General features: G+C 66.9%; 203 protein-coding genes and 1 pseudogene (2 of these 204 only partly in view). 96 read left to right on the forward strand and 108 right to left on the reverse strand.

Annotated features, from left to right (window positions below; genetic code table 11):
• Nucleotides 1–956, reverse strand: the 5' portion of a protein-coding gene (locus AKI39_RS20490; RefSeq protein ID WP_066640279.1) for an ABC transporter substrate-binding protein. Its footprint begins 244 nt before the window's first position; 956 of the gene's 1200 nt are visible here — the first part of the coding sequence; the start codon lies at nt 954–956; its stop codon lies off the left edge, out of view.
• 170 nt (nt 957–1126) lie between these two features.
• On the opposite strand from AKI39_RS20490, the gene AKI39_RS20495 reads away from it, so the two are divergent.
• From AKI39_RS20495 to AKI39_RS20545, 11 genes are all read left to right on the forward strand, one after another.
• On the forward strand, nt 1127–1960 hold the full coding sequence (locus AKI39_RS20495; RefSeq protein ID WP_066640282.1) for a FadR/GntR family transcriptional regulator: 834 nt from the start codon (nt 1127–1129) through the stop codon (nt 1958–1960).
• Nucleotides 1961–2586: 626 nt separating this feature from the next.
• Nucleotides 2587–3300, forward strand: a complete 714-nt coding sequence (locus AKI39_RS20500) for a hypothetical protein (RefSeq protein ID WP_066640285.1) — start codon at nt 2587–2589, stop codon at nt 3298–3300.
• A gap of 145 nt (nt 3301–3445) precedes the next feature.
• On the forward strand, nt 3446–5053 hold the full coding sequence (locus tag AKI39_RS20505; protein WP_083228957.1) for an efflux transporter outer membrane subunit: 1608 nt from the start codon (nt 3446–3448) through the stop codon (nt 5051–5053).
• A gap of 34 nt (nt 5054–5087) precedes the next feature.
• Nucleotides 5088–6314, forward strand: a complete 1227-nt coding sequence (locus AKI39_RS20510) for an efflux RND transporter periplasmic adaptor subunit (protein ID WP_066640288.1) — start codon at nt 5088–5090, stop codon at nt 6312–6314.
• The gene (locus tag AKI39_RS20515) at nt 6311–9499 is read left to right on the forward strand and encodes an efflux RND transporter permease subunit (RefSeq protein WP_066640291.1); all 3189 of its coding nucleotides are present in this window, start codon (nt 6311–6313) and stop codon (nt 9497–9499) included. Before AKI39_RS20510 ends, AKI39_RS20515 begins: the two co-directional genes overlap by 4 nt.
• A 14-nt stretch (nt 9500–9513) precedes the next feature.
• The gene (locus tag AKI39_RS20520; RefSeq protein ID WP_066640294.1) at nt 9514–10200 is read left to right on the forward strand and encodes a heavy metal response regulator transcription factor; all 687 of its coding nucleotides are present in this window, start codon (nt 9514–9516) and stop codon (nt 10198–10200) included.
• Nucleotides 10197–11570, forward strand: coding sequence for a heavy metal sensor histidine kinase (locus AKI39_RS20525; protein WP_066640297.1), 1374 nt, complete (start codon nt 10197–10199; stop codon nt 11568–11570). The genes AKI39_RS20520 and AKI39_RS20525 overlap by 4 nt, the downstream gene beginning before the upstream one ends.
• Nucleotides 11571–11673: 103 nt before the next feature.
• Nucleotides 11674–12228, forward strand: coding sequence for a superoxide dismutase family protein (gene sodC, locus AKI39_RS20530; RefSeq protein ID WP_066640300.1), 555 nt, complete (start codon nt 11674–11676; stop codon nt 12226–12228).
• An 862-nt stretch (nt 12229–13090) separates the two neighbouring features.
• Nucleotides 13091–16387 carry an autotransporter outer membrane beta-barrel domain-containing protein gene (locus AKI39_RS20535; protein WP_066640302.1) on the forward strand — a complete coding sequence of 1099 codons (3297 nt, stop codon included), beginning with the start codon at nt 13091–13093 and terminating at the stop codon, nt 16385–16387.
• Nucleotides 16388–16733: 346 nt separating this feature from the next.
• The gene (locus AKI39_RS20540; RefSeq protein ID WP_158515195.1) at nt 16734–19712 is read left to right on the forward strand and encodes an autotransporter outer membrane beta-barrel domain-containing protein; all 2979 of its coding nucleotides are present in this window, start codon (nt 16734–16736) and stop codon (nt 19710–19712) included.
• Between the two features lie 184 nt (nt 19713–19896).
• Complete coding sequence (locus AKI39_RS20545) at nt 19897–20874, forward strand: Bug family tripartite tricarboxylate transporter substrate binding protein (RefSeq protein ID WP_066640308.1); 978 nt, start codon at nt 19897–19899, stop codon at nt 20872–20874.
• Between the two features lie 176 nt (nt 20875–21050).
• Here the strand turns inward: AKI39_RS20545 and AKI39_RS20550 are convergent, their stop codons facing one another.
• From AKI39_RS20550 to AKI39_RS20570, 5 genes are all read right to left on the reverse strand, one after another.
• Complete coding sequence (locus AKI39_RS20550) at nt 21051–22040, reverse strand: Bug family tripartite tricarboxylate transporter substrate binding protein (RefSeq protein WP_083228959.1); 990 nt, start codon at nt 22038–22040, stop codon at nt 21051–21053.
• Nucleotides 22041–22100: 60 nt separating this feature from the next.
• Nucleotides 22101–22985, reverse strand: coding sequence for an amidohydrolase family protein (locus AKI39_RS20555; RefSeq protein ID WP_158515196.1), 885 nt, complete (start codon nt 22983–22985; stop codon nt 22101–22103).
• A 214-nt stretch (nt 22986–23199) separates the two neighbouring features.
• Nucleotides 23200–24132 carry a LysR family transcriptional regulator gene (locus AKI39_RS20560; RefSeq protein ID WP_066640316.1) on the reverse strand — a complete coding sequence of 311 codons (933 nt, stop codon included), beginning with the start codon at nt 24130–24132 and terminating at the stop codon, nt 23200–23202.
• Nucleotides 24133–24324: 192 nt separating this feature from the next.
• Nucleotides 24325–25302, reverse strand: coding sequence for a Bug family tripartite tricarboxylate transporter substrate binding protein (locus AKI39_RS20565; RefSeq protein ID WP_066640319.1), 978 nt, complete (start codon nt 25300–25302; stop codon nt 24325–24327).
• Between the two features lie 85 nt (nt 25303–25387).
• Nucleotides 25388–26182, reverse strand: a complete 795-nt coding sequence (locus AKI39_RS20570; RefSeq protein WP_066640322.1) for a class II aldolase/adducin family protein — start codon at nt 26180–26182, stop codon at nt 25388–25390.
• Between the two features lie 177 nt (nt 26183–26359).
• Between AKI39_RS20570 and gcvA the strand changes: the two genes are divergently transcribed.
• Entirely contained in the window at nt 26360–27256 is an 897-nt protein-coding gene (gene gcvA / locus AKI39_RS20575) for a transcriptional regulator GcvA (RefSeq protein WP_066640325.1), read from the forward strand.
• A gap of 166 nt (nt 27257–27422) precedes the next feature.
• Nucleotides 27423–28319: a LysR family transcriptional regulator gene (locus AKI39_RS20580; protein WP_066640329.1), complete on the forward strand. Its 897-nt coding sequence runs from the start codon at nt 27423–27425 to the stop codon at nt 28317–28319.
• Between the two features lie 96 nt (nt 28320–28415).
• On the opposite strand, the gene AKI39_RS20585 is transcribed toward AKI39_RS20580, so the two are convergent.
• From AKI39_RS20585 to AKI39_RS20615, 7 genes are all read right to left on the reverse strand, one after another.
• The gene (locus tag AKI39_RS20585) at nt 28416–29957 is read right to left on the reverse strand and encodes a M81 family metallopeptidase (protein WP_066640332.1); all 1542 of its coding nucleotides are present in this window, start codon (nt 29955–29957) and stop codon (nt 28416–28418) included.
• 15 nt (nt 29958–29972) lie between these two features.
• Nucleotides 29973–31562, reverse strand: a complete 1590-nt coding sequence (locus tag AKI39_RS20590; protein ID WP_066640335.1) for an ABC transporter substrate-binding protein — start codon at nt 31560–31562, stop codon at nt 29973–29975.
• Nucleotides 31563–31708: 146 nt separating this feature from the next.
• Nucleotides 31709–33787: an ABC transporter ATP-binding protein gene (locus AKI39_RS20595; protein ID WP_083228960.1), complete on the reverse strand. Its 2079-nt coding sequence runs from the start codon at nt 33785–33787 to the stop codon at nt 31709–31711.
• Between the two features lie 2 nt (nt 33788–33789).
• Nucleotides 33790–34623 carry an ABC transporter permease gene (locus AKI39_RS20600; RefSeq protein ID WP_066640338.1) on the reverse strand — a complete coding sequence of 278 codons (834 nt, stop codon included), beginning with the start codon at nt 34621–34623 and terminating at the stop codon, nt 33790–33792.
• A complete protein-coding gene (locus AKI39_RS20605) occupies nt 34623–35564 on the reverse strand; it encodes an ABC transporter permease (protein WP_066640340.1) in 942 nt (313 codons plus the stop codon). The genes AKI39_RS20600 and AKI39_RS20605 overlap by 1 nt, the downstream gene beginning before the upstream one ends.
• 245 nt (nt 35565–35809) lie before the next feature.
• Nucleotides 35810–37366, reverse strand: a complete 1557-nt coding sequence (locus AKI39_RS20610) for an amidase (RefSeq protein WP_066640343.1) — start codon at nt 37364–37366, stop codon at nt 35810–35812.
• A 147-nt stretch (nt 37367–37513) separates the two neighbouring features.
• Nucleotides 37514–38458 carry a dihydrodipicolinate synthase family protein gene (locus tag AKI39_RS20615; protein ID WP_066640353.1) on the reverse strand — a complete coding sequence of 315 codons (945 nt, stop codon included), beginning with the start codon at nt 38456–38458 and terminating at the stop codon, nt 37514–37516.
• A gap of 256 nt (nt 38459–38714) precedes the next feature.
• Between AKI39_RS20615 and AKI39_RS20620 the strand changes: the two genes are divergently transcribed.
• Nucleotides 38715–39617, forward strand: a complete 903-nt coding sequence (locus AKI39_RS20620) for a LysR family transcriptional regulator (protein WP_066640355.1) — start codon at nt 38715–38717, stop codon at nt 39615–39617.
• Between the two features lie 106 nt (nt 39618–39723).
• Here AKI39_RS20620 and AKI39_RS20625 read toward each other — a convergent pair whose 3' ends face one another.
• Both AKI39_RS20625 and AKI39_RS20630 read right to left on the reverse strand, forming a co-directional pair.
• Nucleotides 39724–41520: an IlvD/Edd family dehydratase gene (locus tag AKI39_RS20625; RefSeq protein WP_066640357.1), complete on the reverse strand. Its 1797-nt coding sequence runs from the start codon at nt 41518–41520 to the stop codon at nt 39724–39726.
• Nucleotides 41521–41694: 174 nt separating this feature from the next.
• A complete protein-coding gene (locus tag AKI39_RS20630; protein ID WP_066640363.1) occupies nt 41695–42696 on the reverse strand; it encodes a Bug family tripartite tricarboxylate transporter substrate binding protein in 1002 nt (333 codons plus the stop codon).
• Nucleotides 42697–42929: 233 nt separating this feature from the next.
• Between AKI39_RS20630 and AKI39_RS20635 the strand changes: the two genes are divergently transcribed.
• Nucleotides 42930–44342, forward strand: a complete 1413-nt coding sequence (locus tag AKI39_RS20635) for an MFS transporter (protein ID WP_158515197.1) — start codon at nt 42930–42932, stop codon at nt 44340–44342.
• A gap of 668 nt (nt 44343–45010) precedes the next feature.
• Here the strand turns inward: AKI39_RS20635 and AKI39_RS20640 are convergent.
• The 7 genes from AKI39_RS20640 to AKI39_RS20670 form a co-directional block, all read right to left on the reverse strand.
• The gene (locus AKI39_RS20640; protein ID WP_083228961.1) at nt 45011–45784 is read right to left on the reverse strand and encodes an amino acid ABC transporter ATP-binding protein; all 774 of its coding nucleotides are present in this window, start codon (nt 45782–45784) and stop codon (nt 45011–45013) included.
• Between the two features lie 14 nt (nt 45785–45798).
• Nucleotides 45799–46449, reverse strand: a complete 651-nt coding sequence (locus AKI39_RS20645; RefSeq protein WP_066640367.1) for an amino acid ABC transporter permease — start codon at nt 46447–46449, stop codon at nt 45799–45801.
• A gap of 34 nt (nt 46450–46483) precedes the next feature.
• Entirely contained in the window at nt 46484–47158 is a 675-nt protein-coding gene (locus tag AKI39_RS20650; RefSeq protein WP_201258522.1) for an amino acid ABC transporter permease, read from the reverse strand.
• Between the two features lie 20 nt (nt 47159–47178).
• Nucleotides 47179–48567, reverse strand: a complete 1389-nt coding sequence (locus tag AKI39_RS20655; RefSeq protein WP_066640369.1) for an MmgE/PrpD family protein — start codon at nt 48565–48567, stop codon at nt 47179–47181.
• A 66-nt stretch (nt 48568–48633) separates the two neighbouring features.
• Entirely contained in the window at nt 48634–49419 is a 786-nt protein-coding gene (locus tag AKI39_RS20660) for a transporter substrate-binding domain-containing protein (RefSeq protein ID WP_066640372.1), read from the reverse strand.
• A 250-nt stretch (nt 49420–49669) separates the two neighbouring features.
• Nucleotides 49670–50083, reverse strand: coding sequence for a RidA family protein (locus tag AKI39_RS20665; protein WP_066640377.1), 414 nt, complete (start codon nt 50081–50083; stop codon nt 49670–49672).
• Between the two features lie 11 nt (nt 50084–50094).
• On the reverse strand, nt 50095–51057 hold the full coding sequence (locus AKI39_RS20670; protein ID WP_066640380.1) for an agmatinase: 963 nt from the start codon (nt 51055–51057) through the stop codon (nt 50095–50097).
• Between the two features lie 192 nt (nt 51058–51249).
• Here AKI39_RS20670 and AKI39_RS20675 point away from each other — a divergent pair, with 192 nt between their 5' ends.
• From AKI39_RS20675 to AKI39_RS20685, 3 genes are all read left to right on the forward strand, one after another.
• Entirely contained in the window at nt 51250–52137 is an 888-nt protein-coding gene (locus AKI39_RS20675; RefSeq protein WP_066640382.1) for a LysR family transcriptional regulator, read from the forward strand.
• Nucleotides 52138–52309: 172 nt separating this feature from the next.
• Entirely contained in the window at nt 52310–54145 is a 1836-nt protein-coding gene (locus tag AKI39_RS20680; RefSeq protein ID WP_066640385.1) for an ABC transporter ATP-binding protein, read from the forward strand.
• A gap of 124 nt (nt 54146–54269) precedes the next feature.
• Nucleotides 54270–55697 carry an ROK family protein gene (locus tag AKI39_RS20685; RefSeq protein WP_066640388.1) on the forward strand — a complete coding sequence of 476 codons (1428 nt, stop codon included), beginning with the start codon at nt 54270–54272 and terminating at the stop codon, nt 55695–55697.
• 39 nt (nt 55698–55736) lie between these two features.
• Here the strand turns inward: AKI39_RS20685 and AKI39_RS20690 are convergent, their stop codons facing one another.
• Together AKI39_RS20690 and AKI39_RS20695 are read right to left on the reverse strand one after the other, a co-directional pair.
• Entirely contained in the window at nt 55737–57350 is a 1614-nt protein-coding gene (locus tag AKI39_RS20690) for an ABC transporter substrate-binding protein (protein ID WP_066640396.1), read from the reverse strand.
• A gap of 233 nt (nt 57351–57583) precedes the next feature.
• Nucleotides 57584–58033, reverse strand: coding sequence for a DoxX family protein (locus AKI39_RS20695; protein ID WP_066640399.1), 450 nt, complete (start codon nt 58031–58033; stop codon nt 57584–57586).
• Nucleotides 58034–58140: 107 nt separating this feature from the next.
• Here AKI39_RS20695 and AKI39_RS20700 point away from each other — a divergent pair, with 107 nt between their 5' ends.
• Nucleotides 58141–59088, forward strand: a complete 948-nt coding sequence (locus AKI39_RS20700; protein ID WP_066640402.1) for a LysR family transcriptional regulator — start codon at nt 58141–58143, stop codon at nt 59086–59088.
• A gap of 68 nt (nt 59089–59156) precedes the next feature.
• Here AKI39_RS20700 and AKI39_RS20705 read toward each other — a convergent pair whose 3' ends face one another.
• Complete coding sequence (locus AKI39_RS20705) at nt 59157–59942, reverse strand: substrate-binding domain-containing protein (RefSeq protein WP_066640405.1); 786 nt, start codon at nt 59940–59942, stop codon at nt 59157–59159.
• Between the two features lie 105 nt (nt 59943–60047).
• The gene (locus tag AKI39_RS20710) at nt 60048–61370 is read right to left on the reverse strand and encodes an MFS transporter (protein WP_066640408.1); all 1323 of its coding nucleotides are present in this window, start codon (nt 61368–61370) and stop codon (nt 60048–60050) included.
• A 567-nt stretch (nt 61371–61937) separates the two neighbouring features.
• Here AKI39_RS20710 and AKI39_RS20715 point away from each other — a divergent pair.
• The 4 genes from AKI39_RS20715 to AKI39_RS20730 all read left to right on the forward strand — a co-directional run bounded on the left by AKI39_RS20715 (nt 61938) and on the right by AKI39_RS20730 (nt 69505).
• Nucleotides 61938–63176, forward strand: coding sequence for an MFS transporter (locus AKI39_RS20715; protein ID WP_235610691.1), 1239 nt, complete (start codon nt 61938–61940; stop codon nt 63174–63176).
• Between the two features lie 378 nt (nt 63177–63554).
• Nucleotides 63555–67241 (forward strand): autotransporter family protein, encoded by a 3687-nt coding sequence (locus tag AKI39_RS26195; RefSeq protein WP_158515198.1) that lies wholly within the window; start codon nt 63555–63557, stop codon nt 67239–67241.
• A gap of 125 nt (nt 67242–67366) precedes the next feature.
• Nucleotides 67367–68122, forward strand: coding sequence for a YoaK family protein (locus AKI39_RS20725; RefSeq protein WP_066643464.1), 756 nt, complete (start codon nt 67367–67369; stop codon nt 68120–68122).
• An 18-nt stretch (nt 68123–68140) separates the two neighbouring features.
• Nucleotides 68141–69505 (forward strand): DUF763 domain-containing protein, encoded by a 1365-nt coding sequence (locus AKI39_RS20730; RefSeq protein WP_066640416.1) that lies wholly within the window; start codon nt 68141–68143, stop codon nt 69503–69505.
• Nucleotides 69506–69629: 124 nt separating this feature from the next.
• Here the strand turns inward: AKI39_RS20730 and AKI39_RS20735 are convergent, their stop codons facing one another.
• Nucleotides 69630–70055 (reverse strand): hypothetical protein, encoded by a 426-nt coding sequence (locus AKI39_RS20735; protein WP_443102474.1) that lies wholly within the window; start codon nt 70053–70055, stop codon nt 69630–69632.
• A gap of 97 nt (nt 70056–70152) precedes the next feature.
• Between AKI39_RS20735 and AKI39_RS20740 the strand changes: the two genes are divergently transcribed.
• Nucleotides 70153–71217 carry a permease gene (locus AKI39_RS20740; RefSeq protein ID WP_443103663.1) on the forward strand — a complete coding sequence of 355 codons (1065 nt, stop codon included), beginning with the start codon at nt 70153–70155 and terminating at the stop codon, nt 71215–71217.
• 7 nt (nt 71218–71224) lie between these two features.
• Here the strand turns inward: AKI39_RS20740 and AKI39_RS25320 are convergent, their stop codons facing one another.
• The 4 genes from AKI39_RS25320 to AKI39_RS20760 form a co-directional block, all read right to left on the reverse strand.
• On the reverse strand, nt 71225–72676 hold the full coding sequence (locus tag AKI39_RS25320; RefSeq protein ID WP_083228962.1) for a dipeptidase: 1452 nt from the start codon (nt 72674–72676) through the stop codon (nt 71225–71227).
• A gap of 82 nt (nt 72677–72758) precedes the next feature.
• Complete coding sequence (locus tag AKI39_RS20750; RefSeq protein WP_066640421.1) at nt 72759–73736, reverse strand: Bug family tripartite tricarboxylate transporter substrate binding protein; 978 nt, start codon at nt 73734–73736, stop codon at nt 72759–72761.
• 129 nt (nt 73737–73865) lie between these two features.
• Nucleotides 73866–75077 (reverse strand): aminotransferase class V-fold PLP-dependent enzyme, encoded by a 1212-nt coding sequence (locus AKI39_RS20755; protein ID WP_066640424.1) that lies wholly within the window; start codon nt 75075–75077, stop codon nt 73866–73868.
• A 47-nt stretch (nt 75078–75124) separates the two neighbouring features.
• On the reverse strand, nt 75125–76378 hold the full coding sequence (locus AKI39_RS20760) for a hypothetical protein (RefSeq protein ID WP_066640427.1): 1254 nt from the start codon (nt 76376–76378) through the stop codon (nt 75125–75127).
• A 257-nt stretch (nt 76379–76635) separates the two neighbouring features.
• Between AKI39_RS20760 and AKI39_RS20765 the strand changes: the two genes are divergently transcribed.
• Together AKI39_RS20765 and AKI39_RS20770 are read left to right on the forward strand one after the other, a co-directional pair.
• Nucleotides 76636–76989: a DUF1428 domain-containing protein gene (locus tag AKI39_RS20765; RefSeq protein ID WP_066640429.1), complete on the forward strand. Its 354-nt coding sequence runs from the start codon at nt 76636–76638 to the stop codon at nt 76987–76989.
• A 180-nt stretch (nt 76990–77169) separates the two neighbouring features.
• A complete protein-coding gene (locus AKI39_RS20770; RefSeq protein WP_066640432.1) occupies nt 77170–78567 on the forward strand; it encodes a M20 family metallopeptidase in 1398 nt (465 codons plus the stop codon).
• A gap of 19 nt (nt 78568–78586) precedes the next feature.
• Here AKI39_RS20770 and AKI39_RS20775 read toward each other — a convergent pair whose 3' ends face one another.
• Complete coding sequence (locus AKI39_RS20775; RefSeq protein WP_066640435.1) at nt 78587–79234, reverse strand: helix-turn-helix transcriptional regulator; 648 nt, start codon at nt 79232–79234, stop codon at nt 78587–78589.
• A gap of 96 nt (nt 79235–79330) precedes the next feature.
• Here AKI39_RS20775 and AKI39_RS20780 point away from each other — a divergent pair, with 96 nt between their 5' ends.
• The 4 genes from AKI39_RS20780 to sorU all read left to right on the forward strand — a co-directional run bounded on the left by AKI39_RS20780 (nt 79331) and on the right by sorU (nt 83402).
• On the forward strand, nt 79331–80278 hold the full coding sequence (locus AKI39_RS20780; protein WP_235610853.1) for a threonine/serine dehydratase: 948 nt from the start codon (nt 79331–79333) through the stop codon (nt 80276–80278).
• A 126-nt stretch (nt 80279–80404) separates the two neighbouring features.
• Nucleotides 80405–81601, forward strand: coding sequence for a hypothetical protein (locus AKI39_RS20785; RefSeq protein ID WP_066640440.1), 1197 nt, complete (start codon nt 80405–80407; stop codon nt 81599–81601).
• A 200-nt stretch (nt 81602–81801) separates the two neighbouring features.
• Nucleotides 81802–83064: a SorT family sulfite dehydrogenase catalytic subunit gene (sorT, locus tag AKI39_RS20790; protein ID WP_066640442.1), complete on the forward strand. Its 1263-nt coding sequence runs from the start codon at nt 81802–81804 to the stop codon at nt 83062–83064.
• Entirely contained in the window at nt 83061–83402 is a 342-nt protein-coding gene (gene sorU / locus AKI39_RS20795; RefSeq protein ID WP_443102479.1) for a SorU family sulfite dehydrogenase c-type cytochrome subunit, read from the forward strand. The genes sorT and sorU overlap by 4 nt, the downstream gene beginning before the upstream one ends.
• Before the next feature lie 3 nt (nt 83403–83405).
• Here sorU and AKI39_RS20800 read toward each other — a convergent pair whose 3' ends face one another.
• Nucleotides 83406–84170: an IclR family transcriptional regulator gene (locus tag AKI39_RS20800; RefSeq protein WP_066640445.1), complete on the reverse strand. Its 765-nt coding sequence runs from the start codon at nt 84168–84170 to the stop codon at nt 83406–83408.
• A 261-nt stretch (nt 84171–84431) separates the two neighbouring features.
• Here AKI39_RS20800 and AKI39_RS20810 point away from each other — a divergent pair, with 261 nt between their 5' ends.
• The 8 genes and pseudogenes from AKI39_RS20810 to AKI39_RS26280 all read left to right on the forward strand — a co-directional run.
• Nucleotides 84432–85718, forward strand: a complete 1287-nt coding sequence (locus tag AKI39_RS20810; RefSeq protein ID WP_066640449.1) for an NAD(P)/FAD-dependent oxidoreductase — start codon at nt 84432–84434, stop codon at nt 85716–85718.
• Between the two features lie 43 nt (nt 85719–85761).
• Nucleotides 85762–86778 carry a Bug family tripartite tricarboxylate transporter substrate binding protein gene (locus AKI39_RS20815; RefSeq protein ID WP_066640451.1) on the forward strand — a complete coding sequence of 339 codons (1017 nt, stop codon included), beginning with the start codon at nt 85762–85764 and terminating at the stop codon, nt 86776–86778.
• Nucleotides 86779–86937: 159 nt separating this feature from the next.
• A complete protein-coding gene (locus AKI39_RS20820) occupies nt 86938–88701 on the forward strand; it encodes a gamma-glutamyltransferase family protein (protein WP_066640453.1) in 1764 nt (587 codons plus the stop codon).
• Between the two features lie 9 nt (nt 88702–88710).
• The gene (locus AKI39_RS20825; RefSeq protein ID WP_066640455.1) at nt 88711–89370 is read left to right on the forward strand and encodes an HD domain-containing protein; all 660 of its coding nucleotides are present in this window, start codon (nt 88711–88713) and stop codon (nt 89368–89370) included.
• Between the two features lie 177 nt (nt 89371–89547).
• Nucleotides 89548–89868 (forward strand): transcriptional regulator, encoded by a 321-nt coding sequence (locus AKI39_RS20830; RefSeq protein ID WP_066640470.1) that lies wholly within the window; start codon nt 89548–89550, stop codon nt 89866–89868.
• On the forward strand, nt 89852–90136 hold the full coding sequence (locus tag AKI39_RS24985; protein WP_076879725.1) for a BrnA antitoxin family protein: 285 nt from the start codon (nt 89852–89854) through the stop codon (nt 90134–90136). Before AKI39_RS20830 ends, AKI39_RS24985 begins: the two co-directional genes overlap by 17 nt.
• 137 nt (nt 90137–90273) lie before the next feature.
• Nucleotides 90274–90933: a glutathione S-transferase family protein gene (locus AKI39_RS20835; protein WP_066640480.1), complete on the forward strand. Its 660-nt coding sequence runs from the start codon at nt 90274–90276 to the stop codon at nt 90931–90933.
• A 574-nt stretch (nt 90934–91507) separates the two neighbouring features.
• Nucleotides 91508–91996, forward strand: a pseudogene (locus AKI39_RS26280) (mechanosensitive ion channel family protein); the annotation flags it as partial.
• 317 nt (nt 91997–92313) lie between these two features.
• Here AKI39_RS26280 and AKI39_RS20845 read toward each other — a convergent pair.
• From AKI39_RS20845 to AKI39_RS20855, 3 genes are all read right to left on the reverse strand, one after another.
• Nucleotides 92314–93183 carry a transporter substrate-binding domain-containing protein gene (locus AKI39_RS20845; protein ID WP_083228963.1) on the reverse strand — a complete coding sequence of 290 codons (870 nt, stop codon included), beginning with the start codon at nt 93181–93183 and terminating at the stop codon, nt 92314–92316.
• Between the two features lie 3 nt (nt 93184–93186).
• Complete coding sequence (locus AKI39_RS20850) at nt 93187–94149, reverse strand: Bug family tripartite tricarboxylate transporter substrate binding protein (protein WP_066640484.1); 963 nt, start codon at nt 94147–94149, stop codon at nt 93187–93189.
• Nucleotides 94150–94293: 144 nt separating this feature from the next.
• Nucleotides 94294–95172, reverse strand: coding sequence for an amidohydrolase family protein (locus AKI39_RS20855; protein WP_066640486.1), 879 nt, complete (start codon nt 95170–95172; stop codon nt 94294–94296).
• Between the two features lie 129 nt (nt 95173–95301).
• Here AKI39_RS20855 and AKI39_RS20860 point away from each other — a divergent pair, with 129 nt between their 5' ends.
• From AKI39_RS20860 to AKI39_RS20890, 7 genes are all read left to right on the forward strand, one after another.
• A complete protein-coding gene (locus AKI39_RS20860) occupies nt 95302–96570 on the forward strand; it encodes a LysR family transcriptional regulator (RefSeq protein ID WP_158515199.1) in 1269 nt (422 codons plus the stop codon).
• A gap of 41 nt (nt 96571–96611) precedes the next feature.
• Nucleotides 96612–97577: an acyl-CoA thioesterase domain-containing protein gene (locus AKI39_RS20865; protein WP_066640487.1), complete on the forward strand. Its 966-nt coding sequence runs from the start codon at nt 96612–96614 to the stop codon at nt 97575–97577.
• Nucleotides 97578–97691: 114 nt separating this feature from the next.
• Nucleotides 97692–98468, forward strand: a complete 777-nt coding sequence (gene xth, locus AKI39_RS20870) for an exodeoxyribonuclease III (RefSeq protein WP_066640488.1) — start codon at nt 97692–97694, stop codon at nt 98466–98468.
• Nucleotides 98469–98627: 159 nt separating this feature from the next.
• Entirely contained in the window at nt 98628–99374 is a 747-nt protein-coding gene (locus tag AKI39_RS20875) for a glucose 1-dehydrogenase (protein WP_066640491.1), read from the forward strand.
• A 94-nt stretch (nt 99375–99468) separates the two neighbouring features.
• The gene (locus tag AKI39_RS20880; RefSeq protein WP_066640494.1) at nt 99469–100386 is read left to right on the forward strand and encodes a LysR family transcriptional regulator; all 918 of its coding nucleotides are present in this window, start codon (nt 99469–99471) and stop codon (nt 100384–100386) included.
• Nucleotides 100387–100508: 122 nt separating this feature from the next.
• A complete protein-coding gene (locus AKI39_RS20885; protein WP_066640496.1) occupies nt 100509–101510 on the forward strand; it encodes a Bug family tripartite tricarboxylate transporter substrate binding protein in 1002 nt (333 codons plus the stop codon).
• A 79-nt stretch (nt 101511–101589) separates the two neighbouring features.
• On the forward strand, nt 101590–102393 hold the full coding sequence (locus tag AKI39_RS20890) for an amidohydrolase family protein (RefSeq protein ID WP_066640500.1): 804 nt from the start codon (nt 101590–101592) through the stop codon (nt 102391–102393).
• Between the two features lie 4 nt (nt 102394–102397).
• On the opposite strand, the gene AKI39_RS20895 is transcribed toward AKI39_RS20890, so the two are convergent.
• Nucleotides 102398–103903 carry an FAD-dependent monooxygenase gene (locus AKI39_RS20895; protein WP_066640503.1) on the reverse strand — a complete coding sequence of 502 codons (1506 nt, stop codon included), beginning with the start codon at nt 103901–103903 and terminating at the stop codon, nt 102398–102400.
• Nucleotides 103904–104024: 121 nt separating this feature from the next.
• Nucleotides 104025–104525 (reverse strand): cupin domain-containing protein, encoded by a 501-nt coding sequence (locus tag AKI39_RS20900; RefSeq protein ID WP_066640505.1) that lies wholly within the window; start codon nt 104523–104525, stop codon nt 104025–104027.
• Nucleotides 104526–104766: 241 nt separating this feature from the next.
• Here AKI39_RS20900 and AKI39_RS20905 point away from each other — a divergent pair, with 241 nt between their 5' ends.
• The 6 genes from AKI39_RS20905 to AKI39_RS20930 all read left to right on the forward strand — a co-directional run bounded on the left by AKI39_RS20905 (nt 104767) and on the right by AKI39_RS20930 (nt 110150).
• The gene (locus AKI39_RS20905; RefSeq protein ID WP_066640508.1) at nt 104767–105279 is read left to right on the forward strand and encodes a DUF1993 domain-containing protein; all 513 of its coding nucleotides are present in this window, start codon (nt 104767–104769) and stop codon (nt 105277–105279) included.
• A gap of 169 nt (nt 105280–105448) precedes the next feature.
• A complete protein-coding gene (locus AKI39_RS20910) occupies nt 105449–106126 on the forward strand; it encodes an HAD family hydrolase (protein ID WP_066640510.1) in 678 nt (225 codons plus the stop codon).
• A 19-nt stretch (nt 106127–106145) separates the two neighbouring features.
• Entirely contained in the window at nt 106146–107066 is a 921-nt protein-coding gene (locus tag AKI39_RS20915) for a 2-deoxy-5-keto-D-gluconate 6-phosphate aldolase domain-containing protein (RefSeq protein ID WP_066640511.1), read from the forward strand.
• Between the two features lie 2 nt (nt 107067–107068).
• Nucleotides 107069–107263, forward strand: a complete 195-nt coding sequence (locus AKI39_RS20920; RefSeq protein WP_066640514.1) for a hypothetical protein — start codon at nt 107069–107071, stop codon at nt 107261–107263.
• A gap of 140 nt (nt 107264–107403) precedes the next feature.
• On the forward strand, nt 107404–108003 hold the full coding sequence (locus tag AKI39_RS20925) for a YbhB/YbcL family Raf kinase inhibitor-like protein (RefSeq protein WP_066640515.1): 600 nt from the start codon (nt 107404–107406) through the stop codon (nt 108001–108003).
• An 896-nt stretch (nt 108004–108899) separates the two neighbouring features.
• Nucleotides 108900–110150, forward strand: coding sequence for an IS256 family transposase (locus AKI39_RS20930; RefSeq protein ID WP_066631610.1), 1251 nt, complete (start codon nt 108900–108902; stop codon nt 110148–110150).
• A gap of 754 nt (nt 110151–110904) precedes the next feature.
• On the opposite strand, the gene AKI39_RS20935 is transcribed toward AKI39_RS20930, so the two are convergent.
• The 4 genes from AKI39_RS20935 to AKI39_RS20950 form a co-directional block, all read right to left on the reverse strand.
• Nucleotides 110905–111891 (reverse strand): D-2-hydroxyacid dehydrogenase family protein, encoded by a 987-nt coding sequence (locus tag AKI39_RS20935; protein WP_066640517.1) that lies wholly within the window; start codon nt 111889–111891, stop codon nt 110905–110907.
• Complete coding sequence (locus AKI39_RS20940) at nt 111888–113264, reverse strand: MmgE/PrpD family protein (RefSeq protein ID WP_066640520.1); 1377 nt, start codon at nt 113262–113264, stop codon at nt 111888–111890. Before AKI39_RS20940 ends, AKI39_RS20935 begins: the two co-directional genes overlap by 4 nt.
• A gap of 59 nt (nt 113265–113323) precedes the next feature.
• Nucleotides 113324–114298: a Bug family tripartite tricarboxylate transporter substrate binding protein gene (locus AKI39_RS20945; protein ID WP_066640523.1), complete on the reverse strand. Its 975-nt coding sequence runs from the start codon at nt 114296–114298 to the stop codon at nt 113324–113326.
• A gap of 83 nt (nt 114299–114381) precedes the next feature.
• Nucleotides 114382–115080, reverse strand: a complete 699-nt coding sequence (locus AKI39_RS20950; protein WP_066640526.1) for a GntR family transcriptional regulator — start codon at nt 115078–115080, stop codon at nt 114382–114384.
• Nucleotides 115081–115262: 182 nt separating this feature from the next.
• Here AKI39_RS20950 and AKI39_RS20955 point away from each other — a divergent pair, with 182 nt between their 5' ends.
• Nucleotides 115263–116795, forward strand: coding sequence for a methyl-accepting chemotaxis protein (locus AKI39_RS20955; RefSeq protein ID WP_066640529.1), 1533 nt, complete (start codon nt 115263–115265; stop codon nt 116793–116795).
• A 90-nt stretch (nt 116796–116885) separates the two neighbouring features.
• Here AKI39_RS20955 and AKI39_RS20960 read toward each other — a convergent pair whose 3' ends face one another.
• The 9 genes from AKI39_RS20960 to AKI39_RS21000 form a co-directional block, all read right to left on the reverse strand.
• Nucleotides 116886–117302: a VOC family protein gene (locus tag AKI39_RS20960; protein WP_066640530.1), complete on the reverse strand. Its 417-nt coding sequence runs from the start codon at nt 117300–117302 to the stop codon at nt 116886–116888.
• Nucleotides 117303–117447: 145 nt separating this feature from the next.
• Nucleotides 117448–118137 carry a helix-turn-helix transcriptional regulator gene (locus AKI39_RS20965; RefSeq protein WP_066640532.1) on the reverse strand — a complete coding sequence of 230 codons (690 nt, stop codon included), beginning with the start codon at nt 118135–118137 and terminating at the stop codon, nt 117448–117450.
• A gap of 124 nt (nt 118138–118261) precedes the next feature.
• Entirely contained in the window at nt 118262–118894 is a 633-nt protein-coding gene (gene leuD, locus AKI39_RS20970; protein WP_066640533.1) for a 3-isopropylmalate dehydratase small subunit, read from the reverse strand.
• Nucleotide 118895: 1 nt separating this feature from the next.
• Complete coding sequence (locus AKI39_RS20975; RefSeq protein WP_066640534.1) at nt 118896–120341, reverse strand: 3-isopropylmalate dehydratase large subunit; 1446 nt, start codon at nt 120339–120341, stop codon at nt 118896–118898.
• A gap of 97 nt (nt 120342–120438) precedes the next feature.
• Nucleotides 120439–121440, reverse strand: a complete 1002-nt coding sequence (locus AKI39_RS20980; RefSeq protein WP_145925335.1) for a Bug family tripartite tricarboxylate transporter substrate binding protein — start codon at nt 121438–121440, stop codon at nt 120439–120441.
• A gap of 162 nt (nt 121441–121602) precedes the next feature.
• Nucleotides 121603–122055, reverse strand: a complete 453-nt coding sequence (locus AKI39_RS20985) for a GNAT family acetyltransferase (RefSeq protein WP_066640536.1) — start codon at nt 122053–122055, stop codon at nt 121603–121605.
• Between the two features lie 361 nt (nt 122056–122416).
• Nucleotides 122417–123298, reverse strand: coding sequence for a LysR substrate-binding domain-containing protein (locus tag AKI39_RS20990; RefSeq protein WP_066643492.1), 882 nt, complete (start codon nt 123296–123298; stop codon nt 122417–122419).
• Between the two features lie 151 nt (nt 123299–123449).
• Complete coding sequence (locus AKI39_RS20995) at nt 123450–124073, reverse strand: glutaminyl-peptide cyclotransferase (RefSeq protein WP_066640537.1); 624 nt, start codon at nt 124071–124073, stop codon at nt 123450–123452.
• 30 nt (nt 124074–124103) lie between these two features.
• Nucleotides 124104–125324 (reverse strand): DNA-binding protein, encoded by a 1221-nt coding sequence (locus tag AKI39_RS21000; protein WP_066640539.1) that lies wholly within the window; start codon nt 125322–125324, stop codon nt 124104–124106.
• 125 nt (nt 125325–125449) lie between these two features.
• Here AKI39_RS21000 and AKI39_RS21005 point away from each other — a divergent pair, with 125 nt between their 5' ends.
• Nucleotides 125450–126376, forward strand: a complete 927-nt coding sequence (locus AKI39_RS21005) for a DUF2182 domain-containing protein (protein ID WP_066640542.1) — start codon at nt 125450–125452, stop codon at nt 126374–126376.
• A gap of 16 nt (nt 126377–126392) precedes the next feature.
• On the opposite strand, the gene AKI39_RS21010 is transcribed toward AKI39_RS21005, so the two are convergent.
• Nucleotides 126393–127964, reverse strand: a complete 1572-nt coding sequence (locus AKI39_RS21010; protein WP_145925336.1) for a DHA2 family efflux MFS transporter permease subunit — start codon at nt 127962–127964, stop codon at nt 126393–126395.
• 136 nt (nt 127965–128100) lie between these two features.
• Here AKI39_RS21010 and AKI39_RS21015 point away from each other — a divergent pair, with 136 nt between their 5' ends.
• Nucleotides 128101–129102, forward strand: coding sequence for a ketopantoate reductase family protein (locus tag AKI39_RS21015; RefSeq protein ID WP_066643494.1), 1002 nt, complete (start codon nt 128101–128103; stop codon nt 129100–129102).
• Between the two features lie 101 nt (nt 129103–129203).
• Here AKI39_RS21015 and AKI39_RS21020 read toward each other — a convergent pair whose 3' ends face one another.
• The 4 genes from AKI39_RS21020 to AKI39_RS21035 all read right to left on the reverse strand — a co-directional run bounded on the left by AKI39_RS21020 (nt 129204) and on the right by AKI39_RS21035 (nt 133830).
• Nucleotides 129204–130583, reverse strand: a complete 1380-nt coding sequence (locus AKI39_RS21020; RefSeq protein ID WP_066640547.1) for an MmgE/PrpD family protein — start codon at nt 130581–130583, stop codon at nt 129204–129206.
• 40 nt (nt 130584–130623) lie between these two features.
• The gene (locus AKI39_RS21025) at nt 130624–131613 is read right to left on the reverse strand and encodes a Bug family tripartite tricarboxylate transporter substrate binding protein (protein WP_066640548.1); all 990 of its coding nucleotides are present in this window, start codon (nt 131611–131613) and stop codon (nt 130624–130626) included.
• Nucleotides 131614–131729: 116 nt separating this feature from the next.
• Complete coding sequence (locus tag AKI39_RS21030; protein WP_066640549.1) at nt 131730–132494, reverse strand: SDR family NAD(P)-dependent oxidoreductase; 765 nt, start codon at nt 132492–132494, stop codon at nt 131730–131732.
• Nucleotides 132487–133830 carry an MFS transporter gene (locus tag AKI39_RS21035; protein WP_066640551.1) on the reverse strand — a complete coding sequence of 448 codons (1344 nt, stop codon included), beginning with the start codon at nt 133828–133830 and terminating at the stop codon, nt 132487–132489. The genes AKI39_RS21030 and AKI39_RS21035 overlap by 8 nt, the downstream gene beginning before the upstream one ends.
• 284 nt (nt 133831–134114) lie before the next feature.
• Here AKI39_RS21035 and AKI39_RS21040 point away from each other — a divergent pair, with 284 nt between their 5' ends.
• Nucleotides 134115–134822: a GntR family transcriptional regulator gene (locus AKI39_RS21040; protein WP_066640553.1), complete on the forward strand. Its 708-nt coding sequence runs from the start codon at nt 134115–134117 to the stop codon at nt 134820–134822.
• A gap of 63 nt (nt 134823–134885) precedes the next feature.
• Here the strand turns inward: AKI39_RS21040 and AKI39_RS21045 are convergent, their stop codons facing one another.
• Nucleotides 134886–135659, reverse strand: a complete 774-nt coding sequence (locus AKI39_RS21045; RefSeq protein WP_066640556.1) for a class I SAM-dependent methyltransferase — start codon at nt 135657–135659, stop codon at nt 134886–134888.
• Nucleotides 135660–135796: 137 nt separating this feature from the next.
• On the opposite strand from AKI39_RS21045, the gene AKI39_RS21050 reads away from it, so the two are divergent.
• From AKI39_RS21050 to AKI39_RS21080, 7 genes are all read left to right on the forward strand, one after another.
• Nucleotides 135797–136684, forward strand: coding sequence for a LysR family transcriptional regulator (locus AKI39_RS21050; RefSeq protein ID WP_066640558.1), 888 nt, complete (start codon nt 135797–135799; stop codon nt 136682–136684).
• A gap of 90 nt (nt 136685–136774) precedes the next feature.
• Entirely contained in the window at nt 136775–137827 is a 1053-nt protein-coding gene (locus AKI39_RS21055; RefSeq protein ID WP_158515200.1) for a Bug family tripartite tricarboxylate transporter substrate binding protein, read from the forward strand.
• Nucleotides 137828–137907: 80 nt separating this feature from the next.
• Nucleotides 137908–139443, forward strand: a complete 1536-nt coding sequence (locus tag AKI39_RS21060) for an LVIVD repeat-containing protein (protein WP_066640562.1) — start codon at nt 137908–137910, stop codon at nt 139441–139443.
• Between the two features lie 184 nt (nt 139444–139627).
• On the forward strand, nt 139628–140293 hold the full coding sequence (locus tag AKI39_RS21065) for a GntR family transcriptional regulator (RefSeq protein WP_076879727.1): 666 nt from the start codon (nt 139628–139630) through the stop codon (nt 140291–140293).
• A 4-nt stretch (nt 140294–140297) separates the two neighbouring features.
• On the forward strand, nt 140298–141185 hold the full coding sequence (locus tag AKI39_RS21070; protein ID WP_066640568.1) for an isocitrate lyase/PEP mutase family protein: 888 nt from the start codon (nt 140298–140300) through the stop codon (nt 141183–141185).
• 25 nt (nt 141186–141210) lie between these two features.
• The gene (gene acnA / locus AKI39_RS21075) at nt 141211–143922 is read left to right on the forward strand and encodes an aconitate hydratase AcnA (protein ID WP_066640571.1); all 2712 of its coding nucleotides are present in this window, start codon (nt 141211–141213) and stop codon (nt 143920–143922) included.
• Between the two features lie 191 nt (nt 143923–144113).
• Nucleotides 144114–145142: a Bug family tripartite tricarboxylate transporter substrate binding protein gene (locus AKI39_RS21080; RefSeq protein ID WP_083228968.1), complete on the forward strand. Its 1029-nt coding sequence runs from the start codon at nt 144114–144116 to the stop codon at nt 145140–145142.
• Nucleotides 145143–145299: 157 nt separating this feature from the next.
• Here the strand turns inward: AKI39_RS21080 and AKI39_RS21085 are convergent, their stop codons facing one another.
• The 4 genes from AKI39_RS21085 to AKI39_RS21100 all read right to left on the reverse strand — a co-directional run bounded on the left by AKI39_RS21085 (nt 145300) and on the right by AKI39_RS21100 (nt 150550).
• On the reverse strand, nt 145300–145986 hold the full coding sequence (locus tag AKI39_RS21085; RefSeq protein WP_066640573.1) for a Fe2+-dependent dioxygenase: 687 nt from the start codon (nt 145984–145986) through the stop codon (nt 145300–145302).
• Between the two features lie 23 nt (nt 145987–146009).
• The gene (locus tag AKI39_RS21090) at nt 146010–148214 is read right to left on the reverse strand and encodes a TonB-dependent receptor (RefSeq protein WP_066640576.1); all 2205 of its coding nucleotides are present in this window, start codon (nt 148212–148214) and stop codon (nt 146010–146012) included.
• Between the two features lie 222 nt (nt 148215–148436).
• Nucleotides 148437–149450: a Bug family tripartite tricarboxylate transporter substrate binding protein gene (locus tag AKI39_RS21095; RefSeq protein ID WP_083228969.1), complete on the reverse strand. Its 1014-nt coding sequence runs from the start codon at nt 149448–149450 to the stop codon at nt 148437–148439.
• Nucleotides 149451–149662: 212 nt separating this feature from the next.
• Nucleotides 149663–150550, reverse strand: coding sequence for a LysR family transcriptional regulator (locus AKI39_RS21100; protein WP_066640579.1), 888 nt, complete (start codon nt 150548–150550; stop codon nt 149663–149665).
• Nucleotides 150551–150642: 92 nt separating this feature from the next.
• Between AKI39_RS21100 and AKI39_RS21105 the strand changes: the two genes are divergently transcribed.
• Both AKI39_RS21105 and AKI39_RS21110 read left to right on the forward strand, forming a co-directional pair.
• Nucleotides 150643–151356, forward strand: a complete 714-nt coding sequence (locus tag AKI39_RS21105; RefSeq protein ID WP_066643502.1) for an SDR family NAD(P)-dependent oxidoreductase — start codon at nt 150643–150645, stop codon at nt 151354–151356.
• A gap of 55 nt (nt 151357–151411) precedes the next feature.
• Nucleotides 151412–151651 (forward strand): tautomerase family protein, encoded by a 240-nt coding sequence (locus AKI39_RS21110; protein ID WP_066640584.1) that lies wholly within the window; start codon nt 151412–151414, stop codon nt 151649–151651.
• A 154-nt stretch (nt 151652–151805) separates the two neighbouring features.
• Here the strand turns inward: AKI39_RS21110 and AKI39_RS21115 are convergent, their stop codons facing one another.
• The 8 genes from AKI39_RS21115 to AKI39_RS21150 all read right to left on the reverse strand — a co-directional run bounded on the left by AKI39_RS21115 (nt 151806) and on the right by AKI39_RS21150 (nt 158637).
• The gene (locus tag AKI39_RS21115) at nt 151806–152954 is read right to left on the reverse strand and encodes a DUF1501 domain-containing protein (protein WP_066640586.1); all 1149 of its coding nucleotides are present in this window, start codon (nt 152952–152954) and stop codon (nt 151806–151808) included.
• Entirely contained in the window at nt 152951–154345 is a 1395-nt protein-coding gene (locus AKI39_RS21120) for a DUF1800 domain-containing protein (protein ID WP_066640587.1), read from the reverse strand. The genes AKI39_RS21115 and AKI39_RS21120 overlap by 4 nt, the downstream gene beginning before the upstream one ends.
• Entirely contained in the window at nt 154345–154833 is a 489-nt protein-coding gene (locus AKI39_RS21125; RefSeq protein WP_066640594.1) for a periplasmic heavy metal sensor, read from the reverse strand. The genes AKI39_RS21120 and AKI39_RS21125 overlap by 1 nt, the downstream gene beginning before the upstream one ends.
• Nucleotides 154830–155252, reverse strand: coding sequence for a hypothetical protein (locus AKI39_RS21130; RefSeq protein WP_066640605.1), 423 nt, complete (start codon nt 155250–155252; stop codon nt 154830–154832). Before AKI39_RS21130 ends, AKI39_RS21125 begins: the two co-directional genes overlap by 4 nt.
• A complete protein-coding gene (locus tag AKI39_RS21135; RefSeq protein ID WP_066640606.1) occupies nt 155249–155815 on the reverse strand; it encodes an RNA polymerase sigma factor in 567 nt (188 codons plus the stop codon). Before AKI39_RS21135 ends, AKI39_RS21130 begins: the two co-directional genes overlap by 4 nt.
• A gap of 183 nt (nt 155816–155998) precedes the next feature.
• The gene (locus tag AKI39_RS21140) at nt 155999–156301 is read right to left on the reverse strand and encodes a YXWGXW repeat-containing protein (protein ID WP_066640608.1); all 303 of its coding nucleotides are present in this window, start codon (nt 156299–156301) and stop codon (nt 155999–156001) included.
• A gap of 133 nt (nt 156302–156434) precedes the next feature.
• The gene (locus AKI39_RS21145; RefSeq protein ID WP_235610692.1) at nt 156435–157667 is read right to left on the reverse strand and encodes an MFS transporter; all 1233 of its coding nucleotides are present in this window, start codon (nt 157665–157667) and stop codon (nt 156435–156437) included.
• A gap of 25 nt (nt 157668–157692) precedes the next feature.
• Nucleotides 157693–158637, reverse strand: coding sequence for a LysR family transcriptional regulator (locus AKI39_RS21150; protein ID WP_066640614.1), 945 nt, complete (start codon nt 158635–158637; stop codon nt 157693–157695).
• A gap of 164 nt (nt 158638–158801) precedes the next feature.
• On the opposite strand from AKI39_RS21150, the gene AKI39_RS21155 reads away from it, so the two are divergent.
• Complete coding sequence (locus tag AKI39_RS21155) at nt 158802–160214, forward strand: MmgE/PrpD family protein (protein ID WP_066640618.1); 1413 nt, start codon at nt 158802–158804, stop codon at nt 160212–160214.
• A 142-nt stretch (nt 160215–160356) separates the two neighbouring features.
• On the opposite strand, the gene AKI39_RS21160 is transcribed toward AKI39_RS21155, so the two are convergent.
• Nucleotides 160357–160947, reverse strand: coding sequence for a cupin (locus AKI39_RS21160; RefSeq protein ID WP_066640621.1), 591 nt, complete (start codon nt 160945–160947; stop codon nt 160357–160359).
• Nucleotides 160948–161046: 99 nt separating this feature from the next.
• On the reverse strand, nt 161047–161247 hold the full coding sequence (locus tag AKI39_RS21165) for a hypothetical protein (protein WP_066640624.1): 201 nt from the start codon (nt 161245–161247) through the stop codon (nt 161047–161049).
• Between the two features lie 91 nt (nt 161248–161338).
• On the opposite strand from AKI39_RS21165, the gene AKI39_RS21170 reads away from it, so the two are divergent.
• Nucleotides 161339–161983, forward strand: a complete 645-nt coding sequence (locus AKI39_RS21170) for a LysE family translocator (protein WP_201258524.1) — start codon at nt 161339–161341, stop codon at nt 161981–161983.
• Between the two features lie 189 nt (nt 161984–162172).
• Here AKI39_RS21170 and AKI39_RS21175 read toward each other — a convergent pair whose 3' ends face one another.
• Nucleotides 162173–162526, reverse strand: coding sequence for a DOPA 4,5-dioxygenase family protein (locus AKI39_RS21175; RefSeq protein ID WP_066640627.1), 354 nt, complete (start codon nt 162524–162526; stop codon nt 162173–162175).
• Nucleotides 162523–163419, reverse strand: a complete 897-nt coding sequence (gene yghU, locus AKI39_RS21180) for a glutathione-dependent disulfide-bond oxidoreductase (protein ID WP_066640630.1) — start codon at nt 163417–163419, stop codon at nt 162523–162525. Before yghU ends, AKI39_RS21175 begins: the two co-directional genes overlap by 4 nt.
• 217 nt (nt 163420–163636) lie before the next feature.
• On the opposite strand from yghU, the gene AKI39_RS21185 reads away from it, so the two are divergent.
• On the forward strand, nt 163637–165271 hold the full coding sequence (locus AKI39_RS21185) for an ATP-binding domain-containing protein (RefSeq protein ID WP_066640633.1): 1635 nt from the start codon (nt 163637–163639) through the stop codon (nt 165269–165271).
• Here AKI39_RS21185 and AKI39_RS21190 read toward each other — a convergent pair.
• Nucleotides 165251–166126, reverse strand: coding sequence for a LysR family transcriptional regulator (locus tag AKI39_RS21190; protein ID WP_066640636.1), 876 nt, complete (start codon nt 166124–166126; stop codon nt 165251–165253). The two genes, AKI39_RS21185 and AKI39_RS21190, sit on opposite strands and share 21 nt — an antisense overlap.
• A gap of 115 nt (nt 166127–166241) precedes the next feature.
• On the opposite strand from AKI39_RS21190, the gene AKI39_RS21195 reads away from it, so the two are divergent.
• From AKI39_RS21195 to AKI39_RS21210, 4 genes are all read left to right on the forward strand, one after another.
• The gene (locus tag AKI39_RS21195) at nt 166242–166640 is read left to right on the forward strand and encodes a carboxymuconolactone decarboxylase family protein (RefSeq protein WP_066640638.1); all 399 of its coding nucleotides are present in this window, start codon (nt 166242–166244) and stop codon (nt 166638–166640) included.
• Nucleotides 166641–166838: 198 nt separating this feature from the next.
• Nucleotides 166839–167099: a hypothetical protein gene (locus tag AKI39_RS21200; protein WP_066640643.1), complete on the forward strand. Its 261-nt coding sequence runs from the start codon at nt 166839–166841 to the stop codon at nt 167097–167099.
• Nucleotides 167100–167262: 163 nt separating this feature from the next.
• Nucleotides 167263–168432: a zinc-dependent alcohol dehydrogenase gene (locus tag AKI39_RS21205; protein WP_066640648.1), complete on the forward strand. Its 1170-nt coding sequence runs from the start codon at nt 167263–167265 to the stop codon at nt 168430–168432.
• A gap of 201 nt (nt 168433–168633) precedes the next feature.
• Nucleotides 168634–169935, forward strand: coding sequence for a UDP-N-acetylglucosamine 1-carboxyvinyltransferase (locus AKI39_RS21210; protein WP_066640649.1), 1302 nt, complete (start codon nt 168634–168636; stop codon nt 169933–169935).
• Between the two features lie 107 nt (nt 169936–170042).
• Here the strand turns inward: AKI39_RS21210 and AKI39_RS25780 are convergent, their stop codons facing one another.
• Nucleotides 170043–170360 carry a DUF4148 domain-containing protein gene (locus AKI39_RS25780; RefSeq protein ID WP_066640651.1) on the reverse strand — a complete coding sequence of 106 codons (318 nt, stop codon included), beginning with the start codon at nt 170358–170360 and terminating at the stop codon, nt 170043–170045.
• A gap of 247 nt (nt 170361–170607) precedes the next feature.
• Between AKI39_RS25780 and AKI39_RS21220 the strand changes: the two genes are divergently transcribed.
• The 3 genes from AKI39_RS21220 to AKI39_RS21230 all read left to right on the forward strand — a co-directional run bounded on the left by AKI39_RS21220 (nt 170608) and on the right by AKI39_RS21230 (nt 175662).
• On the forward strand, nt 170608–171831 hold the full coding sequence (locus AKI39_RS21220; RefSeq protein WP_066640654.1) for a putative DNA modification/repair radical SAM protein: 1224 nt from the start codon (nt 170608–170610) through the stop codon (nt 171829–171831).
• Nucleotides 171828–173504, forward strand: coding sequence for a UdgX family uracil-DNA binding protein (locus AKI39_RS21225; protein ID WP_083228971.1), 1677 nt, complete (start codon nt 171828–171830; stop codon nt 173502–173504). The genes AKI39_RS21220 and AKI39_RS21225 overlap by 4 nt, the downstream gene beginning before the upstream one ends.
• A gap of 88 nt (nt 173505–173592) precedes the next feature.
• Nucleotides 173593–175662, forward strand: a complete 2070-nt coding sequence (locus tag AKI39_RS21230) for a protein-L-isoaspartate(D-aspartate) O-methyltransferase (RefSeq protein WP_066643521.1) — start codon at nt 173593–173595, stop codon at nt 175660–175662.
• Here the strand turns inward: AKI39_RS21230 and AKI39_RS21235 are convergent.
• Nucleotides 175644–176852: a diaminopropionate ammonia-lyase gene (locus tag AKI39_RS21235; RefSeq protein WP_145925339.1), complete on the reverse strand. Its 1209-nt coding sequence runs from the start codon at nt 176850–176852 to the stop codon at nt 175644–175646. The two genes, AKI39_RS21230 and AKI39_RS21235, sit on opposite strands and share 19 nt — an antisense overlap.
• Before the next feature lie 147 nt (nt 176853–176999).
• Here AKI39_RS21235 and AKI39_RS21240 point away from each other — a divergent pair, with 147 nt between their 5' ends.
• Nucleotides 177000–177467, forward strand: a complete 468-nt coding sequence (locus tag AKI39_RS21240; protein WP_066640678.1) for an Lrp/AsnC family transcriptional regulator — start codon at nt 177000–177002, stop codon at nt 177465–177467.
• A gap of 84 nt (nt 177468–177551) precedes the next feature.
• Here the strand turns inward: AKI39_RS21240 and AKI39_RS21245 are convergent, their stop codons facing one another.
• Nucleotides 177552–178460 (reverse strand): LysR family transcriptional regulator, encoded by a 909-nt coding sequence (locus AKI39_RS21245; protein ID WP_066640684.1) that lies wholly within the window; start codon nt 178458–178460, stop codon nt 177552–177554.
• 103 nt (nt 178461–178563) lie between these two features.
• On the opposite strand from AKI39_RS21245, the gene AKI39_RS21250 reads away from it, so the two are divergent.
• The gene (locus tag AKI39_RS21250) at nt 178564–179802 is read left to right on the forward strand and encodes an MFS transporter (protein WP_066640685.1); all 1239 of its coding nucleotides are present in this window, start codon (nt 178564–178566) and stop codon (nt 179800–179802) included.
• 31 nt (nt 179803–179833) lie between these two features.
• Here the strand turns inward: AKI39_RS21250 and AKI39_RS21255 are convergent, their stop codons facing one another.
• Nucleotides 179834–180535, reverse strand: a complete 702-nt coding sequence (locus AKI39_RS21255) for a hypothetical protein (RefSeq protein WP_066640688.1) — start codon at nt 180533–180535, stop codon at nt 179834–179836.
• 178 nt (nt 180536–180713) lie between these two features.
• Here AKI39_RS21255 and AKI39_RS21260 point away from each other — a divergent pair, with 178 nt between their 5' ends.
• Nucleotides 180714–181049 carry a DUF2322 family protein gene (locus tag AKI39_RS21260; protein ID WP_066643524.1) on the forward strand — a complete coding sequence of 112 codons (336 nt, stop codon included), beginning with the start codon at nt 180714–180716 and terminating at the stop codon, nt 181047–181049.
• Nucleotides 181050–181065: 16 nt separating this feature from the next.
• On the opposite strand, the gene AKI39_RS21265 is transcribed toward AKI39_RS21260, so the two are convergent.
• The 5 genes from AKI39_RS21265 to AKI39_RS21285 form a co-directional block, all read right to left on the reverse strand.
• Nucleotides 181066–181851 carry a hypothetical protein gene (locus AKI39_RS21265; RefSeq protein WP_145925340.1) on the reverse strand — a complete coding sequence of 262 codons (786 nt, stop codon included), beginning with the start codon at nt 181849–181851 and terminating at the stop codon, nt 181066–181068.
• Nucleotides 181844–182149, reverse strand: a complete 306-nt coding sequence (locus AKI39_RS21270; protein ID WP_066640696.1) for a hypothetical protein — start codon at nt 182147–182149, stop codon at nt 181844–181846. Before AKI39_RS21270 ends, AKI39_RS21265 begins: the two co-directional genes overlap by 8 nt.
• A 107-nt stretch (nt 182150–182256) precedes the next feature.
• The gene (locus AKI39_RS21275; protein WP_083228972.1) at nt 182257–182859 is read right to left on the reverse strand and encodes an Hsp20/alpha crystallin family protein; all 603 of its coding nucleotides are present in this window, start codon (nt 182857–182859) and stop codon (nt 182257–182259) included.
• A gap of 185 nt (nt 182860–183044) precedes the next feature.
• Nucleotides 183045–184571: a tripartite tricarboxylate transporter permease gene (locus AKI39_RS21280; RefSeq protein WP_066643530.1), complete on the reverse strand. Its 1527-nt coding sequence runs from the start codon at nt 184569–184571 to the stop codon at nt 183045–183047.
• Entirely contained in the window at nt 184571–184993 is a 423-nt protein-coding gene (locus AKI39_RS21285; protein ID WP_066643527.1) for a tripartite tricarboxylate transporter TctB family protein, read from the reverse strand. The genes AKI39_RS21280 and AKI39_RS21285 overlap by 1 nt, the downstream gene beginning before the upstream one ends.
• Before the next feature lie 307 nt (nt 184994–185300).
• Between AKI39_RS21285 and AKI39_RS21290 the strand changes: the two genes are divergently transcribed.
• Entirely contained in the window at nt 185301–185504 is a 204-nt protein-coding gene (locus AKI39_RS21290) for a hypothetical protein (RefSeq protein WP_066640700.1), read from the forward strand.
• A gap of 68 nt (nt 185505–185572) precedes the next feature.
• Here the strand turns inward: AKI39_RS21290 and AKI39_RS21295 are convergent, their stop codons facing one another.
• Nucleotides 185573–187642 carry a DNA/RNA non-specific endonuclease gene (locus AKI39_RS21295; RefSeq protein WP_066640704.1) on the reverse strand — a complete coding sequence of 690 codons (2070 nt, stop codon included), beginning with the start codon at nt 187640–187642 and terminating at the stop codon, nt 185573–185575.
• 109 nt (nt 187643–187751) lie between these two features.
• On the reverse strand, nt 187752–188690 hold the full coding sequence (locus AKI39_RS21300) for a LysR substrate-binding domain-containing protein (protein ID WP_066640707.1): 939 nt from the start codon (nt 188688–188690) through the stop codon (nt 187752–187754).
• Between the two features lie 100 nt (nt 188691–188790).
• Here AKI39_RS21300 and pcaH point away from each other — a divergent pair, with 100 nt between their 5' ends.
• From pcaH to pcaDC, 4 genes are read left to right on the forward strand one after another with little or no spacing between them, the layout of a single operon-like run.
• The gene (gene pcaH, locus AKI39_RS21305) at nt 188791–189501 is read left to right on the forward strand and encodes a protocatechuate 3,4-dioxygenase subunit beta (RefSeq protein ID WP_066640708.1); all 711 of its coding nucleotides are present in this window, start codon (nt 188791–188793) and stop codon (nt 189499–189501) included.
• Entirely contained in the window at nt 189498–190034 is a 537-nt protein-coding gene (locus AKI39_RS21310; RefSeq protein WP_066640711.1) for a hypothetical protein, read from the forward strand. Before pcaH ends, AKI39_RS21310 begins: the two co-directional genes overlap by 4 nt.
• 36 nt (nt 190035–190070) lie before the next feature.
• Complete coding sequence (locus tag AKI39_RS21315) at nt 190071–191462, forward strand: class-II fumarase/aspartase family protein (RefSeq protein ID WP_066640714.1); 1392 nt, start codon at nt 190071–190073, stop codon at nt 191460–191462.
• A 21-nt stretch (nt 191463–191483) separates the two neighbouring features.
• The gene (pcaDC, locus tag AKI39_RS21320) at nt 191484–192656 is read left to right on the forward strand and encodes a bifunctional 3-oxoadipate enol-lactonase/4-carboxymuconolactone decarboxylase PcaDC (RefSeq protein ID WP_066640716.1); all 1173 of its coding nucleotides are present in this window, start codon (nt 191484–191486) and stop codon (nt 192654–192656) included.
• A 29-nt stretch (nt 192657–192685) separates the two neighbouring features.
• On the opposite strand, the gene AKI39_RS21325 is transcribed toward pcaDC, so the two are convergent.
• From AKI39_RS21325 to AKI39_RS21340, 4 genes are all read right to left on the reverse strand, one after another.
• Nucleotides 192686–193648: a PDR/VanB family oxidoreductase gene (locus tag AKI39_RS21325; RefSeq protein ID WP_066640718.1), complete on the reverse strand. Its 963-nt coding sequence runs from the start codon at nt 193646–193648 to the stop codon at nt 192686–192688.
• Nucleotides 193649–193663: 15 nt separating this feature from the next.
• Complete coding sequence (locus tag AKI39_RS21330) at nt 193664–194446, reverse strand: SDR family NAD(P)-dependent oxidoreductase (protein WP_066640720.1); 783 nt, start codon at nt 194444–194446, stop codon at nt 193664–193666.
• 66 nt (nt 194447–194512) lie between these two features.
• Entirely contained in the window at nt 194513–195487 is a 975-nt protein-coding gene (locus AKI39_RS21335; protein ID WP_066640723.1) for a Bug family tripartite tricarboxylate transporter substrate binding protein, read from the reverse strand.
• A gap of 38 nt (nt 195488–195525) precedes the next feature.
• Nucleotides 195526–196815, reverse strand: coding sequence for an aromatic ring-hydroxylating dioxygenase subunit alpha (locus AKI39_RS21340; RefSeq protein ID WP_066640729.1), 1290 nt, complete (start codon nt 196813–196815; stop codon nt 195526–195528).
• 148 nt (nt 196816–196963) lie between these two features.
• On the opposite strand from AKI39_RS21340, the gene AKI39_RS21345 reads away from it, so the two are divergent.
• On the forward strand, nt 196964–197722 hold the full coding sequence (locus AKI39_RS21345; RefSeq protein ID WP_066640735.1) for an IclR family transcriptional regulator: 759 nt from the start codon (nt 196964–196966) through the stop codon (nt 197720–197722).
• Nucleotides 197723–197764: 42 nt separating this feature from the next.
• Here the strand turns inward: AKI39_RS21345 and AKI39_RS21350 are convergent, their stop codons facing one another.
• From AKI39_RS21350 to AKI39_RS21375, 6 genes are all read right to left on the reverse strand, one after another.
• Nucleotides 197765–198310, reverse strand: coding sequence for a MarR family winged helix-turn-helix transcriptional regulator (locus AKI39_RS21350; RefSeq protein WP_066640737.1), 546 nt, complete (start codon nt 198308–198310; stop codon nt 197765–197767).
• A 135-nt stretch (nt 198311–198445) separates the two neighbouring features.
• The gene (locus AKI39_RS21355; RefSeq protein ID WP_066640741.1) at nt 198446–199633 is read right to left on the reverse strand and encodes a Gfo/Idh/MocA family oxidoreductase; all 1188 of its coding nucleotides are present in this window, start codon (nt 199631–199633) and stop codon (nt 198446–198448) included.
• A gap of 7 nt (nt 199634–199640) precedes the next feature.
• On the reverse strand, nt 199641–200606 hold the full coding sequence (locus AKI39_RS21360; protein WP_066640744.1) for a PDR/VanB family oxidoreductase: 966 nt from the start codon (nt 200604–200606) through the stop codon (nt 199641–199643).
• Nucleotides 200607–200659: 53 nt separating this feature from the next.
• Nucleotides 200660–201649: an ABC transporter substrate-binding protein gene (locus tag AKI39_RS21365; protein WP_066640747.1), complete on the reverse strand. Its 990-nt coding sequence runs from the start codon at nt 201647–201649 to the stop codon at nt 200660–200662.
• An 8-nt stretch (nt 201650–201657) separates the two neighbouring features.
• A complete protein-coding gene (locus tag AKI39_RS21370) occupies nt 201658–202977 on the reverse strand; it encodes a Rieske 2Fe-2S domain-containing protein (RefSeq protein ID WP_066640750.1) in 1320 nt (439 codons plus the stop codon).
• A gap of 57 nt (nt 202978–203034) precedes the next feature.
• Nucleotides 203035–204054: a Bug family tripartite tricarboxylate transporter substrate binding protein gene (locus AKI39_RS21375; protein WP_066640752.1), complete on the reverse strand. Its 1020-nt coding sequence runs from the start codon at nt 204052–204054 to the stop codon at nt 203035–203037.
• A gap of 243 nt (nt 204055–204297) precedes the next feature.
• Here AKI39_RS21375 and AKI39_RS25785 point away from each other — a divergent pair, with 243 nt between their 5' ends.
• Both AKI39_RS25785 and AKI39_RS21385 read left to right on the forward strand, forming a co-directional pair.
• Nucleotides 204298–204456, forward strand: coding sequence for a hypothetical protein (locus AKI39_RS25785; RefSeq protein ID WP_158515201.1), 159 nt, complete (start codon nt 204298–204300; stop codon nt 204454–204456).
• 111 nt (nt 204457–204567) lie between these two features.
• Nucleotides 204568–205539 (forward strand): tripartite tricarboxylate transporter substrate binding protein, encoded by a 972-nt coding sequence (locus AKI39_RS21385; protein ID WP_083228973.1) that lies wholly within the window; start codon nt 204568–204570, stop codon nt 205537–205539.
• A gap of 48 nt (nt 205540–205587) precedes the next feature.
• Here the strand turns inward: AKI39_RS21385 and AKI39_RS21390 are convergent, their stop codons facing one another.
• The 5 genes from AKI39_RS21390 to AKI39_RS21410 all read right to left on the reverse strand — a co-directional run bounded on the left by AKI39_RS21390 (nt 205588) and on the right by AKI39_RS21410 (nt 211227).
• On the reverse strand, nt 205588–207285 hold the full coding sequence (locus AKI39_RS21390; RefSeq protein ID WP_066640756.1) for a RecQ family ATP-dependent DNA helicase: 1698 nt from the start codon (nt 207283–207285) through the stop codon (nt 205588–205590).
• A gap of 121 nt (nt 207286–207406) precedes the next feature.
• On the reverse strand, nt 207407–209074 hold the full coding sequence (locus AKI39_RS21395) for a TRAP transporter large permease (protein ID WP_066640759.1): 1668 nt from the start codon (nt 209072–209074) through the stop codon (nt 207407–207409).
• 1 nt (nt 209075) lies between these two features.
• Nucleotides 209076–209711 (reverse strand): TRAP transporter small permease subunit, encoded by a 636-nt coding sequence (locus AKI39_RS21400; RefSeq protein WP_066640760.1) that lies wholly within the window; start codon nt 209709–209711, stop codon nt 209076–209078.
• A 10-nt stretch (nt 209712–209721) separates the two neighbouring features.
• Nucleotides 209722–210825: a TRAP transporter substrate-binding protein gene (locus tag AKI39_RS21405; RefSeq protein WP_066640762.1), complete on the reverse strand. Its 1104-nt coding sequence runs from the start codon at nt 210823–210825 to the stop codon at nt 209722–209724.
• Between the two features lie 84 nt (nt 210826–210909).
• Nucleotides 210910–211227 (reverse strand): hypothetical protein, encoded by a 318-nt coding sequence (locus AKI39_RS21410; RefSeq protein ID WP_066640763.1) that lies wholly within the window; start codon nt 211225–211227, stop codon nt 210910–210912.
• Nucleotides 211228–211420: 193 nt separating this feature from the next.
• Here AKI39_RS21410 and AKI39_RS21415 point away from each other — a divergent pair, with 193 nt between their 5' ends.
• A complete protein-coding gene (locus AKI39_RS21415) occupies nt 211421–212431 on the forward strand; it encodes a Bug family tripartite tricarboxylate transporter substrate binding protein (protein ID WP_066640764.1) in 1011 nt (336 codons plus the stop codon).
• Here AKI39_RS21415 and AKI39_RS21420 read toward each other — a convergent pair.
• A complete protein-coding gene (locus AKI39_RS21420; RefSeq protein WP_066640766.1) occupies nt 212428–213360 on the reverse strand; it encodes a LysR substrate-binding domain-containing protein in 933 nt (310 codons plus the stop codon). The two genes, AKI39_RS21415 and AKI39_RS21420, sit on opposite strands and share 4 nt — an antisense overlap.
• A gap of 97 nt (nt 213361–213457) precedes the next feature.
• On the opposite strand from AKI39_RS21420, the gene AKI39_RS21425 reads away from it, so the two are divergent.
• From AKI39_RS21425 to AKI39_RS21445, 5 genes are all read left to right on the forward strand, one after another.
• Complete coding sequence (locus AKI39_RS21425) at nt 213458–215320, forward strand: CocE/NonD family hydrolase (RefSeq protein WP_235610693.1); 1863 nt, start codon at nt 213458–213460, stop codon at nt 215318–215320.
• 31 nt (nt 215321–215351) lie between these two features.
• Nucleotides 215352–215711: a hypothetical protein gene (locus tag AKI39_RS21430; RefSeq protein WP_066640768.1), complete on the forward strand. Its 360-nt coding sequence runs from the start codon at nt 215352–215354 to the stop codon at nt 215709–215711.
• On the forward strand, nt 215711–216346 hold the full coding sequence (locus AKI39_RS21435) for a zeta toxin family protein (RefSeq protein WP_235610694.1): 636 nt from the start codon (nt 215711–215713) through the stop codon (nt 216344–216346). Before AKI39_RS21430 ends, AKI39_RS21435 begins: the two co-directional genes overlap by 1 nt.
• Before the next feature lie 95 nt (nt 216347–216441).
• Complete coding sequence (locus tag AKI39_RS21440) at nt 216442–217968, forward strand: ATPase domain-containing protein (RefSeq protein ID WP_066640769.1); 1527 nt, start codon at nt 216442–216444, stop codon at nt 217966–217968.
• Nucleotides 217955–219634: an ATP-binding protein gene (locus AKI39_RS21445; RefSeq protein WP_066640773.1), complete on the forward strand. Its 1680-nt coding sequence runs from the start codon at nt 217955–217957 to the stop codon at nt 219632–219634. Before AKI39_RS21440 ends, AKI39_RS21445 begins: the two co-directional genes overlap by 14 nt.
• A 61-nt stretch (nt 219635–219695) precedes the next feature.
• Here AKI39_RS21445 and AKI39_RS21450 read toward each other — a convergent pair whose 3' ends face one another.
• Entirely contained in the window at nt 219696–220748 is a 1053-nt protein-coding gene (locus tag AKI39_RS21450; RefSeq protein ID WP_083228974.1) for an alpha/beta hydrolase, read from the reverse strand.
• Between the two features lie 177 nt (nt 220749–220925).
• On the opposite strand from AKI39_RS21450, the gene AKI39_RS21455 reads away from it, so the two are divergent.
• The 5 genes from AKI39_RS21455 (at nt 220926) to AKI39_RS21475 (ending at nt 224726) form a co-directional block, all read left to right on the forward strand.
• Nucleotides 220926–221561, forward strand: coding sequence for a YsnF/AvaK domain-containing protein (locus AKI39_RS21455; protein ID WP_083228975.1), 636 nt, complete (start codon nt 220926–220928; stop codon nt 221559–221561).
• Entirely contained in the window at nt 221548–222705 is a 1158-nt protein-coding gene (locus AKI39_RS21460; RefSeq protein ID WP_235610695.1) for a YsnF/AvaK domain-containing protein, read from the forward strand. Before AKI39_RS21455 ends, AKI39_RS21460 begins: the two co-directional genes overlap by 14 nt.
• Before the next feature lie 522 nt (nt 222706–223227).
• Nucleotides 223228–223797: a 4-hydroxylaminobenzoate lyase gene (locus AKI39_RS21465; protein ID WP_083228976.1), complete on the forward strand. Its 570-nt coding sequence runs from the start codon at nt 223228–223230 to the stop codon at nt 223795–223797.
• A 123-nt stretch (nt 223798–223920) separates the two neighbouring features.
• On the forward strand, nt 223921–224154 hold the full coding sequence (locus tag AKI39_RS21470; RefSeq protein WP_066640784.1) for an RNA-binding S4 domain-containing protein: 234 nt from the start codon (nt 223921–223923) through the stop codon (nt 224152–224154).
• Entirely contained in the window at nt 224151–224726 is a 576-nt protein-coding gene (locus tag AKI39_RS21475) for a restriction endonuclease (protein ID WP_066640786.1), read from the forward strand. Before AKI39_RS21470 ends, AKI39_RS21475 begins: the two co-directional genes overlap by 4 nt.
• 45 nt (nt 224727–224771) lie before the next feature.
• Here AKI39_RS21475 and AKI39_RS21480 read toward each other — a convergent pair whose 3' ends face one another.
• From AKI39_RS21480 to AKI39_RS21505, 6 genes are all read right to left on the reverse strand, one after another.
• Complete coding sequence (locus AKI39_RS21480; protein WP_066640787.1) at nt 224772–225272, reverse strand: hypothetical protein; 501 nt, start codon at nt 225270–225272, stop codon at nt 224772–224774.
• A 106-nt stretch (nt 225273–225378) separates the two neighbouring features.
• A complete protein-coding gene (locus tag AKI39_RS21485) occupies nt 225379–226131 on the reverse strand; it encodes an SDR family NAD(P)-dependent oxidoreductase (protein WP_066640790.1) in 753 nt (250 codons plus the stop codon).
• Between the two features lie 35 nt (nt 226132–226166).
• Nucleotides 226167–227222, reverse strand: a complete 1056-nt coding sequence (locus tag AKI39_RS21490) for an Ldh family oxidoreductase (RefSeq protein WP_066640792.1) — start codon at nt 227220–227222, stop codon at nt 226167–226169.
• A complete protein-coding gene (locus tag AKI39_RS21495) occupies nt 227219–228727 on the reverse strand; it encodes a tripartite tricarboxylate transporter permease (protein ID WP_066640794.1) in 1509 nt (502 codons plus the stop codon). Before AKI39_RS21495 ends, AKI39_RS21490 begins: the two co-directional genes overlap by 4 nt.
• A gap of 4 nt (nt 228728–228731) precedes the next feature.
• Entirely contained in the window at nt 228732–229208 is a 477-nt protein-coding gene (locus AKI39_RS21500) for a tripartite tricarboxylate transporter TctB family protein (RefSeq protein WP_066640796.1), read from the reverse strand.
• An 83-nt stretch (nt 229209–229291) separates the two neighbouring features.
• Nucleotides 229292–229385, reverse strand: partial view of a tripartite tricarboxylate transporter substrate binding protein gene (locus tag AKI39_RS21505; protein ID WP_066640798.1) — the 3' portion only. The gene runs 887 nt beyond the window's last position; 94 of the gene's 981 nt are visible here — the last part of the coding sequence; its start codon lies beyond the right edge, outside the window; its stop codon occupies nt 229292–229294.

A 229385-nucleotide genomic window follows, 5' to 3' on the forward strand; every position in this document is an offset into this window, starting at 1 on the left:
ATCAGGATCCTGGCGCAGATATACGAACCCGCCAGGCTGTAATTGGGATTGGCCTTGAAGGTGTCCTGGCAGCGCTTGACCAGGTCCTTGTTGCCGGGGCTGTCGATGCCGTGCCAGTACTGGGCGCCGAAGTACACCCCTTCGCAGAGATCCGCGCCCAGCGCTTCGAACTGTTCCAGGCCGGAGGCCCAGGCCATCAGGATGGTGGTGTTTTGCTTCATGCCGAAGCTGACCGCCTGGCGCAGCGCATCCGAGGACTGCGAGCCGAAGTTCAGCAGCAGCAGGACATCGGGCTTGGCCGCCATGGCGTTGGTCAGGTAGCCGCTGAACTCCTTCTCCGTCAGCGAGTGGTAGCTATTGCCGACATGCTCGATGCCCTTTTCCTTGAAGACGTTCTTGGCGGCGTTGAGCAGGCCGTCGCCGAACACGTACTGCGGCGTGATGGTGTACCAGCGCTTGGCCTTGGGCAGCTTGTCGATAAGCGGACGCACCGTCTGCTCGATCGCCCCATAGGTGGGCACGGACCAGCGGAAGGTGGACTTGTTGCAGTCCGAGCCGGTGATTTCATCCGCGCCGGCCGTGGTGATGAACACGCCGCCGTCCTTTTGCACTTCCTTGCCCATGGCCAGGGCTTCGGACGAGAGTATGCCGCCGGCGAAATAGCGCGCGCCCCTCTGCTGCGCCAGTTCCTGCACCTTGCGCACCGCGGTGGCGGGCTTGCCCTCGGTGTCCAGCGTCGTATAGGCCAAGGGGCGGTCCAGGATCTTGCCGTACTGCTGAATGACCAGCTTCATCCCCAGGTCGGCATACTTGCCGTTGGCGGCGAACGGCCCGGACATGGGGACGGGACACCCGAACTGGATCGCCTGGGCCGCCTGCGCGTAGGCGTCACGCAACGAGAGCGACGCGGGCAGGGTCGACAGCGCGGCGAGTTTGAGCAGATCGCGACGGTTCAAGGCTTTCCCCTTATTTATCATGATAAATAGGCTGAACTGATAATATGGGCCGCGATATTCCGCGTCAACACGGCACGGCACGGAACAAGGCCGTATTTTCCCTAGGCGCGCCGGTCGATCCGGCGTTCTTTCAACGGTCCCATCGAGCCGAACCACAGGGGAGACACAGCATGCCCCGCGTATCCGCCCCCCCGGCACCCGCCGCGCCGGGCAGGCCCAAGCGCGCCGACCTGGTGGCCGAGGAAATCAAGCGGCTGATCACCGAACGCGATTTGCGGCCGGGCGACAAGCTGCCGCGCGAGAACGAATTGCAGCAGCTGTTCGCCGTCAGCAAAAGCACCATGCGCGAAGCCTTGAAGTCGCTGGAGGTGCAGGGGCTGGTCACCATCACGACCGGGCCGGCAGGCGGCGGCCGCATCGTGGAAGTCACGCTGGACCGCACCTTCCAGTTGATGCAGAACTATCTGTTCTTCAAGGAAGTCACGATCGACGACATCTACGCGGCGCGCAAGCTCCTGGAACCGGAACTGGCGGCGGGCGCCGTGCCTCACCTGACGGAAGCGGACTTCGAGGCATTGACCCACAGCATCGAATGCTGCGATCCGTCCTCGGGCAAGACCGCGGACGTCGTCGCCCAGCGCAAGGAAGACTTGAACTTCCACGACATCCTGGCGCTGGCCAATCCCAATCCTTTCCTGCGCTTCACCTGCCAGCTGATCAACGAGATGCTGCGCCAGCTGACGGTCTTTGAAAACGACACGCCGACGCGGACTCAGCGGCGTTTCGGCGAAGCCAACGTGCGCGTGCACCAGGACATCGTCGCGGCGGCGCGAGCGGGCGACGCGGGTACCGTGCGGCGGCTGATGGCCGAACATATGGTGGAAGCGTCCGGCTTCGTCAAGAAGCTGAACGGCAAGCTGCGGGGGCGGCTCGTCCTGGATTCGGAAATGACTCGCCGCGGCGCGAGCATAGGCAGCGGCATTCGGCGTCGATCCGATCGATAAATCAAAACAGGCAGCGGATTTTCAAAGGCATATTCCGAGCGGCGTTCATATAGTGCAAAACGTGGCGGCCACTCCGGCCGCTGCGCGCATGGCGCCCCTACGTGGCGCCCTCCGGCGCCAACGGCGCGGCGCGACAACAGCACGCACCTAAAGGGATAGGCCATGACGGAAAAGACCAGGACCATCCAGATGGATCACCTCATGGACATTCCGGTGCCGGAGGGCCTGTACGGAAGCATCACCGGAACGCTGTTCATAGACGGCATCGATTCCCTGGATAGCCCCCACTACAGGTCGGCTGCCCTGATAGGCAGCCCGGATACGGTCCTGGCATTGGGCATCATGTACTACGACGTGGCCCTGAAAAAGTTCCAGGTTCAGAAAGCGCAGCAAGGCCTTGGAGGCGCTTGGCCATTCGGCGCGAAGGTCACCGCGGCCTGCGGCGTGGAGGGAGGACTGGCGGCGTTTGCCGGCCAGGACCAGGGCATACCGTTCGTGGAGGTGTATCACAGCCCGCTGTCCTCCGGCGCCCCCCGTCCGACAGCCATGATTGGTCGCACAGCCACACCATTACCTTCGACCGTTACGACGGCACGGGCGAGGGGGTTACCGGTACGGTCCAGAACATGCTGGAACGGGATGGAAAGCTGTACGGCTTTATCAAGTCCAAACCGCCACAACGGCACGCATTCTTTTACGCCGACGCGTTGCAGGACTCGACTGCCACGGTGATTCCCTACCCCGGCAACGCCTCCCTTGCTTTTCTGCCCCTGGACATGAACGAGTCCAGCACCATGACGCAGCGTCGGATCACGTTCTACGGCGACGACAAGCTGTACACGATCGATGAAAGCTACTCTCATGCGCTATGCGCGGATCTGACCACTCACAAGGTCAGTTCTTTTCGGCTCGCGAAGCAGACCACGCGTAGCCTGCTCATGCACGCGGACCAGAACCCCCAGTTCAATAAGGCCTACACCGGCTATGACCCGGACTCCGACGGATACATCATGCCGTATACCGTGAATCCCGGCGGCGACTTCACCCGCGGGGAAAACACGATCGTAGGCGGCGCGGAAGTTTGTCCGTCCTTGGACCAGAAGCTGGGGCTGCTTTATACGATCGAGGTGTTCGCGCAAGCACCGGTCATCGATATACGAACGGACAATGTAGTCACGCTTACAGGCGACCCGCTTCCTACCTTCGAAGATTTCGCGGGCAGACCGGGAACATGGGTAGACAGCGACCATCATCTGCTTTTCATCTCGGGCCTGAACGGCTCGCCCACCTCTGACAAGCTGGCCAATCGCATCGTTGTATTCAAGGCATCCGAAAAATAGGTTTTGCCACGGCGGACGAAGGGGTGCGCGTGCTGCAGGTGCATCATTCTTGACGGCGCAGACGCAGTCAAAGCGCATGTAACTGACAGGAATGTCAGTTTTCCGACAGCGTGCCGTACGGCGCGGCTTCGTAAAGTGGGGCATCATGATCGCCCCTATCCCGACCTCGCGCGGCGCGCGGCGCCGCCTTCCTTTCGTTCCGGCCGCGCTGTCGGCGCTGGCGCTGCTGTCCGGCTGCGCCGTCGGCCCCGATTACGTACGCCCTACCCTGGATGTCCCGGCCGCCTACAAGGAAGCCGGTCCCTGGAAATCCGCCCAGCCAGGCCAGATAGACTCCGATCTCGATTGGTGGCGGATCTACGGCGACCCGACACTGGACGGCCTGATGGTGCAGGCCAACGCGGCCAACCAGACCGTCGCCCAGGCCGCCGCGCAATACCGCCAGGCGCGGGCGCTGGTGGACGAGGCGCGCGCCGCCTTCTGGCCGCAGGCCACGGCCGGCGTGTCGGCCGGCCGGGCGCGCAGCATGACCAACAGCGGCACCAAGCTGGGCAACACCTATGCCGCAAGCCTGGACGCCAGCTGGGAGCCGGACCTGTGGGGCGCGGTACGCCGCTCGGTGGAAGCCAGCGACGCCACCGCGCAGTCCAGCGCCGCTCAGCTGGCCGCGGTGCGGCTGAGCGTGCAGGCCGCGCTGGCGCAGGATTACCTGCAGCTGCGCGTCATCGACGAACTGAAGGCCCTGTACGCGCGCACCCTTGTCGCCTATGAACGCTCGCTCAAGCTCACGCAAAGCCAGTACAACGCCGGGGTGGCGCTGCGCTCGGACGTGGCGCTGGCGCAGGCGCAGCTGAAGACGGCACAAGCGTCGTCCATCGACCTGGATACCCAGCGCAACCAGCTGGAACACGCCATTGCCATCCTGACGGGCCGCGCCCCGGCCGACTTTACGCTGCCTCCCGCGCCCGAGAGCTGGCAGGCCCGCGTGCCGGATATCCCCACCGGCGTGCCCTCGCAATTGCTGGAACGGCGGCCCGATATCGCCAGCGCTGAACGCCTGGCCGCCGCCGCCAACGCGCAGATCGGCGTGGCGCGCGCCGCCTATTATCCGGACCTTATCCTGAGTGCTGGCGTGGGTTTCAGCAGCGGCACAGCCGGCCTGTCGCAGTGGTTCAACACGCCCAGCCGCGTCTGGTCGCTGGGCGCGGCGCTGGCCGAAACGCTATTCGACGGCGGATTGCGCAGCGCGCGCGTGGACGCGGCGCACGCGGGCTTCGATGCCGCGGTGGCGCAATACAAACAGACGGTGCTGGGCGGCTTCCAGGAAGTCGAGGACAACCTGTCCAACCTGCGCGTGCTGGCCGACGAGAGCATCGCGCAGGACCAGGCAGTGCAGGCATCGCGGCTGTCCGAGCGGCTGGCGCTTGCGCAATACCGCGGCGGCACCACCACCTATCTGACGGTGGTGACGGCGCAAGCCCTCACCCTGTCCAACGAGCGCACGGCGGCCGATTTGCTGGGCCGGCGCCTGCTCGCCAGCGTCGCGCTGATCAAGGCCACCGGTGGTGGCTGGAACGCGTCGCGGCTGTACCCGCCGCTGGCCCGGACCGATGCGAAGTCGGATGCGAAGTCCGATGCGAAGACCGACGTGGCAGCGGACGCGCGCACCGATACGGGCGGGGCCCCAACCACGAACATGAATGCCGGTACCGATACGGGCACACAGGCGGTCGCGGCCGCTGCCGCCCGCTGAGCCGCAACGAATCCAGGAAACGAGAGCGAAGATCATGGCTGATGCATTGTCCCGGCGCCGTGCCGGATTCGCGGCCGCGGCCGTGGCGCTGGTCGCCATCGGCGCGGCCTTGTGGGGCACGACGCGCAAGGCCGAGTCGGCCGATGCGCCGGCGCCCAAGACGCCGCCCGTCATCGTGACCGCCACGCGGGTGGAACCGCAGGATGTACCCATTTACCTGACGGGGGTGGGTACGGTCACGGCGAACCAGTCGGTGACCGTCAAGACCCGCGTGGACGGCGAGCTCGACAAAGTAGGCTACACCGAAGGCCAGGACGTGAAGGCCGGCCAGATGCTCGCGCAGCTGGACCCGCGCGCGCTGCAGGCCCAGCTGGCGCAGGCCAGGGCGACGCAGGCCAAGGACCAGGCGCAGCTGCTCAACGCACGCCTGGACCTGAAGCGCATTACCCAGTTGACGAAGGAAGACGCCGCCACGCAGCAGCAGCTGGATACCCAGCGCGCGCTGGTCTCGCAACTGGAAGCCACCGTGCAGATGGACGAGGCACAAGTGGCCTACGCCCAGGTCCAGCTAAGCTACACGACCATCACCGCGCCGATCAGCGGCCGGGTGGGCGCGCGGCTGGTGGATCCGGGCAATATCGTGCATGCGAGCGATACCGGCGGTCTGGTCGTCATCAACCAGATCGATCCCATCTCGGTGGTTTTCACCGTGCCGGAATCGGCGGTGGGCGATATCAACACGGCCATGGCCGCCACGCCGCAGGGATTGCCGGTGACGGCGCTGGGGCGCGAGTCGAACCAGCCGCTGGGCGAAGGCAAGCTGGTGCTGGTGAACAACCAGATCGACACCGCCACCGGCACCGTGCAATTGAAGGCGCTGTTCCCCAACCCCCGCCACGTGCTGTGGCCGGGCCAGTATGTGAACGCGCGGCTGCTGGTGGGCACGCGCAAGCAGGCCCTGACGGTGCCCGCCGCCGCGGTGCAGCGGGGCCAGGACGGCACCTACGCGTATGCGCTGGACGACCAGGGCATCGCGCGCGTGCAGCCCATCCGGGTGGCGGTGATCCAGGACAACGTCGCGGTGGTGGATGAAGGGCTGAAAGCCGGCGAACGCGTGGTCGTGGACGGCCAGTACAAGCTGCGTCCCGGCCTGCACACGGTGGAAGCCAAGCCGGCGGCGGCGACGGCCAATCCGCGTGGCGCCGGCACACCGGGCGCTTCGTCCCCCGGCGCGGCCGCACCGCAGGGAGCCGGTCGATGAGCATTTCCGCCGCCTTCATCAAGCGCCCCATCGGCACCAGCCTGCTGGCGCTTGCCATCCTGTTGGTCGGCGTGGCGGCGTGGCCGCTGCTGCCCGTGGCCCCGCTGCCGCAGGTGGACTTTCCCACCATCCAGGTAACGGTGAACCTGCCCGGGGGCAGTCCCGAGACCATGGCATCGAACGTCGCGCAGCCCCTGGAGCGGCAGTTCTCGCTGATCGCCGGACTCTCGCAGATGACGTCCATCAGCGGGCAGAGCCAGACGCAGATCACGCTGCAGTTCGATCTGGACCGCAGCATCGAGTCGGCCGCCGTGGACGTGCAGGCCGCCATCAACGCGGCGTCCGGCCAGCTGCCGTCCAACCTGCCCAATGCGCCGACCTTCCGCAAGGTGAACCCGGCCGACGCGCCCGTCATGATCCTGAGCGTGCAGTCCGACACGCTGCCTATCACCGAGGTCAACGACTACGCCGACAACATCCTGGCGCAGCAGATCTCCCAGATCAAGGGCGTGGGCCTGGTCAACATCGGCGGGCAGCAGAAACCGGCCGTCCGCGTCCAGGTCGACCCGGCCAAGCTCAAGTCGCTGGGGCTGAGCTTGGAGGACGTCCGCAACGTCATCGCCACCACCACGGTCAACCAGCCCAAGGGCACCATCGACGGGCCCACGCAAAGCTTCACCACCTACACCAACGACCAGCTGCTGAAGGCCACGCAGTGGAACGACATGGTGCTGGCCTACCGCAACGGCGCGCCGATACGCGTGCGCGACGTCGGCGTGGCGGTGGACGGTCCGGAGAACAACAAGCTGGCCGCGTGGGCCTTCGCCGGCCCGGCGGCGGAGCCCGGCAACACCATCACCAACGGCCGGGGCATCGTGCTGCAGATCAGCAAGCAGCCGGGCGCCAACGTGATCGACACCGTCGACGCCATCAAGCAAGCCATGCCGCGCTTGCGCGCGGCCATCCCGCCGACCGTGCAGGTCAACACCATCATCGACCGCACGCAGAACATCCGGGCTTCGGTCCAGGACGTGGAGTTCACCCTGGTCCTGACCATTATCCTGGTCGTTCTCATCATTTTCGTGTTCCTGCGCGACGTCGCGGCGACGCTGATCCCGTGCGTGACCGTGCCGCTGGCGCTGATGGGAACGGCGGGCATGATGTTCGTGGCCGGCTTCAGCCTGGACAACCTGTCGCTGATGGCGCTGACGATCGCGGTCGGCTTCGTCGTCGACGATGCCATCGTGATGCTGGAGAACATCTATCGCCACGTGGAGGATGGCATGGGGCCGATGGAGGCCGCCTACAAGGGCGCCGGCGAAATCGGCTTCACCATCGTGTCGATCTCGGTTTCGCTTGTCGCGGTGTTCATCCCGCTGCTGCTGATGGGCGGCATCGTCGGTCGGCTGTTCCGCGAGTTCGCCGTCACGGTCACCCTGACCATCCTGGTTTCCGTGATCGTCTCGCTGACCTTGACGCCCATGCTTTGCTCGCGCTACCTGAAGAACCAGCACGGCCGCACGCATGGGCGGCTGTTCATGCTGTTCGAGCACGGGTTCGACCATATGCTGGCGGGGTACAAGCGCGGACTGCAATGGGTGCTGCGCCACCAGTTCATCACGCTGATGAGCTTCATCGCCACGGTGGCCATCACGGGGTTGATGTTCCTCATCATCCCGAAAGGCTTCTTCCCCCAGCAGGACACGGGCTATATCTTCGGCTTCGCCCAGTCGTCGCAGGATTCCTCGTTCGGCGCCATGAACCGCCGCATGGTCCAGCTGGCGGATATCGTGCGCCAGGACAAGGACGTGGCGGCCTTCGGCATGAACGGCGACCAGGCGCAGTTCAACACCGGCCGGTTCTATATCGGCCTGCGCGCCAAGGAAGACGGCCGCACGGACAGCGCGGACGCGGTCATCCGCCGCCTGCGCCCCGAGGTAGCGAAGGTGGAGGGCGCCACGCTGTACATGCAGGCCGGCCAGGACATCAACGTGGGCGGCCGCCTGTCGCGCACGCAATACCAGTACACGCTGACCGATTCCAACCTGGACGAACTGAACGAATGGGCGCCCAGGCTGGCGGCGCGCTTCTCGCAATTGCCGCAGTTGACCGACGTCGCATCGGACCAGCAAAGCAACGCCCCCACCGCCACGCTGACCATCGACCGTGCGCGGGCGTCCAGTTTCGGCATCTCGCCGGCGCTGATCGACGCCACCATCTACGACGCCATCGGCCAGCGCCAGGTCGCGCAGTATTTCACGCAGCTGAACAGCTACCACGTCGTGCTGGAAGTCACGCCCGCCCTGCAGCGCGACCCCTCGCTCTTCAGCAAGCTGTACCTGACGTCGCCGCTGACGGGCGAACAAGTGCCGCTGTCGACCTTCGTCAAGCTCGACACCACCAAGACGAATTACCTGGCCATCAACCACCAGGGCCAGTTCCCGGCCGTCACGCTCTCGTTCAACCTGGCGCCCGGCACATCGCTGGGCGAAGCCGTGCAGGCCATCGATGCGGCCAAGACGGCGATGGGCGTGCCGGCCACGCTGGTCGGCTCCTTCCAGGGCGCCGCGCGGGCCTTCGGCGATTCGCTGAAATCGCAGCCCTACCTGATTGCCGCCGCGCTGATCGCCGTCTATATCGTGCTGGGCTTTCTCTATGAAAGCTACATCCACCCGCTGACCATCCTGTCCACGCTGCCGTCGGCCGGCCTGGGCGCGCTGTTGATCCTGCGGACCGGGGGCTACGACCTCAGCGTGATCGCGCTGATCGGCATCATCCTGCTGATCGGCATCGTGAAGAAGAACGGCATCATGATGATCGACTTCGCCCTGCATGCCGAACGCGAGCACGGCATGTCGCCGCAGGAGGCCATCTACCAGGCCTGCCTGCTGCGCTTCAGGCCCATCATGATGACCACCATGTGTGCGCTGCTGAGCGGCCTGCCGCTGATGCTGGGCAACGGCCAGGGTGCCGAGCTGCGCCGCCCGCTGGGCTACGCCATGGTGGGGGGCCTGATCGTGTCGCAAGCGCTGACCTTGTTCACCACGCCCGTCGTCTACCTGTACCTGGACCGCGCCCATTATTGGTACATGCGGCGCAAGGAAGCCCGCGCGGCGCACAAGGCGGCGGCCCGGCAGGCAGCCGGCCAGGATCCCGAGCCGCGTGAGCCGCTCGTGCAGAAATAAGGTAAAAGATCGGCATGAAAATCCTGATCGTCGAAGACGAGCTCAAAACGGCCGACTACCTGCACAAGGGGTTGACCGAGCAGGGTTGCACCGTCGATCTGGCGCACAACGGCATCGACGGCCAGCATCTGGCCGTCGAGCACGACTACGACGTCATCGTCCTGGATGCGATGCTGCCCGGCCTGGACGGCTTCCAGGTGCTGCGCGAGCTGCGGCGCTTCCGGCAGACGCCGGTCATCATGCTGACCGCGCGCGACGGCGTCGAGGACCGCATCCGCGGCCTGCAGGATGGCGCCGACGACTACCTGGTCAAGCCGTTTTCCTTCCTGGAACTGCTGGCCCGCCTGCAGGCCCTGACCCGCCGCGGCCGGACGCAGGAACCCATGCACCTGCGCATCGGCGACCTGCAGATCGACCTGGCCAGCCGCAAGGCGCAGCGCGCCGGCGTGCGCATCGACCTGACCGCCAAGGAATTCGCCCTGCTTGCGGTGCTGGCCCGGCGCAAGGGCGAAATCCTGTCCAAGACGGCGATCGCGGAACTCGTCTGGGACATGAACTTCGACAGCAACGTCAACGTCGTCGAAGTGGCCATCAAGCGCCTGCGCGCCAAGATCGACAGCCCTTTCGGCACCCGTCTGCTGCACACCATCCGCGGCATGGGCTATGTCCTGGAACAGCGCGACGACGCGCTGCCGGAATGAAGACCTCCATCACCACCCGGCTGGCGCTGATGTTTGCCTCGGTCGCCCTGCTGACTTTCTCCCTGATCGGCATCGCGCTGTACGGCGTCCTGCGCGCCGAGCTGGCGCGCCAGCAGACCGACGTGCTGACCACCACCGCGAACGAGATGCTGTATGCCCTGAACCGCATGGGCAACACCGAACGCTGGAGCCGCGCCGAAACCAAGATGGATACGCTGACGCCGGCCGACGGCAGCCTGCGATTCTGGATTCTCAGCCCCGATCCGGCCTACGCCTACGGCAAGGACGTTCCCGCCGTCCTGGCGGCCGCCGCGCCGCTGGACGGCTTCGACAGCGTGGCCATGCCGGGGCACGAATATCCCATGCGCATCCTGGTGCGCACCGTCCCGGCGCTGCAGGAACGCCCGGAGGTAAAGTTCATCGTCGGCATGGAGACGGCGCCCTACTTCCATACGCTGCACACCTTCCTGATCGCCCTGGCCAGCCTGCTGCTGTCGGCCGTCCTGCTGATCATGCTGCTGGGCCATTGGGTGGCCCGCATGGGCCTGCTGCCGTTGCAGCGCCTTTCCAGCGAGGCCAGCATGCTGAGTCCGCTGCACCTGGCCCAACGGCTGAACGTCGCCACGCTGCCCATCGAGCTGGCCGACCTGGCCGGCGCCTTCAACGGCGCCCTGAGCCGGCTGGAAACCGCCTACACCCGGCTGGAAGCCTTCAATGCCGACGTGGCGCACGAGCTGCGAACCCCCTTGACCAACCTGATCGGCCAGACGCAGGTGGCCCTGTCGCGCCGCCGCAGCGCCGCGGAGCTGGAGGAAGTCCTGCAGTCCAACCTGGAAGAACTCGACAGCCTGCGCGCCATCGTCAACGACATGCTGTTCCTGGCCCGGGCCGACCAGGGCGAAGCCGCCACCGGCCTGGTCCGCACGCCCGTCGCCACGGAAGTCGGCAAGACCATCGAGTTTTTTGAATTCGTCCTGGACGATATGCGGCTGGCCGTCGACATCGAGGGCGACACCCGGGCCGAGGCCTCGCTGGACACCGCGCGTTTCCGGCGCGCGCTCACCAACCTGCTGCAGAACGCCATCCAGCATACCGAGCGTGGGCAACGCATCACCGTGCGCATCGAGCCACGGCCGGGCACGGTACGCATCGCCGTCTCCAATCCGGGGCCGCCGATCGATCCCGTCCATCTGCCGCGGCTGTTCGACCGCTTCTACCGCGTGGATGCGTCGCGCCACGACAATGGCGACACCCATGGCCACGGCCTGGGCCTGGCCATCGTCAAGGCGGTGGCCACCATGCACGGCGGCGAAGTATTCGCCAGTAGCGGCGACGGCACCACCACCATCGGCTTCAGCGTCCTGGCCTGACCAAGATTCGGTAACGCATTCGCGGCTGACGAACGGGCCGCCTTGCCGCACACTCGCGACACCGGCCGCCACCCGGCGCCGGTCATTCCCGGAAGGAGGTGCGATGAAACATTCCCATTCCCGCAAGATTCTGCTGGCCGTCGCCGGTACGGCCGCCGCCACCGCCGCCGCGCTGTGCGCGGCCGCCACCGCGCAGGCCGACGTCACGGTCCCGATGGCACTGGCCACGCCCACCGGCAAGGGCGAAGACATCGGTACCGTCACGCTGTCGCAGAACAAGTACGGCCTGGTCCTGACGCCCAACCTGAAAGGACTGCCCCCAGGGCTGCACGGCTTCCACATCCACGAGAAGGGCGATTGCGGCCCGGCGCAGCAGGACGGCAAGCCCGTGCCGGCCGGCGCCGCGGGCGGACACTACGACCCCAACCAGGCGAAGAAGCACGGCGCCCCGTGGGGCGACGGCCACCGCGGCGACCTGCCGGCGCTGTATGTGGACAATGGCGGCAATGCCACCAATCCCGTGCTCGCGCCACGCCTGAAGCTTTCGGAAGTCCACAAGCACGCGCTGATGATCCACGTCGGGGGCGACAACCACAGCGACCATCCCATGCCGCTGGGCGGCGGCGGCGGCCGCGCGGCGTGCGGCGTTATCCCATGACCCGGCGCGCCAGACACGAGGTTCATCGCCCCCATGCGGCAACGCAGGGTTTCATCGGCACGCTGCGATGACCCTGCGGCTGTGAGTAAGTCTTATAAGTCATGGAGACGGGGAATTCCCGCGTGAAGCAGGAACCCCGTCTCTCTACTGCGCGACGAACGGGCGTCTTGATGACTAAACCCCGTTGCATCCAGATTGATCTGGTCGTAGATACCGCAGCTTGATGACTTCGCTGAACCTCCCCTCGCCTCTCCACCCCCGATCCCCCTCGCGCCGCATCGCGGCACGCGCATCGTCCATGGCGCCGCACCGCCTTGCTTTCTTTCGCGGCACCCGCGGTTCCCTGAACCCGCACCGGTACGCACGACCTCCCTGCTAAGGCCGCGTTCGCGTCCCGCCGCATGCCGCATGAACATGGCATGCGCGGGCCATCCGCGCGCCGTCGGCATCGCCCGCGCCGGCTCCATTCCCCCATAGGCTCCTGATCCCACGCAGCCGCCGCCCTGGCGCGGCCTGCGCGCGGGCCGGCGCGGCATGGCGGGACTTGCCCGCACGGGCGCGAGCCCGACAGCGTCCATCCCTCTCTCTTCTTCCGGCATCCCGCCGCCCTTACCGCGGCGATGCCGCGCCCCCCCCACGCCCCTTCCCGACATGTCGTCCGGGCCGGGCTTCCAGTTTCGTCTACCGAGAGTACGCAGCACACGATTCGTTCCACCCTTAGCGCTCAAGGAGCAGTATGTCCGACCCGCAACACCCTGCATCCCCGTCATCGCCGTACCCCGTTCCGATGTTCCAGCGCATCCGCCCATCCGGCGGACACCCGGTCCCTCGCCGCGCCCAGCCTCCATGGGTTCTTCGCGCCGTGTACCGCGTCACCTCCTTCGGCTTGATCGCCGGTCCCGCCAGCCTGGCTTATGCCGGCGGTCCCCTCAAGGACTACGGACCGTCCAACGAGACGGTACAGGCCACCGACGGCGACGCGGACGCCATGGCGCGTGTCCACGGGCCTATCGTCACGCAGCAGCACCATCAACATGCCATCCACGCGCTGTACCCCGGCTCAGTCCTGTTGTCGGGGCCTGTCTCGACGCAGGGCGACGACGCCTACGCCCTTTACTACAGCGGCGCCGCGCGGGTCATCATGACCGACGTGAACATCGCCACCCATGGCGCGCGTGCGCATGCGGTCGAAGGCTTGCGCGGTGACGGCGCCGGCCCGCCGGGCCAGGCGGCGGCGCAGCCGGGAGACCTGGAATTGCGCCGCGGCAGGATTACGCTGCACGGCCCGGGCAGCGTTGCGATGGGCCTGACCACGCCGAGCGTGCGTTTGGGCCGACCGTTGCGGGAAACCGCCGAGGCCACGCTATGGAGCATGGGCTATACGGGGCCGGCCAGCGCGCGCCAGCCGGACGTGCGTATCGACGGCAAGGGCGCGGACAACGTCGGCATCGTCATCAAGGGACGGCGCCAGCTGGAATTGAACGGGGTCGGTATCGACTTGCATGAAATCGGCTTGGTGGCCATGAATATCGGCGCGAGCGCGCGCGTCGATGGCAGGAACATCGGCATCACGGCATCCGGTGCGGACAGTTTCGGCTTGCGTGTACGCGGCGACGGTGCCGGCCGCGACGACAGCGTGCGATGCCCGGTGCCGACATCGGTCAAGCTGGCGAACGGTTTCATCGCCATGACAGGACAAAATTCGCCGGCCGTGGAAATCGTGCGCGCGCAGGTGTCGCTGGAAGACGTGTCGGTCACTACCTCCGAGGCCGCCCGCTTCGCGGTGGGCAACGAGTCCGGTGTTTTTCGCATGGAAGGCAGGCAGGGCCGCACCATCCTGCGCAGCACCGGCTCGGCGCTGGCGGCGTGGACGGGAAGCGACCGCGAAACCGCACGCTTCGATTTCCGCAACGTGTCCATCGTCAGCGAAGCCCATAGCCTGCTGGAAGTGGGCCGCGATCATGGGGATGAGGGGCCGGCTCCGCCCGCGCATGTGGACCTGTCCCTGGACGGCGGCGAGGCGCGGGGCCGCATCTGGGGAGGCGGCTCCCCGGCACCGCGCGTGAACGTCAACCTGCGCCAAGGGGCGTCGTGGTCGGGCCATACGGACGTGGGGCGGACGGTGGCGGTGGAAGCGGCCAGCACGTGGAATGTGGACGGGGACTCCGTCGTGGAAAACGTGGTCGTGGGCCAGGGCATGATCGCCTTCCAGGCGCGTGCACGGCAGGCGGAGCAATCATCGGACTTCCACCGCCTGCACATCACGGAAGATATGCGCGGCAGCGGGGAAATCGGGATCCGCGTCGATCCGGCAAGCCGGCAAACCGACAAAGTCGTCGTCGATGGGCGGGTCCACGACGACATCGTCATCGCGCCACGGGATACCGGCAAGGTGGCCGAAACGGTAACGTCCATGGATCTGCTTCACGCGGCCCAGGGCGGCCCGGCCAACTACACATTGCCGGACAACGCCGAACGGGTGATGCTCGGCGGCCACGCCTTCCGGCTGCATAAGGAAAAAATCCGGGACGATCCGGCGGTGACCGTGCTGGTGGTGCCTGAAGGCGCCCCCTTCATCCGCGGCTACGCCACCATGGACCTCGAACCGCCACATCGGTTGCGCCATGCCCCACCTCCTACGCAGGGCGGACCCGACCGGATAGACGAGCGCGATATTCCCGGCGACCCACCCGGTCCCGTGCAGCCGCCGCCAGTCCAGCCGCCTGTGGGCCAGCCGCCTGAGGTCAAGACGCCTGACGTCAAGCCGCCCGAGGTCAAGGCTCCCGAAGTCAAGCCGCCCGAGATTCAGCCACCCGGCGCCGAACCACTCCCCCCGGCATGCCCGGACGGCGCACACTGCGGCGAACCGGAAGGGGATACAGGCGATGTTCCGCCGTCCCACCAGCCGGGCCCGGAGACCCCGACAGGCGAGCCGCCCGCGGACAAGGACCCGGACGGCGAACCCGCACCCGACCGCGGAGGTCCCGACGAGCCCTGGATCGATGCGGAACCGGGACCCGGAGGGGAACCCGAAGCGGCGCCCGCTCCCGACGCCGAGCCCGAGCCCGAGCCCGGTGACGACGCCGACGACGAACCCACGGATGAAACCGACGCGGAACCGGAGCCCGATAAGGATGAAGGCGAAACACAGGATACGGAGCCTTCCCCTGCCCCGGAACCGCCCGCGCCTCCACCGCCGCCCGTCGTCCTGTCTCCCGCCGCCACGCTGGCCGTCAACAACGCCGCGCTCGCCGCCGGCCAGGGGATCTGGAACGCGCAGTTGGCCGCGGTCAACCGGCGCTTGCGCGCCGCGCGCCACGGCAACGCGATGGCCCTGCCCAGCGGCGCCCATGCCGTCGACGCCGCCACGGGCCTCTGGATCGACGCCGCGGAGGGCCGGCAGAAAATCGATAACCCGCTCACGGGCGAATACCGGCAAGCGCTCTATGGCTTCGTCGCGGGCGTCGACCATGCCATCGACGTGTCCGCCGGACGCTGGCACATCGGCTTGCTCGCCGCGCAGATCGCCAGCCGCCGCGACTTCGATGACGGCAAAGGCAACACGCGCAGCACGCATATCGGGGCCTACGCCACCTTCCTGGGGCCCAGGGGAAGCTATGCCACGGCCATCGTGTCGACCGGGCGCTACCGGCACGACATGCAAGGCAAATTCTCGGACGGCAAGCGCCTGACGGGCGCCTTCCACAACCGGGGCGCCGGCGCATCGCTCGAAGGGGGCCGCCGCGTGGAGCTGCCACGCGCATGGTTTGTCGAACCGTACGCGGGGCTGGACTATCTGCGCGTCGTCAGCGCCCGTTACACACTGAGCGACGGCACGCCTGTGCAGGACCACGGTGGCCATTCGCTGCAATGGCGCACGGGCGCGCGCGTCGGACGAGCCATCGAGATCCGCAACGGCGGGAACGTGACGCCGTATCTGCGCGCGGGCTACGCGTACGAACGCGGCAACCGCAACCACGTCACCGTGGGCGAAACGCCGCTGAAGGCGAACCTGGGCGGCAGCCGCCTCGAGCTCGGCGTGGGGATGGAAGCGCGGCTGGGCAAGGCGCACAGCCTGTACGTCGACGTCGGCTACGCCAAGGGCAGGCGCTTCGAGCAATCGGGCGCGGTAACCATCGGCTTCCAATACCGCTGGTAATGCGTCCGCCGGCCTTGGCGCGGGGCCGAACGCGATTCCACGCATCTTCGGCCCGTGGTTTCGGGATCGGCGGAACAGAAACACCAGCACGCGCACATACACGCTCCGTCCTTTCCCGCGTACAGCCGGCCGCGATCGCCAATCACAAGGCGATCGCGGCCGGCCGTCGTCGCGGGCCCGGCCTTTCGCCGGGACATGGAGACCATATCAGATGCTGGAGAATCACCCCGCCATGGCCCCTATACGCGCCCAAGGAATACGCAATCGAAGTGGCCGCAAGGCCAAGATGCATGCCGTGGGTACCGCCGGCCGCAAGCCACGTCCGGAACGCGCCTGGAAAAGTGGTATGGCCCGCAGCGCGGCGGCGCTGGGCCTACTGATGGCCCCATTGGGCGACACCCGCGCGGACGAATACGCCGTGCGATACACCGGGTCGGACCGTACCATCGAGACCACCAACGGAGACGCCGGCCGTAAAACGCTGGTGCTCGGACCCATCCAAACGCAGGGTTTCCTGGAACACGCCGTCAAGGCGGTGGAGCCGGGGACCAGCGACATCACGAATGCCGACCTCCACACCATGGGCCCTGATGCGTACGGCGTCTATTTCAGCAACGCGTCGCGGGTCCATATCACCGGCACCACCATTACCACGCGTGGCGACCGCGCGCACGGGCTGGGTGGCTTCGATGAAAGAGGTGACTATCCCGACTGGGCGTACATCGACAACGGCGAACTGCGCATGGCCAGCGGGACCATCATCGTGGAAGGCAACAGATCCCGTGGGCTGTATACCGTCGGCCGCGCCAGCCCTATCCACCTGGGCCGGCCGATGCGGCAAGGACAGAACGCGGCACCAGACTCGTTCATGCTACCCGGCGCCGATGTCTACATCTACGGCAGGGGATCGCACAATACCGCCATCTATGCCCTCGGCAGCAAGAACATCACCTTCAATGGTGTGCGCGCCATCCTGTACGGGCCATCCGGCACCGGCATACTGGCGCGCGACAGCACCAGGATCTCCGGCGAGAACCTGTGGCTGCAACTGCACGGGGCGGACAGTGTCGGCATGGAGGTGGCAGGAAGAACCCCGTGCACGGTCGACGCAAGCAACAGCCGGTGCCCTGCGGCCAATACCCGGGTGCGGATCGTGGGGGGGGCCCTGGACATGCAGGGCGCACGGTCCCCGGCCATCGAACTGCAGCGGGCGAGCATACACCTGCAGGACGTCCCTCTGACGACCAGCCCCCAAACCTCCTACAGCGTAGGTAACGAAGCCGGACGGTTCCAATTCGAAGGCAAGGACACGCGCGCCATCCTGGCCAGCTACGGCTCCGCCCTGCGGGCATGGGTGCATACCGCCGACGAAAGCGCGGTCTTCCAGTTAAGGCACGCCGACGTGCGCAGCGCTGCCGATGTCCTGCTCGATGTCGTGCCCCTGAACGGCGCGGAGCCGTTGCGATCCGGACGTACCTACTACGCCATGCTCAAGCTGGACGACACGCATGCGCAAGGCGAAGTGCGCGGCATGCCGCGGGCGCGCGCGCATATCCGGCTGGCGAACCACTCGATATGGGAGGGCCACACCGATATCGGCGGCCATGTGGACATCGCCGGCGACAGCACATGGGCCATGGATGCGAACTCAGTCATCGATAGCCTCGGGATGTCGCACCCCTCGACCCTGCGCTTCGTGGCGCCGAATCGCGGGCCCGACGCCCCGACGCGATTCCATACCTTGACGATCCGCGACAGCCTGGCCGGCCGCGGCCGCTTCGAAATGCGCACGCATCTGGCACGCGGCCGAGCGGACAAGCTTGATATCCAGGGCACCGCGAACGGCTCGTATGCCGTGTTCATCACGGACCATTCCGGTACCGCGAAAACCACGGGACCGCGCGCGGTGCCCATCGTGCAAGCGCACCGCGGCAACGCATCGTTCACGCTGGCCAACGCCGAGCAGGCGGTCGATGCCGGCGGGCATCGCTACACCCTGCACAAAAAGCGCACCGCCACGGGCTTCGTGTGGTCGCTGGAAAGGGAAGCCGGCGGCGACACGCCCGACACCCCGACCGGCGGCGACGGCTCGCCGGACCAGCCGGACACGAGCGGCACCTCGGGCCAGGCGGGCGATGGCGACGCCGGCGGCGGCAACGGCAGCGGCCAGAACGGCAATGGCCAGGTCGACGACGAAAGCGGCAATGGCGCGGGCAACGACGAATCCGCGCACGCCGCGACGGACGACACGGGCGGCGGGGACGCCGAAACGCCCGCTGACGACAGCGAAGCCGCCGCCATCGATGCCGCCGGGGGCGATACCGCCGCCATCGACGCGAACCAGGGCGATATCGCTGCCCCTGGCCAGCCGCGTCGGTCCATCCAGGCTGCCTTGGTCAACAACGGCGGCATTGCGTCGGCCAGCACCCTATGGACGGCCGCCATGCGGCCGACAGAAGACCGCACGCAGGCGCTGCGGTCCGGCAGCGGTTCGGCCGATACCCTGGCATCCGGCCCGGCCGCGACGGGGTCCGGCGTATGGATACGCGGCATCGACAGCCACCAGCACCTGCATCAATCCGAGGGTGGACGCTACACCCAATCGCTATGGGGCTATACCCTGGGCGCGGACCGCACGGTGGAGGTCACCGCGGGCCGCTGGCACGTGGGCGCCACCGCCACTCAGGTCGATGCGCATCGCCGCTTCGACGACGGAAAAGGCCGGACATCGGCGGTGCTGTTCGGCGCGTACGCGGTGTTGGAGGCCGACAACGGCGCCTATGCCAGCGTGGCGGCATCCGGCGGCCGCTTCCGCAACACCGTCCAGGCGCGCGGCCCGGAAATCGACGGCACCGCCACGGGCAGGTTCCGCCATTCCGGCGCCGGCATCGCGGTGGCCGGCGGACGCCGCCTGGACCTGGCGCGGGGCTGGTTCGTCGAGCCCGGCGCGGGCCTGGCCTATTTCAGCGTGGGGGCCGCGCGCTATACCCTGAGCGACGGCACGGCGGTACATGACCGCGGCGGCCATTCGCTGCAGTCCAGGATCGGCATCCGCACGGGCCGCAGCGTGGACCTCGGCAACGGCGGCGTGGCCACGCCCTACGTCAGGTTCAACTGGGTGCGCGAATTCGCCAACCGCGGCGCGATACACGCCGATGGCGCCGCGCTGGGCACGGATTTCTCCGGCAACCGCTTCGAAATCGGCGCCGGCGCCCAGGCGCAACTGGGGCGCCGCCACTTCCTGTACGCGGATGTGGAAGTCGGCAAGGGCCGGCACCTGTCGCAATCGCGCGCGATCGTGGCGGGATACCAATACCGCTGGTAAGCGATACGGTGCGCTGTGCGGTATATGCTATGCACGCACGGCCGCGCCGCGATGTCCCGAACACCGCGGCGCGGCCACCCCGGTCCGTACAGGCAGCCACGTACGGCCGTTGCCCAAGCGCCCCGACAGAGGGCCTGGTTCGCGCATATCCCTGCAGCCATGAACGCACGCAAGAGGAGACACCATGCACGCTGCCACCCGACTCGCCCTTTCCGCCGTCTGCGCGCTGGGCCTTGCCGCCACCGCGCATGCCGAGGCCGCATGGCCCGCCGGCAAACCCATTACCTACATCGTTCCCTTCGCGCCGGGCGGCGCGACCGATATCATCGGCCGCCTGGTCGCCAGCAAGCTCGGACCCGCCCTGGGCACGACCGTCGTCGTCGAAAACCGGCCGGGGGCGGGCGGCAATATCGGCTCGGATTTCGTCGCCAAGGCCAAGCCCGACGGCTATACGCTGGTGGGCGGCACCATCAGTTCGCACTCCATCAACGGCAGCCTGTACAAGAACATGCCGTATGACATGGTGAAGGATTTCGTGCCCGTGGCGTTGACCGGCAAGTTGGGCAATGCCCTGCTGGTCAAGGACGACAGCCCGCTGCGCAGCGTGGCCGACGTCCTGGCCGCGGCCAAGGCCAAGCCGGGCGCGCTGAGCTATGGTTCGTCGGGCAACGGGACGTCGCAGAATCTATCCGGCGAATTGTTCAAGGCGACCGCCAAGGTCGACATCATGCACGTCCCCTTCAAGGGCAGCGCGCCGGTGTTGCAAGCCTTGATGGGCGGGCAGCTTTCCATGGCCTTCGACAACATCCCGCCCGCGCTGCCGCTCATCCAGGCGGGCAAGCTGCGCGCGCTGGCGGTGACCTCCGCGCAGCGCGATCCCCACCTGCCGGACGTGCCGACGATGCAGGAACTGGGCCTGAAGGATTACGAGGTCGTCTCCTGGCAGGCGGTTTTCGCGCCCGCCGGCACGCCCCGGCCCATCGTCGACAGGCTGAGCGCCGAGATCATGAAGATCCTCAAGGAACCGGACGTGAAGAAGAAATTCGATGACATGGCCATCGACGGCAGCGGCATGGATGCGCAGCAGCTCGCCGCGTTCCAGAAGGCGGAAGTCGCGAAGTGGAAAAAGCTGATCGACACCGCGGGAATCCGGGCGGAATGAGCGCGCGGCGCGGCAGCCGCGCGGTCGTGCGTCTTACCGCCCCGCCGCGGCCGCCGCGCCGCGCCTGAAACGAGAAATGCCGCGATTTCCTGGCGGAATCGCGGCATTTTCTTGAAGGCCGGGCGGCGCTCAGGCCGGTGGACCGGCCCGCCATTCCCGGTAGACCGGAACCGGCATCAATCGGCCGTGATGTTGGCCGACTTGATCACCGTCGACCACTTGGCGGCCTCGGCGTCCAGGTACTTGCCGAAGTCCTCCGGCGTGCCGGGCTTGGTGGTCACGCCCATGCCGGCCAGCACTTTTTGCGCGTCGGGGTTGGTCAGCGCCTTGTTGATCTCCGCGTTCAGGCGGTTGACGATCTCCGGCGGCGTACCCTTGGGCGCCATGAAGCCCCACCACACGCTGGCCTCGAACTCGGGGAAACCGGCTTCCGCGGCCGACGGCACATCCTTCACCAGCGGCAGGCGTTCCTTGCTGGCGACAACCAGTCCGCGCAGGCGGCCGGACTGCAGCTGCGACAGCCCCTGCACCGGGTCCAGCAGCATGAAATCCACGCGGCCGGCGGTCAGGTCGACAATCGCGGGCGCGCCGCCCTTGTACGGCACGTGCAGCATGCTGGTCTTGGTCACGTACTTCAGCAGCTCCGAACCCAGGTGGGCGGAACTGCCGGGGCCGGCGGACGCATAGCTGATCCGGTTCGGATCAGCCTTGGCGGCATCGACGATGTCCTTCAGCGCATGGGCGGGCGAATTCGCCGGCACCATCATGATCAGCGGCGAAGAACCGACGTAGGCGATGGGCGTCAGCGACTTCAGTTCAGAGAACGGCCGCTTCGGATACAGGGCGACGTTGGTCGCCAGGCCGTTGGCGCCCAGCAGGATGGTGTAGCCGTCGGCCGGCGCCTTGGCGGCCGCCTCGTTGCCCACGCTGCCGTTGGCGCCCGAACGGTTTTCCACGATGACGGACTGGTTCATCTGCTGGCCGATGTGCTGCGCCACCAGTCGGCCCAGGATGTCCACCGCGCCGCCCGGGGGGAAGGGCACGACCATGCGGATCGGCTTGTCGGGATAGCCCGCCTGCGCCTGCGCGGCGCCCACGGGAATCATCGTCACGACCGCCAGCGCGGCCGCCAGCAGCCATGACGGCATACGGATTGCGGGTTTCATCTGTTCTCTCATCGATCTCATCACTCGAAAAAAAAAGCGGGGGCATGCGCCCCCGTGACGTCAGGCGTCGTCGTCAAAAGCGGATTCGGGCCAGCGCAGGATCGCCGCGGCGGCCTTGCCCATGACCCAGGCCCGGCTGTCATCGTCCAGGAAATCCAGCGCGACGCGGAAATGGTCGACGCATTCCTGGTAGGTGCACGGCAGTCGGGTGTAGTCCGATCCCCACATCGTGCGCCGCGGGCCGAAAGCCTCGAAGATGCGCTTCAGGTAGGGATCCAGATTGGCGTAGGGATAAGGCTCGTTGCTGTAGCACGGTGCGGCGGACGCCTTCACCGACACATTGGGAAAGCGCGCCAGCGCCAACAGCTCGTCCAGGTCGGCGAAGGCGGCGTCGTCGCGCAGGTTGCTGCGGCGGGCCATGTGGTCCAGCACCAGCTGCAGGCCGGGGTAACGCTGCGCCAGGTACGGGATCTTGTCCACGTGGCCCGGCACGAACACCATCAGCGGGATGGCCAGGCGCTCGCAGGCGGCCCAGAACCAGTCCATGCCGCCGGGCTCCAGCCAGGCGCTCCACTTGGGTTTGTGGAAGGTCAGGCGGATGCCCAGCATGTTGGGCTGTTCCAGCCAACGCTCCAGCCGGTCGCGCGCGCCGGGGGCTTCCGGATTGAAGCGCCCCATGATGGCCAGGCGCTTGGGATAGCGGGCGGCCGCTTCCAGCGCCGTGTCGTTGCTGTCGCCGACAGGAGAAGGCGGAACGATGATGGCCCGCTGCACACCGGCGGCATCCATCGTGGCCAGGAATTCCTCGGCGCCCAAGGGTTCCTCACGGTGCGGGCGTGCCCCTTCGACCGCCACGAAAACCTTGCGTTCGACTTCCTCGGCAGGCCATGGCCGGTCCGGCCGGTGAGCCTCCCACAAATGCACCTGGGTGTCGGTAATCAACACACCACTCTCCTGCTTCGCGCGATAAATGTATTAAAAAGTGACTATAGACGCGTCCCAGCGAGAGCGGAACGGCATTTCCGATCTAGCTGATATTCCTGGAATGAATAACGGCCCTCCTTGCTGGCGGATGCCCGTCGCACATCCGGTGCCGCCCGGTCCCGCTTCGGACAGGCCTGCTTCGGCCGGGAAGCGCCTCAGGCCTTGTTAACAGGCCCTAGCCCTTGCGTGAACCGGCGCGGCGCGCGGCCTGGGCCAGCGCCTTGGGAACGAAGCTGGCGATCAGCGCGGCCGTCTGGCGGGCCAGGGCGGTTTCGGGACGTTCCGACGACGTGGCCAGCGCCAGGGTGCTGGTGATGCGCGGCGAAATGATGCGGCGCGCGCTGAGTTTGGCCGCATCCGCGGCGATGAGCAAGGCGTTCTGCGTGACGATGGCATGGCCGTAGCCCTGCGTCACCAGGTCCACGATGGCGCCCACCGCATCGATTTCCAGCGCGACGGAAATCTTGCGGCCCTGGCTGGCCAGGCGCGTCTCCACCAGCATGCGCAGGGGATGCGGGCGGCTGGGAATGATCAGCGGGACATCGGCCAGGGCCTTGACGGCGATGGACGTCCCCTGCGCCGCGCGGCCCTTCGCGCGGCGTTCGATCAGGAACAGCGGGTCTTCGCTGAGCGGCAGGAATTCCAGTCCAGGCGTCGGGATGGGATCGTGCAGGATGGCCACATCGATACGGCCGGACAGCAGCCATTCATGCAGATGGACGGTCAACCCTTCGGTGATGCACAGCATGGCGCGCGGAAACGCACGGCGAAACTCGGCGACAAAGGGCGCGGTCAGCAGCCGGCCGATGGAATGCGGCACGCCTACCACGATGCGGCCCACGGGCGAGCCGCGCGCCTCCTCGACCTCCTGGCGCGCGCGGTCGAACTGCAGGAGAATGCCGCGGCCGTGCGCCAGCAGGCGCTTGCCCGCCTCGGTGGGACTGACGCCGCGGCCATTGCGGTAAAGCAGCGTCTGGCGCAGTTCGATTTCCAGGCGGCGCACCTGCCGGCTGAGCGCGGGCTGCGCGACATCCAGGATGGCCGCGGCCTTGGTGAAGCTGCCCAGCTCCGCGACGTGGACGAAGTATTCGAGTTGGCGTAGATCCATGGCGTCTCCCGCGGCTTCGCCGGATGGATGGGGCGAACACAGGCCCGCCACGCTTCCAGGGTCGGCAGGCCGAAGCGGGACGATACATCACGTCGCGCCACCCCGTCGGGATGGCCGCGCACGCCGCACGTCGCACAAGGCACAGCGCACGGCGGGGACTGCGGAAGCGGACGAGGGGACGGCGGGCGCCGGTCAGGACCGCGACGGCGCCGTTTCCTTGGCGATGGACCGGTATTTTTCCACCGCCCGCTTCAGGTATTCGTGAAAATCCTCCGGCTTGGGGCTGATCTTCACCTCCACGCCCTGCTTGGCCAACTGCTCGGTGATCGCCGGCTGGTTCAGCACCTTGGCGATCGCGTCATGCAGGCGCGCCACGATGGGCGCGGGCGTGCCGGCCGGCGCGAAGATGGCATTGAAGGTGTCATCCTCGAACCCGGGCAGGCCCGACTCGGCGATGGTGGGCACATCGGGCAGCAGCTTGGAACGCGTCGTGGTCGTGACCCCTATCGCCTTCAGCTTGCCGCTCAAGACATACGGCCCCGACGTACTGACCTGGTCGAACATCATCGATACCTGTCCGCCGATCAGGTCGGTCAGGGCCTGCGCGTTGCCCTTGTACGAGACGCCCAGCATCTTGATGCCCGCCTGCTTGCTGAACAGCTCGGCGGCGATATAGCCCGTGGAACCGACGCCCGACGAGCCGAAGGATAGTTCGCCGGGATGGGCGCGCGCGCGTTCGATCAGCGCCTTGACCGTACGCTCGGGCAGGGAAGGATGCACCACCAGCACCATGGGAATCTGGGCGGTCTGCGTCACCGGCACGAAATCCTTGATGGGATCGTAGCCCGCGTCGGGCACGAATTCGGGCACCGATACAAAGGTATTGGCCGAGGCCAGCAGCGTGTAGCCGTCCGGCGCGGAGCGCGCCACTTCGCGCGTGCCCACCAGCCCGCTGGCGCCGGGCTTGTTCTCCACCAGCACCGATTGGCCCAGGTCCTGCGACAGGCCCTTGGCGACCAGACGCGCGACCAGGTCCACCGTGCCGCCGGGCGACACCGGCACGATGATGCGTATGGGTTTATTCGGGAAGTTGTCCGCCGCCCGCGCGGAAGGCGCCACACAGGCCAGGCCTAGCGCCAAGGCCGCGGCGCCCTTGATCCAGGGTTTCATGATTGTCTCCAGTACGGGTATGAGAATGTTGTGGCCCGCGCGGCATCGCGCCGCGCGGGTATCGAACCTCCCGCAGGTTCGGACTTCAGCTGTCGTAGCGCGGATAGCCGCCGGGCTCGGCGTCCAGCAGGCGCAGCATGGCGTGCCATTCCAGCTCGCCGTACGGGCGGCGCGTACCGGGCTGGTACAGGTGGGCGCTGCGCTCCAGGATGTCCTTGCCCGGCACGGCGACGTTTTCCAGGCCGCCGGCCATCGCGTCCACCTGCGCGCGGCAGGCCATTTCAAGCTGGTACATCAGGTTCAGCGCCTGCGGCACGGAGGCGCCGCACACCAGCAGCCCGTGGTTGCGCAGGATCATGGCGTTGTGCGGCCCCAGGTCGCGCACCAGGCGCTCCTGCTCGGCCAGGTCCACCGCGGGCCCTTCGAAGTCGTGATAGCCGATATGGCCATGAAAGCGCGAGGACGTCTGCGTGATCGGCAGCAGGCCGCAGCGCATGGCCGATATCGCCATGCCGGCGCGGGTGTGCGTATGGATGACGCAATGCACGTCGGGCCGCGCCCGATGGATGCAGCCGTGGATCACATAGCCGGACTTGTTGATGCCGTAGTCCGTGTCCGGCTTGCGCACCACATTGCCGTCCAGGTCGATTTCCACCAGGTTCGACGCCGTGATCTCCTTGTAGAGCAATCCATACAGGTTGATCAGCAGGTGGTCCTTCTTGCCGGGGATCTGCGCGGTGATGTGGTTGTAGATCATGTCGGTCATGCCGTAGCGATCCATCAACCGGTAGCAGGCGGCCAGGTCCTTGCGAACCTGCCATTCCGCGGGGTCCACCTCGTTCTTCAGCGAGGGAAAGTCAGTGCTGTAGCGGGCGTTCATGCGCAGTCTCCTGTCCGAACGTAGTAAAACTAATACGTCGCGGGTTTGTCGTCGTGGTCGCCGCCCTCCGTAGCTGGAAAAGGAAGACGGTGAATCCGCCGATGTTAGGCATGCCTTGCCGTTCGCGCCATCGAGAAATTCTCAATGGGCGATGAATAAAACTAATACTATCGAGACATGAATCCGCAACTGCCCCCGCTGAACCCCTTGCGTGTCTTCGAGAGCGTAGCCCGCCATCTCAGCTTCACCGCCGCCGCGCAGGAGTTGCACATCACCCAGGGCGCGGTCAGCCACCAGATCAAGACGCTCGAAACCTGGCTGGGTTTTCCGCTGCTCGAACGCGGCGGGCGGCGCCTGCGCCTGACGCGCGGCGGCGAAAGCTATGCCGCGTCCTTGTCCCATGCGTTCGCCCAGATATCCAGCGCGACGCGCGAGCTCGTTTCCGCGGGCGCCAAGCAGGTGCTGACGGTGCGCGGGCACACCACGCTGTTCGTGCGCTGGCTGATTCCCCTGATCCCCGCCTTCCAGGCCGCGCATCCGGACATCAACATCAAGCTCACCGCCAGCGTCGAGGGCGTGGACTTCAAGCGCGAGAACGCCGACATGGGCATCATCTACGGCGACGGGCCGTGGGAAGGGCTGCGCAACGACCTGCTGTTCAGCGATGCCTTGACGCCGGTCATGGCGCCGGAACTGGCGGCCCGGCTGCCGCGCCCCTGTACGACCGAGGCCTTGCTGGAACTGCCGCTGCTGCATTCCAACCGCCGGCCGCAGCACTGGCCCGACTGGATACGGCTGGCAGGCGCCCATCGCGGCTTGGCGGTGGGCGACATGTACTACGAGGATCTCAGCATCATCTACCAATGCGCCACCGAAGGCCTGGGCGTGGCGCTGGGGCAGTTGCGCTACCTGGAAAAAGACCTGGGCCAGGGCCGCCTGGTCGCGCCCCACCCCCTGGTGCTGCGCCGTCCACGCGGCTATCACCTGGTCTGCCCGCAAAGCCGCGCGGACGAACCGAAAATCGCCTGCTTCCGGGAATGGCTGGTGGCGCGCGCGGCCGAAGGGTCCGCGTAAAAGCCCACGCTGGCGCACGCCATGCCGACAAATGGCCCTCATCGTCAAGGACGTATCGCATGGGTGACGTACGCGCGAACGATCCTGGGGATGCGCCCGATGGCGGGGGCGGGGCTTTTGCGCCATAGTGGCTGGCGCCGCCGTGACGCAAGCCCGCCCTCGCCCCATGCTCAATACCGCACTGAAATACTTCCTGGAAGTGGTCAACAATGGATCGCTGACGATCGCCGCCCACTCCCTGCACGTGGCGCCTTCGGCGGTCAGCCGCATGATCCGCAAGCTGGAGGACGAATACGGCACCGTGCTGTTCGACCGCCATGCCAGGGGCATGGTGTTGACCGAATCCGGCCAGCTGATGGCCGCCTATGCGCGGCGCGCGCATCTGGACGCGGAGCGGGCGCGGTCGGACGTGCGCGACCTGAGCCGGCTCGGCCAGCGCATGGTGAAGATCTCGGCCAACCAGGCCTTCGGCCGCGAACTGCTGCCGCGCCTGATCGGCGAGTTCCGCAAGACGGAACCCAGCGTGCATTTCCAGCTGAACATCCTGCAGTCGGAAGAGATCAACCGCCGCGTGCGCGAGGGCAAGGATGACATCGGCGTCAGCTACAGCCTGTCGGCGCCGGAAGGCGTGCAGATCCAGCACGTGGGCATCCTGCCGGTGTGCGCCGTGATGCCGCCGCATCATCCGTTGGCTACGCGGGCCTTCCTGTCCATGCAGGAGATCGCCGATTATCCGGTCGCCTTGATGGGGCACGGCAGCACCATCCGCTTCATCGTCGACCTGTGCTGCATGCACGAGGACATCGAGCTGAATGTCGTGATGACCAGCAACAACATGGGCGCGTTGCAAAATCTCAGCCGCAACTACGGGCCCATCATCTTCGGCAGCCGGCTGACGGTGCTGGCCGGGATCCAGCGCGGCGAGCTGGTCGCCGTGCCGCTGACCAATACCGACCTGCACCAGCGCCACTTCCATATCCAGACCATGCTGGGGCGGGAGCTGCCGTCCAGCGTCATGCGCATCGTGCAGGCCATCGTGCGGGACGTGACACTGGCCGCATAAGGCCGGGGGGGCGCTGGACCGAATCGCCCGATCACGGTGCGGAAGGCGGGTTTGGCGAGGCACCGGCGGTGGCGCGCGGGCCCCGCCGAACGGCGCTTATCCGGCTTCGGCCCCCCAGTCGGGTTCGCGCCAGGTCACGTCCGCATCTATGGGCCAGACCGGCCGCGGCAAGCGCCGGAAATTCACACGCTTGAGGTTCGGCGTCGTCAGCCCGGGGCTGTCCACGTCGTGGATACGGTCGGGGCTGAAGAATTCGTCGAAGCCGGCGCGGTAGTGTCCGCGGCTCTTCACGATCAGGTTCTTGACGGTCGCGATATCGATGCCGTGCATTTCCACGATGCGCGGCTCGGCCAGCTGGCGGCGCAGGCTGCCGACGATGACGCGCAGGCCGGAATCCTCCAGCTGCAGCAGCGCGCTGGGCCCCAGCGAAAACTTGCGGCCGCGCATGACGCCGCGGCGCCCTTCGCCTTCGCCGTCGGTCAACCGCAATACCTTGGCGCGCGCCTCGAAGCGCTTGGAAAATTCCGATTCCTGGCGGTTGAACACCGCATCGAAGACCTGTCCCTCGCCCAGCGCATGGGCCTGCGCCGCCAGATCCGGGTCCACGAACACGCCCAGCACGGTGCCCGGGACGCGCGCCTGGTGGAACGCCGCAAGCAGCCAGGACGTGTTGCCGCGCCCGCCCCCGCCGGGGTTGTCCGCCACGTCGGCGAACAGCAGCGGCACGGAGGAAGCCTGGGCCATGGCCACGGCGCGGTCCACGGCGATCATGTCCGGCTCGTAGCGGTGGCGGTCGTTCCAGGCGGCGCGCGCCAGGGCCAGCGCCGTGCGCCGCGCCGCGGCCAGGTCCCCGCGCGCCGTCACATTGATCGTCAGGCCGCATTTCGGGATATCGGCGAACACGAAGCCGCCTACCACCGACACGTTGGCGATCGGCCCCTGCCCCGCCGGGGTCATGCACGCCTCGGCCTGTTTGATCAGGTCGGCGTAAGGCCCTTCGCGCGTGCCCAGCGTGACCGACGGCGGAGTCAAGGGCAGGCGGATATGCGCCGTGGCGGTCTTCATGCCGGCCAGCATCTCGTGCAGCAGGTCGGCGGCTTCCGCGGCGCGTTCGCGCTGGTCGACATGGGGATTGGTACGGTACGCGATCAGCGCGTCCAGCGCGTCGACGGTCGCCGCCGATACATTGGCATGCAGGTCATGCGTGGCGATGATGGGCACGTCCGGCCCGACCATCTCGCGCAGCATCGTCGCCAGCGCGGCTTCCGTATCGTCCTCGGTTTCCGCGGAGGATGCGCCATGGTTGGCGACATACACCGCATCCACCGGCAACAGGGCCTGCAGGCGCTCCCGCGTTTCGCGCATGAAGGTGGACCACACCGATGCGCTGGCCGGGCCGCCCGGCGGCGCGCCGATCACGATCAGCGGCAGCGGCTGCCAGGGCCCCAGCTCGTCCATGCGCGCGTAGAAGCCGGGCAGCTCGCTGGGCAGGTGGCTGACCTGGCGCGCCAGCGTGCTGATGCGGTCTCCTTCTTCCCAGCACTGCGCACGAAAATCGGCTTCCACCGACACCGGGGCAAAGGCATTGGATTCCAGGTGCAAGCCCAGCACGGCAACGCGGGGACCGGATGCATTCATGTTCGTCTCCATGGCTCAGGCCTTGTGGGCGGTATAGAACAGCGGCAGCTGCGGCTGGAAATCCTTCCATTCGGCGCCGTAGGCGCTGACCTGGTAGCTGGCGCCCAGGGGGATGTAGGGCACGTCCTCGATCACCTGCAGCTGGATCTGCTCGCAGATCTTCTTCTGCGCGGCGAGGTCGGGCGCATTGAACCAATCCTGTCGCAGCTGTTCCAGCCTGGGGCTGTCGGGCCAGCCCCACCACGCCGCCTTGCCGTTGCCGCGCAGCGCCAGGTGCCCGGCCGGGTCCAGGTTGTTGGGGCCGGTCAGGCCGGTGAAGGCGACGTTCCAGCCGCCCTTGGACGGCGCATCCTGGTTGTTGCGGCGCTGTACCGCCGTGCCCCAGTCCATGGTCTGCACGTCGACGTTCAGGCCGACGCGCTTGAACAGGTCCGCGGTGACCAGCGCGGCGGCGTGATACGCGGGGAAATCGGCCGGGTCGATCAGGACGATGGCCTCGCCCTTGTAGCCGGCGGCCTTGATCAGCGCGCGCACCTTGTCCAGGTCGCGCTTGCCGGTCAACTTGTCCATGCCGGCCTCGGTCGCCATGGGCGTGCCCTCCACGAAGACGCCCATGCGGTCGCTCCAGTACTCCTTGAACTCCGTGCCGTTGATGGCCGTCATGTAGTCGGTCTGGTTGATCGACGCCAGCACCGCGCGGCGCATCAGCACGTTGTTGAACGGCGGCTGCAGGTGATTGAAGCGCAGGATCGCGACGGTGGGCAGGCTGCGCTTGAGCAGGGCGATGGAGGGGTCGGCCTTCAGCACGCCGAGGAAATCGTTGTCGACGGCCTCCACGCCATCCACTTCATGCGCCTGCAAGGCGGCGATGGCGGTGGCCCGGTCGGGCACGACGCTCCAGCGCACCTCGTCCATATGCGCGATCTTGGGCCCGGCGCTGAACTGCGGCGGGAAGCTGTCCTTGCGCGGCACATAGCCGGCGAACTTCTCATAGACGACGCGCGAGCCCGATACCCACTGCTCGCGCATGAAGCGGAAGGGGCCGCTGCCTATCATCTCGGTGACCGGCTTGTCATCCGGGCCCTTGGCCAGGCGTTCGGGCATGATGGCCGCCATGCTGCCGGTCTGCCGCCCCAGGGCGTGCAGCAGCAAGGGAAAGGGCTTCTTCAACTTGAACTGCAGCTGCTTGTCGTTCACCGCGGTCAGCTCGGCGGTCGCCGCCATCAACGATTTGCCCATCAGGTCGCGCAGCGCCCAGCGATGCAGGCTGGCGACCGCATCCTGTGCGCGCACGGGCGAACCGTCATGAAATACCAGCTGGTCCCGCAGCGTGATCACCCAGCGCAGGCCGTCGGCATCCATTTCATGGCCGGACGCCATCTGCGGATGCGGCTGGTAGTCGTTGTCCATCCCATAGAGCGTATCGAACACCATCTGCGCGTGATTCTGCGTGATCGTGGCGGTGGTAAAGGTGGGGTCCAGCAACGTCAGGTCGGTTTGCGGAATCCAGCGGAACTCGACGCGCGGCGCGGCCCGCAGATAGCCCGGCAGCGCCAGGGTCGCCGCGCTGGCGGAAGTGGTGATCAGGAATTGCCTACGGTCCATGTTCTGCTCCGGTTCGAGAGGAATGACCCAATACAAGGCCGACTAGGCCGGCCGCCGGATGGCGCGCCAGGAAAGTCCACGGCCCGCTTGCCCGCGACGCGGGTGTAACCACTACGGCGCGCCAACCCGCGGCGCGGCATGCACGCTCAATACAAGCCGCCGACCTGATGGCGGGCCACGAAATGACCCGGCCCGACCTGCTCCAGCGGCGGTATCCGCGGTTCATGGCCCAGGGGCCGGACCGGGCTGGGAAGCTCCGCGTTATCGACCCGGATGTCGCGCCGGCGCGTCGGATCGGGCACCGGCACGGCTTGCATCAGCTTGCGCGTGTAGGGATGGAGCGGGTTCTCGAACACGGCCTGGCGCGGACCGATTTCGACGACCTGGCCCAGGTACATCACCGCGACGCGATGGCTGACACGTTCGACCACCGCCATGTCATGCGAGATGAACAGATAGGCTACGCCCAGTTCGCGTTGCAGGTCGATCAGCAGATTGACGATCTGCGCCTGGATCGAGACATCCAGCGCGGACACCGATTCGTCGGCGATCAGCACGCGCGGGTTCACCGACAGCGCCCGCGCGATGCAAATACGCTGGCGCTGTCCGCCGGAGAACTGATGCGGCCACCGCGTCGCCATGGCGGGATCCAGGCCGACGCGCGCCATCAGCGCGGCCACGCGGCGATCGGCCTCGGCACCCCTGGCCACGCCATGGATCAGCATGGGTTCCTTGATGGACTCGCCGATGCGCATGCGCGGATTCAGCGACGCGAAGGGATCCTGGAAAACGAACTGCATGCCGCGCCGCAGCGCGCGCAAGGACTCCCGATCGTCGGCCCGTACCTCCCGGCCGTCGAATTCCACCGTGCCGGAGGTCATCCGCGCCAGCTGCAGGATGGAACGGCCGGTGGTGGTCTTGCCGCAGCCGGACTCGCCCACCAGGGACAGCGTTTCGCCGGCGTGCAGGTCGAAGCTGACCTTCTCGACCGCATGCACGCGTTGCTTGACACGGGCCAGGATGCCGCCGCGCACGTCGAAGCGCGTGACAAGGTCGCGCACGCGCAGGATGGGGTGCCCGGACGGCACCTTGCCGGGCGGGCTTGTATTCGCGGCGTCCGCCCGAACCGGCGGCGGGGAAGACCATGCCGCCGGTTGCGCTGTCGTCGGCATGGACGACCGTGCCGCCGCCCGCGATGCCGTGGGCGACGGCGGTGCGCATGACGATGCCCCGGACGACGGCGCCGGCGAGGATGCCTGCGCCGGCTCGGGCTCCACCAGATCGAAGCGCGCCGGTTCCGCCGTGCCGCGCATGGCGCCCAGCTTGGGCGCCGCCGCCATCAGCGCGCGGGTATAGGTCTCGCGCGGATGCGCGAACAGCCCCACCACGCTGTTGGTTTCAATGGCGCACCCGCGCCGCATCACCATCACACGGTCGGCGACTTCCGCGACGACTCCCATATCGTGGGTGATGAAGATCACCGCCATATCCATGTCGCGCTGCAGCTCGCGTATCAGTTGCAGGATCTGGGCCTGGATGGTGACGTCCAGCGCGGTGGTCGGCTCGTCGGCGATCAGCAGCGCCGGCTTGCAGGACAGCGCCATGGCGATCATCACGCGCTGGCGCATGCCGCCCGACAACTCATGCGGGTACCGGCGCATGACCGCGGCGGCGTCCGGAATGCGCACGCGGTCCAGGATGCGGCGCGCTTCGGCTTCGGCGGTGCGGGCGTCGCCGGGCTGGTGCAGGCGTATCGCCTCGACGATCTGCGCGCCGATGGACATGACCGGATTGAGCGAGGTCATCGGCTCCTGGAACACCATGCCTAGATCGGCGCCGCGCATCGCGCGCATCGCTTCGTGGCCGGCCTTGGCCAGATCGACCGTCCTGCCGTCGGGCCGATGGAAAGTCATCGTGCCCTGCACGATGCGGCCGCCGCCGAATTCGACCAGTCGCATGATGGCCAGCGAGGTCACCGACTTGCCTGAACCGGACTCGCCCACGATGGCCAGCGTTTCGCCGCGGTCCACGTGCAGGCTGACCTCGCGCACCGCCACGGTGGCCTGCGGCCCCGCGCCGAAGGCGACCGTCAGATCGGCAACATCCAGGACGCGGCGGCCGGTGGGCGCGTGTCGGACGCCGGGGGCGCGGCCGCCTGCGTCCGGCCGCACCGCATCCTGGGGAACGGCGGCATCCGGGGCGCCGGAATCGGGTGTGCTGGCCATGGTCAGATCCTTTTCGCCATGCGCGGATCGATGGCGTCGCGCAGGCCGTCGCCCAGCATATTGACGGCCAATATCGTGATCGACAGGAAGACCGCCGGAAAGGCGATCAGGTAAGGCTTGATCTGCCACAGCGCGCGGCCTTCGGCCATGATGTTGCCCCACGATGGCGTGGCCGGCGGCACGCCGGCGCCGATGAAGGACAGTCCCGCCTCCGCCAGGATGGCGACGCCGCAGATATAGGTGGCCTGCACGGTCAGCGGCCCGATGGTGTTGGGCAGGATGTGGCGCAGCACCACGCGCAGCCGGCTGGCGCCCGCGGCCACGGCGGATTCCACATAGGGCTGTTCGCGCAGCGACAGCACCACGCCGCGCACCAGGCGAACCACGCGCGGGATTTCCGCCAGCGTGATGGCGAAGATCACGTTGTGCAGGGACGCGCGGCTCAACGAGATCAGCGCGATGGCCAGCAGGATGGTCGGGATGGACATGAAACCGTCCATGATGCGCATGGCGACGGCATCGATCCAGCGCACGAAGCCCGCCGCGAGGCCGATCGCCACGCCGGCGACCGTCGAGAGGATGGCCACCGTGAAGCCCACGATCAGCGATACGCGCGCGCCGTAGATGACGCGCGAATAGACGTCGCGCCCAAGCAGATCGGTACCGAACCAGAAGCGCTCGCTGGGCGGCCGCGTCCGGTTGATCGGGGACAGCGCCGTCGGGTCCACGGTATGCAGCCACGGCGCGCACACCGCCACCAGCGCCAACAGCAGCAGAAGCACCCCACCCATGGCGATGGTGGGATGCTCGCGCATCATCTTGAAGAACGCGCGCATCAGTATTTGATCCTTGGATCGAAGACGCGATAGAGCAAGTCCACCGCCAGGTTGATCAGCACATACATGAAGCTGAACAGCAGGATCACCCCCTGGATCACCGGATAGTCCCGGCGCAGGATGGCGTCCACCGTCAGGCGCCCGAGCCCCGGTATGGAGAACACGGTTTCGGTGATCACGGTGCCGCTGATCAACAGCGCCACGCCGCTGCCGATCACGGTCAGGATGGGTACGGCGGCATTCTTCAGTGCATGGCGGAACAACAGGCTGCGATCGTGCACGCCTTTCGCGCGCGCGGTGCGCACATAATCCTGCGACAGCGTCTCCAGCAGCGTCGCGCGGGTGATGCGCGTGATCAGCGCGATATACACACTGCCCAGCGCCAGCGCGGGCAGCACCAGCGTGTACAGCGACGGCCACAGGCCGCGCGCCAGCGGCACGTAGCCCTGCACCGGAAACCAGCGCAGCTGCAGTCCCAGCACCCAGGCCAGCAGGTAGCCCACCACGAAGGAAGGGATGGAAAACCCCAGCACCGCGCTCAGCATGATGCCGCGGTCCTGCCAGGCGTTGTGCCGCCATGCCGCCAGCGCGCCCAGCGGCACGGCAACCGCCACGGACAGGATCAGCGTCATGATCATCAGGCTGAAGGTCGGCGCCAGCCGCTGGCCGACCATGTAGCTGACGGGCTGGCTGGTGAACAGCGACGTACCCAGGTCGCCGTGCAGCACCGCCCATATCCAGTGCCCGAAGCGAAGCAGGAAGGGCTGGTCCAGGCCCAAGGTGGCCCGGATGCGCGCAATGTCCTGTGCCGTGGCGTCCTCGCCCGCCAGCAGCGCGGCGGGATCGCCCGGCGCCAGGTCCAGCAGCGCGAAGACGAATAGCGCGACGAACAGCATGACCGGCAGCGTGGCGAGCAGTCGGCGCAGGATGTACGAGAACATCGGACCTCGTTGGGAAGCGCCGGGGAGTGCCGCGGCGCCCTGGCGGCGTCGCGACGTCCCGGCGGAACGCAGGGTTTGCGCGGTGCAAAAATTCTAGGGTTGGCGCGGCGCACGCAGCAATTTCAATATTCGCGCGCGCCCGTTGCCGAAATTAGAACAGCCCGCAAAGCCAATGAACACGCGGCTCTCCGGTCTGTACGTAGTGGCCCTGATGGGGATATCCCCAGGATGGGCAGGTTCCCGCTTCAAACCGCCACGTCGACCGAATCGGCCGCGCGCGGCCCGGCGCCGGAGCCCTGCACCAGGGCCGCTTCCGGCGGCGCGGTCACGATGCCGGTGCGGAAATCCACCGGCGGCTGCGCGCGCAGGCGATCCAGGTCCGGAAGCGGCCGGGCCAGCGCCGGATCGCGGGCCCAGGCCCACTCCAGCGATTTGCAGATTTCCAGCAGCGCCAGGTCCTGGCGGAAGCCGGCGATGACCTGCATGCCGAATGGCATGCCCGCATGATCGCGCCCGCAAGGCATGGACAGCGCGGGGTTGGTCATCAAGGTCACGACATAGGTCAGCGCCAGCCAGCGGTAATAGTTCTCCTGGGGCTTGCCGTTGATGCGGTCCAGCGCAAGCTGCGTCCACGGGAAGGGCGAGACCGGCGTGGTCGGTGCCAGGATCACGTCATAGTCCTGGTACAGCGCCTGGAAGGCCTTGAACATGCGGGTCTGGTCCAGGTGCGCCGCGGTATGGTCGGCCAGTGTCATCGCCGCGCCCATTTCGTAGTTCGCGCGAGGGTTCGGCCCCAGGTTGGCGGGGTCGGCCTCGTAGGCCTCGCGATAGCGGGCCACATAGTTGGCCGCGCGGATCACGTCAAAGCAGCGGTCCGCCGCCGCCAGGTCGGGATGCACTTCCTCGCAGCTTCTGAACAGATGGCGCATGGCGTCCATCCTGGCCAGGAACACGCGCCGGATATCGTCGTCCACGTCGCACACGCCGAAGTCCACGGTGTAGCCCACCCGCAGGCTCGCCAGGTCGCGCGGGCGCAGGCTGGCGAAAGCCGCCGCGTCGACGTCGTAGGACAGCGGATCGCAGTCCGCACGGCCGGCGATCGCCGACAGGTGCAGGCCCACGTCGTCCATCACGCGACCCATCGGCCCCACCACGGAGATCGGCGTCCAGCCGAGCGCACGCCGTTCCACCGGCACCAGCCCCGGCGACGGCCGGAAACCGATGACCCCGCACTTGGCGGCCGGGATGCGCAGGGACCCGCCCGTGTCCGAGCCGGTACAAAGCGGCAGCATATCGGTGGCCAGCGCCACGGCCGAACCGCCCGAGGAGCCGCCGCAGTTCAGCCGCGGATCGAAGGGATTACCCGTCGCGCCCCACACGGGATTGCGCGTATTCGCGCCGGCGCCCAGTTCCGGCACGTTGGTCTTGCCGACGACGATGGCGCCCGCGCGGCGCATGCGCGCCACCATCAGGTTGTCCGCCGACGGCACGTGGCCGCGGTACATGGGCGAACCGAAGGTGGTCAGCAGGCCTTCGGTTTCCTCCAGGTCCTTCACGCCCAGCGGCAAGCCGTGCAGCGCCCCCAGCGGCAAGCCGCGCAGCACCGCCGCCTCGGCCGCGCGCGCTTCCTGCCGCGCACGCTCGTAGCACGTCGCGGTAATCGCGTTCAGGTACGGGTTGAGCGCCTCGATGCGCGCCAGGCAGGCCTGCAGCAGCTCCACCGGCGAGATCGTCTTGTCGCCGATGGCGCGGCGCAAGTCCACGGTGGACCAGGAAACCAGGGAATCGGAAGAAGCCGGCATGGGAGTTTTCCGCCAGGATGAGGACGATGCCGATTCTGGAAGCGGCGTGCGCCCCTGTCCATTAGAGTTTTTCGCAGCAGACGTTCTGTAAATTCGAAGCGCCACATTGCGCGCAATCGCCGGGGCGCGATTGCGCATCGAGCCCTGCTACCTTGAATACGCCAGCGTGTCGGCCATGGGCATCCGGTAATCCGCCTCCGTCAGCTGCCGCCGCAGCTGGGCGGCCTGCGCTTCGCTCAGTTCGACCAGCGGCGGCCGCACGATGCGCCAGGCATCGTCCCCGGACTGCCACGCCACGGCCTCCTTCATCGCGGAGATCATGGGCAGCGCCTGGAAGATCCCGCGGATCTGGCGGATGCGCTCGTGCCAGGCGTCCGCCTGCGGCGTCTGCCATTCGCGATACACCCGCATGATCTCCGCCGCATTGACGTTGGCCGTGGCGGTGATGCATCCCACCGCGCCGGCACGCAGGCCGGGCAGCAGGAAGACTTCGCTGCCCGGGAAGACATCGAAGCCGTCGGCGGCGAACGCGCGCACCATGGCCTCGGTGTTCTCCCAGTCGCCGGAGCTGTCCTTGGCGCCCGCCACCTGCTTGGGATAGGCCTTGAGCAGGCGCTCGATCAGTCCCAGCGTGATGGGCACGCCGCTGACCGGCGGGATGTGATACAGGTACACCCGCAGCCGGTCGTCGCCCACGCCTTCGATCAGGTTCGCGTAGGCACGGAACAGCCCCTCGTCGCTGACGCCCTTGTAGTAGAACGGCGGCAGCACCAGCACGCCGGCGCAACCGGCCTGGACCGCGTGGCGGGTCAGCTCGATCGCGTCCGGCACCGCGCAGGCGCCGGTGCCTGGCATCATGCGGTCCGGCGGCAGGCCGGCCGCCAGCAGCGCATCCAGCAGCGCGCGCTTTTCCCCCACGGACATCGACGCGGCTTCCGAATTCGTGCCGAAGACGGCCAGCCCCACGCCTTGTTCGACCAGCGCCCGGCAGTGGCGCACCAGCCCTTGCGCGCTGGGCGTGCGGTCCGGATTGAAGGGCGTGAGAACGGGCGACAGGACGCCGCGCAGACGATGGTCATGATGGTGGGACATGGACGAACTCCTCCGGAACGAACCGGCCGTTCGACGTTCGGACGCCGGCGCGTGTATCGTTATGATGGTTGTCGGTTGCCCCGTCCATGGCATTGCCACGCACGGACGCCATACCGCACGGTAGCAGTGTGAGACCCCGGAGAACAATAGAAAAGCGGGTTCCGTTACTATCACACCGCAATATTTTTCAGCATACGCGGCGCGAACCTTCGATCGCCCATGCTGTCCCCTGCCCGGCGGCGCGCGGAACCTCCCAATGGATACCCGATACCTGCAGAGCTTCGTCACGGTGGCCGAAAGCGGCTCGTTCGCCCAGGCAGCGCGGCGGCTGGACCTGACGCCGACGGCGGTGGCCGCGCGCATCAAGGCGCTGGAAGACACCCTGGGCCTGTCGTTGATCAAGCGCGCCGGCCGCTCGGTGCGTCCCACCGAGGCCGGCATGCGTATCCTGGACCGTGCCCGCGCCCTGCTGCGCGATGCGCGCGACCTGGCGGCGCTGGCGGAAGACGAGGCCTCGTTCGGCGAGCTTCGGCTGGGGGTGTTCGTGTCCGCCATGACCAGCGTGCTGCCGCCGGTGCTCAAGCGGGTGTACGACCGTTATCCCAGCCTGTCCGTATTCGTCATGCCGGGCGCGTCGGTGGACCTGTGCCACCGCGTCGCCGCCGGCGAGCTGGATGCCGCCATCGTGGTGGAGCCGCAATTCGCCATCGGCAAGGCCGTGCGCTGGCAATCCATCATGGAAGAACCGCTGATCGTGGTTGCCCCCGCCTCCATGAAAGGCCGGGATGCGCACGAGCTGCTGCGCACCCAGCCCTTCATCCGTTATGACCGTTCCGTGCTGGGCGGACAGCTGGCGGACCGCTATCTGCGCGATCACCGCATCGTGCCGCACCAGCGCCTGGAAATGGACAGCCTGCTTGGCGTCGCGGCCCTGGTGGACCAGGGATTGGGCGTCGCCCTGCTGCCGGACTGGTCCTCGCTGTGGTCGTCCCGCTATGCCTTGACACGCGTCCCCTTGCCGGGCCGCACCCCCGTTCGCCGCGTCGGGCTGGTGTGGCAAACGCATGGCGCACGTACGGCGCTGGCCGAAACCTTGCTGGAGGATGCCCGCGCGGTGTTTCCGCGGGCCGCGGCGCGCCGTGGCGCGCGCGGGGACTGAACCCGGCGCAATCGGGCTAGCGCCGGCTTGCCTGGGCATGCGTTGTGGCCGGGGCCGGCTCGCTCAACGCATGCTCATGGCATGCTCATGGCATGCTGCCGGCTACTCACGGTTTTTTCGCGGCTTGCCCACCGCTTGCTGGTGGCTTGCCGATCGGCGTGCTCCCGTTGTCCTGGGTGCCGCGCAGGAAATCGAAATCGCAGCCTTTGTCCGCCTGTGTCACCGTGCTCAGGAACAGCTTGCGGTAGCCGCGGTCGTCGCCTTCCCGCGCGGGACGCGGCCGCCACGCGGCCTTGCGGCGCGCGAGTTCGGCGTCGTCGACCAGCAGGGAGATTTCGCGCCGCTGGACGCTCAAGCGTATGCGGTCGCCGGTGCGCACCAGGGCCAGCGGGCCGCCGATCGCGGATTCCGGCGTGACGTGCAGCACGATGGATCCGGACGCGGTGCCGCTCATGCGGCCATCGGAGATCCGCACCATGTCCTTCACGCCGGCGCGCGCCAGCTTGCGCGGAATCGGCATATAGCCGGCTTCCGGCATGCCGGGCGCGCCCACCGGGCCGATGTGCTTGAGCACCATGATGTCGTCGGCATGGATGTCCAGCTCCTCGTCGTCGACGCGCGCGGCCAGGTCCTCCAGGTCTTCGAACACCACCGCGCGGCCTTCATGTTCCATCAGCGCGGCGGTCGCCGCCGATTGCTTGATGATCGCGCCGCCGGGCGCCAGGTTGCCGCGCAGCACGGCGATGCCGCCTTGCGCATAAACGGGCTTGTCGAAGGGGCGTACGACGTCCTGCGGGAAGGCGGGTGGCGCATCGTCCAGCTCCTCGCCCAGCGTGCGGCCAGTGACCGTCAGGGCATCCAGGTGCAGCAGCGGCCGCAGTTCGCGCAGCAGCGTGCGCACGCCGCCCGCCTTGTGGAAGTCCTCCATGTAGTGCTGGCCCGACGGCTTCAGGTCCACCAGCACGGGGGTTTCCTTGCCGATGCGGTCGAAGGCTTCCATGTCCAGGGCGATGCCCAGCCGGCCCGCCACCGCGGTCAAGTGCACGATGCCGTTGGTGGACCCGCCGATCGCCAGCAGCACGCGCAGCGCGTTTTCGAAGGACTTCGCGGTCAGGATGCGGTCCGGCGTCAGCTGTCTGCCTATCATCGCCACCGCTTCGGCGCCGGTGCGTTCGGCCACGCGGATGCGGTCGGCCGTCACGGCCGGTGGCGACGCGCTACCGGGCACCGCGATGCCCAGCGCCTCCGCGATGCAGGCCATCGTACTGGCCGTGCCCATCACCGAACACGTACCGACGCTGGCGACGAGCTGGTTGTTGACGTCGGCGATTTCGGCGTCGTCGATTTCCTCCGCGCGGTATTTGCCCCAGAAACGGCGGCAGTCCGTGCAGGCGCCGACGCGTTCGCCGCGGTGCGAGCCGGTCAGCATCGAGCCGGTCACCAGCTGGATGGCCGGCACCTTGCCGCTCGCGGCGGCCATCAGTTGCGCGGGAACGGTCTTGTCGCAGCCGCCGATCAGCACCACCGCATCCATGGGTTGGGCACGGATCATCTCCTCCGTGTCCATGGACATCAGGTTGCGCAGGAACATGCTGGTGGGAGACGCGAAGCTTTCATGGACCGAGATGGTCGGGAATTCCACCGGCAGGCCGCCGGCCAGCATCACCCCGCGCTTCACGGCCTCCAGCAGCTGCGGCATATTTCCGTGGCAGGGATTGAAACCGCTGCCGGTATTGGCGATGCCCACGATGGGGCGCGACAGCGCGTCGTCGCTCAGGCCGGCGCCCTTGATGAAGGCCTTGCGCAGGAACAGCGAAAACCCGGCATCGCCGTAGCTGGTCAGGCCCTTGCGCATGCCGCTGGCCGCGGCCGCATCGGATGTAGAGGAAGACTTCGATGACATGACTATCCTTCTTTGAAACCGTCGCCCCGTGGCCGGGTACGCCGTGATGCCCCTACGCGATTCATGGCGCCGCGGCGGGGGCGAGCGCCACCGCGAAGCCGGTACTGCCATAGCGGCGCCACGACGGAATCGATCCGCCGTGACACCCGCCGCGATCATCACTGCGTCGCGGACTCAATCCACCGTGATTTTCGCGTCCTGTATCACCTGTGCCCATTGGTCCACCTCCGCCTGCAGGCGCTTGCGCGCCTCGTCCGCCGAGGCCGGCGCGACCGCGTAGGCGCCCTGCTGCAGCAGCTTTTCCTTGGTGTCCGGCATCACCAGGATTTTCGCCAATGCCGCGTTCAAGGTGTCGACCACGGGCTTGGGCGTCCTGGCCGGCACCAGCACCCCGAACATCGACGCGACATTGAAGTTGGGCAGGCCGGCCTCCGCCGCCGTTGGCGTATCGGGCAGCATGGAAATGCGCTCGGGCATCGTAACCGCAAGCGCGCGCAGCTGTCCGCTCTTGATGAAAGGCAGCGCGGCCGGCACGGTTTCCACCATCGTCAGCACCTGGCCGCCGACCAGGTCGGTCATGGCGGGTCCGCTGCCGCGATACGGCACATGCAGCATATCCACGCCGGCCTGCCGCTTGAAGAGCTCGGCCGCCATGCGCTGCGGTGCGCCGGCGCCGGACGATGCATAGGTGAGCTTGCCCGGATTGGCCTTGGCGTAGGCGATCAGTTCCTTCAGGTTGTGGACCGGCAGCGTGGGATTGACCACGAACACCAGCGGCACGGCGGCGATCGTGGCGACCGGCGTCAGGTCGCGCATCAGGTCGTACGAGATCGATTTCTTCTCCAGCGTCGACATGATGGAATGCGAGGTAATCGCCCCCATCAACAGCGTATAGCCATCGGGTTCGGCACGCGCCACCGCGTCGGCGCCCAGGTTGCCGCCCGCGCCGCCGCGGTTCTCCACGACCACCTGCTGCTTCAGCACTTCCGACAGCTTCATCGCGATCACCCGGCCCACCACGTCCGTGGCACCGCCGGGGGGATAGGGCACGACCAGCTTCAAGGCATGATCAGGAAAAGCGGCCTGTGCATGGGGCGCGTAGGAAGCCAGGACGGCCAGCGCACAGGCGGCGGCAGCCAGCAAGCGCCTGCGCGGCGCGGATTGGCGGATGGGCATGCGTTTGTCTCCATTATGTTTTTGATGGCCCGGCCACGCGGGCGGCGCCGGTCCCGGCAACCATTATTCATGGCCAGACACGCCGGAAGCCTGGGTTTTGTATGGTTCAAAGCGAAATTTTGTTCAGGTCCGCCGGGCGCCGGCGCTCGCCGCGCGGTACCGCGCGGTACCATGTCGCGCGGCCAGCAGACCGCCGCTTCGCCTTCCGCATCCGGACCCCTTGCCACGCCGCCATGAAAGACACGCCGCCGTCTTCGTCTTCGCAGCATCCCGACAACGCCGATATGCCTGTGCCCACCCCGGCGCGCCCAGGCGATGCCGGCGCCCGGCACGCAAGCGCCGGCGATGGCCGGAGCGCCCCTGCGCAGGCCGCCGAGCGTCGGCCTGGCGCCGAGGGACCCGACGCCGAGCATGCCGCCGCCTCTCCGCGGGTTCCGCTGTGGGTCCTGGCGTTGTCCACCACGCTGGGCATGCAGACCGTGGCGTCCTTCCTGGACCAGAGCCTGCCCGTGATCGCGCCCCTGCTCACGGCCGGCGCTGGCCTGTCGCCCGAACGCGTCGGCAATCTCTCTTCGCTCAATTCGCTGGGCACCGTCCTCTTCCTGCTGTTCGGCGCCCCGCTGCTGGCCCGCCTGGGCCCCGTGCGCATGCTGCAGGCCGGCGCGCTGCTGGCGGTATTCGGCCTGGGACTGGCCGCCACGGGCTACTGGCCCCTGCTGATCGTCGGCGCCATCCTCATGGGCATAGGCTACGGCCCATCCCCACCCGCCGGCAGCCGCATCCTGGCCGCCACCGCGCCGCCCCGGCATCGCACCCTGATCTTCTCCATCAAGCAAGCCGGCGCGCCCGCGGGCGCGGCCTGCGCCGGCCTGATCCTGGCGCCCGCCGCGGCGGCCTGGGGATGGGAAGGCGCCATGCTGATTTCCATGGCCATCGGCATCGCCGCCGCCTGCGTGATCGCGCCCGCGCGCGAACGCCTGGATACCGAGCGCGATCCGCAACGCGCCATACACGTGAAGGCGCTGATACACCCCCGCGCCTTCGCCACGCCCTATCGCGTACTGCGCGCGGCGCCATCCCTGCTGACGGTATCCGCCCTGGCCTTCTCCTTCGCCATCGTCCAAGGTTCGCTGTTTTCCTTTTCGGTGACCTACCTGGTCACCGCGCGCGGCATGCCCCTGGCCACGGCCGGCATCGCCTACGCCTGCATGCAGTTCGCCGGCGTCTTCGCGCGCATCTTCCTGGGCTGGCTGGCCGACCGCACCGGCCGCCCCGCCTACAACCTGACCATCCAGGCCTTCATCGCCGCCGCGCTGGTGGCGGCCTACGCCCTGCTGCCGGCATCGCCCTCCCTGACCCTGGCCGGCCTGGCCGCCGGCGCCGCCGGCTTCTTCGCCGCCAGCTGGAACGGCATCTACCTGGCCGAAATCGCCCGCCTGTCCCCACCGGAAAAAATCGTGGAGGCCACGTCCGCCTCCGTCCTGATTTCCTTCCTGGGCTATTTCGTCGGGCCTTCGCTGTTCTCGCTGCTGGTCACGCTGACCGGCGACTACCAGACTCCTTTCTTCGTCGTGGCAATCCAGCTAGCCCTGATGGCCGCCCTCCAACTCACCGTACTACGCCGCCGCGCACGAACCCACACATAAGCCCATTTCGCATACACCACCGACACAGCGACACACCGCACGCCGTCCCACCCCGCACACCCACACAGAGCCACACGGTCACACCAGTCACACCAGTCATACTGGGCACACCCGGCACACTGGGCACACCGGTCACACTGGGCACACCCGTCACACCGGCCACATCGAGCACCCTAGACACCCCAACAAAGCGTAGGCGTATTGCGGCCGCGCTGGGCGGCCGCAATACGACGGGCAACCCAAGATCTTCCGCCGTTCACCCACGCCCCCCCACGAAGTGCCAAGCACTCAACCCGTGCCAGCGGACAGTGATTAAGGCACAACGGAGTCCGTCGGGGGGGATGCCTGTCGGGGCCGGCCCGTTGAGTCCGAGCGAGCGGGCGCCGAAGGGAGCCGAGGCGCGGACACCATCAAGAAAAAACACCACCCCCAACGCCCGGCGGACGAGGACAGCGATGCGGTGTCCGGCCCCCGCGGGCCGGACCGGACGATCGGGCCGGCCCCGACAGGCATCCCCCCCGACGGACGGCCCGAGCAAAACGGACGACCCTAGCAAAAGGGACGACCCAAGCAAAACGGACGACCCAAGCAAAACGGACGACCCAAGCAAAACGTACCGCCCAAGCAAAACGGACAGGCCCAAGCAAGCGCCCCCCATCCGCAAATACCTAAACCTGCTCCACCGGCACCGACAAAAAATTCCGCAACTCCACCGTCCGAGGCCGATCGAAAATCTCCTCCGGCCCCCCCTCCTCATGCACGCGGCCTTGATGCATGAAAATCACCCGATCGCTGACCTTCCGCGCAAACCCCATCTCGTGCGTGACGATAATCAACGTACACCCCTCGCGCGCCAGTTTCTCGATCACCTGCAGCACCTCACCCACCAGCTCGGGATCCAACGCCGACGTCATCTCATCGCACAGCACCACTTCCGGGTTCATCGCCAACGCCCGCGCGATGGCCACACGCTGCTGCTGCCCGCCTGAAAGCTGATGCGGCGCGCTGTCGAAGCGCCCCGCCAACCCCACCCGGTCCAGCAGCGACTCCGCCAATTTGCGCGCATCCGCCTGCGGCAGCTTGCGCACCAACCGCGGCGCCAGCATGATGTTCTCGCCCGCGCTCATCGTCGGGAAAAGATTGAACTGCTGGAACACCATCCCGACGCTCTGCCGCAACTCCCGCATCGCATGCGCGTCGCCGTGCTTCAGCGCGCGCCCGCCCACCGCAAGGCTGCCGGCATCGAAGCGCTCGAGTCCGTTGATACACCGCAGCAGCGTACTCTTGCCCGAACCGCTACGCCCGATGATGGACACGACCTCGCTGCGCTGCACGCACAAGTCTATGCCCTTCAGGACTTCGTTGTCGCCGAAGCATTTGCGCAGCCCCTTGATTTCCACCAGGCAGCCCTCGCGGTCGCGGCCCATATCGTTGCCAGGCATGCCGGCCTCCCTTTTCAGTATTGGATGCGCGTTCGTCTTTCCAGACGCCGCCCCAGCAGCGAACACGGAAAGCAGATCGCGAAATAGATCAGCGACACCAGCCCATACACCACGAAAGGCTCGTACGTCACATTGGCGATCATCTGGCCGGCGCGAGTCAGCTCCACGAATCCCACTACCGACGCCAGCGACGTATTCTTGATGATCTGCACCAGCAAGCCCACCGTGGGCGGAACCGCCATGCGGAAAGTCTGGGGGAAAATCACGTGCACCAGCTGCTCGCGCAGGTTCAGCGCCAGGCTGGCCGATGCCTCCCACTGTCCCGGCGGAATCGACCGCACGCAGCCGTACCATGTCTCGGTCAGATACGCGCAGGCATAGAAGATCAGGCACACCGTCGCGGCCGACAGCGGCGTGGTCTCCACGCCCACCAGTGCCAGCCCGAAATACGTCAGGAACAGCTGCATCAGCAGCGGCGTGCCCTGGAACAGCTGCACATACCAGCCCACCGCGCGGCCCAGCGTCGCGGGTTTCCACAGCCGCAGCACCAGCATCGCCACGGCCAGCAGCGAACCGCCCACGAACGCGATCGCGGACAGCGCCAGCGTCCAGGGTAGCGCCAACAGCAGATTGCGGATGATGTCCCAGCCCGAGAACGCGTTCATCGCCGGTTCCTCATCAAGACGATCGCCGCGGCGCTCATTTGAGCGCGCCCACGGGCAGGCGCCCGAAGATCCAGCGCGGGCCCAGCCACGCCAGCAGCGCGCGCAACGCGATGGCCAGGCCCAGATAGACCGCGGTCACCACGATGTACGACTCGAAATTTCGGAAGGTCTTGCCCGCGATGAAATTCGCCACATAGGACAGCTCCGCCGTCGATATCTGGCTGCACAGCGCGGAGGCCAGCATCATGATCACCAATTGGCTGGTCAGCCCGGGCCAGATACGCGCCAACGCAGGCGGCACCACCACGCGCGTGAAGATCTGCCAGCGGCTCAAGGCCAGGGATTCGGCGGCCTCGATCTGGCCGCGCGGCGTGGCTTCCAGGCCGGCGCGCACGATCTCGCAGGCGTAGGCGCCCAGGTTCAAGGTCAGCGACAGCAGCGCCGCGCTGGTGCTTCCCAGCTTCAGGCCCACCGACGGCAGGCCGAAGAAAATGAAGAATATCTGCGCCAGGAACGGCGTATTGCGGAAGAACTCCACGTAACAGGCCACGATGGACCGCGTGACCGGCCCGCCGTGCAAGCGCGCCCCCGCGCAGGCGATCCCCAGCAGCGTGCCCAGCGTGCACGACACCAACGTCAGGAATACGGTAAAGGCCAGCCCATCCAGGAACATGGGCCAGGCGGCCAGCACATCGGAAAATTGCAGCATCGATATCGCCCTTTGTCGGCTCAGGCAGGCAGCGCGCCAGCGGCGCCGCGCAGCAGGGTGCGCAGCGGGGTTCTTCCATCCATGGCTTGCAGGTTCACCAGCAGCGCGGCCGCGCGGGACGCACCCAGCACCGGGTCCGCGCAGTCGCGGAATTTGCCGCCCAGTTCGGTATCGGAAAGCGCATCGCTCGCGCCGCCCCGCGCCACGGCGCGAAACCGCTCCAGCGTGCGCCCATCGCGCAGGCGCACGCGCACCGCGGCGCCTTCGGGCGCCCGCTCGCGCAGACGGGCGTCCCGCCACCGCTCCCCGCTGTACTGCCTGACCCGCGCCATCAATGTCAGCAACGCCGGATCCGCCAGCACCTCGGCGCACAGATGGCGCAATTGCACCGCGCCGTGGAGCAAGGTCACCGCGATCGCGAAGGGCATGCTGAACTGCGCTTCGCGCGGCGACCCGGGTACCTCGTACTTCAGGTTCGCCAGGACGATGGGGGGCACATCGCAAACGATCTCCTCGATGTCCTGCGCGGCCACGCCGTGTTCGGCCACCAGTTCCGCCACCGCGTCCGCGGCGGCGTGCGAGGACAGGCAGACGGGAATGCGCTTGACGTCCACGCCCGGCTGCTCCAGGTACCATTGCCGACCCAGCACGCCAATGCGGTCGTCGTCGAGGATGCCCTCGTTGAACAGGGCGGCCAGGCCGTTATCGCCTTCCAGCGCGCGGTCCGGACCGGATGCGCCGTGGGCGGCCAGCAGCGCGCCCGCCACGCCAGCCCTGGCCGCGTGGCCGGCGCCCAGCGGCTTCGCATCCGAGCCGAAGCAGGCCTTCATGCCGCCGGCGCTGGCCACCGCCAGGCCCAGGGCCGCGCGGGTACGCGCTTCGTCCAGCTTCAACAGCCAGGCCGCCGCCATGCTGGCCCCGATCGGCCCCAGCACGCCCGTCGTCCACCAGCCGCGTTCGTACAACCGTGAACGCGTGGCGGCGCCCACCGCGTATTCGCACTCGGCGCCCGCCACGTAGGCGCTGACGGCGTCCGCGCCGGTCGCGCCCTGGCGTTCGCCCACGGCAAGCAAGGCCGGCACGATGACGGCCGAGCCGTGCACGAAGCCCGCGTAGCAGTTGTCGTCGAAATCCTGGGCGTGCGCCGCCGTGCCGTTGGCGAAGGCCGCCCCACAGGCATCGTAGCGGCGGCTGGCGCCCAGCGCGGTACAAGGCCCATCCGGCGCCGCTTCATCGACCAGGGCGCGGGCGTGCCGCGCCGCCGCCGTGGCCGAGCCCGCCAGCGCCACGCCCACCGTATCGATCAGGCAGCCGCGCGCGCGGGCGCGCACGGACGGTGGCATCGCATCGGCCCGCAGCGACGCCACCCAGCGCGCGATGCGCGCACTTGCATCGTCTTCACGTTGCATCACGTGTTCCCCTTGTGCATCCTGCAGGGCCGGCACGCCTTCTGGGAGGCGGGTCGCCGGCCGGCATCAATCCGGCAGATCGCCCGCGGGCGCGCCCAGCCACTTGCGCGACAGCTTGTCGATGGTGCCGTCCTGCCTGGCCTGGCGAATAATGGCATTCACCTTGTCCAGCAGCTGCGTTTCGCCTTTGCCGACCCCGACATAACAGGGAGCGTTGGCCAGCACGACCTTCAGCTCCAGGTCGGCGGACGGGTTCTTCTGCTGGATCGCGGACGCGACCGCGGTACCGCTGGCGAACAGCTGCGTCTGTCCCGACAGGAAAGCCGCGATGGTGCTGTTGTTGTCCTCGAAGCGCTTGACCTCGGCGCCCGGCGCCAGCCGCTGCAATTCCTCGTCCTGCATCGAGCCGCGCGTCACCGAGATGACCTTGCCCTTCAGGTCTTCATAGCTGCTGGCCTTCAGTCCCTTCGCGCCGAACACCGCGTCGAAGAAAGGCGAATAGGCGATGCTGAAATCGATCACCTTGGCGCGTTCCGCCGTCTTGCCCAGCGAGGAAATCGTCAGGTCGGTTTTCTTGGTTTGCAGGTAGGCGACGCGGTTGGGCGCCGTGACGGGCACCAGTTCCAGCTTCACGCCCAGTTTTTCGGCGATCAGGCGCGCCATATCGATATCCATGCCCTGCGGCTGCATATCGTTGCCCACGAAGCCGAAGGGAGGATAGTCGGTGGGCACGGCCACGCGTATCGACTTGCGCGCCATGATGGTGGACAGGGCATCCTGGGCGGACGCGGGCAGCGCCGACAGCGACGCGGCGAAGCCGATGACGGCCATGGCGAAGAGTTTGAGTTTCATACCGCTTCCTTACGAAGAAATCTGCCGGAGCAGGAGAAAAATCACTTCAACAAAAAGGTCTGTATGGACTCGCACGGGAATACCAGCAAAACACACCCGCGTCGCTCCGCCTGCTCCCAGCGGCATCGAACCCTTGTGGCCGCGGCCGCGGGGCCGAAGCCCGCGGCCCCGGAGGCTGCGTTGTTATGTTCTTCGCGGACAGCGTGCCGGCAAGCCGGCATCGCACTTATCGAATTACCAGGCCGGAAAGTCAATCGGGGATAACCGCGGTGGCGTCCACCTCCACCATGTACTCGGGGCGCGCGAAGGCGCTTACCACGATGCCCGTGGAGACGGGAAACACCCCTTTCAGCCAACGCCCCACCACGCGATAGACATCCTCGCGATAGCGCGGGTCCGAGATATAGATCGTCAGCTTGCAGATGTGGTCCAGCGCGCTGCCGGCCTCCTTGAGCAGCATGTCGATATTCTTCATCGCCTGCTCCGTCTGGCCCGCTACGTCCCCGATGCATACCGATTCGGAGGTATCCAGGTCCTGGCCGATCTGTCCGCGCAGGAAAACGAAGGTGCCGCGCGCGACCACCGCCTGGCAGAGATCGTTGTCCAGCTTCTGTTCCGGATACGTGGCGCGGGTATTGAATTTACGGATGCGTGTGTGTGCCATGGTGTCGCTTCTCACTTGCGGTCGAAATAGCCGGCGCGGATGGAGGCGCCGATCAGGTTGACGATCAGCCGACCGGCGGTCACGCAGGTCAGCATGGCGGCGTTGTCCTTGGACGGCTGGATTTCCACGATGTCCATGCCGACGACGCGGCCCTTCTTCACCAGGCCGTGTATCAGCTTGCGCGCCTGCACGAAGGTCACGCCGCCGGGCGCGGGCCCGTCGACAGCGGGCATGACGGCCGCGTCCATGCCGTCGGCATCGATGCTCAGGTAATAGTTGCCGCCGTCGGGAATGCGGTCCAGCACCGCCTGCATGCCGACGTCGTGCAATTCGTAGGCCGTGATCAGGTCCGCGCCATAGCGGCGCGCCGCCTCGTAGTCGGCGGGCCGGCCGCTGCCCTGGGCGCGCAGGCCGATCTGCACGATGTGCTTCACATAGGGCAGCTCCGACGCGCGGCGGATAGGGCTGGACAACCCGTCGCGCACGCCGTTGACCTCCTCGCGCCAGTCCAGGTGGGCATCGACGTGGACCAGGGTGATGGGACCATGCTGGTCGTAGCCGCGCAGCACCGGCGTGGTGATGCCATGATCGCCGCCCAGCACGATAGGCAGCCCGCCGCCCTGCAGGATGTGGCGCACCGCCAGCTCGCAGCGCCGGTAGTGGTCACCGGGCTTGGTCAGGTCGGGCAGCACGTCGCCGCAATCGACGAAGCGGATGTCCGTGCGGCCTTGCAGCAGCGGCCCGTCGATGTCGAAGTCGTAGTGCTCGGGCGCCCGCACCAGGCGGTCGGTCAAGTCGCGTATCGTCTGCGGCGCGCGAGTCTGGTCGTTGGTAAAGGAATGCGGGCCGTAGGCCGATCCGAAGGGCATGCCCAGTATGGCGATATCGGCGCGCAGGTTTTCCAGATCGGTGACCAGCTCGGAATACAGCAGGCTCTTGTGACCGGTACGCGGCGGGACAGTAAGGGTTTCCATGTAGTCGACACCTTCATGGCAGGAAAGGGAAGTGACAGCCTTGGGTCGTGGCGCGCCCAGGCGGCACCGGGAATGACGAGGAACACTTTACGAGTGCCGGGTATTGGTAAAAAATGATTTTTTTGTCGGGATAGTCTCGGAATGCGATACCTTTCGCATTCGGGAAAGGTTCCCGCTTTTCGGGGCATTGCCATGGCCAGACCGGATTTCGACGAGCGCGACCTGCGTTCGCTACGGGTGTTCTGCAGCGCCGCACAGGCCGGGGGCTTCGCCGCCGCCGAAAAGCAGCTGCACATGACCAAGGCATCCATCAGCCGCCATGTGCGCGAGGTCGAGGAACGCCTGGGCGTGACCCTCTGCGAACGCGGGCCCGGCGGCTTCAAGCTGACGCCGGAAGGCGTGGTGGCGCTGAACCTCGCCTCCAGCGCGCTGCGCGCCCTTTCGCGCATCCGGCCGGAAATCGATGCGGCGCATGGCGTGCTGTCCGGCCCCCTGACCATAGGCATCGGCGAACACACGCTGACGCATCCGCAGTGCAAACTACCGGAAGCGCTGGCCCGCCTGCGCCAGGACGCGCCGAACGTCCAGCCCGAGATCATCGTCATGGCGTTCACGGAATTGAACCAGGCGCTGCGCGAACAGCGCGTGGACATCGCCATCCGGGGCCGCTACCGCGACGATCCCGAGTTCAACTACCTGCCGCTCTACACCGAAACCCATCGTGTCTACGTGTCGGGCCGCATCGCCGACCGCAAGGCGGGACGCGGCCTGCCCTTGGTCTATCGCGCCCATCCCTACGTCGAACAGGCATTGCGCTCGGGCCGCTACACGCGCGGGCCGGATGCCGGCGGCCTGGATTCCGTGGGCGCGCTGGTCGCCACCGGGTATTACCAGGGCATCCTGCCCACCCATTACGGCCAGCTGCTGGAAAAGCGCTTCGCGTTGAAACTGCAGCGCGGCAGTCCGGTCTTCCAGCACGCCGGCTGCGCCATAACGGAAGCCGCGCGGCCGCTCAGCCACCGCGCCGAGTTGTTCCTGGGGATCCTGCGCGAACTGCACGACTTCCGGGCGCCGGCGTAGCCAGTCATATCGAGGGGGAACGCGCGCCTCGGCCACCGTTTACGAAGCGAAACAGTGCGCGCGTCGGATAAACGACGGCGTGTCGCGGTACACGCGCCGAGTCGGCGATAATCTGACATCCCCGCGCCTGCGCCCTCGCGGCGTCCGCGCCACCTCTATCGCCTTTCCTCCCATGCCCCGTTCCCGCTTCGACCTGCGAGGGCACGTCTTCAGGGACGCCCTAGCATTCACCTTTCGCCACTGGCGCCAGCAGCCCCGCCATGTCGCGCTGACCGCCCTGTTGATGCTGTCCTCGGCCGTGGCCGACGTCGTCACGCCCATGTATGCCGGCCGCCTCATCGACGCGGTGACCTCCGGCACGGCGGCCGAGCCGGCCACCTGGCATGCCGCCCTGGCGGCATTCGGCATCCTGATCGCGCTGGGCCTGGCCAGCCTGGTCCTGCGACAGTTCGCCTTCGCCGTCATTTCCGCGATGACGCTGACGATGATGAGCCGCATCTGCGCCGAGGCCTTCCACCGCGTGCAGCGCTTTTCCAGCGATTGGCATGCCAACACGTTCGCGGGTTCCACGGTGCGCAAGATCACGCGCGGCATCTGGGCGCTGGACCTGCTGAACGACACCCTGCTGCTGGCGCTGTTGCCGACGCTGATCATGCTGGCGGGAGCCGCGGCGCTGCTGGGCGCGCATTGGCCCGTGATGGGCGTCGTCGTGGGCGCCAGCGCGCTCATTTACCTGGTGGCGATCGTGATGCTGTCACTGGGCTTCGTGGCGCCCGCCGCGCGCCTGGGCAACGCCTGGGACACCCGGCTGGGCGGCGCGCTGGCCGATGCCATCAGCTGCAACGCCGTCGTCAAGGCCTTCGGTGCCGAAACACGCGAAGAGGCCCGCCTGCAGCGCGTGATCGGCAAATGGCGCGCGCGCACCTATCGCGGCTGGATCCGCGGCACGGTGAACGGCAGCGCGCAGGGCGTCATGCTGGTTTTGATGCGGCTGGCCATCGTCGGCGTCGCCCTGCTGCTGTGGGCCAGCCAGCGCGCAAGCGCCGGCGACATCGCCTTCGTGCTGACGATGTTCTTCATCCTGCAAGGCTATATGCGCGAACTGGGCACGCATGTGCGCAACCTTCAGCGCTCGGTCAACGACATGGAGGAACTGGTCGGCCTGGAACGCCAGCCCCTGGGAATCGCGGACCGCCCCGGCGCGATACCTATCGCCATTAGCGCCGGCGAGATCCGCTTCGATCACGTGACCTTCCTGTACGGCGGCCACACCACGCCGCTGTACAAGGACTTCTCCGTGCGCATCGCCCCGGGCGAACGCGTCGGCCTGGTCGGCCATTCCGGTTCGGGCAAGACCACCTTCGTCAAGCTGATCCAGCGCATGCACGACGTCAACAAGGGCGCCATCCTGATCGACGGCCAGGATATCGCCACCGTCCAGCAGGCATCCCTGCGCCAGCAGATCGCGATCGTGCAGCAGGAGCCCATCCTGTTCCACCGCACCCTGGCGGAAAACATCGCTTACGGCCGCCCCGGCGCGACGCAGGCGCAGATCGAAGCCGCCGCGGGGCTGGCCAACGCGCACGATTTCATCGCGACGCTGCCGCGCGGCTATGAGACCCTGGTCGGCGAACGCGGCATCAAGCTGTCCGGCGGCGAGCGCCAGCGGGTGGCGATCGCGCGCGCCTTCCTGGCGGACGCGCCCATCCTGATCCTGGACGAAGCGACGTCCAGCCTGGACAGCGAAAGCGAAATGCTCATACAGCAGGCGATGGAGCGGCTGATGGTGGGCCGCACCACGCTGGTGGTGGCGCACCGCCTGTCCACCGTGCGGTCGCTGGACCGCCTGATCGTCATGGAAAAAGGCCGCATCATCGAGGAAGGCAGCCACGACGCGCTGGTCTCGCGCCCCGATGGCGTCTATCGCCGCCTGTACCAACGGCAGGCATTGTCCCTGACCAGTCCCATGCCCGAGGAAGCCGCCATGGGGGCGTCCGGTACCGCCTAGGGCGCTGGCATGCCGCGTGCTAGGAGGCCGCCGCCACCCACCGTACGACGGACGGCGGCGGTTGGCGTATCCCGATAGGATGCGGTGAGGCCGAGCCGGCCGCCCATCGCCTACTGGAGCGAGCATGCCCGACCCCGACAGCGATTTACCGCACGGCGCGCTGGAGTTTCCCACCTTCACCATCGAAAGCTACAGCGTGGCGCTGCGGGACGAGAACGGCTTCGTCGGCGACAACGCCAGCCGGCCCGCCTTCCAGGCCATCCTGCAAGCCTGGCGCGTCCTGTTCGCAAGGCTGCACGGCGAGGATCCCCTGGGCAGCAAGCCCACCGAGGAAATCCCGAAGAAGAAGCTGGACGAACTCATGTCGCGCGAAGACGCCGCGGCCGCGGCGATACACGGCGCGCTGGAGGACTACGCGGAGCAACTTGCCCGGGTGATACGCCGCTTCCTGAACCAGAAGTCGTGGAAGGGTGTGCAGCGGGTCATCATCGGCGGCGGATTGAAACAGAGCGAGATCGGCGCCCGGGCGATCGAAGCCGTGGCGAAACGCCTGTTCCATGAAGATGTGCACGTGCAGCTGCGGCTGCTGCATCACCATGCCGATGAGGGCGGGTTGATCGGCTGGCTGCACCTGATGCCGGCCGAGCTGGCCCAGCGCTACCGCGCGATGCTGGCCGTCGATATCGGCGGCACCAACATCCGCTGCGGCATCGTACGGCTGCCCAAGGACCGCGACCCTCGCAAGGCCAAGGTGGTCATCTCGGAAAAATGGAGCCATGCGCGCGACGAGAACACGACGCGCAAGGAGCACGTGGTCCAGGGCATCGCCGATATGCTGATCGAGCAAATCGAATACGCCAGGAAGAAAGACATCAAGCTGGCGCCGTGGATAGGCGTGGCTTGCCCGGGCCGGATCCGCCAGGATGGATCGATCAGCCGCGGCACCCAGAACCTGCCCGGCGACTGGGCGCATCGCGGCTTCCATCTTCCGGCGGCGCTGTGCAAGCGGTTGCCGCCGATCGACGGCCAGGAAACGAAGGTGGTGCTGCACAACGACGCCGTGGTGCAGGGCTTGTCCGAACTTCCCTACCTTGACGAGGTGCGGCGCTGGGCCGTGCTGACGGTAGGAACCGGGGTGGGCAACGCCTGCTACACCATGCGGCGCAAGCCCGGCGAGGACGCCGGCGACAGCGGCAAGACGGCGAGCACGGAGACGGCACGCAAGCCGGACACGGCCAACGAGACGAAGGCCGCTCGCAAGGCAAGCGCGGCCGGCAAGGCAAGCGCGGCCCGCAAGGCAAGCGCAGCCCGCAAGCCTAGTGCGGCCCGCAAGACTAATGCAGCCGGCAAGACCAGTGCGGCCAAAAGGACAAGCGCAGTGCGCAAGACAGGCACAGCCGCCAAGACTGGCGGGACCGGAAAGGCCAGCGCTGCCGCCAGGACAAGCGCGACCGGCAAGACCAGCGCAGCCGGCAAGGCAACCTCCACCGCCAAGACACGCGCAGCCGGCAAGGCAACCTCCACCGCCAAGACACGCGCAGCCCGCAAATAGCAGCCCGCGCCGGCCGCCGTCAACAGCGCCGGCCTGCCATCAATGCGCGGGCCTGGCCGACGCCGCCAGGGTCAACTGGTCGGCCCGGCCTTCATAGCTGATATCGCCGCGGAACGCCCACGTGCTGCTTTCGAAGTGCAGCGGAATACTGGGCAGCTGGTCCAGCGCGCGCCGCACGGCCTCTTGCAGCAGTTTTTCGCGCTGCGCCGGGTCGACCGTCGTGATCGCCTGCCTGAACACCTTGTCGAACTCGGGGTCTGAAAAGCCGCCGTAGTTGCTGGTACCCAGCCCGCGGTCCTTGTCCAGCGAGGTCACCCAGTAGGTCAGGAAGGACGAAGCCTCGCCCGTATCCGAGCCCCATCCCCCCATCGCGAAACTGAATTCCCGCTTGGCGCGCTGCGGGAAGAACACCGACCGCGTCATGGCGTTGACGTTCGTCTTGATGCCGATCCGCGAGAGATACTGCGCCACTGCCTGTGCCACCGCCGCATCGTTGATGTAGCGGTCGTTGGTGGCCGCCAGGGTGATCGAGAAGCCGTCGGGATAACCGGCTTCCGCCAGCAGCTTCTTCGCCCCCGCCGGGTCGTACTTCAACTCGGGAGCATGCGGCAATGCCCCGAACATGCCGTCGGGCAGGAACTGGTTGGCCGGCGTGGCCGCGCCGTCCATGATGCGCTGCGTAATGGCCTTGCGGTCGATCGCCATGGAGATCGCGCGGCGCACGCGCAGATCCTGCAAGGGGTTCTTCCCGTCCGGCGACTGCACCTGCGGGCTGGGATTGCGCCCGACGTCCATTTGCAGGAACAGTACGCGCACCGACGGCGTGATGACGTACTTGAACTTCTTGTCGCCATCCAGCCGCTTCAGGTCGCGCGCAGCGGGGTTTTCGATCAGGTCGAAGTCGCCGGCCAGCAATCCCGTCATGCGCGGACCGGCGCTGGGCACCGGCGTCAACCTGACTTCCTTCCACGCGGGTTTCTTGCCCCAATAGCCTTCGTTGCGTTCCAGCGTAATCCCGGTGCCGCGCACGAAAGACTTCAAGGCATAGGGACCGGTGCCGATGGCGTTCTTGCCGGAATTGAAGTCTTCCATCTTGGGCCACGGCCCCGTCACGCCGCATTTGTGCTCCGGATCGAAGCGGATCTGGTCGTGCTGCGCGATGCCGCTCCACAGGATCCACATGCGGGTCAGCTCGTTGGCCAGCAAGGGATAGGGTGCCTTGGTGGTGATGACCAGGGTCGATCCGTCCTTGACGTCCATTTTGTCGATCTTGAGCGCGATGTTGGCATAGGAGCCGGCGATCGCCTGCGGGTTGTTCAGCACGCGGCAGAACGTGAAGATGACATCTTCGGGCGTAAAAGGCGCCCCGTTGGAAAACTTCACGCCCTGGCGCAGCGTGAATTCCCAGGTCGTATCGTTGACCGGCTTCCACGCGGTGGCAAGACCGGGGATGAGCTTCATGCCGGCGTCGGCCGCCACCAGTGTGTCGAACACGTGCGCCGACAAGGCGTCGTTGGGCGTGGCCTGGTGGTAGTGCGGGTCCATCGACGTGGGCTCGGACGCCAGGCCGACGCGCAGCGCCTGGCCGTGGGCCGCGCCGGCGGCCAGCGCGAACAAGGTGGCGAAAGCGGCGATTGCAATGCGTGCGGTCATCGGGTCCCCTCGGTACGTGCCCTTGCTTGGGCTGTTGTATCGCGGGGAGCGAAACGCCAGGCGCACCGCCGAAGCCCGCCGGACACGGGCACCGACGCCCGTGGCCGGCCATTCTATCAACGCCGCAGGGCCACGCCGATGGCGAAGTACCAGGGATTACCCGTGCGACGCGGCCCGATTGGTGTTGCCCGGCGTGGCGCTATCGAAGTCCTCCGCCGGGGCACCATCCCTGGCTATCGGCGGGCGCGCTGGTCGATGCTGTACCCGCCTGCACCGTTCAGGACAAGCTGCAACATGCCGCCGGCGATGGCCAGGTTCTTCAGGAAGTGCATCTGCTGGCCGGGGTCGCCCAGGGCGCTGTGGAAGATCAGCGCGGTCACCACCGTGAATATGCCCATGATGGCCGCGACGAGGCGGGTGCGGTAACCGACGATCAGCAAGACGCCGCCGCCGATTTCGATCAACAGCGCAACCGCGTAGCTGAGCGTCGGCACCGGCAAGCCGGCCGACGCGATATAGCCGATCGTGCCGGCCGGCGCGGCCAGCTTGCCGAGGCCAGCGATCACGAACAGGGCCGCCAGCAAGACGCGGCTGATCAGGGATGCGGCCCCGCTGCTCTGGGCGGCGGGGATCGCGGAATTACCGTACGTGGACTGGGCGGTCTGGGTGGTTTGAGTGGTCATGTAGGTCTCCCCTCTGGGAAAGTTAACGATGGGCGCAGATTAAGGGTTGCCCTATCCCACGGGAAGACTATATATTTCGATCTTATCCATCCAAAAAACAGATACTCATGCTTGAAGCCATCTCGCTGGACCAATTGCGCACCTTCGTCGCGGCGGCCGAAGCGGGCAGCTTTTCCGCGGCGGGCCGGCAGTTGCGGCGCGCCCAATCGGTGGTCAGCCATACCCTGGCCAACCTGGAGGCGCAAACCGGCGTCAAGCTGTTCGACCGCGGCGGCCGCTATCCGGTACTGACCGACGCGGGCCGCGCCCTGCTGCAGGAGGCACGCTCGGTATTGCAGGGGATGAACGCCTTCAAGGCCAAGGCCAAATCCATGGCCAACGGGCTGGAACCGGAACTGACCGCGGTCATCGACGTCATGTACCCCATGCAGGCGCTGACCAAGACGGTCGGCGGGTTCCGGGCCGCCTTCCCGCACACGCCGCTGCGGCTGTACGTGGAGGCCCTGGGCGGCGTGGCCAAGCCCGTGCTGGACGGCACCTGCGCGCTGGGCGTGATCGGTTCCCTGCCCACCATCCCGGACATCCTGCAAGGGGAAAAGCTGCTGGACGTACCCATGGTGAAGGTGGTGGCGCCTTCGCACCCGCTGGCATCGGTGGACGGCGAAATCACGGCCAGTGAACTGGCCAAGCATGTGCAGCTCGTGCTGACCGACAGGACCGACCTGACCGCCGGCAACAACTACGGCGTTTTCTCGCCACTGACCTGGCGGCTGGCGGACATGGGCGCCAAGCATGCCTTTCTATGTGCCGGTTTTGGCTGGGGGCACATGCCGCTGGCGATGGTGCAGGCGCAGATCAACAGCGGCGAACTGGTGGCCTTGACGCGCGAGAGCCCCGAATGCCGCGTGCCGCCGATCTCCGTGCATGCCGTGTACCGGCATGACAATCCCCCCGGGCCGGCGGGACGCTGGTTCCTGGACCAGCTCAAGGACGGCAGCCGTGCCTGCCCGACCACGCTGGCCGCCACCCGGGGCACCGACGCGGGCGGCCAATAAGCCGCGCCGCGCCGGCGCATCGCCCGGGTTACCGGGCGGGGCGTACCTGGCCGACGTCGCTCGGCGGCCTACTTCTTCGCGACCGGATCCAGTCCCGTTTCCTCCACGACCGGCTGCGCCTGCGCCGATGACAGGAACTTCAGCAGCTCCGCGGCTTCCTTGGAATGCTTGGAGCTGACCGGCACGCCGCCCGCGTAGCGGGTGATGGACTGCACCGACTCGGGCACCTTGCCGACGAAGGTGACGCCCGGTACGGGCAGCAGTTCGGCCACCTGCTGAAAGCCCACTTCGTACTTGCCATTGGCGACCTGGGACGCCACGGGAATCTTGGGCACCATCGTGGCCTTGCCTTTGACCTGTTCTTCGATGCCCAGCTTCTTGAACATTTCCTTCTCGATGTAGACACCGCTGGCGCTGTCCGAATAGGCAATGGACTTGGCATCCAGGAGCGCCTTGCGCAATCCCTCGACCGTGGAAATATCCGGCTTGGGATGCCCTTGCTGCACCACCATGCCGATGGGCGAGTCCGCCAGTTCCACGCGCGAGGACTTGCCGACCTGCCCCTGCTTGATCAGGTCATCCAATGCATACCCCACCATGATGACCACGTCCGCCGGCTCATGCCGGGCCAGCCGGTTGGGGATGGACTCGGCCGATTTGCCCATGGACGGGCCGTGCTCCGTGACCAGCGTATTGCCGGTCGCCGCGGTGAACTGCTGCCCCAGCTTCTCGTAGGCAGCGGAAAACCCGCCCGATATCAGGACGTGCAGTTCCGCCGCCTGTACCGGCGCGTAGGCCAGGGACGACGCCAGCAGCGAGCCGGCCAGGGCCAGGGTGCGAAGGGAATATTTCATGAGCTCCTCGATAGCTTGGTGTGAAAAAAACGAGCCGGCACCCGCCGTGCCGGCCATGATGCGTAAGCCGATGTGGGTATCAAGCCTGCGTGGCCATGCGGGGTATCAAGCCTGCGTGGCCAAGCGCGCCGCGGCGGCGCCGCGCGCGTACAGCGCCAGCGTCGCGCAGAATGCACAAATCGCCGCGAACGTCATCCAATAGCCCGGCGCCGCACGGTCGCCGGTGACGTGGATCAGGGCCGTCGAGATTTCCGGCGTAAAGCCGCCGAATATCGCCGTCGCCAGGCTGTACGCCACGGAGAACCCCGCCACGCGCACCGACGCCGGCATGACTTCGGTCAGCGCCACGACCATCGCCCCGTTATACACCGCGTACAGGAACGACAGCCACAACAGCACGATCAGCATCTTGGTGAATGTCGGCCCATTGGCCAGGAAGGTCAAGGTGGGATAGGCCGTCAGGATGGCCAGCGCGGTCATCGCCAGCAGCACGGGCTTGCGGCCGATGCGGTCCGAAATGGCGCCGCCGATAGGTAGCCAGATGAAGTTCGACACGCCGACGCACAGCGTCACCAACAGGCTGTCCGATGTGCTCGGGTGCAGCACCGTCTTGCCAAAGGTCGGCGCATACACCGTGATCAGGTAGAAGGCCGTGGTGGTCATTGCGACCATCAGCGCGCCGCCTATCATCAGCTTCCAGTTCGCCACCAGCGCGATCCAGGACTCCCGCAGGCCGGGGCGATGGGTACGGGCCTTGAAGGCCTGCGTTTCCTCCAGGCGACGGCGCAACACGAAGATGAAGGGGATGATCAGGCAGCCGACGAAGAAGGGAATGCGCCAGCCCCAGGCCGCGATGGTGGCCGAATCCATCCAGCGGTTCAGGCCGAAGCCCAGTGCCGCGGCCACCACGATGGAGATCTGCTGGCTGCCAGACTGCCAGCTGGTATAGAGGCCCTTGCGGCCCGGCGTGGCCATCTCGGCCAGGTACACCGATACGCCTCCAAGCTCCGCGCCCGCCGAAAAGCCCTGCAGCAGCCGCCCCAGCAGCACCAGCAAGGGGGCCGCGGCGCCGATGGCCGCGTGCCCGGGCACGAAGGCGATCAGGATGGTGCCGCTGGCCATCAGCGACAGCGTCACGATCAAGCCCTTGCGCCGCCCAACACGGTCGATATACGCGCCCAGGACGATGGCGCCCAGCGGCCGCATGAGAAAGCCCGCGCCGAAGACGGCGAAGGTCTGCATCAGGGATGCGAATTCGCTGCTGGCGGGAAAGAAAACGGCCGCGATCTGCGTCGCATAGAAGCCGAAGAGGAAGAAGTCGAACTGCTCGAGGAAATTACCGGCCGTCACGCGCACGACCGCGCGCGCAAGGGTGAAAGCGGAAGGCGCCGAAGCGGAAGGCCGTTCCGCCGACAGGGATTGCTGCATGCTCTTTGTCCTTTCAGGAATGCGAGGCGCCCGATGCATCCGGACAAGCAGAGCGGCGGAAGGACATCGATGGATAGCAATCGCGTCGCGCCGGCCGGGACGGGCGGAACGCGCGCGTGCGCATGACCTTTACTCCCTGCGAGGACAGTGCAATGGGGCACGCCACCGGGCGAGTGCCCGGACCATCACAGCGGGTACGTTAGCCGGCCGACCTGACCGGCGCATTAAATCCGCGGGCGGGATTGTTTGCCCGACGAGCCGGGCGATGCCCCGGCCGCGCGGCGCGGGTGCCCCGGGACACGAAGCCGGCACGCCGCGTTCGCGTCCGGCGGCTTCCCGTGCCGGCTTCGCGACGCGTTCGCATCGCCGGGACGTGGACGGGCGACGCGTAAGGGGATACGCGGATATTCAGTTTTTTGACAGCATCCGCGCGGATAGTGCGCGCGTATATCGCCCGGCGTGCAGGGCAACCGTCATCAGGGCAGGTATGAACGCGGCCGCCCGGCCGCCCGAAGGTCGCGCACCCGCCCATGGGAGCAGGTCGCGCAGCGACAGGAGGGTACACCCGTGAACGCGCATTCATCCCGGACGTCGGACAAGGCAGCATTGGGCATGTTTTGCGTGCTGCTGGTGTCCTATATCGTCAACGCCATGGACCGTCAGCTGTTCTCCGTGCTGGCCACCGATGTACGCAACGCGCTGAACCTGGGGCTGCCGCAGATCGGCCTGGCGGCGACGGTGTTCACGCTGGGCATGGGCCTGGCCGGCGTGCCCACGGGCTACCTGCTGGAAAAAATGTCGCGCCGCTCGGTGGCCATGCTGGGCCTGGTCATCTTTTCCGCGGCAACCTACCTGACCGCCTATGCCACCGGCATGTCGGACCTGCTGGTCTACCGCTTCATCTCAGGGCTGGGCGAAGCGATGCAGTTGACCGCCCTGCTGGCCATCGGCACCACCTATTTCCATTCCCATCGCGCCGTGGCCGCCAGCTCGCTGAACTTCACCTACGGCATCGGGGCGGTACTGGGCCCGAACATCGGTGCGGCCATCCTGGGCGCCACCCATTGGCAGGCGCCCTTCATCGTCTTCGGTTTGCTGGGCGCGGTGGCCCTGGTGCTCATCGTCCTGCTGGTCCGCCCATGGTTCACCGAAGTGCGGGTGTCGGACGACACCGCGGCGGACGCGCCCCTGGAAACCGGCGTCGCGGAAACCGTGTGGGCCTGGACGCCCATGACGCTGGCGCTGGCGACTGTATTCGCGGGCCTGTCGATCTATGGCTATCTGGGCCTGTATCCCACGTATCTGCGCGAAGCCCTGGGCTTCGCGCCGGGACAAGCCGCGCTGGCCGTCAGCTTCTACGGCTTCGGCGCGCTGCTGTCGCTGCTGGGCGGTTGGCTCGGCGACCGCTACGACTATCGCCGCCTGCTCTTCGTCGCGCTGCTGCTCTCCGCGATCGCCGGCGGCCTGCTGTTCGGCGGGCTGGAGAAGTCGCTGCCGCTGCACATCCTGTTTTCCTTTGTCTTCGGCGGCGCGATCAGCGGCATGGCCTACGCCAATCTGTCGGCCGGCATCATCAAGTCGGTCAAGCGATCGAAGGCATCGCAGGCGTCCGGCCTGTTCGTCGCGGCGCTGTATATCCCCGCCGCTTTCGCCGGCTATCTGCTGGGCGAATTGAAGGTCGCCTTCGGCTGGACGGTCGCCGGGCTGGTGCAAGTCGCCGGTTGCGCGGTGATCGCCGCCATCCTGGCCATCGCCGCGCGAGCCAGCGGCAAACGCGCCGGGCAAAGCGCGACGGCGCGGAGCTGATAGGGATACCGGAGCGGCGTCGCCCCAGGCCGCCGCTGATCGGACGAAGTCAGCGCAACAGCACATGTCGGTACATATCGGTACCGCGAAATAGGTCACGAAATATCGGACTGAATTAATGGCTTGTCGCCCGAAGTATCCGATTGAGCGCCTGTGAGTCCCGACAATGCCTCATTTTTCGCGCAACACATGTCGGATTCAGGCCTGTTTTTTACTTCCTTAAGTCCTACGCCGTAGCGGACTTCTAGACTCCGCAAAGTCACGGCTCGGACGCCTCCGATGGCGCCCGCCATTTCCCCCGCCTTTGACGTCCGGATGCGCACGCACACGCCGCGCCTTCGCGCGTTCGCGTTCCCGATTTTCGGAAGAAGCTACGCCATGATCAGAGTCCATCTTGCAGTACCGCTGCTGGCGGTCCCACTCGTGGCCGTCGACGCCGCCGCCGAGGAGACCAGCACCCGGCGAACGCGTACCCTGGGCTACACGTGGTCCAGCGCGGGCGGGAACTTCGATATCCCGGCCGCGAGCGACTTCGTCACCGTCCCGCTCGGCCTCTCCGGACCGGGCGGCCTACGCAAGCGGGGCAACGGCGAGTTGCGCCTGCACGGCGCGAACACCTACACCGGCGGCACGCATATCGCGCAAGGCATCCTGCAGGTGGGCAATGGCGAAGGTGCCGGCAGCATCGTCGGCAACGTCTACAACGACGGCCTGCTGGAGTTCGAACGCGGGGACGACGTCAGCTTCGGCGGCCGCATCAGCGGGCGAGGCTCGGTCCATTTCCTGGGGACCGGCACGATGACGCTGACCGGCGACCACGCGTACACCGGCATCACGGCCCTGGGATACGGCAGGCTGCGCCTGGGCGATGGCGGCACCTCGGGTTCGCTCGCGGGCGCCGTGTACAACCACGGCGCGGAACTGGTCTTCGATCGGAGCGACACGCTGCGCGTGTCACAGGGGCTGTACGGCTACGGCACCGTCGTGCAGGCCGGAACAGGCACGACGATCGTGAGCGGCACCAACAATTATCACGGCAGGACGCAGGTCCGCCGCGGCACCCTGGTGCTGGAGGGCGCCCAAGCGCGGATAACGGGGCAATTGACGGTTTGGCGCGGGGCGACGCTGGCGGGCAGCGGCACGGTGGGAAGCAGCGTGTTCGTCGAAGACGGCGCGACCTTGCTGGCGGACCGGCCAGACGGCACGCTCGCGATGAAGGAGCTGGTCCTGCGACCCGGCGCCACGCTGCGCGTGTCGCTGGACGGCGCGTCCGCGCTGCGCCAGCCGCGCTTCGAGGTGGCGCGGGACCTGGTCCTGGACGGCACCGTGCATATCGCGGGCAGCGCGGATCGCGGACTTCATCGGCTGATCGCCTACGGGGGAATACTGACCGATCGGACCCTGGAGATCGGCGACGTGCCCCCCGGCACGCGCCGCGCCGCCTGGCACGTGCGCACCTCGCGGCCCGGGCGTGTGGATCTGCTGCATGATGGTGGCCGGCCCGTTCGCTTCTACGGGAATGGGAATTATTGGCGCGCCGCCGGGGGCGTCGTCGGCGGCGGCACTGCGGCCGGTGGATCCAGTGCCGTCGGCGGCTCGGGAGCTGTCGGTAGATCCGGTGCGGTCCGCGGAAACGGTGCGGTCGGGGGGAACGGTGCGGTCGGCGGGTTGGGTACGATCGGCGGCCACGGTACGGTCGACGGTCCTGGCGGCGTCGGCGAGTGGTCGGAGGATGGCACGGTCGCCGACGGCGCGTGGACAGACAACGCCATGGCCATCTTCGGTGGAAATCCACGCACCGTGATCGTCGACGACAGCGCCGGAACCGTGCGTTTTTCCGGCACGCAGTTCCTGGTGGACGGCTATACGGTCGCCGGCGCCGGGACGTTGACAACGGACACGCCCGACACCGTGCTGCGCGTGGGTGACGGCGCCACGATCGGCAACAACAACGACGCGACTGGCAATGGCAATCGCAAGGACGGTGTCGGTGATGGTGGCGGTGGCGGCGGTCGCATTGGTGGTGGCAGTGACGGGAGTGGCGGTGGCGGTGGCAGTGGCAGCGGCACTGGCAGTGGCGGCGGCGACACCGGCGGCAACATGCGCGCCACCATCAGCGCCACCATCGCCGGACCAGGCGGCCTGGTGAAAACCGGTCCGGGCACGCTGGTCCTGCACGGCATCAACCACCATACCGGCGGCACGACCTTGAAGGAGGGCGTGCTGGAAATCCGCGAGGACCGCAACCTGGGTGCACCGCATGCCGAGCTGGCCTTCGACGGCGGCACGCTGCGCGCCACCGCGGACATCACGGGATCGCGTCCGGTCGGGGTGCGCGGCCCAGGCGGCACCGTGGATACCGGCCCTCACACCGTGCACTGGACCGGGCCGTACACCGGCACGGGCACGCTGACCAAGACGGGACCGGGGACACTGCATCTGGCGGGCCCCAATGCGGCCACGGGCGCCTTGGCCGTTGCCGCGGGCACGCTGCGCGCCACGGCCACAGGCGCCTTGGCCCCGTCGATGCGCATCGTCGTAGGCCGGGGCGCAACCCTGGATACGGCCGACACGCAGCAGACCATCGCCGGCCTGGACAATGCCGGCCTGGTCACCCTGGCAACGCCGCTGCCGCCCGGCGCATCCGCCGGTGCCCTACCCGGCAACGTACTCGTCGTGCGCGGCGACTACATCGGCCGCGACGGCGTGGTGCGCCTGCGCACGCACCTGGGCGGCAGCGATAGCCCGACAGACCGGCTGGTGATCGACGGCGGACGCGCCAGCGGGCGCACACGCCTCGCCATCGTCAACACAGGCGGCCTGGGCGCGCACACACGGGGAGACGGGATCGAAGTGATACGCGCGGTCAACGGCGCGACCACGACCGCGCAGACCACGCGCGACGCCTTCGCCCTGCAAGGCGGGCATGTCGACGCGGGCGCCTACCAGTACCGCCTTTATCCGGGCGACGCCTACGGTGCCGGTGAAAGCTGGTACCTGCGGTCCACGGCGCCCGCCGTGCCCGCCGCCGCGGCGCAGGGCGCGATACCTGGCTCCGGGCAGGGCGCGGCGCGCGCCATGGCCGCCGCGCCGGGCCGCACCAGCTATCGCCCAGAAACCGCCCTGTACGCCGCGCTGCCGGCCATGCTGACGCAGGTGGACCTGGCGATGCTGGGCACCCTGCACCGGCGCGAAGGCGACGGCGCCGTCTCGGCGGCGCTGGACTCCGGCGCATCGCGCCGCCGCGCCTGGGGCCGCGTCATCGACCAGGACACGCGTATCCGCCAGCACGGGACGGTCGCGCCGCGCAGCGCGGGATGGACGTCGGGCGTGCAAGCGGGTGCCGACCTGTATGCCGGCACGCACCATCGCGCCGGACTCTACGGCGGCACGCTGGGCTGGCGGCATCGGGTACACGGCGACGCCGGCGGCATCCCCGATCGCGCCGTCGGCCGCCTGCAGGGCCGCTCCAACCAGCTCGGCGCCTACTGGACGTACAAGGCCGATGCGGGCTGGTATGCCGACATGGTGCTGCAGCATGGACACGAACGCGGCAAGGGCAACGCCGCCGGCGGCAGCAGCGCGGATTTCCGCGCACGCGGCACGCTGGTTTCGCTGGAAACCGGCGCACCGCTGCCGCTGGGCAGGCGCTGGACGGGTGAGCCGCAGGCACAGCTCATCGCCGTCCACCGGCATATCGGCGATGTCGATCTGCCCGCCGCCACCGTGCGCCAGCATCCGGGCAACACCGTCATCGCGCGCCTGGGCCTGCGGCTGAAGGGCGATTACGCCGGCCGGCACGGGCAGGCCTTGCCCTACGCGCGCGTGAACCTGTGGCACGGGCTGCCGGGCAGCGATACGCAATCCATACAGGGACCGGGCGGCACGGCCCGCATCGGCGAGGCGCGTGGCTACACGTCGGGCGAACTGGCCGCCGGCGGCACCTGGATCGTCAACCGCCACATCGGGCTGTATGGAGAAATCGGGCGCCTGTATCCCCTTGGCGGTGCGCAGCGCGTCTCCGCCGGACACACGATATCCGCGGGCATGCGCATCGCGTGGTGAACGGCCGGCCGCGTCCCGGCATGCCCGCCAATATCCGTGCCGGCGCGGCACCGGGGGGCAAGGCCGTCGCCGCCGGCGCGAGTAGAATGGCCGCTCAGGCGCATTTCCCCCTTCGTATCGCCGCCATGCCCGTGCACTATCTCCGTGCGTTGACCAGCCCCGGCCGCACCACCGAAAGCAACCGCCGCCTGGGACGCTCCCTGGCCTTCGTCGCCGGGGCGGCGAACGCCGGCGGCTTCCTGGCGGTGGGCCAGTACACCTCCCACATGACGGGCATCGTCTCCGCGCTCGCGGACCACGCGGTCCTGGGCGAGATCGCGCTGGTCGTCGCGGGGCTGTGTTCCCTGCTGGCCTTCATGGTGGGCGCGGCCGTTTCCGCCATCCTCATCAACTGGGGCCGGCGGCGCGGCGCGCACAGCGAATACGCCATGCCACTGATGCTGGAAGCCTCGCTGCTGCTGGTGTTCGGCCTGCTGGGCGCGCAGTTGGAACAGCAACGCATGTTCTTCGTCCCGGCCACCGTGGGCCTGTTGTGTTTCATCATGGGCTTGCAGAACGCCATCATCACCAAGATATCGAAGGCGGAAATCCGCACGACGCACATGACGGGCGTGGTCACCGATATCGGCATCGAAATCGGCAAGCTGCTGTACTGGAATGCCCGCAACGACGGGCCCCGGGATGCCAGGGTGCTGGCCAACCGGCCGCGGCTGCGGCTGCTGGGGTCGCTGCTGGGCATGTTCCTGCTGGGCGGGTTGGCCGGCGCGCTGGGCTTCAAGCACATGGGATTTGTCGCCACGGTGCCCCTGGCCGGACTGCTGGTCTTGCTGGCCATCGTGCCGGTATTCGACGACCTGGCCGCGCTGGGCCGGCGGTTCTAAGATCCGGAGGCGACGCGGATGCGAAGAGCGGGCAGCGCGGATCTTCCCTTGCATGGCGGCCGCGTGCCGGCCTGGCTGGGCGCGCGCATGACGCGCCTGGGTGCGGTCATCACGCAGGCCATCGTGCACCACTACGGCCGCGATGAATTCCTGCGCCGCCTGGCCCATCCTTTCTGGTTCCAGTCCTTCGGCGCCGTCATGGGCATGGATTGGCATTCCTCGGGCATTACGACCAGCGTGATTGGCGCGCTCAAGCGCGGGCTCGCGCCCTTGTCGGGCGAACTGGGCATACACGTCTGCGGAGGACGCGGCAACCATTCGCGCAGGACGCCGCAGGAACTGGCGCTCGTCGCCGAACGCGTCGGCGTGGACGGCGATGCGCTGGCGCGCGCCAGCCGGCTGGTGGCCAAGGTGGACAGCGCGGCGGTGCAAGATGGATTCGATCTTTACCTGCACGGTTTCTTCGTCACCGATGACGGCAAATGGACGGTGGTGCAGCAGGGCATGAACGGCGACAACCGCCTGGCCCGGCGCTATCACTGGCTGTCCGAGGATTTACGCAGCTTCGTCGACGCCCCGCACAGCGCCATCGACGGCCCCAACCAGGGCCGGATCATGAACCTGACCGACCGGCGCGCGGCCGCCTCGCGGGATGGGCAACTGGTGCTGCTGCGCGAGCAGGGGCCGGACTTCATCGTCGCGGAAGCGGGCGCGCTTGCCGCATCCCGGCCGGACATCGACGCGGACGACACGGCGATGCCGCGCTCCGCGGCGGCCAAGGGCAAACAGGCCTCGCGCGGCGCGGCGACTACGCCCGCCTTGGGGGCCGGCGTGCCGGCGCAGGGCCAGCTTGCGCTGCCGCACCTGGTCATGCCCGCCCATCACGACGTACGTCCCAAGGATGTGAATATGCGCCGCCTGCATGGTGCGCTGGCGGCCGCCGCCGAATGCGGTCCCCGGGATTTCGCCGAGCTGCTGCTGGTGCCCGGCGTGGGCGCGCGCACCGTGCGATCGCTGGCCCTGGTCGCCGAGGTCGTGCATGGCGCGCCCTGCCGCTTCGCCGACCCGGCGCGGTTCTCCATGGCGCACGGCGGCAAGGACCGGCATCCCTACCCCGTGCCCCTGGATGTCTACGATCGCACCATCGACGTCATGAAGACCGCCGTCAGCCAGGCCCGGCTGGGCAACGAAGAAAAACTGGACGCGCTCAAGCGCCTGGACCGCCAGGCCCGCCGCCTGGAGGACACCGCGCGCGGCCCGGCCCTGCCTGACTTCATCGAGCAGGAACGCCACGATTCGCCGGACTACGGCGGGCGCAGCGTGTTCGGGTGGGAAGCGCGCGCGCAGGTCATGCCGGCCGATGACGGCGACGCGGACCGTTAGCCACCCATCGCCACCCGCCACGGCGGGAGGCACGCCACGCCGGCTAAAACGCGATGCTGCACGGCAAGGCGTCAGGCATCCCGTGACAATGCGACACCCTGGCTCGTATGCGCGACGGGGCGCATCACGCGTCGCGCAGCAGGTCGTGCGAGTTCAGGATGTCGTAGGCGATATCGGGCCGCGCATCCAGGCACCGCCGCACCGCCGACGGAATGCTTTTGCGGGTCAGCCGGCACAGGCCGGGACATTCTTCCAGATGGATATCGAAGCCGCGCACCGTGCGGACCTCGTTGGAGCCGGGGACGATGCGCAGGCGTATGCCCAATTGCGCATGGATGCGGTCGCCCAGGTGCAGCAGATCGGCCAGGTCGCGCGCGGCTTCGATGCGCTCGATCAGCCGCTTTTCTTCCTGCTTGGTCAGGCGCAGGACGCGGACATCGCCTTGCGGATCGCACAGCAGGCGTTCGCGATCGCACACGCAGGCGCCCGGCGGACATTCTTCACGGATGGGAAACGGCAGGTTCATGGCGGGATACGAAATGGCGCCCACATCATAGTTCCTTTGCACCGGCCGTAAAATGGCGCCCGGCCGGCCGCCGCGCCGTCACGACAAGACCACCAACCCCGCATCACCGATGAAACCCTCGATCGATACAAGACGTTCCGCCAACCCGGCCCTGGGCATTGCCGTTTTCCTGCTGATCGCCATCGCGGGACTGTTCTACGTGAAGTGGTCGCCCTACTACACCCGCGCCTGGGTCGCCGCCGATAGCCATTCCATCGGCACCTCCATCTTGATGGGCACGGCCGACAGCCCGCCGTCGCCGTCCCTGCGCGCGGCCGTGGACTATGCGCTCGCCTATGGCAAGGCCATCTGGCAGGCCATGGTACTGGGCCTGCTGCTGGGATCGGCGGTGCAGGCGCTGCTGCCGCGCCGCTGGATCGCACGCGCGCTGGGCGGCACCGGCCTGGGTAGCGTCGTGGCGGGCGGCCTGATGTCCCTGCCCGGCATGATGTGCACCTGCTGTGCCGCGCCTGTGGTGGCCGGCCTGCGCAAATGCCAGGCGGCGCCCGGCAGCGCCGTCGCGTTCTGGCTGGGCAATTCGGTGTTGAACCCGGCCACGCTGGTTTTCATGGGTTTCGTGCTGGGCTGGCAGTGGTCGGCGTTGCGCCTGTCGCTGGGCGTCGTCATGGTGTTCGGGCTGGGCTGGCTGCTTAACCGCATGAACGCCATATCGGGGCGCACGATCGATCCGGCGCCGGTGCAGGCCCTGCAGGCGCAGGCCCAGGCCGAGGCCAGCGAAGCCGGTGTCTTCAGGCGCTGGGTCGCGATCTTCGCGCGCATGACGCTGCGCCTGGTGCCGGAATACATCGTCCTGGTGCTGCTGCTGGGCGCCGCGCGCGCCTGGCTGTTCCCGCATATCAGCGCGGACGTCGACAACCACCTGTGGTGGATCGCCGGCCTGGCGGTGGCGGGCGCGCTGTTCGTCATCCCCACCGCGGGCGAAGTGCCCATCATCCAGGCGATGCTGTCACTGGGCATGGCGGCCGGTCCCGCCGCCGCCCTGCTGATGACGCTGCCGCCCATCAGCCTGCCTTCGCTGGCGATGCTGGCCGCTTCCTTCCGGCGCGTGGAGCTGGCCACGGTATTCGCCGGCGTCGTCGCCACCGGCCTGGTGGCGGGCGGCCTGGCGATCGCGCTGGGCTTCTAGCGTCCGGTCACGACGTCATCGTCGCGGCCCATACGCGCGCATAGTTGCCGCCCAGTATCAAGCCCGCTTCCTCTTGCGTGAAGCCTGCGTCGAGCAGGGCCCGCGCCAGCTGCGGTAGCTTGCGGTAGCTGTCCAGCGCCGACGGGCCCAGCAGCCCCAGCATGTCGGTACCCACGCCCACGTGGCGCACGCCCACGACGTCCACCATGGCGCGGATGCCGCCGGCCATCGCGGCCAGCGAGGGGTAGGTGGCGGCAAGCGGCCAGACGCCGATCACGCCGTCCGTATCCGCGATCAGGCGTGCATGCTCGGCAGAGATGGCGCGGCCATAGCGCGACGGCCGCTGGCTCAAGGCCGTATGGGACAGCACCAAGGGGCGCGTGGTCACCGCCGCGGCCCGCTTCACCAATGCCTGCGTCCCATGGGCGACGTCGACGACGATGCCAAGGCGGTTGCATAGGCGGATGACTTCCGCGCCAAAGTCCGTCAAGCCCCCATGCACGGGCGGCGCGGTCTGGATATCGCCCAATTCGTTGACGCGGTAATGCGTCAGCTGCAGATGGCGCAATGCATGCCTGCGCCACGCGTCCTCCAGCCGGCCCGCATCGCCTTCCAGGAAATCCGCCCCTTCGGCGGCCACGATCACACCGCCGCCCGTCGCGCGGGCGGCCGCCAGCGCGGGGCCGTCCAGCACCGGGCGCAGGCCCTGTTCCGACATCAGGGCATGCAGGCGCTGGAAGGACGCCTCGCCGCGCGCGGCCATCTCGCCGGGGGCGGGCTCGCGGTAGGCAACGATGCGGCGCCGCCCCGACGCTGTCTCGACGATATGGTCGACGCTGGAATCCGTGACGATGGCCAGGCAGACCACGTCCATGCCGCCCGCGCGCATGGGTGATGCGACAGGCGAGAAAGCGCGCGGCACCGGCGCCCGGCCCAGGGTCATATGGCCCGCATGGCTGTGTATGTCGACGGTGACCTGCGCGCGCATCCAGGCCAGCGTATCGGCATCGCTCGCCGGCGCGGCGGCGCGGGCGGCATGCGGTGCCGCGCCTTGCGGATCCGATGGCGCGGCGCAGGCGGCCAGGCCGGACAAGGCACCCAGCGCCAGGAAACGCCGGCGGTTCAATCCCGCGGCTTCCCAAGGGTCCATGATCGGTGTCACGCGCGCGCCGCGTATCCGGTATCGCCAGCCGGCGGGATCGTCGCGCAGCGGTTCCCAGTACCCTTCGACCCGCACGGGGCCGGTGCACACGGGCACGGCCGTGCCCGCGTGCACCTCCACCGCCCTATCCGCGTCCAGGCTGGCGTGGGCGCCGCAACAGGGCATGTCCTCGGTCAGGGCCAGTGTGTCGGAAGGCCGTCCGGGCAGCGGAAAGACGGGATACCCCGCCAGCACCACGCGCCTGCCCGAGGCGATGGCCTGGGCACCGGAATAAATCACACGCCATTGCAAGCGCATTGAAGCTCCTGGGGACGATCACGGGATCGCCGCCATGATGCGCTTCCGGGCTGTCGATGCGCTTGCCGCGCGGCCGGATCGCTCACTCCACGGAGATATTGCGTTCGCGCGCTACCTGCTTCCAGGTCGCCGCATCGCGCTTTACCAGGTCCGCGAACTGCGCCACGGAAAGATCCGAGGGCACCGCGCTTTCCGCGGCGAACATCTCGCGCATGCGCGGCTCCGCGACCACGGCGCGAATCTCCGCATTGAGCTTGCGGACCATCGGCTCGGGCAAGCCCGCCGGGCCCAATACGCCCCACCACAACTGCACCGCGTAGCCCGGCACGGTATCGCCGGCCGGCGGCAGGTCGGGATAGAAAGGCGAGCGTTCGGCCGAGGTCACGGCCAGCACCCGCACGCGACCGCTCTTGAGCATGGCCGATATCGAGGCAAAGCTGGCGACGATCATATCGACGCGTTCGGCCGCCAGGTCGTTCATGGCGGGCGACATGCCCTTGTAAGGCACATGCATGAACGAAACCTTGGCCATGCCGGCCAGGATCTCGCTGGCCATCTGGTTGATCGAGCCGATACCGGCGCTGCCGTAGCTGATCTTGCCGGGTTCCTTGCGCGCGTCGTCTAGCAGGCTGCGCAGGCTGTCGTACTTCGATCCCTTGCCGACGGTGATGGCCATGGGGCTGGACGCCAGCATCGCGACCGGGCTGAAGTCCTTCAGCACGTCGTATTGCAGCTTGGGCTGTACGGCGGCATTCGTCGTGAAGGTGGAGGAGCTGAGCATCAGCACCGAACCATCCTTCGGCGCGCGCGCCACGTAGTCGGCGCCGATGGAGCCGCCCGCGCCAGGGCGGTTCTCGACGATGACCGAATTGTGCAGGCGCGCCGAGAGCTTTTCCGCCAGCACGCGGGCAAACACATCGTTGCTGCCGCCGGGCGGGAAAGGTACGACCATGGTCATGACCTTGGGGAAAGCAGGCTCTGCCTGCGCGTGGGTCGCGACAGGGGTCGCGGCCAGCAGGCCGCACGCCAGCACACCGGCCAGCAGCACTTCACGTTTCATGGGGCGAGTCTCCGTGGGGATGCGGGCCGTCGTGGCGGCGCCGTCGGTTCATTTGCCATCGATACTAGAGCAATACGAGCACCGACGGCAACCGTACGGCTGCCGGGCTCCTTCTCGCGTCGACAGGCCCTAGCGCGCCAGACGGCGGATCGCTTCGACCAGACGGTCGATTTCAGCGTCGGTGGTCAGATAGCTGACCGAGGCGCGCGCGATATCCGCCAGCCCGCGCGCGCGCATGTCCAGCGGCGTATACGCGGGCCCGTTGCTGCTGATCGAAATCCCCTGCTCCGCCAGCATGCGCAGCACGGCGCTGCCCGCGTTCCCCGCGACCGCGAACGACACCAGCCCGGAGCGTTCGCGCCCCTGGTCCAGTACATCCACGCCCGGCACATCGGCCAGCAGCGCGCGCAAGGCCCGCGCGTTGCGGTCTATCCGCGCGCGCACGTTGTCGATGCCGATATCCAGCGCTTCGCGCAGCGCGTTGGCCAATCCGCACCGCAGCGCATATGACCGTTCGGAAGGCTCGAAGCGGGCGGCGTCGGTCCGCATCGCGGGCAAACCGTCGTCGTCCAGCGGCGCGGAATGGGTATCCACCCACGCCGGCGTCAGGCGCGGCAGGAAATCCTGGCGGATATACAGCAACCCGGTTTCGCGCGGACCGCGCAAGGCCTTGCGGCCCACTCCCGTCAACACGTCGCAGCCGACCTCGCGGACGTCGATGGGCAATTGCCCCACCGCCTGCGCGGCATCGACGAAATAGGGAATGCCATGCCGGCGTGCCACGGCGCCGATGGCGGCGGCCGGATTGATCAGGCCGCCATTCGCCGGCAGCCACGTCACGGAAATCAGCCGCACGCGCTCGTCGATCATGGCGTCGAGCGCGGCCGGGTCCGCCATGCCGCTGTCATCGCAGGGAATGGCTTCGATGCGCGCGCCGGCGCGTACGGCCGCGATGTGCATCGCCGCGATGTTGCCGCCCCATTCCTGGCGCGCCACCAGGATGCGGTCGCCGGCTTTCCAATTTCCCAATGCGGCGAACGTGCTGCCCCAGCCGCTCGAATTGCCCGTGGTCAGCGCGATTTCCGCCGGCTGTGCGTTCAGCAGCACGGCGGCCAGGATGCGGGCTTGTTCGGCCTGGTCGCGCGCCGCCACGCCCGCTTCGATCGGGCCCATCTCCGCCTCGCGCCACAATTGCCGGCGCATCGCTTCCAGCGTGTCCATCGATGACAGCGACGCCCCCGCGTGGTTGAAGTGGACCGTGGTACGCACGCCGGGTGTGCGGGCACGCAACGATTCGATGGCCGCGTCGGTCAATGGCGCGGGATGGGAAGAGGCATTCATGAAGGCTCCATACCGGGAACGCCGCGTACGCGGCAAGGGTTCTCATCCTAGTTGATCGGAAACTGTCCCTGCAGGTAGTCATCCTGCCATTTGACGTACTCCTCCACCGCCTCGATGCCGCCGATCGCCTCGAACGCCTGCCGGACAGCCTCGGTAGGCCGCCAGATCGGGGAGGCGTCGCGAGGCGACGTGACGTCGATGCCTTCCATGAAAGGCAGGGGCGATACCCAGCGATAGAACGGCAAGCCCAGTTCGGTAAGGATACGCTGGGACAGCGCATCCACGGCGCCTCGCTCGCCGGCGCCCAGCGCCGCGATGCGTTCCGGCCGGACCAGGCCGTCGGCGCCCAGCCATGCCGTGATGTCGAGCCGGTTCGCGTCGGTCAGGGCTGCCACCATCGCACGCACGGAATGGCACATCGGGGTCATCGGCATCAGAAAGCCCGCCTTGAACAGGTAGAACTCGTTGCCCACCGGCCGAGGGTCGCGCAGCGGAAGGCTGATCGAGCGGCTTTTCCGGTCCACGCCCAGGCTCGGATAGAACGCCATGCCATCGCGATCCATGTGCGGCGAGCGCAGCGAGACGACCCACCGCCCGGGCGCGCCCGACAAAGGCAGGTTGCCCCGGTCGGCGGCCTGCTGGACCAGCGTGCGGAACGTGGGCGAGCCGTCCAGGATGGACAGGAAGCGTGCCAGGGCTTCCTTGTCCGACTTCTGCAGGGCGAGCACCGCCTGCCCCTGGTTGGATGTCCCCGCCAGATCGAGCGTGTATCCATCGAAATACTGCAAGGAAGAGAAATCGCCGCCGCGCGGCAGGGCGCGCGCCTGGGCATCGGAGAGCACCAGGTTGGTATCCCACACCGTTTGCGTTTCCGATATGTTGCCGATCGGCGCGCGCGCCACGCCATTCAAGTCGACATACGGCGTCCGTCCCATGCGCAGCGGGTGCGGAACCACGCCGACATACGGGAAGACCCCCGGCTGCGCCGCGCACAGGACGCGAAAGGCGTCCACGACGCTGATGTTGGTGTCCGGCGCCGCCATCGCGGTTGACGCGGACGTCGACGCACCCGCCGCCCCTTGCACCACGGTGCCCTGCCCCGCGTCCAGCGCGCGCCTCTCCTCGGACGGTTTGACCCCCAGCAGTTGCGCCACCTGCGGCACGTTGCACCAGATGGGCGGAAGATCCACCCGTGCCGTGCCGGGCTTGAAGTAGAAGCCCGGACGCGCGGCCGCGAGCGACGGCGGCAGTGCCGGGAAGAGACCTGATGTACCGAGCGGGGTGGCAGAATTGGGTTTCATGAGGCGCCTCCAAGGTTCGCGGTGCAAGGCGCGGTGGACATGCGCCCTGTCGACTATCGAGGCGCTTACGTACGCGTTCGCGGGCAACGGTTCCTGCGGCCCGCCGGCATGTGGCCGCATCGCTGCTCATCCGGAAATTTCCGCGCCGGTTTTGCTTGCCTGTCGATTTCCCGCCGCGCCGATCGTCGTGTACACAGGGACACCCCGGTTGCGGCGACCGCGCCGGGTGGCTCTTACCCAACCAGGAGGGATCGCTCATGACTTACGTAGACGGATTCGTGGCCGCCGTACCCATCGAGAACCGCGAGGCCTATATCAGGCACGCGCGGATCGCCGCCGAGGTCTTCAAGCAAAACGGCGCGCTCAGCGTGGTGGAATGCTGGGAAGACCAGGTGCCCGACGGCAAGGTCACCTCGTTCCCGATGGCGGTAAAGCGCAAGGAGGGCGAAGCCATCATCTTTGCCTGGATTACCTGGCCATCCCGCGAAGCGGAACAACAAGGCATGAAGGCGGCCATGGAAGACCCCCGCCTGCACCCGGGCCAGAACCCCATGCCTTTCGACGGACAACGCATGATCTACGGCGGTTTCACCACCGTCCTGGATGTCTGACGGCGGACCTGCCTGTCCGGCGCCTGGGGCGGATGTCCGGCGGCGGTTTGCCGCCGGCCCCTGCCGCGGGCGATTGCCTTGCGGGCGGCGGTACCGCGTCCGGCATGCAGGTTTACGTCTATCGCGCGCCGCGCGCGGCTCTGGTATACAGGCACTTTCCCAGGACACCAGGGGACGCCCATGACCCGTGCCGCAGCGATCGCCCATGCCGATGCGTATTTCACCTCCGGCGGATTCCGCGACCGGCTGGCCCGCCGTATCGCCATGCCGACCGAAAGCCAGAACCCGGACCGGGCCGCCGACCTGGCGGCCTATCTGCGCGCCGAGCTGCAGCCCGCTTTCGAATCCATGGGCTTTGCCTGCCGCACGCTGACGCATCCCAAGGCGCGCGCGCCCTTCCTCTATGCGGAAAGAATCGAGGATCCCGCGCTGCCCACGGTGCTTGGCTATGGCCATGGCGACGTCATCCGCGGCCTGGACGCCGAATGGCGCGAAGGCCTGTCGCCCTGGGCGCTGACCGAATCGCAGGGCCGCTGGTACGGCCGCGGCATCGCCGATAACAAGGGCCAGCACACCGTCAATATGGAGGCCCTGCGCAGCGTGCTGGAGACACGGGGCAAGCTGGGCTTCAATGCCAAGTACCTGGTCGAGATGGGTGAGGAAACCGGTTCGCCGGGACTGCGCGAGGTGTGCGAGGCCAACCGCGAGCTCTTCGCCGCCGATCTGCTGATCGCCTCCGACGGCCCGCGGCTGCGCGCGGAGCGCCCCACCGTCTTCCTGGGTGCGCGCGGCGGCCTGAATTTCGACATGACCATCGAGGCGCGCGAAGGCGGGCATCATTCCGGAAACTGGGGCGGCCTGCTCTCCAACCCCGGCATCCAGCTGGCGCATGCGATCGCCAGCATCGTGTCGCCCACCGGCCAGATCCGCATCCCCGCATGGGTGCCCAAGGAACTGCCCGCGTCCGTGCGGCGGGTGTTGGCCGATTGCGAAGTGGACGGCGGCGCCGACGGTCCGCGCATCGATCCGGATTGGGGCGAACCGGGGCTGACGCCGGCCGAACAGGTCTACGGGTGGTGTTCTTTCGAAGTGCTGGCCTTCAAGACCGGCAACCCCGAGACGCCGGTCAACGCCATCCCGCCGCGCGCCTGGGCGCGCTGCCAGCTGCGCTTCGTGGTCGGGGTCGATACCGACGATCTACTGCCCGCGCTGCGGCGGCACCTGGACCGGCATGGCTTCCCCATGGTCCAGCTGACGCTGACGCGCGAAACCATGTTCAAGGCGACGCGCCTGGATCCCGACGATCCCTGGGTGCAATGGGCCGTGGCATCGCTGGAAACCACCAGCGGCAAAAAGCCCGCCATCCTGCCCAACCTGGGCGGCTCGCTGCCCAACGACATCTTCACGGAAGTCCTGGGCCTGCGGACTATCTGGGTGCCGCACTCCTACCCATCGTGCTCGCAGCACGCGCCCAACGAACATCTGCCGCCCGAGCTGTTGCGCGAAGGATTGACGCTGATGGCGGGCTTGTACTGGGATCTCGGATCCGGGCAGGTACTGGCCGTGCGGCGCGGGTAATACGCCAGGCCGCGGGACGCTACACAGGCTGCGCCGCCTTCAGCCGCGCGAGTTCCGCGTACACGGTGGCGCGGCTGATGCCCAGCACGCCGGCCACATAGGCCGCTGCCCGCTTGCCCTCGAACGCGCCGGTCCGATGCAGGTCTTCGATCAAACCGCGGCGCTGCTCGCGGTCCAGCCGCGTCAGGGTGGTGCCGCGCTCGGCCGCCCACGCGGCGACGTAGCGGTTGATGCGCTCGTGCCAATCGTTGCGAAACAGATCGTCCGGCCGGGGGCCGCGGTCGCCGGTCTGCAGGAATCCATCCAGCATGCGGCGCACCATATCGAATTCCGTCACGTCGGCATTCACGCACAGCAGCCCGATCGGCCTGTCCCCATCGTCGCGCAACACCGCGGTGACCGACTTGATGCGGCGTCCGTCCCAATTGATCTTTTCGTACGGACCGATCACCGACGCATCGGGCGCGAAATCCACGTCCTGCAAATCCGACGGATCGCCCACCTCGCGCGGTGAAAACGGATGCGCCACGTGGACGACGCGGTCGGTCCGGATATCGTGCACCACCGCTTCCACGAAAGGACTGAACAGCGCGGCCAGCGCGTCCGCCACGGCGTAGTACGGCCGCAGCCGCCGCGTGGATGTAGATCCCTTTCCCGACGCCGCCATGCGCGCTCCTGACAATAATTCCAGATTGGATTTTATCGTCTAATATAACGCGACCTCACCACCGCCGCCCGCCGCGCAGGAGTCCCCGTGAACGATATGTTCGCCGCCATCATGGCCGCCCATGCCGCCATCCGCCCGCACGTTCCCGTCTCGCCGCTGGAGCGCAGCGGACCGCTCTCGCAGGCGCTGGGCTGCGATGTCTGGCTGAAGTGCGATCACCTCTTGCCTATCGGCGCCTTCAAGGTGCGCGGCGCGGCCAACAAGATCCGCGTGCTGGGCGAAGCGGCCCGCAAGACCGGCGTGGTGACTGCCTCCACCGGCAACCACGGCATGGCGGTGGCCTGGGCCGGCGCCCGCGCCGGCGTGCCGGTGACGGTCTACGTGCCCGGCTCGGCGGTGCAGTCCAAGCTGGACGCCATCCGGCGCCTGGGCGCGAGCCTGGTCATCCTGGATGCGCCGCCCATCGAGGGCGAATTGCAGGCGCGGCGCTACGGCGCCGAACATGGCGTGCCCTATATCTCGCCGTACAACGATCCCGACATCGTCGCCGGCCAGGGGACCATAGGCGTCGAAATCGCCGAACAGGCTGGGGCGCTGGACGCGGTCTTCGTCTGCGTGGGCGGCGGCGGGCTGGTCAGCGGGCTGGGCAGCGCCATCAAGCGCCTGTCGCCCCACACCCGGGTCGTCGGCGTCTGGCCGCAAAATTCGCCCTGCATGCTGCGAGCGCTGGAAGCCGGACGCATCATCGACGTCGAAGAGCAGCCCACCCTGTCCGACGCCACCGCGGGCGCCGTGGAGCCGGGCTCCATCACCTTCCCCATCTGCCAACAGGTCATCGACGACCGGGTCACCGTCTCCGAAACCGAAATCGCCGCCGCCATGCGCGCCGTCGCGGCGGCCGAGCACTGGATGGTGGAAGGCGCGGCCGGGGTCGCCCTGGCCGGGCTGATGCAGCGCCAGGACGAATGGCGCGGCAAAAAGGTGGCCGTGGTGCTATGCGGCAGGAATATCGGCCTGGACCGGTTCATCAAGGCCGTGGGGTAGCCGGGGCATCGCGCCGGCGCGGCGCTCACGCTATTGCCTTGGCCGGCATTTCGTTTACGATCGTGCCCCATCGGCCCGTCAAGCGGCCGGCGCAAGCTCGGAGGGGGCATGGCGGCGAAAAGAAGAATGCGTCGTATCCGAACCGCGGGAACGCGGCGCACGCTGGCGGCGTTTGCACTGGCCCTGCTGCCGGCCTTGCTGGTGCCCAAGGCCGCGGCATTCCAGGTACTGCCGCGCATCAGCGACGTCGATCGCAAACTGGCCGGCGTGGGCGGCCACCGCATCGTCGACAGCATCGGCCAATGGGTGATCGTCAACGCCGTACCCTTGATCAAGAGCCCGGTGCACGAAGCCATCACCCTGGACGCGCTGGACTGCCATGCCCCGGCTGGCGCGGAAGCATCGTGCGTCACGGTGGACGAGGTACGCCTGCACCAGATCCTGCTGTATGGCGTGCGCTGGCCGGACGACCCGCCATTCGCGCTCAGCCGGACGGCCCCGCCCAGGATCGCCGGCTGCGATCCCGACGTGACGCTGCGTTCCACGGCCCAACCGAAGTGTTGGCAAGGCATGTTCGCCGACGCCGAGCGCACCGCCGCCCAGCGCGCCCGGCAACAACCGGGACAGGCGGCCTTCGGTCCCGGCGATTATCTGCTCTACCGCTCGCACTTCGGCGACCTCGCGTTCTTCCACGCGATGGGGAGTTATGACGGCGAGCCGGCGCGCGATACCGTGGCCCATATGCGCATGTGGGCGCAATTCCTGTGGGGCGTCGCCACGCAGCGGATACCGGTGGACCGCTACCTGCGGACGGTGGACGCAAATGGGCTGGGGGCTTATTTCCCCGGCGACATGACGGCCACCAACCTGTTCGCCACGGGTATCGTGGAGGTTCGCGCCAGGCTCGACGAGGTCGCGCTGGGTGTGCTGTTGCACATGGTGCAGGACAGTTTCTCCCACGCGCACACCGAACGCGCGCTCGAAACCGGCGCGGCATGCGCGGCCATTCCGCGCTTCGCCCAGCCGGGAAAGATCGCCCGGTTCTACAGTTACGCCCTGCAGGACGAGAGGCTGCACAATCGCGAAGATACCTTCGGCGCGCTGGCGGCGCAGACGCTGCAGACGCGCCCCAACGTCGTGGACGTCACCAGTGCCTTCCTTGCCCTGTACCGCGAAAAGGCCTCGTGGCCGGAGGCCGAGAAATATTTCGACTGCGTCTTCGCCCTGCAGGATCCGGGCGCGCCGGCCGGTCCCGGACCGTATGTCGACACCGGGGCGCCACGGCCCGGGGACGCCTTGCCGGACTACGAAGGCGGGTCGTAGCGCCCCCGTTCTCATCCTTTGCATGCCTGCGAATGGATGAGCCCTCCATTCATTGGCCCTACGACCTCTATGCAGTTGGCCGTGGCCTGTCCACAATGACCGTGTCCATCGGGACCACGGCGACGCTTCGCTTCGAAAGCGGCCGGCGATAAACAGTGCGCCGCGCGCGGCCTTCGCGAAGGCGCAACGGGAGACAGGACATGAACGGTTCATCGTTGCACAGTGCGGGAAGGCGGCGTCTGCTCGCCGGCGGCGCGGGCGCCCTCGCCACCCTGGGGCTGGCCAATACGACGCGGACGGCGCACGCGCAAAGCCCTGCCGCACCAGCGGCGGGCACCCCGGGGGCGCCCGCGGCCGCCGCCGCTCCCGCGGCCAGGCCGCTGCCGGCCTACGTGGCCTGGAAGGACGCCGATGCGCTGATCGTCCATAGCAGCAACACCATAGAAACCCGCCGTACCGCTTTCGGCGACGGGGTGATCACGCCCGCGAACCAGCTTTACATCCGCAACAACGTCGCGCCCCCCGACGCCTCCATCGTGAAGGATCGCGATGCATGGAAAGTCAGCGTCGAAGGCGTGAAAGCCCCGCGCGAGATCACGGTCGGTGAACTGAAAACCATGGGCCTGGCCACGCTCGCGATGGTCCTGCAGTGCAGTGGGAACGGCCGCAAGTTCTTTCCCCACAAGCCCAGCGGCACACCCTGGAACGTAGGCGCCGCCGGCTGCGTCGTGTGGACCGGGCTGCCTGTGAGCCAACTGGTGCAAGCGCTGGGCGGCCTGGCGGATGGCGCGCATTACATGACCGGGCGCGGAGGAGAAACCCTCCCCGCCGGCATCGACGCCAACATCGTCGTCGTGGAACGCTCGGTGCCGCTGGAAGCGATGCAGGATGCGCTGCTGGCGTGGGAGATGAACGGCGAGCCCATCTCGCTGGCGCATGGCGGCCCGCTGCGCCTCATCGTGCCGGGCTATTCGGGCGTGAACAATGTGAAATACATCAAGCGCCTGGCCTTCACCCCGGAGCAGACCCAGGCCGCGATACAGAACGTGCGCTATCGGCTGGCGCCCGTCGGCGCGAAGGAAACCCCCCAGCAGCCCGCGGTCTGGCAGATGGACGTCAAGTCGTGGATCAACGGATTCGAAAGCGAAGGCACCCTGCGGCCCGGACCGTATGTCATCCGCGGCGTCGCCTTTGGCGGAATGGATGCCGTGAAATCCGTGGACATCTCCATCGACGGCGGCAAGACCTGGAAGCAGGCGTCCTTCGTCGGCCCGGACCTGGGCAAGTATGCCTGGCGCCAGTTCGCCCTGCCCGTGGACCTGAAGCCCGGCGACTACCTATTCGTCAGCCGGGCGACGGATGTGCGAGGAAACGTCCAGCCGGAACACCGCAACGACAATGAAGCGGGCTACCTGAACAGCAGCTGGCGCGATCATGCCCTGACGATCAAGGTGATGGCGTGAACGCTCACGCGATGGCCGCACGCGCCGGCGCGGCGCTGCTGGTAGCCATTCCGATGGCAGCCGCGCATGCGGCCGACACGGATGCCGCCTTGAAGGAACGCGGGCGCATGCTCTTCACGGGCGGCGCCACGCCCGCCTGCGCGGTCTGCCACACGCTGCAGGACGCCGGCGCAACCGGCGCGGTGGGCCCTTCCCTGGACGAGCTCAAGCCGGACGCCGCGCGCGTCGAAGCGGTATTGCGCAAGGGAATGGGCGTGATGCCCGCCTACGGCACGCTGCCCGAAGAGGACATCAAGGCGCTTTCGGCTTATGTCTCGCAGGCTGCCGGCGGGCATTGAGGCTTACGGCGCCTTGCCGATCGCCCGCGCCGCGCGCATCACCAACGGGCCCAATTCCGCCCGGGCGCGCGCCAAGGACCATTGCGGCTTGGGCACGGAGATATTCACCGCCGCCACCGCGACGCCTGCGTCGTCCAGCACGCTGGCCGCGACGTTGACATCGCCCGGGTAGAACTCTTCATCCGCATACGCGTAGTGATCGCGCCGCGCCTCGTCGATGATCTTGCGCAGCGCCGCCACGTCCGTCGTGGTGCGCGGCGTGTGCTTGACGCGCGCGATGGACCGCAGTTTTTTGTCCAGGTCGGATGGCGGCAGATGCGCCCACAGGGCGCGGCCCGACGCCGATGCGATGCAGGGGATGCGGGTGCCCGCCGGCATATAGACGGGAATGTGCCTGGCCGGCGCCACGCGCATGACGAAGACCATGTTGTCCCGGTCGTCCGGCACGGACAGATTGACGATTTCCCCGCACTCCTGGTTCAGCTGGTGCATGACCGCATGCGCTTGCTGGAACAAGGGCTGGCGGTATAGATAGCTGTATCCCAGCCCCACCGCCTTCACCGTCGTGCTGTAGCGCTTGCTGCGCGGATCCCTGAACAGGTATCCCGTCTGCTCCAGCGTGTAGGCGACGCGCTGGGCCGACCCCATGGTGATGCCGTTCTCCCGGGCGATCTCCTGCAGGCTCATGGACGCATGGGACCGGAAGGATTCCAGCACCGCCAGCCCCTTTTCCAGGGACTGGATCAACAGGGCGGATGCTTCGGGCATGGTGTCTCCGTACGGCAGGGTAGGGAAACCCTTACGTTGTTGCGCGCCGGAGCGCGCGTTATAAGTATCGCTATACGGATTCAATTATCGCACAGCGATAACTCGCGCGACAGCGCCAAGAGGCAAGTGTTGGATTCCACCCAGATGCAATCCCGTCGCGCTTCCATGCCGGCCACCGCGGCCTGGACAGAAGCGCTCCCCCAAACCGCGCTTTCCGACACCACGCCGTCCCCACCGCTATCGGCCGCCGCATCCCCGCCCATGACGGCGCCATCCGCGGACGCCGCCGCGCCACTGCCTTCCTCCGTCGACGTCGCCATCATCGGCGGCGGCGTGATCGGTGTCAGCACCGCGTATGCACTGGCCCAGGCCGGCGTGCGCGTCGTCCTCTTCGAGAAAGCGTCGCTCGCCTGCGAACAATCGTCACGCAACTGGGGCTGGGTAAGAACACTGACCCGCGATCTGCCTGAAGTCCCGCTGGCCCTGCGCGCCAACCAGTTATGGGGCGACATCCAGGCGCGGGTGGACGTCGGTTTCCGCCGCACGGGCATGCTGTATCTGCAGGAAAACGACGCGGACGCCGCCGGCCACCAGGCGTGGATCGACAACGCCAGGGTCTACGGGATAGACGCGCGCCAACTCGATCGCCGCGCCGCGCTGGCCCTCGTGCCGGACTCCAACCGCCCCTGGACGGGCGCGATGTACAGTCCCACCGACGGCGTGGCCGAACCGCAGTTCGCCGTGCAGGGCATCGCGTCCCTGGCGCGCGAGGCAGGCGCCCTCATCCTGGAACGCTGTGCCGTGCGCGGCGTCGAGCGCGCCGCCGGCCGGGTATCGGCCGTGATCACCGAACGCGGCCGTGTGGCAACGCAGGCCGTTCTGGTCGCCGCCGGCGCCTGGTCGCGCCTGTTCTGCGGCAACCTGGGCGCGGATTTCCCCCAGCTGAAGGTGCGCGGATCGGTGATGCGCACCCTGCCCTTCGACGCCGGCCTGACGACGGCCATCAATGGCAAGGACTTCACCTGCCGCAAGCGCGCCGATGGCGGCTATACCGTCTCGCAGTTCGGCGCCTCCATGGCGGACCTGGTGCCGGACAGCTTCCGCCTGCTGCCCCATTTCATCCGCCCCTGGCTGGCCAACAACACCCTCGTGCGGCTGCGCTTCGGCAAGCGCTTCTTCCAGGAGCTCGCCATGCCCCGGCATTTCGCGGCGGACCGCGTCTCGCCTTTCGAGCGGCACCGCGTGCTGGACCCGCTGCCGTCGCGCCGCGGCGTCGAGCAGGCCTGGCAGCGCCTGTCGGATGCCTTCCCCGTGTTCCGGAACGCGAAGATCGCGCAGTCCTGGGCCGGCTATATCGATGTCACGCCCGATGCCATGCCCGTGATGGATGCCGTGCCGGGGCTGCCCGGCTTGTATCTGGCCTCGGGCTTTTCCGGGCACGGATTCGGCATCGGCCCCGCGGCCGGCGAGGCCATGGCGCGGCTGATCCAGGGCCATGCGTCCTCGGTCGACCTGAAGCCTTTCCGGTTCGGCCGGTACACGGAGTGAAAGGCGCATGCTTGCCCACCATCGGCGTTCAAGGGGTACCTCGATGACTGTTTCCGTATTCCGTTGCCTGCGTTCGAAGGAGCGGTCCCTGCGCGCGCTGCTGGCGGCCGGCGTGGTGGCGCTATCCGGCATGGCGCCCGCCCAGTCCGCCCAGGCCGCGGAGTGGCCTGACCGCCCCGTGCGCCTGCTTGTCGGCTACCCGCCCGGCGGCGGCACCGACACGGTTGCGCGCGTGCTGGCCCAGCAATTGACCAAGGTGCTGCACCAGTCCGTCGTCATCGAAAACCGCGCGGGCGCCAGCAGCACCATCGCGGCGCAGCAGGTCGCGCGGGCCGAGCCCGACGGATATACCGTCCTGTTCGCGACGGGATCGCCGTTGACCGGCGCGCCGCTGACGATAAAGGGGCTGGCCTACGACCCCCTGAAGGACCTGGTCCCTGTCACGCTGATCGGTGGCGGCCCCTTCATCCTGGTGGCCAATCCGGCCTTCCCGCCCAATACGCTGCCCGAGCTGGTGGACTATGCGCGCGCCCATCCCGGCCAGGTGAACTACGCATCGCCCGGCATCAGCACGGCGGACTATTTCTTCGCCGAACTGCTGAACCAGGATGCCAACATCAAGACCGTCCACGTGCCGTACAAGGGCAGTTCCGCGCTGATCAACGACCTGATCGCCGGCCAGGTGCAGTACACGCTGGACACCCCGGGCACCACGCTGCCGCTGATTCATGCGGGCAAGCTGAAGGCGATCGCGATCTTCAGCCAGAAGCGGCTGGACCGCGCGCCCGACATTCCCACCACCGTCGAAGCCGGCTACCCCGACCTGGTGGGGGGATCCTGGTACGGCCTGCTGTTGCCCAAGGGCACGCCGTCGGCCATCGTCGAGGCGCTGTACAAGGCCACGAAACAGGCACTGTCCGGCGAGGACGTGCGCCGCGCCATGGAAGCGCGCGATGTCATCATCCAGGGCAGTACGCCGGCGGAATTCAAGGATTTCATCCAGGCCGAATACACGAAATGGAAAACGGTCACCGACAAGCTCGGCATCCGGCCGCAGTGACCGGCACCCTTGCACGCCATACCGGTCGCCCCGCGGGCGTTGCGGCCGGTGTTCCCCCTACCGCGAGCGACCGCCCCCCGTACGTACGGCCTTACGACCACCCGATTCAACATCGCGACGCGGCCTGAGGCCGCGCCGCGCCTGCCCAAGGAAACCAGCATGGCCACCACTCCCTACGCCCCAGACCTGACCGCGGGCAGCGCGCCGTTGTCCATGCGCCCGACGCTGGCCGGCTTGAACCATATGATCTCCGCGGGACATTACCTGGCCACCCAGGCCGGCGTGGACGTGCTGCAGGCAGGCGGCAATGCCGTCGACGCCGGTGTCGCGGCCGGCATCGCGCTTGGCGTGGTGCAGAGCGACATCGTCAATTTCGGCGGCGTCGCGCCCATCCTGGTCTATCACGCCAAGACCGGCCGGGTCTGGAGCATCTCCGGGCTGGGCTACTGGCCCAAGGCCACGCGGCTGGACGACTTCCTGCACAAGCACAACGGCACCATCCCGGCCGGCGTGCTGCGCACCGTGATCCCCGCGGCGCCGGATGCTTGGATCTCGGCGCTGGAGCGCTTCGGCACGATGAGCTTCGGCGAGGTCGCGGCGGGCGCGATCCGCCTGGCGCGTGAGGGCTTCGTCATGTATTCGCTGATGGCGGAAGTGCTGGCCGACAACGCCGCCAACTACGCCCGCTGGCCCTCCAGCGCGGCGGTCTACCTGCCCGGCGGCAAGCCGCCGCCGGCCGGCGCGGTCTTCCGCCAGACGGACCTGGCGCGCAGCCTGCAGTATCTGGCGGACGAAGAGCGCGCGCACCTGGGCCAGGGCCGTCTCGCCGGCCTGGCCGCGGCGCGGCGCGCCTTCTACGAGGGCGACATCGCGGCCGCGATCGTCAAGTACCACAAGGAAGAAGGTGGCCTCGTCACGCGCGAGGACCTGCGCGATTTCTCGGTGGAAGTGGATCCCGCCCTGGCCACGGACTTCCATGGCACGCGCGTACACAGCTGCGGCTTCTGGTGCCAGGGGCCCTCGCTGCTGCAGATGCTGAACATCCTGGAATCACGCGACCTGAAGTCCCTGGGCCACAATTCCGCGCCCTACGTCCATCTATTGACCGAAACCATCAAGCTGGCCTTCTCCGACCGCGAAGCGCATTACGCCGATCCGCGCCACGCGAACGTGCCGCAGCAGGCGCTGCTGTCCAAGGAGTACGCCCGCCAGCGCCTGGCCATGATCGATCCCGACCGCGCCGGCCCGGACATGCCGCCCGCGGGACGGCTGCCGGCGGCGCGCGACATCGAACTGCGCGAAGCAGGTCCCGGCGATACCGCCCGCACGGATCCCCGCCTGGACACTTCCTACGTCGCGGTGGTCGACAAGCATGGCAACGCCTTCTCCGCGACGCCCAGCGACGGCTCGTACAACTCTCCGGTGATACCCGGCACGGGCCTGATCGCTTCCGGGCGGGGCAGCCAGTCCTGGGCCGAGGCCGGCCACCCCTGCGCGGTGGGCCCGGGCCGCCGCCCGCGCCTGACGCCGAATCCCTCGATGGCGATACGCCCGTGCGGCCATGTCATGCCCTTCGGCACGCCCGGCGGCGACGTGCAGTGCCAGGCCATGCTGCAAACCTTCCTGAACATCGAGGTCTTCGGCATGGAGCTGCAGCAGGCCATCGAAGCCCCGCGCTTCGCCAGCTTCAGCTTCCCCTCCTCCTTCGAGCCGCACACCGCCGTGCCGGGCCGGCTGATGATCGAAGACCTGATCCCCAGGGAAGTGGGCGACGCGCTGGCCGCCATGGGGCACTCCGTAAAGTGGTGGCACGATCGCAACTGGCGCGCCGGCGCGATGTGCGCGGTACGGCACGACCTGCAAACCGGCATCCGCTGGGGGGGCGCGGATCCGCGGCGCCCGGCCTACGCGGCCGGGTGGTAACTTCGGTGGATGGAAGAAGACCTCGTCTCGTACTGGAAACCGCGCCTTGCCGCCATCGCCGCGCCCGCGTCGGCGGATGACGGCGCGCACGACCTGAACCACCTGGAGCGCGTCTGGGCCGTCGCGCGGCGCATCCTGGACGATCATCCCGACGCCGATGCGCTGGTCGTGCTGGCCGCCTGCTTCCTGCACGATCTGGTCAACCTGCCCAAGAACCATCCGGACCGCGCCCGGGCGTCGACATGGGCCGCGGAAAAGGCAACACGCGTGCTGGCTGGGACGGGGTTTCCGGCGGACAAACTGGCGGACGTGGCCCATGCCATCGCGGCGCACAGTTTCTCCGCCGGCATCCCGCCGCGCACGATGGAAGCGCGCATCGTGCAGGATGCCGATCGCCTCGATGCCCTGGGCGCTGTCGGGCTGGCCCGCATGTTCCACGTCGGCGGCCAGCTCGGCCGCGCGCTCGCCCACGGGACCGATCCCCTGGCGCGCGGACGCACGCCGGACGACGCGCACTATGCGCTGGATCACATCGAAATCAAGCTGCTGCGGCTGCCCGCCACGCTGCACACCACCGCCGCGCGCCGCATCGCGCAGGCGCGCGCCGCCCGGCTGCGCCGCTTCCGGGACGAGTTCGTCGCCGAATGGCTGGGCATCGAAGACGCGTAATGGTAGGCAGTCCAGCGGACGCTATCAGCGGCCGAGGTCTTCGGTTTCCCGCCTCCATGCGCGCAGGCCATTGACGGCAAGGAACTGAACCAACGCAACAGACACATCCCCTGGATGTTTGCGCACCCTTCTATGGCGCGCTATTGATCTTCCATTTTTTTGTTATTACAATTAATTATGTTGACCGTGGTGGAGACCGCCGAATTCGTGGCATGGGCCGCGAAAGTCTGGACGCAGTCCGAACGTGAAGAATTCATCGATTGGATCGCCGCAAATCCAGAGGCGGGCGATGTAATCCCCGGCTCGGGTGGATGTCGAAAGGTGCGATGGTGTCGCGGCGGGATGGGGAAACGCGGCGGGGCCAGAGTCATCTATTACCTCAGGCTCTCCAGCGACGAAGTTATATTGCTTATCGTCTACGCGAAGGCGAAGTTTGACAACATCTCCACATCGGTCCTAGCGAAATTGAAGGAGAGCTTCGATGTCCAAAAAGACTGATCCTGAAATAGCCGAGTTTGAAGCAGCGCTGCTACGCAGCGCGCAACAAGGCGCCAACGGCCAGTACGCCCGCGTTCATACTCCCGAACAGATAGCGGCTCGCCGGCGTGGCAGGCCAGTCGGGAGCACTGCCGAAGTACGCAAAACCGCGACGACCATACGCTTCGATGAAGAGGTAATCAAAGCCTTCAAGGCTACTGGTCGTGGGTGGCAGACTCGTATGAACGATGCCCTGAAAGAATGGCTCAGGACGCATCAACCCGGCTGATTTCGCAACGCCCAGAGATTCGAACCCCGCACCTCGCTTCGGCCCCTTCCGGCCGTGTCGATTTCCGCCCCACTGGTTCGTCGTTGTAGGACGGCGCCGCGATCCCGCTCGCCGTTTGAGACATGGAGAGCCTGCTCATGGCACTGCAACTCTACTACCACCCTTTTTCCTCCTATTGCCAGAAAGCGCTGATCGCGCTGTACGACAACGGCATTGCGTTCGAACGCAATGTGCTGGAAGGCCCCGACAGCCCGGCCGGCAAACGGCTGGCCGAACTGTGGCCGATGAAGCGGTTTCCCGTGCTGGTCGACGGGGATCGCACCGTGATCGAAGCGACCTGCATCATCGAATACCTGGGCCTGTACCACCCGGGCCCCGTGCGCATGATCCCCGAGGATCCCAAGGCGGCATTGGAAACGCGTTTCATGGACCGGTTCTTCGACAACTATGTCGCGGCGCCGCAGATGCAGATCGTCTTCAATGCCATGCGCCCGGAAGGCGCCCGCGACGCCCATGGCGTCAAGCTGTCGCGCGACATGCTGGACACTTCCTACGCGTGGCTGGATAAAAAGATGGCGGACCGCGAATGGGCCGCGGGCCCGCATTTCAGCCTGGCCGATTGCGCCGCGGCGCCCTTCCTGTTCTACGCCGACTGGACACATCCCATCCCCGAGCGGTACGCCAACGTAAAGGCCTATCGCCGCCGCCTGCTGCAATACCCCTCCTTCGCGCGCGCCGTGGACGACGCCCGCCCGTTCCGCGGACTGTTTCCGCTGGGGGCCCCGGACCGGGATTGATCCGCAAGCGCGTCCCCCTCAATCGGTGCCGGGCACGGGACTGTTACCCTAACAAGGACCTGTACCCCAACCTGCAAGGAGGATGCGCATGTCCGATAACGTCATCGGCACTTTTTTCACCGATACACGTTTTCTGGGAATTCCCCTGTTGAACTGGCTGCTGGCGGTCGCCGCCGCCTGCGTCGCCTTCGCGGTAGCGCGGGTCGCCATCGGCTTTGTCCGGCGCAGGCTGCACGCGCGCGCCAAGGCGTCGGACGCCCATCTCAGCGCGACCGCCGCCGAGGTCGTGGCCGGAACCAGCAACGCCCTGGTCGCGCTCGCGGCTTTGCTGATCGGCGCCGGGCTGCTGGACTTGCCGACGCGCTGGGCGCATCGCATCGACGGCCTGTGGTTCGTGGTTGCCATCCTGCAGATCGCGCTATGGATGCATCGCGGCATGGTGCTGGGCATGCACCATTACTTCCGGCGCCATGCCGCGTCCGGAAACGGCCAGATCACGGCGCTGGCCGCGCTTTCCGTATGGGGCGCGAAAGTGCTGTTGTGGGCGGTGGTGCTGCTGGCCATGCTGTCCAACATGGGCGTCAATATCACCGCCTTCGTCGCCAGCCTGGGCGTGGGCGGCATCGCCGTCGCGCTGGCCGTGCAGAACATCCTGGGCGATCTTTTCGCATCGATGTCCATCGCGATCGACAAGCCATTCGAAGTGAACGACTTCATCGTGGTCGGCACGCTGGCCGGCACGGTGGAACACGTGGGCCTGAAGACCACGCGCATACGCAGCCTGGGCGGCGAACAGATCGTCATGTCCAACGCCAGCATGCTGACCGCCACGATCCAGAACTACAAACGGCTGCGCGAACGCCGCGTGGTGTTCCAGTTCGGGCTGGACTACGAATGCACGGTGGACCAGTTGCGCCAGGTACCCCGCATTGTCGAAGGCATCATCCGGGCGCAGGACAAGACGCGCTTCGACCGTTCGCATTTCAAGGGCTTCGGCGAAAGTTCGCTGGATTTCGAGACGGTCTACATCGTGCTGGACCCGGAATACAACCCCTACATGGATATCCAGCAGGCCATCAACCTTGAAATGATGGAAGCTTTCGCGGAAATCGGCGTGCGATTCGCGCATCCCGTACGCATGCTGCGCGTGGAGTCCCTGCCTCAGCCGCGCCGGCGCGAGGAACGGCCGCAACGGCTGCGTGCGGACGAACCGTCGATGCGCATGGGGCTGTCGACGCCGGGCGGCGGCGCGGCGGGGCAATAGCCGCCCCCATCCACCGGCCCGTGCCTGGGTCCCGGAAACGGCGGCCCCGTTTACCAGCCCGGCCGCGGGCCGTCCCGCGGCCGGGGTGATGCGCGAAGACACCGCGAGGCCGGCCGTCAGTCGCGTGGATACCCCGCCGGCGCGACCGCCGCGCCCTGCACGCCGTGACGCGCCAGGGCACCGGCCACGAAGCCTTCACGCTTCACGTCCTCGATATACGCATCCAGATAGGCGGCGGCCGCTTCGCCGCGACCTTTCGCCGTGGCCATGGATTGGTAAATGGCCATGAAGCGCCCATCCAGCATGCGCAGTCCGGGCCGGCGATCGACGTCGGCGCGCATCTGCTGGCGCACGCCGGCCGCGACGCCCAATCCATCGCGCAGGAACACTTCCACCGCCTGATCCGAGGCCGGTGCCTCCACCACCCGTGCATGCCTGAGTTCGCGCGCCAGATGCAGGGCGTACGCGCTGCCGGCTCCCACCGCCACGCGGTGTCCGGGCTGGTCCACCTGTTCATTGGCCTGAATAGGCGAATCGGCCCGTACGACGTAGACGCCTTCCATCAGGACATAGGGTGGCGTGAAGTGCAGCGCATCGCCACGCAGCGGGTCGATGGCGAAAAAACCGATGCCCGCGCCCCCTTCCTGGACGGCACGCACGCATTCCTTGGCCGAGGGCAAAACCACCAGTTCGAGGGCCAAGCCCAGACGGTGCGCCAGTTCCCTCGCCAGGTCGACGGCCACCCCACCGGGCGCGCCGGTCACCGCATCCGCCTTGAATAACACCGGGTTCGCCCGGTTGATCGCGGCGCGCAGGCTGCCTCCCGGCGCGAGGCAGTGCCGCGCTTGCGCGGCATCCACCCCCTCCGCCGCGCTCGCCGCCCCCTTGTCCGGCGCCCTGGCCGAGGCCTGGACATGCCCGCCGGGTGCCGTGCGCCCTGCATGGGAGGGCGCCGATTCCCCGTCCCGCTTCCCTGCCGTGCCCATCGCTTACTTCTCCGAGATGCCGGCCTTCTGGATGATGGCGGGCCACTGCTTGAACTCGCGGTCCATCAGCGCGGTCAGGTCCGTCGCAGATCCGCCGATCGGGCGCGTACCGCTTTCCTCCAGCTTGGCGGTCACGGTCTTGTCGTGGACGGCCGCCATGAAAGCCTGCTCCAGCTTCTTGCGCACATCGGGCGGCACGCCCGCGGGCGCCACGATCCCGATCCAGTACGTCGATTCGAAGCCGGGATAGCCGGATTCCGCGATCGTCGGCACGTCGGGCAGCTGCGGCATGCGCTGCAGGCTGCTTACCGCGTACAGCTTCAGCTTGCCGGCCTTGACGAAATTCGCGGCCGTTATGTAGGCGTCCATCTTCACTTCGTACACGCCGCCGACCAGGTCCGTCAGCGCGGGCGCCGCGCCCTTGTAGGGGATGTGGGTCATATCCAGGCCCGCGGCGGCCTTCAGCAGCTCCATGGACAGGTGCGGGAAGGTGCCCGAGCCGGCGCTGCCATAGGACAGCTTGTGCGTCTTGGCGTACTGGATGAACTCCTTGAAGTTGTTGGGCGGCAGCGAAGGATGGGCCACCAGCAGGCCCGGCATGTCGCCGACCAGCGCGATGGGCGCGAAGTCCTTCTGCGTGTCGTAGGGCAGCTTCTTGTAGATCGAGGGATTGGCGGTGTGCGAGGTGGTTGCCATCAGCAACGAATAGCCGTCGGCCGGTGACTTGACCACGTTGTCCGAACCGATGACGCCGCCCGCTCCCGCGCGGTTTTCGACGATGACGGGCTGGCCCAGTATCTGCGACACCTTGGTGGCGACCAGCCGGCCGACCAGATCGGTGCTGCCGCCCGGCGAGAACGGTACGACCAGCCGGATGGGATGATCGGGAAACGTGCCGGCATGGGCGGACGCGCACAGCGCGGCGGCGGCCAGCATCGGCGCGAAGGTGCTCCCTATCTTTTTCATGATGTCTCCTTGATTGCGCGCAGGGCGCTTATCGTTATCTGCCGCCGGCCCTTTTCGAACCGGCGGGGTCGTTCGAAGCGCCTGCCGCCATGTGTTTCCACGCGGCGGCGGCGCAGGCATTGCCGATCGGCGGGGATCCTGCCGTCAGCGGTGGGCCGGGGCGCCGTACAGCGCGTCGGCGTTCGTGACCAGGATGCGCTTGCGATCCGCGGCATCGGGCGCCCATTCCGATAGCAGGTCGAACAGATCGCCGTCGTTGGGCATCTCGCGTCCGACCATGTTGACGTGCGGCCAGTCCGATCCCCACACCATGCGCTCCGGGGCATGGCGGATGAGCGCGCGCGCGATGGGCGTGACGGCGGCATAGGGCATATCGCCCTTGGCGCAGCGCATCGGGCCGGACAGCTTGATCCATACACGCCCGGTGTCCAGCATCTTCAGCACCGTCTTGAATGCCGGCTGGTCCACGCCCTTGTCGGCGGGCACGCTGGCGAAATGATCCAGCACGATCTTGCGGTTGGGCAGCGCCAGCAGCTTGTCCGCATAGGAGACGATGTCTTCGCCATGCGGATAGAAGTGCACGGGCCAGCCCAGGTTTTCCACCTGCGCCGCCATGTCGGGCAGGATCTGCGGCAGGTTCGACGCCCGCTTGGCGCTGACGAAGCGCACCCCGCGCACGCCGGCCCGGTCCAGGCGCAAGAGCTCTTCATCCGACAATTCGTCGGGCGGCAGGATCACGCCGGCGAAGCGGTCGGGAAAACGCTTCAGCGCATCCAGCATATAGCTGTAGTCGCGGCCGTAGCCGCCGCCGCTGACCACCACGGCCTTGCGCAGGCCCAGCGTATCGAGCATGCGGATGGCGGTTTCAGGCAGGGCCTCGCCGGAGACATAAGGGCTTTCGGGATCGAAAGGCCATTTGTCGGCGGGGCCGAACAGGTGGATCTGGCAGTCCCAGCCGCCGGGCGGCACGTCCATGGCAGGCTTCTTGATATCGGGATTCGGCGGCGGGGTCAGATAGGGCATGCGTGTCTCCATGTCTTGTGCGGGCCCGCTGGATGCAGCGGCCCCCGCCCGTAGTATCCTGGCTCGCCGGCACGGCGGGTAATGCCTTCTGCGCGCGGCGCGATGCTCTTTTCTTATCGGAGTAACCATTTGCAGCCGCCCACCCTGGAACCCAACCTGCGCCGGCTGCGCGCGTTCGTGGGCGTGGTCCGGGAAGGCAGCGTGCATCGCGCCGCCGATCTCCTGCACCTGACCCAGCCCACGGTGACCCGCGCCATCCAGAAGCTGGAACGCGATATCGGACAACCCTTGTTCGAGCGCACGTCCACCGGCATGACCGCCACGGCCATCGGCCTGGCCGCCGCGCGCCGCGCGCAGCGCGCGCTGGGCTATCTTCAGGCCGCGGCCGACGAGCTGGCCCGCATGCCCGAGGCGACGGCCGGCTGCGCGCCGCGCATCGCGCATGCGCTGACGAGCCGCCACCTGCAAGCCCTGATCGCCCTATCCGACCACGGCACGCAAAGCGCGGCGGCGGCCGCGCTGTCCCTGTCGCAGCCGGCCATTACCCAGGCCTTGAGCGACCTCGAACGGCTGGTCGGAACGCCCTTGCTGCTGCGCACCAGCCGCGGCATGGCCGCCACCGCGGCCGGCGAAGTCCTGTTGCGGCGCGGCAAACTCGCCTTGGCAGAGATCGATGCCTGCGCCAGCGACATCGCCGCGCACCTGGGCACCATCACGGGCACGGTGGCCGTGGGCGTGCTGCCCATCTGCGGCACCCTGCTGGTGCCGCGCGCGGTCAACCGCTTGCTGCGCGACCATCCGCACCTGCGCATCGTCCTGGTCGACGGGCCCTACGACACGCTGCTGCACAAGCTGCGCGACGGACGGCTGGACGTCATCGTCGGCCCGCTGCGCCCGCCCAGTCCGGCCGGCGACACACGCCAGGAAGCCTTGTTCGAAGGTGCGCTGTCGGTGATCGCCCGCCAGGGCCATCCGCTCGCGGCCCGGCGTGGCCTGACGCTGGCGGAACTGAGCCGCTGCGAATGGGTTCTGCCTGCGCGCGAAACGCCGGCGCGCGCCATCATCGAGCGCGTGATGGCGCGGGCCGGCCTGCCTATGCCGGACAATCCGGTAGAGGCGAACGCCCTGGCAACCCTGCGCGCCCTCCTGATGGAAAGCGATCGCCTCGCGATGATTTCGCGCCACCAGATCTATTTCGAGGAACGCGGCGGCATGCTGGCCGTCCTGCCCATCGACCTGCCCGATACGGCGCGCGCCATCGGCATGACCGTGCGGGCCGACGCGCACCCGCCGGCGGGGGTGCAATCGCTGCTGGAGCACCTGCGCGTGGCAGCCCGCGAACCATTGCTGGCCGGCAGCGGCGCCGTCCAGCCGCCAGCCGGGATATCATCGCGGTGATCCGGCCGCGCATCACGCGGCCCCGTTACCTTGCAGCCATAATGACCCAGACCATCACCGCGGGCGCCGCCCCATCGACGCTCCACCCCATCCTGCAGCGCGTGCTGCGCGCCATCCAGCGCCGCCGCGAACACGGCTTCCATTTCGCCGGCAACTTCCTGGCGGTGTCCTTCGATCGCGTCACCGTGCAGGACAGCCTGGTCAGCATGAAGGCCGACTGCCACGCCCGGGACGGCGCCATCGACGGGACGGCGCTCGGGGTGCTGGCCGACCTGGCCCTGGCCGCCCCGGTGCGCGCCGCCCTGCCCGCCGATACACGCCTGGCCACGGTCAACATGCAGCTGCAACTGACCGGCGCCCCCTGCCATGCGCCCGTCACCGCGAGCAGCAGCTTCCACGGCTACATCGACGGCGCGGCCGGCAGGCAGGCGATCAGCCGCGTCACGCTGCACGGGGCCGGCCGGGAGATTGGCCTGGGCACCGCCACCTTCATGGTGCTGGACTTGCCGCCCGGCACGCCCATTCCTTTCCTGACCCCAGTGGATCCGGCCCTGGACGCGGCGCCGCTGCTCGACCCCGACACGGACCTCGATGCAGGCGAGCGCACGCTGTTCGAACACGTCCGGATGGCCCTGAACGACAGCAAGGCCGACAACGACTTCACGGATCGGCTCTGGGGCTACCGCAGCCGTCCGCGCAACGGCGGCGCCTCCGGTGCGCTGGCGAACGGCCCGCACATCGCCAACCGCGTGGGACACGTACAGGGCGGCGTGCTGCTCGGTTTCGCGCAGGCCACGGCGCAGGCCGCGCTGCCCGCCGACTGGGGCTTGAGCAGCATCACGGCGACCTATGTCAGCCCGGGGGAGGGCCGCGAATTGAAGGCGGAAGCCGACATCGTCCACCAGGGCCGCACCACCGCGGTCACCCGAGTCACCATTACCACCGACGAAGGCCGGCGCGTGCTGGAAGTACTGGCCACGCATTCGCTGCGCGCCAGGACGTCCTGAGGCCGGCGCGGCCGGCGGGCGCATCGCGAGGCCCGTGCCCGGTGGGGCGGTCAGCCACGCGGCGCCACCGGCCGCTATGATGGATGCCCGAAGCATACACACGGCCCCGATCCCATGAAAATCGCCACCTTCAACGTGAACGGCATCAACAGCCGCCTGCCCAACCTGCTGCGCTGGCTGGAACAGACCCAGCCGGACGTGGCCTGCCTGCAAGAGCTGAAGGCGCCGCAGGAAAAATTCCCGGAAGGCCCCATCCGCGACGCCGGCTACGGCGTCATCTGGCACGGACAGAAAAGCTGGAACGGCGTGGCCATCCTGACCCGGGGCTGCGAACCGGTGGAATCGCGCCGCGTGCTGCCCGGCGACGACGCGGACGAGCAAAGCCGCTATATCGAAGCCACGGTCCAGGGCATCGTCGTGGGCTGCCTGTACCTGCCCAATGGCAACCCCGCGCCCGGACCGAAGTTCGACTACAAGTTGAAGTGGATGGAGCGCCTGATGGCGCATGCCGCCGGCCTGGTCGACAGCGGCCAGCCCACGGTGCTGGCCGGCGACTACAACGTCATTCCCACCGACGCGGACGTCTACAAGCCGGAACGCTGGGTCGACGATGCGCTGTTCCGCCCCGAGTCGCGCGCGGCCTTCCACAGCATGATCGAACAAGGCTGGACGGATTCGCTGCGCGCCTGCCACCCGGACGCGCGGATATTCACCTACTGGGATTATTTCCGCAATGCGTATGCGCGCGATGCCGGCATCCGCATCGATCACCTGCTGCTGAACCGCGCGCTGGCACCGCGCCTGCTCGACGCCGGCGTGGACCGCGATGTGCGCGGGTGGGAAAAGGCCAGCGACCACGCACCCACCTGGATCACGCTCAAGCCTGCCTGACGCGCCGGTACTGTTCCGGAATTTCGGCCTGTCAATTCCATCCGGCGGCGTTTATCCGCACCCGCCGCAACGCTTATCGTGGTGGCCTTGAAGGAACGCGGGGCGGCCTACCGGCCCGCCCCCGCGGTCCACCCCTCATCCTTGGACAGGAAACCCATCATGAGCAAACTCGCAGGCAAGGTCGCGCTGGTAACCGGCGCATCCAAGGGCATCGGCGCGGCCATCGCCAAGGCGCTGGCCGCCGAAGGCGCCTCCGTCGTCGTCAATTACGCGTCCAGCCAGGCCGGCGCGCAAGCCGTCGTCCAGGAAATCGCCGCCGCCAAGGGCAAGGCGGTGGCCGTCGGTGGCGACGTCTCCAAGGCCGCGGACGCCAAGGCCATCGTCGCCGCCGCCCTGTCGGCGTTCGGCCGCCTGGATATCCTGGTCAACAATTCCGGGGTCTATGAATTCGCGCCCTTGGCGGAAATCACCGAGGAGCATTATCACAAGCAGTTCAACGTCAACGTACTGGGCCTGCTGCTGATGACCCAGGCGGCGTCCCCGCACCTGGGCGAAGGCGCCAGCGTCATCAACATCAGTTCCGTGGTAACGCGCATCACCCCGCCCGAGAGCGCCGTCTACAGCGGCACCAAGGGTGCGGTGGACGCCATTACCGGCGTCCTGGCGCGTGAACTGGGCCCCCGCAAGATCCGCGTCAACGCCATCAATCCCGGCATGGTGCATACGGAAGGCGTGGAGAGCGCGGGCATCGCAGGCTCCGACTTCGAAGCCATGGCCATCGCCCAAACCCCGCTGGGCCGTATCGGCCAGCCCCGGGATATCGCCACCATCGCCACTTTCCTGGCCTCGGACGATGCGGGATGGATGACCGGCGAAATCCTCGTCGCCAGCGGCGGAATGCGCTGACCGCGGGGCGGCCTAGACCACCTGGGGGTACAGGCCGTCCCCACGCCGGACGGCCAAGGCGACCCCACCCCCGATCCGCGCTTTAATAGCAGGCATGCAAATCGACTTCCTCGGCATGCAGGCGTTTCTGGCGATCGTGGAACAGGGCGGCTTCCAGCAGGCAGCGTCACATCTGTGCCTGTCGCAAACCGCCGTCAGCCACCGTATCCGCAAGTTGGAGGCCAGCCTGGGCGTGACCCTGCTGGCCCGTACCACCCGCGACGTGACCTTGACCGATGCGGGCCGCGCGCTGCTCCCGCGCGTGCGCAGCGCCATGCGGGAGTTCGAGCTTTCCTACGATGCGTTAAGACAGCATAGCCGCACGGCCCCGCAGTGGCTGGCCTTCGGCTGCTTGCCGACGCTGGCCGCGCACCGCATCGCGCCCGCGCTGACCCGTTTTCGCGACCTGCATCCCGCGATCGCCGTGCGGGTGTTCGACAACTCCATCCAGGAGATCGCCGAACTCACGCACGCCGAAACCACGGTATTCGGCATTTCGGTGGCCACGTCCAATCCCTACAACCTGGCGGTCGACGCCTTCGCGGATGAGTCCTTCGTCCTCGTGTGTCCGGCCGATCATCCCCTGGCGAAGCACCGCACCGTGCGCTGGGACGAGCTGGAAGGCGAGACGCTCATCCGCATCAGCCTGCCGGCCGGCAACAGCACCGCCATCGACGACGCCCTGGGCGAACGGCGGCTGGCGCTGCGTTGGGCGTATGAAACCCAGCATACGGCGGTCGCGCTGGACTTCGTGCGGGAAGGCCTGGGCCTGACCGTGGTGCCGGCGCTGTCGGTGGCACAGGGGGCAGGCCTGGCGACGCGCCCCTTGCTGCAGCCCAGCATCACGCGCCGGCTGGCCGTGCTGACGCGGCGCGGCGCCGTGCTGTCCGGGCCGGCCCAGACGCTGCGGGAGCTGCTCGTCGACGCGCTGCGCGCGGGCCTGCCGTCCGCCGGGGATGAACGGGGCGAATAAATCCCGCCAAACAATTCATTTGTGCCGGCCCGCAGGCCTGCCTAGACTCCTCGGTCAACAGGATGCCGCCGTACGGACGCTCGCCGTCCGGGCGTGGCATATAACGACCAAGGGAGACTTCCATGATCCGATCGATCGCGCGATCGTTCATCCGCGCCGGCCGGCGCGCGGCATCGGGCACGGCGCTGCTGGGCGGTGTACTGACCGCGGCATTAGCCGCCGCGCCGACAGCCCAGGCCCGGTATCCCGAGCAGCCCATACGCTTCATCATCCCCTTCGGCCCGGGCGGGCTGGCAGATATTTCCATGCGCCTGGTCGCGCAGAAAATGGGGGAACGCTACGGCGAAAAGATCATCGTCGAGAACCGCCCCGGCGCCGGCGGCATCGTGGCGGGCACCGCGACGCTGAATGCCGCGCATGACGGCTATACGTTCATCGCTTTTTCGAACGGCACGGCCATCAGCAAGTCCCTGTTCAAGTTGCCCTACGACCCGGTGAAGGACTTTACGCCCGTGTCGACGGTGGCCTACTTCGACCTCATCCTGCTGACCAAGGCCAAGGGCCCGCTGCATTCCATGGCGGACGTACTGGCACAGGCCAAGACACGCCCGATCGTGCTGGGCACCATCAATCCGGGCAGCACGCAGAACCTCTCGGCGGAATTGTTCAAGTCCACCTCCAAGCTGAATGCGTCCATCATTCCCTTCAAGACAACATCGGATGTCGTCGCCGCATTGATACGCGGCGATGTCGACGTGGCCTTTGAATCGTATGCGGCGGTGAAGGGCATCGTGGACGCCGGCCAGATCGCGCCCATCGCCACCACCGGTACGCAGCGGTCCGCCTGGCTGCCCAACGTTCCCACCGTGCGCGAAAGCGGCCTGGACTACGACGTGACGGGCTGGAACGCCATTTTCGCGGCGAAGGGTGTGCCCGACGAAGCCGTCAAGGTGATGAACGCCCAGCTGAACGAGGTGCTGCAGATGCCCGAGGTCAAGCAGCGCTTTCGCGACCTGGGCACCGAAGCCAAGGGCAGCACGCCGGAAGAGATCGGCGCAACGCTGCGCGCCGACATCGACAAGTGGGGCAAGGTGATCCAGCAGGCGGGCATCCAGCGCCAATGACCCGGCGCAGTCGCGGCCGCAAGGCCGCATCAGGCGCTGCCGGCCGCCCGGCAGACAACAGGAGTTTTACGTGAGCCATATGACGTATCCGGAAGAAGGCCTTCTGATCGACACCCATGTGCATGTCTTCAAGCAGGACATGCCCTTGATTCCGAATCCGCGCCACGCTCCCAGCTATAGTTTCACCGTGGAGCAGCTGACCGACGTGATGGACCGTTATGGCGTGCGCTACGCCGTCATCGCCGCGGCCAGCCCCTGGGGGGACTACAACGATTACGTGATCGACTCCGTGCGGGACAACCCGCGCCTGCGCGGCACCATCATCGCCGAGCCGTCCATCGAACGCGTGGTGCTGGACCAGATGGATCGCGACGGCATCGTCGGCGTGCGCCTGCCGTTCATCAGCATGCCGCAGCTGCCCGACCTGGACAGCTGGGATTACCGCAAGTTCCTGCGCCGCCTGGTCGACCTGGACTGGCACGTGCACGTGCACATCGACGGCCCGCGCCTGCCGCTGGTGTTGCCCTACCTGGAGCGCTCCGGCGTCAAGATCGTCATCGATCATATCGGCCGCCCCGATCCCGTCAAGGGGATAGCGAGCGACGGTTTTCGTGCCATGGTCGAATCGGTCGAAAAAGGCCGTACCTGGGTGAAGCTCTCCGGTGCCTATCGCCTGGGGGATTATGCGCTGGGCTGCGCGCAGGAACTGTGCCGCCGCGTCGGCTACGACAAAATGCTATGGGCCAGCGACTGCCCCTTCGTCGGCGGGGAAAAAGACACCGACTACCGCCGCGCCATCGACTGGCTCAAGCAGGCCATCCCGGACGAGGACGCGCGGCGCCGGGTCTACGGCCCGAATGCGCTGGAGCTGTATTTTTCCTGAGCGCTCACGCGCCGGCTTCCAGCCGTTCCAGCATGGCGATGATGGTGGCGTCGTCGCCGGCGCGCACGCTCAGCGCCACATAGGCGTCGGGCCGGATCAGGTAGACATGGCCAGCCTGGTAGGCCGGGCTGGTGGCCGCGGTCGCCGCCGCGGCGATGGATCGGGTGCCTTGCGGCAGGTCCACGGCAGGGGCATCCACCGACAGGACCGCGAAGCGGCCCGTGCCCAGCAGCGCATACAGATCGCGGACATCGGCATCCGCCCCTTGCAGGCCGATGTCCGGCGCGCGCTCGCCGGGCAAGGGGCGGTCGGCCGCGCCGCGCGGCGACTGCGTGAGCGAGCCGGCTTCGCGGTAATGGAGGTCCAGCTCGGTGAGTTGGTCCACCATGCGCTGGCGCAGCGCCGGAATGCGCGATAGCGTGCCGGCCGCCAGATTGCGCAGTTCGCGCAGGATGGGATTGCGCAGCAGCGCGATCTTCGTCATGTTGCCCGCGTTGCGCAGGACCTGTTCACCGATGGCGCTGCGCTCCGCGGAGTAGCTGTCCAGCAGCGTGTCGGCGGCATGGCCGTGCCACACCATGGCCAGTTTCCAGGCCAGGTTCAGGGCGTCCTGCATGCCCGTGTTCATGCCCTGGCCGCCGGCCGGGCTGTGCACGTGCGCCGCATCGCCGGACAGGAAGACCCGGCCACGGCGGTAATCCTTGACCTTGCGTTCGTTGATGCGGAAGCCGCTCAGCCAGAAGGGATCGTAGGCGCGCAGGCCTTGGGGGCCGCGTTCGTCCAGGAATTGCTGCATGCGTTCCAGCGTGGGCGGCGGAGCCGGCATGGAGGACGTGCCGATATCCGCGATGACGCGGAAACGCTTTTCGCCCATGGGGAATATCGCCAGCACGCCATCGTGCTTCCAGCATATCGTCAGTTCGTCCTGCGACAGCTCGCCTTCGATGTGCATGTCGCCCAGCATCCAATCGGACGGCATGGTGCTGCCTTCGAACTGCACGCCCAGGACATGCCTGACGGTGCTGTGCGCGCCGTCGCAGCCGCACAGATAGGAAGCGTCGACCCTCTCTTCGCGGCCGTCGTGATGCCGCAGGACCGCGCCAACGCTGTCGCCGTTGTCCTGGAAGGAAAGCAGTTCGACCCGGCGTTCCACGCGCGTGCCCAGATCCGCCAGTTGCTCCTCCAGGACCCGTTCGGTCTCGCTTTGCGGAATCATCAGGGCGTAATCGTAGGCGCTGCGCGCGATGTCCAGGCGCACATGCACCAGCAGCTTGCCTTCGGCGAAGATGCGCGCGCCCCGGCCACGGATGCCGGCGGCAATGAAGGGCTGCGCACAGCCCTGTATTTCCAGCAACTCCAGCGTGCGCGGCCAGATCACCAGCGCCTTGGACTTGTCGCCGCGGGCAAAGGACTTGTCGACGATGCGCACGTCCACCCCACGGCGCTTCAGCGCCATCGCCATGGTCAATCCGACGGGTCCTGCGCCCGCGACCAATACGGGGTGGTTCATGTGGGTAGCCTCCGAAGTCATTCCGCCCGAGTCTAACCGCGGCATATTGCCGGCCCGCGTGCGAACCGAGGTTGGTACGCCGGGGCATTATGCCCGCGGCGCGAGCCCGGGGGAAAGCCGCTTATTCGCCTTCCCAGTAATCCAGGCTGTTGCCGGCCTTTCCCATGTAGGCAAAGGCCCCGTCCGGGTCCAGGACGCCGAATTTGCCCGTGTCGGGATAGTGGCAAAGCTCCGGCGCGATCGCAGTGCTGACCGCGAGTATGCGCAGCGGTACGGCCCCCGTGTTGATGATCTGGTGCGCGCCCTCGGGCCCGCTCGCCGGACAGCCGATGATGTCGCCGGCGCGCAGCGGATGGCGCGACTCGCCCAGGCGCAGCTCGCCGGTGCCCTCGATGACGAAGAACATTTCCTCGTTGGCGCGGTGGCAATGAAACGGAAACGCGCGCTTGCCCGGCGCGATTTCCGTGACGTTGTAGCCCAGCTTGCTCGCGCCCAACTGGCGGCTGATGGGCGCCATGCGGCCGCCGTAGCGTTCGGCGGGCAGTTCCGAGCCGTGTTGGCGCGAGAGATCGGCAAGGTCGATGTACTTTGCGTCGTCGATGTTCAGAACGGTGTCAGGCATGGCGGTCTCCTCATGGCGGCGGAGCCATCGATTCATGACGGCGGAGCCATCAATGTACGCGATCGGGATCGCGCCGGACCGGGGCGCGTACACGCACCGCGCGCTGCCTATTCACCCGTGCGCCAGCAGGGTTGTCGGCCGTCCCCTCATCGGCCGGGCGCTACTATCCGCGGATACATGGCGATGGACCGGGCATGCTGCCCGCCGCGCCTGTTTCCCCAATGAACCGGAGCAAACCATCATGCCCTTGTCGATGTACCAGGCTTCCATCCCTGTTTTCGTACGCGCCCTGAACGTGCTGATCGCGCTGCTGGACAAGGCAGAGGCGCATGCAGCCCAGAACGGGCTGGAACTGTCCACGCTTGTGAACGCGCGCCTGGCGCCCGATATGTATCCCTTGTCCGGCCAGATCCAGCGCGCCAGCGATGCGTCCAAATTCGCCATCAAGCGCCTGACGGGACTGGACGCGCCCAGCTTCGAGGATGTGGAAACCACCTTCCCCGAACTGCGCAAGCGCATCGCCGATACCGTCGCCTGGCTGCAAAGCGTGCCGGCCGCCGCCCTGGAGGGCAGCGAAGGCAAGACCGTCCAGCTCAGCTTCGGCGATTTCAAGCCGTCCTTCCAGGGTGACGCGTACCTGCTGTCCTTCGCGCTGCCCAACTTCTATTTCCACGTCACGACCGCTTACGACATCCTGCGCCACAGCGGCGTACCGGTCGGCAAGCTGGATTTCCTGGGGCCCTACCCCGGCTGACCCCAAGCGGCCATGCGCCGCTGCAATGCCATAGCGGCGTTACCGCCCGGCGATTGCCGTGCCGTACCGGGCGGGCTTACCATGAAGCATCGCTACCGAAGCACCGCCGCCGGCGCCCGCGTGCGCCGCGGCGCCGACAGTCCGACGCAATTCGACGGAGCCCGACGGCATGCGCGACGAACCGCTATTCCTGTTCGATGTCGATAACACCCTGTTCGACAACGATCGCATGAACCGCGACCTGGACGCGCGCCTGCGCCGCGCCCTGGGCGAAGAGGCGGTCCGGCGGTACCGGCAGGCCTATGAACGGCGCCGCGATGCCTGCGGCTATGCCGACTACCTTGGCAGCCTGCAGGACCTGCGCGAGCCCGGCGTCAACGACGCCCAGCTGGTGGAAGTGTCCACCTTCCTGATGGAATACCCGTTCGCCGACGGCGTCTTCCCCGGCGCGATGGACGCATTGGCCCGTGCCCGCAACGCCATCATCCTTTCGGACGGCGACGTGGTGTTCCAGCCGCACAAGATCCGCGGCGCCGGGCTGTGGGACGCCGTCGATGGACGCGTACTGATCCACGTCCACAAGGAAAAAATGCTGCAACAGGTGGCAAGCGCCCATCCCGCCCCGCATTACGTGATGGTCGACGACAAGCTGGGCCTGTTGGCCGCGATCAAGCGCGCGTGGGGCGACCGCGTCACCACCGTGTTCGTGCGGCAGGGCCACTACGCCATGGACGACGCGGCGAACGCCAGCCATCCCCCCGCGAACATCACGCTGGACCACATCAGCCAATTCGCGGATGCCGATATTCTCGAACGGGCATCGCAGCGACGTGCCCGCGACGATTGATCTTGCCCAGGAGGCCGCCATGCAACCCGGTTACGACCAAGCCCTGTATTTGCTTCCGTTCGATCATCGCAATTCCTACGTGAAGAGCATGTTCAACTTCAAGCCTCCGCTGACCGCCGCGCAGCAGGCCCAGGTGGAAGACAGCAAACAGCTGATCTACGAGGGTTTCCTGAAGGCGGCGGAGGGCGGACTGCCCAAGGAGCACGCCGGCATCCTGGTCGACGAGGAGTTCGGCACCCCCATCCTGCGCGACGCGCGCAAGCGGGGCTACGTGACGGCATTGTCCGTGGAGCGTAGCGGGTCCGACGAATTCCACTTCGAGTACGGTGACGATTACGCGGACCACATCGAGGAGTTCGATCCCACCTTCGCGAAGGTACTCGTACGCTACAACCCCCAGGACGACGATGCCATGAACCAGCGCCAGGCGGGCCGGCTGCGCCGTCTGTCCGAATACTGTCGCGGCGCGAACCGGCGCCTGATGTTCGAATTGCTGGTGCCGGCCACCGAAGCGCAGATGTCCACCGTCAACGGCGACAAGGAAGCCTATGACCTGCGGCTGCGTCCGAACCTGATGATCGAGGCCATGCGCGCGTTGCAGGAAGCCGGCGTGGAGCCGGACGTCTGGAAAATCGAAGGACTGGACCGCCGCGAAGACTGCGAGCGCGTTGTGGAGCAGGCACGCCGCGGCGGCCGCCATCGCGTCAGCTGCATCGTGCTGGGCCGCGGCGCGGACGACAGCAAGGTGCGCGGCTGGCTGGAAACGGCCGCGACGGTGCCCGGTTTCATCGGCTTCGCGGTGGGGCGCACCAGCTTTTTCAGCGCCGTGGCGGATTACGAGGCCAAGAAGGCCAGCCGCGACGAGGCCGCACAGCGCATTGGGACGCAGTATGCTCAATGGGTCGATATTTTCGAGCGTGCGCGCGACGCACGAGACTGATCATGGACACCCAACAGCTCAACATCAGGAAAGCCGCGGCAGCCGTCGCGGCCGTATGCATGGCCGGTCTGCTGCTGGGCGGCTGCGCCGGCGACCAATTCAACCACCCTGGTCCACCGCATCCAGGCGCGGCAAATCCCTGGAGCATGGGCGGGTTCAGCGACCCGGGGCCGAATTACCCGCCGACGGGACATTGACGCAAGGGAGCCGCCGCCATGTCGGGGCGGGCGGCCTGGTCTTGATGCAACGCGCGCCTTATTGAATTTTCAATGGGCGCGCTTGTCTATGAATTCGTCCTGATCCCAGATTTTCCTGGCCTGATACGAAGGAGCACGACATGACCCCCAATCCGCGCTTGCGTATGGCTGGCTTCGCGGCCGGCGCCTTGTGTTTGTCGTGGGCGTTGTCCGCCCAGGCGGCGCCGCCTTTCGAACTGGTCGCCAAGGGTTTGCTGGACAATGCGTCGCTCAGCCGGGCCAATGCGGGCAACGGCAAGGACGCGAGCGGGGCAATGTGCGGGGGCGAGAACATTTCGCCGGAGCTGTATTTCAGCCACCCGCCGGCGGGCACGAAGAGTTTCGCGGTTACGCTCTACGATCCGGACGGTGGCACGGGGTTGGGGTTCGTGCACTGGGTGGTCTACGGGATTCCAGCGTCGATGAAATCCCTGCAGCGGGGCGTGGGCGCGAAGGGGCCTGAAGGCTCGACGCCAGGGACCGGCGGGACTAACGGACAGGGGTATTACGGTCCATGCCCGCCTTTGGGGGATAAGCCGCATCACTACATTTTCCAGGCGTATGCGCTGGACCTGGAGCCTGGGGCCTTGAAAGCGGGGTTGAAGCGGGATGAATTGATCGAGGAAATGCGTGGGCATGTGCTTGCGTCGTCCAGCGTGATGCTTCGCTATGCGCGGCCGGGGAAGCGGGGTGGCAAGTGATTGGTGGGGTTTGCTCTCGGTGGGTGGTTTGGCAATGCCGCCCGTGGAGTTGCTCTCGGTGGTTGGTTTGCTAATGCCGTCCGCCGGGGGTGAGGCCTGCCGGGCCCGGCCCGGAGGAGCCGGTCCGCCGCCTTCGCGGCGGACTCCCGCGTCGTCATCCTCGTCCGGCGGCCGAACGTCGTTTGCGTTCTTGCGGCTTTTTTGCCCGGCCGTCCTCCCTTCGGATTCCCTCGCGCGGCTCCTACGGGCCGGGCCCGGCAGGCCTCACCCCCGACGGACTCCGTTGTGCCTTAATCACGGGCGCTGGGGCGGGTGGGTTTCTTGCGCTTCGTTGGCGATGTGATCAGCCGATCGAAGATCTTGTGTTGCCCGTCGTTCCGGGGCCGCCCAGCGCGGCCCCGAAACGACCTACGCCATTGCGTCATGCCGCGGTTGTTGGCGTGCATGGGTCTGGGGTGACAAGTGGAATCCGATGCCTGCGCAAGTCCGATCATCGCTGACGCTGCCCGCCTTAGCCGATGGAAGATCTCGCCATGCCCGTCGTTTCGAGGCCGCCTAGCGCGGCCTCGAATCGCCTACGCGATTGCGTCATGCTGCGGTTGTCGGTGTGCGTGGATTGGGGTGGGCAAGTAGAATCCGATGCCTGCGCAAATCGGGTCATTGCTGGCGCTGCCCGCCGCAGCCGATGAAAGATCTCACCATGCCCGTCGCTTCGAGGCCGCCCAGCGCGGCCCCGAAACGCCTACGCCGTTACGTCATGCCGCGGTTGTTGGCATGCGTGGATGGAGGTGGGCAAGTGGAATCCCATGCCTGCGCAAATCGGATCGTCGCTAGCGCCGGGAGTGTCATAAATTTTGTGTTTGAGGCCTAACATAGCTGCTCCAGAGGAGCACATTATGGCTACCAAGCAAAAGGCACCTCCGAGGGAATTGCCATCGATTCCTGCGAATCTGATGGATGAGTTCGTCAAAGGTCCGATGACGCCGGAGTCGGTGCAGGACCTTTCGATGGCGTTCAAGAAGGCCCTGATCGAACGGGCGCTGGGCGCGGAAATGGGCCAGCACCTGGGCTATGGCGCCGGCACGGACCCGCCCGAAGGCAGCACTAACCATCGCAACGGCACCAGTGGCAAGACGGTGATAACCGACGATGGGCCGCTACGCGTGGACATTCCCCGGGACCGGCAAGGCAGTTTTGCGCCGATCCTGATTCCCAAGCACAAGCGTCGATTTACGGGATTTGATGACAAGATCATCGCCATGTACGCCCGGGGGATGACGGTGCGCGAGATCCAAGGTTTTCTGCTTGAGCAGTACGGCACGGAAGTCTCGCCCGAGTTCATCAGTTCGGTGACCGACGCGGTTATGGAAGAGGTGATCGCCTGGCAGAACCGCCCTTTGGAGACCATGTATCCGGTGGTGTTCTTCGACGCGTTGCGGGTGAAGATCCGCGAAGATGGCGTGGTACGCAACAAGGCGGTGTACCTGGCGCTGGCGATCCTGCCGGACGGCACTCGTGACATCCTGGGCCTGTGGATCGAGCAGACCGAGGGATCGAAGTTCTGGATGAAGGTGTTCAACGAACTCAAGACTCGGGGCACGCTGGATATCCTGATCGCGGTCACCGACGGCTTAAAGGGAATGGAGCAGGCGCTGAACGCGGTATTTCCAAGCACCACACTGCAAACGTGCATCGTGCATCTGATGCGCAGTAGCGTCGAATATGCGAGCTGGAAGGAGCGCCGGATAGTGGCTGCGGCTCTCAGGCCGATCTACACCGCACCGACCGTGGAGGCTGCGCAAGCGGCGCTGGCAGTGTTCGAGCAAGGCAGTTGGGGCCAAAGATATCCGACCATCGCCCAGACCTGGCATCGCGCCTGGGACCGCGTGATCCCGTTCTTTACGTTTCCCCCGGCGATCCGAAAGATCATCTACACCACCAATGCCATCGAGAGCTTGAATGCGCAATTGCGCCGATCGGTAAAGACCCGTGGACACTTCCCCAGTGACGACGCCGCAACCAAGTTATTGTGGTTAGTCCTGCGCAATATCACGGGCACCTGGGGCTGCGCCACGCACGACTGGAGGTTGGCCATGAACCAGTTTGCCATCATCTATGCAGAACGCTTCACCGACCCATATCACTGAAGTAGCATGAACCTGGAGAGTCAGAAACACGACGACGTTCAAATGCCTCAAACACAAAAATCCTGACAGTCCCCTAGCGCCGCCCTCCCCAGCCGATGAAAGATCTCGCCATGCCCGTCGCTTTGATGCCGGGAGCACGGCCCCAAACCGCCTAAGCCGTTGTGCCATGTCACGGATGCCAAAATGCGGTTCGCGCGATCGATAAGTGGGATTTCATGCATGCATGAAAGCGACATGCGCGCATACAAACGCCACGCCTGCATGTGTGAACTCCATGCTTGCCAAAGCAGCACCAAACACTCATGGACGTCCATGCACATCGATCGGCACATGCCGCAACCGCGTAGGCGCTTGGGGCCGCGCTGGGCGGCCCCGGAACGACGGGCAACACAAGATCTTCGATCGGCTGATCACATCGCCAACGAAGCGCAAGAAACCCACCCGCCCCAGCGCCCGTGATTAAGGCGCAACGGAGTCCGTCGGGGGTGAGGCCTGCCGGGCCCGGCCCGTAGGAGCCGCGCGAGGGAATCCGTAGGGAGGACGGCCGGGCAAAAAAGCCGCAAGAACGCAAACAACGTTCGGCCGCCGTACGAGGATGACGACGCGGAAGTCCGCCGCGAAGGCGGCGGACCGGCTCCTCCGGGCCAGGCCCGGCAGGCCTCACCCCCGGCGGACGGCATTAGCAAACCAACCACCGAGAGCAACTCCACGGGCGGCATTAGCAGCAAACCACCCAGCGCACAAAAAACCCGAACTAGCCTCGCAAGGTATTGGGAACAACCTCCCCCGCCAGCCAGGCATCCAGATTACCCTGCACCCCTCGCGCGAACTCCTGAAACACCGGCTCCGCAACAAACCCATAGTGCGGTGTCAGCAGCACGTTCTTCAGTGCCAGTAAGGGATGCCCAGCGGGAAGCGGTTCGACGTCGAACACGTCGAAGGCCCCGAAGGCTGGCCGGCCTGCTTGCAAGGCCTCCACCAGTGCCTCGGTGTCCACCAGGTCCGCCCGCGACGTATTGACCAGGATGCTGCCCTTACGCATCAACGCAAGACGTTCGCGATTCAGCAGCTGCCGCGTGGCCGGCGACGGCACCAGGTGCGGGCTGACCACCTGGGACGTCCCCAGCAGTTCTTCCAGGCTGACGGAGACCGCCCCATGTTCGGCCGCGCGTTCCGCCGTCATGTTGGGAGTCCACGTCACCACCTCCATGCCCAGCGCCCGCCCCACCGCGGCGACGCGCTGGCCGATCTGTCCCAGGCCTATCAGCCCCAGCCGCTGGCCATGCAGCACCGGCGGCAGAAACGCGACCCGGGCGGGATCGCGCCATGTGGTTCGCGAGGCGCTCAGCATCAGGTCGGCGATACCGCGCGCGGCAGCCAGGATCAGCGACCAGGTCATCTCGCACGTGCTGGCCTTCGACGGCCCCCACTCGGTATGGCTCACCAGGATATCCTGGTCTAATGCCGCCTTCAGGTCCAGCTTGGTATTTCGCGTACCGGTGTACAGGATGTGCCGCAGCGCGGGCAGCTGCCGCAGCAGCTCGCCCGGCATGGGCGTGCGGTCGCGGATCAGCACCACGCACTGCGCGCCGCGCAACGCGTCCAGCAGGGCCTCGCCGCGCAGCATCGTGTTGTGCAGCACCACGTCCGCACGTTGGCCGATTGCCTTCCAGTCCACGCGTTCGCGCAACGCATTTTCCCAGTCGTCCAGGACGACGATCTTCGGACGGGGCGCGATCATGCCTTCGCCCGCGCCAGTTCGGCCACCTTGCGCACGTCAGGCGCGTTGCCCAGGTCCCAGCACGCCTTCATCAGGGCCCGCGTCTGGTCCGCGCCCAGCACCTGGTCGGACATGCCGCTGAACTTGGCTTCCAGATCCGCGTCGCTCATCGGGCGTTGCAGGGAACCGATGGCGTGTTCCACGTAGATGTGGACCTTGCGTCCGTCCTTCAGCGTCGCGACCGCGTCCACGCTGGCTTCGTCGATCGTGTCGTCCACCGTCGCGACCACCTTGCGGCGCACGTCCACCACGTCTGGCCGATTGACGATATCGTCGGCGTACTCGTCCTCCGACGCCCGGCCGAAAATCAGGCCGGCCGCGCAACCGTGGTACACGCTGAATTTGCCCTGCAGGCCATCGGCCGGTTCCTTCTTGCCGGTCAGTTCCAGCACCAGGGAGTGGACACGCAGGTCGATGCGCTCAAGGTTCTCGGGCGTCACGCCCTGGGCGCGCAGCTGCACGCAGGCGTCGATGCTGGGGTGGATCACGATCCCGCAGGCAAAGGGCTTGTAGGTATTGAAGGAAATCTCGAAGCGCTTACCCAGCTCGTCGGTGATCTCGTTCCAGTCGAACTTGGTGGACGCCACCTGCGCGAAGCCGCGCGGCGCCTCGATGGCGCGCTTGCTGGACGTGAAGCCTTCGCGCGCCATCAGGGCGGACATCAGGCCGGCCCGGGCGGCGCCGCCCGGATGGAAAGGCTTGGTCATCGTGCCGAACTGCTCGCGCAGGCCGACGGGCTGCGAGGCCGCGATGCCCAGCGCCATCTGCGTCTGGTCCACACTCAGGCCCAGCAGGCGCGCGCAGGCGGCCGCCGCGCCGAAGCCGCCCGTGGTGCCGGTGATGTGCCAGCCGCGGTCGTAGTGCTGCGGATAGACCATGTTGCCGATGCGGCAAGCCACGTCGATACCGATGACCACGGCGTCGATGATCTGGCGGCCGCTGGCTCCGGTCAGTTCCGCCAGCGCCAGCACCGCCGAGCACACCGGGCCCGCGGGATGGATGATGGTCTTCAGGTGCGTGTCGTCGAAATCGAAGGTATGCGAGGTGATGCCGTTGATCAGCGCCGCGCTGGCGATGTCCACGCGCTCGCGCCGGCCCAGGATGGTCGCCTGTTCCGAAGGCTTGAGCACCTGCACCGCATGCAGGGCCGCGAGGGCCGCTTCATGGTGCGCCGCGCCGACCGCGCAGCCCAGCCAGTTCATGAAGGTGCGATGGGCCTCGTGGTCCACCTCGTCGCTCCAGCCGCGCGAAGGATGGTTGACGACAAATTCCGCCAGGGTGCGGGTCACGGGCGGCGCATTGTGATCGGCGTCGATCTTGGTGTTCAGGGCCATGCGTATCTCTAGGTTGGAGGTGTGAAAAATTCGTCGGCGGCAGAGCCGCCGTGTAAGGGTCATGCATCCAGGCTGATGTGCTGCGCCTTGGCCACCTTGGACCACCGGTCGAAATCCTTGCTGACGTAGGCCGCGAATTGCGCGGGCGACATCGGCATGGGGATGATGGCTTCGGTGTCGAGCTGCTTGGTCAGCGCCGGGTCCTTCAGGACTTTATTCAGCGCGGTATTCAGGGTTTGGACGATACCCGAATCCATGCCCGCCGGTCCCGACACGCCGTACCACTGCAGGACGTCGTCGAAGCCTTCCAGGCCCAGTTCCTTGAACGTCGGGATGTCCGGGAAAGCGGCATTGCGCTGGTCGCCCGTCAGCGCGATGCCGCGCACGGTGCCCGAACGCAGATGCGGGACGGCGGCGGCCAGGCCGGGGAACACCGCCTGCGTCTGCTGGCCGAGCAGGTCGGTGAACGCCGGCGCGATGCCCTTGTAGGCGATGTGCACCATCTTCGTGCCCAGTTGCTGCTGCAGCAACTCCATCAGCAGGTGCGTCAGCGAGCCGGCGCCGGCCGACGCATAGTTCATATTGCTGTGCGCCTTGGCGTACGCCACGAATTCCTTCAGGTTGTGGATCGGCAGCTGGGCATTGACGGCCAGCACGTTGGGCGTGCCGCCGATCATCCCGACCGCCGTGAAGTCCTTGATGGGGTCGTAGGGCACCTTGCGCGTGGCCGGGGCCGTGCCCAGGGTAGCGACATAGCCCTGCATCAGCGTGTAGCCGTCGGGCTTGGCGCGCATGGTCTTCTGGCAGGCGATGACCCCGCCGCCGCCGCTCTGGTTTTCCACCACGAAATTGCCATCCAATTCCTTGCCCCAGGCGCTGGTCGTCGCGCGCCCCACGTAGTCGCTGCCGCCGCCAGGTGCCACCGGAACGATATAGGTAATGGGGTGGTCGGGGTACTTGGACGCGGCGAAGGACATGTAGGGCAGGCTCAGGGCGGTGGTGCCGGCGCCAAGCAGGAATGAACGACGATTCAAGGTATGTCTCCTTTGTTGTAGGTAGAAGTGCCCAAAGGGCTGGACGAAACTCGGTATCGCGCCGCAGGTAACCGCTCGGCCGCTCACATGGCGGACAGCCTGTCGTGCGCGTTGATGACGTGGTGGGCGAGCAGCTGCGCGCAGTGGTCGGCGTGCGCGATCGTGGTCGAATCACGCAGGGCCTTCACGATTTGCTTGTGCTCGGCGTTGGATTGTTCGCGATGCGTCTCGGACGACAGGTTCTTCAGGCGAGCCAGGTGCAGTTTCTGGATGACTTCGCGATAGGTCTTGGCGATCTCGCGATTGCCGGCGCATTCGATGAACAGCCAATGGAAGCGCAGGTTCTCGCGGTAGTACGCCTGCGGATTGGCATCGCGTATCGCCGCATCCATCGCGTCGGTGCACGGTTCCAGCGCGTTCACCAGTGCCTCCCGGCGATCGGCGGGCAGCTGCGACGCCATGCGGCCGGCATGGCTGTCGAGCAAGGCGCGGAATTGATAGAGATCCCGCACTTCTTCATCGGACAACTCGCGCACATAGACGCCGGAGTGCTTGCGCGAGACGACCAGGCCCGAGCTTTCCAGCTCGCGCAGCGCTTCGCGTACCGGCACGCGGGACACCTTCAGCCGCTCCACCAGCTCGGACTCGCGCAGCGCCTGCCCCGGCTCGAATTCGCCGGCCAGGATCTGGTTGAGCAGTTGATCCCGCACCAGCTTGCCCAGTGAGGTGTTCTTGATTTCCGCGAAGGCTTCCTGCGCGACCGGGGAAGAAAGCCAATCCATATTCCTGCCTGACCATTGCCGTTTGTCTAATCGTATACGATTATACAAACGTTGTTTCAGGGACGCATCAAACCGACCCCGACACAGGGAAAATTCGATATTTTCTGCGACAAGTATTCACAAAGTGACTTAAAACCGCTTCAATCGCGGATTGTGCGTTTCGCCCTTTCCAGGACATGCCCATGCGAGACATCGCCTTCCTGCTCGAAGCTTCTTATCGCCGCGTCGACCGCGCCATGCTGCCCCTGCTGTGGGCGCTGCTCCTCATCGCGCTGTGCCTCGCCCCCCAGTACGGCCGCTGGACCTCGGCGCTGGCCGTGGGCCTGCCGGCGGCGATCCTGCCTTCCCTGCTGATCGTGTGGTGGCCGTCGCGGCTGATCACGCGCCTGACGGTGGCGACCGCGCTGATGGTGTTCGCCGGACTGCATATCCATTTGATGTCCGGCCTGATCGAGATGCACTTCGGCATCTTCGTGCTGCTGTCCCTGTTGCTGGCCTATCGCGACTGGCGGCCCATCGCCTGTGCGGCCGCGGTGATCGCCATTCACCATGTTTCCTTCAACTTCCTCCAGCAATGGGGTTACGCGGTTTCCTGTTTCACCAAGCCGGGCCTGGGCGTCGTCGCGCTGCACGCCGCCTACGTCGTGGTGCAGGCAGGCGCGCTGGGCTGGCTGGCCTGGCGCATGGAAAAGGACGCGGTAACCGCGGAGGAGCTGGCCCGCCTGAGCGCGCACCTGGGCCGCGAGGCCGGCGCCCTCGACCTGCGCTTCGGCCGGCTGGACATGAACAGTGAACTGGCCGGCGCCTTCAAGAGCACCATGGATGCGGTGCATCGCACGATGAGCCATGTGCGCGTCGGCGTCCTGGCCATGTCGGGCGCCTCGCGCGAACTGATGCAGGGCAACGGGCAGCTGGAGGAACGCACGCGCATCCAGGCCGAGTCGCTGGAGCGAACGGTGGCGTCCATGCGGATGCTGGCCGACAACGTCCACAACAATGCGTCGAGCGCGGATACCGCCGCCCGGCTGGCCGTGGCGGCGCGCGCCGTGGCCGGCTCCGGCAGCCAGGCGGTCACGGAAGTGGCCGGCGTCATGGGGGAAATCCGCCAGGAAGCGCAAAAGATTTCCGAGATCACCGGGCTGATCGACAGCATTGCCTTCCAGACCAACATCCTGGCGCTGAACGCGGCCGTGGAAGCGGCGCGGGCTGGAGAAAGCGGCCGCGGCTTCGCCGTGGTGGCGTCCGAAGTGCGGGCGCTGGCCCAGCGCAGCGCGACCGCCGCCAAGGATATCCGCGGCCTGATCACGGCGTCCCTGGACAAGACCGACAACGGCGCCCGCAAGGCCGACGACGCGGCGGCGGTGATGGGCGAGATCGTCGACAGCGTCGAACGCGTGGCCACCATCGTCGGCGAAATCGGCCAAGCCAGCCAGACACAGCGCAGCGGCATCGACGAAGTGAACGCCGCGGTGGCGGAAATCGACGAGCTGACGCGGCAGAACGCGGCGCTGGTCACCGCGGCGGCGTCCGCATCCAAGACCCTGGAAGGCCAGGCCGCCGAATTGATGGACGCGATCGGCGCGTTCCGGCTTTACGATAGCGCGGAAGCCGCGCGGATCCACGACGCGGCACACGGGCACAGGCCGGGCGATGACGATGAGTACGGGGACGAGCGTGGCATCGAAGCCGCGAACGCCCCATTGCTGACGGCCTGAGCTGAACGACGGCCCCCCGCATCGGGGCAGCCTGGTGCGGCGTATCCCAGGACCGCATCGACGCTGCCCGGATGGCCGGGCGGCGCCGCGTCACGCCGCGATGGGCTCGTATTCCTCGCTGCCCTGGCGCGCGGCATCCGATACGCCCAGGCGGAAGACACGCAACCGGTGTCCGTCCGGATCCAGGACCACGAAGGTGCGGCCGAAGTCCATGTCCGTGGGCGGCTGCACGACGGCCAGCCCGCGGGCTTTCCAATCGGCGTAGAGGGCATGCAAGGTGTCGTCATCGGCGACCGGGATGCCTAGTTCGCTGCCGCCGCCGCGCGTGATGACCATGGGTTCCGCATCGCGCCGGGACCAGAGCCCCAGCCGGATGCCGGACGACAGCGCGAACAGCGCGAAAGTCGGGCAAATCTCCACCGGCTTGCAGTCGAACAGCGATGAATAGAACGCCGCGCTGGCGACGGGGTTCTCGACGAAAAGCAAAACGTAGTTGGGATGTTGCATGGTGCTTTCCTCTTTTTCATCGGCCGGATGACCGCACACGGCGCCCGGGCTTCCGGGCACGGTGCGATAGGCTATCCAGCCATACTGTCAGAATTTGTCAGCAGCGTGGCCGGTGTCCCGACCAGGGCTACGATTCAACAGGCCGTCATTCCGGCCTCGCGGCTGACATCAGCTCGCGCCAGGTCTTCAGCAGCGACTGCCGCCGTTGCGGATAGCGGTCGCCGGGCGCGGCCAGGGCCACGATGCGGTCGGTGCGAAAGTGGCGGAAGCCCTGGCGCAGTTCGCACCATGCCGCCACGATGCGCACCCGGTCGAAAAAACCCAGGGCAAAGGGCCAGATGACGCGGGCCGTTTCGGCCGCGTGCTCGTCGCGGTATTCGATGCGCAGCTTGCGCTCCCTGCGTATGGAGTCGCGGATCAGCGCAACGTCGGCGGTATCCGGCACCTGTTCGCCCGGCACCACGAACAGCGCGCCGTCGTCGAACTCGTGCCGCAATTCCGACGGCAGCACCGCCGCGATCTTCGCCAGCGCATTGCGCGCCGCCTGGCCCAATTGGCTGTCCGCGTGTTCCGCCACCCAGCGCGATCCCAGCACCAGCGCCTGGATTTCTTCTTCGGAGAACATCAGCGGCGGCAGCAGGAAGCCCGGCCGCAGCACATAACCGAGGCCGGCCTCTCCTTCGATATGCGCGCCCTGCGCCTGCAGCACGGCAATGTCCCGATACAGGGTACGCAGGCTGATACCCAATTGGCCGGCCAGCTGCGCGCCGCTCACCGGATAGCGGTGGCTGCGCAGGAGTTGCAGCAGGTCGAGCAGCCGTTGGGCGCGTGACATGGAGGCGTGGGCGGGATGGCGCCGTGATCATTGGACAGCATTATGCCGCCCGCCGGCCCGCCCGGACTGCCAATTTCCACGCAATTCCTGCCCAAAAGTCCGAAGGCGCGGTCTCGCGCCGGGCCTAGGTCGCCCGCGGCAAGGCGTACGCCCAGGGTCGCGCGTCCCTGTCCTGGTTGCGGAAGGCGTCGATGTCCTGGCGCATGGTCAGCGTCAGGTCAATCTCGTCCAGGCCGCCCAGCAGCATCGCGCGCAGGCGCGCGGGCGACGTGAACGTGAACACCTCCCCGCGCGAGGTCGTGACGGTGTTCCCCTCCAGGTCGACATCGATCGACGCGTCCGCCCCCCGCGCCATCGCGTCCTGCGCCATGGCCTGCACCGTGGCTTCCGGCAGGATCACCGGCACCATGCCGTTGCGGAAACAATTGCCGTAGAAGATATCGCCGAACGACGGCGCGATGATCACGCGAAAGCCCCATTGCCGCAGCGCCTTGGGCGCGCCTTCGCGCGAGGAGCCGCAGCCGAAGTTGCGGCCCGCCACCAGGATGGTGGCCTGGCCCCAGGGCTCGCGGTTCAGGATGAAATCCGGGTTCGACGTGCCGTCCGGCCGGGTCTTCCATTCGGCGAACAGGCCTTCCTTCAGGACGCCGGGCACGTGCGAGCGCGGCAGGAAGCGCGACGGGATCATCTGGTCGGTGTCGATATTGATCTGCATCAGCGGCGCGGCATAGCCGCGGATGCGCGAGAACTTCTCCATCCTAGCCTCCGCTCGACAGTTGACGCGCGTGCGTCATGCGGCCGGTCACCGCGGAGGCGGCCACCGTGGCCGGGCTGGCCAGGTGAGTGCGCGAGCCCAGCCCCTGGCGATTCTCGAAATTGCGGTTGGTCGTGCTCATGATGCGTTCGCCCTTGAAACGGTCCTTGCCCTGGGCGCACAGTCCACAGCCCGAATCGTGCCATTCGAAGCCGGCGTCCCGGAAAACACGGTCCAGGCCTTCGGCCTCGGCATCGCGCTTGACCTGGCTGCTGCCCGGCACGCAGATCGCCGTGACGCCCGGCGCCACCTTGCGTCCCTTCAGGACGGCCGCGGCCTCGCGCAGATCGGACAGGCGGGCGTTGGTGCAGGAACCGATATAGGCGGCGTCGATGTGCACGTCCTGCGCCCGCGTGCCAGGTTCCAGGCCCTGATAGCGCAACGCGCGCTCGACCCAGGCCCGTTCGCCGGGATCGGCGTAATCGGCGGGGGACGGGATGCGGCCGCTGATGGGGATCACGTGCTGCGGGCTGGTGCCCCAGCTGACCTGCGGCTCCAGCGTGGCGCAGTCGATGTCGACTTCCCGATCGAAGCGGGCGCCGTCGTCGCGGGCCAGCGCGCGCCAGTGCGCCTCTGCCTCGTCCCATTGCGCGCCCTGGGGCGCGAACTCGCGCCCATACAGATACTGGAAGGTGGCATCGTCCGGCGCCACGAAACCGTACTTGGCGGAAAACTCGATCGCCATATTGCACAGCGTCATGCGCGCCTCGATGGGCAGCGCCGCGATCGCCGGACCGGCGAACTGCACCGCGTGTCCGTTGCCGCCGTTGGCGCCCACGCGCGAAATCAGGTTCAGCACCATGTCCTTGGCGTACACGTGCGGCGGCAGTGTGCCGTGGAAATTCACGCGCATCGTCTTGGGCCGCGTCTGCATCAGCACCTGCGTGGCCAGCACGTGCTTGCACTCGGATGCGCCGATGCCCCAGGCCAGCACGCCCAGGCCGCCCAGCGTACAAGTATGGCTGTCCGGACAGACGACGGTCACGCCGGGCAGCGCGATGCCCAGCTCCGGCGCGACCACGTGCGCAATACCCTGCCGCGGGTCGTCGACGTCGATGAAGTGCAGCCCGAGCTTGCGCGACAACAGGCGCGATTCGTCGATCAGCTGGGTACCGATGTCGTTCCAGCCCTTGCGCCTGCCGGCGCCGGGCTTGGTCTGCACCGCATGGTCGATCAGGCTGAATACCTGGCTGGGACTGGCGACGGCGCGCCCTTCCTGCTGCAGTTCGCGCATGGCCACCGTGCCCATGGCTTCGTGCAGCATCAGGCGGTCGATCTGCAGCAGGTGTTCGCGCTCGTCGAATGCCTTGATGAAGTGCGCGTCCCAGATCTTGTCGAAATACGTGCGTGGCGGCGATGACGCCGGCTTGGAATGGACGGTTTCGGCCATGTTCCTTTCCTTGAGAGTATGCAAGCGGCGCACGGCCGCGAGGCGCGGTGCCGCTACCCCGGCCTTGCCGCCGGGGTGCGACCGCGCCAGCCCTGGCTCAGCCTTCCGCGGAGATATGGGCGGTTTCGATCACCTTCCGGTACTTGGCGATTTCGCTCTGGATGTACGCGGCGAACTGCTGCGGCGTACCGGGCATCGCTTCCGTACTGTTCTTGTCGAAGGCGGCGATCACGTCGGGCAAGGCCAGCGCCTTGTTGACCTCCCGGTTCATGCGCGCCACCACATCGTCCGGCGTTTTGGCGGGCGCGAGCAGGCCGGCCCAGGTTGCCGACACGATGTCGTAGCCCTGTTCGCGCATCGTCGGTACGTCGGGCGCGAAGCGCGAGCGCTTTTCCGTCGCCATGCCCAGCACGACCAGCTTGCCCGCGCTGACCAGGTCGCGAAGATCCAGCCAGGTGCCGAACATCATGGTGGTGTGGCCGCCCAGCAAGTCCGTCAGCGCCGGGCCCTGGCCCTTGTAGGGAATATGCGTGATGTCCAGGCCGCCCATCTGCTGCTTCAGCATCTCGCCGGCCAGATGCGGCGTCGTGCCCACGCCGAAGGACCCGTAGCTGAGCTTGCCAGGATTGGCCAGGGCGGCCTTCTTCAGGTCCGCCAGGGTTTTCAGGCCGCTGCCGGGATACACGGCCAGCGCCTGGTCGGACGCGCCCATCATCGCCACGGGCCGCAGATCGTGCAGGCTGTCGTAGGGCAGGTGCTTGACCAGCACGCTGTTCACACAGAAGCTGCCGGCCACGCAGACGTACGAATATCCGTCCGGCGCCGATTTGGCCACGAAATCCACGCCGATCACCGTGCCGGCGCCCGGCTTGTTCTCGACGATGGCGGTCTGGCCGATACTCTGCCCCACCTTGGTGCCGATCAGGCGCGTCACGAAGTCCGTCGTTCCGCCCGGCGGAAAGGGAACGATCATGCGCAAGGGCTTGTCCGGCCAGTCGGCGGCGCGGGCCGTGCCCGCCACGCCGCTCATTGCGGCCAGGGCAGCGCCGCCCAGCAGCATGCTGCGGCGGGTAAGGGAGGAATGGGCGATGGGCTGCATGGCTGGGTCTCCGCGTTATGTGTCGCGCCCACGCAATGTCGGCGCGGCGCGCGTTCGAGGCGGGGCGCGTGCATGCTTGCCGGCGCGCACCCGCGAAAAACGTGGAGTATCGGGACTGCCCACTTCGTGGGCAAATTGGTTGGACCAATGGTGCGGTGCCCATCATCCCCAGGCTTGTTCCCCTGTGTCGGGGATCAGCCGTTTGCCGTAGCTGATCACGTCGTCCTGGGTGAAGCCCAGCAGGCGATAGAAGTCCTGCACCGCGACATTGTCGCCGCGTATCAGCAGGTTGATCTTGGGGCAGCCGGCCTCGATGAACCGTTGTTCGACCGCGTCCACCAGTGCCTTGCCGTAGCCGCGCTTGCGGCAGGCCGGATCGACGGACAGGTAATTGATCCATCCGCGATGGCCATCGTAGCCGGCCATGACGGATGCGACGATGCGGCCCTGGGCCGCGCCGACCAGGAACCATTCCGGCTGCACGGTGAGCTTGCGCGCGATGTCCTTGCGCGGGTCGTTCCAGGGCCGCGTCAGGCCGCATGCCTGCCAAAGCTGGATGACGGCGGCTTCATCGGACGCCTGGTAAGGCCGGATAGCGAGATCGGGGTGATGCATGCTTGCGCTCCTTGATGGTAGGGAACGAAGGCCGGAAGACATCACGCGCGGGGAATGAAAACACAAAGGCCACGAGGGATGTCGTGGCCTTCAGGGTGGATCGCCGGATTACAGCGATCGAACGGCATGAAACCACTCAACGTCGGCGTCGAGTGATTCGTCGGAAAGCGAGGGCGGCGCAGGGGCCGGCGGCGTGTTTGTTCACTTGTGGTGCACGGGTTCGTTTGCCTGCGCAGCGCGGCGGCATCCGGCGCCCGCATGTCTAGGCATGGGGGCGAGCTTACAACAGCCGGTTCACGCGTGGCAAACACGGCGGGCTGTCCAGCCTGCATCCGGACGGGCGTGCAAAGCGTGACGTTGATCAGGACGGGGCGGACAAGGGCGTGCCGGCCAAGGACGACCGCAGCCACTCGATGAAGGCATCGGCGTGGGGAGGCAAGATACGGCCGGCGGCTGGCAAGGCGCATAAACCGCCGTCGAAGGCCACGGCGCCGAAAGGCGCGACCAGGCGGCCTTCGCGCATCTCGCGCGCGATCAGGCGCTGTTCCACCAGCGCCACGCCCAGTCCCGAGAGCGCGGCCTCGATGCACAGGTGGGTATGCGGAAAGGCCAGCGTGTCGCCGCGCGCGACGGACCGGCCGGTCTTGGCTTCCCATTGATCCCAGGCGCTGGAGGTGTATTCGTGCGCGATGCGCGTGCGCTTGCGCGGCAGCAGTTTCGCGTATTGCGGCGTGCAGACCGCCGCGAACGTGACCGGCGCCAGTGCAATGGCGCGCCGCCGGTCGGCGTCGGTATAGCCGGAAAGGTCCCAGGCCAGCAGCAGGTCGGCGCCTTCGCTGCGCATCTCGCGCGCGGACGTCATGGACAGCCGGATGCGGATGTCCGGGTGCGCTCGATAGAACATCGCCAATTGCGGCACCAGCCAGCGCATGGCGAACGTGGCGCTGCAGGCGACATGCAGGCCGGGGCCGCGCGCCTGCTGGGCCAGCCTGCCGTAGGCCTGTTCCAGCTGATCGAAGACGGAACGGACGGCGACGTAGAACTCGCTGCCGGCTTGCGTCAGGCGCAAACCGGTGCCGTCCTTTTCGAACAGCGCGACGCCGGCGTGTTCATGCAGCAGCCGCAGGTGGCGGCTGATGGCGCCATGCGTCCGGAACAGTTCCTCGGCGGCGCGCGTTACCGATCCGGTACGCGCAACGGCTTCGAAAGCCCGGACGGCGGCAAGCGGAGGCAGTTGGCGCATGACGGTACCGTGGTGTGCATGAAATCCCGACACATCGATGTTGGTGCGATCATTCATCAAATGGCACACCAAATCAAGGCCTGCACGGTGCCGGCCTTCCGGCCGATGCCAGATTCAACGTCATAGGGCGATCCGCGTCCGGCGCCGCATATCAACGCGATCGACGCACCACACGGATAGTCCCGCTATTGCCGCCGCCGCAATAGAACAATTCGCGGCCGTCGGATTCCAATCCCGACACGCCGACGCCGGCCGGCATGTCCAGTTGCGTGATGACTTCGCCCGTTTCGACATCCACCTGCCGAAGGTCGCTGGCGTCGTCTTCCCAGGTGCCATGCCATAGTTCGCCATCCAGCCAGGTCACGCCGGTGACGAAGCGCTTGGATTCGATCGTGCGCAGCACCTTCCCGGTACCGGGATCGAGCTGGTGGATCTTGCGTTCGCGATACTGGCCCACCCACAGGAAGCCTTCGGCCCAGGCCAGGCCCGAGCATCCCGGCGGGGCGGGGATGGCGCCCGATACGCGTCCGGTCTGGGGATCCACTTTCTGGATCCGCTCGCCCGCGATCTGGTAGATGTGCTTGCCGTCGAACGCCGTGCCCGCATTGGCTTCGATGTCGATGGTGCGCAGCGGGCTTCCCTTGTTCGGGTCCACGCAATTCAGTTTGTCCCCGGACGCAAACCAGACATGCTGGCCGTCGTAGGTCACGCCGTGCACGGCGTTGGCCCCCGGGAAGGGCCCGAGTTCGCGGATGATGTCGGCTGGCTTCTTCATGGAATCGATCCTCCTTTTCAGGGTGCCATGCTAGTCAAGGCCCAGGGGAACGGGGAGTAACAAGGTTGTCGTGTACCCCGGCGGGGCCGGCGCCATCCAGCGGCGCGCCCGGCCGTGTCCGGCGCATTGCACCTTGCCGCGCGAGGCCAGGCGCTCCAGCGCGCGCTGCACGGTGCGTTGGCTGGCGCCCAGCGCAAGAGCCAGCGCCGAACTGGACCATGCCTCGCCGTCGGACAAGAAGGCCAGCACCGCCGCATGCGGTTCCTCGACCGGATGCGCCAGCACCGCGACCTTGCGCCCGCCGCGCGGTGTCAACAGGAATCCCCGCGGCGTCGCGGTGATGCTGGCCAGTCCTTGCAGCGCCCGGCGCAGGCGGCCGATCTCCACGCGCAAGCGCACCCGGTGCGATTCGTCGCCATGACGCGTGCGGAACGCCTTTTCGATGAGCATGTCCCGCGGCACATCGTCGGGCCATGCCTGGGCCAGCAGCCGCGCCAGCGCGAACAGGACGGGGCGCGTGGCCAGCAGCACCGTGGTGTTGCCCTCGACGACGACATGGCGGCAGGCGTCGACGATGAAGGCAGGCGAATCCAGCGTCGCCTCTACTTCCTCCAGGCGCAGCAGGCGTTCGCCGCCATCGGCGATCAGCCGCGCCGCCGGTGCATCCAGGGCACGCGCCGCGCTGTCGACCTCCACCGCCAGGGCGGGAATACCGGCATTGCGCGCGGCGCGTTCGGCCCGCACCAGCGCATCGCGCGCCGCTTTCACGCGGATGCGGCGCATCGCGATGCCGGCGGCGGCGAGTTCATGCGCTGCCCGTGAGGCAGGGCTCAAGACCGTGGGGTCGATGGCGGCGATGGCACGCTCGGCCTCGTCCAGCCTGCCCAGCAGGAGCAGGCGGCGCACCTCCAGGTGGCGCGCATGTGCCGCATTCATCCTGTCGCCGTGTGCTTCCAGCGTCGTCCGTGCCGCGTCCAGCGTCCGGGCCGGCCATGCCAGGTCACGCGATACCAGCGCGATTTCGGCCTCCGCCAGGACGCAGCGGGCGCGCGCCATCGCGTCACCGGCGCCGTAGACGCGCGCGGCGCGGCGCAACAGCGCCCTGGCTCGAGGGAAGTCGCCCAGCTGGGCCATGGCGATGCCGCGCAAGGCCAGCGCCGGTGCGTCCTCGCGCAAGGCCACGCGGTTCAGCGCGCCCAGCGGATCGCCCGCCGCCAGTGCCCGCGCCGCTGCCGTGATGCGTTCATCCATCCCAATTCCGCCACGTTTGTCACTCCCTCTCGCGGGCAGTGCGTCCGTAATCTAACACCAGGCTTGCGCCATGAACACGGCCGCATGCACCTCGGCCTGGCTTGCGCCCGAACGCGTCTTTCGACATGAACATCATTCCCATGGACCACCGATCGCGATATCGCTTCTTCGGCGTCTGCGCGCTGCTTTTCCTGACCTGCGCGGCGCTGACGACGCTGTGGCACGGGCCGTTGTCCGCCATGGCCCGCTTGCCGATGTGCGATGGCGCAATGCGCGCGATGACAAGCGCGATATGGCTGCGCATGCCACGGCAGACATGGCCCGGCGCCGCCACGTCCTTCCTGTGCATGTGGATGGTGATGATGGCGGCAATGATGCTGCCCGCCGTGGCGCCTGCGCTGTGGCGTTACCGCCAGGCGGTCCGCGTGGGGGAACAGGCGCACGGCAATCGGGACAGCGAAGGGAACAGCGAAGGGGACGACGAAACAGACCCCCGAGACGTGGTGCGCGACACGTCGCCGGCCAGCTCGGTGCAGCACGGCAACGCGGCGCCGACCCGCCCAGGGCCGGACCCGCTCGCCGCGGTGGCGGCCACCGGATATTTCGCCGTATGGGCAGCCCTGGGCGCGATGACCTATCCCGTGGCCGCCGCGGTGGCAGCCCTTCAGCTGCGCCACCCGGTATTCGCGCAGGCATCTCCATTCATGACCGCGGCCGTCGTCGCGGCGGCCGGCGGCTTGCAATTCACGCGATGGAAAGCGCGCCATCTTGCCTGCTGCGCGGATGCGCCGACAGGCCATCCTCGGTTGGCCCAGGCGCGCGGCGCATGGCGCCATGGCCTGCAGCTGGGCTGGCACTGCATCCAGGCCTGCGCCGGATGGACCGCCGTGCTCGTCGTCACCGGGCTCATGCATCCGATGTCCATGATCGCGGTCGGCATTGCCATCGCGGCCGAACGCCTTGCCCCGGACGGCAAGGCCTTCTCGCGGGCGACCGGGGCCGTCCTGGTGGTGGCGGGACTTTTCATGATGGCGCGCGCCGCCTTGGCTTGACGCGGCCCGGTCCGCCCTACTTGCGCAACAGCCCCGGGGTCACGCGCGCCGGAAGATAGCGCAGCGCGATCGCCATGGCCGCGATCGCCGCGATGGCGGCGACCGCCATGCCCGTCCGGTAGCTGCCGACGTAGGCGTCGAGAACCAGGCCGCGCAGCAGCTGGGCCGTCTGGGCGGGCACCTGGTCCGGCGCCCGCAGTGCCGCCAGCCTGGACGCGTCGGCCAGCAAGGCCGCGCGCACACCCGCATCGATGCCGGCGTCCGCCAGGCGGTGCCCAAGGTAGTAAGGAAAGGACACCAGGGAAATCAAACCCGCCGCGGCGACCGCCGCGACGCCGGCGATGCGGCTGATCGCGTTGTTGATCCCGGATGCCACGCCCGATTCGCCGTCGGAAACGGAACTCAGCACCGCGGTGGTCAGCGGCGCCACGCTGATCGTCATGCCGATGGCGAGCAGCAGGAGCGCCGGCAGATAGCCGGTCCAGTAATCCACCGTCCCCAGGGTTTCCACCACGGCGAAAGCCGCACAGCCGGCGGTGACCAGGCCCGCGCCGCTACTCAAGGTCGCGCGCAGTCCCCAGCGCTCCCCCAGCTTGCTGGCCAGCGGCGACAGCAGGCCCATCACGAGCCCGAACGGAATCAAGGCCGTCCCTGCCTGCAGGCCGCTATAGCCGTGTACCTGGATCAGCGTGTACGGCAACAGGAAGAACACCACGCTCAAGGCGAAGTACAAGCCCACCGTGATCCCGTTGGTCGCGCTGAACACACGGGACCGGAAAATGGACAGCGGCACCAGCGGCACGCGCGACCTCGATTCGTGGAAAACGAAACCGGCCAACGTCAGCACGCCGGCCACCAGCAAGCCCGTCAGCAGGCCCCTGCCCGTGTGCGCCTCCGGCAACTCGCTGACGGAATAAATCACCAGCGCCAGCCCCGCCGTGACCAGGAATCCACCCAGCCAATCCGTGGCGCCGCGGACCGCGCCATGGCTTTCCGGGACGAAGCGCAAGGTCAGGCCCACCGCGATCACGGCCAGCGGCAGGTTGATCCAGAAAACCGCGCGCCAGGACAGCACATCGATGAATATGCCGCCCAGGATGGGGCCCGACACCGTCGTCAGCGCGGCGGCCGCGGCCCATATGCCCACGGCGCGACCGCGTACGTCCTTGGGATAGGCGGCCGCGATGATGGCCAGGCTTTGCGGCACCAGCAGCGCCCCGCCCAGCCCCTGCAGCACGCGCGCCGCGATCAAGGCACCGGCCGCGGGCGCCAGCGCGCATCCGATCGACGCCAGGGTGAACAGCACGATGCCGCTGATGAAAATCCGGCGGCGTCCATAACGGTCGCCCAGCACGCCGCCCATCAGGATCAGCGCGCCGAGTACCAGCGCGTAGCCGTTGACCACCCACTGCAGCACGCCGAAGCCCGTGTGAAACTGCGCCTGGATCGCCGGCAAGGCGACATTCACCACGATGCCGTCGATGAAGGCCATCGAGGACGCCAGGATGGTCGCCGCCAGCAGGTAAGGCCTGGCGGACGGCGCGCAGGGGGTGGCGGGATCCGGAGTCATCGCTCGAAAAAGTAGCACGTCCTGCTATCCTCGGGAACTTGCGACTGTCGGGGACGTTGCGCGGACGGAATCGATGCGATCGGTCCTTGCGCCGGGCCGGCCGCATCGTCCCCACATCGACGATCCCGCCTGGCGCGCCAAGGAGCAGCACAGAATGGATGTATGCGTTTTCGGCGCGGGCGCCATAGGCGGTTTCATGGCGGCGCGGCTGGCCGCCGACGGGCAGGCGAAGGTATCGGTGATCGCGCGGGGCGCCCATCTGGCGGCCATCCGCCACCATGGTTTGCGGCTGGTTTCCACCGGCGGAGATATCTCGGCCCGGCCCGCGCATGCCGTGGACCAGCCGCGGGACTTGCCGCCGCAGGACATCGTTTTCGTCACATTGAAAGCCTACGCGCTGCCGGCCGCCGCCCAGGCCATCGCCGGGCTGCTCAAGCCCGAAGGCCATGCGGTCTTCGTGACCAACGGCCTGACCTGGTGGTGGAAGCATGGCCTGCCCAATCCCGGCCCCCTGCCCTTGCTGGATCCGGACGGCGCCCTGTGGAACACGCTGACCCCGCAACGCGTGCTGGGCTGCGTGGTCTATGCGCCCAATGAAGTCATCGAGCCCGGCGTGGTGCGCCATACCGGCCCCAACCGCTGGCTGCTGGGCGAGCCCGACGGCTCGGACAGCGCGCGACTGCGCGACACCGTCCAGTTGATGCGGCACGCCGGGCTGGGCGCCGAAGCGTCGCCGGACCTGCGGGGCGAAGTCTGGGTGAAGCTGATGCGCAACGCCGCGCTGAATCCCTTGTGCGCGCTGACGCGGCTGCCGTCCAGCGAACTGGCGGCCGACCCCGAACTACTGGCCATCGGCGACGGCATCATCGGCGAACTCGTCGCGATCGCGGCCGCCCACGGCAGCCAGGTCGAAAGCCAGGCCGAGGAAGCGCGCGCCGCGCTGCGCCGCGGCGGCCCCGCGGGCAACAAGCCGGTGGGCGGCATGCGGCCGTCCATGCTGCAGGACGCCCTGGCCGGCCGCCCCACCGAAGTAGAAGCCATCCTGGGACAGCTGCAGGCCTTCGCCCGGGAAGCCGGCGTACCCTGCCCCTGCATCGATGGCGTGCTGCCGCTGATGCGCGGGCTGGACCGGTCGCTGCGTACGCATAAGGCCTGAGGCCGCCGCGACGCGGAGCGACCCGCAGCGACCCGCAGCGACCCGGAGCGGCCTCGGGCGGCCCGAGGTTGGCGGTGGCGCTGACCGGCCGCCGGCGCGCGCTAGCGCGAAGACAGCGAAAAGCCCACCGTAGCCTGGTCGAAGACACTATCGATATGCGCCAGCAACGCCCGCGCATCCGCTTCGCTCAAGCCGCCGTAGGCGCAGTTCGCCTCGAACTTGCGGGCCAGGTCCTCGTCGCTGAGCGGATGTTCGGCGCCGCCCTTGAAATATCCCTGCCGGAACTCATGCACCGACCCATCGGCCATCTTGACGCGCACATGGCCGGTGAACTGTCTTGGATAGGGGTTGGCGGGGTCGACCACATACGTCACCTTGGAGGCCACGCCCAGGATCGCGGGATCCTTCACGATCACGTCGTCGTACTCGCGCAATCCCGCGTCGCCACGCACGATCGCCACCGCGATCGCATACGGCACGCTGAACTTCGCGGCATAGCCGTTGGGCGGCCTCCGCTTCTGGTCCAGCGGTTCCCACAGGCGATGCAGCACGCCTTCCGCCGCTTCGCATTCGATGCTGGCGATGGACGCGGGGTCCAGGCCCAGCTTGCCGAATTCGCGCGCGCAGTCGATATAGGGATGGCACATCGTCCCGCAGGCGTAGGGCTTGAAGGCGATCGTCGGCCATATCCACGTCTCGCCGAAGCCGGCCATCATGGCGTCGAAGTTGCCGTCCAGCGTATTGGCAAAGCCATGGAACAGCCCATGCGTGCCTTCGAAGACGGTGCGCGGTCCCTTGAAACCTTCCAGCGCCAGGCGCACCGCCCGATACCCGGACTGCGCCGCCCAGCCGGGATGCATGCGCTTGGTCCACGACCCATCGGCCAGGTATTCGATGATCCCCGACGCCATGCTGCCCGCGATACCGAAGGCGTCGACCAGCTGCTGCTCGGTCAAGCGCAGCGCCGCGCCGACACCGGCCACCGCGCCCATGACGCCGAACACCGCCGTCGGATGAAAGCCCGCCTTATGCACCCGGGTCGGCGCCACGGCGCACAGGCGGCACATGACTTCCGAGCCGACGGCCAGCCCGCGCAGGAAGTCCTGCCCGGAAAACCCATGGCGTTCCGCCGCGGCGATGAGCGCCGGCACGATGACCACCCCCGCGTGCACCGGGCCGCCTTCGAAAGTGTCGTCGAAATCTTCCCCATGCGCCGCGATGCCGTTGACGAAGGCGGCGCCTTCCACCCCCAGTTTGCGCGTATGGCCCAGTACCGTGCACGGACCGTCCGCGTCGACGGAGGCCATCGCCGCGGCGACGTACGGCTGCGCGCGCGCGGCGATGCATATGCTGGCGATGTCCAGCACCATCCGCCGCCCGACGTCGCGCGCGCCGGCCGCCTTGTGCGGCTGCGCGGCCAGGATGCCGCGCGCCAGCCGCTGCGATATCGATACTTCGGGGTTCTTGCTTGCTTCAGACATGCGTGTTCCTGTCGAAATCCATTGACGACGCGCGGTGGCGTCAATCGATGCTGATGTTGCTATCGTGGGCCACCTGGGTCCAGGTCCGTACTTCCTTGGCGATGTAGTCGCCGAACTGCGGCGGGCTCATGGGCATGGCTTCGATGCCCAGCTGCTCCAGCTTCTGCTGGAAATCCGGCGACTTCAGGATGTCGTTGATCGTCGCGTTCAGTTTGTCGGTGACGGCCTGCGGCATCCTGGCCGGCCCGACCACGCCGTACCAGGTCAGGGCCTGCATCGACGGATAGCCCAGTTCCTGGAAGGTGGGCACGTCAGGCAGCACGGCCTGGCGCTTCTCGCCGGTGACGGCCAGCGGCGTCACCCTGCCGGACCGCACGGTGGGCAGGCCCGCGGCCACGCCGGGAAAGACGGTCTGTACGCGACCGCCGATCACGTCGGTCAGGGCCTCGCTCATGCTCTTGTACGGCACGGAAAGGTCGCTGAAACCGGCCGCGTGCTTGAACTCCTCCATCGCCAGGTGGTTGAGCGTCCCGTTGCCCGAGGTGCCATAGCTCAGCTTGTCCGGATTCTGCTTGGCATAGGCGACGAAGTCCTTCAGGGTTTTCACGCCCAGCCGCGGATCGACCAGCAGCATGTTGGCCGTGCCACCGATCATGGCGATGGGCGTGAAGCTTTTCACCGCGTCATACGGGGTCTTGCGCACGGCGGGATTGGTGCCGTGCGTGGCGACGTAGGCGATCATCAAGGTGTAGCCGTCCGGCGCGGCCCGGGCCGTGTCGGACGCACCGATGACGCCGCCGGCGCCGCCCTGGTTCTCGATATAGAAGGACTGGCCCAGCCGCCTGGAGAGCTGTTCCATCAGCAGGCGGCCCACCACATCGACGCCGCCGCCCGCCCCCTGCGGCGCGATGACGCGTACCTTGTGGCTGGGATAATCGGCCTGCGCGCTCGCCGGCCGGGCGCCCATGCACAGCGCCAGGGCCAAGCCCGCGTACGCCGCGATGCGCGCGGTTGTGCTTACCATCTTCATATCGTCTCCTGGAAAATTCGTCCGCGCCCGCGCGGCACCCTTGCCCTTGGGCGCGATCCCGCCCGTGCCGGGTGCACCTTGCGCGTCACGCCGGCATAGCGGGCCATCGTGCCCCCTCAGCCCAGGTATGCGCCGCCATTGGCGTGCATCGTCTGTCCCGTGAGGTAGCGCGCCTTGGGGCCGCACAGGAAGGCCACCAGATCGGCCACTTCCTGCGGCGTGCCGCGGCGCCCCAGCAGGGTCGTATGCCTGGCGTGATGCGCCGGCGTCCCCTGCGCGGAATGCCCCCGCGCCGTGTCGATCAGCCCCGGCACCACGCAGTTCACCGTGACGCCGTCGTCGCTCAGGTCATGCGCCAGCCCGCGCGTCAGCCCCACCAGGCCCATCTTCGCGGCGATGACATGGGCCCGGCCCGCCGAGCCGCCATGGGCCGACATGCCGCCGATATTGACGATCGCGCCGGCCGGCGAGCGCCGCAGCCACGGCGCGGCGGCGTGCGCGCACAGGTAGGCGCCGTCCAGGATCACGCCGGTGACTTCCCGCCACTGCCGCCAGTCCAGCTCGTCGAAACGCGCCTCGCGACGGACGGCGGCGTTGTTGACCAGGATGTCGATGCGGCCGAAAGCCGCCGCGGCGGCATCGATCAGGCTTTGCGCGCCGTCGGGGCTCGAAATATCCGCCAGGTGCACCCGCGCCCGCGCGCCGGCCTGCGTGACGAGCGCGGCGGTTTGCTCCGCTTCGTCGGCCGAGCGCTGGGCGTTGACCACCACGTCCGCCCCTTGCCGGCCCAGTTCGACCGCGATGGCGCGGCCGATATTGCGGGCGGCGCCGGTCACGATGGCTACCCGTCCCGCCAACGGCAGGTTCGTTGCTTCACTCATGCGCGGTACTCCTGAATTCCATGGCGGGTGCGCCGGCCGGCGGAGCCTTGGGCGGGGGCGTGCCGACCTGCAGCACCTTGTCGGGCCGCATCCAGAACGACATCACGATGCCCACCACCAGGATGGCGATGGACACCACGAAAGGCGACGTATAGCTGCCCGTGGCATCGACGATGTAGCCGAAGGTGATGGGCGAAACCACGGCGGCCAGTCCCGCCGCGGTACTGACGAAACCCGTGGCCACGCCGGCATAGGCGGGCGCCACGTCCATCGGCGTCGCGAATACCGGGCCGGCGCTCAGCTCCAGGAAGAACAGCGCCGCGGCCAGGCACAGCGCCACCACGGTCTCGTCCTGCACGAACAGCACGCCCGACATGAAGAGGATGGAGCCGGCGAAGCCCAGGATGACCACATCGCGGCGCGCCGCGTTCACCTTGCCCGTCCGGGTATAGAGCCAGTCCGTCAGCATGCCGCCCGCGGTATTGCCGACCACGGCGGCCAGGAACACCGCGCCGGTATAGAACGCGGAGTGCGCCAGGTTGATGTGGAAGTGCGATACGAAGAAGCTCGGCAGCCAGCTCAGGTACATCCACAAGGCCCAGGCGTGGGCGAAGAACACGATGGTGACGGGCAGGATGCGCCGCAGCAGCGCCAGCCAGGGCACCGGCTGGCGCTGCCCGTCCTGGCCGCGCGCGGCATCGGTATAGGGCGGCAGCGCGGCAAGCTCGTCCTGCGTGATGGCGCGGTGATCGCGCGGATCGTCGCGAAAGTAGCCGTACCACAGGACGACCCAGAGCAGGCTGATCAGGCCCATCACCATGAAGGAACCGCGCCAGCCCACGAAAGGAATCATGAAAACCACCAGCGGTGGCGTCAGCGCGGCGGCCGCCCGCGAGGCCGAATGCGTGAATCCCTGCGCGAAGCCGCGCCGTTCGCGCGGCACCCAATTGCTCATGGCGCGGGTCGCGACCGGAATGGTGCCGCCTTCGCCGGTGCCCACCAGCAATCGGGCCACGACCAGCCCGCCCAGCCCCGTGGCGAAACCGGTCACCAGCGTTCCCAGCGCCCACACCAGGCCCGACAGGGCCAGCATGCGGCGCGGGCCCAGGCGGTCGCCCAGGTAGCCGCAGATGATCTGGAAGATGGCGTAGCAATAGCCGAAGGCGGCCAGCGCGACGCCCAGCCGCGTATTGCTCAACCCGAATTCCTGCTTGATCAGCGGCGCGGCCACCGACAGGTTCACGCGGTCCACATATTCGATGAAATACATGACGCACAGCAGGACGAATACCTTGCCGGGCGTGCCACGGAACACCTTCGCCTTGATAGCGGCCATTTGTCTCGACTCCACGGGATGCGCAAGCACGCGCCGAGGGCGCTTTGCTCGTTCCAGGGCGCTGTATCGCGCCTTGCCTTCCTTGGTCGGATGCCCCCGCGGGCCCAAGACGGGCGGTGATGCTTGCCACCGCCTCGAAAGAGTTGCATTCTACAGATTGTCGACGATTCTACAATCTTCGAGATGCAGTACTTTTGATATTCTTACCCCGCGCTGAAGTGAACCGGCGCCGCCCCACGGATGTGGGATGAAATGTCTCCCTCGCACTCTCAGGCTCGTCCGTCATGTCCAGCACCGCCGCCTCGCCTTTCGATCTCTTGCGCTCCATGACCCTGTCCGGCCTGGTGCAGGAAGAAATCCTGCGCGGCATCAAGTCGGGGGAACTGACCGTCGGGTCGCGCTTGAACGAAAGCGAACTGTCGCAGCGCCTGGGCGTCAGCCGCAGTCCGCTGCGCGAAGCCTTCCGCGCGCTGGAAGAAGCCGGCTTGGTGCGGCTGGAGAAGAATCGCGGCGTGTTCATCCGCGACCTCTCGGACGAAGAAGCGGCAGAGCTGTACGACGTGCGCGCCGGCATGGACGAAATGGTGGGACGCCGGCTGACGCCGCGCATCACGGAAGAACAGCTGGCGGAACTGGGCGCCATGCTGACCGAACTGGAAACGACCTCGGCGCGCGACGGGGTCAACCGCTATTTCGAATTGAACCTGGCATTCCACGACCGCCTGGTGGAGATGACCGGCAATGCCACCTTGCTGGGGCTTTATCGGCAGGTGGTGAACCGCATACACCTGCTGCGCCGGCGCGGCTTTTCCCTGGCGGGCAGTTCATCGGCGTCGCACGCGGAACATCGCGCCATCCTGGATGCCCTGGCCACCCGCGATGCCGACGTGGCCGCGCGCGCCATGCGGCAGCACGTTGAAAGCGGATTCCAACGCGCGGTGGCCGCGCATCAGCTGGAAGAAAGCGCCACGCCGACGCGTATGCCGGCTTAGGCGGTGCGCCGGCACGTATCCGGCGTGGCGGCGGGATACGGGCCGCGCGTGCAGTCGTGCATGTTAGGCGAGCGCCGACCAGATCGTCCATCGATCCTGCTCGACGATACTTTCTCCTGGCGGAATGCGCTGGCCGATGAATGCCACCAGTTCTCCGATCTCCCCATCGTTCAATTCGTGCAGGATGGACCGCCCCGTGCGGGCGCGAAGATCCCGCGCAAGCGCACCGAACTCGCCGTAGGTCTTGCGCGTTTCCCATAGCGTGCGCGATTCGATTTGCGTGAAACCCGCCGCCTGCAACGCCTGCCGGACACGCGCGTCACTGGGACGCCGGCCCGATTCGAAGCCGGCCAGACGCGGAAAGCACTCGAAGAAATAGCCGCGGATATGCCGCTCGGACCCGGGCAGGCCTACGTCTTCCACCGTACGGTCTTGCACCACCAGCATGCCGCCCGGCGCCAATAGCCGCGCTGCCTCGCGGAAGCAGTCCGTGTAATCGGCAAGGTGGTGGATCAGCGCCCGCTGGAAGACCACGTCGGCGCTGCGCGTCGGCAAGCCCGTATGGTCGGCCGCGCCCACCCGGAACGAGAGCCCGGCGTGGCCGTTCGCCTGGCTGATCGCCGTGGCCACCATGACCTCGGAGAAGTCCACGCCCGTCACTGTCGCAGCGCCCAGGTCCGCCCATGCCAGCGAGTAAATGCCGCCGCCGCAGCCCACATCGACCACCCGCTTGCCCGCCGGCCGCGCGAGGGCCGCCATGGCCTGTGCCCAATCCGCATGCGCTTCGCGATGCGCGTATGTGTGCTTGACTGTTTCCGAGTGGAAATCGATGCTCATCGCCTGTCTCCGTATCCCGCGTCCCCCGCGGCATCGCGGAAGCTACAAACCACGGCGGATTCTGGACCCGCTCTGTCCATATGTAAAATATATTGTTCGTTAGACATCAATACTTTCTACATCTGGACAGCCGCCCGATGGAGCTACGCCACCTGCGCTATTTCGTCGCGGTCGCCGAAGAACAACACATGACGCGCGCCGCGCTGCGGCTGGGAATCCAGCAGCCGCCGCTAAGCCAACAGATACGCGACCTGGAAGGCGAACTGGGCGTACGGCTCTTCGATCGCGCACCGCGCAGCATCAAGCTGAATGCCGCGGGGCAGGTCTTCCTGAAGGACGCGCGCCGCCTGCTGGCCGATGCGCAAGATGCCATCGCACGCGTGCGGCAGGCGGCGCGCGGCGAATCCGGCCGCATTGCCGTCGGCTATACCAGTTCGGCGTCGCTGCATCCCCTGGTACCGCGCCTGCTGCGCGCCTTCCACGCCGAACACCCGGGCGTCGACCTCGAATTCCAGGAAAACGCCACGCGCGACTTGCTGGAAGCGGTGGCCCGCGACGTGTTGGATGCCGCGCTGGTCCGCTCGTCGTCCGACCGATATCCCGGGCTGCGGGCGATCGTGCTGGCCGATGAACCGATGGTCGTCGCGCTCCCCGTGGGCCATCCCCTCGCAAAGCGCCGCAAGACCGTCTCGATGGCCGACCTGGCGGACCAGCCATGGATTTTCTACCGCCGCGCCGACGGCCCCGGCATCCAGGACGAACTGATGCCCGCCTGCCGCAAGGCCGGCTTCACCCCGCACATCGTCGCCGACGTGCCGCGGCTGTTGTCCGCGGTCACCCTGGTATCGGCCGGACGCGGCATTACGGTCGTACCCCAGACGCTGGAGGCCATCCATCAGGAAAGTGTCGTCTACCGCAGGTTGGATGCGGCCTCCGCTTTCACGATTCCCCTGACCCTGGTGTTCCGCCATCCGGCGTCTGCCTTGATCCAGCGCTTCGTTGCCATGGCCCGCGCGCCCGGCTAAGCCCACGCTGCCCCGCTAGGCCTGCGCATACTGTTGACACTTCTCCAGTAAGCCACGGCATGCCTAGTGGTCCCAGGACCCATGCCTAACATGAGCGAAGAATGGCGGACCACCTATTTTTGGCGCATTATCAAAGAACTTCAGCACATCAAGCTGAGATATCGAACAAGGGGTCTTGAAATGAAACGGCGAATTTTAATCTCCTCAATGGCGCTAATGTCGTTGTGCTTCGCGTCATCATCGCGGGCTGAAGATTATCCGAGTCGACCGATCACTATCGAAGTGCCTTATAGCCCGGGTGCGTCTGTCGATATTATGGCTCGGATGATTGGCGATCGTTTACGGGTGCGATTCAATCAGCCGGTTATCGTGGAAAACCACGCAGGGGCCAGTGGCCAGATTGGGCTGAACCGCGTTGCAAGGGCGAAGCCGGACGGGTACACCATCGGGGTCGTACAGATCACGAATTTGGCTCTCGCGCCGTTTGTCACCGCGAAGCTTATGTACGACCCACAGAAGGACTTTGTCCCGGTCGTTGAGATCGCAGAAAACTACCTTGCGATCGTGTCGAACGTGAACGGGCCGCTGAAGAACATCAAGGACGTCATTGATTGGGCTAAGCAAGGAAAGCGGGAGGTGAAGCTGGGTAGCCCGAGCCAGGGAGGCCTGCCTCATCTGTCGGTCGCCCTTATTGCCCACGAAAATGGTTTCAATGTGCAGAACATCTCCTATAAGGATGTCGGCCCCATAGTCACGGATCTCGCCAGCGGACAACTGGACCTGGGTGTTTCTTCGTACACTAGCCTCGCTCCGTCCATACAATCCGGCAGAGTTCATTTGGTGGGGATCACGGCGAAGGATAAGTTTCTTCCCGAATTACCAGCGATAGGCGACAGCTTGCCGGGCTATTCCGTGCCTGGCTGGAACGGTATTGTTGCGCCGGCTGGGACAGATCCAAAAATCGTAGAAAAGCTGAACACGGCCATCAACCAGATACTTGCCGAGCCGGACATACAAGAGAAGTTGAAAGCCCTTGGGTTGATACCGACGATAAAGTCCCCACAGCAGTTCGCTGAATTGATCAAGAGCGATACGGACCGCTTCGCGAAACTGGTCAAGGATATCGGTTTCCAACCGCTCTGATGCCCGGGCGGTCTCCTACTCACGAGTAGGCACATGAGGCTAGTGGATGGTAATCAGCCATAAAGGACAGGAGAGCGGTAATGGCAAGAAACGATGATCACTTTTCAACTTCAAAATCGCTCGTCGAAGGCGAGCGGGTAGAAGGCGTTATGCCGGGTGGCGGCACGGTGCCATTCCGGTTGCCGGCCGGTGCATTGAATTATCTCGACCGTAATCAGTACATTTCCAACATGGAGGTCCTTGCCTATTATCCGTCGATCAAGCTGAGGATGTTTGGGGACGAACACTCATGCATGTGGGCGAAGGGAAAGCGCCGCCTCATTGCCTTCCAGGGCGGTTGGGTCGATGTCACGGACCCCCTGAAAGCGACGGTGATCGATGAAGGAGGTCTCCCCACATTCCAGAGCTGCGTCTACAACAAACAGCTGAAGAAGTGGATCCGCGTGGTCGCGCATCAGATGCCGCTGACGCCGGGAACACCGCAATATCCCCGCGGGAAATATCACACGGAATACGCCCGCAAGGCGATCGATAATCCCGGCTTTCGGGGCATCAAGATCTACGACGTCACAAATCCCGAAAAGACCCAGTTGCTGAGCGAATTTGAAACAGGCAGCACAGGTCACGGCGTCCATTTGCCTTTCTATGATGGAGGCCGATACGCTTATCTGGCCTGCGGCTGGGACGACCAATTGCGCATGGAAAGCACGGAGCGCGTGTACAGCAACGGGTTGATGATCGTAGACATGTCCGACCCCGCCAAGTTGAAGGAAGTATCGCGATGGTGGGTTCCAGGGCAGAGGCTCGATGAAGAGCAGTACTACCGCGAGACCTATCCGTTTGCCGGCGATCAATGCTCATGGACCGGCAACCGCACCCCCTGCATCGTCCCGGTCAGGGTCGAGGATGGGGGTACCGTCGGATATGGTGGATGGGGGCACTTCGGAATGTACGTCCACGACCTGTCCGACATTCGCAATCCCAAGGTTTATGGCCGGGTGGCGCATCCACTTGAAGCCATCGGCGCCATCCCTTATCACCATGTCGTGCCTGTGACGGCCGATCCGCAGCGCTATCCGCAGTTGCAGAATCTCGTTATCGCGATACCCGAAGCCCTTGAGTCCGACTGTCGTGAGCCGTTTCACACGAGCTACGTCATCGACGTGAAGGACCCGACCAAGCCGCGCATCATCGGTCTCTTCCCGCGTCCGATGCCGCATCCTGATGCTCCCTACAAGGACTTTGCGATGGCGCGAGGCCGCTTTAGCTCACGCGTCATGCAGAACTGGATTGCGCCAGGAAAAGCACGTCCAGATGTCGTTGCATTGTCATATCTCAATGCAGGCCTTCGCCTCTTCGACATTTCGGATCCGACAGAGCCGAAAGAGGTCGCGTACTTCGTCCCACCGCGTGACGGCGAAATCGACGACTACATGAGCTGGCGTCGGGGTACGACGGAAGCTGTTTTCATTGAATGGGACCGGAACCTGATTTGGCAATCGACGCACGCCGGCATCTACTGCCTGTCGGCCCCCTTCCTCGGCAAGCCGGCTCTTGAGCCGATGGCTGTCACGCAATGGTCCGTCCCGCATGTGAACGCTGGCTGGGAAGGATAGAAGAACAAATGAACGCCCCAAACGGCTGAGCCGCGGCAACTGAGCCCTTGAACGCAGAACCACCCCTTACTGGAACGCTAGGCTTCTGCTAAGTCATTGATCTATATACGACCGAAGTCTCAGCTTCGGTATCGTCGACAAAAGTGTTGACACTATAGCGAATCTCCCCGCTATCATGCGCCCCATGGAGACAATCAAAACGACCGAGCCGCCCGGGTCAACACCGCGCGGCGAAACGGTCTTCCGGCAGCTGCTGCAGGACATCTACATGGGGCGGTTCGAGCCGGGCGCCGTGGTCAACGAGCTGGAACTGGCCAAGCGCCTGAACATCAGCCGCGGTCCCGTGCGGGAAGCCGTGCAGCGCCTGCAGGGCATCGGCCTGATCACACGCAAGCCATTCATGAAGGCGCGCGTCATCAAGCTCGGCGTCGACACCATGATCGAGCTGTTCGAAGTCCGGGCGGCGCTGGAGGGCATGGCTTGCAAACTGGCCACCGAGCGCATGTCCGACCAGGAACTGGACAAACTGGAAAACGCCCTGCACGCCGAATCCTTCAAGGACCAGGACGCGCCATCGTCGCTGCCGCAATTCGATTTCCATGCCCGCGTCGCCCAGGGCAGCGGCAATCGCCGCCTGATCGAGGCGCTGAAGCAGGACAACTACAGCCTGCTGCGGCTTTACCGCACCAGCGCCGCTTCCATCCAGCAGCGCAAGGCCACCGCCTTCGAGGAACACGCCCAAATCGTCATGGCCATGAAAAGCCGCAATGCCGCCCTGGCCGAGTCGCTGATGCGGTCCCACATCCAACGTGCTTCGCAGCACATGCAGCAGCAGCTTGAAGAGGTTTGAAGAAATGCCCGAGCACTCCCCCAAATTGAAAGACTTGATCAACGCGCCGGAAATCCTGATCACCCCCGGCGTCTACGACGGCTTCAGCGCCCGCATCGTCGAAAAAATGGGTTTCAAGACGGCCACCATCTCGGGCGCCGGCATTTCGGAATCCCGCCTGGGCCTGCCGGACCGCGGCATCGTCGGCCTGGCGGACAACGTCGACACCTGTTCCAACCTAGTCAACTGCACCCGCCTGCTGCTGCAGGCCGACGCGGACACGGGCTACGGCAACGAGGTCAACACCTACTACACCACGCGCGCCTTTGAAAAAGCCGGCGTCGCGGCCATCATGATCGAGGACCAGGTCTTCCCCAAACGCTGCGGCCACATGGCGGGCAAGGAAGTCATACCGGCCGAGGACATGGTGAAGAAGGTACGCGCCGCCGTTGCCGCCCGCCAGAACCCGGATTTCGTCATCAAGGCGCGCACGGACGCGGCCGGCCCGCTGGGGCTGGAGGAAGCCATCCGGCGCCTGAACCTGTATGCCGAAGCCGGTGCGGACTGCCTGTTCGCCGATGCGCTGCGCAGCGAGAAGGACATCGAACGCGTGGTGCGCAACGTGCCCAAGCCCCTGTCCGTGAACATGGGGCTGGGCATCCGCGCACGGTCGACCACGCCGCTGATCTCGCCCGCGCGCCTGCAGGAGATCGGCGTGGCCCAGGTTTCCTATCCGCGCCTGCTCAGCGCCGCCTCCATCCGCGGCATGCTCAATGCCATGGCGGTGTTCAAGGAAGACCTGCTGGAAAAAGGCATCGTGGCCAACCGCGAGGACCTGCTCGTCAGCTTCGAGGAGATCTGCGAGCTGGTGGGCCTGGACGAAGTGGAACGCCTGGAAGCCAGCTTCCAGTAACGCCGTCAGCTATCCCGGAGACATCATGACCGCATCCCTGAACGTCGGCGGACGCCAGATCCGCTACACCGATATCGCGGCGATCGCCGCGAGGTCCGGCCGCGACATCCGCGACTTTCCCTACGTCATCCGCGTCCTGCTGGAAAACCTCGCGCGCCATCAAAGCTGGGGCGCCGACGTATCGGACGATGAACTGAACGCCTTGCTGGACTGGCGCAACCACCCGGACGCCGGCCTGCCCTTGCGAGTCGCCCGGGTCTTCCTGCCCGATTCCAGCGGCCTGCCCGTGCTGCAGGACCTGGCCGCGCTGCGCGACGCGGTGGCTCGGCACGGCGGCGACATCGACGCCGTCGACGCCCGCATTCCCGTGGACCTGATCGTCGACCATTCGCTGCAGGTCACCTACTGGGGCGATACGCAGGCCGTCGTGCGCAACATGCAGTACGAGTTCAAGCAGAACGCGGAACGCTACCGCTTCCTGAAGTGGGCGCAGCAGGCCTTCAACGGCCTGCGCGTCTTTCCGCCGGGCACCGGCATCATCCACCAGGTCAACCTGGAATTCGTATCGCCGGTCGTGCAGCGCGAAACGCGGCCGGACGGCGACTGGGCCTATCCGGACTTCGTCATCGGCGGCGACTCGCATACCCCCATGATCAACGGCATCGGCGTGCTGGGTTGGGGCGTCGGCGGCATCGACGCCGAAGCCGCCATGCTGGGCCATGCCTATACCTTCCCCATTCCGGAAGTCGTCGGCGTGCGGCTGGTCGGCCGCATTCCCCCGCCCGCGCAGACCACCGACGGCGCGCTGCTGATCACGCAGAGACTGCGCGAGTTCAAGGTGGCCGGAAGCATGGTCGAATTCTTCGGCCCCGGCGTGCGCGAACTGGCCGTGCCGGAACGCGCCACCATCGCCAACATGGCGCCCGAGTACGGCGCCACCTGCGGCTTCTTCCCCGTCGACCCGGCCACCATCGAATACCTGAAGATCTCGGGCCGCGATCCGGAGGTCATCGAACGCGCGGAACAATATTGCCGCGCCAACGCCTTCTGGCGCGACGATCCCGACGAAACGCCGCCGGGCTTCAGCCGCGTGATGGAAATCGACCTGTCCGAGACGGTACCCTCCATGGCGGGCCCGCGCCGTCCGCAGGACCGCCTGCCGCTGCCCGCCATTCCCGCCGACTTCCACGAGCGCCTGCACAAGCCCGCGATGGAGGGCGGCTTCGCGGTGCCGAAGGACGCCGACGTGCCAGCAGCCGCCACGCCGGCCCAAGGCGACGCGCCGCTGCGGCTGCCGCACGGCGCCGTGGTGCTGGCCGCCATCACTTCCTGCACCAACACGTCCAATCCGGCGGTGATGATGGCCGCGGGCCTGCTCGCGAAAAAAGCGGTGGAACGCGGCCTGCGGGTGCCCGAATGGGTCAAGACCTCGCTGGCGCCGGGGTCGCGCACGGTCACGCATTATCTGCAGGCGGCCGGCCTGATGGCGCCGCTGGACGCGCTGGGCTTTTCCGTCATCGGCTACGGCTGCACCACCTGCGGCGGCAAGTCGGGCGCGCTGCCCGATCCGGTCGTCCAGGCCATCGAGCGCGACCGCTTCGTCTCCGTGTCGGTGCTGTCGGGCAACCGCAACTTCGAGGGCCGCATCCATAAACTGATCCGCGCCAACTATATCGGCGCGCCGCCCATGGTGGTGCTGTACGCGCTGGCCGGCCGCATCGACATCGACCTGGACAAGGAGCCGGTCGGCAAGGACCGCAACGGCCAGCCCGTCTACATGCGCGACATCTGGCCCACGCCGCAGGAAATCCAGGCCGTGCTGCCGCTGGCCAACACGCGCGCCATCTTCGAGGCCGTCTACGATCCCGCCAACCTGGACATCCAGGCCTGGCGCGAAATGGAGGCACCGTCCGGCCCGCGCTTTCCCTGGGATCCCGAATCGCTCTATCTGGTCGACCCGCCCTTCTTCAAGGACGAGCCGGACGGCGACAGCCTGGGGCGCCTGGCGCGCGCGCTGCAAAACGCCAGCGTGCTGGCCGCGTTCGGGGATTCGCTGACCACCGACCATATATCCCCGGGCGGCGAAATTCCGCTGGAAACCCCCGCCGGGCAGTACCTGGCCCAGGCCGGCGTGCCGCAGCGCGAGTTCAACAGCTACGTCGCGCGCCGCTGCAACTACCATGTGATGACGCGGGCCACCTTCGGCAACATCCGGATCCGCAATGCGCTGCTGGACGGCGAGGAAGGCGGCGAGACGCTGCACTTCCCCGATCGCGCGCGCATGACCATCTTCGACGCTGCCCAGGCGTATCGCAGCGAGGGGCGCGCCACCATCGTCATCGCGGGCAAGGAATACGGTACCGGCAGCAGCCGCGACTGGGCCGCCAAGGGAACCGCGCTGCTGGGCGTGAAGGCCGTCATCGCGGAATCGTTCGAGCGCATCCATCGCGCCAACCTGATCGGCATGGGCGTCCTGCCGCTGGCGTTCAAGCCGGGCGAAGGTTGGCGCCAGCTAGGGCTGCGCGGCGATGAAACCTTCAGCTTCGAGAACGTGGAGGCCGGCATACGCGAGGGCGCGCCGGTACGCGTGATCGCGCGCCAGGACGACCGCGAAGTGCGCTTCGAAACCCTCCCGCAGGTGCTGACGGCCGCCGAGCGGCGTTTGATGGCCGAAGGCGGAATCCCGATGAGTGTCTTGCGCGGATTGTTGCCGGACACGGCCGCGGCGCGGAACTGAGCCTGGGCGATGCAGCGCCGGGCTGGGCCCCGCCGGCGTACGCGGCGGCTTGCGGCTGGGGACGATGGCTTTCCCATGCCGTGCCCCTGTGGCCGGTGCGGCCCGCGGTCTCGGACGCATGCCGGATATACCTATAACCAACCAGGAGGACGGAACGACACGCGCATCCGCCGGCGTTCCAGGAGCACGAGATGAACCACAAGCAAAATACCCACGACCACCCCTGCGCGCCGCGCATGCCGTCGCGCCGCAGCCTGATCCGCGGCCTGGCCGCCGCGCCGCTGGCCGCCCTGGCCGGCCGTGCCGCATGGGCCGAGGACTTCGCCGGCAAGCCGCTGCGCCTGGTGGTGCCGTTTCCCGCGGGCGGATCCTCCGACACGCTGGGTCGGGTCGTCGCCAATGCGCTGTCGCAACAGCTCAAGCAATCGGTGATCGTGGAGAACCGCGGCGGCGCGGGCGGCAACATCGCCGCCGATTATGTCGCCCGTGCGCCGGCCGATGGGCACACGCTGCTGATGGCGGGCCAGGCCATCATGGCGATCAACCAGACCTTGTATGGACACGTCAGCTACGACCCCGCCGCCTTTCCCTATATCGGGATGATGGGCGACAACGCCAACGTCCTGCTGGTGAACGAGCAAACCCTGCCGGTAAAAAGCGTGGCCGAGCTGATCGAACGCGCCAAGGCCAAGCCGGGGGAGATCCCCTTCGGCTCCAACGGCATCGGCTCGCTCAGCCACCTGACCACGGAACTGCTGGCCAGTTCGGCCGGCGTGAAGTTCCTGCACGTGCCCTACCAGGGTGCTGCCCCGCTGGCCACCGACTTGCGCGCGGGCCGCATCGCCTTCTGCTTCACCGGTTCGACGCTGGCCGTGGCGCTGGCCAAGAGCGGGAGCCTGCGCCCTCTGGCCGTGACGACTTCCGTGCGGTTACCGCAGCTTCCCGACGTGCCCACGCTGGTGGAGGCCGGCTACCCGGCGCTGGACGCACCATCATGGTGGGCTGCCGTCACCACGCCCGGCACACCGCCCGCCACGGTGACGATGCTGCAAAACGCCTTCGCGGCCGCCACCAGCACCGCCCAATACCAGGACGCCCTCAAGCAGCAAGCCACCCTGCCGCACCCGATGACGCCGGAGGCAGCCCAAGCCTTCCTGGCAACGGAACGCAAGAAGTGGGCGGCAGCGGTGAAGTCCAGCGGGGCGTCGGTGGCCTCGTAGGTGTCGCGCGCCATCGCGTTGCCGCCTTACAGGCGCAGTCTTCCATGAGTGAATCATCGGAGAACAGCGCGGCGAGCGACGCGGCCTGCACGCGCATGGCGTGGGAATCACCCTGGATGCGAACGGTGGCGCACAGTCCTGTGCGGCGCGGGGCGCGTCAGGTCTCGCTCCACTCCCGCAGCAGATTGTGATAGCAGCCCACCAGCTTGCTGCGCGCGCCGGCATCGGCCTGGGTCTGGTTCAGCCGCTGGATGGCATTGTCCAGGTCGTACAGCAGGCTGCGCCGGGCATCTTCCCGGACCAGGCTCTGGACCCAGAAGAAACAGCCCAGGCGCGTGCCGCGCGTGATGGGCGTGACCTGGTGCAGGCTGGTGGCGGGATACACGACCATATCGCCCGCGTCCAGCTTGACGCTGTGCATGCCGTACGTATCCTGCACCTGCAGTTCACCGCCCTCATATTCCGAGGCGTCGCTCAGGAACAGCGTGATCGACACGTCGGTGCGCACCTTGCGGCCGCTGTGCGGATGGATGCGCACGCCGCCATCCACGTGCGCGCCGAAGGTCATGCCCGGGCCATAGCGGTTGATCATGGGCGGGTACGCCACATTGGGCAGCACCGCGCTGATGAACGCGGGATTTCGTTCCAGGGCGCCGAGCACGATGCCCTGTACATGTTGGGCGACTTCGGAACGCTCGTCGATCTGCTGGTTGAACTTGACGGCCGCGCCCTGGTAGCCCGCCGAGACCTTGCCATCGACCCACGCGTCGCCAGCGTTGTCCAGCAGACCGCGTATGGCCTGCACCTGCTGGGCGTCAAGAACCTTCGGTATGGTGATCAGCATGGGCCATCCGGCGGCGTGCCGGCCTATTGGATGTGATACGTGAAGGTGAGCATGGCGGTGCGGCCGGACCCCGGCACCGCGCGGCCGCCGTCCGACGGGATCAGCGCATCGTAGTACCGCTTGTCGAAGATATTGAACAGGTTCAGGCGGACGTCGTACTTGGGCTGGTGCCAGGCCACGGTGCCGTCCCAGCGCGTGTAGCCGCCGACCTGCACCGCGTCGGTGTTGGCCGCATAGCGCGACGAGGTATACACCGCCCCGCCGCCGACTTCCCAGTCCTGCAGGAATTGATACGTCGTCCAGAAATTGAAGGTATTCCGCGGTGTGTTGGCGGGGGTGTTGCCCTTGGTGCCGTCCGCGGCCTCGGTGATCTCGGCATCCAGGTAGGTGTAGGCCGCGTAGACCTGCCACTGCCGGGTCACATGGCCGGACGCGCCCGCGCGCACGCCGTTCACGCGCACCGTGCCGTCCAGTTCGTAGACCCCCGGGCTGATCTGTGTGCGCGCGTTTTCCTTCTTGATCTGGAAGATGGCCGAATTCAGCGAAAGGTTGCCGTCCAGCAGGTCCCACTTGCCACCCAATTCATACGACTTGTTCGTCTCCGGCTCCAGGTTGTCCTGCCCGACCGTTCCCGTCATTTGTTCCAGCGAAGGGTTGAACGACGTGCCATAGGAGACGTAGTAGGACTGCCAATCGGTGGGCTGCCAGATGGCGCCGGCACGCACGCTGGTGTAATGGACCGTCTGGTCCGCGTTCGCGGGCGTGGTGCTGCGCGGCATGGAATTGGTGACGGTCGCTTCATAGCGGTCCCAGCGCAGGCCGCCGACCAGCTTGAACTGCTTGGTCAGCTCGATGGAGTCGTTCGCATAGATGCCGACCGTGTTGGCGGAGCCGGTCGCGAAATTCCCCGGCACCTGGGGCAGATCCGCCGACGTATGTTGCGGATCGACCATCTGCGTGCACCCGACGAAACCACTGTTCAGCGTGAAGCCGCCGCAGTTGCCGGTGCGCGCATAAGCCTGGTTGCTGTAGTGGTCATGCCCGATCTCGAGACCGGTCAACAGGTTGTGCTTTACCGAGCCCGTCGCGAACTTGGTGGTCAGTTCGGTCTGGTTGAAGATGGACTCGTCATGGATGATCCGGTCATGGCTTTGCTGCAGTATCCATAGATTGTCCAGCGGCAGGTTCGTGACGTTGCCCGTGGGCAGCGCCTGGAAGCCCGTGGGTCCCAGCGTGCCCACCGCCTGCGGCGCGGTTTCGCGGGCATCGGTGCGTACGTTGTTGTATTGCGTCTGGTTGCGCAGCACCACATCCGGCGTGAACTTGTGCTGGATCGATGCATTCAGCATCGCGATGTCCTGGATCGTTCGGTCGTCGTGGAAACCGTACGCCGTGTTGCGGCTCACGCCGGCGGGATGGCCATTGACCGACTGCACGCCGTAATCCGCCATGTCGTCGTTATGCTGCAGCAAGGCCGACAAGGTGACTTCGGTCGGCGTACCGATGCCGAACTTGAACGACGGCGCGGCGCCGAAGTCCTTCACATGGGACTGGTCGCGCGTCGTGGCGTCGCCGTTCTGGGCCATGCCGTTGAAGCGGAATGCCGACGTCTCCGACAGCTGCATATTGGTATCGACCGTCGAGCGCACCAGTCCATTGGTCGTGACCGATCCGCTGACGTCCGTGAAGTCGGCCCGCTTGGGCTTCTTGCTGACCTGATTGATGATGCCGCCCGTGGAGCCGCGTCCGAACAGCATGGAAGACGGACCCATCAGCACTTCCACTTCCTCCAGGTCGAAGGTATCGCGGTAGTACTGGCCGCGATCGCGGAAACCGTCCAGGTAGATATCGGTGCGCGCCGAAAAGCCGTTCAGGTTGATGTTGTTGCCGATCGTGCCGCCTTCGGCCGCGCCCAGCGTAATGCCGGCCACGTTGCGCAGCGCGTCCTGCAGCGAGTTCGCGCCCTGCGACTGCATCAGCGCCTTGTTCACCACCGTCACGGATTGCGGCACGTCATGAAGATCAATGCCCAGGCGAGGCAGCGATGACTGCGTCGCGTTGAAATCATCCGACGGCGCGTCGCCATTGACCTGCACGGTGTCCAGCGTGGTGGTCGGCGCGGCGCCGGGCGCGGCGGTCCCGGATGCCGCCACTGGCTGGGCCAGCACCGGAACGGGGGAGGCGAACACGGCCAGGACGGCGGCGGCAATCGGGGTCAGCTGCTTCATGGAAAGGAATAGTCTTGGGCGGCGGCCAGGAAACCGGGCATCGTGACCCCGGCGTTGAACTATTGTTGAGAAGGCCGCGAATGCTAACCATTCCTAATTTCATTAGCAAAAGCTTTTTCAAATCTGTCGAAAAGCTTTCTTTTTCCTGTCTCTAACCTGAATTAACGGGATTGCGCCGCGTTTGCCGTGTGGTCCGCCGCATTGCCCGGCCGCCGCGCCTCGCTATTGCTCGACCATATGCGACTCGTGCACGACCTTGGCCATGCGCTGATAGTCCTGCGCCATGTAGCGCGCCATTTCTTCGGGGCCCATGAACATGGGATCGATGCCTTGGTCGGCGAAGCGCTTTAGCGTGGCGGGGTCTTGCAACAGCGCCCGCAATTGGGTGGAGACCTTGTCCACCACCGCATCGGGCACGCCCTTGGGCGCCACCAGGCCTATCCACGATGCATAGTCATAGCCTGGCACGCCGGCCTCCGCCACGGTGGGCAGCTCCGGCAACAGCGGCGTGCGCTGTGCGCCGGCCACGGCAATCGCCCGCAGCTTGCCGGACTTGGTCAAGGGCAACACGGTACCCACCGCGCAGAACATGGCGTCGACCTCGCCCGCGGCCAGCCCGACGGCGGCCTGGCTGGCGCCCTTGTACGGGATGTGCCGCATCTGTAGCCCTGCCGCGGATTCGAACATCGCCATGGCGATATGCTGCGGGCTGCCGACCCCGCCGGTGGAATAGGTGACCTTGCCGGGATGCGCCTTCACGTAGGCGATCAGTTCCTTCACATCGTGCACCGGCAGGTTCGGATTGACCAGCAACAAGGTCGGCAGCACGGCCACCATTCCGATGGGCCGGAAGCTTGCGACCGGGTCATAGGGCACTTTGCGCACGTTCGGCAGGACGCCCAGGATGGTGTTGTTGCAGCCGCACAGCGTGTAGCCGTCGGGCGCGGCACGCGCGACACGGTCGGCGCCGATCGCGCCCGATGCCCCCGTCTGGTTGTCCACGATCATGGACTGGCCCAGCGACTCGGACAATCGGTCGGTCACCACGCGGATCGCGACGTCCGCGGCGCTGCCGGCCGCCAGGGGCGTCACCACGGTCACCGCATGGGTGGGCCAGCCCTGCGCATCGGCGGACCGGGCGCCCAGCGCCAGCGCCGCGGCCAGCATGGCCGCGGCGGCATTGCGTGCCGCCCTATGCCGTCCTCCCAAGCGCATCCTGGTTTCGCATGTCTGCATTGTTGGCTCCTCTTGGTGTTGTTATGCGGGCGCGCTGTCGGCCGCGTGCAAGCAACTCTAGTGAGCGGCCCAAGCCCTTGTCCAATACGATTTATTCGCCAACCCATGCCGGTTCGCTATGGCGGGCGCGCTGGATGATGAGCCCTCCTGTCGCTGCGCGACCGCCTCCCCGAGGGAGGGAGCGCGCCCTTCGGGCGGCCGCGCGGGCGCGCTCAGGCCTCGAATAATCCCCGCTCCTCGGCGAATCGACGGATCAGGTGATCCACCACCGCGCCGACCGCGAGGTTCTTGCGGTCCTGCCGGCGCGTCAGTATCCAGATCTCGCGTGGCGGCATGACCGGGCCCAGCCGGCACAGGCGCAGCGCCGGTTCGCGGCGGCCGATGTAGTGCGGCAGCATCGCCAGCCCCACGCCCGTGCGGGCCGCGATGGCTTGCGCCACCTGGTTGTTGGCGCGGAAGGCCACGCGCGCACCGGGGTACGCGCGTGCCAACCAGGCGGCATCGGGCAGATAGGCGTTGCTCTCGTCGAAGCCCACGAACACCGGCGCCGCGCCGTCCTCCACCTGCCGGCAGACTTCCGGCGTGCCGTAGTAGCCGTAGGCCATCGCCCCCAACTGCCTGGCGAGGAAATCGCCATCCTTGGGCCGGTCCAGGCGGATGGCGATATCCGCCTCATGCCGCTCCAGGCTGACGGCGCGCAGGTCGGTGCCCAGGTCTATGTCCAGGCCGGGATACAGGGTGGGCAGCGCCGCCAGTTGGGCAATCAGGAATCCCATCGACAAGGCCGGCGACGCATTGACACGGACCAGTCCCTTGGGCGCTTCGTCCGCGCCGCCCCGCCGCAGCGTCTGCACCGAGGATTCCATGTCGCCGGCGGCCGCCAGCGCGCGCGTCCCCGCACTGGTCAGGACGTAGCCCTCCGGCCTGCGCTCCACGAGCTTTTCGCCCAGCGTGGCCTCCAGCGACTGGATGCGCCGCGCGATGGTGGCATGGTTTACCGCCAGCGCGCGCGCCGCCGCCGACAGGCTGCCGTGACGTCCCAGCGCAAGAAAGACGCGGACATCCTCCCAATCGACCTCTGTGCGTTTTTTCCCAGCCATTGAGCGCGAATAGCGAATTCCGCGAAAACGGACCCAAGCTTAGGCTACGTCCCATGCGAAATCAATTCGCGCCACCATCATCCGAGGACATCATGGACACCCAGCAAAAAGTCGCCATCATCACCGGTGCGTCGCAAGGCATCGGCGCCGGCATCGTGCAAGCCTATCGCGAGCAGGGCTATGCCGTCGTGGCCAATTCGCGCACCATCAAGACGGGGACCGATGAGGGAATCGTCGCCATTCCCGGAAACATCGGCGACCGCGCGGTAGCGCGGCAGGTAGCGGCAGCCGCGATCGAACGTTACGGCCGCATCGACACGCTGATCAACAACGCCGGCATTTTCGTCAGCAAGCCCTTCACGGACTACACGGCCGAGGATTACGACAACGCGATCGGCGTGAACCTGGGCGGTTTTTTCCACATCACGCAGTTCGCCCTGGCGCAGATGCTGAAGCAGAGCCGCGGCCATATCGTGCAGATCACGACCACGCTGGTCGAACAGCCGCTGGCCAATGTGCCGGCCGGCCTGGCCAGCCTGACCAAGGGCGGACTGGCGGCCGTGACGCGCGGGCTGGCCATTGAATACGCCAGGCAAGGCATACGCGTGAACGCCGTCGCGCCCGGCATCATCAAGACGCCCATGCATGCGCCGGAAACGCACGCCTTCCTGGACGGTCTGCATCCCGTCGGCCGCATGGGCGATATCCAGGACATCGTCGATGCCGTTCTATATCTGGAGCGGGCCGGCTTCGTGACCGGCGAAACGATCAACGTGGACGGCGGCCAGCACGCCGGCCGCTGGTAAGCCAGCGCATCGATGCAGCCCCGGCACGGGCCGGGGCACACACCAGGAGCCAGCCATGCCCTACGTAAACATCAAGGTGACGCGCGAAGGCACCGCGCCGGGCGCGACAGCCACGACGGCGGAACAAAAGGCAGCCCTCATCAAGGGCGTCAGCGAGCTATTGCTGGACATCATGGGCAAGCCCTTGAACAGCACCTTCGTCGTGATCGAGGAAGTCGACATGGAGAACTGGGGGATCGGCGGCGTGCCGACGCCCGAGTACCGCAAGCGCATGCTGGGAATCACTCCCCCTTGATGCCCCCTTGCGGATCACTTCGCCCCATTTCTTCATTTCGGCGTCGATGAACCGGCTCCGCACCAGCCCGATGCGACCACATTGGCAGGCCCAGGTATTCGGCGAACAGCCGCGCCACGAACCGGCGAAGGCCCACACGAATGAAGGCGGAACGCTATCCGCGCACCAGGCCGGTCAAGGGCCGCGGTACGCCGGCATGGCCGAATAGCGTCCGCGCCGTCAGTAGCGGATCCAGCGCCAGGCTTTCGGCGGCCACGCCGGCAATCAGGGCGTCCAGCGCGATCGTCGGCTTGAGGTCGCGCCCTTCGTACAGGTCGCCGGGCGCTAGGCCCGGCCAGTCCGCCGCCACGCGGCCACCCGCCACCGCGCCGCCCGCCAGCATGGCGACGGCCCCTTGTCCGTGATCCGTGCCGCCTGTGCCGTTGGCCGCCGCGGTACGGCCGAATTCCGTCGCCACCAGCACCGTCGTATCGCGCCAATGCGGCCCGAGGCCATCCCGCAAGGCCGCCAGCAGGATGTCCAGGGCCTTCAACTGGGCCGCCAGGCGCGGATTCTGCGCGCCATGGGTGTCCCAACCCCCTGTCTCGATCATGGCGATGCGCGGCCCGTCGGGACGCGACAGGAAGCCGGCCGCGAGCTTGCCCAAATGAGCGGGATCCTGCCGCGCGCCGGCATCCGCGGCCACGCCGCGCGTTTTCATGGCCTCGGCCCATAGCGGCCCGAGCTGGGCATCGTGTTCGTACAGCGCGGAGACGCGCGCCAGCAGATCGTCCGGGGCTGGCGGCAATGTGGACGGCGCATACGACGCCGCCTGCACCGGACCGCGCAGCGCCGCCGGTATCGTCGGCGCAAAGGCGATCGCCTTTTCCTGCGTGGCCGGCAGCATGCCCACCAGGCGGTTCAGCCAGCCGTCCTTCACCTGATAAGGCGAGGTGCCACCGGTCTCCAGGACGTTCTGCCCATCGAAGTGCGAACGGTCGCGATAAGGCGATGCCACCGCGTGGACGAACAGCGCCTGACCCGCCGCATACATCCGCGCCGTCTGTTCCAGCGCAGGATGCAGGGCGAACATGCCGTCCAGGGGCGTCGCCGCCGCCGGGTCCACCGCCAGCGCGCCGCGCAAGCCCGCATAGGCGGGATCCGCGTACGGCACGACGATGTTCAGGCCATCGGCCGCGCCGCGCTGGATCACGAAGATGAAGCGGCGCTCCGTCGCCACGTGGGCGAAGACGATACGCGGAGAAGCAATCAGGGAGGAGGCGGCCAGGCCGAGAAATCCGCGGCGGGACAGCATGGTATTCATCTCCGTAGGAAATCCGGCGCAACGAGCAGCAGCGCGATCGCGGTCTGTACGCTTTCCGCGCGCGCCACGGCCGTGGCGGTGGCCGGGCCTAGTGATCCAGGCAGCAATGCCTGTCCCAGCGCCCGCGGGTCGATCCGGTCGCCGACACGCGCGGCCAGGCGTTGCGCGACATCGACGCGTCGCACCAGCGCATCCGGAGCCGCCCAGCTGGCCGCGATATCGTCGTAGCCGGCCGGCGAACCGGGCCGCCACACCGGCTGCCCGAGCTGGGCCAGCAAGGGCGCCGGACGCAGCGTGCCCGCGCCACGCCAGCCCAGGCCCCGCATGCACGAAATCATCCATTCCCAAGGGGTTTTGAACTTGACCGGGGCCGGTGACCACGCCTGCGGCGCGTCGACCAAGGCGCGATACACCGCGGGCAACTGGCCGCCGCTATCCAGGTAGGCCGAGGCCAGCCGATCCGTGACGTCGGCGGGAGGATCGTCGGCCACGAAGTGGCGAGCCAGCTTGAACGCGAGGTGGCGCGCCGTCGCGGGCGACGCGGCAAGATCGCGCAGCACGGCCAGCGCCTGCTGTTGTCCCGGCTGCGGATACCGGCGCCCCATGACGGCGCGTACGCCAGGCTCGTGCAAGCCGGGCCGGAACACGAATGCGCCGGGTACGGGACCTTCCGCGCGCGGTTCGCGCGGGCTGGCGATGCTCCAGCCGGTCAACGCGCGCGCGAACTCGGTCACGTCGGCCTGCGTATAGCCGGTGCGTACGCCCAGCGTATGCAATTCCATGATTTCGCGGGCCAGGTTCTCGTTCAAGCCGCGCCTGCGCGCGGGGTCGCGCCGCGCCGCCCGTTCCGCGGCCTTGCTGTCGGGGCCCACGGAGCGGGTCTGGTCCAGGAATATCTGCATGGCCGGATGCTGTTCCACCGCCATCAGCATGTCCTGGAAACGGCCCAGCACGTGCGGCCGTATGGCCTCCGCCTCGAAAGAGCCGGCCAGCGCCGCCACCGCGGGCTTTTCCGCCGACACCGCGAAATGATTGGCCCAGAAATGCACCAGCCGTTCGATGAAAGGCGTGGACGTCGCCAGGGCGCTGTCCACGCGCGCGGCCACCGCGTCCCGGTACGCGTCGCGGATGTCCGTGCGCAGGGATAGCCGCGCCGCCTGCTTGCCATCCGAGGGTGCCTGGGCCACCGCCATCCGCAGCCGGCCCAGGTCAGCGACCAGGGCCGTCGACGGCGGGCAAGACGCCCAGGCGGCGGGGCGTGGATCGTAGCGGTCAAGCTGGACCAGCAGCCAGGCCTTCGGGTCCGCCGGCGGCACATCGTCGCGACGCGCGCCCAGGCCGAAGCGGTTCAGGGCGATCGCACCCGCATCGGATCGCGAGACGCCCGCCATCATGGCCTTCCCTGCCGTTGGGGCGGCGCCGCGGGTTCACGCCACTGGCCGCGCTGCCGCAACGCGGCCGCGAACGTCATGCGCTCTTCGGGCGACAGCGTCGCCGCGAAATCGGCCACCGCCCGTTCCACACGGGTTCGCAGCGCCATATCGGCCTCGCGCGTCCGCGCCAACGCCGCATCCAGGGCCGCGCGATCGAGCTGCGGCGCGGCCAGCAGATCCAGGACGGCGCGGCGCGCTTCACGCGCTGCCCGGGCGTATTCGCGGCCGTCGCGCCGCGCTTCCCGTATGGCGGCCAGGAATTGCTGCTGGCGTTCCGGGGCCAGCCCTTCCGCCGCGAAGCGCAGCGCGACGTGCGGCGCGCGCGGGGACTCCTGCGCGCGCTGGGTCGAGAACCATTGGTAGGCGCCGCCGGCAATGCCGCCCAGCAGAAAGGCATTCAGGATCAAGGACCCGATCAGGAAGAATTTCCACCCGCGGCCGTTCATTCTTCGCTCCAGTCGGAAAGCGGTTCGCCGAACCCCGTGTCCAGCCATGGCGCATCGTGGTGCGCCGGCGGCACAGCCGCCGTCACCAGGAACAAGGACACCGCGAATGCCCCCACGAAACCGCCTGCCACGCCGACGCCGGCGAACACCGCGCTCGACCACCACAGGCGCCAGCGCCGCCAGAAGGAATGCCGCACCGGCGCGCTGGCGACGATGCGGTCGAATACCGCGCGCGCGGGTGGCGCGACGGCGCGGCTGTCCAGCCACGCATCCAGCGGCGCGGCCTCCGCCACGATGGCGTCGGCCTCGGTCGGGTGCGCCGACGCCCACGACAGCGCCGACGCGCGTTCCGCCTCGGGCCAACGGCGGGACTCAGCGCCATAGGCCTCCACGATGGTGCGAAATCTTTCGGGGGTCATGAGGTGTCTTCCCTAATGTCGTTGGCGGCCAGCCTGTCCCGCAACGCGCGCCGCGCTCGCGCCAGCAGGCTTTCCAGCGCGTCCACCGTAATGTCCATCACCGCGGCGGCCTCGATGTTCGATAGCTCCTGGTAGTACGTCAGGATCAAGGCCTCGCGCTGCCGCGGCGCCAGCGCCGCCAGCGCGGCCTGGATCCGCCTATCGCGCGTCCTGGCTTCCACCACCGCATCCGGTCCGGGCCCCGGATCGGGATGCTCCGGCCAGTCCTCCACCGGATCCTCGCGGCGGCCGCGCAGCCGGTCATAGCAGAGATTCATGGCGACGCGATGCAACCAGGTGTCGAATCGCGCGCTGCCTTCCTTCCAGTGCGGCGCCTGCTTCCATATGCGCACGAAGGCTTCCTGCGCCACGTCTTCGGCCTCCATGCGATCGCCCAGCATGCGGGTCGCAAGCGCCAGCAGGCGCGGCAGCTTGCGCGCGACGAGCACGCGCACGGCCGACGGGTCTTGCCTGCCGACCCGGGCCACCAGGTCGGCATCAGGGTCGCGTTCGCGTTCGCTCAAAGTGCGCGTTGTTCCGTCATGGAAGCCTGCGGCGCTGTACCGCGATGAATGCGTTCAATATACGTAGACCGGGCGGACGTGAACCGGGCGCGCGGGGACGACGACGCATCCGCTCAGCGTGGCCGCGGCCACGAGCAGAATAGCCAGGGTTTTGATCATGATGGAATCTCCAGGTTCTGCAAGCTAGGCCCAATGGCCGGGTATCCAATGCCAATTGGGCCCCCGTGCCACCCAATGGCCGGGTATCCATCGATGGCCCACGCGCACGGGCCGCCAGTGGCCGCCTATCCACACATAGCGTCCATGCTCCCAGCGCCAATGCCCGCCATCCCATACGTAGCCGGCACGCGGCGCGGGCACCACTTCCACCCGCGGCGGGGGCGGCGGCGCGGTGGGCTCCACGATGACGACCTGGGCGAATGCGGGGAATGCGGCCGCCACGGCCACGGCGGCCAGCAAGGTCTTCAAGGGGACAGCAAGCTTCATGTCAGGCTCCCATCGCTTCGGATAACGGCGAAATGGCGCCGTTTCTCCTTGAACGGCCCGGCGTGGAATTCCCGTCGCTCGTATTTGTAAAAACGAGTAAAGGCCTGGGCACCGCTGCACGACCCGAAAAGACCTAGCGCCCGATACGGCTGACCTGCCGTATACCGACCGCGGCGATCAAGCCCATGATCGCCGCAACGATCATGAGGGCTACGCGCAGGTTGGCGTGGTGCGTAATGCCGCCGATGATCGCCGGTCCCAGCAGCATCCCCGTGTAGGCCCATCGCGCAATCGCGGCCACGCCTTGGGCGGGTCTCAGGCCCGGCAGGCGCGCGCCGGCAAGGAAGAAGAAGGGCATCAGGTTGGCCACGCCCAGGCCCATCAGCAGCAAGCCCGCCAGCGTCCAGGCCGGTTCGGGCAGGCACACGGCCAGCGTGATGCCCGCGAATCCCATCCAGGCGCTGGCCGCCAGCGTGCGGCTATCGCCGATGCGGCGCCGCAGCGGGTCGGCGGCAAAGCGGCCGCACGCCATGCCGGTGGAAAACGCGGCATAGCCGTAGCTGGCCAGCTGCGGCGCGGCATGGGTGACGTCGCGCAGGTAGACGCTGGCCCAGTCGTACATCGCGCCTTCGCAGATCAAACCCAGGAAAGCGAAGAACCCCAGTACCCATAGCGCCGCGGATGCCTGGCGCCGCTTGCCGGACGCCGCGTCGTCCTGGGCGGGTGCGTTCTCTCGTGCCGTCGCGTCGCGTCTACCCGGCGCGTCGTCGATCAAGTGCGGGCGGCCGATCGCGATCGCCGCCAAGGCCATCAACGCGATCCCGGCGGGGTACACCCACGGCGGCAGGGCCGCCAGCGCGGCCAATCCACCGAGACCCGCGCCGGCCATGCCTCCCACGCTGAACATGCCGTGCAAGGTCGACATGATGGGCCGGCCGCCCTGTGCTTCCACCGCGGCCGCCTGCACGTTCATCGTTACGTCGAAACCCGCCATCGCCATGCCCAGCACCAGCAGCAGCCCCAGCAACACGGCATAGCCGGGCATCAAGGGCACCAGCCCGACCGCGACCGCATAGGCGACCCCGCTGATCGTGAGCGCGCGGGCACTGCCCACGCGGGTGGCCCACCGCCCTATCGTCCCCATGGCGACGATGGCGCCGCCCGCCACCACGAGCATGGCGAAGGACAGCACGAAGTCCGACAAGCCGAAGCGCGACTTGATGTCCGGTATCTGCACGCCCCACGCGGCAAAGGCCGCGCCGTTCACGAAGAACTGCGCCATCACCGCCCGCGTCGCCGCGCGCATGCGCGCGGCTTGCGTCGCGATCGTCCCGGCGGAAAGACCGGCATTCACGGAGTCGGACATCTCGTCTATGTAAGCCCCCGTCCCGCTAGGGAAGCAAAAACCGCGCGGCCCGTTCCCGCGCCTGGGCTTCCAGCGCGGGCGCCAATTGCCGCACCGTGCGCCTGAACTGCTGCGCCACCGCGCCCATCGGGATGGCGCGCCGCCGCAGCAATCCCAGCGTGCGGGTGACCTCCGGCCCGGTCAATGCGCGGATTGCCAGCCTGGTATCCGGCGTTTCCGGCAATGCGGACAACGGCACCACGGAAATCCCCAGCCCCGCTTCGACCAGCCCCAGCGCGCTGGTCAGGTGGTCGATTTCCACCAGGTGGTCGCGCTGCCATTGCCACCTGCGCAAAGCCTGTTCCAGCACGGCACGATTGCCGCTGCCCGGTTCGGACACGATCAGCCGGTACGGCTTCAGGTCGTTCCAGCTGACGTGGGTGCGCTCGGCCAGTGGATGGTCCGCGGGGCAGGCGAGCAGGAAGGGCTCCGTCAGCAAGGCATCGAAAGCCAGCCCCTCCACGGGCGTTTGCAGCGTGACGCCGAAATCCACCGAGCCGTCCAGCACGGCGGCCGTCACGCCGGCCACGTTGCCTTCGACGATGCGGATACGCGTTTGCGGCCGCTGTTCGTGAAACGCCCGCAGGATATGCGGCAGCAGCAGCTTGGTGGCCGTGGGTATGCAGCCCAGGCTGAGCTGGCCGCTGCGGCTCGCCAGCTGGTCGTCGATCGCCGACAGCGCTTCTTCCAGATCGCCCAGGATGCCGCGCGCGCGAGGCAGCAGCAGTTCGCCGATGGGGGTCAGTTGCACGCGGCGCGTGGTCCGTTCGAACAGCGGCGCGCCGATGGCGGCTTCCAGGCGCTGGATGCGCCGCGTGAGCGCCGGCGCCGAAATATTCAGCTCGCTGGTGGCGAGCTGGAAACTGGCATGCCGGGCGATCGCGACAAAGCCACGCAAGCCTTCAAGGTCGATAGCGTTCAGGGAAGCCATAAGGACATGGACGGACGCACGGGCAACGCACCAGGCACGAGCCCGCGCGGTGATTATTCCACTTCACGCAATAATAACGATGCAAAGCGCAATTCACAACGCGCCCGCGCCCGCCGGATACTTGGCACATTCCTCGTTCAGGCAACCCTATCCCGGAGACCAGCATGGGCCACGCCCCAGCCACCGACGAAATCCAGAACACCTACACGCGAGGCATCGCGGAGTTCATCGCCAACCTGAAGTACGAGGCGATCCCCGAACAGGTGCGCGACCGCATCAAGCTGCTGATTTTGGACTCCTTCGGCTGCGCCATCTTCGGCGCGGAACTGCCGTGGAGCAAGATCCTGCTCGAAACCCTGACGGCGGAGGACCAGACCACCACGACGCCGGTATGGGGCACCGACAAGCGCCTGTCTGCCCCGCACGCCGCGCTGGTCAACGGCACGCTGGTGCAAGGCTTCGAGATCGACGACGTGCACCGTGTCGGCGTGCTGCACGTGGGCGCCGTCACGCTGCCGGCGGTGCTGGCCGTGGCCGGCCGGCAGCCCGGCATGACGGGCCGGGATTTCCTGCGCGCCTGCGTGGCCGGCTACGAAATCGGTCCGCGCGTGGGCATGTGCATGGGTCCCGAACATATCGCCCAGGGCTGGCATTCCGGCGCCACCGTGGGCGTGTTCTCGGCCGTGGCGGGCGCCGCCGCCGCGCTGGGCCTGAGCGCCGACCAGGCGGTACACGCCCTGGGCATTGCCGGCACGCAGTCCTCCGGGTTGATGGCCGCGCAGTTCGGCGCCATGGTCAAGCGCATGCACGCCGGCCGCGCCTCGCAGAGCGGCCTGTACGGCGCCCTGCTGGCGGCACGCGGTTTCACGGGCATCGTCGACGTGTTCGAAAACCCCTACGGCGGCTTCTGCAGCACGATGTCCCGGTCCACGGACCGCTTCGACCTGACCAAGCTCACCGCGGGCCTGGGTACGCAGTTCGAAGTGATGCGCATCGCGCTGAAGTTCTACTCCTGCGTCGGCAGCAACCACACGACGCTGGACGCGCTGCGCACCATGCGCGCGCGCAAGCCCTTCGGCCCCGATGACGTCGAGGAAATCGTCGTCGAAGGGTCGCGTGTCACGGTGGACCACGTGGGCTGGAAATACGTCCCGCAGGGCCTGACCTCCGCGCAGCTGAACCTGCCGTACTGCGTGGCCACGCTGCTGCTCGAAGGCGACGTGTTCGTGGACCAGTTCACGGAAGCGGACGTCACCAATGCCGAGCGCATCCGCATTTCCCAGAAGGTGAAGGTGGTCGAGGACCCGGCCATCACCGCGCGCGGCGCGGTCTATCGCCACATGGTCAATGTGAAGCTCAAGCTGAAGGACGGTACGCGGATGGAAGAAACCGTCGAAGCGCCGCGCGGCAGCGAGCACTCCTTTGCCTCCGCCGACGACGTCATCGAGAAATTCGTCAAGCTGGCGTCGCGCCGGATCTCCCGCCAAGCGGTCGATCGCGTGGTCGACACCATGATGAATATCGAGAAGGTGGACGACATCGGCAAACTGGTCGACGCGCTGACCGTCAAGCGCTAGACCTGCCTCGCGACATGGGGCGCGGCACACGCATGCCGCGCCCCATTTTTTTATGGGTTCGTGACGAGCAGCGCTGTTGTCGCGCGTCACGGCAACGGCCGCCCTGCCGGCGCCGGCTGGCGGCTGAAGCGGCCCGGTCGCGTCAAGCAGTCTTCCAATAGCGCCCTAGCGGCGGCTCCTTGCCCGATACCGGGTCGCCCGCCGGAAAGGGCAGCGAAGCAATGCGGTCCAGCATGGCCTGCGTGGGCGCCTCGCGGCAGATGTCCCACTCCTGCCCGGGCGGATACCCGCCCACGACCAGGAAGTCGTCCGTCGCGGACAGGCGGCAATGGCCGGTACCGGCCGGCAGGAGGACCACGTCGCCTTGCAGGACGGCGACTTCCGTCCCGTGGGGGCCGCCCAGCATCAGGCGCGCCGAGCCGGCGGCAAACCCCAGCACTTCGTGCGCGGTGGAATGGTAATGGTGGTAGTCGTAGATGCCGTCGCGCCACCGGGGCACCCAGCCGTTGCGCGCGAACAGGCCTTCGAAGGCCGAGGCGATATCGCCCTCCACGATCACGCCGGTGTAATGCAGCACCGGCAGCCGGGGATTATTGGGCACCCAGTCGTTGCGCTGCAGCAGCAGCGTCGCGGGCGGCGCCGGCGCCGCGCCGGCGGACGAGGAAGGAAGTGCCAGGAAGGCCGTGCCCAGCACCGCGCTCCTGATGAAATCACGCCTGTGGAATGTCGTCATGGTCAGCTCCCTAGGCCGTCGCTCGATCCATGGATCCACGGATCGAGCCCCTAGTCTGACACTCCACGGCCGCCCTGTGAAACAGGCGGCGGCCGGGGTTTACGCGGTGACGTGCAGCTGGGTGCCGACCATGCCGTAGGTCGACAACTGCGGCGCCACCGAACTTAGCAAGCTGACGATGGTCTGCGCCTGGTTGTCCAGCACCTTGCGCAGCAGGACGTTCTGGGCCTCCTGCATGGCGTTGGCCTGCTGCAGGCCCACCGCGGCGCCCACGGTGGCTTCGATCGACATACCGTCCATGGTCTTATCCCAGGAAAGAAAGATTCCGAAGCATACAGTACGAATGTGTCATTTGGCATAATCTTCACATTCGCCACCGCCGCCCCCCGCCATGCCAACCCTGCACATGTTCCTGCTGTTCCTGGCTGCCGACCTGGCCCTGAAGCTGACCCCCGGCCCCGACATGGCCCTGACCCTGACCCGCGGCATGACGCAAGGATTCCGGGTGGCGTGGCTGAGCGTGCTGGGGACCTTCGCCGCCGGCTTCGTGCAAATTCCCGTGGTCGTCCTGGGCCTGGCCGCCATCTTCAAGGAATCGCCTGCCCTGTTCCTGGCCGTGAAGCTGATGGGCGCGCTATACCTGGTCTACCTGGGTGCGCGCGCCATCCGCCGCAGCCGCAATCCGCGCGCGCTGGCGGAGGTCTCGGCACGCGGAGAGGGCCGCGAGGTATTCATCCAGGGCTTCATGACGAACCTGCTCAATCCCAAGGTCTTCATCTTCCTCATCGCCTTCCTGCCCCAATTCACGGATCCGGCGCAAGGCCCGGTGTGGGTCCAGATGCTCTTCCTGGCGTGTATCTCGAAGGTCTTCGGGCTGTGCTCGGGGGCGACCTACGCCTATGGCGCCGCCCGGATCCGCAACTGGCTGGCGCGCAACCGCTGGTTTCTGCGCGCGCAGGAATGCACCCTGGGCGTCACCATGATCGCCGTCGCGGGGTATTTGATGTTCAGCCAGGATGGCCCGGCGGGCAAATAAGCCGATACGCCCGGCCGCGCATACCGCGATAGTGCCTACCGGCCTGCGGAAGAGACAGGGCAGCTATCCTGGATGTACGGTTTTCCCGACATTTTCTCGCTCGACGGGGAAAAAGTACGAAATAGCTGACAACGCCGGCGCCGCCGGCCATGCGCCACGAAGGCCGACGCGGTGGCCGGGGCCGCGAAATCAGCCTCCCAATACGCCCAGGTCCAGGACGTAGCTGCGCCCGATCCACATCGCCCTGTCACGATGATCGGCCAGGGCGTCGCCGGTATTGGGATGCAGGAACACGTCCAGCGCGCCGTGATTGAGCGCCAGCCAGGTCGTCACGCGCGCGAACTGAGCCGGCGCGAAGGCAAGCTGATAACTCCACTTCGGATGCGGTCCCACCGGCCGTTCATGAAAGCGACCCATGTCCACGGACTCGCCGAACGCCGCCACGATGCGTTCGCGCAGCGCATAGGCGGCATCGCGCGTGGCCGCGTCGAAGTACACATGCGCGTGCCAGCTGTCCACCACGGAGGGGTTGTCCTGGCTCATGACTGGCCCCCGTTGGAGGGATCCGCCGCCTGCAGCTTGTCCTGCGTACGGGTCTCGAAGTCCGACGCATCGTGGCGTTCGTGCAGCTGGCTGGCCGGGTCGCCGTTCACGCGGTTGACCATCCGGCCGCGGCGCACCGCGGGCCTGGCGCCGATGGCGTCGGCCCAGCGCTGCACGTGCTTGTAGTCCTGCACGGACAGGAATTCACCCGCGCCGTACAGCAGGCCCTTGGCCAAGCCGCCGTACCACGGCCAGATCGCGATGTCGGCAATCGTGTATGCGCTGCCCGCGATGTGCTCGTTGTCCGCCAGGCGCTTGTCCAGGACGTCCAGCTGCCGCTTCGTTTCCATGGCGAAACGGTCGATCGCGTATTCGATCTTGCTGGGCGCGTAGGCATAGAAATGGCCGAATCCGCCGCCCAGGTAGGGCGCGCTGCCCATCTGCCAGAACAGCCACGACAGGCATTCCGCCCGCGCGCCCGGCTCCTTGGGCAGGAGGGCGTCGAACTTCTCGGCCAGGTACAGCAGGATGGCGCCGGACTCGAAGACGCGGATAGGCGTCGGCCCGCTGCGATCCACCAGCGCGGGAATCTTGGAATTCGGATTCACCTGCACGAAACCGCTGCCGAACTGGTCGCCTTCGCCGATGCGGATCAGCCACGCGTCGTATTCGGCGCCGCGATGGCCCAGCGCCAGCAGCTCTTCCAGCAGAATCGTGACCTTCTGGCCGTTCGGCGTCGCCAGGGAATACAGCTGCAGCGGATGGCGGCCGACAGGCAGTTCCTTGTCGTGCGTCGGCCCTGAAACCGGCCGATTGATGCTGGCGAAATGGCCGCCGCTGGGCTTGTCCCAGGTCCAGACTGTCGGCGGCACGTATTCGGATGAATCGCTCATTGAAACAGCTCCATGTAAGGGCCGGTCATTGCCTCGACCGGTATTTGGATGGCCATGCCGGCACGCCGCGCCTGTGGCGGCGCAAGCGGTGCCCATGCATTCGGGCCCATGCGTTCGTATAGCATTGCCCGGCCGATCGCCCCGGCAAACCCACACGCCGCGTGCGGTCAAGCCGGCCTGCGTTATTCTCCCCGCAGTCAACGCATGTGGAGCAGACGTGGCGCACATCATTCCGGACGGCTGGGAACGCCAGCCACGCAGCGGCCCGGCACAACGCGAGCTGGACACCCTGGCGCGGCTGAAGGCCGGCCTGCCCGACGACTACACGGTCTATCACGCCGTGCACTGGACCAATGTCGAGGGACGCCACGCCATCTACGGCGAAATCGACTTCGTCATCATCAACCGGGCGGGCGAGCTGCTCGTCATCGAACAGAAAACCGGCGCGCTGGATGAAACGCCGGACGGCCTGGCCAAGCGCCATGACGGCAAGGCCCGGCTGGTCTCGGTACAGATGGCGCGCACCGCGGAAAGCCTGCGCGCGAAGCTGGCGCGCAGCCTGGACGGCGCCGAGATCCGCCTGGACTACCTGCTGCATTGTCCGGACCATCGGGTGCTCGCGCCCACCACCGCGGGCCTGGTGCCCGAACGCATCGTCGACGCCAGCCGGCGCGACCGCCTGTGCGCCATCGTCCAGGAGATTCTGCCGCCCGGCACGGCGTCGCCATTGGCCACCCGCGTGGATCGCTTCCTGCGCGACATCATCCGCCTGGAAGTCGACGTCAGCGCGCTGATCGGGCAGACCCGCACGCAGGTGACCCGGCTCGCGGGCGGCCTGGCGCACTGGGCGCGCCAGATCGACATCGATCCCTACCGCCTGCGCGTGACCGGCACCGCGGGGTCGGGCAAGACCCAGCTGGCGCTGGCTGAATACCGCGATGCGATCGAACAGGGCAGGCGCCCGTTATACGTGTGCTTCAACCGGCCGCTGGCCGACCACTTCAACCGCATCGCACCGGCGGGGGGCCTGGCCTGCTCCTTCCATATGCTGTGCGACCGGCTGCTGCGCGCCGCCGGCCGCAAGCCGGACTTCTCGCAACCGGACGCCTACACGCGGCTGGTGGACGAAGCCGAGGCCCAGCCGGTACCGGCGAATTTCCTGTTCGATACCGTCATCGTCGACGAAGGCCAGGATTTCGATGCGCGCTGGCGCGACATGGTGTTGCGCCTGGCCAAGCCACATGCCCGGGTACTGTGGCTGGAGGATCCGCTGCAGAACCTGTACGGCAACACGCCGCCGGAGCTTCCCGGCTGGGTGCGGCTGCGCGCGCAAAGCAACTTCCGCAGTCCGCGGCCCGTGGTCGGCTTCCTGCGAACCATCCTGCCGGACGACGCCCACATCGATGCGCAGGCTCCCGTGCTGGACGCCGACGTGGAAGTGCTGTCGTACCACGACGAGGAAAGCCTTGCCCGCGCGGTCAAGCAAGGCATACGCAAATGCTATTCGGACGGCTTTCGCCAGGAAGACGTGGCCGTCCTGAGCTACCACGGCCACAAATCGTCCCAGGTACTGCGCAAGGACAGGCTGGGGCCGCACATGCTGCGCCGCTTCACCGGCCAATACGACTTGTTCGGCCAGCCGGAATATTCCGCCGGCGAAGTGCTGGCGGAATCGGTTTACCGCTTCAAGGGCCAGTCGGTGCCGGCGGTCGTCTTCGCCGAGATCGATTTCGACACGCTGGACGAACAGGCTGTCCGCAAGCTGTTCGTGGGCGCCACGCGCGCCACGCTGAAGCTGATACTGATCGCTGCCGAGCCGGCCGCCGCGGTGCTAAGAAGCAAGCTGGGCTAGCAAGCCACGCAGCTCGTCACGATCGGGATGCGTGGCCACGCCCACCGCGACGGCCAGTTCGTCGCCCTCTTGCAAAGGCCGGTAGACCACGCCCGCGCGCTTCAAGGTGGCGAACGACCGCGGCAGCAGCGCGAACGCATCGCCGTTCGCCACGCCGGCCAGCAGGACGTGATGGTCCTCCGGCTCGCGCAGCGTTCGCGGTTCGAAGCCATGACGCCGGAAAACAGCGCGGCAATGATCGAAGAACGCCGGTTGCCGGGCCCGTTCGAAGGTATACAGCCGTTCGTCGGCAAGATCGCTCAGCGCAACCGACCTGCGCCGAGCCAGCCGGTGCGCGCTGGACATGGCCACCATCATGGGCTGGCGATCCAGCACCGTGACGGCCAGGGCATCGGTTTCGGTGGGCAGCGCAATCAGCGCCGCGTCCAATTGGCGCGCGCGCAATCGCCGGACAAGACGGGGCGAACTGTCCGATACCACGCTGACCGTATCGAAGCGGCCGGATGCTTCGATACGCCCCGCGATGCCGCGAAACCAGGGAGGCTCCACCGCGCTGGTCATGCCCAGGCGCAGGCGCACCGGCAAGGCGGACTGCACCACGCTCGATTCCGCCTGGGCAAGCAGCCGTGCGATCCGGCGTGCGTAAGGCAGCAGCCGTTCGCCCGCGGCCGTCAGCCGCACGGATTGCGCGTCGCGCAGGAATAGCGGCGTGCCCAGCCTGTCCTCCAGTTGCCGGATGGCGCGGCTGAGCGGCGGCTGCGATATATGCAGGCGTTCGGCGGCCTGGCGGAAGCTGAGCGTTTCGGCCACCGCCAGGAACAGCGCCAGCCCGCGGGAATCCAGTGCGGTAGTCATATCAAAAAAGTATCACGAAATCGGTCATTCACGCCGCCCGGCGTGACGCCTAGAGTGCGGGTTCCCGGCCAACGTTATGCATACGGCGGCCATCAACCCCACTCAGGATAGAACCATGACATCCCAGCGATACATCACAGGACTGGAGCGGCTGCACGCCGTGGACGGTGACGCAGGCGTCGACGTCGTTGAAACGCTGCGGCAGGCCTTCCCCGACTTCGCGACCTATGTGGTTGAGTTTCCTTTTGGCGACATCTACTCGCGCCCGGGTCTCGGCCTGCGCGAGCGCGAACTCGCGGTCGTCGCGGCCTTATGCGCCTTGGGAAACGCGGCGCCTCAATTGCGGGTGCATCTTCACGCGGCGTTGCACGTCGGATGCACGCCCACCGAAATCGTCGAAGTCGTGATGCAAATGGCCGTCTATGCCGGCTTTCCGGCGGCACTCAATGGCCTGGCCGAAGTGCGGCGTGTGTTCGACGAACGCGGCATCGCCTTGCCCCTGAACACCGCCTAGTCCAAACGCGCCATGCCTGTGCGCGCTGGCGCTGGCGCGCCTGCGTGGCCGCGTGCTCGACGCGCACGCGGTCCATGTGAGGCCCAGCCGCCGCGCCGCTCGCGGGCGGCATGTGCCCAGCGCCCCGCGTGGCTGTGCAGTGCGCGCGGGAATGGCGGTTGCGGCAGTGTTGCCTCACATCCGATACGGAGCAGCACCATGACGCGAGAAACTCCCAGTGCCGACTACACCGCGGCAACGCCACCCGAGCCGTCGAAAAAGAGCCAGGTCGACATCGCCAACGATGTCCAGGACGGCCTGCGTGAATCCAACGAGTCGTCCCGGCGCCGCGACACGACCGCCGGCAAGAAAGCGACGCAATTCGACGGCAACCCCAATCCGGAAAGCGACGACGAAGGAGGCGTGTTCAGCCCTCCGGACGATACCCCCGCCGTACTTCCCAAGAAGGAAGGCACCTGATCATTGCCCCTTCCGGGTACCGCGGCCCGCGGGCGCGCGCCGCCATGTGCGGGCGCCGCAGGCCTGCCCTGCCGCAATCATCCACATACCGGTCCGGCCGCCACGGCATGCCCCTTGCTGTCCACGCGCCCCGAACTGACCACACACTGCATGGGAGACCGCGATGCGAGCACTACGATGGCATGGCAAGCATGATATCCGCTGCGACACGGTCCCGGATCCGCAGATCGAACACCCCCGCGATGCAATCGTGAAGGTGTCCTGCTGCGCCATCTGCGGCTCCGACCTGCATCTGTTCGACGGCTTCATGCCCGGCATGAAGCACGGCGACATCATGGGCCACGAGTTCATGGGCGAAGTGATGGAGGTCGGCGCCGAGAACAAGGCCCTCAAGCCCGGCGACCGCGTGGTCGTTCCCTTCACCATCATTTGCGGTGAATGCGACCAGTGCAAGCGCGGCAATTTCTCCGTCTGCGAACGCAGCAACCGCAACCAGGCCGATGCGGACAAGCTCTTCGGCCACAGCACCGCGGGCCTGTTCGGCTATACCCACCTGACGGGCGGCTACCCCGGCGGCCAGGCCGAATACGTGCGCGTGCCCTATGCCGACAAAACGCACGTGAAGATTCCGGAAGGCCTGAGCGATGAGCAGGTTCTCTTCCTGGGCGACATCTTTCCCACGGGCTGGCAGGCAGCCGTGCAGTGCGACATCGAACCGACCGACACGGTCGCCATCTGGGGCGCGGGGCCGGTCGGGCAAATGGCCATCCGCAGCGCCGTGCTGCTGGGCGCGCGCCAGGTCGTGGCCATCGACCGCGTGCCTGAACGTCTGGCGATGGCGCAGGCGGGCGGTGCCGTCACCATCAACTTCGACGAGGAAAGCGTGCTGGACCGCCTGCGCGACCTGACGCAGGGCAAGGGCCCGGAAAAGTGCATAGACGCCGTCGGCATGGAGTCGCACGCCACGCGCTCCATCGATTCCATGTACGACCGCGCCAAGCAGGCCGTCATGCTGGAAAGCGACCGGCCCCACGTGCTGCGCGAGATGATCTACGTATGCCGGCCGGCGGGCACGCTATCCATCCCGGGGGTCTATGGCGGCCTTATCGACAAGATCCCGTTTGGCGCCGCGATGAACAAGGGCCTGACCTGGCGCATGGGCCAGACCCACGTCAATCGCTGGACCGACGACCTGCTCAAGCGCATCGGCGAAGGGCAGATCGATCCCTCCTTCGTGATCACGCACCGCGTCAGCCTGGAAGAAGGGCCGGAAATGTACAAGACCTTCCGCGACAAGAAGGATGGCTGCATCAAGGTCGTGCTGAAGCCCTGAGCATGCACGGACGCGCCATCATCGCTGCGATGATGGCCGGGTCGGCCGTCACGCGCACCGTCGCGCCGGCCGTCTGGGCGCGGCCGTTCGGAAGCGGGCGTTGGGTCAGCCCATTTTAAGGAGGGACGGTTCCCCGGCCCGTTTCGTCAGGCATGGCATGATAGGCGCCTCGCATTTTCGATTGCCCCTACCGTTTCCACCATGTCCAACCTGATCGTGCACGGCGGCCTCCCCCTACGCGGGGAAATCGTCCCTTCCGCCAACAAGAACGCCGTCCTGCCCATCCTGTGTGCCACGCTGTTGACCGACCAGCCCTTGCGTCTGATCGGCGTGCCCGAGATTACCGACGTCAAGAAAATCCTCGACATCTTCCGTATGCTGGGCAGCGACGTGTCGATGGACTTCGCGACCGGCGTCCTGGATCTGCACCACCGCGCCACGGCCTTCGACCCTTCGGTACACAAGCTGCCGGAGGAAATGCGTTCCTCCATCATGCTGGTGCCGCCCCTGCTGGCGCGCTTCGGCGTCGCGCGCCTGGAAAACGATGTCAAGGGATGCACGCTGGGCGTGCGGGAAATCGATCCGCACGTGGAAGTCTTCGAGCGCTTCGGCGCCGCCATCGAACGCACGCCGGATTCGCTGATCGTGCATGCCACCGATCGCATGACGGCCAATCACCATTGGCTGGACTATGCCTCGGTGACGACCACGGAAAACTTCGTGCTGTGCGCGGTATCGGCCAACGGCACATCGACCCTGGTCAACGCCGCCTCCGAGCCGCACGTGCAGGAGTTCTGCCGTTTTCTCGCCATGCTGGGCGCGGCCATCGACGGCATCGGGACATCGCGCCTGGCCGTGGCGGGCGGCGCCGCGCTGGGCGGCGGCGAATTCCGCTTCAGCGAGGATTTCCACGAAATCACAACGTTCCTGGCGCTGGGCGCCATCACGGGCGGCGATATCGCCGTCCGGAACACCGCGCCGGAGCAGTTTCCGCTGATCGACCGGACTTTCGCCAAATTCGGCGTGGAAGTCGTGCATCGCGACGGCTGGTCGCATGCCTTCCGGGAAGGTCCCTTGCGGGTGCGCCGGCCCTTCACCCAGAACATCCTGACCAAGGTGGAAGCGGCGCCCTGGCCTTATCTGCCCGTCGATCTGCTGCCCATCTTCATTGCCTTGGGCGTCAAGGCCGAGGGCAGTGCGATGTTCTGGAACAAGGTGTACGACGGCGCCATGGGCTGGTCCGTGGAGCTGTCGAAGTTCGGCGCGCACGTGTTCCTGTCGGACCCGCATCGTCTGATCACCTTCGGCGGGTTGCGCTTGAGCCCGGCTAAGGTCGAGAGTCCCTACATCATCCGCGTCGCCATCGCACTGCTGATGGTGGCCGCCAGCATCGAGGGACGCTCGGAGATCACCAACGCGCTGCCGATCCGCCGCGCCCATCCGAACTTCGTCGAGAACTTGCGATCGGTGGGCGCGAATGTGGAATGGACGCGCAGCGAATAAGCGGCCGGCTGTCGGCGTAGGAGTGATCGCGCCACCTCTACGGCGACGCGATCACCCAAGCCGCCCGCGCGGCACGTCAAGCCGGTGCAGCGCGCCGATACGGCGGCTCAGCCCTTAAAGGGCACGTTGTCGCTGTCGCCAAACTTCACTTCGGCCAGGCCGCTGGGATCGCGGCCCGCGTTCGCGGCAACGACCGGGCGGCCGGCATCGCTTTCGCGTTGCGCCGTGAAGGGCTTGTTGTCCATGTCTTCGTTGCCCATCTTGCCCGCCGCGCGAGCCGATTGCAGCTCCTGTATCACCTGTTCGCGGGTGACATTGCTGTATTGCTTGCCGTAGACGCCCTGGAACGGGACGTTCTGGGCCTGGGCGGTGCCCAGCGCGGCAGCGGAAAGAATCAGGGCGGAAACGATGGTCTTGGCTTTCATGGCAGTGTCCTCTTTCGGTTGGTTCGGCGGGCTTGGCATCGGGACGTCCCGCTGCGCTTGCTTGCCCTTCCGGCATGGGACGCATTCTGCGCGTGGGCGCCCCCCGGATAAACCCTGCGGAAAGAGAATCAATTTTTCAGATTCATAGGTAATCGGTGACCAGACGCAACGCTGGAAGACAGCATGAACCGGCTGCAAGCGGCGTCCGTATAATGCTGTATATCCATACAGTAATAGTGGAACGGCGATGGAACTGCTCACCAAGCTGGAAATCCTGGCGGACGCGGCCAAGTACGACGCCTCATGCGCCAGCAGCGGCGCGCCCAAGCGGGATTCGCGCGGCCGCGAAGGCCTGGGCGCCAGCACGGGGGCGGGTATCTGCCACAGCTTCACGCCGGACGGCCGCTGCGTCTCCTTGCTGAAGATCCTGCTGACCAATTTCTGCCAGTACGACTGCCAGTACTGCGTCAACCGCCGCTCCAGCAACGTGCCGCGCGCGCGGTTCTCGCCGCGCGAAGTCGTCGACCTGACGCTGGACTTCTACAGGCGCAACTACATCGACGGCTTGTTCCTCAGCTCCGGCATCATCCGCAGCGCGGACTACACCATGGAGCAACTGGTCCAGGTGGCCCGCTCGCTGCGCGAGGAACACCGGTTCCGCGGCTATATCCACCTGAAGACCATCCCGGACGCGGATACCCGCCTTATCTCGCAGGCCGGGCAGTATGCGGACCGGCTCAGCGTCAACATCGAACTGCCCACCGACGGCGCCCTGCAGCGGCTGGCGCCCGAAAAAAACGTTCATACCATCAAGCGCGCCATGGGCTCCATCCGCCTGGACCAGGAAGCGGCGCTCGAAGAAGCCGCGCATGGCAAACGGCCGCCGCGCCGTGCCCCGGCGGGCCAAAGCACGCAGATGATCGTCGGCGCCGACGATGCCGACGACCGCACCATACTGCGGACGGCGCAAACGCTGTACGGTTCCTACAAGCTGAAACGGGTGTATTACTCCGCCTTCAGCCCCATTCCCGACAGCCCCTCCGCACTGCCTACGCAGGCGCCGCCGCTGTTGCGCGAACACCGCCTGTACCAGGCGGATTTCCTGTTGCGCGGCTATGGCTTTCGCGCCGAAGAACTGTTCCAGCGCGATGGCGACCTGCCCCTGGACATCGACCCCAAGCTGTCCTGGGCCTTGGCGCACCGCGAATCGTTTCCGGTGGACCTGAACCGCGCGCCGCAGCCGCTGATCGCGCGCGTGCCCGGCATCGGCATGCGCAACGCGAAACGCCTGGCTGAACTGCGCCGCCTGCGCGCCATCCGCTATCAGGACCTGGTGCGCCTGCGCTGCGCGATGGACAAGGTCAAACCCTTCATCGTGGTGCAGGACTACCGGCCCGGGCTGGCGGACCCATCGTCGGAACAATTGCGCCGGACGCTGTCCGGCGCGCCTGTGCAATTGTCCCTGCTATGAACGACGCCGCCCCGCCCACCCAGGGTGCGGAAGCGCCTGCCCGGTCTACCGCTGCGTCGGCTGGGCCTGTTGCACCGCGTGCCGCCCTCGCGGCCGCTTTGCCCGCGCCCGCTACCGCGACGCTGATCGTCGAAAACGGCTATGCGGGCTGGCGCGAGCAGGCGCTGCGCGCGCTTGCCCGGGGCTGGCCGCCCGACGCCCTGACATGGGTGGAACATCTTCCAACGCCGGATGGCGGCACCGCGCAAATGGCGCTGGATTATTCCGCGTCCGCCGGCGATGCCGCAGGTCCGTCCGATGCTGCCCCCGCCTCGGAGGCACCGTGCACGGCGTACACCGGCGCGCCGGAGCCCGATGCACCATCGGCGTCCACGGGGCAGGCCGAGACGCCCGTGCGCATTTCCCCCGCCTTGGCCGGCCTGCTGCAGGACGCCGCGCGCTACCGTTCGCCGCGGCGCTGGGCTTTCCTTTACCGCGTATTGTGGCGATGGCGGCAAGGCGACCGCGCCGTGGCATCGGCAGCCGATGAAGACGGCCGGCACCTGCACGCCATGGCGAAATCCGTACGGCGCGCCCATCACGACATGATCGCCTATGTGCGCTTCCACAAGCGCGACAGGCCCGGCATCCCTGAATACCTGGCCTGGTACGAACCCGACCACGATGTGCTGGCGGCCGCGGCGGAACATTTCGCGCGCCGCATGGGCCGCTCATCCTGGCTGATCGGCACGCCCCATGGCGCCGCGCTATGGGACGGCAGCACGCTGCGCCTGTCCGGCGCGCCCGCCGACGCCGCCGCCATACGCGCCAGTGCCGCCAACGATCAGGCCGAACCGCTGTGGCTGGCCTATTACAGGAACGTCTTCAATCCCGCCCGGCTGAACGAAGCCGCGCTGCACCGGCAGATGCCCGTACGCTTCTGGAAAGGCTTGCCCGAAGGCCCACTGATACCTGGCATGATCGCGCAGGCCCGTAACGGCGCGCGCCGCGTGGCGCAGGCCGGCACCGTGGGCGCGATGTCGGGCAAGGCCGTCGCGGTCGACGCGCAACGCGCGCAGCCGCTACGCGCCGCGCCGTCCTCGCTGGACGAATGCAGGCGCTGCGAATTGTGGCGCCAGGCCACGCAAGCCGTGCCCGGCGAAGGGCCGGCGGCCGCGCGCATCATGCTGGTCGGCGAACAGCCCGGCGATCACGAGGACCTGGCCGGCCGGGCTTTCGTCGGGCCGGCCGGCCAAGTGCTGAACGACGCCCTGCACCGGGCGGGCGTGCCGCGGGGCGATGTGTTCCTGACCAATGCCGTCAAGCACTTCAAGTGGTTTCCACGCGGCAAGCGCCGCATGCACAAAACGCCCGCGCAGCGCGAAGTCGATGCCTGCGCGCATTGGCTGGACCAGGAACTTGCGCGCGTGCGCCCCGCCGTCATCATCACGCTGGGCGCCACGGCGCTCGGCGCCGTCCTGCGCCACAAGGCCAGCCTGCGGGATTATCTCGATGCCCCGGTGCGGCATGGCGACGCCTGGCTGGTCGCCACGTGGCATCCCTCTTATGCGCTGCGCGTGGACGATGCGTCGGCGCGCGAGGAAATCGTCGACGGCATCGCGCGCGCCATCGCGCGCGGGCGGCAGCTGCTCGCGGCCCCGCCTTCCTCCGCCGGCGCCGCCGGACACGGATGAGCGCAAGGCGCGCCGGGCGCCGTCCTTGGCACGCCTGTTGCGGCTCGCCATGACTCCTTGGTTTGCCTATCCGGGAAAGGGAAGCATGATGAGCGACAGCACGCCAATGCAGCGCAAAATGGTCGAACGCCAGCTCCGCGCGCGGGGTATCCAGGACGAACGCGTGCTCGCCGCGATGGAGCACGTGCCGCGCCACGCCTTCGTCCCGCCCTCCCTGTCCGAGTTCGCGTATGACGACGCGCCGCTGCCCCTTGCATCGGGCCAGACCATCTCGCAACCGTATATCGTCGCGCTGATGGCGCAGGCCGCCAGCCTGCAGCGCTCCGACCGCGTGCTGGAGATCGGCACCGGATCAGGCTATGCGGCGGCCGTGCTGGCCGAGCTGGCGGACCGGGTCGATACGGTGGAGCGTCTGTCGGAACTGGCCGACAAGGCGCGCGAGACCTTGCAATCGCAGGGCTACGGCCGCGTGCGGGTTCATACGGGCGACGGCACGCTGGGATTGCCGGACGCCGCGCCCTTCGACGCCATCGTCGCGGCGGCGGCCGGGCCCGACGTACCCGCCGCCTGGCGCGAGCAGCTGGCGATAGGCGGACGCATCGTCATGCCGGTCGGCGGTCGCCGCGGCGGCCAGCGGCTGGTCCGGATCACCCGCGTCGGCCGCGACGAATACGACGAAGAGGACCTGGGCGGCGTGGCCTTCGTTCCCCTTGTCGGCGCGCAGGGATGGGCGGCCAATCCGTATGCCGGCGACGGCGGGAAACCGGACGCCGACGGTGCGCGTTCGGCGCAATCCGCGGCGCCCCCGCGCGTATCGCCCAAACGGGCCGCGTTCGCGCCCCACGCGGACATGCCGTCCGACCCCGAGGCCGAAGCCATATGGGAGGCCGCCGAGGCGCTGCCGGACATCGACGACGCGCTGTTCGCGCCCTTGTTCGACCGTTTCGCGGACAAGCGCGTGGTGCTGCTGGGCGAAGCCAGCCATGGCACCAGCGAGTTCTATCGCGCGCGCGCCGCCATCACGCGCCGGCTGATCGAAGCGCACGGCTTCGACATCGTGGCGGTGGAAGCCGACTGGCCGGACGCCGCGGCCATCGACCGCTATGTCAGGCATCGCCCCGCGGCCAAGCGCGAGGTCTCTCCCTTTCGCCGTTTTCCCACCTGGATGTGGCGCAATACCGAGGTCGAAGCCTTCATCGAATGGCTGCACGCCTACAACGGCGTCCTGGAGCCTGGCGAACGCGCCGGTTTCTACGGCCTGGACCTGTACAGCATGTCGGCGTCGATCGCCGCGGTCCTGGCGTACCTGGACCGCACGGATCCCGAGGCGGCCGGTGTCGCGCGCGAACGATACGGCTGCCTGATGCCCTGGCAGAAGGACCCGCGCGTCTACGCGCGCGCCGTCGCCAGCCAGGGCTTCCGGCAATGCGAGGATGCCGTGTTGCGCCAACTGCGCGACCTTCTGGACAAACGGCTCGATTACGCGCGGGAGGACGGTGACAGCTTCCTGGACGCCACGCAGAATGCCCGACTGGTTGCCGCCGCCGAACGCTATTACCGCACGCTATACCAAGGGCCGGCGCAAAGCTGGAACCTGCGCGACACGCATATGTTCGAGACGCTGGCGCGGCTGCTGGAAGCCCGGGGACCGCAATCGCGCGCCGTGGTCTGGGCACACAACTCGCATATAGGCGATGCATCCGCCACGGAAATGGGGCGTGTGCGCGACGAAATCAATATCGGCCAGCTGTGCCGCGAGCGCTATGGCCACGAGGCCGCGCTCGTGGGCTTCGGCACCTATGCCGGCACGGTCGGCGCCGCCGACGACTGGGATGGCCCCATGCGCTTGATGCGCGTGCGGCCGGCGCGGCCGGACAGCTACGAACACATGATGCACCGGACGGGACAGACGAGGTTCTTGCTGGACCTGCGGCCCGGCGTGCATGACGATTTGCGCGTGCTGTTGAACGCGCCACGGCTGGAACGCTATATCGGCGTGATCTACCGCCCGGACACCGAACTCTACAGCCATTATGCGGAGGCGACGCTGGCCGAGCAGTACGATGCCTACGTGTGGTTCGATGTCACCGCGGCCGTCACGCCCCTGCCTGTGGAGGCTCGCGAAGGCATGCCGGAAACCTACCCATTCGCGGTGTGACCGACATGACCCTCGTCGTCGGTCGATTCCGTGTTGACGACGAGCACCCGCGATCGGGAGTCCAATCCCAGTGCCGCGCGGGCACGGCCCCCTTGCACCAATGCGCACAATCCCGCCAGGCCCGCCACGCCGCTTTCCCCACCCATGATGGTGGCATCGCCGTCGCGCGGATACGCGAGCAGATGCATGGCTTGCCGGCATTGTGCTTCGCTCACGGTGATGAAGGCGCGCGCCAGCGTATCCAGGACATCCCACGCCAGCGTGGACGGTTCGTAGCACTCCAGCATGGACATGATCGTGGGGTGGCCGGGCCGCACCCGCACGCGGCGGCCGGCGCGGGCGCTGGCCATGAAGCAGGCGGCCCGTTCCGGTTCGACGATCAGGATCGCCGGCGGCGCGTCCCCGTACATGGCCGTCAATGACGCCCCCAGCGCGGCCGCCATGCCGCCCACGCCGGCCTGCAAGAACACATGGGTGGGTGGCCGGTCCAGCTGTTCGACGATCTCCTGCGCAATCAGGCAATAGCCTTCCATGACCACGCGGGGCACATCGAGATAGTCGTGCCATGACGTATCCGACAGCAGCACCCATCCCTCGGCTTGCGCCAACCGGCCCGCCTGTTCCACCGCATCGTCGTAGCTCCCGGGCACGACGCGCACCTCCGCGCCAAAGCGCGCGATGGCCCTGCGCCGGCGCTCCGCAACGCCTTGGTGCACGAGGACCACGGCGTGCGCCCCCACCAGGCGTGCCCCGGCCGCCACCGCTTGCCCGTGGTTGCCGTCCGTCGCACACACAAAGGTCAATGCCGATGCGGCGCGGCGAAAGGCGAAACTGCCCGGCTGGTCGCGCTGTCCAGGCATAGGCGGCGCCAGCGATCCCGAACCGGCGCGCGGCAAGTCGTCCAAGCCCAGGGACGCGCCGCCGCGCTCGCGCGCGGTGTGCCAGACGGTCCGCAAGACCGCATAGGCGCCGCCCAGCGCCTTGAAGCTGCGCAAGCCCAGGCGGCCGCCTTCGTCCTTGACCGCCAGGGCCTCCACGCCCAGCGCGGCGGCCAGGCCCTTCAGGTCGTGCACGGCGGTTGGCCGATAGTCGAACACCCGTGAAATCAAGGCGCGTACGGAAGCATGGTCGGGCATGCCCTGGGGGGTTGCGCCTGGCGGGCGATAGTGGGGATTGAGCAGAACGGACAAGGGATGTTCACCTCTTGAGGGGCGTCAACGATGAAATACTATTTCGTCTTCCCGGGAATATTTACGCTAATATCCCCACGCATACGCAACGTCATTGCACTGCAGGCGCGTAGCCGCGTCGCGCAACGTGCTGGGTCACGGGCGAACATGGCCGTACTGGACGAATTCGATCTGAAGCTGCTGGCCTTGGTCCAGGCCAACAGCCGGATTTCGCAGGCGGAACTGGGCGACCGCGTCCACCTGTCGACGGCGGCCGTCAACCGCCGCCTGAAACGGCTGGTCAGCGAAGGCGTCATTCGAAAGTTCGGCGCGGTGCTGGCGGGGCGAGCGCTAGGCTATCCCCTGACGATCATCACCCAAGTGGCCACGGAAAGTGAACAGATCGATCTGCTCGATGGCATGAAGGCCGCGTTTCGTGCCTGTCCGCAGGTGCAGCAGTGCTATTACGTCACGGGCGAATGGGACTTCATCCTGCATTTCACCGTGCGCGACATGGCGCAATACACGGAGCTTGCGCGCCAGCTCTTCTTCCAGAACAACAACGTCCAGCGTTTCCGGACGCTGGTCGTGATGGATTGCATCAAGGCCAGCCAGGATGTGCCCTTCGACCAATAAACGCCCGCATGCGCCGTTCGCGCATGCAAGGGGTGTGGCCCCGCCATGCGCACGCGCGGCTTGCCAGCGCGTCAGGCCACGATGTCATGCGACGATGCTGGCCGGCTGGTCCAGGGCTTCCGCCAATGCCTGAGCGAATACCGCCAAGGGCCGCGCCAGTTGCCCCGCCGGCGGCCGATGCAGCAGCCAGGCGCGCACCTGCGGCGTGAAAGCCGGCGTATCGATGATCCGCACATCGTCGCGCCGTGGATTGGCCGCAAAGGCGGCCGGGGTCACGATGCCTATCCCCATGCCGCGCGCCACCAGCGAGAGCCGCAAATCCGCGCTCTGCACTTCCGCCGCGATGTCCAGATGCAGCCCCTGCGCCTCGAAATGGTTGCGGATATAGGTGCGGAAGCCGCAGCCGTTCTCGTTGGTGACCCAGGGGTATTTGGCCAGCATGGCCAGATCCGCGGGGTTTGGCACATTCAGCGACGCGGCCGCGACCAGCAGCACGCGCTGCACGCCCAGTTCCTGGCCGGCCAGGCCTTCCGGTTCCGGCGCGCCGTCCGGCAGGCACACCACCGCGGCGTCCAGTGCGCCTTGCGTGATCTGCGCCAGCAGTTGTGGAGACCAGCCGGACGCCATGCGCAGCGACAGCCTGGGATAGTCCGCGCGCAGCCGGTCCATCGGCCCCACCAGCGCGGTTTCCGATAGATAAGGCACGACGCCGATCCGCAATTCTCGCTGCAACGGGCCGTGGGGCGAGACCCCTTCCATCAGATCGCCCAACGCACGCAGCACCTGTCGGCCGTGCTCATATGCCTGCCGGCCGGCAGCCGTCGGCTTCAGCGGCTTGGATTGGCGGTCCAGCAAGGTCGCCCCCAGGCGCTCCTCCAGGCTCTGGATCCGGCGCGTGATTCCAGGCTGCGTCACGTGCAGGCGCGCCGACGCGGCGACGATGGAACCGGTTTCGACGACCGCCAGGAAGGCTTCCAGCTCCCGTATATTCATGCGTACTCCGCATAATGTGTATTTCTATAATTCAATTGTATTATGATGCCAACGGCGCATAAAGTCTCGACTCGTATTGCGAAATAACTATTTTCGAGGCCTTATGTCCCTACAAGACTCCTCGGTCGCCAGCGGGGCCGTCCCGGACGCGCCGCCGCACGCCATGACATCGCGGCTGGCGCTGCTGTTCGCGACCTCGGTCGCGGTTATCGTCACGAACCTGTTCGCGCCGCAAACATTGATCGGGCTGATCGGGCCGTCCCTCGGATTGGCGCCCGCGCAGAACGGCCTGGTCGCCATGGCCACGCTGCTGGGCTACGCGGCCGGTCTATTCCTGCTGGTCCCCCTGGCCGACCTGATCGAGAACCGCCGCCTCGTCGTCGCGCAACTGGGCGTGGCCATCGCGGCCGCGGCCGCCGCGATGTTCTGCACGGGGGCCGAGACGCTGCTTCCAGTCCTTTTCGTACTGGGCGCCGCGTGTTCGGCGATCCAGGTGCTGGTTCCGATCGCCGCGCATATGGCGTCGCCGGCACGGCGCGGGCAAGTGATCGGGGACGTGATGGGCGGCCTGATGGCCGGCATCCTGCTGTCGCGGCCGCTGGCCAGCGTGATCGCCGACGCATGGGGCTGGCGCGCCTTCTACGGCATAAGCGCTGTCGCCATGACGGTGCTGAGCCTGGTGCTGGCGACGCGATTGCCGCGCAGGCAGCCGGCCGTGCGCGCTTCCTACCGGGCCCTGATCGCCTCGCTCTGGCATCTGTGGCGCGAAGAAGAAGTACTGCGGCGCCGCGCACTGTCCGCCAGCCTGGTGATGGGTGCGTTCAGCCTGTTCTGGACGGCCGTGGCATTGCGGCTGGCACAGCCCCCCTTCGGACTGGGCCAACGCGGCATCGCGCTGTTCGCGCTGGCCGGCGCGGGCGGCGCCATCGTCACCCCGTTGTTTGGCCGGATCGGCGATCGCGGCTGGACGCGCGCCGCCACCTTGACGGCGCACACGGTGCTCCTGGGCGCGCTGGGGCTGGGCGCGCTCGCGGGCATGCCGCCACCGGCTGGACGTGCGGCATGGTGGCCGCTGCTGGCGATGGGTGTCGCCGCCGTACTGCTGGATGTGGGCGTGACCGGCGACCAGACCTTGGGACGGCGCGCGATCAATCTGCTGCGGCCGGAAGCGGGCGGACGCATCAACGGCATCTTCGTCGGCGTGTTCTTCCTGGGCGGCGCGGTGGGATCGGCGCTGGCCGGCGCGGCATGGGCCTTGGCGGGATGGAACGCCGTGTGCGCGGCCGGCGCGCTGTTCGCCGTCGCGGCGCTCATCACGGCGCTGCGCGGCGACGAAACCTAGTGCCCGCCCTTTTCAGCGGGGCAAAATGGCGTCATGCATTGCATAGCAATTCGGCCAGCGTCCAGAACAAGTCCCTGTCGCTGAAGCTAAGGCGGTGGGTGCCGACACGCTTCGTACCGCTGCCTTGCATGTACGAAAATTCGACGTAGAACTCGGGCCCACCGGGATTCCTGGACCCGCCGGACAGGCTCCTCGCGGCCTGGATCGCGCCATCGCTGGCCATGGTCGCGTCCACCACGCCCTTGACGACATTGGCCAGGGTTATCGCCCCATCGCTGGCCTGGCCAAGCGTGTGGTCCGGGACCACACCCGCGACCGCGCGATCGACGACCGGATCCGCCATGATGCCAACGCCGGTCTTGAACGTATCGATCAGTGCCCTGGTCGTGGCGTGGCCCGCGGCAAGCTCCTTGAATCGTTCCCCGGCGCGGTAACGGGCCGCCCTGACGTAGATCATCGGAAGTTCCATGATCTCGTTGACGATGCCGTAGTTGGCCTCCCTGCGGAAGAAATCGTCGATCTGCGCAAGGGTGCCAATGAGAACCAGCGGCCTGACGCCCATGGGGGTGTTCGAGAAGCTATAGCAATTGGCCGCCGACCCGCGCGAGGCCTGCACGCATGCGCCTCGATCCTCGACGAGGTTGGAACCCATGTTGAGCCTTCCGTTCAGGAAAGTGTGCTTGTACGCATGGACCTGTGCGCCGTACTTGCGCATCAACTTTATTTGCTGCATTGCTACCCCATAGCGGCTGAAACGTTCGCGTGTGACGGCACGATCATGGCACGCGGGTTTTGCGCCTTGAAGCGGATATTTCTGAGCAGGACAGCTGGCCAGGCGCGCGCAGGCGCGGGGCGCCGCTCGGATAACATGTCGGGCTCGTCGTCATTCAGGAACAACAACCATGCTCCCCATGATCCAGCCAGGCACCGTGTTCAAGGACAATCTGCGGCAGTTGCCGCCCATCGACGGAATCGCATCCATCGATCTCATCGACCCCCAGGGCAAGGTGGTGGCCAGCATCGAGAACCAGCCCGGCAAGCAGGGTTCCTTGGCGGTCTACAACTATCTGTCCCGCGCGTTCGGGACGCTGGACGCCAAGGCCGCGCAACATGGCCTGGCCGTGTTCGCCGAACATACGGACGACGCCCGCGGCCGCCCGGGCGCCCACCCCAATGTCGACCGTCTGCTCGCGATCATCGCCGGCGGCGATCCCTTGCGCATCGAGGTCAAGCCGGCCGGCCACTAAACCACGGGCGCATCCGCTACCCTGCGTCCGCCGCGGCCTGGACCCGGGCCCAATGATCCTGGAAAAGCGGCCGAAGGTAATCCGCGCGCGGTGCTTCGCCGCGCAGGAAGGCATCGATGGCCGCTACATCGAGCTTGATGGGGACCAGCCTGGCGAGTTCCGGCTTTTCCCCCGCACGGCGCAGCTCGGCCTGGTGCGTCGCGAATCGCGACAACGCCAGCTGCGCGGTGCTGTTAAGCCGCACAACGTAGAACAAACCGATGTTCGACCGCCTTCCACCGGTCTTGATACAAAGCGGCCGAAACGACCGCCGGTCTTGCCATACCGCGGCGCCGACTTCCTCGGTGAGTTCCCGCTCGCAACAGGCCACTGCCGACACGCCCCGTGCGGCGTTGAGCTCCAGCATGCCTCCCGGGCATAGAAGGTGGCCCGGCGACGCCGTATTGCCAGCCATCTCACCCAGCAACACGTAGCCATCGGTAGTCAGCAGCACGCTCGAACAGTACACCGCCCGGCAATCGGCTTCCCGGTTCCGGTCGGCGGCCGCGTAAAGATAATGGGCGTAGTCGGTGACCGCCAGCCTCACGACGGGCGGAGAAGCCGCCGGCTGCACGTCGACGGCGGCCAGGACCTGGCCATTGAAGAAGCGGCCATCGGCATTGACCGCCTCCCAATGCGCTTGAACCTTCGCCCGGTATGCCGGTGGCAAGGCCAGGGCTTGTGCAGGCAGCTCGAACCGGACCTCTTCGCTATTGAAATGGAGAACGACATCCGGAAACCCAAGCCCGTCGGGCCTACGCACCCTGGTCACCCTCGTCCTGCTGCCGCCGCAAGGCAAGAAGCTCGCGCGCTTCCTCGTCGGAGTCCACACCCAGGCGCAGCAGCATGTCGATTTCGTCGATGCCTTGCGATTGCGCGTAGTCGGCGATTTCCTGTTCGATCTCGGCCTCGTAGAGCGCTATCCGTCTTTCCTGCGCCAGCCCGGCCTTCTCCGTCGCGCGCGCGTCCGCGTTGCGGGCGAGCTCCGGCTCGGCCGCCAGCAGCCGCTCCCTGCCCCTGGCGATCGCCACGTCGATCCGTCTTTCCGCGTTGCCTGCCATGTTCAACTCCTTGGCCACGATGCCGACCCGGCTGATTCCAAAAGCCCCTGCGCCGGAGCCGGGTTCGCCCCGGCTCCGCCAGGATAACGCAGCATGGCCGGCGACGGTCACGGCGGCGTCTGGCCGCCCTCTTCGCTACCTACGCCGCCCGTGCTGCCCGCCGCGCTCGCCGCGCCCGCGCCGCTGGACGGCATGGAGGACGCCTGCTGGCCTTGCGACTGCAAGGCGGGCGCAGCCGCGCCCTGGTCTGCGCTGCGGATTTCGATCCGCCGGGTAGCCGAACTTTCCGGCATGCGTCCCAGGCGGATGGTCAGGACACCGTTTTCCAACGATGCCTGCGTGCGCTCCGGGTCCGGTGTGAAGGGCAGCGTCACCTGCCGCTGGAAGCGGCCGTAGCTGCGTTCCGAGACGTGCATATTGTTTTCCTGTTGTGCGTTGCTACTCTTCTTTTCTCCGCTGATGAGTAGTGTGTCGCCCGCCAGGCGCACGTCCACATCCTCCTGCCGCACGCCGGGCAGCTCGACCGATATGCATAGGTCCGAACCTTGTTCGCTCACTTCGATCTGCGGCATGGCGCCGAAGGACGAGGCGGTACCGGTGCCCCATCCTCCCAACATACCGCCGAAAAGCCGATCGAGTTCCTGGTGCAGTTCCATGATCGGCGACATGGGCCACTGGCGGCCCGTCATAGGGAGATTGCGCGATGCCATGGTTGCCTCCTGAGTACGCGCGTAGGGAAGGTGGAGCTGCAATCCACATTCCCGTCGAAACGGTGCGAAACACGGGTGACGCCGGGCGTGGGCGACACGCGATCAAGGTGCACGCACGAAAAAAAGCCCTCCGGCAAAGGAGGGCAAGCAAGTGCCGACAAGGAGATGCCGGCGGCGGCACGTAATCAGTCGGCTTGCACGGCAGGTTGCGGCACGGCCAGGGCCGCGGCCTTGCGCTGGCGGTTCTTGCGCACGAAGGATGTCACCTGCCACACCACGATGGCGCCGATCGCCGCAAACAGCGTACCGCTGATGGGGCGCGACACGAAGATGCCGAAGTCGCCGCGGCTGAGCAGCATGGCGCGGCGGAAGTTCTCCTCCAGCATCGGGCCCAGGATGAAGCCCAGCATCAGGGGCGCGGCCTCCATGCCCAGGCGCATGAACAGATAGCCGATGAAGCCGAAGACCGCGGTGATGTACACGTCGTCCAGGCTGTTGTTGATGCTGAATGTACCCACGCAGCAGAAGAACAGGATGGAGGGGAACAGCACCGTGTACGGAATCTTGAACACCGACAGCCAGTAGCGCACCAGCGGCACGTTCAGGATGAGCAGGAAGCAGTTGCCGATCCACATGCTGGCCACCAGGCCCCAGAACAGGTCCGGGTGGTTGGCGATCATGTTGGGTCCGGGCTGCACGCCCTTGACGATGAAGGCCGCCAGCATCAGCGCCATCACGGCGTTTTCCGGGATGCCGATGGCCATCAGCGGAATGAAGCTGGTCCGCGCGGCGGCTTCGTCAGCCGCCGCCTGGCCGGCCACGCCCTCGATGGCGCCCTTGCCGATTTCATCGCGGTACTTGCTGAAGCGCTTGTCGGCGGCGTAGGCCGCGAACTGCGCGATCGTCGGGCCGCCACCCGGCAGGATGCCCAGCACCGAGCCGATGATGCTGCCGCGCAGCGCGCTAGGGATGATGCGCTTGAACTCCGGCCAGGTCGGCAGCAGCTTGATCTTGCCGTTGAAGGGCGTGAGCGTATTGCGGGCGTCCAGGTTCTTGACGATCTCGGCGATGCCGAAGCAGCCCAGCGCGATGCTGATCAGGCCGACCCCATCCTGCAGGAAGATGAGATCCATGGTGTAGCGCGCCATGCCGCTGTTGACGTCCGTGCCGATCACGCCCAGCAGAATGCCGATCAGGGCCATGGCCAGGCCGTTGAGCAGGCTGCCGCTGCTGACGAAGCTGACGCAGAAGAAGCCCAGCATCATCAGCGCACAGTAGTCGGCCGGGCCGAACAGCATGCCCACCTCGCCCAGCGCCGGGGCCATCGTGGACAGCACCACGATGGCAACGGTGCCGCCGATGAAGCTCGACATCCCGGCCGTGAACAACGCCAGGCCGGTCTTGCCCTTCAGGTTCATCTGGTACCCGTCGATGCAGGCGACGATGCTGCTGGCGTGCGGAATCTTCATCGTGATCGCACTGACGCTGTCGCCGTACTGCGCGCCGTAGTAGATCCCGGCCAGCATGATCAGTGCGCCGCCGGCGGGGATGGAGTAGGTGATCGGCAGCAGCAGGCTGATGGTCGACAGGGGACCAAGGCCCGGCAACAGGCCGATCAGGGTACCGACCGTGCAACCCAATGCGCAATACATCAGGTTTTCCAGGGTCAGCGCTTGTTCGAAACCGAACGAGAGGTTGTGCAGGATGTCGATCATAGGAGCGGCAGGTTCAGACCCAGCAGGAATTTGAAGGCGAGCGCCACCGCGATGAGGCCGGCGGAGATCTTGACGTTGCGCGCCACGGAGTACGAGGTCCCGGCCAGCGTCGAGCAGAACACCAGGAACACGATGCCCAGAAGCATGTTCAGGAAGTTCGACACGAGCACGAAGCCCACCAGGCTGGCCATGACGATGGCGATGTTGCGGATGCTGTAGCCGAGCGGCACGGGCTCGACGAAGTAGGCACGCACGACCGTGATGATGCCGATCAGCAGCAGGCAGCCGCACACCAGCAGCGGGAACAGCCCCGCGCCGAAGCGGGCCAGGTTGCCCAGGGGGTAGGTCGCCGCCACCCCGCCGAAGACGAGGGCAAAAGCGATCAGGAACAAGCCCCTGACGAAATTGCGGTTGTTCATGTTCATGGCCGGTGCTCTCCCGGCCGGGCCCTGCGTCTGCGGGACGTCATTTCCCCTCTCCTTCATATTCGCTTTGTCAGGACACCACGCAGGCTTGCATGATGCTGAACGCGATTGTGGAGAGCGGCACTTTCAGCTTGCTGTCGGTTTCAGCGAATAAGCGTATACACCTAGGGTGCAAAAGCAACAACGAGCTGAATGAAAGCCAACCAAAAGCTGAACGTGTTATGACAAGCGACTGAACGCGGCCGGTACAGCCCTTGCTAAGGAAGTCCTTGGTTTGTCAGGAAAAACGGGAGGAATCATCATGAACAAACGACCCACATCCCATCCGGCCGACTTGCCCGCCGCCGGCGCCGGCGCGCATGAAAAGGCGCCCGACGAAAAGATCAAAAGCCGTAGCGCCGATCCCGGCCAAAGCAGCTATGGCGGCTTCAAGGGCGAAGATCCCCGCCGCCAATCCGAGGATCTGTCCGGCGGCGACCGGACGCGAGACAAGCCTGCCGGATAACATCGCCGGCCATGGGCCCCTAGGCAACTGCCCCGGCGCCGGCCACGTCGCCGCGCCCCCGGCGAACGTCATTCCAAGGGAATATCTTCCCAGCGCGTGATCGGCAGGAGCGCTTCCCCGACGACGGGTAGTGCCCCGCCGGCCGTATCGTGCGCGCGCAGCGGGGCCAGGTCCAGCCCCGTCTTGCTTTCGATGGCGGGAATGGACGCGCGCCACTGCACCACGTTCACCGGCGTGTCCTTCGGCGGCGGCGCCGACCCGCGCCGCGCCAGCGAAAACAGCGCGGTCTGGTCGGCCACCAGCGCCACCGCCTTCAGGCCCGCGGCGCCCTTCCATACCACCACCTTCCAGAAAGCCGACGGCACCTGCACGCCGTCCGCCCACATATCGTTGACGTCGTCGAACACGGGGCCCTGGAACACCGTCAAGGGCTTGTCGCGGCCGCTGTCGAACACGCCTTTTTCCAGCACGTAGCGCTCGATGCCCTGCCAGTACTGGATGGACTCGTTGAACTTCCAATGCTGCGGCGTGCAATTGGTGAAGTGAAAGGTGTCGGCGTTGGCGCGCGCGGCGAATTCGCCCAAGGTGGGGTCCTCGCGCCGCGTCAGGTGACCGCGGTCGAACAGATGGCTCCAGCCCGAATAAAAGGACTGGCCGACGCAGTACGAGGCGTTGATGCGCGAGTCGTTGTACCAGACGTCGCCTTCCGGCTGGTCCGCCGCGGGTTGGCCGGTCTTGCGGTCGATGGCCAGCCAGCGGGCGCCGTCGATGTTGGTGGCGGTCAGCAGCGCAAGGCGACGGGCCTTGTGCATGACCACGCTGAAGTTCTGGTAGCGCAGTTCACCGGGCGCGGCGCCCGTGGCGCTTTCCTGCAGCGGCGCGATCACGCGCTTGCGGGGCGCGGCGATCCTGGCCAGGTCCAGCTTCACGCCCGGCACGAACCGGGCGTTGTAGCCGTTGCGATCGCCGTAGTCCGTATCCAGTACGGCCTGCTCCGGCAGACGTTTCAGCATCCTCGGTTCCGGACTGGCGGCCGCGCCTGCTGGCGTCGCGGTTCCCCCCGCGTTCCCCGGCGGTGCGCGCCGTTCCAGCTGCCGCCCGGACGTCGGCGAGGAATCCACCCACAGTGCCAACGCGCGGCGCAGGAGTTCGGCCCCGGCTTGCAAGCGCGGCAAGCGCGACTGCAGGTCCTGATAGATGCTGCTGATGCGCACGCCCTCGTTCACGCTTGCGGAGGTTGCGGGCGGCAGCGCGGCGCTGGCCACCGTTTTGCGCGCCGCGCCGGATTTGCCGCGTGCGTGCTTCTTCGCGGGCGCGGCAACGGCGGCTTCATCCGCATCCGCGCCGGCCGCCGCCAAGCCCTGGCCCGACCCCGACGGCGCGCCATAGTGATGCAGCGCCACCACGTCCCACTGATCGTTGAAGACCGGGGCACCCGAGGAGCCGAAATCGGTATCGGTCTCGTAAAGCAGGCGGGTGTCCGTGCGGGCAGTCAGCAGATTGTTGCGGATGGCGATCGTCTTGGGCATGCCCTCCGGGTGCTGGATGATATTCACGTTCATGCCCTTGCGATGGCGATCGGGCGTGAAGCTGATCGGGCAATACCCCAATTCCTCCGGCGTCGCATCGCCCCGCACGCGTTCGCCCAGGGCGATCAAGGCATAGTCCAGGTCTTTCTCGTCCGAGAACACGGCGCAGCGGTCGGGCGCCAGTCGGAATATCGTGCGCGGCCGCGGCTGGCCGCGCTCGTCCAGCTCGTCGTCGAACACGATGGTGGCCTGCCCGGCCGCCGCGGCATCGGCGATGACGTGCTGGTTGGTGATGAAGAGCTCCGGGCTGATCAGGAATCCGGTGCCCGATATCGACAATTGCGGCGTCTGCAGCGCGACGCGCCCGACGGCGCGGCGTGCCATGGCGCCTTCGGGCAGGAAAGCCGCGGGCTGGAAATCGTTGGTGCCCTGCACGGCCTCGGCCAGCCCCGAATCGCGCTTGACGCGCGCATCGAAGGCCGCGCAGCGCGTCGCGTCGTCATCCGCGGCGCGCCAGGCGCCCGATGCCACGAGCGCGCGCGTGCGCATTCTGTCTTCGCCCGTGGCGGCGATGCGCCGCCGGATGTCTTTGATGGTATCCGCCCGCATGGGTCCTCCTGCCAGGATGGGCAAGGATGTTCAGCCGCCCGGGTGACAGTCCAGTGACATTCATGTTTGCTTGCAATCGGCACGCCATCGCAGCCGCCGCGCCCGGGCTTCAGAACTTCCGTGCCGTGGCCGCTTCGCGCAGGCTTTCCATCAAGGCACGGGATGCGGCCGTCGGCACCGCGCCGCGGCGGGTCGTCATGCCCACGCTTTCCTCGCCGCCCGGCACCGAGACGGGCACGATCGCCAGGGAATTGCTGGCGATATCGCTCGCCACGGCGCTGCGCGGCACCAGCCAGATGGCATCGTATTCAAGGGTCATCGCGCGCGACATCGACATCGAAAGCGTCTGGAGCAGCATGGCCGGCTTGCCGGGCCCCGCCTCATCCAGCAGCCGGTCGGCGGACTGGCGGATCAGCGTGCCCGTCGGGGGCAAGAGCACCGGAAATGGCCCGGCGGCCGCCATTGCGCCCAGGCCGCCACGCGCGACCGGATGGCCGGGCCGCGTCACGACCACCAGCGGATCGGCAAACAGGTATTCGAAACGCAGTCCTTCCGAGAGTTCGGGATCCGCCGCCCGGTTGACGGCAAAGGCGAGTTGACCGCTGCGCACGCCGGCCAGCAGCTCGGAGTTCGACGCCGTGACCACGTCCAGCTCGACGTCGCCCCAGGCCTGGCGCATGGCGGCGAATGCGCGCGGTACCAGGATCGCGGCGAGCGTGGGCAGCACCCCGAAGCGCACTTCCGCACGCTGCGGATTGTCCGGGACGGCCACGGCCTGCAGGCCTTCGCGCAGGATGGCCAGCATCTGGGTCGCATACGGCAGCAGGCGCTGCCCCTCGCGGGTGAGCCGGGCGCCCTGCCTGCCGCGGGTAAACAGCACCGTGCCCACGATTTCTTCCAGTTCCCCCAACCGTTTCGAGATCGCGGGTTGCGAAATCGCCAGTTTCTCGGCGGCGCGCAGCAGCGAGCCGCTTTGCGCGATGGCCACGAAGCAATGCAGATGGCGCAGGTTGACACGGCCGCTGGCGGCCAGGGGTTGTATATCCATAGGTTATGGAAACCATCCAAAAAATTCACTTTTCATAATCTTAGAGAAATTCCAGAATAGCCGTCATCCCATCCCCGCCCGGAAATAAGGAGACAGCGCCATGGCCGATAACAGGGTCGACGCCTTCGACTGGGACTCGCATCCCCGCTACGACTACGCCCCCTATCGCTCCACCGCCAAGCGCTCGCCGCGCGAGACGCTGCTGCCCATGCCCGAGCGCATGCGCAATATGCGGGCGCCCGTCTACGGCGCCCACCAGCTGGGCGCCCTGGACCATGACTTGACGCGCAACGCCCAGAAGAACGGCGCGCCCCTGGGGGAACGCATCATCGTGACCGGCCGGGTGCTGGACGAGCGGAATAAACCGGTCGCCAATACGCTGGTCGAAATCTGGCAGGCCAACGCGGCCGGCCGTTATGTGCACAAGGGCGACCAGCACGACGCCCCGCTGGATCCCAACTTCCTGGGCGCCGGCCGCTGCCTTACCGACGCCAATGGCGTGTACCGCTTCCTGACGATCAAGCCCGGCGCCTATCCATGGGGCAACCACCCCAATGCCTGGCGTCCCAACCACATCCACTTCTCGCTGTTCGGCGAGTGGTTCGCGTCGCGGCTCGTGACCCAGATGTATTTCCCGGGCGATCCGCTGCTGGCGCTCGATCCCATGGTGCAGGGCGTGCCCGAGCACGCGCGCGAACGCCTCATCTCCAGGTTCTCGACGGACGTGACCGAGGACGGTTATGCCCTGGGCTACGTGTTCGACATCGTCCTGCGAGGCGCCGCCGAAACCCCGATGGAGAATCGCCAATGAGCCGCCAGACCCCTTCGCAGACGGTGGGCCCCTACTTCGCCTATGGCCTGGTCCCCGAGCAATACGGCTTCGATCTGAAAAGCGCCTTTCCCATGCGCCTGATCGAGCCCGACGATCCCGCCCCCCGCGTGACGCTGACCGGCCAGGTCCTGGACGGCGACGGCGAACCCATACACGACGCCATGCTGGAGTTCTGGCTGGAACGCGATGGCGAGCCGCCAGCCATGTGCCGCATCGGCACGGGCACGGATCCGCGGTTCCGCTACATCGTCGACCTGCCCCGGCCCCAGGCCAAGGGGAATGGCGAGGCGCCGCACGCCGACATCATCGTCACGGCCCGCGGCATGCTGCTGCACGCCATCACGCGCGTATACTTCGGCGACGAAGAAAAAGCCAACGCCGCCGATGCGACGCTGGCCGCGGTTCCGCCGGCTCGGCGGCATACGCTCATCGCGCGGCCGGTATCGCCGCAGCACTATCACTTCGACATCCGCCTGCAGGGCAAGGACGAAACCGTCTTCTTCGAGCTGTAGCTCGCGCCCTTCCGGCTTGCTTCGCGGAATCCGCCGATGCTATCGATACGCGCCATGTTCTCCACGGACGCCATGCGCGCCTTGTGGACCGACGCGGCCCTGTATGCCGCGATGCTGCGCTTTGAGGCCGCGCTGGCGCAGGCCCAGGCGCGGTGCGGCCTGATCCCGCCCGCCGCCGCCGAGAGCATCGCGCAGGCATGCGCGCGGCCGGAAGTCTTCGACTGGACCGCGATTTCCGCGGATGCGCGCAAGGCCGGCACGGCCGCCATCCCCTTCGCCAAGGCGCTCAAGCAGGAAGTCGCCCGCCGCGCACCCGAGCACGCCGCTTTCGTGCACTACGGCTCGACCAGCCAGGACGTCTGCGAAACCGCGCTCATGCTCCAGGCCCAAGCCGCGCTGCGGCTTATCCACGGGCAGATGCGGGATCTCGGCGATGCGCTCGCCCATCTGGTGCAAACGCATCGCCGTACCGCCATGCTGGCGCGCACCCTGATGCAGCCGGCCGCGCCCATCTCCTTCGGCTGGAAGGCCGCCGGCTGGCTGGATGCCCTGGATCGCTGCGCCGGCGCGCTGCAGGATGCCGGCGAAGCCTGCCGCGTCATCCAGTTCGGCGGCGCGAACGGCACGCGGGCCGCGCTCGGCGTGCATGGCCAGGCCCTTGCCGATGCCGTGGCCGGCGCCCTGGGCCTGCGTGGCACACCCATCGCATGGCAAAGCGCGCGTGACCGGCTGGCCCGCCTGGGCAACGAGCTGGCGCTGTGCTGCGCCATGCTGGGCAAGCTCGGCCGCGATATTTCGCTGCTGATGCAAAGCGAAGTGGCCGAGGCCTTCGAGCCATCGGGCGCCGGCCGCGGCGGCTCTTCCGCCATGCCGCACAAGCGCAATCCCATGGCCTGCATGCACATGCTCGACGCCGCGCTGCGGGCGCCCCCACTGGCGCTGTCGCTCGTCTCGGACATGACCGCGGAACATGAGCGGGGATTGGGCAGCTGGCCCAATGCCCTGCCCTTGCTGGCCGACCTGTTCATGCTGCTGGACAACGCGCTGTCCATGGCGGTGGAAACCGCGCAGGGGCTGCGCGTCGATCCCGAGGCAATGCAGGCCAACCTGGTCCGGCAACATGGCGTCGTGCACTCGGAAACCGTCGGCATGCTGCTGGCCCGCGCACTGGGCCCGGCCGCGGCGCAGCGCATCGTCGACGCGCTGTGCAGGCAGGCGCTGGAGCAAGGCGCCGAGCTGCGCGACCTGCTGCTGCATCATCCCGAGGTCGACGGCAGGATTCCCGCCGCGGACATCGAGCAGGCGTGCGGCGTGGAACGCTGCCTGGACGCGGCCGAGGCCCCATGCGTGCCCGTGCTGGCCGCATGGGCGGCACGGCGGGCCGGCTTGCACGTCGCGGCCGGCATGGCCGATGATTCACCTTCCTGACTGATCCTTCCAAGGAACGACATGCCTTTCGCAATCAACGGCGTCACCCGCATCTACTGGCGCAGCGACGGCTCGCCCTCGCTGCCCGCGCTCGTACTGGGCAACTCGCTCGGCACGGATTTTTCGCTGTGGGATCCCGTGCTGCCGCGGCTGATGCGGCATTTCCGGGTGATCCGTTTCGACATGCGCGGACATGGCGCTTCCGACGCGCCCGAGGGCGCATACACGATGGACCAACTGGCGGGCGACCTGGCCGCCGTCGTGCAGGCCGCCAAGCTGGACAAATTTCACTACTGCGGCGTCTCCCTGGGCGGCATGGTCGGCATGGCCTACGCGCAGCGCCCCGACCAGCGCCTGGACAAGCTGGTGCTCTCGAATACGGCGGTGCGCTTCCCCGCGGACGTCTGGAACGCGCGCATCGACAACGTCCAGCGCGGCGGCATGGCGGCCATCGAGCAAGCCGTGCTGGGGCGTTTCTTCACGCCCGGCTTCCTGGCGCTTGAAGATCCACGCGCCGAGCGCGTGAAGGAGACCCTGCTCTCGCTCGAACCGCATGGCTACGCCGGCTGCTGCGCGGCCATCCGCGACATGCGCATCGCCGACGGCCTGGCCGCGATCCGCGTTCCCACCCGCGTGCTCACGGGCGCGCAGGACCAGTCCACACCGCCCGAGCGCGGCGCCGAAATCGCGGCCGCCATCCCGGGGGCCACGGTCACCGCCCTGCCGGGTGCCCACATTCCGATGATCGAGCTGCCGGTGCAATGGGGCGATGCCGTGCTGGATTTCCTGGCGCCGGTTGGCGATCTCGCGGAAAGCGAGCGCTACACGCTGGGCCTGGAACGGCGCCGGGATATCCTGGGCCGCGCCTATGTCGACGGACGACTGGCCGCGCGCACGGATTTCAACACCGCATTCCAGGAAATGATCACCCAGTTGGCCTGGGGCAGGATCTGGACGTCCAGCCGCATCGACGACGTGACCCGACGCATCGTCGTGATGGGGATGATGGCGGCATTGGGGCGCTGGGAAGAGTTCGAGCTGCATGTCGGCGCCGCCCTGCGCGCCGGCGTGGAAGCCCGCCTCATCGAAGAGGCGCTGTTCATGGTCAGCGTCTATGCCGGCGTGCCCGCCGCCAACACCGGCTTCGCCATCGCCGGGAAAATGCTGAAGAAGCTGGACGAAGAACGCGGCTGACCGCGGGCCTGTCGACGCCGGAAGGCGCCCTACAGGTCCAGCACCAGCAGCGGCGTCTTTGCCCGTGAACAGCAGGGGGTGAACTGCGCGTTCCCGGCCTGTTCGTCCGGCGACAGGAACAGGTCGCGGTGGTCCGGCACGCCCTCCAGCACCCGGGTCAGGCAGGTGCCGCATATGCCCTGTTCGCAGGCCACGGGCACGTCGACCCCCGCCTTGGCCAGGGCGTGGACCACCGAACAATCCGCCGGCACCTCGACCACCCGGCCGGAGCTGGCCAGCTTCACGCGAAAGGCGGCGTCGCCGTCCACCGGCGCGGCATCGGCGGCGAAGAACTCGTAGTGCAGGCTGTCCTCGGGCCAGCCACGCGCGCGCGCCGCCCCCAGCACCGCGTCCATGAAGCCCTTGGGACCGCATACGTACAGATGCGTGCCGGGTGTCGGCGTGCATACCGCGTCGAGCGCCAGCTTCTGCTCCGGCGCCCCATCGTCCACATGGAATTGCACGTGGCCGGCATAGGCGGCGTCGCTCAATTGCGCGCGGAACGCCGTGCGCGCCACGGAGCGGGTGCAATAGTGCAAGCCGAAATCCGCGCCCATGGCGGCCAGGTGCTGCACCATGCACAGCAGCGGCGTCACGCCGATGCCGCCGGCCAGCAGCACGTGCCGCTGCGCGCTTTGCGCCAAGGCAAAGAGATTGCGCGGCACACCGATGTCCAGCAGGTCGTTCTCGCGCACGGTATCGTGCATGGCCTGCGATCCGCCGCGCGACGCCGCCTCGCGCAGCACGGCGATGCGATAGCAATGGCGCTCCCAGGGCGCATTGCACAGCGAATACTGGCGCATGATGCCATTCGGCAGATGGACGTCGATGTGCGATCCCGCCGTAAAAGGCGGCAGTTCGCCGCCGGCCGGATCGACCAGCTCGAAACTGCTGATCTCGGCGGTCTCCGCCACCTTGCGCGCCACGCGCACCGTCAAGCGATTTGCACTCATCCCGCCATCCTCTTGCTACATCGCGGACAAGCCGCCATCCACCATCAAGGTCGTACCGGTGATGTACGAGGCCTCGTCGCTCGCCAGCCACAGGATGGGCCAGGCGATCTCGCGCGGCTCGGCCCAGCGGCCCAGCAGCGAGGTGTCCTGGCGCTGCGTCTTCAGCACCTGGACGCTCTTGCCGGCCGCCTGCGCGCGGCCGATATGGAAATCCGTCAGCGTCGACCCCGGGCACACCGCGTTGGCGCGTATGCCATGGGCGGTTTCCTCGAAGGCCAGCGTGCGCGTCATCGCCAGCATGCCCGCCTTGGTGGCGTCGTACAGCGCCATGCCCTTGCGCCCGGTTTCCGCATAGCAGGACGACACGTTGACGATGGCGCCCTTGCCCGAGCGCCGCAGCGCCGGCAGCGCGGCCTTGCAGTAGTTGGACGTGCCGATCAAATTCACCGACACCACCGCGTGCCACTCTTCGGGCGTCACATCCGCGAGCGCGGAGTAGTTGCGCATCGCCGCATTGTTCACCAGGATGTCCAGCCCGCCGTGGCTGCGCAGCGCAGCCTCCACGGCCGCCGCGGCGCGGGCGGCATCCGACACGTCCGCGCAGAAGGTGGCGACACGCGCGCCGGGCTGCTCGCGCGCGATGGCCTGGGCGGTGCGCGACAGCGCTTCTTCGCTGGCGTCGACCAGCATGACGGAGGCGCCCTCCGTGCAGAACAGCGCCGCGGCGGCCGCGCCTATGCCGCCGCCCCCGCCCGTGATCAGGGCGGACTTGCCCGATAGCCTGGCTTTTCCTTGCATGGATGATTCCCGTAATGCGCGCCACGGCCGCGATGCGCGACCATGCGTGCGCCTAGCGTGTTGAGGTCAGTTGCCCTTGATATCGGCGGTCTTGATCACCTTGGCCCAGCGTTCGGCGTCCACCTTGATCCAATCGGAAAACTCGCGCGGCGTGCTGGCCACCACCTCGAATTCCATGTCTTCCAGCTGCTTGCGCACCTTGGGCGATTTCAGGATCCGCACCATTTCGGTATTGAGACGGTCCATGATGGGTTGCGGCGTGCCCGCGGGCGCCAGGAAGCCGATCCATGACGTGGCGTCGAAGCCGGGATAGCCGCTCTCGGCGACGGTGGGCACGTCCGGGGTGGACGGAAAGCGTTTCAGGCCCGACGATGCGATCAGGCGCGCGCGCCCGTCCTTGGCGTAGTCCTGTATGTTGCCGGGGACCAGGAAGGCGGCGTCGACCTGGCCGCCGATCAGGTCCACCACGGCCGGGCCGGCGCCGCGGTACGGCACGTGGGTCAGGTCGATATGGGCGGCCTGCTTCAGCATTTCCATCGTCAGGTGCGAGGAACTCCCCACCGACACGGACGCATAGCTCATGCGATGGCTCTTGGCGTAGTCGACGAACTGCGCCAGCGTCTTGACGGGCACCTTGGGGTTGACCACCAGGTATTGCGACGCCTTCACCGCCAGGGTGATGGGCGCCAGGTCCTTGACGGGGTCGTAAGGCGTCTGCGGCAGCAGCGTGGGATTGATGGTGATGGGACCGTTGTAGCCCACCAGCAGCGTATACCCGTCCGGCGCGGACTTGACCACGTCCATCGTGCCGATCAGGCCGCCGCCCCCGCCTTTGTTTTCCACCACGACAGGCTGTCCCAGCGCGGCGCCCAGCTCCGGGGCGACCAACCGCGCCAGCACATCGTTGGTGCTGCCCACGATGGGGACGACGATGCGTATGGGCTTGACGGGCTTCCAGTCGTCCGCCTGGGCGGCCGAAAACGTACAGCATGCCGCCAGCGCGGCAGCCATCAATACCGCGCGCCGCTTGTTCCTGATCATGGGTTTCTCCTTTGGTGGTGGTGCTGTTCTGCGTTGTGTTAGATGGAATACACCTTCTGGTCCTTGGCATCGGCCAGGTGGACCACCGCCCATTCCTGGGGCTTCTGGTCGCGCGGCAGCAATACGCCGGCCGCGCGCACGCGCTGCTGGTCGGCGTCCAGCGCCGGCGGGTCGTTATCGGTGCGCAGGGAGGTCGCGGCTTCGAAAAGCATGCGCCGCGCCATCACGATGGCCCGATCGGTCGGCAGCAGCTTTTCGCTGGCATGGTCCTGGATGGGCCCCATGCTTTCCTGCAGCGAGGCGTCCTGCATGGCGAAGCCGAACACGCCCGAGTAGGCGCGCTTTTCCTTCTGCGCCTGGCGATCGATCAGGTAATCGTTGTCCTTGTTGGCCTTGGGACGGAACGCGCCTCCCGGGACATTGGTGCCCGGTTCGTATTCGCAGTGAACGCCCTTGCCCTCGTTCAGGTCGCGCAGTTCCTCTTCGTTCAGCGGCCGGTCGACGCGGAAATTGATGCTCCAGGCCCAGCAGTTGTGGTCGTCGATAGGCACCCAGACGTGGCCGCCCAGGGCGTGGTCACCGAACGGGGGAATCAGCGTGAACCACGGGAACAGCCATTGCGTCACGCGCCAGTAGTAGGAATCGGGCTCGCCGTTGCGGCGCCCGAACAGCGTCAACCCAAAAGGCGTTTTTTCGATTTCGAAGATGACGTTGCCGTCCGCCTTGATGTAGTCCAGGGCCTTGGTGCCCTGATGCAAGGGATCCTGGTCCACTTCGTAGCGGTGCACGTAGGAAACGTGGCTGGTATCGATCCCGCCTTCCATGGCCTGCAGGTAGTTGCATTCCTGCAGCCGCTTCGAGACGAACACATGGCTGGCCGGCAGCGTGCACCATTCGACGTCCGGCAGCGCCGGCTTCCTGTCCTTGGGACCCATGTAGGCCCACACCATGCCGGCCATCTCCACACAGGGGTAAGCGGTAATACCCATGTGCTTGCACGCCTGCGGCGCGGAAGGCACGTCGACGCAATTGCCGTCGCGGTCGAACTTCAGGCCGTGGTAGGAGCAGCGAATGCCGTTTTCCTCGTTGCGCCCGAAGTACAGCGACACGCCGCGATGCGAGCAGAACTCGCTGATCAGCGCGGCCTTGCCCTCGGTATCGCGGAAGGCCAGCAATTTCTCTCCCATGATCTGCACCCGCACCGGCGGGCAGTCGGGCTCGGCGATCTCGCTGGCCAGCAGCACCGGCACCCAATAGCGGCGAAGCAGATTGCCCATCGGCGTGCCGGGCCCGGTCCGCACCAGGGTTTCGGCCATGTTCTTGTCCATGCGTTTCCTCCATTCGCGCGCTTCGAGCGCGGCGTGATGCTTGTCCGTCTGATAATACCGTAGTCCATTATACGGACACGAATCCGACAGGGTCAACCGGCTTTTGAATACAATCCGCCCAACGAAACAGAGCGGATAGCGACCACGAATGGAAAACGACAAGCGCCAGGAAGGTGTCCGCGCGGTGGACCGAGCGCTGGACATACTGCTGGCCTTCCGGCCGGGAGACGACGGGCTGACGGCCGCCGAGCTGCTCAAGCGCGTGGACCTGAGCCGGCCCACGCTGTACCGGCTGTTGGCCACGCTGGAGCACAACGGCTTCCTGGTCTCGTCCGGCGATCCGCAGCAGTTCCGCCTGGGCAGCTCCGTGGCGCGCCTGGCGCACGTCTGGACATCCAGCCACAACATCGCCGATATCGCTTATCCGTCGCTGCAGCGGCTCTGGGAGGGCACCGGCGAAACCGTGGCCCTGTTCGTGCGCGAAGGGATCTATCGCGTATGCGTTTCCGAACTCGCCAGCGCGCAGCCCCTGAGCTTTCGCCGCGGCGTGGGGTATCGGGAAAAGCTGGTGTTGGGCGCGAGCGGACGCACCATCCTGGCCCGCATGAACCTGACGGAAAAAGAATTGAAGGCTTATGCGGCCGATACGAAGGTGGACACCGCGGCCTACATGGCTGAACTGGAACGCGTGCGCAAGCAAGGCTATGCCACCAGCCGGCACGAATTGATCGAGGGCGCCGTCGCGGTGGCCGCGCCCTACTTCAACGGCGCCGACCTGGTGGTGGGGTCGCTATGCATCTTCGGGCCCAGCGTGCGCATGACGGCCGAGCGCGTCAAGGCCTGCGGGGCGATGCTGCTGCAGGAAGCAACGGTGCTGTCGCGCGCCTTGGGACAACAGCAGGCCTGATCGGCGCGGGCCTGCACGGCCCACGCAAACCGGTTGCGGCGGTCAGGCCGCCTCGTTGATGCGGCGCGACAGCTCGCGCGTGGAAGGCACGCGCCGTTCGGCATTCTCGGCGGACGTTTCGTCGTCGGCCATATTGGCGATGATGGTCAGCAGCACCTTGCGCGCCACCTTGATTTCGGCGTCGGTCAGGCCGCGCGTGCCGATCGCGTTGACTTCCTCCGCCAACGGCACCAGCTTTTTCTTCAGGGCGCGGCCGTTGCGGGTCAGGAAGACATGGATGTTCTTGTTGTTGCCGGGCAGATGCCTGCGTTCGACATAGCCCAGCGATTCCATGGCCTTGATCGCTGAGAACGTGGTGGGCTCCATGACGCCAGCCAGTTCGCTGAGTTCGCGCTGGGTCTGGCCATCCTGCTCCCACAATATCCGCAGGAAAGCCCAATGCCCGAACGAAACGTTGTAGTCGACCAGCCGCATCTGCAACCCGCGCACCAGGGCGCGCGTCGCGTCCTTGATGAGGTGGGCCAGGCGGTCGTCCGGCACTGCCTCGCGCCAGTGATCCAGCAGCTTGCGTGTTTCTTTTGAAGTCATCGGCGAGTGAACGGCGTATCGCGAAGTCGCAGAAGATCATACCGCAACTGTGCTGGCCTTCCGGCCGCGCAGGGCAGCCGATACCGTCTTGCGGTACAGGCGCGCATCGCGGCTTGGCGAAGGCCCGGCATCGCGTCACACCTGGTGATGCAGCGGCACGTCCGTCCCATCGCGCGCGGACGCGAGCATCGCCAGGCAGATCTCCAGCGTCGCCTTCGCCCATCGTCCATCGTGCAGGGGCGGCCGGCCAAGATGGACGGCATCGAGAAGTTCGTCTATCACCTCATGGCGCGGCGCCGCGGACTCGGGCAGCGGCCGGGTCTCGCGCCGCGCGTCGCCGTACACACGGATGCCGCCGGACATGGGCCGCAAATCCGCCCGTTCGCAGGAAACGACGATCGAGCCGAAGTGCTGGTGCGATAGCGGTGCCGATGCGCTGCCCGGCGAAGGCGGCGCATACAGCGCGCCGCCGTAGGTGCCGGCCACCTTGAGCCGCGCTTCGTCCTGCGGCGATTCCAGCGTTGCCAGTTTACGGCGCGCCGCGCCATAGTCCTGCGGGTCTTTCGCGCCACCCATCTCGCCGACCCAGTCCATCCACTCGTCCGAATCGAAGTGGGCGTAGCCGTTGTAGTTCAGCGACGCATACGCGCCGGATTCGAACCACAGCAGTGCGCTGTACGCGCCCTCGGTGGGCCGTTGGGGATGCCAATTACCCAAGGCGCTGCGCAGCCGCACGGGACGCGCCCCGGCCAGCATGCGGACGATATCGACCTGATGCGCGGCCTGGCTGAACACCGCGCCCCCGCCTTCGGCGGTGGACAGCTCTTCCGGCCGGCGCGGCCGGAACAGGTAGTCGGTGTAGTTCAGCGCGTGGATCATCTTCACCGCGCCGAACTCGCCGCTGGCGATAAGCTCGCGCGTTTTCAGGTATGGGGTGTCGAAGCTGTGGCAGTGTCCGATCACCATGCTGACGCCCGCGGCACGGCAGGCCTGGATCATGGCGTCGCACTCGGCCAGGCTCAGCGCCATGGGTTTTTCCACCAGCACGTGCTTGCCATGCGCGGCGGCGATGCGCGTATGTTCCGCGTGGAATTGATGCGGGCTGGCGATATAGACAACCTGTACCTCCGGGTTGCGCGCCAGGGCCTCGATATCCGCATAGGCGGGCCCGCCGAAATCGCGCTGGAATTGCTCGCGCGCGGTGGCGCGGGTGTCGCATGCCGCCACCAGGCGCACGCGCGGATCGCCCAGGAACGTGGGCAGCATCACCGAAAATGCCCGGCCCAACCCGGCCACGCCGATGCGAAGTATGGAAGTGTCCATGGGCGGCCTATAGGTCCAGTACGAGTTTGTCGCCGACGGCACGCGATACGCACACCATGATCTGCGATTCCTGTTCATCCGGCATGAGCACCATATCGCGATGGTCCGCCCTGCCGGTCAGCATGCGGGTACGGCACGATCCGCAGGTGCCGCTCTCGCAGGAATAGGCCACCTTGATGCCGGCCCGGCGCAGCACGGAAAGAATCGATTGGCCAACGGGCACCTCGAACTCCTTCCCGCTGCGGGCCAGTGCGACCGTGAACGGCCGATCATCGGGCTTGCGCTCGCCGCCTTCCAGGAAACTCTCGAAATGGATGCGGGCCGGCGACCAATGGCCGGACATGTCCCGCACCGCTTCCATCAGGCCGCGCGGGCCGCAACAATAGACATGCCCGCGGTTGGGTTTTTCCAGCACGGGCCACAGGTCGAAAGCGTCCGCGGGATTGCCATGATCGTGGTGGATGGTTACCCGGGAACGCAGCTCGGGGGCACTCAGTATGTCCCGGTAGGCCGTGGTCTCGGGCGCCTGGCTCAGGTAATACAGCTTCCAGGCGGGCGCGTCCGCATCCTGCAAGGAACGGATCATGGACAAGATGGGTGTGATCCCGATGCCCCCCGCGATGAATAGCAGGCTTCCAGGCGCATCGACCAGCGGAAAGGCGTTGTCCGGCGCCGACACCGGCAGCGTGTCGCCGGGCCTGGCTTCATCCACCAGGCTAATCGATCCGCCACGCCCCTGGTCCTCGCGCTTGACGGTGATCACATAGCGCTTGCGTTCGGAAGGATCGTTGCACAAGGAGTACTTGCGCGTTTCGCCGTTGGGCACGCGCACCTTGATGTGCGAGCCCGGCGTGAAGACCGGCAGGTCCGCGCCTTCGGGATGCACGAGCTCGAAGGCGCGTATGCCGCGCGCCGCGTCCGTGACGCTGGCGATGCGCAGCGGCATCATGGTATCGGCGGCCGGTTCACTCATGGCCTGTCCTCCTTCCGGGTGGCGGCGCCGGCGCGCGTCGGCGTCCGGCTGTGCTACAGCTTGAACGTTTCATAGGTGCTGGGATGGAACAGTTCTTCCACCGCCATCCGGCGCGACGACAAGCCTTGTGCATGATGATGTCGCGTGAATGCCTCCAGGGTCCGCCGGCTGCTCTCGACGCCATAGGCCCAGTAGTCCTCGCCCATGGTCTCGCGCGCGGCCTTCAGCTGTTCCTCGACGAAGGGCAGCGTGACCTTGGTCGCCGATGTGTCGGACAGCTTGGCCAACGCCGCCGCCTTCGATTGTTCGAAGGCCTTCAGCAGGGTTCCGGGCAGCCAGGGATGCTTCTCGGCCAGCGTCTTGCGCAGGCCCAGCACGTGCATGATGGGAAAGATGCCGGTGCGCTTGTAGTAATCCTTGGCCGCGGTGGTGGGATCGTCGAACAGCCAGCCGATGTCGGGGTTGTGGCGGGCCGCGCCGAAGGGCGCCCGCGGTGCCATGAAACCTTCGATTTCGCCGCGGTCCAGCATGTCCGAAATGGTCGTGTCCGCCGGCGCGTCCACCATCCTGACGTCGGCCGGAAGCTGGATCTTGACCTTCTCCTGACGGCCCGGCTGGTCGATGCCGCCGCGCACCCACGTCACATCGGCGGGCCGCACGCCATAATCGTCTTCCAGTATCGCGCGCGCCCAGACATTGGCGGTCAGCTGGTATTCCGGGACACCGATGCGCTTGCCCTTCAAGTCCTGCGGCGTCTTGATCCTGTCCTTGCGCACGTAGATGGAGGTATGGCGGAAGGCGCGCGACAGGAAGACCGGCAGGGCGATGTAGGGACAGTCGCCGTTCGCATGCTTGACCAGATAGCTGGAGAAGGACAACTCGCTGACGTCGAAATCCTGGTACCGGAAGGATCGGAAGAACATTTCTTCCGGCGACAACAGGGTGAACAAGGGATCGACGCCGTCGATTTGCACCGTGCCGTCGAACAGCGGGCGATTGCGGTCATAGTCGCCGATGGAAAAGGAAAGCTGCAGCTTGGCCATGTCGGCTCCTAGGCAGTGGTTTGGTAGTTGGTGTCGAGCTGCTGCGCCTGCGCATCCGGGCGGCCCACCGGCTCGGCATGGAAGTCGCGCCAATCGACGTTCTTCGGGACGATGGCCTGGAAGGCGCAGACCTCACGCGGGATGCGCTTGTCGCCCGTGCCGATGGCCACGGCTCCGTCACGGAAGTCCAGGGCGGCTTGCAGCATCTGCTTGCGGAATTCGACGATGGCCAGGTCGCTGGCGCCCAGCCTGTCGTCGGACCGGTTTGCGATCGGCCCCATCGTGACCCACATCGCGATGTCCTGGTTGGGGAATCCCTTGATGCCCGTGAAATTGCCCGCCTTCATCGCCTGGCGGTCCTGCCAGAAGCGGTTCTCGTGGTTGCGCAGCGGCCGGTATCGTTCGTCCAGGTCCCGCCCGATGCTGGCCCCCAGGAACTTGCGCCAGGTCTCGGTATCCGGCGTGCTGGCCTTTTCGCCCCAGGCAATGAAGTAGAAAGCGGTGGCGGTGTCGCTCATGGGAACGTTCACGTTGGCCACGTTGTAGAGGTTATTGGGCGGTACCAGCACGGTGACGGGCGCGACGAACACCGTCGAGCGCACATAGTCGGTCTGCGCCGCGTTGGTGATGGGACGGCGGATGGCCGCATAGCGGAATCCGTAGTCGGTCCGGTGTACCTGCATGCGCGGCGCCTTGTCCGTGGAAGGACGCAGCCAGTTCTTTTCCGTCGCCTCGGCGCCGCCGACGCGCGCGGGAACGAAGTCGGAGGAATGCAGGCTGGAGCTGTGCGCGGAGTCGATCGCGCCTTCCAGGATCTGTGCCCAGTTGCAGGGCACCAGCACCTTGGCGATGCTTACCTTCGTGTCCGCGTACGGCGCCCAGGGCGGGGGCATGAATTCCGGGATATCGTCCTGCGGTCCCATGTAGGCCCACACCATGCCGCCCCATTCCCGCACGGGGTAGGCCTTGTGCTTGACCTTCTGCGCCATGACGCTGGCCGCGGGCTCGGAGACCATCTCGACGACGTTGCCCTGCACGTCCATCTTCCAGCCGTGATACAGGCAGCGCAGCCCGCATTCCTCATTGCGCCCATATACCAGCGAGACGCGGCGGTGCGGGCAGTATTCGTCCATCACGCCGACGCGTCCTTCCGTATCGCGGAACACGACCAGGTCCTCGCCCAGGACCTGGGCCTTGACGGGATCGCCGTCCGGTTCGCTCACCTCCTCGCTCAGGCAGACGGCAAGCCAATGCCGCCGCATCAGGCCGCCCATGGGCGCGTCGCCTTCGACGCGGCAAAGCAGATCGTTTTCTTCGGGTGTCAACATACGTGCTCCTGTTCGTGATCGCGTGTACGGGCCGCGCGGGGCCGCCCGTTCGCGCCCTCATTCCGTCTTGATGTTGGCCGCCTTGATCGCGCCCGCGTAGCGCTGCGCCTCGTCGTCGATCGCCGCGGCATATTCCTTGGGCGTGGCGCCAACGGCCTCGATTCCCAGCGTGTTGAACTGCTTGATCACCGCCGGATCCTTGACCGCCTTGGCGATTTCCCCACTGACGCGCTGCACCGCGTAGTCCGGCACGCCGGTGGCCGCCAGCGCCCCAACGGTGACGGCGAAGTTGAAGCCGGGCAGGATCTCCGCGATGGCGGGAACATCCGGCGCCAGCGCGGAACGCTTGCCGGCATTGGTGGCCAGGATCTTTACCTGGCCCTTGTCGGCGAAGCCCGACAGCGAAGGCAGCGCGGCGAACACCACGTCGACCTGATTGCCCACCAGTGCCGGCACGGATTGGCCGGAGCCGCGGAAGGGAACGTGCGTCAACTTCGTGTGCATCCCCAGGGCCAACGCCTCCATCGTCAGGTGATGCGAGCTGCCCACGCCGGAAGAGCCGTAGTTCATCTTGCCGGGCGCGGCCTGGACGCGCTTGACGAAGTCCTGCAGGGTCGTGATGCCGGTCTGCGTATTGGTCGCCAGGAACAGGGGCGATGTGGCGATCAGTGACACAGGCACGAAGTCCCGCTTGGGATCGTAGGAAAGGTCTTTGTACAGCGTCGGGTTGATGGACATCATCGAGCCGTCGGTGACCAGGTAGGTATAGCCGTCGCGCGGGCTGCTCATCAGCGCCTGCGCCGCGATGACGCCGTTGGCGCCCGGCTTGTTCTCGACCACGACGGACTGGCCGATGCTGGCGGTAACGCGCTGCGCGACGACCCGCGCGACGGTGTCCGGCAGCCCGCCCGCGGCGTACGGAACGATGAACCGTATGACGTGGGAAGGAAACTGCGAGGCGCTTTCCGCCGCGCGGGCGGTACAACAAATCAGGCTGATGGCTGCCGCCGCGGCCAGTGCGAGCGCGCGATGGCGCGCGCGGTGGCCTGGCCAGGCCGCCGTGCAACGGGTGGTCATGTCTGTCTCCTCGATGTGTTTCGCGTCTTTGGACGGCCGGCGTTTTATCGGATGGCCGGTGAGTGCGTGCAGGAATAATATTAGAGGTCTAAGTAAATTTCAAGCACCATGGACCAAAGAATCGTCGGCACGCGATCGCGTCCCGGGGCTTGCCTTGTGCCCTTGGATAGAATCAGGCTTTGCGAGGCTTCGATCATCCGGTGGGCGCGCAGGGTCGCGGCTCTACATCGAAAGAAGGTGCACATGGAAAACAGAAGATGGGCCTGTCTGGCCTCGATCGCCCTCACCCTGGCGATACTCTTGAGCGGTTGCGCCGACAATGCGACCCCGCGCGTGAACGGGGATGCCTGGCGGCATGGCTTCGGCTACCCCGGGCCGGGTTATCCGGACACGGGGCATTGACGGTGCATGCCCGCCGCCATGGGTAAGGGCGGCCACGATGGCTTTTTGCCGCGGCCCGTGGCAAGGTGGCTGGTATTCCTACATACGAATATCACACCACGAGGAGACACCATGCCCCGCCGCCTGTTCCTTCGCGCCACGTTCGCCCTGTTCGCCGGTGCCGCCGGCCATGCCGCCCTGGCCGCCGACGCCTATCCCAGCCATCCCATTACCATCATCATCCCGGCGTCGCCGGGTGGCGCCATCGACATCGTGGCGCGGCTGATCGGCCAGAAGATGACCGTGTCGATGGGACAATCCGTCGTCATCCAGAACAAACCCGGCGCCACCGGCACGATAGGCGAGGACTACGTCGCCAAAAGCGCCCCGGATGGCTATACCCTGGTGCTGGCCGCCAGCTCGCATGCCATCAACCCGACCATGTTCAAGCTGCCGTACGACACGGTCAAAAGCTTCGAGCCGGTCGCGCTCACGCATTCCGTGCCCCTGATGCTGGTGGTGACACCCAGCCTGCCGGTGCATTCGGTGAAGGAGCTGATCGCCTACGGCAAGGCGCATCCGCACGAGCTGACCTTCGCGTCCAGCGGACCGGGCGGCGCGCCGCATTTTTCGGGTGAGCTGTTCAAAAGCATGGCGGGCCTGGACATCGTGCACGTGCCGTACAAGGGCAGCACGGCAGCGCATCCGGACCTGACCAGCGGCCGCGTGTCGATGATGTTCGACACCCTCGCGGCCCTGCATGCGCCGGTGTCGGGCAAGCTGGTGCGGCCCCTGGCGGTGACGACGACGAAACGCGTCGCCAGCTATCCGGATATCCCCACCATGGCCGAGGCCGGCCTGCCGGGCTACGACACCAGCACATGGGGCGGGGTCCTGGCGCCCGCGGGTACGCCGGCGGCCATCGTGGACAAGCTCAACGCCGAAATCAACAAGGCCTTGTCCGCTCCGGATCTCAGGAAGACGCTGGAGCAGGCCGGCATAGAGCCGGTCACGCAATCGCCCCGGTATTTCGCCGACTTCATCGATTCCGAAATGGTGAAATGGGCGAAGGTCGCCAAGGCCGCGAACATCCATCCGGAGTAAGCGCGGCTCCCCGCGGCGCGGGCGCCGTCCCAGGGACGGCCGCCGCCCTCAAGACGCCGGCACGGGCGGCACGGGCGGCACGCCTTTCAATCGCGTGACGTATCCGGGCAGGAAACGCCGCAAGTCGCCATTGGGAAAGCGGATATCGACGCGTTCGCGCGTCACCGCCTCGACCACGCCCGCGCCATAGCGGCGCACCCGCACGCCATCGCCGACCCGCAGGGGCGCGGGCCTGCCTTGGCGATCCGGCGGTGCGTCGCCCGCCTTTTCGACGGCTTCGGCCTGCCGCGCCAGGTCGCAGCTGTCGCAATGCCCGCAGCGTTCCCACTGCGGCACGTCGCCAAAATGGGCCAGCAGCATGCGCCAGCGGCAGCGTCCGCTGCGCGCATATCCCACCATGGCGGCCAAGGTTTCACGGTCGTGCTCGGCGCGCCTTTCGTATTGTTCGGCGGCGGCCGATGCGCGCGCACGGGCATCGGCATCGCCCCGCGTGCGCAGTTTGCCGTGGCTGTCCTTCTCGATCAGGCCGGCGTCGGCAAGCAGCTTCAATCCGACGCGCAGCTTGCGCGCGCCCACCTTGCCCAAGGCCCGCAATAGTTCGTCCTCCGCCAGCGGTGCGGGCGCGTCTTCCAGGACGCCCAGCACGCGCAGCAGCAATTCCCTGGACGGATAGCGGTTGGCCAGAAAGAATTGCTGGATGCGCTTGTCTTTTTCCTCGTGAATCAGTATGCAGCGCGCGGGCTCGCCGTCGCGTCCCGCGCGGCCCGACTCCTGGTAGTAGGCATCCAGGCTGCCGGGCAGCTGGGCATGCACGACCAGCCGCACATCCGGCTTGTCGATGCCCATGCCAAAGGCGTCGGTAGCCACCATGACGCGCGTGGTGCCGGACATGAAGGCGTCCTGCGCCTGTCGCCGCGCCGTGGCATTCAAGCGGCCGTGATACAGCGCCGCGTCCATGCCGGCGTCGCGCAATACCTGATGCAGGATCTCCGCCTCCTTGACCGTGGCGCTATACACAATGGCGGGCCCCTGCGCTTCCCGCACGAGTTCCAGTACCGCATCCTGCTTGCGCTCCTCGTCGCTGACCTGGCGCACCGCGTAATCGAGGTTCGGGCGATACACACCCACCTTGATGACGCAGGCCGCGGGCAGGTCCAGCGTGGCCGCGATGTCGTGGATGACCTCGTCGGTTGCCGTCGCCGTCATCGCCAGTACCGGCGGCGAGCCCACGGCACGCACGGCGGCGGGGATCTCCAGGAAGGCCGGCCGGAAGTCATGGCCCCATTGCGAAATGCAATGCGCTTCGTCCACGACGAACAGGCGGACGGTCTGGCGCCTGAGCCATTGCATGAAGCCGGCATCGCCCAGCCGCTCCGGCGTGGCAAGGACGATGGGCTGATGCTTGCCGCCGCCCTTGCGCAGGTAGCGCTGCTGGTCCTCATCGGGGGTGGCGCTATTGAAGACGCCGGCATCCACGCCGTACTCGCGCAGCTTCTCGTCCTGGTCCTTCATCAGCGCGATGAGGGGGGACACCACCACCGTCAGGCCGCCATTGCACAGCGCGGGCACCTGGTAGCAAAGCGACTTGCCGCTGCCCGTGGGCATCACGGCTATCGTCGGGTTGCCCCGCAACACGCTGGCCAGGACTTCGGCCTGGCCGGGGCGCAGGCTGGCCACGCCGAAGCGTTCGCGCAGCACGCGCCGGGCTTGGGCAGGCAAGGCAATGGGAATGGGCGAGTCGGGCATGGCATCCGGCGAAAGCTCGCGTTTAGCAAGCGCTGTGCCGGGTGCTTCCGCCGCTTATCGTCGACGCATGCTTCGGTTGCGCAGCATCATCGGGGCGAGGGCCGCGGCACAGGCCCAACCCTCACTTGAACGACGCGCCCGGATCGTCCGCCCCGCCGCCGTACACGCTATCGCCGTAGCCGCCCTGCACGTCGATCTTCACCGACGCGGGGTCGACCTGGGACTGGTCGCCCTTGTAGTGCATCACCATCGCGGGCACCAGCATCACCGTGGCCACCATCAGCAGCTGGATGACGATGAAGGGAATGGATCCGCGATAGATCTGCCCCGTGGTCACCGGCGCGATGGTCCGCCCCGTGACCTTGTCCCGGTAGGCATCCTTGGGCGCCACCGAGCGCAGGTAGAACAGCGCGAAACCGAAGGGCGGATGCATGAAGGACGTCTGCATGTTCACCGCCAGGATCACCCCGAACCAGATCAGGTCGATGCCCATCTTTTCGGCCACCGGCCCGAGCAGCGGCACGATGATGAAGGCCAGCTCGAAGAAGTCCAGGAAGAAGGCCAGCACGAAGGTCAGCACGCTGACCACGATCAGGAAGCCCCACTGCCCGCCCGGCAGCCCGGTCAGCAGGTGTTCGACCCACAGATCGCCGTTCACGCCGCGAAAGGTCAGGCCAAACACCGTGGAACCCACCAGGATGAAGACCACGAAGCAAGACAGCTTGGTCGTGGTGTCCATCGCCTGGCGCATGAGGTCCAGCGTCAGCCGCTTGCGCGCCAGCGCCATGGCGATGGCCCCCACCGCGCCCATCGCCCCGCCCTCGGTGGGCGTGGCCACGCCGATGAAGATGGTGCCCAGCACCAGGAAGATCAGGAACAACGGCGGGATCATGACGAAGGTCACCCGCTCGGCCAGCGCCGACAGCAGCCGCAGGCGCAGTGCCTTGTTGACGATGGCGATCACGAAGGCGGACAGGCCCCACAACAGCAGGCTGAGCACGATGCGCTCGTCGGCCGGCGCGGTGTCGTTCTCCATCCACCGGCCCAGCGCCCAGGCCACCGCCACGGAGATCGCCATCAGCACCAGCAGCGAGCGGCCCCCGCGCGTGCCATTGGTCTCGCGAAACCGCCGCGCCTCCTCGGGCAAGGCTGGCGCCGAGGCGGGCCTGACCACGCACATGATGATCACGTACAGGATGTACAGCCCGGCCAGCACGAAGCCCGGCACCATCGCCGCCCGGTACATGTCGCCGATCGAGCGGCCCAGCTGGTCGGCCAGGATGATCAGTACCAGCGAGGGCGGGATGATCTGCGACAGCGTGCCGGAGGCGGCGATCACGCCGCTGGCCAGGCGCCGGTCGTAGCCGTAGCGCAGCATGATGGGCAGCGAGATCAGCCCCATGGAGATCACCGAGGCCGAGACCACGCCGGTGGTGGCCGCCAGCATGGCGCCGACGAACACCACCGCGAAGGCCAGGCCGCCCCGGACCGTGCCGAACAGCTGCCCGATGGTCTCCAGCAGGTCCTCGGCCATGCCCGAGCGCTCCAGCACCAGTCCCATCAGCGTGAAGAACGGCACCGCCAGCAGCGTGTCGTTGGAGATGATGCCGAACACCCGCTGCGGCAGCGCCTGGAACAGCGCCGGCGTGAGCAGGCCCAGCTCGATGCCGATCAGGCCGTACAGGATGCCGTTGGCCGCCAGCGCGAAGGCCACCGGAAAACCCAGCAGCAGGAACACCACCAGGGTGGCGAACATGATGGGCGCCAGGTTGGCGATGAAGAAGTCCATCTCAACGCCCCCCGTCGCGCGGCGCCGCCGCCGCGGCCAGCGCGGCCGCTTCGCGGGCCTGGGCTTCGCGGGCGATTTCCGCGGCCAGTTCTTCCTCGGCCGAGCGCACGCCCTCGCGCCGCAGCGGATCTGGGCCGCGGCCCAGCAGAAAGCCCACGCATTTGATCAGGTGCGAGACGCCCGCCAGCACCAGCAGCGCGAAGCCCGCCGGGATCAGCAGCTTCACCGGCCAGCGCACCAGCCCGCCCGAATTCGACGACTGCTCGTGGGTCAGCCACGACTCCGTGAAGACCGGCCAGGACAGCGCCAGGATCAGCATGCAGGCCGGCAGCAGGAAGAACAGCACGCCGAAGACCTCGATCCAGATCTGCTTGCGCCGCGACAGGCGCGAGGACAGGATATCCACCCGCACGTGCTCGTTCTTCAGCAGCGTATAGCCCGAGGCCAGCAGGAACATGGCCCCGAACATATACCACTGCAATTCCAGCCACGCATTCGAGCTGGTGTGCAAGACCTTGCGCACCAACGCGTTGCCGGCGCTGACCAGCACCACCAGCAAGGTCACCCATGTCACGGCGCGGCCCACGCGCAGGTTTATCGCGTCGATCAGACGCGACAAGGCAAATAGTGATTTCATTGCCGCCCGCTTACTTGCCGCTGCCGTTGCGTCCGATCGTGCCCATATAGCCGTCGAAGCTGCCGTCCGCCACGCGGAACCACGGGATTTCGTTGTCGCGGAATGCCACCATGCTGTCGTAGATCTTCTTGAACATGGGGCTCTTGGCGCTCATTTCCTCGTAGACCTTGATCGATTCGGCATAGCAGGCATCCATCACGGGCTTGGGGAAAGCCCGCAGCTGCGCACCGTTGGCGATCAGCCGGCGCAGCGCGGCCGGGTTTTCCGCGTCGTACTTGGCGATCATGTCGTTGGTCGCGGCAGCGGAGGCCTGCTCCAGCACGGCCTGGTAGTGCTTGGGCAGTTTGTTGTAGGCGTCCTGGTTCACGTACAGCGAGACCTGCAGCGTGCCTTCCCACCAGCCGGGGAAATAATAGTATTTGGCCACCTTGTTGAAGCCCAGCTTCTCGTCATCGTAAGGGCCGATCCACTCAGCGCCGTCGATGGTGCCTTTCTCCAGCGCGGGATAGATGTCGCCGCCGGCGATCTGCTGCGGCACCACGCCCAGGCGCGACAGGACCGCGCCGGCGAACGCGCTCATGCGGAACTTCAGGCCCTTCAGGTCATCGACGGACTTGATCTCGTTGCGGAACCAGCCGCCCATCTGCGTGCCGGTATAGCCGCAGGGGAAGTTCACGACGTTATAGGTCTTGAAGAGTTCGCGCAGCAGCTTCATGCCGTCGCCGTGGCGCATCCAGGCGTTCATCTGCCGGGTATTCAGGCCGAACGGCACCGCCGCGTCGAAGCTCAGCGCCGGGTCCTTGCCGAAGTAGTAATAGGACGCGCTATGGCCGCATTCCACCGTGCCGTTCTGCACGCCGTCCAGCACCTGCAAGGCAGGCACGATCTCGCCCGCGGGAAAGGCGCGGATGCTGAACTTGCCGCCCGTGGCCTCGCCCACATATTTCGCCAGGTTCTCTCCGCCGCTGTAGATGGCATCCGCGCTGCGCGGAAAGCTGGAGGCCAGGCGCCAATTGATGGTGGGGGATTCCTGGGCCAGCACGGGCGCGGCCAAGGTGGCGCCACCGGCGGCGGCGCCCAGGGTGGCCTTTTTCAGGAAGGAACGGCGTTGCATGGCGGATGTCTCCCGGGTGTAGGAATAATCGGGTACGCGGCGTGCCCGAGTGAGGCAAGCGCGAAACACAAAGACAGAAAGCTTTCAGTTTCCTGCCATTTTGGTCGCCATCTTAAGGGGGAGTGCGCCAGGCTGCGCTTGCGGATAACCCTTAATCCTGGTTACAGACGCACCATCGCGGTGCGCCTCCGGCTGTTGCTCCGCCGCGCCTTCCAGGCGGAACACCCGCACCGTTTCATAGGTGCCGCGGGTCGGTCCTTCCAACGAGACGGCGGCCGTGGCCACCTGCTCGACCAGTTCGGCGTTCTGGTGGGTGATGTCGCATAGCTCCGTTCGGAAAAGACCGAAACACCACATCTCGCCCGTAATAGCGCGATGCAAGCGCGGATACGTGGTCCACATCGCCGGTCGTCAGATAGACATTGGGGGCGGAGATGTTCGAGAGCCGGCCTTCGGGGGGCGGCCAGAAGAAAAACCTATGCCTCTATAGGAAAGCAGTATTTGAACCGCTCGCGCCTACCCTCTAGGATGATCCGGCGACCAGATCGCGTTTCATAACCAGGCCGCCGTGAGCAGGCCGATCCCAGGGGAAAACATGCCCGATTCCATCAAGGCGCGATTGCCGCGCCTGCTTCCCTCCGTTGTCTCTGGCGCCTTGTGCGCATTCGCCTCGTGCGCCTTCGCCTTTCCCGCATCGGCCCAGGCGGCCTATCCGGAACACCCCATACGCCTGGTCGTGCCGCAATCCGCCGGATCGGGCGGCGATGTCGTGGCCCGGCTTTTGAGCGACAAGGTGGGAAGCCTGCTGGGTGCGCCAGTCGTCGTCGAGAACAAGCCTGGGGCCAATGGCATCGTCGCGGCGTCCGCGGTGGCCAAGTCGCCGGCCGATGGATACACGCTGCTGCTGGCGGGCGTGTCGCTGATGAGCTTTAATCCCAAGCTATACAAGAATCTTTCCTACGACGCCGACAAGGACTTCACGTACGTGGCGCCGGTGGTCGATACGCCCTTCGTCCTGGTCGCGGGGAAAAGCAGCCCGTACAAGTCGCTCGCGCAACTGATCACCAAGGCCAAGGCCGCACCGGACTCGGTGACCTATGCCAGCGCGGGTGCGGGGAATTCCACCCACCTGGCCACGGAAATGATGGCCTCCGCGACGGGCATCAAGTTGAAGCACGTGCCGTACAAGGGATCCGGACCGGCATTGAATGCCGTCATCGGCGGGCAGGTCGACCTGATGACGAGCGTGCTGGGATCGGCCCTGCCGCAAATCCTGGGCAACAACATCACCCCGCTGGCCGTATTGGCCGAGCATCGCGCGCCCGACTTGCCAGACGTTCCCACTTTGAAGGAAGCGGGCGTCGACGCGCCGACCATGCCCGGGTGGTTCGCGGTGGTCGGCCCCGCCGGGCTGGATGCCGCCGTCGTGACGAAACTGAACAAGGCATTCCAGTCCGCGGTCGACGATCCCGCGATCAACAAGAAGCTGAAGGATCTCTACTTCGTTCCGCTGCGCGGCTCCGCCGAACAGATGCGCGCCCGCGCCAGCTCCGACGCGCAGGTATGGGGGTCATTCATCGAACGCTCCGGCGTCCAGGTGGATTAAACCGGCGCATTCCGCCACGTGACGCCGTTCCAGACCTTTCTTTGGACCAGGTCCCGCGCAACCTCGATCACGACGCGATGGACATGACTGCATACGACGCTTTTCTCGCTGGATAGCGACATGCAGAGCGACACCCGGCGCGTGAACCCCGGTGCCGAGATCGGTATGGCCGCAAGCCCCGATCGCCGAAGATCCAATCCGGCCAGCGCCGAGGCCGGCAATATGGTCCAGCCCTTGCCGGCGCCGACAAGGGAAAGCAGAACGGATACCGCGCTGGTCTCCGTCACCAGGTTGACGGGAAGCATCGCATCGGCGAACGCGCGCGCGGCCAGCACCCGTATCGAATTCGGAAAACTGGGGAGAATCATTGGCAATCGCGACATATCCTGCAGCGTCACGGTGCGTGATTTCAGCCGCTGGCCGACCAGGTACAGGTCCTCGACCAGCAGCGGTGTCGTCGTCATCCGCGCTGGCTGCGGCTGCACGTCCATCGCGACGGCGATGTCCATGCGATGAAGGGAAACCGATACCGCCAGATCCGCGCTGCTGCCCTCGACGATCTCCAGCAGGACGTCCGGATAGCGTTCCGCGACGGCCTCCACCACCGGCAACGCAAGTACGCGCGAGGTACTGGTGGGGAAGCCGATGGTGACGTGGCCCGCCGGCGTATCGCGGCCGTGCCGCAAGGCGGACTTGGCTTCATCGACCTGGCGCAGAACCATCTTGGCATGCCGGTACAACAACTTTCCGGATTCCGTGGCGCGTACACCCCCCGGGCCCCGCAGCAGCAGCGTGGTCTCCAGCTCCGTCTCCAGGTTTGCCACATGCTGGCTGAGCGACGGCTGGGCGATATGCAGGGTCTCCGCCGCCGCCGTGATGCTTTCCAGTTCAACGATACGAGTGAAGTACTTCAGCTGACGCAAATCCATAAGCGATTCCTATCCCCCTTCCGGGAATGCTATTCGACCGCATGTTCTCGCGGTTGAGGACTCGGACTATCCCTGCCAGACACGAGGAAGCACCATCTTGATCCACGAAAATCCGCAAGAAAGCGCCTGGCGCGTCAAGCCGGACGACTATGCCGCCCGCAGGCCCGTCGAATACACCATCCCGGAGCCGCAATCCCGCTATCTCCCGATGCGCGACGGGTGCCGGCTGGCCATCGACGTCTATGTTCCCCTGCGCGCATCGAACGAAGCCGGCAGCGCGGGCGCGGAACGTTTTCCGGCCATCGTGCTGTTCACCCCCTACTACCGCCGCTTCAAGATCCGACCCGGCGGCAGCGGAGAGAACGCGCCGAACATCGCCAAGTTCCGCGATTATTTCGTTCCGCGCGGCTATGCGGTCGTGGTGATCGACGTCCGGGGCACGGGCGCCAGCTTCGGAACCCGCGACAGCTTCCGTTCGCCGCGCGAACGGGATGACAGCCGGGAAGTCGTGGACTGGATCGTGGACCAGCCGTGGGCCAGCGGCGTGGTCGGCGCCACCGGCATTTCCTACCTGGGCGCGGCATCCGATTTCCTGGCCAGCACCGGCCATCCGGCGGTCAGGGCAATCGCACCCTTGTTCTCCGTATGGGACACATACACCGACAACTACTATCCGGGCGGCATACTCCTGAAGGCTTTGACGCAAAGCTATGACGACCTCATGGTGGCGCTGGACCATGACCGGCGAGACATGCTTCATCGCTTCGTCTACTACGCGAATCCCGATTTCGAAGGGCCGCGGCCCGTGGACGAAGACCCGGATGGCGAATTGCTTCGCCAGGCCATCCATGAACACCTGGGCAATTTCCGGCAGACGGAGTTCATGCCTGAGTTCCGCTTCCGCGAGGATCCGCTGCCGTATGACGCGTCGTTCAGTTCCGCGACGTTCAGCCCCTACAGCCTTGCCGCGCAAATACCGGCCGACGTCGCGGTGCTTTCCGTATCTGGATGGATGGACGGCGCCGGCTACATGAATGGAGCCATCTCCCGCTTCCTGACCCTGCGCGACAACCCCAGGCACCTGATGCTGGGCCCCTGGGACCATGGTGCCCGCATAGACGTCTCGCCCTGGCGAAAAACCACCATGGCCGAGCCGACCTGGCTGGCGGAGGTATTACGGTTCTTCGACCACTACCTGCTGGGATACGCCACCGGGCTGGAAAACGAAGCGCCCATCCACTACTACGCCATGCACGCGGAAGAATGGCGCGGCGCGGACCAATGGCCGCCTTACGACGCGCGGCAGGATACCGAACTGTTCTTGCGCGACGACGCCCGGCTGGCCGACGGCAGCCAGCGCGAACCGTCGCACAAGGCGTATCAAGTGGACTTCTCCATCGGCACGGGTTCGGGGACACGCTACGAGCGCATCGCGGCGATCAACAGCACCGACTACTACCCCGATTGGCAAGGCAGGACGGACGCCATGTGCAGTTTCACTTCGGCGTCCTTGCAGGCACCGCTCGATTTCGCCGGGCACGCGATCGCGGACCTGTGGGTCAGCAGCAGCGAACCGGATGGCGCGCTGTTCGTCTATCTCACCGAAATAGAAGCGGATGGCGCGCAGCGCTACGTCACCGAAGGATTGCTGCGCCTGCTTCATCGCCGCGTCACGCCCTGCCCCGACCACTACAGGACGACCTGGCCGTTCCGGACCTTCTCGAAGGAGCATGCCGCGCCGATGCCACCGGGCGTGTTCGAACCGGTGCGCCTTGCCTTGCTGCCTACCGCCTGGCGCTTCGCGGCCGGCAGCCGGATCCGCGTTTCCATCGCGGGCGCCGACAAGGACCACTGCGGACAAGTGCCCCATGGCCGTCCGCCCCTGCTGAAAATCGGCACCGGCGGGCAGATCGGCTCGCGCATCGCGCTGCCCCTGCATCAAATTGGGAATATTGGGTAAAATTCCCTAAACCCATTCCAGGATCGCCGCCATGAGCCTGCCTGCCCGACTTGCCGATGCCTTGGAGCGGTTGCCCGTCGCCGCGGCCTCCTCCGTCAAGAAGGACGGCTGGCGCGGCATGATGCGGGCCCTGGCCGCCGAGGGCAAGCTGTTGATTACCAATCACAACCAGCCCGAGGCGGTGATCCTTTCCACGGCGGAATACACCCGGCTGGTCCAGGCCGCGCAGGCGGCCAATCAAGCCACGCCGGATCCGCTGGCGGAGTTGCGCCGGCGCTTCGATGAACGTTTGGCCGTGCTGGACGATGACGGCGCCAGCGATCGCCTGCGCGCGGCGATGCGGTCGCCGGCGCGGCTTGGCGGCAAGGTGAAGGCCGGCTCGACGTATTGATGATGTCCCGGCCGGTCATCTATGTATTGGCCGGCGTCAACGGCGCCGGCAAGAGTTCGATCGGCGGCCATCTTCTTGCCCAGGCCGGGGCCACATGGTTCAACCCGGACAGCTTCGCCCGCGAACTGGTACGGCACTACGGCTACACGCAGGCCGACGCCAACATCGCGGCCTGGAACGAAGGCGTGCGGCGCCTGGACTGCGCCATCCTGGCCGGCAAATCCTTTGCTTTCGAAACCACCCTGGGCGGCCAGACCATCGTCAGGAAGCTGATTTCGGCGTCGACCACGCACGACATCCTGGTCTGGTTCTGTGGCCTGCGCGATGCAGAGCAGCATATCGCCCGCGTGCGCCTGCGTGTCGCTCAGGGCGGGCATGATATTCCCGAAGACCGCATCCGCCAGCGCTGCCGCACATCGCTGCTTAACCTGCTCGCCTTGATGCCTAGCCTGGCGCAACTGCGCGTCTACGACAACAGCCGCGATGCCGCCATCGGCGCGGCGATACCGGACCCCGTCCTCGTCCTCGCGCTGGACGACGGCGATGTGGCTTTTCCGGCCACCGTGCACGAGGCCCGCGCGACGCCGGACTGGGCCAAGCCGCTGGTCGAAGCGGCGTTCGAAGATCGCACCTGACACGGGCCCCATGCGGGGCCCCGCGCGGACGCGATACAGGCATCGCGTTTTTTAGGGTACGCTTGAAGCGACTCGGCAAAGCGAAAAGGAACGCTATGGGTAACACAGCCGATAGTGGCACACCGCAGGACAAGAACATAAGCCGGATTTCCACGGGCAGCGATGGGCTGGACGACATCCTGGCCGGCGGGCTGGACCGGTACCGCATGTACCTGTACGAAGGTAACCCCGGCACCGGCAAGACGACCATCGCCATGCAGTTCCTGCTGGAAGGTGCACGCCAGGGCGAACGCGTGCTCTACATTGCGCTGTCCGAAACCCGCCAGGAAGTCGCTCTCGTGGCGGAACGCCATGGCTGGTCGCTGGACGGCATCGATATCTTCGAACTGGTCCCACCGGAAGCCACGCTGGACCCTGAACGCGAGCTGACGGTACTGCACCCGGCGGAAGTGGAGCTGAACGAAACCACCAAGCTGATCCTGGACAAGGTGCAAGCCCTCAACCCTTCCCGCGTGGTGCTCGACAGCCTGTCGGAACTGCGGATGCTGGCGCAAACGCCCTTGCGCTACCGCAGGCAAGTGCTGGCGCTGAAGCACTTTTTCGCCAGCCGCCAATGCACCGTCGTCCTGCTCGATGACCTATCCTCGGATTCGGTGGACCTTCAGCTGCACTCGATCTCGCACGGCGTGGTGTCGCTCGAGCAGTTGGCCATCGACTATGGCGCGCAGCGCCGCCGCCTGCGCGTGGTCAAGATGCGAGGTATCGATTTCCGCGGCGGCTATCACGATTTCACCATCAAGAAAGGCGGCCTGGCCATCTATCCCCGGCTGGTCGCGGCGGAACATCACAAGACGTTCCCACGCGAACTGACGTCCAGCGGCAACCCCCAGCTGGACGAGCTGCTGGGCGGCGGACTGGAACGCGGCACCAATGCCTTGCTGATCGGTTCGGCCGGCGTCGGAAAATCATCGATCGCGCTGACGTATGCGATCGCCGCGACCACCCGCAACGAGCGCGCGGTCGTCTTCGCCTTCGATGAAGGACGCGGCACGTTGCAGGCCCGCGCCGACAGCCTGGGCATGCCGATCCGGCGCGCGCTCGACAGCGGGCTGCTGACCATCCAGCAGGTCGATCCGGCCGAGCTTTCGCCAGGGGAATTCGCCGCGATCGTGCGCGATAGCGTTGACGTGCACGGCGCGCGCATCGTGGTGATCGATAGCCTGAACGGCTATCTGAACGCAATGCCGGACGAGCGATTCCTGATCCTGCAGATGCACGAACTGCTGACGTATCTGGGCCAGCAGGGCGTGAACACGATCCTGGTCCTTGCCCAGCATGGGCTGGTGGGGCCGATAGACACGCCGCTGGATATCAGCTACCTGAGCGACGCCGTGCTGATGCTGCGCTATTTCGAGCATGCCGGCGCTGTGCGCCGCGCGCTGTCCGTCGTGAAAAAGCGCAGCGGCCGGCATGAACACGCCATACGCGAATTCCGCCTTTCCTCGCGGGGGGTCCAGGTCGGACTGCCCCTGACGGGATTCAGCGGGATCTTCTCCGGCACGCCGCAGTACATCGGCGACAGCCTTCCCCCCATGCCGGGCGACGACAATGGAGCCGGTTGACGGGCGCGAAGCCCGCGTCCTCATCTATGCCCCGATCGGCCGTGACGGGCCGGCCTCGGCCGCGCTACTGCGCCGGTCCGGCCTGGCCGTCGAAGTCTGCACCAGCATGGACGATGTCCTGGCCCGCGCCGACGAGGGCGTGGCCACGCTATGCGTGACCGAGGAGGCATTGTTCGGCAAGCACCTCATCGCCATGGCGGCTTGGGTTGCCAGGCAAGCGGCATGGTCGGATGTCCCCTTCGTGGTCCTGACCAGCCAGGTGCAGCAGCCCGTGGTGGCGGCGTGGCGGCAGAAAATGGTTGCGGCGCTGGGCAATGTGTCGCTGCTGGAGCGGCCTGTCCAAAGCATTACGCTGACCAGTACCGTGCATGCCGCGGTGCGCTCGCGCATGCGGCAATACGAGATGCGTGCCCTGCTGCGCGCGCGGGAACTGTCCGCCGCCGCCCTGGAAGACACCGTGCGCAGCCGGACCAGGGAATTGGAAGCGGCCAATGCGGAGCTGCGTACCCAGATGAAGGAACGTGCCCTCGTGGAGGAATCGCTTCGGCACGCGCAAAAAATGGAAGCGCTGGGCCAGCTGACCGGCGGCGTGGCGCACGACTTCAACAACCTGCTCATGGTGATTTCCGGCGGCCTGCAGATGCTGGACCGGCAAGTCGAACCAGACCGCCGTGCACGGCTGGTGCGCGGCATGCAGCAGGCCGTGGAGCGCGGCGCGGGGCTGACCCGCCAGCTACTGGCCTTCTCGCGGCGCCAACCGCTGCAGGCCGAACCGGTGGACCTGGTGCGCCAGATCAACGGCATGCGGGAAATGCTGGATCGCAGCCTGCGGGGCGACATCAAGGTGCGCCTGACCTTGCCCAAGAGCTTGTGGGTGGTCGAAGTGGATCCGGGTGAACTGGAATTGGTGCTGCTGAACCTGGCCGTCAATGCGCGCGACGCGATGCCGGCCGGCGGCACTATCGAGATCCGCGCCGAGAACGTTCCCAACGCGACCGAAGGGGGCCTGCAGGGTGATTTCGTCAGCCTTTCGGTCATCGACTCCGGAACAGGGATGAGCGACGAGGTGAAGGCGCGTGTCTTCGAGCCCTTCTTCACGACCAAGGACGTGGGCAAGGGCTCGGGCCTGGGCCTGGCACAGGCCTATGGTTTTGCCCGACAGTCGGGCGGAAGCGTGCACATCTTCAGCGAGCTGGGCAAGGGCACGACCGTGCGCCTGCTGCTGCCCCGCTGCCGGAAGCCCGTGCCGGTCGCAGCGCGAGCCGACGGCATCCCCGTCGCCGAGGCCGGCGCCTCCGCCCATGTGCTGCTGGTGGAGGACGACGACGAAGTGGCCGCGCTGGTGGGCGAGATGATCGCGCAACTGGGCTTCGAGGCCACCCGGGTGGCCAGCCCCGCGGCCGCGCTGGGCGCCCTGGCCGACGGCCGGCGCATCGACGTGGTGTTCTCCGACATCATGATGCCCGGCGGCATGAGCGGCGTCGAACTGGCGCATGCGATCCGCGCCCGGCGTCTGGGGCTGCCCATCGTGCTCACCACGGGCTATATGGGGCAGGAAGCGCAGGCCGCCGAAAACGACGGCATTCCGGTGCTGCCCAAGCCCTATCGCGTGGAAGACCTGGGCTCCATCCTGCGCACGGCATTGGGCGGGCAGGCTTCCGTATAGGCCGCGCGCCACGCGCCCGGTGGTGAACCGGGCAGCGCCGCGCCATCGATCCGCCGCGACCTTACCCCGCGTGTGCCTTCAGGAACTGCAGCATACGGGCCAGGGCCGCCTTGCCGTCCTCATTGTCCAGGTTGGACTGATACTCATGCGGCAGTTGCGGCTGGTGCTCGGGCTCGAAGAAGAGCGTGTCCACGGCTGCGCCCAGCGATTGCAGCTTTTGCGCGAGCACCTTGGACTGCACGTCCGTCAGCGGATCGACGTTGCCGCCGCTGATGAAGGCCGGCGGGAAGTCCTTCGTCACGTGATAGTACGGAGACATCTGCTTGATGACGGGATCGGCAAAATCCCGGGTCCCGGAATAGGCCCAAACCGTAATGTCGTCGCCCCACCCCACGATTTTCGGCAGGGTGGGATCGGGGTTCGCCAGCTTGTCCATCTGGTAGATGCCGCACCACAGGACGAACCCCTTCAACTGCACGGGCTTCAGGTTGGGCGTGATGCCGACTTCCGAGGCGTAGCTCGGACTGGTGATCAGCGTCGCCATCTGGCTGGAAATCTGCGAACCGGCGGAATCGCCGGCCAGGAAAATTTTGGACGTATCGGCGTGCAGGCGGTCGGCGTTCTGCTGGATATAGGCGTAGGCCTCGTTCAGCTGATGGAGTGGCGTGGCGTACTTCTTCCCCGGCGCCAGGGAATACCCCAGCGATATCACCGTATAGCCCTCCGCGGCGATCAGCTTGAAATACGGCGCGGCATCGTCCTTGTGCCCCGAGATCCACGCGCCGCCGTGCGTCCAGATGACCACCGGCAGCGGCCCCTGCGCCGATTGCGGGTAGTACGCATCCAACAGCGCATCGCCGTCCCCGCTCTTGTACCGTTCGTTCGCGGCCACGGCGATCGGAATCCCGGGTGTGTGAGCCTCCAGCGCCTTCTTCACTTTCGCGCTGTCCTTCTCGAATACGGCGCGGATGATCATGGCGCCCGGCCAGGGCGTGACGCGGAATAGCGCGCCGACCGCGACGACAACGATGGCCACAACCCCCACGACCTTCACCGCGCTAGACACCCATGTCGGGGACTTCGACGCGTGCGACGCTGCAACGTTCTGGCTCATTCCCGCCTCCCATTCGCTCCGATTTCAGCGCGGCCGCCGCGGCGCGGCGGCCTCGTCCTGTCCGGGTATTTCCCTATGCCAGGCACGCGGACGCGTCCCGGCCTTCCGCGATGGTGCACAAGTCTAGCCATCCGGCCGCCCCGGCGCCTTTCTTTCCCGGCAGATTCGTTTTGATAAATGGGATGTTCCTTCCGGGATGCGCGGCGAATTTCCGGTATCGCGGGCACGTCCGGTGCGCATGACAGTCATCGTCGCGCGGTGGGGCTGACGGATATCGGTGCGGCCCCGTCGCGCAGCAGCGCTATCGGCGCAACGACCAAGGGCGTCTTCGAGTGCGTGGTGTCGGGGGGGAACAGCATGGCTTCAACAGATGAACCGGACCGGCGCGACGCGGCGCCGCTGCCCGCGACCGGTGAAGTCAAGGTCGCAGCCATCCGCGAGGATCTGGAGGTTTCCTTGCGCGAGGCCGAGACGGGCGCCGTACGGGTGCGCAAGGTCGTGCATGAGGACGTACATCAGGTACCGCTGACGGCGCTTACCGGCAAGGCCAGCGTCGTACGCGTGCCGATGGATCTCCAGGTCGACAGCGAGTTTCCCGTCCGCCAGGAGGGCGAGACGACCGTTATCCCGGTCTTCGAATATCGCGTCGTTGCGGAACGGCGGCTGTTCCTCGTGGAGGAAATCCGGGTAACGAAGGAAGTGGTGCGGACGACGCGTACGGAAGAGGTGGTCACTCGGCGCGAGGAAGTCGTCGTCGAGCGACGGGAGGGATCGGGCCCATGGCGGCAGCAGCCGCCGGATGAGCCCGAATGACGCCGCGGGAATCTTCTCGCGGCGGGAGTTCATTTCTGTCATTTACTCAAGGGGAAGCAATATGGCACAAACCATTGTTGGAGTATTCGAGTCGTTCGAGCGGGCGAACGACGTCGCGGACCGTCTTGCCGATGCGGGCATTTCCCGATCACAGATCCACGTCCATGCCCAGGAAGGCGACGCCACCTATGCCGCCGACACCGGCGCCGATGAACCGCACCGGGGCTTCGTCGAAAGCATCCAGCACTTCTTCAGCAGCCTGTTTGGCGACGACGATCGCCGGGAGGAGATCGGCCACTACAGCGAAGCGGTACGCCGTGGCGGCGCGCTGCTTGCCGTCGATGTTCAGGACGAAGCGGAAGTGGCCACCGTGCAGTCGATGATGGAAGACGGCGGCGCGGAGGATATCGACGCCAAGGTCGCGGCATGGAAATCCTCCGGCTATACCGGCTTCGACGCCCAGGCGGAGGCCTATACGGCGGAGGAAATCGAGGCCGAACGCCAGGCGATTCCGGTGGTGCGGGAAGAGATGGTGGTTGGAAAGCGCGAGGTCGATACCGGACGCGTGCGGGTGTATTCGCGGCAAACGAACACGCCGGTCAGCGAGTCGGTGAATCTGCGCGAGGAGCGCGCGACCATAGAGCGCCGACCCGTCGATAGGGAAGCGACCGAGGCGGACCTGCGCGGCGGTACGGTAGAGGTGCGCGAGACCGCGGAAGAGGCCGTGGTCGGCAAGTCCTCGCGCGTGGTCGAGGAAGTGATCGTCGGCAAGGAAGCTTCCGAACGGACGGAAACGGTGCGCGAAAATCTGCGCGGTACCGAGGTGGAGGTCGAACGTGCCGAGGGAAGACCCGGTGCGGGCATGACCGCGCCCGCTTCGCCCACGGATCCGGCCTTCTCGACGGGCGCTCCCGGGATTGCAGGCAGCGCGGGGACTTCAGGTACAACGGGTACATCGGGCACATCGGGTACAACGGGTACATCGGGTACAACGGGTACATCCGGTACATCCGACACTCCGCGCACTCCCGGTACGTCAGCCACCTCGGGCACTACCGGCGCGTCGGGTACGTCGGGCACCGGGTCCAGCGGCACGAGTACGACCTTGCCCGACGGCACGTCGAGAGAACCGCGCGACCTCTGAAGCATATCTTTCCGGCGCGATAGCCGGCCGGCGCGTCGACCATTCGGGCTCACGCGCCGGCCTTTTTTTGCGCATACGATCTTGCGGCTCCGGCGCCTGCCGATGGGCCTGATGATCGGCGTGCCCGCATGCCGCGCCCTCCGCTGCGCGGAAGGTCAATCCTGCCCTTCCCATGTAAATTGCGCGGCGCCGAGCGGTTGCGCGCGGCGGCGTCACAACGCCGCGCATGCTCATCCATACTCCATCGCGTGCGACGTCGTGCGCGCCGCTGGCCCGCCTCGCACACGCGCTGCACGCGGCCCACGCATGGAAGCGCAGGCTCTCATGCATTCTTTCCTTGTCGTAATTCAGAATTGCGGCGAGGGCCGATGATCTCGCGCCCGCCCCTTCCTATACTGGCCTCCAGGTTGCAACACCGCGTGTTGCGCGGGCGCGGCGGTATCAGGCTAGACCGATACGAGATGACCTTGGCGCCGCCGACACGCCAGCAATCCCCACCGTATTCAGGCATAGGAAAAGGTCATGTCAGCCATCATCACCGAAGCGCCCGCCCAGGAGCGCAAGCAGCAGCTCCTGGCGCTTTGCCGCCCCTTCCTGGCAGAGGTAAAGTCCATGACGCCCGACACCGACGTCGAGCGCTGGCTCAATGAAAAATACGGCCCCGGCAGCGCGTTCTACGACGACGTGGCCGAGCTGGTAAAGCGCGGTGTCCTGCAGGAAGGCTGGGCAGCCGACGTGGAGATCGACGGACCGCGCTACCGGCGCGCCAGGCTCATCCCGCCGTGCGAAGAGACTTTCTGGTTCAGCATCACCAGTGTCTACATGGACAGCACCGGCAATCCGCAGAACCGCCCCGACGGCAGCTATCGCGGCGACTACCACGGGCACCCCTATGGCGAGTTCAACATGGTGATCCCGGTGGACGACAGCGCGGCGCTCGCGGGCCCCAACGGGTGGTGCCATGCGGGCTGGACGGCGCCCGCGCCGGGCAGCCGCCACTATCCCGAGGCCAAGGGAGGCGCTGTCATCGCCCTGTTCTTCCTGCCCGCCGGCCGCATTCATTATCCGGAGAAGGAATCGCAGTCCTTCTGAACAATCAGGGGGAAGCGATGATTCATCCGCGCCGGCGCGGCCTTATGATGGCGTATCCCGCGGCGCGGATCCGCCATACCGGCCGGCATCTTGATCGCGGGTAATCTCATCGCCGCACCCCCAATGCAACATATCGAATTCGAACTCGCTCCCGGCACGTCCTATATCGAAGTGAACCACCTGCTCAAGGCCGCCGGCGTCTGCGACAGCGGTGGCGCGGGCAAGGCCATGGTCGCCGATGGCATGGTCAGCGTGGATGGCGCGCTGGAAACACGCAAGACGGCCAAGATCCGCGCGGGACAAACGGTGACGTGCGCGCAGGTGCGCATCGTCGTGCGCCAGGCCGCTGCGGCATGAAGTTCAAACCGTCCAGGGATTCGATCTTCGGGGTATTGCTGCGCTCGCCCTGGTGGATGAGCGCCGGCATCGCGACTGTGCTGATCATCGGCGCGGTCGCCGCCTTGCCCCGCGAATATTGGGCGATTGGCGTCTTCGCCTCGATACCCTTCGTAGTCATTGCCGTGCTGGCCGGCATGCGTGGCTTGCGCACGCCCTCACCGGCTCGCGTGCAGGCCATCGCCGCGGCCGCCGCGGCCATGCCGTGGCCCGCGTTTTCGAATGCCGTTCAGGCGGGCTTCGAACGCGACGGCTGCCAGGTCGAGCGCTTGAATGGGGGCGGTGCGAATTTCGCCTTGACCAAGGACGGCCACATCGCCCTGGTCAGCGCCGATCGCTGGAAAGCCGCCCGCACGGGTATCGATGCGGTGCAGAGACTACAAGCGGCCCGCGAACGCCGCGCCGCGCATGAAGCCATCTACATCGCCTTGGGAGAAATTTCCGCGCCGGCGCGGGAGTATGCCGCGGCGCATGACATTTCCTTCATGACCGCGCCCGACTTGGCAAGGCTGCTGCGCGATTGGAAAACCTGACGCGTATCAGCCATGCGCATCTGCGATACACCTCCGCGACGCCTATCAGCCGTGTGAGCCGAAACCGCCCGCGGCCCACTCCGATGCGCGTTGTACGTTCAGCTTGTAGGTCGGCGCTACGCGGACTTGGGCCAGCTGGTCGCCAGATTCGTCGTACGCGCTTAGCACGGCATAGGGATCGTCCTCGTCGGGCACGATGTCCAGCTTGATGGTCAGGCGGCCAGCCGCGGCATCGATCTTCACGCTCTTGTGCAGCGTCGCATGCAATTGCTGCTCGTGCCTGCGCAGCACTTCGTTGGCGGTCTTGACCAAGGTGAAGAAGGCCGGCGCGTCCAGCGGCTTGGGGTTCTTCTTGTCACGGCCCATGGTCCAGGGTCCGACCAGCGCCGGTTCTGCTTCGCCGTCCTTGGTCATCTCGACCGCCCAGCCGTCGTCATCTTCGTTCTTGATGATCCGCGCGGTCCAGCCATCATCACGCCAAAGCCTGGGCTCCTGCGTCTTGTGGTCCTCGGGTATATCGGTATCCGGGGTGGGGGTGTCACTCACTGCTGTATTCCTATTCGACTGATGGGTCCGCGGACCGTCCCGCATCATACCGGAGCGACGCCCGCTTCCCGATGCGCCATGCGGTGAAACCACGGCGCCGGTGCGTTCAATACGTCGCGCGACCGCCCGAGATATCGAATACCGCGCCGGTGCTGAATGAGCAGTCTGGCGAGGCCAACCAGCACACCATGGCCGCGATCTCGTCCACGCGCACGAAGCGTCCCATCGGAATCCTGGACAGCATGTAGTCGACGTGTTGCTGCGTCATGGACCCGACCATTTCGGTTTGCGCCACGGCGGGCGTCACCGCGTTCACCAGCACCCCCTTGCCGGCCAGTTCCTTGCCCAGTGACTTGGTCAACGCGATCAGCGCAGCCTTGGACGCGCTGTAGTGCGAAGCATTCGGATTGCCTTCCTTGCCCGCGATGGAAGCGATATTGACGATGCGCCCGTAGCCTTGCGCGACCATGTGCGGGATCACGCTGCGGCAGGTGTGGTAAGGGCCGAACAGGTTGATGTCCATGACTTCCCGCCAGGCACTCGGCTCCAATTCCCAGGCCAGGCCGTTTCCGCCCGTGATGCCGGCGTTGTTGACCAGGATGTCGACCTTGCCGTGGCGCTCCAGCGTCTGGCGCAATGCCGCTTCGACCTCGCCAAGGGCCGCCAGGTTCACGACGTGCGTGCTTACCCGGGCGCCCACGGACAATTCCTGCGCGGCCTGCTGCATGCGGGCTTCGTCCCTGTCCCAGATGGCGACCGTGCCCCCGGAGGCCAGGATGCGCTGCGCGATGGCGAAGCCGATACCGCGCGCCGCGCCGGTCACGACGGCCACGCGGCCGTCCAGGTCCAGTTGGTTCATGTCGATTTCCTCCTTCGGCGCGGCGCGCCATGGTTTTACCGGCTTGCGGGAAAAGGCACGGCGCAGGTGTCCGCCAGACGCTGCAAGGCCGGCACGATCACATCCTCCAGGGCCACGCCCTGCTCCAACTGCTGCGCGCGCAGCGCCAACGCACGGTCGCCGGGCAGGCGCACCGCCTCCACCCCGGGGCGCGGCCGATTGCCGCGGCACTGTTCGGCCAGCCAGTCCATTTGCCGCCTGAACGCCTGTTTGCCGCAGAAGCCCACGGTGTCATACAGGCTCAGATAGACCGTGGCGCCCCACCCGCTTGCGTCATCGGCACGGCCATAGCCCGCCAGGCCGCCTGTCAGCGCCTCGACGAGCAGCGCCAGCCCGTACCCTTTGTGCCCCGCCGACAGACCGCCGACCGGCAGGATCGTGCCTGGAGGCGACGCGAACAGCGTGGACGGGTCCCGTGTGGGATTTCCCTGGGCATCGATCAGCCATTCCTCGTCGAACTGCCTGCCCTGCTGCGCCATTCGGGCGGACATGCCGTTGGTGGTCACCGACGCGGAGATGTCGATCAATAGCGGCGAGGCGGCCGGTATCCCGGCCGCGATCGGGTTGGGCGTGAAGACGGCCTCCGTGCCGCCGAAAGGCGCGACGCTCCTGCCGGCGGGATCGGACGACGCCAATACGATAAGCATGTCCTGCTCCACGGCCTTGAGCAGGTAGCTGGCCAGGCAGGCGATGTGGTGGCTGCGCCGTATTACCAGCGTCGCGGAGCCGAACTGCCGCGCGCGCGGCAGCAATTCTTCGATGGCTCGCGTGACCAGCCATGGCCCGGGCAGCCGCCCGCCATCCCACAGCACGGCGGCCCCCTTGTCCGACAATACCCCAGGCTCGCCTGTGCACGACATCTGGCCTTTTTCGATTTCCGCGACGTACGGCCCCAGCAGCGCCAGCCCGTGCGTCGTGTGGCCCAGCAGATCGCCCTCCACGAGCACGTCAGCCACCGTGGCGGCCAGCTGCGCCTGCATGCCCGCCTTGTCCAGGACCCGTGTCGCGAAGTCCCTTAGCGCTTGCGCCGAATAGCGTTGCTGTCCCGTCATGCCCGTACCCTCCTCTGGCCCGTCGCCATCCGATAGGCGCCCCTGAACAGCGGCAACAGCCACACCAGCAATGCCAGGATGCCCAGGCCGCAGGCGATGGGCCTGCTGAAGAACATCATGAAGTCGCCGTCCGCCTTGATCATCGAAAAAACGAAGTTCTCTTCGAGCATGCCGCCCAGGACCACGCCCAGCACGGCCGGCGCGATGGGAAAATCGTTTTCTTCCATGATGTATGCCAGCACACCTACACCGAGCATCACCATGACGTCGAACACGCTGTTGTTGATGGCGAAGGTGCCGACGATGCAAAAGAGAAGGATGATCGGCATCAGGACATTGCGCGGCACATTCAGGACTTTCTTGGCCATTTTCACCGCCAGGTAGCCCAGCGGCAGCATGATGATATTGGCCAGCACGAACACCGCGAAGACGGCATACATTTCGACCGGGCTGTTGGTGAAGATCATGGGCCCAGGCGCCATGTTCTTCATGTACAGAACCCCGATGACGATGGCCGTGATGGAATCGCCGGGAATGCCGAACACCAGGGCGGGAATCCATGCCCCTGCCAGGGCGGAATTGTTGGCCGCCCCGGCCTCGACGATGCCTTCCACGTGGCCGGTGCCGAACTTCTCGGGTTCGCGCGAAAAGCGCTTGCTCATGCCGTATGACATCCAGGCCGCGATATCGGCGCCGGCGCCGGGCAAGGCGCCGACAACCAGGCCCAGCGCGCTGCCGCGCACGATGGACTTGGGATATTTGCGCATCAACGCACCCATGCCGGTGAAGATATGGCCCACCCTCTCCTTGATATCGATCCGCTTCTGCCCGGCATGGGTGGCATAGCGCAGGACCTCCGACAGCGCGAACATGCCCACCATCATGGGCAGCAGCGTGATGCCGTTGAGCAAGTCTTCATTGCCGAACGTAAAGCGCGGGAACGCCGCCGGATTGTCCATACCCACGCAGGCCAGGAACAGGCCGATCAACAGCGAGACGAAGCCGCGCAGCGTGCTCGAAGGCGAAATGAAGATGGCGCAGGACAGACCCAGCACGACCAGCCAGAAGAACTCGTACGACGAGAAGTTCAGCGCGAGTTCGGCCAGCAAGGGGGCGCAGGTGATCAGCACCACGGTGCCGAACAGCCCGCCTATGCTCGAGAACACGATGCTGGCGCCCAGTGCCTCGTTGGCCAACCCCTTGCGGGTCATGGCGTATGCCTCGTCCGTGTACGCCGCCGACGAGGGCGTGCCAGGGATACGCAGCAGGCAACCCGGGATGTCGCCCGAAGTGATCGCCATCGCGGTCGACGTCACCATCATGGCGATGGCCGGCACGGGATCCATGAAGAAGGTCACGGGCACCAGCAAGGCTACCGCCATCGTGGCGCTAAGCCCTGGCACCGCGCCCACGAACAGGCCGAAGATGGCGGCCACCAGGATAACGCCCAGCACGAAGGGTTGGGCGACCAGTGCCAAGGCGTCGTAAAGATGCGTCAGTTCCATGGACTCACCACGCGATCGGTTCCAGCAGGCCCCACGGCAGCGGCACGTGCAGGATGCTGTAGAACATGAAGTGGATGATCAGCGCGGTCGCCAGCGCGACGATCAGCGCGGTGCGCCAACGCACACCGAACAGGCGGAACAGCACGATAAGCAACAGGAAAGCGCAGGGCAGGAAACCCAGCCAATCGCCAACTTCGAAATAGAAGACCAGCGAGGCCGGGACCATCAGGAAACGCAGCACCGATATCGGCTCGCGCAGCCACGCCGGCCATGCGGCCTTGGGCGCGCCCGCCGCGCGCGCACGCAGACCTTGCATCACGAGCAGGACGGCACAGATGAACAGGCCCACGGAGATGAGCGTGGGAAACAGGCTGGCACCGAACTGCTGGCCGGGGATGACGGGGAAGGTGCGCGCGGCTGCGAACACGATCGCCGCGAAGACTCCCAGCACCACGCCGATGTGGATATCGTTGAATTTCATGGCGGCTCGCGGACGGAAGCATGGGCCGGGCCGGCTGGCCGGCCCGGGCACGGAGACGGAGACGGAGACGGATGCGCAGCAGATCAGTTGGGCGCGGGACGCGACATGCCGATGGCCGAGATGACCTCGCCGAAATCGTCCATGGATTTCTTCATGAAAGCGCCATATTCCGCGCCG

The sequence above is a fragment of the Bordetella sp. H567 genome (genome assembly GCF_001704295.1).
GTDB lineage: Bacteria > Pseudomonadota > Gammaproteobacteria > Burkholderiales > Burkholderiaceae_B > Bordetella_C.

Bases quoted from the DNA above. Each gene is read 5' to 3' on its own strand.
- AKI39_RS20495 (WP_066640282.1), top strand. From the start codon at position 1,127: ATGCCCCGCGTATCCGCCCCCCCGGCACCCGCCGCGCCGGGCAGGCCC.
- AKI39_RS20500 (WP_066640285.1), top strand. From the start codon at position 2,587: ATGCTGGAACGGGATGGAAAGCTGTACGGCTTTATCAAGTCCAAACCG.
- AKI39_RS20505 (WP_083228957.1), top strand. From the start codon at position 3,446: ATGATCGCCCCTATCCCGACCTCGCGCGGCGCGCGGCGCCGCCTTCCT.
- AKI39_RS20510 (WP_066640288.1), top strand. From the start codon at position 5,088: ATGGCTGATGCATTGTCCCGGCGCCGTGCCGGATTCGCGGCCGCGGCC.
- AKI39_RS20515 (WP_066640291.1), top strand. From the start codon at position 6,311: ATGAGCATTTCCGCCGCCTTCATCAAGCGCCCCATCGGCACCAGCCTG.
- AKI39_RS20520 (WP_066640294.1), top strand. From the start codon at position 9,514: ATGAAAATCCTGATCGTCGAAGACGAGCTCAAAACGGCCGACTACCTG.
- AKI39_RS20525 (WP_066640297.1), top strand. From the start codon at position 10,197: ATGAAGACCTCCATCACCACCCGGCTGGCGCTGATGTTTGCCTCGGTC.
- sodC (WP_066640300.1), top strand. From the start codon at position 11,674: ATGAAACATTCCCATTCCCGCAAGATTCTGCTGGCCGTCGCCGGTACG.
- AKI39_RS20540 (WP_158515195.1), top strand. From the start codon at position 16,734: ATGGCCCGCAGCGCGGCGGCGCTGGGCCTACTGATGGCCCCATTGGGC.
- AKI39_RS20545 (WP_066640308.1), top strand. From the start codon at position 19,897: ATGCACGCTGCCACCCGACTCGCCCTTTCCGCCGTCTGCGCGCTGGGC.
- AKI39_RS20550 (WP_083228959.1), bottom strand. From the start codon at position 22,040: ATGAAACCCGCAATCCGTATGCCGTCATGGCTGCTGGCGGCCGCGCTG.
- AKI39_RS20560 (WP_066640316.1), bottom strand. From the start codon at position 24,132: ATGGATCTACGCCAACTCGAATACTTCGTCCACGTCGCGGAGCTGGGC.
- AKI39_RS20565 (WP_066640319.1), bottom strand. From the start codon at position 25,302: ATGAAACCCTGGATCAAGGGCGCCGCGGCCTTGGCGCTAGGCCTGGCC.
- AKI39_RS20570 (WP_066640322.1), bottom strand. From the start codon at position 26,182: ATGAACGCCCGCTACAGCACTGACTTTCCCTCGCTGAAGAACGAGGTG.
- gcvA (WP_066640325.1), top strand. From the start codon at position 26,360: ATGAATCCGCAACTGCCCCCGCTGAACCCCTTGCGTGTCTTCGAGAGC.
- AKI39_RS20580 (WP_066640329.1), top strand. From the start codon at position 27,423: ATGCTCAATACCGCACTGAAATACTTCCTGGAAGTGGTCAACAATGGA.
- AKI39_RS20585 (WP_066640332.1), bottom strand. From the start codon at position 29,957: ATGAATGCATCCGGTCCCCGCGTTGCCGTGCTGGGCTTGCACCTGGAA.
- AKI39_RS20590 (WP_066640335.1), bottom strand. From the start codon at position 31,562: ATGGACCGTAGGCAATTCCTGATCACCACTTCCGCCAGCGCGGCGACC.
- AKI39_RS20595 (WP_083228960.1), bottom strand. From the start codon at position 33,787: ATGGCCAGCACACCCGATTCCGGCGCCCCGGATGCCGCCGTTCCCCAG.
- AKI39_RS20600 (WP_066640338.1), bottom strand. From the start codon at position 34,623: ATGCGCGCGTTCTTCAAGATGATGCGCGAGCATCCCACCATCGCCATG.
- AKI39_RS20605 (WP_066640340.1), bottom strand. From the start codon at position 35,564: ATGTTCTCGTACATCCTGCGCCGACTGCTCGCCACGCTGCCGGTCATG.
- AKI39_RS20610 (WP_066640343.1), bottom strand. From the start codon at position 37,366: ATGCCGGCTTCTTCCGATTCCCTGGTTTCCTGGTCCACCGTGGACTTG.
- AKI39_RS20615 (WP_066640353.1), bottom strand. From the start codon at position 38,458: ATGTCCCACCATCATGACCATCGTCTGCGCGGCGTCCTGTCGCCCGTT.
- AKI39_RS20620 (WP_066640355.1), top strand. From the start codon at position 38,715: ATGGATACCCGATACCTGCAGAGCTTCGTCACGGTGGCCGAAAGCGGC.
- AKI39_RS20625 (WP_066640357.1), bottom strand. From the start codon at position 41,520: ATGTCATCGAAGTCTTCCTCTACATCCGATGCGGCCGCGGCCAGCGGC.
- AKI39_RS20630 (WP_066640363.1), bottom strand. From the start codon at position 42,696: ATGCCCATCCGCCAATCCGCGCCGCGCAGGCGCTTGCTGGCTGCCGCC.
- AKI39_RS20635 (WP_158515197.1), top strand. From the start codon at position 42,930: ATGAAAGACACGCCGCCGTCTTCGTCTTCGCAGCATCCCGACAACGCC.
- AKI39_RS20640 (WP_083228961.1), bottom strand. From the start codon at position 45,784: ATGCCTGGCAACGATATGGGCCGCGACCGCGAGGGCTGCCTGGTGGAA.
- AKI39_RS20645 (WP_066640367.1), bottom strand. From the start codon at position 46,449: ATGAACGCGTTCTCGGGCTGGGACATCATCCGCAATCTGCTGTTGGCG.
- AKI39_RS20650 (WP_201258522.1), bottom strand. From the start codon at position 47,158: ATGCTGCAATTTTCCGATGTGCTGGCCGCCTGGCCCATGTTCCTGGAT.
- AKI39_RS20655 (WP_066640369.1), bottom strand. From the start codon at position 48,567: ATGCAACGTGAAGACGATGCAAGTGCGCGCATCGCGCGCTGGGTGGCG.
- AKI39_RS20660 (WP_066640372.1), bottom strand. From the start codon at position 49,419: ATGAAACTCAAACTCTTCGCCATGGCCGTCATCGGCTTCGCCGCGTCG.
- AKI39_RS20665 (WP_066640377.1), bottom strand. From the start codon at position 50,083: ATGGCACACACACGCATCCGTAAATTCAATACCCGCGCCACGTATCCG.
- AKI39_RS20670 (WP_066640380.1), bottom strand. From the start codon at position 51,057: ATGGAAACCCTTACTGTCCCGCCGCGTACCGGTCACAAGAGCCTGCTG.
- AKI39_RS20675 (WP_066640382.1), top strand. From the start codon at position 51,250: ATGGCCAGACCGGATTTCGACGAGCGCGACCTGCGTTCGCTACGGGTG.
- AKI39_RS20680 (WP_066640385.1), top strand. From the start codon at position 52,310: ATGCCCCGTTCCCGCTTCGACCTGCGAGGGCACGTCTTCAGGGACGCC.
- AKI39_RS20685 (WP_066640388.1), top strand. From the start codon at position 54,270: ATGCCCGACCCCGACAGCGATTTACCGCACGGCGCGCTGGAGTTTCCC.
- AKI39_RS20690 (WP_066640396.1), bottom strand. From the start codon at position 57,350: ATGACCGCACGCATTGCAATCGCCGCTTTCGCCACCTTGTTCGCGCTG.
- AKI39_RS20695 (WP_066640399.1), bottom strand. From the start codon at position 58,033: ATGACCACTCAAACCACCCAGACCGCCCAGTCCACGTACGGTAATTCC.
- AKI39_RS20700 (WP_066640402.1), top strand. From the start codon at position 58,141: ATGCTTGAAGCCATCTCGCTGGACCAATTGCGCACCTTCGTCGCGGCG.
- AKI39_RS20705 (WP_066640405.1), bottom strand. From the start codon at position 59,942: ATGAAATATTCCCTTCGCACCCTGGCCCTGGCCGGCTCGCTGCTGGCG.
- AKI39_RS20710 (WP_066640408.1), bottom strand. From the start codon at position 61,370: ATGCAGCAATCCCTGTCGGCGGAACGGCCTTCCGCTTCGGCGCCTTCC.
- AKI39_RS26195 (WP_158515198.1), top strand. From the start codon at position 63,555: ATGATCAGAGTCCATCTTGCAGTACCGCTGCTGGCGGTCCCACTCGTG.
- AKI39_RS20725 (WP_066643464.1), top strand. From the start codon at position 67,367: ATGCCCGTGCACTATCTCCGTGCGTTGACCAGCCCCGGCCGCACCACC.
- AKI39_RS20730 (WP_066640416.1), top strand. From the start codon at position 68,141: ATGCGAAGAGCGGGCAGCGCGGATCTTCCCTTGCATGGCGGCCGCGTG.
- AKI39_RS25320 (WP_083228962.1), bottom strand. From the start codon at position 72,676: ATGCGCTTGCAATGGCGTGTGATTTATTCCGGTGCCCAGGCCATCGCC.
- AKI39_RS20750 (WP_066640421.1), bottom strand. From the start codon at position 73,736: ATGAAACGTGAAGTGCTGCTGGCCGGTGTGCTGGCGTGCGGCCTGCTG.
- AKI39_RS20755 (WP_066640424.1), bottom strand. From the start codon at position 75,077: ATGAATGCCTCTTCCCATCCCGCGCCATTGACCGACGCGGCCATCGAA.
- AKI39_RS20760 (WP_066640427.1), bottom strand. From the start codon at position 76,378: ATGAAACCCAATTCTGCCACCCCGCTCGGTACATCAGGTCTCTTCCCG.
- AKI39_RS20765 (WP_066640429.1), top strand. From the start codon at position 76,636: ATGACTTACGTAGACGGATTCGTGGCCGCCGTACCCATCGAGAACCGC.
- AKI39_RS20770 (WP_066640432.1), top strand. From the start codon at position 77,170: ATGACCCGTGCCGCAGCGATCGCCCATGCCGATGCGTATTTCACCTCC.
- AKI39_RS20775 (WP_066640435.1), bottom strand. From the start codon at position 79,234: ATGGCGGCGTCGGGAAAGGGATCTACATCCACGCGGCGGCTGCGGCCG.
- AKI39_RS20780 (WP_235610853.1), top strand. From the start codon at position 79,331: ATGTTCGCCGCCATCATGGCCGCCCATGCCGCCATCCGCCCGCACGTT.
- AKI39_RS20785 (WP_066640440.1), top strand. From the start codon at position 80,405: ATGCGTCGTATCCGAACCGCGGGAACGCGGCGCACGCTGGCGGCGTTT.
- sorT (WP_066640442.1), top strand. From the start codon at position 81,802: ATGAACGGTTCATCGTTGCACAGTGCGGGAAGGCGGCGTCTGCTCGCC.
- AKI39_RS20800 (WP_066640445.1), bottom strand. From the start codon at position 84,170: ATGCCCGAAGCATCCGCCCTGTTGATCCAGTCCCTGGAAAAGGGGCTG.
- AKI39_RS20810 (WP_066640449.1), top strand. From the start codon at position 84,432: ATGACGGCGCCATCCGCGGACGCCGCCGCGCCACTGCCTTCCTCCGTC.
- AKI39_RS20815 (WP_066640451.1), top strand. From the start codon at position 85,762: ATGACTGTTTCCGTATTCCGTTGCCTGCGTTCGAAGGAGCGGTCCCTG.
- AKI39_RS20820 (WP_066640453.1), top strand. From the start codon at position 86,938: ATGGCCACCACTCCCTACGCCCCAGACCTGACCGCGGGCAGCGCGCCG.
- AKI39_RS20825 (WP_066640455.1), top strand. From the start codon at position 88,711: ATGGAAGAAGACCTCGTCTCGTACTGGAAACCGCGCCTTGCCGCCATC.
- AKI39_RS20830 (WP_066640470.1), top strand. From the start codon at position 89,548: ATGTTGACCGTGGTGGAGACCGCCGAATTCGTGGCATGGGCCGCGAAA.
- AKI39_RS24985 (WP_076879725.1), top strand. From the start codon at position 89,852: ATGTCCAAAAAGACTGATCCTGAAATAGCCGAGTTTGAAGCAGCGCTG.
- AKI39_RS20835 (WP_066640480.1), top strand. From the start codon at position 90,274: ATGGCACTGCAACTCTACTACCACCCTTTTTCCTCCTATTGCCAGAAA.
- AKI39_RS20845 (WP_083228963.1), bottom strand. From the start codon at position 93,183: ATGGGCACGGCAGGGAAGCGGGACGGGGAATCGGCGCCCTCCCATGCA.
- AKI39_RS20850 (WP_066640484.1), bottom strand. From the start codon at position 94,149: ATGAAAAAGATAGGGAGCACCTTCGCGCCGATGCTGGCCGCCGCCGCG.
- AKI39_RS20855 (WP_066640486.1), bottom strand. From the start codon at position 95,172: ATGCCCTATCTGACCCCGCCGCCGAATCCCGATATCAAGAAGCCTGCC.
- AKI39_RS20865 (WP_066640487.1), top strand. From the start codon at position 96,612: ATGACCCAGACCATCACCGCGGGCGCCGCCCCATCGACGCTCCACCCC.
- xth (WP_066640488.1), top strand. From the start codon at position 97,692: ATGAAAATCGCCACCTTCAACGTGAACGGCATCAACAGCCGCCTGCCC.
- AKI39_RS20875 (WP_066640491.1), top strand. From the start codon at position 98,628: ATGAGCAAACTCGCAGGCAAGGTCGCGCTGGTAACCGGCGCATCCAAG.
- AKI39_RS20880 (WP_066640494.1), top strand. From the start codon at position 99,469: ATGCAAATCGACTTCCTCGGCATGCAGGCGTTTCTGGCGATCGTGGAA.
- AKI39_RS20885 (WP_066640496.1), top strand. From the start codon at position 100,509: ATGATCCGATCGATCGCGCGATCGTTCATCCGCGCCGGCCGGCGCGCG.
- AKI39_RS20890 (WP_066640500.1), top strand. From the start codon at position 101,590: ATGACGTATCCGGAAGAAGGCCTTCTGATCGACACCCATGTGCATGTC.
- AKI39_RS20895 (WP_066640503.1), bottom strand. From the start codon at position 103,903: ATGAACCACCCCGTATTGGTCGCGGGCGCAGGACCCGTCGGATTGACC.
- AKI39_RS20900 (WP_066640505.1), bottom strand. From the start codon at position 104,525: ATGCCTGACACCGTTCTGAACATCGACGACGCAAAGTACATCGACCTT.
- AKI39_RS20905 (WP_066640508.1), top strand. From the start codon at position 104,767: ATGCCCTTGTCGATGTACCAGGCTTCCATCCCTGTTTTCGTACGCGCC.
- AKI39_RS20910 (WP_066640510.1), top strand. From the start codon at position 105,449: ATGCGCGACGAACCGCTATTCCTGTTCGATGTCGATAACACCCTGTTC.
- AKI39_RS20915 (WP_066640511.1), top strand. From the start codon at position 106,146: ATGCAACCCGGTTACGACCAAGCCCTGTATTTGCTTCCGTTCGATCAT.
- AKI39_RS20920 (WP_066640514.1), top strand. From the start codon at position 107,069: ATGGACACCCAACAGCTCAACATCAGGAAAGCCGCGGCAGCCGTCGCG.
- AKI39_RS20925 (WP_066640515.1), top strand. From the start codon at position 107,404: ATGACCCCCAATCCGCGCTTGCGTATGGCTGGCTTCGCGGCCGGCGCC.
- AKI39_RS20930 (WP_066631610.1), top strand. From the start codon at position 108,900: ATGGCTACCAAGCAAAAGGCACCTCCGAGGGAATTGCCATCGATTCCT.
- AKI39_RS20935 (WP_066640517.1), bottom strand. From the start codon at position 111,891: ATGATCGCGCCCCGTCCGAAGATCGTCGTCCTGGACGACTGGGAAAAT.
- AKI39_RS20940 (WP_066640520.1), bottom strand. From the start codon at position 113,264: ATGGCCCTGAACACCAAGATCGACGCCGATCACAATGCGCCGCCCGTG.
- AKI39_RS20950 (WP_066640526.1), bottom strand. From the start codon at position 115,080: ATGGATTGGCTTTCTTCCCCGGTCGCGCAGGAAGCCTTCGCGGAAATC.
- AKI39_RS20955 (WP_066640529.1), top strand. From the start codon at position 115,263: ATGCGAGACATCGCCTTCCTGCTCGAAGCTTCTTATCGCCGCGTCGAC.
- AKI39_RS20960 (WP_066640530.1), bottom strand. From the start codon at position 117,302: ATGCAACATCCCAACTACGTTTTGCTTTTCGTCGAGAACCCCGTCGCC.
- AKI39_RS20965 (WP_066640532.1), bottom strand. From the start codon at position 118,137: ATGTCACGCGCCCAACGGCTGCTCGACCTGCTGCAACTCCTGCGCAGC.
- leuD (WP_066640533.1), bottom strand. From the start codon at position 118,894: ATGGAGAAGTTCTCGCGCATCCGCGGCTATGCCGCGCCGCTGATGCAG.
- AKI39_RS20975 (WP_066640534.1), bottom strand. From the start codon at position 120,341: ATGGCCGAAACCGTCCATTCCAAGCCGGCGTCATCGCCGCCACGCACG.
- AKI39_RS20980 (WP_145925335.1), bottom strand. From the start codon at position 121,440: ATGCAGCCCATCGCCCATTCCTCCCTTACCCGCCGCAGCATGCTGCTG.
- AKI39_RS20985 (WP_066640536.1), bottom strand. From the start codon at position 122,055: ATGCATCACCCCGATCTCGCTATCCGGCCTTACCAGGCGTCCGATGAA.
- AKI39_RS20990 (WP_066643492.1), bottom strand. From the start codon at position 123,298: ATGCGCCAACTGCCTCCGCTTGCCGCCGTCCGGGCTTTCGAAGCCGTT.
- AKI39_RS20995 (WP_066640537.1), bottom strand. From the start codon at position 124,073: ATGAAGAAGCCAGCCGACATCATCCGCGAACTCGGGCCCTTCCCGGGG.
- AKI39_RS21000 (WP_066640539.1), bottom strand. From the start codon at position 125,324: ATGGATGAACGCATCACGGCAGCGGCGCGGGCACTGGCGGCGGGCGAT.
- AKI39_RS21005 (WP_066640542.1), top strand. From the start codon at position 125,450: ATGAACATCATTCCCATGGACCACCGATCGCGATATCGCTTCTTCGGC.
- AKI39_RS21015 (WP_066643494.1), top strand. From the start codon at position 128,101: ATGGATGTATGCGTTTTCGGCGCGGGCGCCATAGGCGGTTTCATGGCG.
- AKI39_RS21020 (WP_066640547.1), bottom strand. From the start codon at position 130,583: ATGTCTGAAGCAAGCAAGAACCCCGAAGTATCGATATCGCAGCGGCTG.
- AKI39_RS21025 (WP_066640548.1), bottom strand. From the start codon at position 131,613: ATGAAGATGGTAAGCACAACCGCGCGCATCGCGGCGTACGCGGGCTTG.
- AKI39_RS21030 (WP_066640549.1), bottom strand. From the start codon at position 132,494: ATGAGTGAAGCAACGAACCTGCCGTTGGCGGGACGGGTAGCCATCGTG.
- AKI39_RS21035 (WP_066640551.1), bottom strand. From the start codon at position 133,830: ATGGCCGCTATCAAGGCGAAGGTGTTCCGTGGCACGCCCGGCAAGGTA.
- AKI39_RS21040 (WP_066640553.1), top strand. From the start codon at position 134,115: ATGTCCAGCACCGCCGCCTCGCCTTTCGATCTCTTGCGCTCCATGACC.
- AKI39_RS21045 (WP_066640556.1), bottom strand. From the start codon at position 135,659: ATGAGCATCGATTTCCACTCGGAAACAGTCAAGCACACATACGCGCAT.
- AKI39_RS21050 (WP_066640558.1), top strand. From the start codon at position 135,797: ATGGAGCTACGCCACCTGCGCTATTTCGTCGCGGTCGCCGAAGAACAA.
- AKI39_RS21055 (WP_158515200.1), top strand. From the start codon at position 136,775: ATGAGCGAAGAATGGCGGACCACCTATTTTTGGCGCATTATCAAAGAA.
- AKI39_RS21060 (WP_066640562.1), top strand. From the start codon at position 137,908: ATGGCAAGAAACGATGATCACTTTTCAACTTCAAAATCGCTCGTCGAA.
- AKI39_RS21065 (WP_076879727.1), top strand. From the start codon at position 139,628: ATGGAGACAATCAAAACGACCGAGCCGCCCGGGTCAACACCGCGCGGC.
- AKI39_RS21070 (WP_066640568.1), top strand. From the start codon at position 140,298: ATGCCCGAGCACTCCCCCAAATTGAAAGACTTGATCAACGCGCCGGAA.
- acnA (WP_066640571.1), top strand. From the start codon at position 141,211: ATGACCGCATCCCTGAACGTCGGCGGACGCCAGATCCGCTACACCGAT.
- AKI39_RS21080 (WP_083228968.1), top strand. From the start codon at position 144,114: ATGAACCACAAGCAAAATACCCACGACCACCCCTGCGCGCCGCGCATG.
- AKI39_RS21085 (WP_066640573.1), bottom strand. From the start codon at position 145,986: ATGCTGATCACCATACCGAAGGTTCTTGACGCCCAGCAGGTGCAGGCC.
- AKI39_RS21090 (WP_066640576.1), bottom strand. From the start codon at position 148,214: ATGAAGCAGCTGACCCCGATTGCCGCCGCCGTCCTGGCCGTGTTCGCC.
- AKI39_RS21095 (WP_083228969.1), bottom strand. From the start codon at position 149,450: ATGCAGACATGCGAAACCAGGATGCGCTTGGGAGGACGGCATAGGGCG.
- AKI39_RS21100 (WP_066640579.1), bottom strand. From the start codon at position 150,550: ATGGCTGGGAAAAAACGCACAGAGGTCGATTGGGAGGATGTCCGCGTC.
- AKI39_RS21105 (WP_066643502.1), top strand. From the start codon at position 150,643: ATGGACACCCAGCAAAAAGTCGCCATCATCACCGGTGCGTCGCAAGGC.
- AKI39_RS21110 (WP_066640584.1), top strand. From the start codon at position 151,412: ATGCCCTACGTAAACATCAAGGTGACGCGCGAAGGCACCGCGCCGGGC.
- AKI39_RS21115 (WP_066640586.1), bottom strand. From the start codon at position 152,954: ATGAATACCATGCTGTCCCGCCGCGGATTTCTCGGCCTGGCCGCCTCC.
- AKI39_RS21120 (WP_066640587.1), bottom strand. From the start codon at position 154,345: ATGGCGGGCGTCTCGCGATCCGATGCGGGTGCGATCGCCCTGAACCGC.
- AKI39_RS21125 (WP_066640594.1), bottom strand. From the start codon at position 154,833: ATGAACGGCCGCGGGTGGAAATTCTTCCTGATCGGGTCCTTGATCCTG.
- AKI39_RS21130 (WP_066640605.1), bottom strand. From the start codon at position 155,252: ATGACCCCCGAAAGATTTCGCACCATCGTGGAGGCCTATGGCGCTGAG.
- AKI39_RS21140 (WP_066640608.1), bottom strand. From the start codon at position 156,301: ATGAAGCTTGCTGTCCCCTTGAAGACCTTGCTGGCCGCCGTGGCCGTG.
- AKI39_RS21145 (WP_235610692.1), bottom strand. From the start codon at position 157,667: ATGTCCGACTCCGTGAATGCCGGTCTTTCCGCCGGGACGATCGCGACG.
- AKI39_RS21150 (WP_066640614.1), bottom strand. From the start codon at position 158,637: ATGGCTTCCCTGAACGCTATCGACCTTGAAGGCTTGCGTGGCTTTGTC.
- AKI39_RS21155 (WP_066640618.1), top strand. From the start codon at position 158,802: ATGGGCCACGCCCCAGCCACCGACGAAATCCAGAACACCTACACGCGA.
- AKI39_RS21160 (WP_066640621.1), bottom strand. From the start codon at position 160,947: ATGACGACATTCCACAGGCGTGATTTCATCAGGAGCGCGGTGCTGGGC.
- AKI39_RS21165 (WP_066640624.1), bottom strand. From the start codon at position 161,247: ATGGACGGTATGTCGATCGAAGCCACCGTGGGCGCCGCGGTGGGCCTG.
- AKI39_RS21170 (WP_201258524.1), top strand. From the start codon at position 161,339: ATGCCAACCCTGCACATGTTCCTGCTGTTCCTGGCTGCCGACCTGGCC.
- AKI39_RS21175 (WP_066640627.1), bottom strand. From the start codon at position 162,526: ATGAGCCAGGACAACCCCTCCGTGGTGGACAGCTGGCACGCGCATGTG.
- yghU (WP_066640630.1), bottom strand. From the start codon at position 163,419: ATGAGCGATTCATCCGAATACGTGCCGCCGACAGTCTGGACCTGGGAC.
- AKI39_RS21190 (WP_066640636.1), bottom strand. From the start codon at position 166,126: ATGACTACCGCACTGGATTCCCGCGGGCTGGCGCTGTTCCTGGCGGTG.
- AKI39_RS21195 (WP_066640638.1), top strand. From the start codon at position 166,242: ATGACATCCCAGCGATACATCACAGGACTGGAGCGGCTGCACGCCGTG.
- AKI39_RS21200 (WP_066640643.1), top strand. From the start codon at position 166,839: ATGACGCGAGAAACTCCCAGTGCCGACTACACCGCGGCAACGCCACCC.
- AKI39_RS21205 (WP_066640648.1), top strand. From the start codon at position 167,263: ATGCGAGCACTACGATGGCATGGCAAGCATGATATCCGCTGCGACACG.
- AKI39_RS21210 (WP_066640649.1), top strand. From the start codon at position 168,634: ATGTCCAACCTGATCGTGCACGGCGGCCTCCCCCTACGCGGGGAAATC.
- AKI39_RS25780 (WP_066640651.1), bottom strand. From the start codon at position 170,360: ATGAAAGCCAAGACCATCGTTTCCGCCCTGATTCTTTCCGCTGCCGCG.
- AKI39_RS21220 (WP_066640654.1), top strand. From the start codon at position 170,608: ATGGAACTGCTCACCAAGCTGGAAATCCTGGCGGACGCGGCCAAGTAC.
- AKI39_RS21225 (WP_083228971.1), top strand. From the start codon at position 171,828: ATGAACGACGCCGCCCCGCCCACCCAGGGTGCGGAAGCGCCTGCCCGG.
- AKI39_RS21230 (WP_066643521.1), top strand. From the start codon at position 173,593: ATGAGCGACAGCACGCCAATGCAGCGCAAAATGGTCGAACGCCAGCTC.
- AKI39_RS21240 (WP_066640678.1), top strand. From the start codon at position 177,000: ATGGCCGTACTGGACGAATTCGATCTGAAGCTGCTGGCCTTGGTCCAG.
- AKI39_RS21245 (WP_066640684.1), bottom strand. From the start codon at position 178,460: ATGAATATACGGGAGCTGGAAGCCTTCCTGGCGGTCGTCGAAACCGGT.
- AKI39_RS21250 (WP_066640685.1), top strand. From the start codon at position 178,564: ATGTCCCTACAAGACTCCTCGGTCGCCAGCGGGGCCGTCCCGGACGCG.
- AKI39_RS21255 (WP_066640688.1), bottom strand. From the start codon at position 180,535: ATGCAGCAAATAAAGTTGATGCGCAAGTACGGCGCACAGGTCCATGCG.
- AKI39_RS21260 (WP_066643524.1), top strand. From the start codon at position 180,714: ATGATCCAGCCAGGCACCGTGTTCAAGGACAATCTGCGGCAGTTGCCG.
- AKI39_RS21270 (WP_066640696.1), bottom strand. From the start codon at position 182,149: ATGGCAGGCAACGCGGAAAGACGGATCGACGTGGCGATCGCCAGGGGC.
- AKI39_RS21275 (WP_083228972.1), bottom strand. From the start codon at position 182,859: ATGGCATCGCGCAATCTCCCTATGACGGGCCGCCAGTGGCCCATGTCG.
- AKI39_RS21285 (WP_066643527.1), bottom strand. From the start codon at position 184,993: ATGAACAACCGCAATTTCGTCAGGGGCTTGTTCCTGATCGCTTTTGCC.
- AKI39_RS21290 (WP_066640700.1), top strand. From the start codon at position 185,301: ATGAACAAACGACCCACATCCCATCCGGCCGACTTGCCCGCCGCCGGC.
- AKI39_RS21295 (WP_066640704.1), bottom strand. From the start codon at position 187,642: ATGCGGGCGGATACCATCAAAGACATCCGGCGGCGCATCGCCGCCACG.
- AKI39_RS21300 (WP_066640707.1), bottom strand. From the start codon at position 188,690: ATGGATATACAACCCCTGGCCGCCAGCGGCCGTGTCAACCTGCGCCAT.
- pcaH (WP_066640708.1), top strand. From the start codon at position 188,791: ATGGCCGATAACAGGGTCGACGCCTTCGACTGGGACTCGCATCCCCGC.
- AKI39_RS21310 (WP_066640711.1), top strand. From the start codon at position 189,498: ATGAGCCGCCAGACCCCTTCGCAGACGGTGGGCCCCTACTTCGCCTAT.
- AKI39_RS21315 (WP_066640714.1), top strand. From the start codon at position 190,071: ATGCTATCGATACGCGCCATGTTCTCCACGGACGCCATGCGCGCCTTG.
- pcaDC (WP_066640716.1), top strand. From the start codon at position 191,484: ATGCCTTTCGCAATCAACGGCGTCACCCGCATCTACTGGCGCAGCGAC.
- AKI39_RS21325 (WP_066640718.1), bottom strand. From the start codon at position 193,648: ATGAGTGCAAATCGCTTGACGGTGCGCGTGGCGCGCAAGGTGGCGGAG.
- AKI39_RS21330 (WP_066640720.1), bottom strand. From the start codon at position 194,446: ATGCAAGGAAAAGCCAGGCTATCGGGCAAGTCCGCCCTGATCACGGGC.
- AKI39_RS21335 (WP_066640723.1), bottom strand. From the start codon at position 195,487: ATGATCAGGAACAAGCGGCGCGCGGTATTGATGGCTGCCGCGCTGGCG.
- AKI39_RS21340 (WP_066640729.1), bottom strand. From the start codon at position 196,815: ATGGACAAGAACATGGCCGAAACCCTGGTGCGGACCGGGCCCGGCACG.
- AKI39_RS21345 (WP_066640735.1), top strand. From the start codon at position 196,964: ATGGAAAACGACAAGCGCCAGGAAGGTGTCCGCGCGGTGGACCGAGCG.
- AKI39_RS21350 (WP_066640737.1), bottom strand. From the start codon at position 198,310: ATGACTTCAAAAGAAACACGCAAGCTGCTGGATCACTGGCGCGAGGCA.
- AKI39_RS21355 (WP_066640741.1), bottom strand. From the start codon at position 199,633: ATGGACACTTCCATACTTCGCATCGGCGTGGCCGGGTTGGGCCGGGCA.
- AKI39_RS21360 (WP_066640744.1), bottom strand. From the start codon at position 200,606: ATGAGTGAACCGGCCGCCGATACCATGATGCCGCTGCGCATCGCCAGC.
- AKI39_RS21365 (WP_066640747.1), bottom strand. From the start codon at position 201,649: ATGGCCAAGCTGCAGCTTTCCTTTTCCATCGGCGACTATGACCGCAAT.
- AKI39_RS21370 (WP_066640750.1), bottom strand. From the start codon at position 202,977: ATGTTGACACCCGAAGAAAACGATCTGCTTTGCCGCGTCGAAGGCGAC.
- AKI39_RS21375 (WP_066640752.1), bottom strand. From the start codon at position 204,054: ATGACCACCCGTTGCACGGCGGCCTGGCCAGGCCACCGCGCGCGCCAT.
- AKI39_RS25785 (WP_158515201.1), top strand. From the start codon at position 204,298: ATGGAAAACAGAAGATGGGCCTGTCTGGCCTCGATCGCCCTCACCCTG.
- AKI39_RS21385 (WP_083228973.1), top strand. From the start codon at position 204,568: ATGCCCCGCCGCCTGTTCCTTCGCGCCACGTTCGCCCTGTTCGCCGGT.
- AKI39_RS21390 (WP_066640756.1), bottom strand. From the start codon at position 207,285: ATGCCCGACTCGCCCATTCCCATTGCCTTGCCTGCCCAAGCCCGGCGC.
- AKI39_RS21395 (WP_066640759.1), bottom strand. From the start codon at position 209,074: ATGGACTTCTTCATCGCCAACCTGGCGCCCATCATGTTCGCCACCCTG.
- AKI39_RS21400 (WP_066640760.1), bottom strand. From the start codon at position 209,711: ATGAAATCACTATTTGCCTTGTCGCGTCTGATCGACGCGATAAACCTG.
- AKI39_RS21405 (WP_066640762.1), bottom strand. From the start codon at position 210,825: ATGCAACGCCGTTCCTTCCTGAAAAAGGCCACCCTGGGCGCCGCCGCC.
- AKI39_RS21410 (WP_066640763.1), bottom strand. From the start codon at position 211,227: ATGTGGACCACGTATCCGCGCTTGCATCGCGCTATTACGGGCGAGATG.
- AKI39_RS21415 (WP_066640764.1), top strand. From the start codon at position 211,421: ATGCCCGATTCCATCAAGGCGCGATTGCCGCGCCTGCTTCCCTCCGTT.
- AKI39_RS21420 (WP_066640766.1), bottom strand. From the start codon at position 213,360: ATGGATTTGCGTCAGCTGAAGTACTTCACTCGTATCGTTGAACTGGAA.
- AKI39_RS21430 (WP_066640768.1), top strand. From the start codon at position 215,352: ATGAGCCTGCCTGCCCGACTTGCCGATGCCTTGGAGCGGTTGCCCGTC.
- AKI39_RS21435 (WP_235610694.1), top strand. From the start codon at position 215,711: ATGATGTCCCGGCCGGTCATCTATGTATTGGCCGGCGTCAACGGCGCC.
- AKI39_RS21440 (WP_066640769.1), top strand. From the start codon at position 216,442: ATGGGTAACACAGCCGATAGTGGCACACCGCAGGACAAGAACATAAGC.
- AKI39_RS21445 (WP_066640773.1), top strand. From the start codon at position 217,955: ATGGAGCCGGTTGACGGGCGCGAAGCCCGCGTCCTCATCTATGCCCCG.
- AKI39_RS21450 (WP_083228974.1), bottom strand. From the start codon at position 220,748: ATGAGCCAGAACGTTGCAGCGTCGCACGCGTCGAAGTCCCCGACATGG.
- AKI39_RS21455 (WP_083228975.1), top strand. From the start codon at position 220,926: ATGGGATGTTCCTTCCGGGATGCGCGGCGAATTTCCGGTATCGCGGGC.
- AKI39_RS21460 (WP_235610695.1), top strand. From the start codon at position 221,548: ATGAGCCCGAATGACGCCGCGGGAATCTTCTCGCGGCGGGAGTTCATT.
- AKI39_RS21465 (WP_083228976.1), top strand. From the start codon at position 223,228: ATGTCAGCCATCATCACCGAAGCGCCCGCCCAGGAGCGCAAGCAGCAG.
- AKI39_RS21470 (WP_066640784.1), top strand. From the start codon at position 223,921: ATGCAACATATCGAATTCGAACTCGCTCCCGGCACGTCCTATATCGAA.
- AKI39_RS21475 (WP_066640786.1), top strand. From the start codon at position 224,151: ATGAAGTTCAAACCGTCCAGGGATTCGATCTTCGGGGTATTGCTGCGC.
- AKI39_RS21485 (WP_066640790.1), bottom strand. From the start codon at position 226,131: ATGAACCAACTGGACCTGGACGGCCGCGTGGCCGTCGTGACCGGCGCG.
- AKI39_RS21490 (WP_066640792.1), bottom strand. From the start codon at position 227,222: ATGACGGGACAGCAACGCTATTCGGCGCAAGCGCTAAGGGACTTCGCG.
- AKI39_RS21495 (WP_066640794.1), bottom strand. From the start codon at position 228,727: ATGGAACTGACGCATCTTTACGACGCCTTGGCACTGGTCGCCCAACCC.
- AKI39_RS21500 (WP_066640796.1), bottom strand. From the start codon at position 229,208: ATGAAATTCAACGATATCCACATCGGCGTGGTGCTGGGAGTCTTCGCG.